The sequence below is a fragment of the Oceanobacillus massiliensis str. N'diop genome (assembly GCF_000285495.1).
GTDB classification, from domain to species: domain Bacteria; phylum Bacillota; class Bacilli; order Bacillales; family Amphibacillaceae; genus Oceanobacillus; species Oceanobacillus massiliensis.
In genome coordinates, this window is sequence record NZ_HE610978.1 from 524,525 (window position 1) to 753,342 (window position 228,818).

Below are 228,818 nucleotides of genomic sequence, written 5' to 3' on the forward strand. Positions count from 1 at the left end.
GTTTTTTCCGCGATTCTGCTCGTTATTCCGCGCTTTCGCTGATTATTCCGCGGTTTTACTAATTATTCCGCGCGGCTGCTGATTATTCCGCGGTTCCTCTGTTTTTTCCGCGCTTCTGCCGTTTATTCCGCGCCCCTGCTCTTTTTTCCGCGCCGCCGCTCTTTTTTCCGCGCGGCTGCTCGTTATTCCCTTTCGCTCAACGGTCAGATCTCTCCCGGGGTTTTCGATGTTCTCTCACTCCTGCCATTGTTTGAAGCATATAAAAAAGGAACTGATCAGCTGTCAGTTCCTTCTTCTTCATTACCCTTTTCTAAGATTACAATTTCAACGCGGCGATTCTGACTCCAGTTTTCTTCGGATGTATTTGGTACGAGCGGCTTTGTATCTGCATATCCAACCGTAGAAAAACGTGAGACATCAAGGTTGTTTTCCTCAATGAGATATCTGACTACACTGCTTGCTCTTGCACCGGATAATTCCCAGTTGGATGGATATCGGTAATTGGAGATTGGTCGGGAATCGGTATGCCCTTCCACTTTTACATTGTTTGGTATATCCGTAAGCAGGGTTCCAATCCGATCGAGAAACGGTTGTCCTTCCACAAGTATGTCTGCTTCGCCGGAATCAAATAAAATGCTTTCCTGCAGTACAAGAACGACACCCCGCTCAGTTCGATTTGCGGATACAACGTTATTTAGATCATATTCATCCATATAGCTTTCGACATTGTTTACCAGTTTATTCAAAGAATCATCTTCCGTTGAAGAACTAACAGTGTCACTAACTTCCTCTGTTGGTGTATCAGAATCAGGTTCCATTTCATCTTTCTCATCTTGGTCTAAATTGTCTGCTGAGTTATCCAGCGGCACCGCGGATGAAGAAAAATCAAAGATCATGCGATTTCTGAACGACTCTGAAATCGTATCGAATTTAGTCAGATCGATTTGGGACATGGAGAAAAGAAGGATGAAAAAAACGAGAACAAGTGTAACCATATCTGAATAGGTTACCATCCATTTTGGTGCACCTTCCTTTTTTTTCCGTCTCATCTGTCTACGCTCCATTTACGCTCTCCCCCACGTAACTAGCAGATTCCTCATTTACTTTTCGCTTTGTGGTATCGTTCGTCAAAAATGCGCCAAGTTTTTCTTCCAAAATACGTGGATTTTGACCTGACTGAACACCAATGATGCCCTCTATAATAATTTGTTTTGTAAAAATTTCTTCTTCTGTTTTTGCTTCCAATTTTCCAGCCATTGGTGTGAAAACCAAGTTGGCAAGAACGGTTCCATACAAGGTTGTAAGGAGGGCAACTGCCATACTAGGTCCAAGTGTGCTTGGATCGGACAGTGTATTCAGCATCAGTACTAGTCCAATCAATGTTCCAATCATTCCCCATGCTGGTGCATAATCTGCTGCCTTTTCAAATAGCAATCTTCCTTTATAATGCCTGTCTTCCATTGCAGTAATTTCAGCATTCATAATATCTGTAATCACTTCTGGTTCGATTCCATCGACTGCAAGTAATATTCCCTTTCGGATAAAAGGGTCTTCTACATCTTCCAGTTCGTTTTCCAGAGCGAGAATTCCCTCCCTTCTCGCACGTTCAGATAAACGAATGAACAGATGGATCAATTCCGGCAGCTGCATATCATTTTTGTTAAATGCTTCTTTTAAGACCTTACCAGTCATCTTGATTTGTTCCTTTTTAAATGTAATCAGCATCGATGCAATCAGACCGCCAATTACAACAAAAATAGATGGAATATCTGCAAAGGAGGCTAAACCGTCTGTTCCACTGTTCGTTAAGATCGCTAGCATTATCATAATAAATCCTAATGTAATACCGATTGGAGTTAATATATCACGTTTTCTCATATTTATTTGTCTCCCCATTATATCTTTGCTGAAAATCAATATTTTATTGGAGCTCACAGGTCCCATTAAAATAAGAAGCGTCCAAAAAGGTATCGATAAAGCTTTAGAGCCGCTCGTAACTTTTTGAACACTATTTGATTTATTATTATATCGGTATTATTTTTCTGATGTTGAGTTTCTGAACTCAATTCGATGTGGTAATACGACGTTTTTATCGTCTACCTGTTCTTTATTCATATACTTTGTCAAAAGTCTCATTGCAACTGCACCTATATCATATGTCGGCTGAACAATGGTTGTCAGTGTTGGCCGGACCATTGTAGCAAGTCGCGTATTATCAAAACCAAACACTTCCATATCATCAGGAACTTTATATCCGCGATCCTGCACACCGTGAATAACACCTAATGCAAGTTCGTCATATGCAGCAAACACAGCTGTGGGCTTATTATCAAGACCAAGGAATTTCTCTACGGCTTCTAGGCCGCTCTTGTAACCATATTCCCCTTTGAAAATCAAGTCTTCATTAACTGTAATGGACGCATCCTTAAGTGCCCGGATATATCCATTATATTTAAGCGCACTGACACTTGATTCCGCTTCACTGGTAACAAGCGCAGGCTGTTGATGGCCCTTATCAATCAAACTTTTTGTTGCTTCATAGGATGCGAGCTCGTAATCAATATTTACAGAAGGAATTGTATCTGTTGGGTCATATGTAGAAGCGAGAACGACCGGTACCGAAGAGGTTTTGAATTGGTGAATATGCTCATCGGTGATATTTCCTCCCATGAATAAAATACCATCGACCTGTTTTTCCAGCATGGTGTTAATCAATTGAACTTCCTTGTCCTTATTCTGATCAGAACTGCTTAAGATAATATTATATTTATACATGGTTGCAATATCCTCAATACCGCGTGCAAGTTCAGAGAAAAAGATATTGGAAATATCCGGGATAATCGCTCCCACAGTTGTTGTCTTTTTGCTTGCCAGTCCTCTTGCAACAGCATTAGGGCGATAACCTAATCTTTCAATTGTTGCCAGGACTTTTTTGCGTGTTGTTGGCTTAACGTTCGGGTTACCATTAACAACACGTGAAACCGTAGCCATGGAGACGTTTGCCTCTCTTGCTACGTCATAGATCGTAATGTTCATCTAAGTCTACCTCCTAAAAATAATACAAATCGACTTCTTTCTCTATATGATACTCTACCATGAAAAAAATTACAAAATTTTTCATTATAAAATCAAGCTGTCATCACAACCAGTAACTAATAGTGCTATCTTTTACAAGGAACGTTAACTTTAAATAACTGGAATCCGTGTGTTGGACATATACGCCCAGTTAACGATTGGCAGCAATTCCGCGATTCTAACAAATAATTCCGCGCTTTTCCGATTATTTCTGCAGTTCTGCTCATTATTTCGCGCTAATCCGATTATTTCCGCCATTCCTGCTCCTTTTTCCACGCTCAGCCAAATACCCCATTTGCACAATAAAACCTATACAGAAGCATATTTCTGATGGTGCTGGATGTGGCGATTTGTTATCTTCATCTGAAATGTTAATAAAAAGAAGGGCTGATCATGTTGACCAGCCCGGGTACTGCTATTTCAAACGGTTTTCCAATCCTTTAATTTCTTCAAAAAAGCTATCAAATGTTGGTATATCCATTTGCTGTGCTGAATCAGATAATGCTACAGCGGGATCTGGGTGAACCTCTGCCATGACACCGTCAGCGCCAATTGCAAGTGCTGCTTTGGCTGTTGGAAGGAGCAGGTCTCTTCTGCCCGTGGAATGGGTCACATCCACCATGACAGGAAGATGGGTCTCCTGTTTTAAAATAGGTACAGCTGAGATATCAAGTGTATTGCGGGTTGCCTTTTCATAGGTTCTGATTCCGCGTTCACATAAGATAATATTTCCGTTGCCGCGGGACATTATATATTCGGCAGCATTGATGAATTCTGAAATGGTTGCAGACAGGCCGCGTTTTAACAATACTGGTTTATTGGAATCACCGGCAGCTTTAAGCAATTCAAAGTTTTGCATGTTTCTTGCACCAATCTGGATTACATCAATATAATCGGCAGCTTCCTCAATATGGGCTGGATTCACAATTTCGCTTATAACTGCCAAATCATATTCATCAGCGACACGTTTTAGAATTTGCAGGCCTTCTACACCAAGCCCTTGGAAATCATATGGTGATGTTCTAGGTTTAAAGGCTCCACCGCGAAGCAGCTTCAATCCCTTACTTTTAATTGATTCTGCTACAGCAGCAACCTGTTCATAACTCTCGACTGCACATGGTCCGAATACGTAGCTCGCTGTTCCGTCACCGACTTTCTCGCCTTTGAGGTCGACAACCGTATTCTCCGGCTTCTTTTTACGTGATACGAGTAAAGCTTTGCTGTGATCGTCTTCCTGTAATTCAAGACTTGCTTTGAAAATTTCCTTAAAAATATGCTCAAGTGTCGCATTTTGGAATGGTCCGTTATTGTTTTCCTTGATCTTATCCAGCATTTCCCTTTCACGCACTGGATCAAAGCGCTTCATACTCTGCTTCGTTTTCAACTGACCAATTTGCTGAATCAGCTCTGCACGTCGATTTATTAACTTTAGAATTTCCAAATTCACATCATCTGTTTGCTTTCGTAGCTGCTCCATTTCGTTACTCATTTCCTATGCGCCCCCTGATTCAAAATTTAGCTATTTTTAATAATTAGTGACAATTATAGCTAAAATTCTTTTATTTGTCATCATTAAGTTTATAATATAGTAGATATTATTCTATTAATCATAGATTATGTGTTCAAATCAACGTTTGAATATCCGATTATATAAGAGTACTAGCAAATTGGAAGGAGTGCTGAACATTGGAATCACCTATCTTCGCACTTGATATTGGCACCCGCTCCGTAACGGGTCTATTACTGGAAAAACAGCAGGATAAGTTTTCCGTAATAGATTATTGTATAATAGAACATACCGAACGTTCCATGCGTGACGGACAGATACATAATGTTGTAGCAGTTGCAGATGTAATTAAAGAAGTAAAAGATACGCTTGAGGAAAGATCCGGTACTGTGTTGACGAAGGCATGTGTCGCTGCTGCAGGTAGGGCATTGAAGACGATTGAAGCAACTGCTTCGATTTCACTTCTTCAACAGCCGATCACGAATGATGAACAAATTAAACACTTGGAACTTACCGCCGTCCAGGCTGCCCAGATGGACTTGGCCGGACAGGAGAAAGACAATGATTATACCAATTATTATTGTGTTGGTTACTCCGTTCTCCATTACAGGCTGGATAAAGAGTTGATTGGATCACTGATTGAACAAAGTGGTGAAGAAGCTTCCGTTGATATCATTGCTACATTTCTTCCTAAAGTAGTTGTGGAATCATTGCTCGCTGCACTGGCAAGAGCAGATCTTGAAATGGAGGCACTAACACTCGAACCAATCGCCGCTATCCATGTGCTGATTCCTGAGTCGATGCGCCGTCTTAATGTAGCACTTGTTGACATTGGTGCAGGGACAAGTGATATTGCAATAACCGATAGAGGAACAGTTGTAGCCTATGGCATGGTCCCAGTTGCTGGTGATGAGATCACCGAGGCGATCAGCGATCATTATTTGCTTGATTTCCCACAGGCAGAAGCAACAAAACGGCGAATTGTTAATGAAGGACAGGATAAAGTCGCCGATATACTGGGATTTGAGTCCACGATTACATATGATGCGCTCGTTGCAGACATCTCTGTTCATGTCGATAGATTGGCAGCAGCCATTTCAGATGAGATTCTTCAGTTAAACGCCAAGTCACCTAGGGCGATTATGCTTGTTGGCGGCGGAAGCCTCACGCCTGACTTGACCAGTGCTCTTGCAAACAAGCTGGATTTGCCGGCCAATCGTGTTGCAGTGCGCGGAAGTGATGCCATCCAAAGCCTTGTCAAAAATGAACATATTCCACAGGGGCCAGACTTTGTCACTCCCATCGGTATTGCGATTGCAGCAAAGCAAAACCCTGTGCATTATGTAAGTGTCCGAGTAAATAAGAAGATGATCCGCCTATTTGAAATGAAGCAATTGACTGTAGGAGATTGTCTCATTCAGGCAGGAATCGAATTGAATAAGCTATACGGAAAACCCGGAGTTGCATCCATAATTAACGTAAATGGAACAGAAATTACTGTGCCAGGCAGTTTTGGAACTGCACCGACCATTTACCTGAACAATAAAGAAGCTAGTATGGACGCTCCAATCAAAAACAGGGATGATATCAGTGTCATTGCCGGAAGTCCAGGGGCAGCAGCAGAAGTCACATTGGAGGAACTTATTGGAGAAGTACCAGCGATGACCATTTTTTATCAGGGGAAGGCCTATCAGCTTCAATCCTCCCTTTACGTAAATGGCCAGTTAAGAACAAAAGATTACCTAATAAAGGATAGGGATATCATTGAATGGAAAAAGACTCAGTCTATTAAAGACTTCCTCTATTCAAGAAGCACAGAGAATTTAAACAGTACGAAACCTTTCATCTGTTACGTAGACAACCGGAAGATTTCCATTGATAAAGGTGAGACTAAGGTTTTCCTAAATGGGGAAAACGTGACTGTTGAACAGAAAATGCAGCATAATGACAGACTCGAAGTGAAATCTGCAGGCAATCCAACCGTTCAGGATTTGCTTCAGCAGTTGGATATTGAGTATATCCGGACCATTACAGTTACTTTTAACGACAAGCGCATAGTGATGAAGCAAATCCTCGTTTCTGTTTTGCGTGGGGTAGAACAACTAGAATTGGAAAGTCCAGTAAAATTTAACGACACATTGAAAGTCAAAGAAAAAAGTCCGGAACCGTTTATATTTCAGGATATCTTCCGTTTTGCTGAATTTGATATATCGATGGTAAATGGCAACTTTAAACTCTACAAAAACGATCAAAAGACAGCATTTGATGCGGAAATCCAGACTGGTGACCGACTGGAAATCAGATGGAGCTAAATGATGTTTTATGGGTTCATATTGCCCATAAACGAAAAAGACCGCTGCATGAATAAATCTGCAGCGGTCTTTTTGCTATTTGTTTGTATTCGTTTTTAATTTCGGATCTGCCGCCGGCTTTTTGGATGCGTTATTATTTGATTTCGCTGCAGCAGCATTTTTTGACTGAGAAGCAGCTGTATTTTTCACTTCTTGCGTTTTATTGGTAACATCCTTTTTTACTTCCTGTGCTTTTTGACTGACATCGCTCTTTACTTCAGCAGCTTTTTGATTAGTATCATTCTTTACTTCTGCCGCCTTTTGGGAAGCATCGTCACTCAATTCCTGCGTTTTCTGGATTGCATTGTCTTTTAATTCCTTTGATTTCTGAACAACATTGTCTTTAACTTCCATTGTCTTTTGACTAACGTTTTTGGTCAGCTGGGAAGTCGTGTCCATTGCTTTTCTTCTTAACTCCGAACCAGTTGTATAGGCCTTATCTTTCCACCCGGAACTTTTCTCCTGGGCAACATCTTTCCATTCCCCAGCACGATATTTCACTTGAGTAGCTCCTTGATTAATATCGTCTCTTAATTCCCTGCCGGATTTAGGAGCAAACAGCAATGCTGCAGAGGCACCTACAATTGTTCCGACTAATGTACCGATAATAAAATCCTTTGTGTTAATATTATTCTCTGACATAAAAATTCCCTCCTTAATATATTACTTGCTTTTTCTCTTATTCCAATATTCGAAGATGGAAGCTCCCCATTTAACGGCCTGTGCCGCCTTTTCCTGATCCTCTTTCGAATTTCGTGAAATGACACTGGACAGCTGCCGTAACGTCTGATTGAAGTCACTGACAGTATCGCCAATACCTTTGGCTCCTTGGAAAAGTCCATCCAATTTTGCGGATTTATGATTAATATCGTCTGCTAATCGATTCGTTTTATTCAACAATTGTGTTGTTTCGGAAGTTACTCCCTGCATTTGCTTTTCCAGACCCTGTACGGTTCCTGATACGTCATTTAGTGTTTGTTTTGTTGCTTTCAATGTGATGATTACATATACTACCAGCACCACAAATGCGATAGCAGCGATAAGTGCGGCAATATACAACATGATTTCCATTCCTGAATCAGCTCCTTTTGTATGTAGTAGTACGAATAATCATGTCTTATACAGATAATTCCCTTCCTTCATTTTGTACCTAATTAAATAGGATATCTTCTTTAGTAAATACCCTAAATGAACCATGGTAAACATACGTAAAAAAGAAGGCGTTATATCGATAAAAACATAGCTATAGTATATCCCTTTCCAATAACAAATTCGACAAATATGGGAAAAATCCTTCCAATACATATCATTTTTCTAAAGTGGAGCTATCTGAAGTAGCTTCCGGACTGATAATACGCAGTGTATATATGTGCCTGTTTTAATGATATACCCCTATTTTTTGAGAAATATCAGGCAAAAATACAAAACTTATCAATCATTATTAGAATGCCCTTAATTAAAAAGAACCATCAAGGTAATATATACCTTGATGGTTCTATAAATTAGTTCTTTATGGAGCGGTTCTTCGTATCTTCATAAGCCTTCTGGAATTTCTGAATATCCCCTGCACCCATGAAAATTAAAACACTGTCTTTATATTCCTGAAGCACTTCCGTCTGTTTCAGATCAAGAAGCTTGCTGTCGGGAATCAATTCCTGTAATTCATTGATTGTAAGCTGGCCTGATTCTTCTCTTGCAGACCCGAAAATATCACATAAGTATACATCATCAGCTTCATTTAAGCTATCAGCAAATTCCTGCAAGAACGTTTTTGTTCTGGTAAACGTATGCGGCTGGAATATAGCCACAACTTGTTTAGTTGGATATTTCTTTCTGGCAGATTCAATTGTTGCCATGATTTCTTTCGGATGATGGGCGTAATCATCGATAATAACCTGATCTCCGGCCATTTTTTCCGTAAATCGGCGCTTAACACCTTGGAATGAATAAAGTTTCTTAATATCCTCTGCTACAATGCCTTCATAGTGGCAGATTGCTATGACGGACAATGCATTCAGGATATTATGATTGCCATACATAGGTATGGTAAATGTGTCATAATACGTATTTCTTACAAACACATCAAACTGTGTCCCCTCAGTTGTTTCCTGGACATTTTGAGCCTGAAAATCATTCGTTTCGGCAAATCCGTAATAGATGACCGGAACCTTGGTATGGATTTTCTGCAGCTCTTCGTCGTCACCACATGCCACAATACACTTCTTAACACGGTCTGCCATTGATTGAAATGCATCGACAACATCATCAAGGCTCGTAAAATAGTCCGGATGATCAAAATCAATATTGGTCATGATGGCATAATCAGGTTCATAGCTCAGAAAATGGCGGCGGTATTCGCATGCTTCAAAAACAAAATATTTGCTGTCTACATGTCCATTACCTGTTCCATCTCCTATCAGATAGGAAATCGGAAAAGTCTCATTGAGAACATGTGCAAGCAATCCTGTAGTGGAAGTCTTGCCATGTGCCCCTGTTACGGCAATACTTGTGAATTGCTTTAACCATTCGCCAAGGAATTCATGATATCTATAAAAGGTACAGCCCTGTTTTTTTGCTTCCTGAATTTCAATATGTTCATCTGAAAAAGCATTTCCTGCAATAACGGTAAATTCTTCTTTAATATTACTCTCCGAAAACGGGAGTATCGGGATATTTTTTGCTTCCAGTGACTCCTGTGTAAAAAACTTCTTATCTACATCCGAGCCCTGGACTTTTTCACCTGAGTCGTGAAGGATTTGTGCAAGAGCACTCATTCCTGTCCCTTTAATACCAATAAAATGGTAAGTTGTCATAAAACGAACCTCCAACATGTTCATACAAACATTTATCTAAAAATTGTATGAAAGGATATTCATACCGCTTCATTATAGCAAAGATCGATTTAGTTTCAAACACTTTATACTGACTGCTCTATAATTAGAAAATTGATTAATATTAGTGAATCGCTTTGATAACGAATATTTACTGGATGATCCGTATCTGCTTGTATAGCTTATTTGTTCGGGTCATGATAGTCAACCTTTTCAAGCCGGGGATTCGGTCTGAAACGCCGTCCCTCTTTTGCTTCAGGACTGCCATTCAAAAGAACCAAATCACCGGTAAAGCCGATATTGAGCCGTAGCAAGCTTCGGCCGACACCATACATATCCACTGGCACACCTGCTTTTTCAAACTCGGTAATCCTATCCTCCGTAAATCCTCCTGTCACCATGATTTTAACATGCTGGAAACCATCATCATCCAGTGCTTTCCTTAAAGCAAACAGCAATTCAGGATTGACCCCGCGCGGATCGAATGTTCCCATTAAATGATGATTTCTAAGGAAATACTTATCAACGAGTGTTCGCGATGTATCAAGGCGAACAGACTTTAATTTATCGCCAAATTCGCGAGCGACTTTCAGTGAATCCGTAATGACATCATTATTGTAATCAACAAGTGCGGCCAATTCATCTTCAGGATACATCTCATGGTAGGCTTTTGCAGCTGCAACCGTATCTCCGCGAAACATTTGAATCAGCGCATGTGGCATCGTTCCCATACCTTCTTTGCCCCACCACTCATTCATTGCATGTGTAGCCTGTGCGGTAGAACCCCCAATAAATGCAGCGTACCCATCACCGGCCTGTGTCGTATAATGGTCATCACGGTCACCCATAAATATAACCGGCTTCTTCTCCCCGGAGGTTCGCGCAGCTTTTACCACATTGTATACATTTGTTGCCACAGATGTTCTTCTAGCAAGGATACCATCTATAAGTCCTTCGAGAAAGCCAAACTGCTGATAGGATCCGGAAATCGTCATTACCGTCTCATATGGACTGATTTTATCTCCATCTTTCAATGATTTTATCTCCAATGTTTCAGGATGATCGGCGAAGCTATGGAGTAATGCAATAGCTTCATCGGTTCCGCACAGTACAGCATCCTCTTTCTGAAAAAACTGCATGGTTACATAATTATGGGGTATTTTCTTCTCGGCAATCTCTTTTGTTTTTAAAAAGTATACAGCGGAGAACCAACCATCTTTGATGCGTTCATCAAATTTAAATGTTTTGTTGGTAAGACGTTTGATATTCCCTGAAAGCTTCTGACTGATTTCCTTCATTATAATGATGTCTCCTTATCGATTATCCATAGTCTCTATATCATATAGAATTTTTCAATTTCAGACAAACAATTAAAACTCTTCAAGCTGGTTTTGGGCAATCAGAACATCTCTCGGTTTGCTTCCATTCTGTCCGGAAATAATTCCTCTTCCCTCGAGCGAATCAATAAGCCGTGCCGCCCTATTGTAACCAATTTTAAAATGACGCTGGAGCAGGGATGTACTAGCACTGTTTTGATTGAGAATAAATTGAATGGCTTCATCCATTAATTCATCCACGTCCTCATCCATACTGAGCTGTTCAAGCAGCTCCTCCTGTTCAAATAAGTAATTCGGCTCAGCAATTGTCCGAGCATAGGCGGTTACACGCTCAATCTCTTCATCGGATACAAATGGACCTTGCAGACGAACGCTCTTTCCGGCACCATTTTCAACAAACAGCATGTCTCCTTTTCCAAGCAGCTTTTCTGCGCCGCTGGAATCAAGAATTGTACGGGAGTCGATTTGGGATGAAACACTGAAAGCAATCCTTGTTGGGATGTTTGCTTTAATCAGACCGGTAATGACATCCACAGACGGACGCTGTGTTGCCAGGAGCAGGTGAATCCCGCATGCCCTTGCTTTCTGTGCGATCCGGCTAATCGAATCCTCGACATCCTGTGGAGACATCATCATCAAATCAGCAAGCTCATCAATCACAATGATGATAAAAGGCATTTTTTTATCGGCTCTTCCCTGTTTGACTACCTTTTGGTTATATCGCTCGATGTCCCGGACACCTTCCTGGACAAACTTCTCATAGCGTTCTTCCATCTCGCCTACTGCCCATTTCAGACTTTGTGTCGCTGCCTTCACATCTGTAATCACCGGAGCCACCAAATGGGGTATCCCATTGTAAGGTGCAAGCTCCACCATTTTAGGATCTATCAGAAGGAACTTCACGTCTTCATGGCTCGCCTTATAAATCAGACTGATTAAAATCGTGTTGATACACACACTTTTACCCGATCCTGTCGCACCAGCTATCAGGCCATGGGGCATCTTCTGGACATTGGTAATCTTCGGATAGCCTTCTATCGTAAGACCAAGCGCTATACTTAATGGAGATTTACTCTCTCGAAAATCAGCAGTTTCGAAAATTCCCTGCAATCCAACCATCTCAGCCTTTAGATTCGGCACTTCAATCCCTACTGTATTTTTCCCTGGAATCGGTGCTTCAATTCGAATATCCTTTGCAGACATGTTTAATTTCAAATCATCCGAGAGGTTTTTAATCTTGCTTACTTTAACTCCCATCTCCGGTTGCACTTCAAATCTCGTAACGGATGGACCCTGTGTTGCTTTTACAACCTTGGCACGAACATTGAAGTACTTTAAAGTCTGCTCCAATAATTGCTGCTGTTCATTTACCCACAGCTGGTCATCAGTATTTTTTCCAACAGGGTCATTCAGCAAATGATATGGAACATGAATCTTTTGCTCCGGGATGATTACTTGCTGAACTTCAACAGGTTCATGTGTGCTATCAGATTGCTGGGCCGTTTCCTGCACTGCTTCCCCATCTGAGGTTGCCTGTGTGCCTAACACATCTCGCTTCCTGTCCGCAGCTTCCCTTTCAAAATATGGTTTGTCCAAATTTTGCCGGCTCGATTTCCGACTTTCCGCTTCTACTGGCCGGATGGGCGTGTTCTGCCGTTCACTTGCGGCAGTGCGCTTCTGTTTATCAAAAAGATTCTTCTTATCCCTTGGCGTCATCAGAACATTAAAAGGTTCTGACTTGGATTCACCAGTTCTTCTATCAAATGCCCTTCTATTTTCCCTTGAACTGATTGGATTCATCTTACGCTGTCTTTCCTGTTCACGTTTTGCTTCATTTAAATCGTCTTTCCCATCGGACACTCTATCCTCCCGCGATTCTATAGCGGCCGCTGCTTCTTCTTTATGCAGATTCAGACTGGAATTAAGCGTGTTTTCAGAAGGTATGTCTTCTTTTGGTTCAGTTTCCTTTGCTTTGACATTTTCCGAATCCCTATTATTTATACGATGTACAGACGCAGGCTCGTTACCTGCTGATGGAAGTATATTTTTCTGAATTTCCGAAGAAAGTGAGCTAGTCTGATCGGAAATATCCTGGTTAAGTTCCTTACGTTTATAGGCAGGAATCTGTTCAATTTCTTCATTCTGCCTTCTTTTTTGGAATCCGTATATGGGGGATGGAACTTCTGTAGGCTGAAATGGTATACTCGGGTCCTTCTTATATACTTTTCTTCCTGGTATCGATTTTTCCCGAGGCTCGATTCTTTGAGCCTTCTCTTCCCCACCACTGCTTGTCTGCCCGTCTTTTCTATGCTGATTGTTATGCTTTTCTTTATCCTGGGAAGACCTTTCCTGACGTTTACTTTGTTTTTTCTGATAGGCAGGGATATCCTCCCTTGCCTTATTTGTTTGTGGCTCATCCGGTATCACCGGGAAACGGAATGCATTTCTCTCCGGATATTGATATGTCATTTTTGCCTTCAATTGCTGTTTTCCGCCATTACGAAAATCGCTTGGTTTGGTTTCCACAATTTCTTCTACTTCAATTTCAACTTCTTTAGTAAAGATATTCTTTATTTTTTCTTTCCATTGGTCCCACATTTTCATTCACTCATTTCTGTTTCCTAAAAATAGTTCACTCTCTATTCTAGCAGTTTTTGGATGTATTTGGAATGTATCTGGAAAAGGAATCTAAGAAAGGCTTCTTGTCAGGATCATCCAGAATTCAGAAAACAGATATGGGGAACGGAATCGATACCTGTAATTAAAAAACAGCCTCTGTATCATTCAGAGGCTGCTCCATTTAAAATACAAACTCTTCCCCAGCGGAATAGGAATCATCCAGTACATAGATCCCTTTTTCCTTTGGTGCGTTCGGCAAACCAAGTTCTTTCTGAGAACAGATCATCCCATCAGATGGAACGCCGCGGAGCTCAGAAGCCTTGATTTTCATCCCGCTCGGCATTGTTGCACCCACTTTGGCAACAACCATCTTTTGACCTGCATCAATATTCGGTGCCCCGCATACGATTTGTAACGTTTCCGTACCCACATCGACCTGGCAAACGCTCAACTTATCTGCATTTTCATGTGGCCCTTTATTGGTAACATACCCTACTACAAATTTCGGGCTCAAATCAAAATCAAGGGGGTCGCTTAGATTATTTGCTTGGAATAACTGCTTTATTTCCTGTAAAAAGGTTTCTGTAAGCTTGATTTTGCCCTTTTCCTTCAGGTCAAAATGCTCGGAAGCCTGGAAAATATTATATCCCAGAATATCACCAGCTTTTGTGGTGATTTTCGTAATATCACCAAACTTTTCATGTTCAATCTCGTATCTGTCGCCATCTTTAATTGGAATCAGCAGGACGTCACCGATTCCGTCTGGATTATAAAAAACATCCATTTAACTCATCCTTCCTAGCTTTTCTCCGGTTTGTTTTTCGCAAGTATAAATATGGGCTCCAATTTCTTATCTTCATAAATGAACGGAAGAGATGTAATCGGAATACGACCTTCTGCAAAGAACTTCATCGTCATCTGCGCTAAAATATCATACCCCATTTTGTTCTGGATGTCAGCAAAAATCAGGACATCCTGATGCGGAACGGCAACAGTCAGATCCCCCTTGGCATTTGCCTTCATTTCTTCAAGAAAGACTTCGTTCAAAATTCTGCTGGCATCATACCCATCCTGTGTCGCTACAAAATAGAAATCATTGTCGGCAACACGATCATGTTTCGGTTCACGCGAAAGTGAACGCACATTAAAGGCTGCAATTTCATTAATACGGGAAACCGTCCAGCCCTCTTCTTGAAGAAGCTCTTCATCCACCAGCCGGTAAGACTTGCCGAGATCCAAAGCATAGAAGATCCTTGTTTCTGCTGTATGGTCTTTATAAACCAGCTTGGCACCTGCCTTGGTCTCCGTTGGGAAGGAAGGCGAACGCAGAACAGGATAGATATTTTTCTCCATGCCTGAGAGATGATGCTCCTCATCCATAATCCGGAGCGCCTCTTTAATATGCTCTTCCAGTTCATCAATCGCTGTTTCACCGCGCTCGTTATATTTCACAACCATATTCGGCAGCGTAATGGATATTCCCTGCTTCGATTCCTTCCATTCTATCCGAAATGTATCTGTATCCCGATTGAATGAAGTATTATAATTCTCATTCGAGAGCCGTTCTTCCAATATTTTCTTTAATTTAAAGCTTGTCATTTTCGACATTCAGTTACCTCCTGAAACCATCAATTAGGCAGTTAATCCATCAATAAACTGTTCTATCTCCTCTTTCGTTTTTCGATCCTTGCTGACGAATCTTCCTGCCTCTTTCCCATCCGTAAATGCCAGAAAACTCGGAATCCCAAAGATATCATGCTCTTGGCAGACTTCAATAAATTCATCTCTGTTAACTTCCACAAACTGATACTGCGGATATGCATCCTCTATCTCTGGTAATACCGGCTCAATCACACGGCAGTCCGGACACCAGCCTGCAGAAAAAATAAAAATTACTTGTTCATTATCTTTTAACTCATTAAACTGTTCAACAGATTCTAAATGTTTCATCCTTCATCAACGTCCTTTCTCCCCTTATCATATCCTTGATTGCACTCCGATTCAATTATCTTGGTTTGGGATTATGCAGCCTGGAGTGGACAGCAGGAATAACGTAGATTTTCGCACTTATTTTGCAGGGAAGCCGGAGGGTGCGTCTACGAGGACGCGCTCTTTTTGGCTGATGCTTGAAACCGGTTTGAACTGTACGCAGGGCAGGGTTGGGCGGGAGGATTTTTTTGGTCGATTCCGCGTTTTTTGGGATATTTCCGCGCTTTTCTCGGTTTTTCCGCGCTTCTCTCGGTTTTTCCGCGCTTCCCTCGGTTTTTCCGCGGTTCTCTCGGTTTTTCCGCGGTTCTCTCGGTTTTTCCGCGCTTTCTCCGATTATTCCGCGGTTCTCTCGGTTTTTCCGCGCTTTCTCCGATTATTCCGCGCTTCTCTCGATTATTCCGCGCTTTTCTCGGTTTTTCCGCGCTTTCCTCGTTTATTCTGCGGTTTCCTCGTTTATTCCGCGCACTCCCGCTTCTAACTTTGTTATCCTATTACCTTGGCAAATGCGGATAATTTAGGCCCTTGTATCACGATACAAACATTCTCCTGTTTTTTACTGCTGCATTGCAATTGATTTTGCGGTTTTCATCAATTCATCTGCATCCTGCTCCATGTTTGTTTTTGTTGTATAAGTAGTAATTTTCACTCCCCCTACGCCCACTTGCATTTCGTAGCCTTCTTCAATCTCCGGCAGTATGCGGATATAGCCAAATGATGTGTCATTATTGAATGATTCCAGAACTAACACTTTTTCATTCTTTGATGCAGCATTGAAATTCATTTCACTTTGTGCGTTTTCAATTGGATTTTTGAAAACGATGTATGTCTGCTTTCCATCTTCCAATATCAGATTGCTTTCGTCATTGCTTTCCACTGTCAGATGGGCGGGTATGTATATCGGATCGCCATTTATTTCCTCATTGGCCTTAATCTGTGCCTCATCATAGAAAGCTTCCTCAGCAGCAGTTTCAGCTTCTGAAATTGCGGTTTCTTCTGATTTCAGACTGCAGCCTGCCAGTATTAGCGCAAATAGAATTGCACCAAACATATAAATTGGATTTTTCACATTGTTTCCCCCTGTACAGTCCTTTTTTCCACATAATATCATACTATTAAATGGGGAAATTTTAAACCACGTTTTACTGTATGCGCTATCATTTATTTGCAATACGGATAAAGTCGTTTACTATGAATGGTAGATGCTATATTTTGGAGGGATAAAAATGGAGCTTACTGTTTATTTGGCCGGTCAAATCCATGACAGCTGGCGTGAAGATGTAAAGAGAAAGGCAAATGAAAGAAACCTGCCGCTCACCTTTGTGGGACCGCAGACGAATCATGATAGATCCGATCATGTTGGCGAGCATATTTTAGGAGAACAGCCAACTGATCTGCATAAAGATGATGCTGCCTCAAGTATCAATAACTTCCGAACACAGGTATTGATGCAAAAATCAGATGTTGTCATTGCGTTATTTGGAGAGAAGTACAAACAATGGAATACTGCAATGGATGCAAGCACAGCAATCACGATGAACAAACCGACCATCATAATCAGACCTGAATCTATTATTCATCCATTAAAAGAACTATCAAATCGAGCAAATGTAACAGTGGATACGATTGATCATGCCCTTGATGTCCTGGCATATATTTTTGAATGATAATGTGAAGAAGGTTGGGATTAAGCACCCAACCTTCTTCTTGCTTTGATAGGAATTCAATGGTCTGACGAAATCTTCCTCTATTTTCTTAGAAGGTATTCCCACTGTCCGCGCAGCAGCTTAACCACATGTGCGAACATTTCCATACGAGTGACGAGATCATTTGTAAAGATTCCAATCGCTCCTTCGTTTTTGCTAACTTCCTGTTTCTTCGCAAACTGATCCATCAGTATCCCCAATTCTATTCCGTCGCTGAGACCTGCCTCAATTTCATCTGGCAAAGCAATCCTCGCCCCGCTCGCTGTCAGCACCTTTCCCTCAGAGGTGACAAGCGCGCCCCAATTGCATAAATATAGCTGGTTTGCAACATGCATGACCCCTCCTTCCAAACCAATCCCCATTGCTTCTGGTACGGATTTTGCACATTGGAATGCTCTGTTTACCGCACCATGTTTTGTCTCTTCATCGGAAAAAGGTTGTGCTGGAACCCCTGAATCTGCTGCCATTGCAGTCACGCTGGCAGTTGGGAAAATCTCTTTTACCGCACTAATCTTTGTTGGATTCTCAGATCCTATAATAATCTCCATTTTGTTCCCCCATTAAAATAGCTGCCTTCACTATCGGCAGCTATTCCTCCTGATTTATGAATTCCTGATTTGTTCAAGCGTGTTGCTGTCTGTCGTTTTTACTAGTTTAATAAGCAATTCTTTTGCTGCTGCATAGTCGTCCACGTGAATAATCGAAGCAGAGGTATGGATGTAACGGGAACATATTCCAATAACCGCCGATGGGACCCCTTCGTTGGAAACATGGACACTTCCGGCATCCGTGCCGCCTTGTGAGATAAAATATTGGTAGGGAATATCATTGGTCTCTGCTGTATCAAGTATGAATTCACGGATTCCTTTATGGGTAACCATGGTTCGGTCAAAAATTCGGAGTAATGCACCTTGACCCAATTGGCCGAAAGCCTTTTTATCTCCAGAGGCATCATTTGCAGGCGATGCATCAAGTGCATAGAAGATGTCTGGTTTTATCATATTCGCTGCCACCTTAGATCCTCGCAAGCCAACTTCTTCCTGTACAGTTGCACCGGAATATAATTGGTTAGGTACTGTTTCATTTTGAAGTTCTTTTAATAATTCGATTGCCAGACCACATCCATAGCGATTGTCCCACGCTTTTGCGAGGATTTTATTTTTGTTTGCCATCGGTTCAAACGGCGTAATAGGAACAATGGTGTCTCCTGGTTTTACGCCAATATCAAGTGCATCTTCACGATCATCTGCACCAATATCAATCAGCATATTTTTAATCTCCATTGGTTTGCTGCGCTGGGCATCTGTCAGTAAGTGTGGCGGGATCGATCCAATTACACCAATCACTGGACCATTTGCTGTCATTACTTGGACACGCTGGGCCAGCATAACCTGGTTCCACCAGCCTCCAAGCGGCTGGAACCGAATCATTCCGTTATCGGTAATTTGTGTAACCATAAAGCCAACTTCATCCATATGTCCTGCAACCATAACACGGGGCCCTTCACCATGCTTTACACCAAACACCCCTCCTAGGTTATCCTGGATGATTTCATCGGAATACTTTTCCAATTCCGTTTTCATAAAAGAACGGACCGGATGTTCGTTTCCCGGTGCTCCTTGCAGTTCTGTCAGCGTTTTAAATAGTTCCATTGATTCTTTATTCATTTAGACCCCTCCATTTTATGTAAGTCATACTATCCGTACTTTCCCATATATTCAGTGAACTTTCTATCTAAGTATAACTGAATATATCTAAAACTTTCCACTAATCGGGTATGTTTGATTTTCATTTTAAAATTATATCCTGTATACTTACAACTAATATAGAATCAATTAATCTTTTCGAGAGGTGAATGAATTGAGCAGAAAAAAAGTAATTCTTGCCGCCGCATTGGGCGTTGCTATAGGTTATTTAGCAAAGGAGCAAGTGAATAACTATCAAAAGATAACACCCGAGAGAGCATTGAATAACGCGAAAGAAATGTTTAAGCGAAAAGGACCAATCAGTGGTTCATGGATCTATATGAAACCTGAGGAGATCGAAAAAAATGGTCTGCTTTACAGTGCATACCGCGGCGGCATTACACGTAATGTTGATGGGGAAAATAAACAGTTTGAATTCTATGTCGATGTAGAAACTGGCGGTATTGTCGATACAAAGGAAACTATTTAAATAAAAATTAACAGATGAATTAAAATAAATGAAGACCGCAGCTTATGGAAAAAAGACCAAAACAGACCGGCCAAATGGCCGGTCTGTTTCTAGCTGTAATTATATCTTTCCCGTTTAATTGCTTCAGTCTGTTCTCCTGCTTGATTGAATTTTACTGCCCGATAATAGGCATCATGATAGAATGTGTACCAGGCCTCTTTTCGGTAACCAAAATCCATCCATTTCTCCTTTTCATGGACAGAGCTTATTGGGTAATCATCATAAGCAAGCACCCATAGTTTATTCTGGTGTGCATGTGTTGGCATGATATCAGCCATATGGATCAAGGTTTCATTACCTTCCTCAAAAACAATGATTGCGTGTCCATCACTATGCCCGCTTGTATGAATCATTTTCAGACCATCTGCTATTTCAACTTCTTTATCAAACGTTTTTACTTGCTCGACGATTGGTTTCCAGTTCTTTTCCCAATAGGAATTGACCGATCGAATGTTTGGGTGTCTCATTTCATGCCATTCCACTTCTGATGTATAAATCACCGCATTTTTAAAAACAGACTCATATTCATCTTCCCTGACCTTTTTCGTCAGCCCGCTAGCATGGTCATAATGCAAATGCGTCATTAATACAGCATCAATATCATTAACCGACAAATCTAACTGCTTCAATGATTCTTCCAGCCCCGATTGCTCCAGAACCCCGAAATTGCGCAATTGCTTTTCCGTAAGTTTTTCATTTCCGATGCCTGAATCGATCAGAAAATTTTTCCCGTCGATCTGCAGCAGGATTGGATCTGTTCGCAGCTCGATCTGGTTTTTTTCATTCGGCTCATATTTTCGCTGCCATAAGGCTTTGGGTACAACTCCGAACATTGCACCACCATCCAAATGTGTTACACCACCATTTAACCATGTTAAACTTGCCCTTCCAACTTTCAGCTTCTCCATACTCCCATCCCCTCCTGTCTCTTTCAAGTGTAGCTAAATTAAAAATACTTTGCAAACGCTAACAAACCTATGAAAGATAAATAATTGTAAAATCTTAAACAATAGGCTATACAAAAACCAAATAAGATATTATAATATAAACAATATTTATACTATTTAATATGTTTTCTTTTTATTCAGCGAGGTAATTAATACATGGAGGTGAGAATTGATGATTCAAATAAATTTAACAGTCGATTATGAAGGAAAGTTTTACACAACCAATGTGATAGCAAAACGGGACGCAACATATGATGAGATTATGCAGCAGGCTATTTCCCAAGTGGAAAAGCAATGGAAAGTATAAGAAAATGTAGGCATCAGAAATGATACCTACATTTTCTTTTGCTCCAAGTATTGTTCCGTTACCACTTAAAAAAGCCTGGCCTCTCTGCTAGAGTGCTCTGCCCTTTTGCCTTAAGGCTTAAGCATTCCCCTTCTTCTTGCTTTTGCCCGCCTCTTTTTTTCCGCATCGGATAAAGGCGCGTAATCCTTCATCCCGGGGATTGCACCTGTTGCAATCTCCCATAAATACAAGCTGGCCACGCTAGCATATGGAGTATAACGCCGTTTGTATTTATCAAATAATTTCTTATCAATTCGCCGGTGGTGATACAGCATCCGTAACCCACGATGGATTGCCAAGTCGTTCCAGCTCATGATATTGGCACGCTGCATGGAGAAAATTAAAATCATTTCCGCTGTCCAGATACCGATCCCCTTCAATTCAGATAGTCTTTCGATTACTGCTTCATCGGGAAGATCATACAACGATTCTATTTCAAGTTCCCCGCTCATTACTTGATCTGCTGCCAGTTTGATGTATTCTGCCTTCCTCATTGATATGCCGCATGCCTGAATCTCTTTTGCACTTTTTCCCGCAATATTTTCCGGAGTGATAGTTCCAATCATGCTAACCATTCTCTTCCAGACTGTCTCCAATGCCTTCATTGAGATTTGCTGTCCTACAATATTGTTAACGAGCGCCTCGAAGATATTCGTCATTATCTCGCGTTCAATTGGTCCAATTCGATCAATTGCTTCCCCAAGAATTTTATCTTTCTTTCGTAAATAATCTGTGGCTTCTTGTCCATATTGGAAAATCATAGGCTTCATCCCTTTATCATAGTCATATAAATGTAGCTTTATTGTATCCGATCAGAAAATGTTACCCTGTTATTTTGTTTATAATGATTAATTTTAGCATTTTTTAAATTATCTATAAAAAGTTATGGCATTATTGAAAACTATTTGCTATGATATTTTATGAACATTTTATGAACACTTGATGGGGGTGCAAATCAGATTCAACAGGAATTTCATTGTCTTTAATGTGAATTTTTTCACATGCATTTATCAATTTTACATAACAGCATGAAAAACATACATAGACAGCCGCGGCAAACGGGAATTTGATTGGACGATTCCATATGTGTAAAAGAGAAATAGCTCTGGAGGTGTTTTAAATGAAAAGAAACGAATTAAAATGGGCCTTGGCCATACTAATCATTTTAGTATTGGCATATACCCTTCCTTATACCGTCTTTACTGATGTGACAAAGTGGTATGGGAGTTTTCTCGTCTGGACAGTACTTGCACTAATTACGATTATCATCAATTATTTCTTAACAAAGGATTGGGGTAAATAATATGACTACTGCATTGATATGGTGGGCAATTGGAATTTATATTGTTATTGCCCTGCTGATCGCATATTTATCAAGAAGCGGAAAACAGAATAACATGGAAAGTTATTTTCTGGGAGACAGGAAACTCGGCGGTTTCGTTTCGGCTCTCAGTTATAGTGCAACAACATATAGTGCTTTTATGCTCGTCGGTCTTGCAGGCTTGACCTACAATGGCGGAGTTGGTGCTTTAGGGTTTGAACTCATATATTTGATGGGAGTTTCCTTGGTTGCCTTTTTTGGACCACGATTTTGGGTTGCAGGAAAAAAATATGGTTATGTTACCCCTTCCGAGATGCTCGGTGACCGTTACAATAGTAAATCTGTCGCGATTACCGTTGCGATTACAAACTGTCTTTTCCTCATACCATACAGCGCTGTTCAGTTATCAGGTGTTGGTTATTTACTGCAGGGTGTATCCAATAATGCGATCCCTTATACTTCAGGAGTATGGATAGCTACCATATTGGCTCTCATCTTCTCTTTTGTTGCTGGTATTCGCTCTGTAGCATGGACAGATTCCTTACAATCATTGTTTATGATCGTAAGTTCAACCGTCGTTGTCATAGTATTAGTAAATGGGCTTGGAGGATTTAGTGGATTCTTCGAAAAAATTGAAGCAGCCCAGCCTGAATCCTTAACGGTTCCTGGCAATGGGTTCTTCAGCTTCTTCGCATTTTTGGGAATGACCATTCCATGGTTCTTTTTTAGTTTATCAAATCCACAGGTCAGTCAGCGTCTGTACATGCCAAGTTCATTAAAAAGCATGAGATTTATGCTAATGGGCTTCCTCGTGTTTGGATTTATCTATACCCTTGTTGCTGTCAGTTGGGGGTTTTCAGCATCGATTATGTTTCCTGACTTGGAGAACGCCGATCTTGCCACACCATTGGTACTGTCTTCAGACCTTGTTCCGCCAGTGCTTGGTGTAATTGTAATGGTTGGAATTATGGCTGCTGCGGTATCAACAATCGATTCCATTTTATTGACCCTTTCTTCTCTGTTTGCCAAAGATGTTTACGGAAACGTAAGCAGGAAGAAGAGTGATAGAATGCAGCTTCGTGTAGGGAAAATAGTTATCCCTATCATCGCCCTTCTCGCCTATCTCTTTGCAGAAATGGAGCTGAATCTGATTGCTGTGCTATCCGTAGCCTCTTCGGCAGGACTGATAGTCGTCGTACCGTCCATCATCGGAACATTTTTCTGGAAGAGGGGCACTGCTGCCGGGGCACTTGTCAGTGTCATCATACCAGGACTTTTCGTCATTATAGTGGAGTTTTTCCAAATAAAACCACTCGGGCTTGCTTCCGGCTTATGGGGCATTATTCTTGCGGCTATACTCTTTATCGGTGTCAGCCTGGCAACAAAAGCACCGGAAGAAAAAGCAACAGAATTCTTATCCAACATTAAACAGGAATTAAAGAAAGCAAAGTAATTTGTAGCAAATAAATAAGCAGGAAAAGCGTTTAAACAAGAAAATCCGATCCAACATTCAAAATTCTTTTCAATGGATTTTGAATGAGATCGGATTTTTCTTTATGAAATAATTCCAACTCCCATGGATATGACGGCAGAATTGCGGTATTACGCCCACGCCCGCGGATTTGATGGCAGAAACGCGGTATTATGCCTAATAATCCCGCGGAATGTCTGCAGGGCAAATTGCTGTTGGTGCTGCCTTCGCAGTTTATTGATATTAAATTCTTTCATCCTTTATGTATGGTTGTATTTTGATTGGATAACCTAAGGCAATAAAATCAATAAAAAGAAAGGAAGAGGATCAATGAAATACGTTTTCCCTTTTATCGTTAAATTTATTATGATTACCGCCGTACTTTGGGTAGTTTTAGGGTTATTCTATAATGTGTCATTTGGAAATATTTTAGCAACAAGTTTGCTTCTCTCGGCTATTTCTTATGCTGGTGATATTTTCCTCATGCCAAAAGTTGGAAATACTGTGGCTTCACTTGCTGATTTTGTCTTGATATGGGCCGTTGTTTGGCTGGTAGGGAATAATATCTTCGAAGGACCTATTGCCCTTGGTACAGCTGCATTTATCTCAGCAGTTGCATTGACCTTGGGAGAAATTTTCTTCCATAGGTACTTAATAGATCACGTCTTAACGGATGAACACGATCAACAAAGTAAAGTTGCCCACTTTCCGAGTGAAAGGTACCAAACCGAGTTCAGTTCTGAAATGGAAGAAACAGATGGCCATCCGCCAAATGAAGAAAAATAAGTCGACGGCAATCTCCTATTTCATGAGATTGCCGTTTTTTTGTGCGCTTTCTGATTAAGGATTATCTCTGCTGCTTTATTTCCGGAAACGACTGCACCTTCCATCGTGGCGAAGAAAGGCTGCATTGTGTAATCACCGGCAAGTACTAGCCCGTCTACTGGGGTATTCTGTTCCGGCCGCAGCCAATTGTTACCAGGCTCCAGACTATGGAAATCATAATGATGGTTAATCTGGCGGTAATCGACGAGATGCTTTTCCAGATCCATTCCCAACTTTTTCGTATCCTGCAAAACGATTTTCAAGGTTTCTTCCGGTTCCATATCAAGGAATTTTTCTGGTTCCGCTAATATTATGGATAATCTTCCATGTGCGTGCCTGAATGTCGTCCGTGACTGTTCAGCAAAGCTTGCCAATGCAGTACCAGGTCCAAAAGTTGTGATATCCTTTGGGAGTGCCCGTTTGGTCAATTCTAACTGAAAAGTAACGGCTGGCATGACTGGAAGCTTCAGCATTGGTGCAAACCAGGGGTGATCTTCGAAATCTGAAGCGAGAATCTGTTTGGCCGAATGCAGGGTCGTCGCTAGCACGACATGGTCTGCCTGAATCGAATTCCCATTATCGAGTTTCACTCCATTTACTCGCTTATTTTGGTCAATGGTCAGTTTCTTTACCTTACAGCTTGTCCGAATCTCCCCACCTTTTCTTTCAATCGCCTTGCCGATTGGGTTGCACATAATGTCTGTCATGCCACCTAGAAACGCACCTATCCGCATCTTATAGATAGTAGGAATACCCGCGGCAAATAACCCGAAAAATGCATAGGCCGAATAGCGTTTTGGACCTATGAAAAAAAGACCGGAGCTTAGCGGCACTATCAATGATTGAAACGCATTCTCGGTTACTCCATACTTTTTGGCATAATCCGCTATTGATATTTCATCAAGCTGTTTGGGGGATTTTTTGTAATCTTTCAGTCCACTTGTGAAAAAAGGGATTAGGGAAAGCTTGTCAAGGGGAGATAGGATTCGATTATTGCCGATAACTCCTTTTAATGCTTGGTACGGACCCAGTAACGGGGCAATTCCGAATTTGGCTGTTTTTTCCTTTTCAGCCAATCGGACCTCCATTCGCTTTTCCCACATGAATATTTCCTTCAAATCAATGCCTGCCTTGCGAAGCATCTCTGGAAATGCAGTATAATAACCAATCATCCGGTGAAAACCTGACTCCACTTCCATACCATTATCCTGATAGTTCGATGTTCTCCCGCCAAGGACAGGTTCCGCTTCAAGCAATAATACCTTTTTCCTTTTGTCAGCAAGTTTCAGTGCCGACGCAAGTCCTGCCAAGCCACCCCCTATGATAACAACATCATAACGTTTCATCATAACCATCCCTCTCCAATTTATCTATTTTATATAATTGCCCTTTCCCTGCTGCAAATAAACTTTAAAAAGATGATGAATTTAAGGGTATTTTTTGAATAACAGTGCATAATACTCTTTGTAAAAGCCATTCCTTCACTTTGAAGAATCGGTTTTGCCAAAAACTAATACCAGGAGGCTACACTATGAACGAAAACAATAACCGCAACAGAAACCGCAATGAAAACAACGAACGCAACAACAATGTGGATAACGTTGAATTTGCAAACGAATTTAACGAAAATAACCTCGACAACAACAATGAAAACAACCGCAACAATAACAGAAGAAATAACAACAATAATAATAATAACGACAATAACAACAACCGCTAGAAGCAAAAACAGCGCCTGGGTGAAGATTCTTCTGCCCAGGCACTTTTTGTATACTTCTGGCATTTAGTCAAATTTTAACAATGGAGGAATTCAAGTGAAGGCAGTAACCTATCAAGGAAAATATAAAGTAGAAGTTAAATCGGTAAAAGCTCCCTCTATCCAGGATCCTCAGGATGTCATCATAAAAATTACTTCGACGGCCATTTGCGGGTCCGATTTGCATTTATATCAAGGGAATTTTCCTCTTCCTATTAATTATGTTATAGGCCATGAACCAATGGGGATCGTTGAGGAGATAGGTCCTGAAGTGACAAAAGTAAAAAAAGGCGATAGAGTTGTCATCCCTTTTACCGTTGCTTGTGGTACCTGTAAATATTGCAAAGGTCATCTCGATAGCCAGTGTGATAATTCCAATCCGCATTACGATTCAGGAGGGTATCTCGGCTATTCCGAAAAATTCGGCGATTATCCAGGCGGACAGGCCGAATATCTTCGGGTTCCTTTTGGTAATTACACGCCTTTTCTGATCCCTGAGGATTGCGAGTTAGAGGATGAAAAGCTGCTCTTTCTCTCAGACGTACTTCCAACCGCCTACTGGAGTGTGGAGAATGCCGGTGTTAAGCAAGGCGATACCGTTATTGTGCTAGGTTGCGGCCCTATCGGATTAATGGCACAAAAATTTGCCTGGCAAAAAGGTGCAGAACGAGTAATTGCAGTCGATTACTTTGGATACCGGCTCAATCACGCCAAATCTGTCAATCGGACGGAAGTGTATGATTTTACCCAGTATGATGATATGGGTGAGACGCTAAAAGAAATTACAAAGGGCGGAGCCGATGTTGTTATCGACTGTGTTGGAATGGACGGCAAGAAATCACCGCTTGAATTTGTCGAGCAAAAGCTTAAACTGCAGGGAGGAACCCTTGGACCCATTCAAATATCTACAAAAGCCGTAAAAAAAGGCGGTATCGTACAGATTACTGGTGTGTACGGAGGAAATTATAATTTATTTCCACTGGGCGCCTTCTTCTCTAGAAACATTACACTTAAAACCGGTCAGGCACCAGCGCGAAGCTATATGAAAGAGCTTTACGAGCAAATCGTCGCCGGCAAAATTGACCCGACAGATATCATCACACATAGATTGCCTCTCGATAAGGCAGAACATGCCTATGATATCTTTAACGGGCGCAAAGATGATTGTGTAAAGGTTATTCTAAAGCCATAATAAACTACGACAGTGCATAGTTTATTTTTGTTGACTATACAATTAGATTGGATTTTATTTGCAAGATACCACGCGGAATTGAATTTCCATTTTTTATGAAGATATAAAAAAAGTCCCAACTGGTTTGCTGGGACTTTATCTTTTAGCTAAAGTATGACAGTAGTTGCCGATGTGCCAGTTTGGCATGCTCAGCATCCTGATGCAGTCTTATACGAGTCACAGGATTATTTGAGTTTTCTGCAAGACTTTCCAGTTGATTGGAAATCCTTTCATGCTCCCCTGTCACGTAGCGCAGGTTTTCCATCTCTGTATGTGATAAAAAGTAATTCAAAGTGAATTTTCCTTTCCTAGTGATTAATTACCATTCTATCCTCTTGCATCAAAGTTATGCAGATACCTCCTATTTTCCTATTTATGCTTCCTTCAGCTCCCTTAAATACATTGTATTCCATTGCTGGCTTATCCAATCACTACTTAATTTAATGTATTGCAGATTAACAGGGTATTCAGCGTGAGAATAAGGTTAACTGCACTGTTATACACTATGAACGGTGAGGGGTAATCCGTTTAATATGCGGATGGTGCATTCGTTCATACGGGAAGGCTCTTTTCGTAAGTATTGTTGTTTCTAAACTTCCCATTTGCATGATACTCAAAAAAAGCTCAGGAGCACTCTCCTGGGCTTTATCCCATACAAATATCGGCATATGACGCATCTGTAATATTCACTAAGTCAGAAGGAGAAATCTCTATCTGCATCCCCCGTTTACCTGCAGAAACAACTATTTTTTCCATTACTTCTGCTGGTGCTGCGATATAAGTCGGAAAGCTTTTTTTCATTCCGATTGGCGAACAGCCCCCTCGTAAATATCCGGTCGTTTTTTCCAAATCTTTCATTGGCAGCATTTCGATCTTTTTATTTCCGCTCTCTTTTGCCAAAGCCTTCAAATCCAGTTCGTTCGCTGCTGGAATGCAGGCAACCGTCACTCCTGTCTTCTCCCCTAGTGTCACGAGTGTTTTATAAATTTTTCCCAGCGGCATCCCAGCCTTCTCAGCTGCAGACTTCGCATCGAGATGTCCTTCACTCCAGGAATACTCGTGTACATGATAGTCGACCCCAGCAGAATCCAGCATCCGGATAGCATTGGTTTTTTGCAGTTTTTTCTTTTTCATTTTGATTCCCTCTTATTGTTTTTTGGATTGGTTTTATGGTTGGCTCTATTTTAGCATAGCATAATGAGCGTGCAGCATCATTTGCGCTTTGCATTTTCTGCCATGTGTCGAACGCTTATTTTCAGGGTATAGTAGAAGGATTTAATTAAATGTCGGCATGGAGGTCCTATATGTTACCGGAGCTTAGCGATTCCACCTTTCTTATACTCACATTTTCAATCATCCTTATCATCAGTATTATTGGAACAAAATTCACTGCTAAAGTAAATACCCCATCCCTTCTCTTCTTTATCACGGTAGGAATGATTATTGGGAAAGAAGGATTGAATATATTTGCCTTCTATGACCCGGAAATGGCACAATTAATCGGAATGATGGCATTAGTGGTCATTTTATTTGACGGTGGGATAAAAACGGACTGGAAAACAATCAGACCGGTAGCGATTCCTTCCATCTCCCTTGCAACAATCGGAGTGGTCATTACTTCTTTCATTGTCGGCATGGCGGCGAAGATTATCTTTGACATGGGCTGGGCCGAATCTTTATTAATGGGGGCACTTGTTGGGTCCACGGATGCAGCAGCAGTCTTCGCTATGCTTCAAGGGAAAAATATTAAACCACACCTGGAAGCAACACTTGAAGGGGAATCCGGTGCCAATGATCCAATGGCAGTGTTCCTCACCGTCACTCTGATCTCTTTTATGGAACTGGAAAACAACGGCTTTCTGGCGGTGATCGGAAGCCTGTTCTGGAATATGGGCGGAGGTCTATTGATTGGACTGCTCGTCGGTTGGTTTGCGGCCAAATCGCTGCAGCGAATCTCACTGAACTCAAGCGGACTTTATCCATTACTTGCTCTGGCATTTGCCCTTTTATCTTACAGTGGCGCTTCCTTAGTAAATGCAAGTGGGCTTTTAGCTGTTTATACTACAGCATTGTTTATCGGAAACAGGGGCTTGCAGAACCGCAATGCAATTCTGTATTTTAATGAAGGATTCAGTTGGATCGCACAAATTGTCCTCTTTATTACGCTCGGCCTTTTTGTATTTCCAAGCGATCTGTTTCAGTGGAAAATCGTGTGGCAGGGGCTGCTGTTATCCATTATATTAATGGTGATTGCCCGGCCAATTGCTGCCTTTCTTTCCGTTACAGGAATGCGAATCAATCTAAGAGAAAAGTTATTGCTTTCCTGGGCAGGTCTACGTGGTGCTGTTCCCATCGTACTTGCAATGTTCCCGATGTTATCTGACCTGGAGCACAGCCAGCTGTATTTTAATGTTGTATTCTTTGTTGTCATAACCTCCACACTGCTTCAAGGTACAACCATTTCCTTGCTGGCGGAAAAGCTGAATCTGGTGGATCCGGGTATCCGTACGCAAATTAATCATCTGGAAATATTGTCCGTCGGTAAAAACAAATTGGAAATCGTTGAGATTGTCATTGATGAAAGTTCTTCCATTATTGGAAAAACCATCAAAGACATCGGCTTCCCTGAAAAAGTAAACATTACATTTATCTTAAGAGATGGTGAAACTATCTCCCCCTATGGAGATTTAGCCATCCAAGAGAATGACCTGCTTTACATGCTGGTCCCTTTCAAAGAACTCAACCAACTACAAAACCTGCTTGATAAATAATGCAGGTCCAAGGGGTGCCTGTCACTTCCCGAATTTTGTCGAATGCTGCATGGTTATACTGTTGGCCGGAAATTGGTTTAAAGGCTGGCAGCTTTTTGCCGTAAGAATTTTATTCCTTCATTCGCGGCCACCTCAAAGCAAACATTCAAAAACAGCCTGCTGGACCATATCACATATCCAGCAGGCTGTTCCTTATAATTTAAATTTACTTACAAGCTCATTCATTTCTTCTGCCAATTTGGCCAGCTGTTCGCTGCTGCTGGCCACTTCTTCCATGGAGCTGCTTGATTGTTCTGCAGTTGCTGCCGCTTCTTCTACACCTGCAGCAGCCTCTTCTGAAACAGATGCTATTTCTTCAATTGAAGCATTCATTTCCTGACTGCCGGCTACCATTTCGGATAGTCTCTCAGCTATGGACTGAATATTTTCAGCCATATCACTTACAGAGTCGCTGATAATTGTAAACGTTTCGCCAGTTGACTTAATTTGGCTTGTTCCCTGTTCGACTTCTTTATAGCCCATTTGAAGTGATTTCGCTACATTACTCGATTCCAACTGTATATTTGCAGCAAAGCCTGTAATATCTGTTACGGAATCAGATACCTGCTCCGCCAATTTTCTAACTTCGTCTGCGACTACAGCGAAGCCCTTTCCAGCTTCACCTGCCCTTGCTGCTTCGATTGCTGCATTAAGTGCTAGCAGGTTAGTCTGGTTGGCAATGTCCTGGATTACTTCAACCAGCTTGGAAATCTCCTGTGATTGTAAATCCAGCTCTGCCATTTTGGTAACTGCATCCTGCACAATACCATCAATCTTTTGCATCTGCTCATCGGAGGTTTTCATTAAATGCTTGCCTTTATCCGTTAAATCAAGCACGTCTTTGGAGGACTCTTTGATTTGTTCCCCTCTTGTATTTGTTTCCAGGATGTTTGCCGTAAAGTTACTCATCGTGCTTGCCAGTATACTTGCACTGTTTGCCTGCTTTTCTGTTCCGGCCGCAATCTCCTGCATCGTCATTGCAATTTGTTCCGAACCACTCTTCACTTCTGCAGAAGACTGAGTCATTTCCTCGCTTTGAGAAGCAACACTTGTTGATGAATCTGCTACCTGCGACAATGTCTCGTGAAGATTATCCTTCATGATTTGCATCGACTTGGTCAATTGGCCTACTTCATCATTACGTTTACTTTCTTTAATTGCCAGACGTAAGTTTCCTTTGGAGAGCTCGACCATCAGTTCGGAAATCTTGCGGACCGGATTTGCAATAGAATTGCTAAAGGTGATGGAGACGATTAAAACGATAACCAGCGAAATAGCGGAAATGATGATACCAGTCCATATAATCTGCTCATTCGTTTGCTGAATGGTTGAGATATCCTGCGTTATTCCAATAACCCCGATAATATTATTACCAGTTGGATCCAGCATTGGCAAATAGGAATTCATTGACTGATCGTCATATTCGGATACCTTTTCACCGTCAATTACAGCGTTCAGAGTCTCGGCGTCATCGAGTGTGCCTCCAATATTGTCATCCAAAGATGAATCAACTATGGCACCTTCAGCATTATATAAATCGATTGTCACACCTTTGAATTTTTCATTCATTTTTTCAAGGAATCTATCATCGACCCCCATTTGAAGCGTACCAATGATTTCCTTGTTATACATAATTGGAGAAAAGGCACGTACAGATAACCCGGAATCGCCAAATTCAAAACCGGAGATTGATTCTCCATTCAAAGCATGCTGGATGGCTTCCACACCACTTTTATCATCCCCAAATTGGGTCGGTTCGTGGCCGCGCAGAAATACGATGCCAGACGTGTCCCCATATTCAATTACATCGATTCCATGCTCTGAGAACAGACGGGAATAAATTCCGTTTACAAGATTCAGCAATGTTTCGCGATCCCCCGCATGAAAGGCTTCTACATATTCCAGATTCTGAGAATAGATCTCTGTAATATCCTGAAGTTCCAAAGCGACATTATCAAATTCGGTTTGAATAATCTGTTCCATATCGGACTGCTGCTCAGTAATCAGCTTATTAAAGCCATTGGAAGTTGTAAAGAAAATAACTACTATTGTAACTACCAACGGTAAAATTGTCAGTATTAAAAATATGCTTAGCAATTTCTTTTTTAAACTGTTCATCTTAAAAAAATTTTTCATCTGATAATCCCCTTATATTCCTCTATGTATCTTGCCATATCTGTCTTATTATCGGCAGTATATGTGCAATGTTTAGGACAATTGGATTATTTTTCTGGGGGTGCTATATTCAGGCAATTCAATCAATATATTCCGTTAAATGAAATTTGTTATACTTATCGAAACGTTATAATTATGGGGGTGACAGAATGAATTTTCAGTATAAATATGTGGAGCGCTACGAGAACTTCTCGAGAAAAGAGGAAGTCACGGATATACTTGAACAGGTGGAGCAGGAATTCACTCCCCCGCTATCTTCCTGGCCGTGGATGAAGGGGAATAGTTCCAGAGAAAGGATGGCATTCTACTTTAGACCTCATGTTTCGGTACTGATAGCAATCGACACGGAGACAGATACAATCGCAGGGCTCTTTCATCTTAGAGAGGATGATGACAGTGGAGAATTAGAGGCATTCTTGCCAAATTTAAAAATAGAAACCGTAATCGTGGCACCAGTATATCGTAATATCGGACTTGCAGGTAAAATGTATCAAGAAGTGGAAGAATTGAATAAATCTCATTATAAAAAGCCGTATTTGGCAAGCGCTACATGGGAGAGCAATGAGAAACAGCATCATTTATATAGGAAGAACGGTTATCGGCTTGCGTTTATATCTACGTATCCGATGAATGATCAGCTAAAGCGTTATTATTATGTCAAACAAGTGGAATAGCGAAAAAAGAGGATGGAATCACTTGCTGTTGATTCCATCCTCTTTTATCTTGGCTTTCTGTTATCCCTTATTTCCTTCATTCGGACAAATCTTTCCAATTTATCAAGCTCGTAAAACAATTCCACAATACTGTTGGCAGTGGGAAAAACATATGTCCATTTTTCAAAATCAGAGCCTTGGAGTGCCTCAATCAGATTATTGATTGTAATGCGCATCGCATGCTTTGTTTCCCTTTGAAGATCACTGTCCAGAATAATCCGATCCTCATACATCAGCAAAACATTTTCACTGTACGTATTTATTTCACTTACAAGCTTTTTAATCAGATGGGATTTACCGCTTGCAATGACTTCAATCTCTTTCAGGTTTTTCTCCAAATGCTGAATTAACGTATGCTTTTTCCTCAGTACCCTGATCATATGCTTATAAATAATTATATTTCGCAAAAAGTCTTTTCTATTCCGGATAAATAAGCTATTCTTTTCATCGGAAATGATTTCAAAATAGTCTCTTGTTTTATTTACAAGCTTCTCAATCTCTCTATCCTCATCTTTCATTTGCGGGACACTCATTGTTTTATTCGGGATCACACGCAGGAGGAAATTTGTCTTCTCGCTTGCTTTTTTTATCATAGCGAAAAGGATTTTCTGATGGTCCGGCGGATAGATAAGGACATTGATAACAAATGCCGATAGTACACCAATCGCAACAAGCGATAACCTTTCATAAATATAGATAAAATTAACGCCCTCATCGCTTGCAAGCATCATCGTGACGATTGTCAGTACCGTTAAACTGACTGTTTTGTTTAAACCGAGACTGATATTAATCGCAATAGAGATTATAACGACTGCACCTACAGAAATTGGATTGTTCCCCACAAGGAAGATACCCAATAAGGCCAAGATAAGACCTACTCCATTCGAAATCAAGACTTCTTTTATATATTTAAACGAACGCATGATCGATGGCTGCATTGCCAGCACTGCCGCAATTGCCGCCACTATTTCAAGTTTCAGGCCAATCAAGCCTGTTACAATTAAGGTCAAAGCAACCGCTAGCCCGGTCTTTACCATCCGCGGCCCAATATTAAATTCCATTATCCACTGCACCTCACTAGCAGTAGTATACCCTTTAATGGGGTGCCTGTCACTCCCCGAATTTTGTCGAATAAACACCTGTCAGACAGAGCTCTTAAAGAGATGAACGGTTGTCTATTTCTTCTGATTTATTTCTATAATAAATTCCATTATTTAACTTTATTTTTGAGAAACTAACTGAAGCAGTTCCCTGTAAAGTCCAATGCCAGATTCTTTATATACGTGAGTCCATCATATTTCAGGTTAAATTTTTGGACGCCTGCCAGATTTGACCAAAAAATTAGATGCTATCAGAATAGATGAATGGCTATCATGTCAGAATGTGATATAATGGCCGTAATTTCAATTGTTATACGAAAGGAGATCCGTATCCGTATGTTCAAAAAATTAAAAAAGCAATTGAGGCAGCTTACACAAGGAAGCAGCAGCAGAAGACATAACCGTTATAGTAAAAGCAGCGGAAATAGTCATCGCTTTGGGAGCAGCAGTAGTGGACGCCGTAAGCATAATCCGCTGAGCGGCAGCAGCCGGTATAAAAACAGAAGAAGATACAGCAGCAGTTAAGTCCGTTTATACAATTGCAAAGCCCTGTTTAAATCTGCGGTGATCTCTGCGGCAGACGTATAGGCAGTTTCAATACCCAATAGTCTTTTCAGCAAGTGCGTGGTTTCTTTTTTCAAGGTAAGCTCTTCCGTCCATGGAAGAGCTTTTTTGCTATCGGAATCAAATTCAGTGTAGAGGAGAAATAATAGAATATCTCCGAGATCATAATAATCCTGCTGTCTCATTGCCTCTTCCACATGTTGTTGATCCTGCTCATTCCCTGCCATATTTTTGGCAAGTCCAAAATCTATCACATATGGCTCTGATTCTTTCAGGATGATATTGGGTATCCTCAAGTCCAAATGATAAATACGCTGGGAATGAAGGTAGTCGATGACCTGCAGCAAATCTGAAAATAAGCTTAGCGCCGTTTTCTCATTAAACATCTGGTTATGAATGAAAATCTTTTCATCCAAATTTTCCGCTTCAATGTAATCCATTACATAAAAGTGGTTCTTCTTGGTTGAAAAATGGTCATATAATGTCGGTAAATTAGAGTGATTCAATTGCCCAAGAATCGATATTTCATTTTCAAATAGTTCCAGCCCACCTTTTTTCAGGCGCTTGCTCTTCCTAAGCTGTTTAGCTATTTTCATTTCATTGTTTTCAATATCACGGCAAAGGTAGATTAACCCGAAACTGCCGGCGCCAACTGTCTTTATAATTTCATAGCGGGCATTCAACAGTTGACCATCCTTGTAATATCTATCGAGCAGAAATTTCATCAATATTGCAGTCACATCCCTTGAAAATCAACTATGTTCCCAATTATAGGGAGAGTTGTCCGGTATGTGAAATGTAAAGGCCTGCTGAAGCATCCTCCAGCAGGCCTTTATTATTTTATAATCCGATTGAAATATATTTTACTTCCAAGTATTCATCTATACCATGGTGTCCACCTTCGCGGCCAATACCACTTTCCTTAAAACCGCCAAATGGAGCTTGTGCCGTGGATGGCAGCCCATCATTGATGCCTACAATACCGAATTCAAGCTTTTCACTTATCCGCACAGCCTTCGAGATATTCTCTGTAAAGAGGTAAGCTGCCAGGCCAAAGGGAGAATGATTGGCACGTTCAATTGCTTCTTCCTCGGTCCTGAAGGTGGAAACTGGCGCTAGTGGACCAAAGGTTTCCTCATTCATACAGAGCATGTCTTCGGTAATGTTCGTAAGGATGGTAGGCTCAACAAATAATCCATTCCCTTCCTCATATGAATTACCTCCGCAGACAAGCTCTGCCCCCTGATCCAGTGCGTCCTTAATATGCCTGTTTACCTTTTTATAAGCCTCTTTATCGATCAGCGGGCCAATATCCACACCCTCATCGAGTCCGTTTCCAACTTTTAATTGTGATACTTTCTGCTTAAATTTTTCATTGAAGGCATCAACAATATCCTCATGGACGTAAATCCGATTGCTGCAGACACATGTCTGGCCTGCATTTCGGAATTTGGATCCTACTGCACCTTCAACAGCTTTATCCAAATCTGCATCATCCATCACAATCAGCGGTGCATGTCCGCCAAGCTCAAGTGAGATTTTTTTCATTGTATCTGCTGATTTCCGCATGAGAATTTTACCGACCTCTGTGGACCCTGTAAAAGAAATCTTTCTCACTCTGGAGTCTTCCATCCAAGCATCACTTATTTCCCCGGAATCCCCTGGTAAAATAGTCAGAACACCCTTTGGGATTCCCGCTTTATATGCAAGCTCGCCAAGTTTGATAGCTGTCAGCGGGGTCGCACTTGCCGGCTTTACAACGGCCGTACACCCTGCAGCAAGTGCTGGACCAACCTTACGGGTAATCATTGCTGCCGGAAAATTCCATGGTGTAATAGCTGCAATAACCCCAACAGGCTGCTTCTGCACCACTATACGTTTGTTACGGGCGGATGCAGGAATTGTTTCACCGTAAACCCGCTTGCCCTCTTCTGCATACCAGGAAATAAAGCTATTGGCGTATGCTATTTCCCCTTTTGCTTCCTTGAGCGGTTTTCCCTGCTCCATTGTCATTGTCCTAGCAAGGTCTTCCATTTCTTCATTGATTAGCTCGTGCCATCTCAGCAAAAGCTCACTTCGTTCATATGCCGTCCGTTCAGACCATTCCTTTAATGACTCAGATGCAGCGTCCACAGCAGCAATGGCCTCTTTTTTACTGCCGCGTGGAATCGATTTTATCTTTTCTCCGTTCATTGGATTGATTACATCCATCATGGATTGCTTTTCTGACATTGTTAGAACCTCCTCCTATGGCAAAACTATTTCTATCAATTGATTATACTACTTGTTTCATTCAGGCGTAAGTGAACTGTTTCCTAAGATCGTAAAGCAAGATTATAGCATCAGATATTGGAGGTCTGACAGTATTTAACTTAAAACGGTTATGGCTGCAAGTACAGTACATTTCCTCGGGCACGAACGGATTAATGGCGGAATTCAAATAAAAGCAAAGGGCAGCAATCGTCCTTTGCTTTTATCTGATAATAGATGGAAATACCTGACTTCCATCATCCCGGCCTTACCCGTAAAAATATTTCCAGGCCTCATGAATTCCGCCTGCACAAGTTTTGGTGGCCCGGTATAAGTTCGCATTCTCTTTCACTTCCAAAAGCTCCTGTCTGGCATTCGCAACAATAACGGAAGGGTAACCAAGTGTAAGCATTTCTAAATCATTTCCGGAATCGCCAGCAACGAGTATGGATGTATCGCCGTCCGCAAACTTTCCAGCAATAAATCGCAGTGCTTCTCCCTTTCCGCTGCCAGCCGGCAAAATATCAATATCTCTTCCGGAACTGAATATGAAATTATGGGGAATCTGCTCAGCATCCAGTGCTTTTTTAAACTCTTCCACTATATGCTCATTTTCTCTCTCTTCTATTGTAAAGGAAACACGTCGGTCATCTGGCAGCTGCTGTGGCTTGATTTGCGGGAAATCTTTTGCCGCTTCACGAATCTGTCGCGGATACCAATCCTTTTTCATTTTTTGCTTCCACTCCAGATCTTGCTCCATGTTACTTCCTTGATAGATACTTGTTCCAACGTCTGTCACAAGGAGTTTGGGAGTTGGCAGCTGTTCAGATTTTATCAGTGAAATTGCTGATTCCAAGTGACGTCCTGTGATATAAACGAGCGATACTTCATATGGCAGATTTTTATAGTAATTGATTAAATGCTTCAGACCTTTTGCATCACCTACAAGGGTTCCATCAAGGTCAGTCGCCAACATGTGCGTGACTGCTGCTGACATGTTTTAACACCTCGTATGTTTTATTCAATTGCTGCGCTATTTCTTTCCAATTAAAATATTTCTTTGCGCGTTTTGATGCCTGGGATCCAAGCCTTTTTACAAGCAAACTATGGTTTGCAAGCTCATGTATGGCCATTGACAGTTCAATAGGATCTTTCGGTTCGGTGAGCAATCCTGTTTCTCCATCTGAGACAACATTCTTTAATCCCCCTACATCAGAGGCAATAACAGGAGTCCCGCAGGCCTGTGCTTCTGCTGCAACCATTCCGAATGATTCATAGTAAGAAGGCACAATCACTGAGGTGGCCTTATTGAATAATTCGGCAAGGTCTTCCTGGGTTTGGGGACCAATAAATTCTATTTTCCCTTCCATACCTTTCACCATTTCCCTTAAATCTGATTTCAATGGAAGCTTCTTGTTCAAATCGACAGCTTCTTCATCTCCACCGGCAATAATAAGTTTCGGCATGCGTTTAGAAGTTTTATGGAGTCTTTTAAAGGCTTCCAGCAGTGTATAAATTCCTTTCGTCTTTTCCAGCCGCCCAGCAAATGCGAACGTCGGTGCTGCCGTTTGTTTTCTTTTGATGTACGGTTGGAAAACAGGATCAACACCGATGGAAGAAACTTCAACATTCACATCATTTCCGGCAAATTTAAAAATTAATTCCTTTTCGGTTTGGGTTGTTGCGATGACCCTATCTGCTCCTTGCAAAATCATCTTTTCAGCCCGCAAACGTCTCTTTTCCGCTTTCACATTCGCTTCTATTTTTGCTATGCCTAGTGAATGGGAGGTATGAACCAGCGGCAGATTATATTCTTCTTTGACATATAAACCCAATAAACCGGATAACCAATAGTGTGAATGAACGATATCATAGGATTTAAGATCTATTTTGTTTTTTATTTCCTGATAGAAAGCCGGTAAAATCCGATACATTTTGTTCTTCGGCATATAACCCTTATGCCCTGCTGCAATGCGGATTACCCGGCATTTTTGTCCAAAATTTTCTTTCATAGGTGCTTCAGGGTTACTCCAGTGGGTGATGACATCTACTTTTATTCCTATATCATCAAGCGCAAGTGCCAGTTGTTTAACATAGTTGTTTTGACCGCCAGCCTGCTCTCCTCCTAGCTTAGCAAGTGGGTCTCCGTGATCTGAAATAAAGAGTACTCTTTTCCCCAAAACAAAACCTCTCCTTTATTAAGAATCTTCTTTAACTTATTTCCCTAAATTCCTATATATAAACGTATCCGTTGCCTATAGGGTGCCTATAGGGTGCCTATAGGGTGCCTGTCACTCCCCGAATTGAGTCGGATTATGTCGAAAATATCTGATCTCAACCGTGATTTCCTTTTTGCAAACTATGATGAAAATCAAGCGGACCATTACATCAAAAAGCCCATAAAAAAATCAGATTGCACCATACCCGCAATCTGATTTCTGCTATTTCTGATTTACATCGGAATTGACTATTACCGATTCAATTTGTTTATATACAAACGCATATTATCCTTCATTCCTGATAGACATATTGCTGCCGGATCGCTATCTGTATCCAGTTCAATGGAAGAACCATCAATCGGCAGGGTATTGTCAAAAATACGCTCGTACTCTGGTACGGTCACTTCTTTTCTCGATTCAAACAATTCCCGGTGATGCTGTATCTGCAAATGCTCTCGATAGTTTGACTGCAAAATACCAGTAAAGAATTCTCCTACTGCTCCAGAACCATAGCTAAACAATCCTATTCTCGATCCATCTGCCAAATCTTCTTTTTGTTCAAGCAGCGAGAGGAGACTTAAATAAAGCGATCCAGTGTAAATATTACCAACCATTCTATTATATTTCGAACTAATCTTGTAGTTTTCCAGTAATCGCTGTTGTTCTTCTTCTGTTCCTTGATCCAGGATGGTGCGTAAAGCCTTCAGACCCATTTTAGTGTATGGAAGATGATAGCAGATTGCTTCAAAATCGGTTATGCCAAAGTCCGACTTTTCTTTATATTGCTCCCAGACCTTCTGGAAGAATAAAATATATTGTTCGTTTGAAAATTTGCCATCGACAAATGCCCTATCTGAGTAAATCGGACGCCAGAAGTCCATTATATCATCCGTCAAATAGGCACTTTTTTCTTCCAGTGCCAAAATCTTAGGTTCAGCACTGATTAGCAATGCTACAGCACCAGCGCCCTGGGTGGATTCTCCGGAAGTGTTCAGTCCATATCTGGCAATATCTGAAGCAAGCACCAATACCTTACTGTCTGGATTTAATGCGATATGTCCTTTAGCCATTTGAATTGCAGCAGTTGCTCCATAGCATGCCTGCTTCAGTTCGATACTGCGGGCATGAGGATTAATCCCTAAAAGACGGTGGACATATACTGCCGCAGATTTTGAATTGTCAATCCCGGATTCAGTACCGAAAATAACAAAATCGATTTTTTCCTTATCCTGTTCGTCCAGAATTTCCAGTGCTGCATTTGCCGCCAATGTTACTGGATCCTGCGTAATTGGGGCGATGGCCATCTTTTCCTGACCAATACCTATCGTAAATTTCTCTGGCTCTATGTTTCTGGCAACAGCAAGTTCATTCATATCAACAAATAAATGTGGTGCATAAAAACCAATTTTATCTATACCTATTTTCAATGTCATTCTCCTTATCTGCTTATGTATATCGTAATTTACTCCAAATTTGTCTTCGTTTAAAGAAAGAAGACCATGCTAAGTGATGAAATTCACAAAGACTCCTCATAAGCAGCAGCCTTCATTACATAAAATGATAATATAACCCACCACAAAAAAGCAACTATGAGTGCCTGTCACTCCCCGAATTTTGATGAAATTTGTCGATAGGTTTATGGTACTTAAACATGGTGTTAAAAGTAGTCCCTCTTTTTCGATTACGGAATTTCAATGGTGCTGGTTATCTCGATGCCTTTAAGTGCCTGTGATGCCAGCTGGTCAGCTTCCCGGTTCATTTTTCTGGATACTACTTCATATTCGGGCTGGATTCCCATTTTCTCAAGTTTTGCTTCAATCCTGTCTATCCATAAGGACAGCTCCCGTTCATAGCAAGGCCACTCCCCGTTCAATTGATTGATGACAACCTTGGAATCACCGACAAATGTTACCGGCAAATGATGGACTCCAAGGAATTCCAGTTCTTGCAACCCGAGATGGAATGCCGCATATTCGGCCTCATTATTCGTGTTCAGCTCCTGAACAAGAGCATTTTTCCGAAGCCGGTACGATTTATTATTTTGCTTATAATAAATGACACAACCAAGTCCCGAATCTCTGGCTCCCAAATCAAAGCCGCCATCAAAATAGACCTTCACATCATGTGGTTCGGTTTTTATTCCTTCCATTAATTTTGTCAATTCTTTCGTTGTCCAGGTATTGTCCTTGCTGTCGACAAAAGCCAATTCAAATGCCCGGCCGGTCTTCATAAGATCCTGAGCAATGAGCAAAGCTTTTGCTGCTGGCATTTCATCCGAAACAAAAGCGGCTTCCGTTCCTTTCGGTGTCTTATATGCCAACTCTATTCTGACCTTCATATGCAATCACCCTCAAACGTAAATAGTCTCCCTTTATCATACCCCAGGTTGGTGCCTGTCACTCCCCGAATTTTGTCGAAGTCTCTTCTCAGCACAATTTCATTATCCTGGCCAGCAGCCGACCGTTTACCCGGACTGGTGTGCTGCTGCCCATTAGACTCCTGCTTCTTCTTTCATATTCAATATATCTAAAAAGTATGAAAGAACCACGGATTTCCGGCTTCACCAAGAAATCTGCAGTTCTTCCAATTTACCATCCATTACTTCACAACAAATTTTGTCTTGCTATAGCCTTCCTTTGTCTTGCTGACTTCAAGTGTCGCCGGGAACATTGATTTTAGTTCCTGCACATGGGAGATTACACCAATCATCCGCCCTGACTGCTGTAATCCAATCAGTGTGTCAATTGCCTTTGTTAATGACTCCTCATCCAATGAGCCGAACCCTTCATCGATGAACATCGTCTCGATTGATATATTTCCTTGAAAGCTCTGAATCACATCGGACATTCCAAGTGCCAATGAAAGGGATGCATTAAATTTCTCCCCACCGGATAAAGTCTTCACATCACGGGTCTGACCAGTATAGGAATCATAAACATCCAGGGCAAGACCACTTTGTTTACCGTGAGATTCCTGCCTCTCACTTCTCAGCAAATAATACTGTCCGTTGGAAAGACCAGTTAGCCGACCGTTTGCAGCCTCAATGATTTGTTCCAGATACTCAATCTGCAAATACCTTTCAAATGAGATTTTCCTGCTGTTCTGCCCTCTAATCACATCGTATAAATCCGTAATGACCGACAGACGCTTCTCGCTCTCCTGTAACTGCTCGTCCGCTTTTACTATATTTGCCCTTAGACTCGCCGCCTCCTGTTGATATTCTTTGGAACGATTCAATTGGCTTAATGCCTGCTCAAAAGCTTGCTTCAGTTCGATGAGCCGCTGTTCGAGAACAGACAATTCCACACGCGTCTTATCTTTTAGAAAATCCTTCAAATCTGCAACCTGTTGTTTGATGGAAGCAAGCTGCTGATTAAACTGCCTGATCTCTTCCTTCCAGTTTCTCCGGTTCTCTGCGGTCATTTTAGCCTGATTATATACTTCAACCGATTCAAAATCTGCACTGGAAAGCGCCTCTTTAAATTCTAGCTGGGCACTTTCTTGTTTGTTTTTGGTTTCTTTTAATTGTCTTCCAGCATGTGATTCATTTGATAATGCCTTTGTTTGTGCCTCTTTTGCCTTCTCGTATGCTGTTTGTACTCTTTCCCATTGTTTTTCCAAGTTCAATTTATGTGCTTTTGCGTCCGCAATCTGTCTCTCGAGTATCGTCAAAACCTGGACTTCTTTCGGGATATTTCGTAGCCTTTCCTCATAAACAGCCATTTTTTCCTTATACGTTGTGCGCTGCTCATAATATGTTTTCTCCAGTCTTTCCCGTTCAGGCTCGAGCTGCTTGATTTCCTGAATGACTTTTTCCTGAGATTCCTTCAAGTTTTTTAATTGAGTGCGAATCTCCGTTAATGCTTCCACTTCTTTCGCGGCCTTTTTCCCATCCTCCACTAATTGCCTGAACAGAAATGGAATCTGTACCATTTCCACATTATATTGCGATACTTCCTTTTCCCTCTCCGCCAACTGGGATTGAGTTGCTTTGACAATCGCTGCAGCACTCCGGTAAAGGTCATCCTTCTCATCCAAGTCCTTCTTGAATGCTTCCAGCTGCTCTTTTGTAACCAGATCTTCTTCCGTTGCTGCTTTATTCGGATGCTCTACACTGCCGCAGACAGGGCATGCTTCCCCGTCATGCAAGTGATTTGCTAAAATGATTGCCTGATTATTGAGCCATGCCTTTTCCAGATTTCTGTAGGCTTCTTTTGTACTGATAAATGCTTTTTCTTTCGCACTGACATCCTTAGCAAGCACTTGCTGTCTCTCATGCAGATCCATATATGCCTTCAATACCTTTGCCTTATCGCGCATCTCGCCCAATCTTTCCTGCTTCTCGGGCAATTGCGAAACATCCTGATCCAGCTTATTGATTCGTTCCATACCTTTTTCAGCTGCTTCATTTTTTATTTTGATTTGTTGTTTAACTTTCTCTAATTCTATGTTGGTCTGTTTCCCCTTTTTCGCTAGTTCCTCTAAATAGGTTTTCTGTTTATCGATATCTTTTACAATCGGTAAGTGGTCAATCAGACGTTCCAGCTTTTTAGCTGCTTCTTCTCTGTTCCCTTTATTGTTCTCTTCCTGCTTGTATTCATGTTCGGCTGTTTTCAGACTTGCTTCCGCTATTTTCCTCGCTGCTTCCGCTTCCTTAAGTCCCCGTTCTTTTTGCTTTACCTCAATATGCCAATTATTCAACTGTTTTTCATAGATTTCAATCGTACTTGCGCGTTCTGCTGCTTCCAGCTTGCTTTCTTTTTGCTCAAATTCCGGGATTCTTACTTTGAGCTCTTCAAGCAATCTATCTTTTTGATCCAATTCCTGGAATCGCTCATTCAATGCCTGTGCCTGGTGATAGTTTTTTTGTTCTTTATCATGTTTCTTATACGCACTTTTATAATTTTCCTCGTCTTTTTTAATCTGTTCCTGGTAAAATGCCGTCTCTTCCTCAAGCCCGGCAATCACCTGATATACATTATGATGTTCAGCTGAAAGCACATCAGTTAGAAGGGAGTCCTCCCGTTTCGGCAGAACGGATTGTATATTTCCAATAAAATGATCACGGGATTGCTTCATTTGATTAAAATTCTGCTCCACAACATTCTTCTTACTTCTTAACAGTTCATTTAACTGCTTGTAATTCTCTGTTTTGAAAAGTCTTCGTAAAATTGCCTCTTTATTCTCCGTCTCTGAGGTTAGCAGTTTACGGAACTCTCCTTGGGGAAGCATGACAATTTGTTTAAACTGATCCTGAGTCAATCCTATAATCACTTCTATTTGTTTATCAATTTCTGAGACGATTTGCCTGTCCACACAAGGAACTTCTTTACCATTTACATTTTCAAAAAACTCATAGCGCTCGCCTGTTTTCGACTTATTTCCTTTTTTCACATGGCCCAGCTGCCGTAAAATCCGGTAATTTCTGCCGTTCAAGGCGAATTGCAGCTCCACTGAGGTATGTACACTATCATCGGCGAAATCACTGCGAAGCATTTTATTATCTTCCCTGTCCGATCCGCTGGCACTGCCATATAACGCAAATGCAATTCCGTCAAAAATAGTTGTTTTTCCGGCCCCTGTATTTCCGGAAATGGCAAATAGATTCGACTCATTTAATTCCGTAAAATCAATTACTTCTGTGCTTTTATATGGTCCAAATGCCGTCATGGTTAATTTAAGTGGTTTCAATGAATTCGCTCCCTTCCGCCTTCAGAGGCTTAGTTTGTTATATAGGTATCTGTTTTTGCTTTTTCATTTGTTTCTTTTTTTACATTGGTTTCATTGGCTTCTTTTAACAACTCGTCCAGAACTTCTGTGAAAATTGATTCGGTTTCTGCTGTTGCTTCATTTCCCTTTACTTCCTTATAAAAAGATTTAAATAGATCGACGTCACTCATTTTACTGCGATCGACTGATTTATCACGCTCTGTCAAAGTCGATCCAGGAGAAAGTGCAAAGTTTTTACGTTCCACGTGCATTGCATTTGGAAATACCGACTTTATCTTCTCCATTGGCGAAAGCACGGGTGCCTCATCCAGCAATTTAACAAATACATAATCATTATTGATTGGCTGTTCTAGAAGATCGTCCAAGGTGCCTTCTACCGTTCGAATATCTCTCCTCGGTCTCAGTAGACGTTTTTCCACTGTTATCGCGCCTTCTGCATCCATCTCCACGATATGAAAACCTTTTTTATGGTGTTCTTCCGAAACAGAATATTTCAAGATAGATCCTGAGTATCTAATTCTCTCATCAAGGACATGGTGTGCCTGATGCAAATGACCAAGAGCTGTGTAATGGAAAGGTGAATAATGATGTGCATCCACGTACTCCGCTCCCCCGATCGATAACGGCCGTTCCGATTCACTGGTGTTTTCTTCCTGTTCGCCAAACGGTGTAACAAAAGCATGCCCTACTGCAACATGTCTGCTGTCAGGATCCATCTTGGCTTGGATTTGTTCAACAATTTTCTGGGCGGCATCGTTATGGGAGCGCACTTCTTCATCATTCAATATATTTCTTACGACACTTGGATCACAATATGGTATCAGATGAAAATGGACTTCACCGAATTCATCATGCAGTACCACCGGGTCCATATCCTTCGAAAAGTTTCCGACAATATGAAAGCCGTTATTTCTCATAATACTGCTGCCAAAATTCAATCTGCTCGGACTGTCATGGTTACCCGCAACAGCAATCACCGGTGTGTTCAATTCTAATACAATCGTATCAAGCACCTCGTCCAGCAGGTGGACTGCTTCAATTGGGGGAACAGCCCTGTCATATAGATCACCAGCAATAATGACAGCATCCGGCCGCTCTTCTGCCACAGCTTGTACGAATTGCTGCAGAACATGGCGCTGCTCTTCCGTCATATACACGCCTTGTACAAGTTTTCCCAAGTGCCAGTCAGCGGTATGGAAAAATTTCATATACATTCCCCTTTTCCTTATATATTGATTAAATGATAATTTGTTTTATGGTATTAGTTTATCATGCTGAGGCTTGCTGCGGGCTTCCAGAATGAGGAAGGTTGGCGGAATCTTTGAGCATGTTCAAAGCATTCCGCAACGAAGTTCTTACCATCATACATAACATTCCTCTAGAGCAAACCTTCTTGCTCATACAGGTATTCATAAGGGATATCGAGAAAAACATACAGTTCATCCGAGATTGGATAGGAGTATGTTCTGATGAGTTCATCTCTCTCGATATCCGTATACAGGTCGGATAAAAGTCCCTTTTTCTCCACATTCATACGCATGATATTTTCAAAAAAGTATGGGCGCCAGCTCCAATTTTTATTTCGCCCTTCCTGGATGAGTTCCCAGGCTTCTTCCCTGTTTTTCTCCGCATTGGACGATAGCTGAATTCCTTCCCCATTGCAGATGTAAACACGGAATGCAAAGTCCATGCAGGCTTTGCCTACACTCAATATGAGTTCATCATAGGATTGTTCAGGATTGATTTCAGGGAGAGTCATTTTAAATTGCTCACTAATCTGATTCATCAATTCCAGCTGCGCCTTTACTTTTCTTTTTTCAAAAATGACAAACTGGCGAAAATTCGTTTTAATCTTTTCCTGACAGCTATCAACTGGGATAAATTCCGGGCCTTCTTGTTCCAGATATGTACCTTCATAATAATGTCCGCCATTACGCCACGCATAATTAAGCTGATTATAGGAAGAAATTCCTTTAAATAATAGGGTTGCCCCTATTTTCCGTGACAGCATGGAAAGCGAATGGTACACATCACGGTACAGATGCGGCAGAAATTCATCTTTCAAAAATCCTGCATCTACTTTAATAATATTTGGTTTGACAAGCGCAAGTCGGTCGAGGCTGCCGTTTTGCTGCTCCACATCGACAGCGATCCTGATACCCAGCGTTTTCAAATACTTAAACAGGTTCCGCAATGTATCGAATTCCGCTGCCATATACGATTCCTTTATCTCAATAATAATTCGCTTTAAATCAAGCCCTCTCTCTGCATACGCATGTAAGACAGATAGTAATGATTCACCATTATCTCTAATCAATAAGCCTGCATCATAATAAAATGATAGATTGGTTGGCTGTTCTGTCATTAATAGCTTTTCCATGGCTTTCTGCTGCAAATGGCAATTTAACTCCAAATGGAATTCATCAGGAATAGTAGCATCCTCCAAAAACCAGTCCAGCTCTTCCAGACTTCCGTCAGCCTGCTGGAAATAAGGTCTTGCCTCATAGCCTGCAACCAAATGTGTATCTGCACTTATTACTGGATTATAGTACGGAATGACTTTATCCAGATTCAGCATAATCTCTAAGGGATCCAAACAATCACCTCCATAGCAGTTTTTTCTTCTAACTAGTATAGCACAGAGGGATAGGGCATTGTTTACTGTCAGGCTCCGTTTGCGGCTTGCACATTTGGTTTGGATAATTGGATGAGAAGTAGTGACAAACAGTCCATTTACAACTGCGTTTTCTAGCTGTGAAGTCTCACTTAACCCGTACAAGTACATGTTCCAGTTAAGCCATCATCGTATTTTCGGAAGAAATGATAAAAATGTACAATGATTGTTTTTTTTGCCGTCTGTCTGCGAGTGGCCGTCTGTTTATAAAAAAGCGAAAGCCATGGCAATATTTTGGGTTGATCTAGACAAGGGGATTCAGGTATCGTATGCAGGGCCTGATTTGTAGAAATCTTACAAGGAATAACGTGATGGAAGATTTGGAACACTACAGCGGATTCACATTGGAAAATTGGAGGAAAATCGGTACCTGCATTAGTTGTTCTTTAGTCCTAGGCAACGTAAGGGTAGGAACATCTCGTTGTACAACAAGTGCTAACGAGGATATGCGGAAGTATAAAAAAGCTTACGGAAACGCGGTTAGTTCAATTGATTGGTCCGTTCCCTCCCTCTTACTAATAAATAGTCAAGACTGTCCCACCCTTCATTATAAGTATTTTCAGAATACACAAACATTATATACCCAACCCACAAAACAATCAAATCCTTAGGTGCCTGTCACTTCCCGAATTTTGTCGAATGAAACTTTGTCATGCTATAGTTCAAACACGTTTTGACTGTCCTTCAATAAATATACAAATCTTCATGAACATTTTGTGAAGTATTTCCCAAACTATTGTTTTTTTGGTGTCCGGGTACTAGTATGTTATGTTGTGAGCATTATCGTACTGCAATTTAAATTTATATTACTAGCCTAAGAGAAAGGGGTATATAGATGAAGTTTAAATGGATCTTTCTAACATTTATTATCACTATTGCCACAGTGTTAACAGGTTGTGAGCCTCTGCTGGTTTTAGATCCTAAAGGACCCCAGGCAGAAACAACAGCCAACGTCATTTGGATATCGATTTTTACAATGGCACTGATTGTTATTATTGTAATCACATTATTGACGGTCATACTTGTAAAATACCGTGCATCAAAACAGGCGGATAATTACGAACCGCCTCATATTGAAGGGAATCCGATAGTGGAAGGAATCATTGTTGGAGTACCAATTCTGATTGTAGCTTTTCTTTCTGTCGTATCGGTTATGTCGACACATCAAGTGGAAGATACACCAGTTGGATATGAAGAACAGGAACCACTTGTCATCTATGCTTCATCCTCTAACTGGAAATGGCATTTCAGTTATCCGGAACAGGATATAGAAACAGTCAACTATCTATTCATACCAACGAACCAAGCAGTTGAGTTCAGACTGTATTCACATGGCACCATTACAAGCTTCTGGATTCCGCAGCTCGCCGGACAGAAGTATGCAATGTCTGACATGATTACCAAACTGAATGTAGTTGCTGAAGAGCCTGGTGAATATCTTGGCCGAAACGCCAATTTCAATGGTGAAGGTTTTGCAGAAAACACGTTCAATGTCACGGCATTGACACAAGATGAATTTGATACATGGATAGATGAAATCCATGAAACTGCTGAACCGCTTACTGAAGATGAGTTTACAGAGATACTTGCTCCTGGACACCTAGGTCAGATGACATTTACAGGAACTCATTTAGATTTTGCACCCGCTCCAGAGGGAGAGAACGGTGGACATCATCATGGTTCAGGTGACACTGAAGCAGATGAGGATTCAGAACATCATCATGACGAAGGACAAACAGAGGATCAAGAATCGGAACATCATCAACATTAATTCGATTTGATTCTATCATTATTTAAACTTATAGACTCTTGGAAGGAGTTAAGATAGATATGGAATTTTTTGAGAGATTCGCCATTCCACATCCAAGTCCCATGATTTATGCATCGATGGTTGCTATCGGTCTTGTATCAATAGCAATTGTTGTTGGTATCACATACTTTAAAAAATGGAATTATCTATGGACAGAATGGCTGACAACAACGGACCACAAACGAATCGGTATCATGTATCTCATATCCGCCCTGCTGATGCTTTTCCGCGGCGGCGCAGATGCAGTTATGATGCGGCTTCAAACAGCGGTACCGGAAAACAGTTTCCTGGATGCCCAGCATTATAACGAAGTTTTCACAACGCATGGTGTTGTTATGATTTTCTTTATGGCAATGGCATTCGTTATTGGATTAATGAACTATATTGTCCCGTTGCAAATCGGTGCAAGGGACGTTGCATTTCCACGATTAAACGCACTTAGCTTCTGGCTTTATTTTGCTGGTGCAATGCTGTTTAACATCTCGTTCGTAATCGGTGGATCACCTGATGCCGGCTGGACGAACTATTACCCGCTCGCCGGTACGGATTTCAGTACCTCTGTCGGCGTCAATTATTATAATTGGGCATTACAGATTTCTGGTATTGGTACCTTGATGACAGGGATTAACTTTATAGCAACAATCATCAAGATGAGAGCGCCTGGAATGACATTGATGAAAATGCCAATGTTTGTCTGGTCTGCTCTAATAACAAATGTAATTATCGTTTTCGCATTTCCAGTATTGACTATCGCACTATTGATGGGTACATTCGACCGTCAATTCGGCACATTCTTCTTTGCTACTACGAATGGCGGCATGGATATGATGTGGGCGAACCTCTTCTGGATATGGGGACATCCTGAGGTTTATATCCTTATCCTACCAGCGTTTGGTATTTACAGTCAGATTATCTCCACTTTTTCAGAGAGAAATCTGTATGGATATAAGTCCATGGTGGCGTCGATGGTTATCATCTCGCTGCTGTCCTTTGTTGTATGGGTACATCACTTCTTCACCATGGGGCAGGATGCCGTGACAAACAGTATCTTCTCCATTACTACGATGGCGATTGCGGTCCCGACAGGTATCAAGATCTTTAACTGGCTGCTGACCATGTGGAAGGGAAAGATCCGATTTACAACACCAATGCTATATTCGGTAGCATTTATCCCCCTCTTTACCATTGGCGGGGTAACAGGAGTTATGCTGGCAATAGCAAGTGCAGATTATCAGTACCATAATACGATGTTCCTGGTAGCTCACTTCCATAACGTAATCATACCTGGTGTCGTATTTGCTATGATTGCTGGTTTGATCTATTGGTGGCCGAAAATGTTTGGCTTTATGCTGAACGAGAGAATCGGCAAATGGGCTTTCTGGTTCATTACTGTCGGCTTCTGTCTCGCTTTCTTCCCTATGTACATCACAGGGCTGGATGGTCAGGCACGACGTATGTATACCTACTCGGAGGCCACAGGATTCGGGCCATTGAATATGCTTTCATTCTTTGGAGCTGGTTTGCTGGCAATCGGGTTCGTTATCATTGTTTATAACGTATACTACAGCTTCCGTTATGCACCAAGGAACGTTGGCGATGACCCTTGGAATGCGAGATCATTGGAATGGGCGACACATAACCCGGTTCCTGAATACAATTTTGCCTTAACACCAAATGTTGTTTCATCTGAGGCTTTATGGGATGCCAAGAAGAACGGACATACTCTATTCAAAGGTAAGCTTGAAGAAATCCATATGCCAAATAATAGCGGTGCACCGATTATTATGGCTGGATTATTCTTTGTACTAGGCTTTTCCGCCGTATTCTATATCTGGCCTGGTGTCATTATCGCTGGTATCGGAATATTGATATGTCTGGCATATCGCTCATTTGAAAAGGATCACGGCCGTCATATTTCAACTGAAGAGATACAAGAAACAGAAGATAGATTTGGAGGTGCGAACAAATGAAAATAGATTCTGCTCAGCCTCTTGAATACAGTACCGAACAAAACCGCATGAATATATTAGGCTTTTGGCTTTTCCTTGGTGCGGAAATCATGCTTTTCGCAACACTGTTCACATCATATTTCATTTATGAAGACCGAATAGGGAATGGTCCTGCGGGTTCCGAGATCTTTGAAATCTCTCCTGTTCTGATTGAAACCATCCTGCTGTTGACAAGCAGCTTCACAATCGGTCTTGCCGTTAATGCCATGCGTCTCCAGCGCAAGAATGCAATGCTTGCTTTTCTGGGTATTACGCTCTTGCTTGGTGCTGGCTTTATCAGTTTTGAAGTATATGAGTTTATTCATTACTATCACGAAGGTGCAGCACTTCAGTCCAGCGCCTATACGGGCATCCTTTTGACTACATTGGGCACACATGGGGCTCACGTTACATTTGGATTTTTCTGGGGTCTGTTCATCTTCCTGCAGATCAGGAAGCAGGGATTCACTCCCCAGACTGCCAATAAATCGTTTATATTCTCGTTATATTGGCACTTTCTTGATGTCATGTGGATCTTCATTTTCAGCTTTATTTACCTGAAAGGAATGATGTAACATGAGAGAATTATTTCCTATGAAACAAGTCAACGGCTTCATATTCTCACTGCTGCTTACCGTTGTGGCACTAAGCGTGTATTTCATGGATATGTCCTTTCAGATTGGGATGACCATTTTAATCATAACGGCGTTCATCCAAGCTGGAGTTCAATTGATGATCTTCATGCATGCTGGTGAAAGTGAAGACAGCAAAACCATCTATGCCAGTATCTATTACGGTGTATTGATTGCACTTCTAACTGTATTCGGTTCCCTGCTCGCGATGATATGGGGTTACCTATAAAATGATAAAAACATCCGGTTCACTACTTAAAGGTGAACCGGATGTTTTTTCGCTAAAAATGATGACCGTCTTACTCCGGGTTAGTGCTTAGTTGTTTAGCGCCTATCTGCTGCCTCATGCAAAATAAAAATGCCTATCAAGTGACAGGCATTTGAATTATACACTTACAATAATTGTCTTTTACCGTTCTTCTCTTGAATGCTTTCTTCCGTTGCAACAAGGAAGATGCCCATGATAAAGATAAATGATGCACCCATAACTGTTCCAATTCCGATACCAGTTACCTCAGCGGAACCGCTTCCAAAATATCCATAAAAGAAAAGTGCAGTTCCAATAATCAATAATGTTCCACATATATAAGATATTGCTTTTAATACTTTTCGGTTTACATCCATTAAAAACATCCCCTTTCTTTATATTATTTATCTTGTTCATAAATTTGTCAATAATTTATGTCTATTTTCCAAAAATATTAATTCACTCTTGACATTTTCGTAAATCATTAAAATTATTCCTATCATGTAATATAAAATAACATCTTCAACAGAAAAAAAGATGTCTTTTTGTCTTGTTTTGTCGAAACTATTTATTTCGTTTTCGTTTTCTGAGATAATGCATAGCGTGCCAATAATACAAAGCGAAGGTGAAAATGAATGTTTGTAGAACAGATGAACACTGACAGGGAGAAGATTGTTTTGTCTATTGTCAGGAAAAGAAATGAAATGCTTCTATTAGCAGAAAAAAATGGATTATCGTCGAATAAGACAATAGCCTGCAGTCAGGAACTCGATTCCCTGTTAAACCGATTAAACAGTTTAGAACTCACTTCCAAAAGAACGGGTTAACTAATAATTTCTCTCTAGCAGATTATTGTTTTTTATCCATTTCAGATACAGTTAATCAGCAGATGCTGCCGATTTCTGGACCGGGAATAAAACCCAGCACAACCTAAAGTTGCGCCGTTTAAAAGCGAAATTGACAAATAATAAAAAGGCAACCAACGTAATTCCAGGTTGATTGCCTTTTTATTTGAATTTTTAGAATGGTCCCCAGTTAATCATCACTCCTATAATTAATGTCAATACTGCAATGACAAGCCAAATAATAAACAGCGGGAACACCCATTTCAGCCATTTGGTATACGGAACCTCAGCAACTGCAAGGCTCGCCATTAAAATTCCGCTCGTCGGGAAAATAAGATTTGTAAGTCCATCCCCAAATTGATAGGCCTGTACGGCGACCTGCCTTGTGACCCCTACCATATCCGCTAAGGGTGTCAGCAGCGGCATCGCAATCATTGCCTGTCCACTTCCAGAGTTGACCAGGAAGTTTAACAGCCCATTGGAAACGAACATACCGATTGCAGACAATACGGGAGCTAAGTTTTCCAGTGGTACGGAAAGTGCATAAACGATTGTATCGATAATTTCCCCGTTTTCTAATAGGACAATCGCTGCGCGGGCAAATCCTACAACAAGTGCCCCATAAACAAGTTTCCTGGTCCCTTCCAGAAAATTCTCGGCAAGCGTATTATAATGCATGCCCGCAATGATTCCTGCACCTAATGCAATAAATAAGAAAAATGCCGACATATGATTGATGGTCCAGCCTAATTGTGTAGAACCATAGACAAAGAACCCCAGACATAATACAACAAATGTCAAAAGCAGCTTATGTCTAGTTGTGAATGGATCTTCCAGGCCGCTTGTATCATTTCCCTCATTTTCATATACATGCATAAGGCTTTTCGAAGGATCCGCCATAATCTTTTTCGTATATCGCCATGTATACCAGATTGTAACCCCAAGTATGACGACAAAGACCACGGTCCGCAGCACGGCACCAGAGAATATCGGAAGGTCAGCGATTTCCTGTGCAATGCCTAATGTGTATGGATTGATGAATCCCACACTGAACCCGGCAAAGTTTGCGCCAAATGTAATCGCTACAGCTACAATCGGATCCAATCTTAAGGTCCTGGCTATAATCACACCTACAACGACAAACGCAATAACAGCATTGGCTACCGCTCCAATTGCACCAGCAAGAGCAAAAATTGTTGAGACAACCACAATCAGCCAGAATTCATTACCCCGAGTCAATTTTACCGCCCGGTTAATTGCCCCGCGCAAAGCCCCTGATCGTTCAATAATCTCAAACATTCCACCAGTAAATAATACAAGAAAGATAATATCCGCAGACTCAACCATTCCTGTTTGGATTGCATTGAAAATATCAAGGATTCCCATCGGCGAACCCTCTGTCTGCACGTATGTATCAGGTACAATCCGTTCCACTCCATCGATTGTCTCTCTTTCAAATGTTCCGGATGGGACAATATACGTTGCAGCGAATCCTGCCAGCAGCACCAAAAATAAAATGACATATGTATCCGGCATTACCCATCTGGATTTTTTAAACTGTTGCTTCTCTTCCTGTTGTGTCTGTTGAATGATAACGAAACCCTCCTGTATAGTTTTATTTCAGCACCCTAAACTGTCAATTCATTCTATTCAGATAATGACGTTCAGAGATATAGTTATTCATTATACTTAATTTTCAAATTATATTCAAGAGGGGTATAATCTTAATGGTGAAATCTTCTAAAATCTCCCCTTATCTCCTTCCCATCTTGTCTGGTACGACTTAAAGGACATATGAGCAGCAGAATCCAATTGGAAAATAAATAACAAATACCTTCTCCCTTCAATTGATATTGCCTGCCATCCTTGGTATAATAAACAGGTATTAATATTGAGGGGGAGCTATTTTTGTCAATCGAAGTAGGTAGTAAGGTAAAAGGTAAGGTTACAGGTATCACAAATTTTGGAGCATTTGTAGAATTACCCGGTGGTACAACTGGCCTCGTGCATATCAGTGAGGTTGCAGACAGCTATGTAAAGGATGTCAACGATCACCTGACTGTTGGCGACGAAATTGAAGTAAAAGTAATTAGTGAGAAGGATGGTAAAACTTCCTTATCCATTAAAAAAGCAATTGACAGACCTGAAGGCTATTCCAAACGTCCAGAGCGACAAGGAAGAGATAACAGAAGTTCCCGGGATTCCCGCCCAAGAGGTAATTTCAAGCCTAAGGAAAGTTTTGAAGATAAAATGGCTAAATTTTTGAAAACCAGCGAAGAAAATTTATTTACTCTCAAACGCAGTACAGAGTCTAAACGCGGTGGCCGAGGCGGCAGACGCGGTTAAATAGATAAGGCAAGTCAGTTAGACTGACTTGCCTTTTGTTTTGGAAAAATTATCGCAATTCTTTTGGACTGAACCAATTCACCAGATAATCGGTTTTATAGACATCATTTGGGTAATCAATAAATCCAGTGTCCCCACCTTCGTATAGAAACTGCAGGAATTCATTTAAGGCACCCATATATTGCTCATAAAGAAATTCGAAGCTAACTGTTTCTTTAGGCATATTGTTTTCCTCACAGACCTTTGGATCCGCATAATTCATATAGGTCCTGCATGGAATCGGTCGAATTTCATATGCCATGCACTGATTGGTCTTTGTATCCAACATCACACAGGGCACCTGACTTGTAATATACTTCTTTTTAAAGTCTTGATCCGCTGCGAAATCTATGCCATTCAGCTGCTCCAGCCGGTCTCCGTACTTATCATAATATCCCGCCAGGTGCTCTCTCATCCTGCCCCTTCTGTCTTCAGGAAATTCCTCGATGGCTTTCTTCATTAACTTTGCTTCCATCTCATTTACAATGATTGGGAAATAACAGCAAAAGGCACAGCCCATTCTGCAGCTCGGTTTCATGTCAAGTACATCTTCCATACGGACAATCTCATTACTGACTACCTGCAAGAGTCCGGAGAAACTTGCCAAAAGTTTCGTTTCAATAGCGGTCTCTTGATCCGCCCAGTGTTCGACAACCTCATAGAATTTCTCTTCGTCAATTTCATATATTGTATTTAAGTGTTCACATTTTGCTTGAATTTCTTTATAGGAAAGAAACTGTTCCATTTTTCAACGTACTCCCTGCCTGCTGCAAATAATATATGTATTGCCGCACCACTTCTAATAGAATGTAAATCATTTATTTCATGGGAAGCCAGTAAGATATGACTTTCTCTTTAGGTCCTAAAATTCGTTCTCCTCCCTATGTTAAAGGAACTGACACATTATCTAACTGCCACTGGAGAAAAACAGCTTTTCATAAATACATTTAATTTTTATAAGAACTGAAAAAACCCAGCTTACCGGTCAATCTCAATATCAGCCTAAGTTTTCCAATGCTTGCTTAACGGTAGCAAAGGAACGCACCGTTCTTATTTCCATACCGCCGTTTACGATTGATTGTACGATATCTGCCCGTAAACCAGTCGTTATCACCTGAACTCCCATCAGGCTAAGTGTCTGTGCCAATTGATGGAGGAATGCTGCAATCTCTGTGTTTAAGGTTAAGGCGCCGGAGAAATCCGCTATCACATAGTTTACTTCCATTTCTGCAATCTTTGGAATAACGTTGTCCAACACATGCCTTGCAACGTTTGAATTGATATATCCAATGATTGGAACTATCACGATATCATTAAGAACCGGAACGATAGGTGCCGATAATTTAAGAAGTTCACTTTCTTTATCTGCTTTATACTGGTTGGAAAGACGTATATAGGAGTAAAATGTTTCATTTAAACTAATATCGAGCAATTTATTTACATGTTTGATGATTGCCGCATTTTCTGCAACTGACAGATTCAGCTCAATGCTGATTCTCGTAATTATTTCAATGAAAACTTCCCTTGTTGGCGGATAACGAACTAAGATTTCATTGATATCTCCTCCACTCATCGCCTGCATTTCTGAATTCTTTTTACTCCATTCAAGAAGAGCTTCAGGAGCCTTTTCACAGTCATCCACGAAAAGATATTCCCCTAAAAAGCTAAAAACTTCAACGTACATTTTTATTGCCTGTTCTTTCTCCCAACCAGAAATATCCAATTGCATTTTGGACATAGCAGATTCTACCACTTCCACTGCCAAGGAATCGGCATGTTTACTTATGTATCTATTTACTTCCGTCATTGATTTCAATCTTAACCACACCTTTTTCTATTAGCTAATTGTATTATACCGTAAAACTGTTTCGAGTTTATTACTTTATTGTATAAATACCTAGTAAATATCGTATAGAATCTCCTATATTTGTAATTTCTCATAAAAAGTCTCTATAGCTATCCTATTTTGCTATGTATAATTTTAGTTTATAGAGAGCATAAGCCACCATCAAATGAAGAAAGATGGTGGTTTTTTATATGCTAAACAAATTCTTTTATAGCAGCCTGCAGGGAATGGCTGAATTCAATTTCCATGGAAAAACCCCGATGATGCAGCTGCTGCGCCTGATTTGGATTAATGCCCGTAACAATAATATCTTTTCCCAGAACCTGAATTGATTTGAATAGCTCTGCCAGGCCTGCTAGTCCTTCCCGATCAATATGCCCCACTGCCGTTAAATCAATCAATAATCTCTTTACCTCTGCCTTATATGCACTTTTAACAATATGCTCGATCATGGTCTTCACTTTCACTTTATCGATTTCACCGAACAAAGGAACAAGGGCCATATCTTCTGTCACGCAAATAAAAGGAGCAGATAATCTATTATTTTCCACGATAATCTCTTCTGCTCTCTCTTTCTCTTTTAACAGTTCAACATCGGCTTCTTTCAGCCTCAGCTTCAAATCGTCCACACTGCCGGCACCTTGCGTCTTTTCCTCTCTTTTTTTAATAATAAGAACTTCCCCGGACAAATCGCTGTTCCAGCCAGTAAAAAACTCCGCTAGAAACACTTTTCCCGATTTATCAATGATATTTGCTTCAAAGGTGTTCTGCCTGATATCAGGCTGAATAGACTGTCTAACTTTTTCTTTACTATCATTCTCAACAATTTCCATTATAGAAGATGGTGCTGCGAAAAAACCTTTAACAAGAGGAGAATATTCCAGGATATGCAAGTTTTCATTTATCTTAAAAATAAAAACCGGGAGCATACTATCTACTTGATGCATCAATATCACTATCTCCTTTTTCATAACATTTTATGGCCAGAAAGTAATCGGTAACAAACACACAAATTTCCATGCATCTCAACATTTTCAAAAGGATCATCAATGATTGCGCAAAACACATTTAGACTTTATTTATTCAGAAAAATCAAGTTTCTATTAGTTTATCATATTTAAATTCTCAATCAAGATAAACAGACAACCTGATTCAACATCGTCCGATTAGAGCCCGGGAGGATTTAGTAATCTGTAGGCCACTGGTATGAAGGGGCTTGGCTTGCATAAAGGCAGGACAGGAATTACAGGCCAGAGGTGGCGAACTACTGGACGAGTTCTGCGGGTTGCTGGCCTAGTTTGGATAATACTGGCCGGGGGCCGGTATGCGGGAGGGCAAGGGAAAACGCCCTGTTGAAGATTGGGCGTTTTGATAGTGATCTATAAGACATCGTTCGTATTTTGCTGGGCTTCCTTCACTTGCTGGCGTGTATCGTGAAGTTGCTGAAATGCCTGCTGGAATTGCGGATTTTCTGTGGCTTTATCGCCTGCTGACTTCTGAACATCCTGTAATTCCTGTTCTGCCCGCTGCAGTTGCTGCTCTGCTTGCTCAAGGTAATTTTGATCTGATCCTTGTGCAAGTCGGATAGCCGCTTGTGCCTCCTGTATCTGCTGGCTGGCCTGATGCAATTGCTGGTGTAAATTCTGTTCTTCCATAGCATTAACCTCCAATTGACTCTCGATAAAACCTGTCTATAGTGTGCCTTACGTACTGCAAAATATGTATCTTCACTAAATCCTGCTCTCAGTCCAGATTCTTTAAAAATCAACTGAACCCCTGATACACCTGTCCATTCGGTTACGATTGCGTCACATATACTATCCTGTGGCTCATTAGAATTTTTTGGAGGTGCAAGGATGTCATTTGCTCATTATTACGGTGTATGCCAGCAAAATAGGGGCAGAGCAGTGGAAATCAGAACACATGATGGAAGGGTTCACAGAGGGAGAATTCAGCATGTAGATGGCCGAAGAGTGTATTTGCAACCGCTCGGCCGACAAAGTAATCTAGGCGGGTTCGGCTACGGTTTTGGCTTTGGTTCAGGTTTTGGCTTTGGTTCTGGGTTTGGCAGACGAGGATTTGGTGCAGGTATTGCTATAGGTGCCATAGCGGCATTGGTACTGCTGCCATTCTTCTTCTAGTTTAAGCTGTTAAAGAATGTAAAACGGCGTATTTATCTGTTTTACATTCTTTTTATTGACTTTTCCAGTTGAGGACTATCCTTGAAGCCCAGAAGAAAACTGTACAGACGGGACAGGAAGAAGTTCTCTGGTTGATAGATTGTGATTGTTTACATATTCTTTCACAAGATAGTAGCCGAGACAATAGCCAAGCATTTTAGGATAGGACCTCAACCCATATAATAATTTCTGATGCTTGGACGTATTTATCCGTACTTTTTTGCTGCGGGTACCATAGGTCTTCCACATATTTTCCAATTCCTGATCCGTATAATAGGCCGTCCATTCAGCTAAGAGCTCCTTGCCGCATCTTTTTGCAACAGCATTTTCTGCCATGCCTTCCAATATAATGGAATCTAAAAATGTATAATCGCTTTCTTCCTTCTTATATTTTTCCATACGGCAAACATGATTGTATTCATGTGTGAGCAATGCTATTATTTCCCTATCATGATTTTCGGGTGAAAGAAACAGGAAAAGCTTATTATCAAAAGCAAGTCCTGATTTTCCGTTAAAATGACGAATTAAATATTGATTTCCCGTATCAGAAGGAAAGATAAAGACAGGTATATCCGGACCATCCCATAATTTTTTAAGCAGCTGAATTTCACGTGCCACGGTTTGCCATACCTCTTTCTTCTGCAGGGAAGCTATCGTGCCGTTCCCATTTTTATCCGGCCGGTACATACCGTGCATCATTAAATGTTCATAGATTTCCTCTGCTGGACTGCCCTCGAAATAATCCTCGAGCATCTCACATAGTTTAATCGGATCTTCATAATGCTCAAGCAGCCATTTATCTGTCTGAATTACACTCAATATGAGCACCCCAATCGACGTTCACTACACCTATCTTATGCCGGGAAATGGAAATGGTTCACCTGCTGGAATTAGCCATCCTAATTGTGATAGCAGCATATACGAAGCGGGAATATGGATTTTATCCTGTCGTCCGAGAAGTTCAGTGCAAATTTATTTATTTTTAAATGTGATATGCTTCAGAACAAAATGCATAAAATCCTCGAAGGATGGAAAGTTTTTTTGACGCTGGTGATACCATTTACGGATTGTTTCAAGCAGCCAGAATGGAATTGGTCTCCCATCCATTAAGTGATAATAACGACCATACGCTTCTTTCAAATGCTCCCACCGGTAATCATTCCCAGGTTGAATGTATTCAGATACATCAAGGATTTTAGCACGCCCATTTTGCATTAAAATATTTTTCAGATGAATATCCCGAGGGTTGAGCGCCTTCTGTCTTACGTATTCTCTTGCATCTTCTACATCATGGATGACCCGCTCTGGAATATGAACTCCCTGTAACAGACAGTCAAACAGGGTAATCCCTTCCTCATAGCTCAAGACGAGAAAGCGATCGGTTGAGGCAAAGCATGTGGAAAAGAAGGACGAGCCTTCCAATTGCTGGTAAACCCTCTCTTCTGCCTCTATTTTGTCAAGACGATCTTCAGCATAGATCTTAAATGCATATTCTGGTGCACAATACGATTGAAACACCGCTGCATCCGTACCCACTCCAATACATCTGGCCCCCTCTGAATCTCCTTTTATCGTAACGGGCTGATTGTTTGGATTGGAAAGGACAATAATATTGGAGAGCGATTCTGATGCCTTTTGCCACTCATTTTGCATGGGTCCCCTCCTTCAACAGGAACAAAAAAATCAATTTGATTACTTCATTATAGTTAACCGTTTTCTGGTTTATGATTTATTTCCCTGTACCGTACAGAAGTATAATCGGTTAGGAAGCAGCTTGCCGTTAACTCGTTTATTTCAGCAAGATAACATCGGAAGAATTGATGCCCGCCGCAAAGTATACCCTTCTTATGGAAGCAAATACAGCAGGACACAAAAGAAATGCGAGATGGTTCCTGCAAGCACAAACAAATGCCATACCATATGATGGAACCTGAACCCGCGCCACACATAAAAAACTGCACCTACCGTATAGCATATTCCACCTGCAACCAGCAGTATGACACCATTCGGATGTAAATTCTCAACGATTTCCGTCCAGCCGACAGTAATAATCCATCCCATTGCGACATAAAGAATTGTCGAGGTAAACAAGTATTTTTTTACAAAATAGGACTTAAATACAATTCCGGCTATCGCAAGGCCCCATGCCACACCGAACATGGTCCACCCCAGTGTTCCCTGGATCACCAAGATAGTGAAAGGCGTATAGGATCCTGCAATGAATAAATAGATGGATGAGTGATCGAATATCTCGAATAGATCTTTAGCATTTCCAGCCGGCAGTGCGTGTACCATTGTTGATGACAAATATAAGATAACCATTGTCGCACCGAAAATGGTAAAGCTTGCGACATGCCACGCCGTGCCATGCAGTACGGAGGCGACAATTAAAACTACTAAACCGCCGATGCTCATTACTGCTCCTATTCCATGTGTAATTGCATTTGCAATTTCTTCACCTTTAGAGAAAATATGTGTATCTGCCAAAATAATTCATCCCTTACGTTCTTTTTATTATATTATAGCAGGGTTGAAGCAGATACGAAATTCGGGAGTTTATCGGCCCATCCTTATTGGAATTTCATTCATTCTTCTCTGTCAGCCGTTAGAAAAGACTAAATGACCGGATAATATTGTTCATATCGTGGATTGCAGTAGTATGGCGGTCTTGGCCCAATTTTTGGTACTTGGATTTTTTCGGCATTAAGATCATATCGCATTTCTTCTTTTTCTGCCGAGTAGTTCAATAACAATAATTTCACTTCAGGATTGAAATAATAGTCCATCGTTCTCATCTCCTTATTTTTTCTATCCTATTCACTTAACATTCCCAGTGAGCCTGTATGACTATTAGCCAGATTCCCATTCGTCACGACATTTGCCCACCTGGCATAAAATGAACAGATTATACATTTGTCAGGAGGATTGAACGGAGATGACTGAAGATCGTACCCCCGCCCAAACTTATCCGTTATATCCCAATTACGGGAAAATAACACGCTATGAGGATATTGCAATTACCGTTCCTGAGCAGCGGCAATTTCGGCAGCCTGGCCTGGAGCGTTTAATGGTACCAAGACCCATTATCGAAAATCCAAATTATAAAGGAAGCGGCAAGCTTGAAGGAAAAGTAGCGCTTATCACTGGCGGCGATAGCGGTATGGGTGCTGCAGCTGCCATTGCATTCGCAAAAGAGGGTGCAGATATAGCGATTTCCTATTTAGATGAACAGGAAGATGCCGATCGCACAAAAAGAAGAATCGAAGAGCTTGGCAGGAGCTGTCTCCAGCTGCCAGGTGACTTAAGAGAAAAACAGCAATGTATAGATATCGTGAAAAAGACTGTCGACACATTTGGCAAGCTTCACATCCTCTGCAACCACGTGGGCATTCAATTCCAACAGTTAAGCTTAACGGATATAACGGATGAGCAGTTTGACGATACATTTAAAGTAAATATCTACTCCCATTTCTATACGACCCGTACAGCATTGAAATATTTGGAGGCTGGAAGCTCCATCATTAATACAGCTTCCGTTGTTGCTTTTGAGGGAAATGAACAATTAATGGACTACACCGCTACAAAAGCGGCCAATATTGGCTTTACCAGGGCATTGGCAAATAACTTAGTGAGCAAAGGAATAAGGGTAAACGCAATCGCTCCCGGCCGGATATGGACACCTTTAATTCCATCGAGTTTTTCCGCTGACCAAGTCCCGCTTGCCGGTAACCCGATGGACCGTCAAGCCCAACCGTTTGAAGTAGCGCCTACATTCGTCTACCTTGCATCCGATGATTCAAGATTTGTTACCGGTCAGACGCTTCATGTGAACGGGGGTCAGGTGTTTGGATAAAAAAACCTGAAGAGATGTCTCCGCATCCTCTCTTCAGCCTGCAATTTCCTTGTTATAGAATAGAACTTCAGTGATGAAGGCTGTCTCTAGATCATAAAATTGGCAATGATCCATATAAGCATAAAACTCGTAATAATTGTCAGGTTGGATACAGTCCCGATAAACCGTTTATCGTAATTGAATTCCACTGCATAAGGCAGGACGGACATCGCTGCAGGAAGAATCAAACCAATTAAAACGGTGTAGTTGAACATATCATCGAATGGCAGCAGGAAAAACAGGGCAAAACCGGCAAAAATTCCAAGCCCATATTTCATTGCCATATAATGAAACAGTAAGCGAAGGTATTTTTTCTCAATCGTAAAGTTCAAATAGATTCCAAGCAATAATAGCGATAGTGGCATGTTCGCGTACGAGATGATGTCAGCTGTTTCAACTATGAACGATGGCAGCTTCAGACCTGACAGATTCAGCATCAGCACGACGATATAGGTCATCAGCGGAATGGACCTGGTCATTTTCAAAAGCATCGTTTTTATATCGAGACGCGTCTCCTCGCCAGCATAGTGGCTCCCGATAAAATAGCATATCCCGAATACAATAAACGAATTGCCTACATCAAACATAACAAAGTGCTGTATTCCTTCTCTCCCCCAAATTCCTTCTACTAACGGAAAGGCAAAGAGGCCAATATTGAACCCAGGAACCATCATGGAAAGCATCCCCTTCGCATGCCGTGATGGATTACCTTTGAACAGCAGAACTCCAAGCATTGCTGCCAATAAGCCATATGCAAAAGAAATGATGACCAATAAAAATAACGAATACTCCATCACAAAATCATTAAATGTAACGAGTATCAGCGCAGGAAGTGTGATATTAAAAATGATTCTGGCTAATCCTTCGCCATCCTCTTCTTTTATGACATGCATTTTCTTTAATATGTACCCTGCTGCAATGATGACGATTGAATAGATAAATTGGTCATTAAAACTGGACAACTAGCATTACTCCCCACTGCATCTTCTATTTAAATATGAATTTTGTTTTTTATAATGAATTCATTTTAACATAGACTCTTTTCGTAGGCATATTCTTTTTTAATCGCAGAGTTTAGAGAAGATGTTACATGCAGCAGCTTCACGGTGCCTGTCACTCCCCGAATAATGTAGAAAATTGTCGAAAATACCAGGGCAATGCAACGTATGCATTGCCCTGGTATTGTTTTAATTTCTTTTCAACTCATATAAACTAAATAGACCGCTAACTGGCTCAGAGACTAGCCTGCACCAAAGAAGCTAAACGTTCATGCCGATTGCCGAGTGATCTGAAAATCACTTATCGCTTAGAGATGCCGACCAGTATGTCCGGTAAGCCCTCAAACAGTACAGTAACCGGTCAGTGGTATAGCCTCACGATCATTATAGATGATATTCGACAAAATTCGGGAAGTGACAGGCACCTAATAGATGCCGACTTGGTCGAATCCGTTTGCGACTGCTTCTGCTTCCGTACTGTCTTCTCCGTAAATATCGACTGCAGATTGAATCAGCACGTTTCTTGCGTCACTGAAGTCGGATGTTGGTGTCAGGTATACAGTCAGCGCACGATAATAGACTTGTCCAAGTTTTTCTTTCCCGATCTGTTCTCCAATCAGATAGGCTGCATGATTTGTAATGGATGAATTAACATGGACTCCTCCATTATCCACATTGGCTGGCATATCATAAAAATCATCCATATGGGCCGGGTACATCCCATTCCCGTATGGTGCCCTTTCAGCAGAAACAGGGAATTTACTAGGATTACTCAGACTGCGCAATGCAGTTCTTCCATCTTCCTGGGAAGCTGGTGCCATAATATCTTCACCCATTTCCCAATCATCTTCATCTACGAGGGCGCCGAAGATATCTGCAAATGATTCGTTCAATGCTCCTGATTGATTACGGTACTGCAGATTCGCTGAATTGGTAATAACGCCGTGGGTCATTTCATGTGCCGCCACATCAAGACCAGCGGATAATGATACCATGAACTCCCCGTCCCCATCTCCATATGTCATATTACGGCCATTCCAGAAAGCATTATTATAATTATCTCCGTAGTGGACATACGAAATGATTGCCATACCATTGCCATCCAGAGAATTCCGTCCATGCTCCTCCATATAATAGTCATAGACCATTTCTGAATTATAATGGGCGTCTACTGCCGCTGCTTGATATTCATCCTTCCATGATGAACTGCGATTCTCAAAAATTTCTCCTGATGGATGATCATACGTATAAATTCCATCTAATCCTTGATGGGATTCATCATATAATTTGAATACGGCAGGAAGACCAGGCTGTACTTCTTTTGTGGTGTGGATCTCACGCAAATTCCCGTGGACTCCCTCACCTATTCCTTTATGGTCCTTCTTCTTAAGTTCATCAGCATGGAGCAGGGCATTATATTTGTCGATTATCTCCCCTGTATTTGCATCAACAAATACAAACCAGTTACCTGGTTCATCACCTAAAAATGTCAGATTCACTTTATATGCCAGACTGGTTTTACCATCAAATGGGTAGGCAATCAAGTCGGTTGTTGGATCATAGGACATCACAAGAGGCGCTTCAACCGCTGATTTAGCTGCTTTTACCGCATCATTAACAGAAACAGCAGCAGACTTACTGATTACTTCGCCCTCAGCCGAATGATTGTAATGTCCATTTACAGCCACCACAGCATTGTCTTTGTTAAAGTGAACAATTACTTCCGCTCCTTCTATCGGAACATCATTTTTTGTCTGTTGGAAGCGAATGTGAGTCATTCCCAAATTATCCTTTTGAATATCCTTTACTTTCAAATTTTCTTGTGGACGCTCAATTCCTGTTTTCTCCTTGTTCTCCTTTAAGTAAGCTACCGCATTCTCTTCATTGCTGGCAGTCTGCTTCCCAGAAATTTTTTCTTTTACAAATAGCGGTACATTGGCCTTCTCATTCCAAGCTTTCTGCGCCTGTGTGCTCAGAGCTGAGCTGGATTCTATCGGTGCCGCCAATACATTACTTGCCGGAAACGAACCTGCGATGATTGCTGACGATAATATGACTGGAATCAAATTGTGTTTTTTCAAAAGCTCTACCTCCTATTGTTTTTGTGTTAGAATCATTATAGATTAATAGATTTTAAATTGCATGATTATTAATAACTGTTTTAATTTTTAGTTAAATAATAGTATTTACCTTGCATTAACAGGAAGATGATTCTTTTGTTAGGGGTAAGAAGTAGGAGGATTAAAGGATGCTTGGAACAAAGCGTTTCAATCAGAAGCTAAATTCGTATCATACGAATCCCCTGGATATTCCCTCCTTTCTTCACTTCAATAAATTAGCGGATTCATATTTTCAGGACATTGCCGCCAATCCACTGCTTTTACGTTATACTAGGATCAATATAGGGTTTACCCGCAAACCATAACCTTAACTTAAGAAAGGAACAGGTGTTTACATAATGAGTGAAACAATTCGATTAAAAGAATCCTATAACCAAACCAGCTATCATTTGAAAGGTCATGGTAATCGCAATATCGATGTTTTAAGAGAAGCTTTTCATACGGTTGATGGTAAAACGGAAAGTGATATGTACGGTAAAGGACATATCATTGAAAATTTCGAAGCAAAAATGGCTCGTATATTGGGAACAGAAACAGCAGTATTTTTCCCAAGCGGTACGATGGCACAGCAAATTGCATTGCGTATTTGGTGTGATGAAAAAGGTTCGAGAAAAGTTGCATACCACCCATTGTCCCATTTGGAAATACATGAAGAAGACGGTTTAAAAGAACTGCATCAAATCGAAACCATATTGCTTGGTGAAACGGACCGGCTCATTACGTTTGAGGATATCGCAAATATCAAGGAGGATATTTCCTGTATACTGCTGGAATTGCCTCAGCGTGAAATTGGCGGCCAATTGCCAAGCTTTGATTCGTTAAAACTCATTTCAGCTTATTGCCGCGAACATTCTATTAAACTACATCTCGATGGTGCACGCCTCTTCGAAGTTCTGCCCTATTACGGAAAGTCTGCGGCAGAAGTTTGCGCGCTCTTTGATAGTGTCTATATTTCTTTTTATAAAGGGATTGGCGGGATTGCTGGAGCAATTCTTGCAGGTACAGTAGAATTCATAGCACAGTCTAAAGTATGGAAACGGCGTTATGGAGGGGATTTGATCAGCCTTTATCCATATATTATCCCAGCTGATTATTATGTCGATCAGCGCTCACATAAGATGGACCAGTACTGGAAGGGAGCCAAGGAGCTGGCCGGATACTTCAATTCCTGTCATGGCATATCCACGGTCCCACTCAAACCGGTGTCGAATATGTTCCATGTTCATTTTCATTATGCTAACGAACAAGTAGCGGCGATTCTGACAGAGGTTCAGCAGGCAACCGGCATCGGATTCACCAGCTACTTGGTGAAGATGAATGAAGGATCCTGTTACTGTGAAATCAGCATTGGCGATTTGTATAAGGGAATCCCAAAAGAGGATCTCCGTGCAGCCTTCAAGCTTCTAGACGAAAAAATGAAACAATAACCAAAGCAGCAAAACACGTAAACAGGACCAGCCAGTGCGCTCGTTTTTTATAAATAAGTGAGTTTTTACTGCCGCATGTATAAATTTCATGCTCTGCGGTCCACACATTGCAATTTTTCAGTTTTGAGAAAAAAGCAAAGACCTTAAAGCCATATACCTGCTTTAAGGTCTTTCCATTTTTAATACGCTACCTTATTGGTCAACAATCGATCCATCCATATGCAGTCTTGTGTTAACCTCTCTCCGCTTATATGGAAACTTCTCTTCCGCATCTTCCACCAGATCAATTCCAATACCAGCTTGTACAGGCACCTCAATAAATCCATCCGTAACCGAAGGAACCCACGTTACCATATCACGCTGCTTAAATTTCACTTCTTCGATGGCATCGGTACTGGTAAACCTTTCTGTAGCCGATATGGTGTTGTGGTCTGGGAGTTCCTGTATCGCCAGATTATCCACTGCTGTCGCAATCTGAATACATGCAGCAGTACTGACAGGACTCAACGGGTTATGCGGAACGATTGGTACGCCATGTGCTTCCGCAATTGCAGCAATTTTCTTCGTACCGCTAATACCGCCGCAAAGGCACACACTTGTCCTTGCATAGGACATAGCATTCCGCGAGAGAAGCATTTCGAATTCCTGGATAGAATGGATTCTTTCTCCAGTTGCGATTGGTACATTTGATTTACTGGCCACAAGTGCCATGGAATCAAAATTATCCGGCGTTAGGGGATCTTCCAAAAAGAATGGATGATACTTTTCGACTGCTTTTGAAAATGCAATTGCTTCTCCCGGTTTCATCCTTCGATGCAATTCCAGACAGAGGTCCACATCATCCCCGACCGCCTCGCGGATTATCCGTACTCGCTCAACAGCTTCATTGATCATTTTTACATAGGGCTGGAAATAAGGCGTGCTTCTTGGCTCATCTAAAAAGGGAGATAGATGGCCAATTGCATTAAAGCCCTGTTCTTTTGCTTTGACACAGTTTGCCACAAGTTCTTCCGTCGTCTCACCGTGCACATGATAATAGGTTCTGATTTTATCCCTGCTTTTACCTCCAAGCAGCATATATGTTGGCACATTAAAATATTTCCCGGCAATGTCCCATAAGGCTATGTCAACCGCACTGATTGCCCCCATGATGGCAGCACCCCGAAAATGGAAGGAACGGTACATATATTGCCAATGATGTTCAATTTGCAGCGGATCTTTTCCAATGAGATAGGATTTAAACGAGTTAACTGCCTCAGCAGAAGCATCCAGAAACCCCCATGCACCGGATTCTCCAAGACCTGTGATTCCTTCGTCCGTAAATACTTTCACATACAAAAACCTATTTACAGGTATAACCTTTACATCTGTAATTTTCATTGTATTCCCCCTCTTACTTGATGGCTTTTACCAACCGAAATAATTGATTGGCGGTGAATCTTAAATTATCAAATGCAGTCTCTGTATCCATCGCATCTTCCAGTGTCATCGGCTTATTCATAATCGAGAAGCAGGATGTTATCCCATCGTCATTCAAAGTAAATTTCTCCTGATTGATCCCTCCTGCTAAAGCAATGACCGGGATATCATATTTGTCTGCAAGCTGCGCAACCCCCAAGGGAGCTTTCCCCATAGAAGTCTGCCCATCAAGCCGGCCTTCTCCTGTAATCACAAAATCAGCATCCTCGATTTGTTTCGCAAGTTTAACCTGTTTCAGCACCAGTTCAATCCCCGACTGCAGATTTGCCTGAAGAAAACCTGCAAAAGCGGCCCCTAAGCCACCTGCTGCCCCAGCTCCTTCCATCGCATGAATATCCAGATTCAGCTCTTCTGAGACTCTGTCGGCAAAATGCTTCAGCCCTTTATCGAGCAATCGTACATCTCCTTCACTTGCCCCTTTTTGCGGACCGTATACATGGGCAGCTCCGTCGATACCATAAAGAAAATTTTTCACATCACATGCCACCTGGAAACGGCATTCCTTTAACACATTATTAGCCTGCTTTATATCAATAGTTTGAATTTCACTAAGACTTCCTCCGCCAAATCCCACTTCTTCCTTCTTTTCATTCAGGAAACGATAACCCAACGCCTGAAGCATACCAATACCGGCATCTGTGGTCGCACTGCCGCCAAGTCCAATTATAAAGCTGCGGCAACCTTTGCTGATTGCATCATTAATCAGTTCGCCCACACCATATGTCGTTGCCTTTAACGGCTGTTGCTCTTCCCGGTGAATCAGCGGCAGGCCACAGGCAGCCGCTATTTCAATCATCGCCGTTTCCCCGTCCCCTGATATGCCGTATTTTGCCGTTACATTTTCTCCCAACGGCCCGGTCACCCGCTTTTCCACCCACCTTCCTTTCATCGCATGGATCAATGCCTCTGTCGTTCCTTCGCCACCATCTGCAAGGGGAAGCGCTATTATATCTGCATCTGGATAAATTTCCATTATTCCTTTGGAAATGGCTTCGCTTCCTTTTGAGGAGGAGATGCTTCCTTTAAACGAATCAATCGCGATCAATACCTTCATTCCCAACCCTCCTTGAACATTATCTTTATAATTATTTACATTAGGAAAGGAGCTAAGATCGATAAAATGATCAGCATCATCGCACCACCGATACGAGATGATATTTGCAGGAATGGCATCAATCCCATTCTTTCCGCGGCACTGAGTACTGCCACATCACCGGAACCGCCCATGTCCGCCATACCAAGACCAGCAGAAATGGAAGACTCCACAAAATAGAATCCGACCAATAGACCAAAAAATCCAGCAGCAAGCACAGCAATAATTACGGTCATAACGGTCAAGCTGATGTAACTAGGATTTGTCAGGATATCCATTACACTTGAAAAATCAATCATACCTGCACTGATTGCTACAAGAATCGCCGGAACCCATGCTTTTGTGATCAGTTCATACCAATCCTCAGCCGCTTTTTCTATATAACCCGGAAGCAGGTTGAAGATTTTTAGAGCTGCCGCACCCAAGATAATCCATACATATGAATGAAATGTCGGAATGAGTTCAGCAACAATTTTCCCAAAGACAAAGATTGTTGTTGCAACAATGATCCCAATGATTAGGCTATTGATAGTAAAAGGAAATGCAGAATTATCACTTTTTAGATTGAGTTCCTCTTCTCCCTCTTTTAATCTCAATATCTGCCCATCGCCAGAAAAGTTTTTCAATCTGTTTTTTCTTTTCCCCAAACCATTTAAGGCACCCGCCGCAAGGATACATACCATGTTGCCGACCATAACAGCTGGAGCAATTTGTGCTAGGACGGCTCCCGAACTCTCGCCAGTAGTGGATGAAAAAATTTCGGCCATCGGTACCGCTCCTGCAGCCATTCCCCCTCCCATAATGGGGCCAACAACAAAGAAAATGGTTCTGCTGAATCCGAATCCAACCAGATGACCAACAAGCCCACCAATCAACAATGCGGAGATTACAGCACCCAACAGCGGAACGAAAAAGCGGGCACCAACCTTCATCAGCATTTTGCGATCCATACTTAAAATACTTCCGACAATAATACCTGTCACTGCAAAATCAGAAAAACCGATCTCATTATAGAATGTATCTGTCAATGTCCCGACACTCTCTGGCAGCCACCCCCAAAAGAGGAATAATGCAGGTATCAAAATACACAAAATCGGTCCGCCGCCAAACGTATTGAATACGGGAATCTGATCACCAATCCACATCAGCAATATCCCAAGAACCATCGAGACAATCAGCCCGCTCGCAAAATTCATCGGCAGAATTTCCATATAAACACCAACGAGTAATACAGCTACAATTGCCAAGAAGATCGGTCCCTCGATACCAGCGATTTTGAATTTCTGTTTTGGATTCAGATCATAGTCTTCCAATACTTCTTCCTGTTTCAGATTGCTCATGTTAACACTCCTTTTATTGTGGTGATTGGGTAACGGTTTATAGAAAGCGCTTGCATTCAATTGCCAATATAGGAATCTATCCTAAAAGATTAAATAGATTCCCACCAGGACACTGCTACTATGATGTTAGGTTCTCGCTTTTAAGCGACTGATGAGCTCCTCCGTAACTTCCTTTGTTGTATGCTTTCCGCCGATATCCGGTGTGATGATCCCGTCACTTGTTACACTTTCAACAACATCCAGCAGCAATGTTCCAATTTCCTCTTCCCCGATATGATCAAGCATCATTTTTGCTGTCCAGATTTGACCAATTGGATTGGCAATTCCTTTCCCGATGATATCCGGAGCTGAACCATGAACCGGTTCAAACATCGATGGATATTTTCCATTCACATTTATATTTGCAGCAGGTGCAATTCCAACGCTACCCATTATTGCGGCACCAATATCCGTTAAGATATCCCCAAACAGGTTACTGGCTACAATGACATCGAATTTATCCGGGTGCGTTACGAAGAAAGCCGCCAGGGCATCAATATGCTGCGAATCCGTCTGGATATCCGGATATTCCTTGGAGACATCTTTAAATACTTCATCCCAAAAAGGCATGGAGTGGACGATCCCATTTGACTTTGTCGCACTGGTCACATGCTTTCCTCGCTTGGAAGACAGCTCAAATGCATAGCGCATGGCTCGTTCTGTTCCTCTTCGCGAAAAGATATTATTCTGGATAGCAATTTCATCTTCCTCGCGAAAAATCCTGCCTCCAACCTCACTGTATTCACCTTCACTATTTTCCCGAACCACAATCAAATCAAAGTCCTTGGGATTCACTAGCGGCGACCTTATACCTTGAAGAACTTTCGCTGGACGAATATTAATTTCCTGTTCAAATTCACGGCGAAGCTTGATTAAAAGCCCCCATAAGGAAATATGATCCGGAACTAGCTTAATGTTTCCAACAGCCCCGAGGAATATGGAATCAAAATCTTTTAACCTTTCCAGTCCCTCTTCCGGCATCATGACTCCATGCTCGAGATAATACTCACAACTGTACGGAAACTCTGTAAACTCAAAAGATAAACCACCATGCAATTCTGATACCGCTTTCAAAACATCGGTAGCAGCAGGTACAACTTCTTTACCTATCCCGTCTCCAGGAATGCTTGCAACCTTAAATTTTTTCATTCTGTAAGCCTCCTACATCTATATCCTCCAACAGTCGTCAGTCGACTGTTCTGAATTTAAACTCACTATATAATAAATTCTGTTTTTTAGCAATAATATTTTAATTTATTTTTTAATAATTTAAAAAATAATTCGCTAAAGGATTGCTGTCCAATATTTAAACTTAGACAGTGATGATGGATAACAAATTCAAACTATCGAAATAAACTTTCTTTCCCCTAGGCTTGCTGCGGTACCAACAGAAAAAGCTGCCATTCTATTAAAGAATGCAGCTTGACCGTTTACAACAACCATTTTCATGATAAGAGTTTTTGATTTTCCACCGATTCCTGAAGGCTTTCCAATAAATGATCCACATCAAGCTCCAAATGCTTCATCATCTCTTCTGAGGCGAGTGATTCATCTCTTGCTTTGATATACCCGAAGATTCGCCTGTGCTGATCCAGAATCTCCTGCGCCCTGTCGCTTCCCTTAAAATTCAAAATCCGAAAATAATAGATGATTCCCTTCAGATCATGGACCTGCTTCTGCAGCCGATTGTTCTGAGAGTGCGTGAGGATTAAATGATGGAATTGCTCATTAAGGGGGATAATGGTATGCTGGCTGCTGCCAATTTTAATCGCTGCCTCGGTATCATCCAACACTTTTTCGATTGCTGCCAGTTCACTCTCGTTCGCCAGTCTTGTCGTTAGCTTCACCGCAAATGATTCTAGCGCCATTCGGCATTGATAAATATCCTTCACGTCTTTTAGCGTTGGCTTATAGACGACCACCTTTGACTTATCCACAACCAACAGCCCTTCTTTTTCAAGAATCCGTATCGCTTCCCTTATCGGACTCTTGCTGACGTTATATTCCTTCGCCAACTGCGTTTCATTAACCCGCTCCCCCGGCTGATATTTCCCATCAAAAATCATCTGTCTGATCAGGTGATAAAATTGTACGTAATAAGGTTCTCTCTTCTCTAAAATTCGTTCACTCATCATTAACCTCTTTCCTGTCAGCTGAATTGTATCGTTGAAATTGAATATCGCGCTGTTAAAGCTAAATCGCTTTACTCCTGTAATGTATACCCCTTTCTCTCAACTATATCCAGATACGTAAAAATAATCAACTGAACTTTTATAAAATTCCCATTTTATGTATAGCGCTATTGGAAATCGGGTGCGGGTGCGGGTGCGGGTGCGGGTGCGGGTAATGGGAATGGGAATGGGAATCAAGAAGAAGTTTAGCCGGTTATTTAGGCTGCTCCGGAACATACGGCGGACGTAGGAAGTTATACGAGGCCTCGAATTTGTGAACATCAGTATTTATCTTGTGAACATCAGCTTTTTTCTTGTGAACATCAGCCATTTCTCTGTGAGCATCAGCCATTTTAGTGGAAATATCAGCATTTCGAGATTACCGGCCGCATTCGGGCGATTACCGGCCCTCATCCGAACAACACCGGGACGCCCTACACGATCTGAAATTTCCCGTTTCCGTCGCCGCAACATCTATTTCCCAAAATTAACCTTACATATTTTTCAAGGGGATGTGATATAATAAGAACAAACGTTTGGAACATTTGTTCTCGAAAAGGAGTGAGGTTCATGAAAAAGCTATTATGGCAGTCTTATGAAAGTAGGGAGAGGATCATCATTTTTTATATGGACCGGCAGCATCGCGTTACCGGGCGATATATTCGTGTACTTGAGATGCATGATGAGTCCTTGTTGGCATATTGTTATTTCAGGAAGGAAGTACGATCCTTTAGAATTGAAAATATCCTTTCGGCTGGAACCGCAGGACGAAGGGTGGGTGCTTGACTTTGCATGATCGCGGAAATATTAAATGGGCGGCAATGATGCTGCCTGAGCACAATGAATTGTTGAAGGATTTTTGGAAGCAGCAGGAATATAAAGAAAAACCGACACTTGATGAACAGCAGGCCGGAGAAATAAATATGAAACTGCAGCTGGCAATTCATAATGATCTAACCGTTCGCCTTACCTATTTTGCAGCACACGACTATAAAGAAATAACCGGCAAAATATCTAAAATTGATTCCATTCATGGATTGATTACAATGAACGCGGATGATCCATTTATTATCCGGCTCGCGGACTTACTGAATGTCATCATTGACTAGCACGTTGGATTGCGGCTAATCCTGGTATGGATCAATCGTTAAAACAAAATTTGTATTCGCAAGCATTCTTCGTATTCTTAATTTTTCATAGTTCTGTTCAAAACAATCTTTAATAAATGTGAACACTTCAATTGCTTCCAATTCAAAATAGAGGGCATGATTGAGCTTGGACTTAGGTATAAAACTGCTGAAATCCTTGATCCATTTTTCAACGGTATCCTGGGGAACGCCGATAATCTGGCTGATTCCATTTAAACTGATTAAATACATCGAATTCACCGCTCTTTCTCTTGAAATAGGAAAATAGCCTGATCGGGCAGGTACTTCCCATCGTAAATGAAAGCAGCGGTAAAGATATGAAATAAATGTGGAAAATAAGAGTAATTCACCAGCAACTGCTGCCCCTATATCTTTGACCAGCAGCTCAACACAGGATTTTCCCGTATCCTGTCCGATAAATAAACCAGCGGTCACGAGACTATCACAGTTTTTCTTTTGCGGTCTCCTGCCGTTGGTTTTTCACATCGCCACATTCACAGCCATTCTATAAATCACCCCAAAACAACAACTTTTAGAGGATTACAGCCTTTTATGAGAGCTGAAAATAATTCCGCAGTCTGTATTCTGTCCATTTGCACTTAGGATGATGTTTAATATTTTCCAGCAGCCCATTGATGACCGCGCGGCCCAGAGATGGAGCGGATAGCTCCTCCTTTAATAATTCCAAGGATTCCTTTTCAATTGAGTCACTCATTTCATCTATATGACGATCCAGCAGCTGTACGAGTTCATCGGTTGATGTCTCATCGCTCTCAGGTTTCCTAATCAGCTGAACCAAATCTCCCGTTATGAAGGGAATCGTCGAATAGGCAGCCAATAGATTTGTCCTCTCTTCCAGCGAGCGGCATAGCGTCTCTAAATCCAACGGAAAATTATGGAAGAAAAACAGCTCTGAATAGGTTTTCATAAAACCTTGGATGCAATAAACCAAGTCGTATTTGATATCTGCCACTTTTTCTCCATATAATCGCTCAATCATCGTCAGGATGGATGTCTCTATTAAATGATTGTAATGATGCATTTTTGTAATAAAATCATCATTGATAAAATGTGTCTGTTCTTTAATAAAGATTTTGGCGTAGTTAGAGTGCTTGCTAAATGAACCAAAAATCACCTGATAGAACTCAAAAAGAAGCTTCTCCTTTTCTCCCCCTCTGACTACCCGGTCAATATCAGACACAATCTCCATCATAAAGAAATCGATCAACGCTAAAATCAATTCATGTTTGGACTTAAAAGACAGGTAAAAAGCGCCTTTTGAAATCCCGCAATGTTCCGTGATCTGCTGTACAGAAGTTGCATCAAATCCCTGTTTCGCAAAAAGTTCCAAAGATTTTTCCATAATTAATTGTTTCTTCATCATAATTTCACACTCGCTTTCACGCGCATTTCATTGACTTTTGACCGATTAGTCATTATTATAAATACTTGAGTTAATTAAGTCAATAAAGGGTAGGTGCAATAGTGAGAAGTATCGTAAATTTCGTCCTGAAAAATAAACTGGCCGTATGGTTGTTAACAATCATCATAACGGCGACAGGTATTTATTCAGGTACACAGATGAAGACAGAATCAATTCCGGATATTTCCATTCCATACTTAATGGTGATGGATGTATATCCAGGAGCAACTCCAGAACAGGTAATGGAAGACGTGTCGATTCCATTAGAAAAAGCGGTGGAAAACCTTGAAGATGTTAAAGCCGTTTATTCAGATTCATCATCCAGCATGGCGAGTATTCAGGTTGAATACGATTATGGCATCGACATGGATGAGAAAAAACGCGAACTGGAGGCGGCACTTGACGGTGTTTCCTTGCCAGAAGATGCACAGGAACCAAATATTACAGCCATCAGCATGAATATGATGCCTGTCGTCGCATTAAGTGCAAGCAGTACAACCGAAGATATTGTCGGGCTGACATCAACAGTCAATGACAGTCTGCTTCCCAAAATCGAAAAAATCGATGGCGTTGCCTCAGCAACTATAACCGGACAGCATATTGAAGAGGTCCAGCTGACGTATGATGAAGCGAAACTGTCTGAACTGGAATTGACCCAAGAATCTATTGAGCAAATGATCCAGGCAAGTGATATGGCCGTTTCCTTAGGCCTTTATGAGTTTGAAGAAGGCGAACAGGCTGTATCTGTCGACGGTAAATTCATGACCGAAGAAGAATTAAAAGAGATGGTCATTCCTGTCACACCTTCCGAGGCAAATCCCAATCCATTTGTGAAACTTGAAGATGTTGCAACAATTGAAACAGTTGGTAAAGAAGAATCTATTTCCCGCACGAATGGCAAAGATGCTATTGCCATTCAAATTGTCAAAGGACAGCAAGCCAATACTGTAGATGTCGTGAATGCAGTAAAGGACTTAGTTGAAGAGGAAGAAGAAAACATCGAAGGCCTTGTCGTCGATATTTCACTCGATCAGGGGCAGCCAATTCAAGATTCCGTAAACACAATGATTGAAAAGGCGTTATTCGGTGGATTAATTGCGATTTTAATTATTTTGCTGTTTTTACGAGACTTTAAATCTACTATTATATCAATCGTCTCCATTCCAGTATCCATCTTTATGGCTTTACTGCTGCTGAACTGGCTTGGAATCACATTGAACATTATGACTTTGGGTGCAATTACCGTTGCCATTGGCCGTGTAATCGATGACTCCATCGTTGTAGTGGAAAATATCTATAGACGTTTACATTTAAAAGAAGAAAAACTTACAGGTCGTGCATTGGTGCGTGAAGCAACTATTGAGATGTTCAAACCAATATTATCCTCTACATTAGTAACGGTTGCTGTATTTGCACCACTTATTTTTGTAGGCGGTATGGTCGGTGAATTGTTCTTGCCATTTGCCTTGACCATGACATTCGCACTCGTCGCTTCATTAATCGTTGCAATCACGATAGTGCCAGCAATGTCACACTTCTTATTCAAGAAGAAATTGTACAAAGAAAAAACGGAAAGCAGCCACAAAGAACATGGCAAACTTTCAAACGGCTACAAAAAGATACTTGACTGGACCTTGAACCATAAAATAATTACCTCCATAACAGCAATTGTACTACTAGTCGGAAGCTTGATGCTGACGCCTTTAATCGGTTTTAGCTTCTTAGGAAGTGAAGAAGAGAAAGTGATGTATCTGACCTATACTCCTGAAACAGGTGAATTGATGGATGATACATTGGAAAATCTTGCGGTTGTTGAAGAAGAACTTCTGCAGCATGAAGATATTGATATCGTTCAATTATCTGTCAATGATCCAGAATCAGCCGACATGACAACGGCGATGATGGGTGGAAGTGCCGGCGGAGCATTATTGTATGTGATTTTCGATCCGGAAATGGACGGCTTCCCAGAAGCACGTGATGAAATTGAAGAATATGTAACCAATATCGGCCAATCAGGTGAATGGAAGAGCCAGGATTTCACTTCGATGTCGATGGCGACCAATGAAGTCAGCTACACATTCTATAGTGAAGATTTAGACAAGCTAAACGAAGCTGTTGCAACGGTGGAAGATGCCATGAATGATAATGATGGACTTAAGGACGTTTCTTCCAGTGCAGAGGACGCTTATGTGGAATATGTGTTTAATGTTGAGCAGGATGAACTCATCCAATATGGCCTGACAACCGGCCAGATCGTCGGAATGCTAAACACCTCTTCCACAGAGAATGCTTTAACCACTATCGAAAAAGACGGCGAAACACTTGATGTGATCGTGCAGCAGGATAAGAAATCCGAACCGAATTCAGTTGAAGAAATGCTGGAAACTGAGGTTCCGATAGCTGCTGCTCCTGGTACAACAATGCTGCTTTCCGAATTGGTGACCGTTGAAGAAGGAACAACCTTAAATACGTTGTCACGCAGTAACAATGAATACTATGCAACCGTTACTGGTACAATCCTTGATGAGGATATTTCAAAAGTGACATCTGAAATGGATGAGACAATTGATGATATTGAATTGCCGCAAGGAGTAGAAATCGGCGTTGCCGGTGTTGCAGCAGACATGAATGAAACATTTACTCAGCTCGGTGTTGCCATGATAGCAGCGATTGCGATAGTATACTTCATTCTGGTCGTAACATTTGGTGAAGGTGTTGCACCATTTGCGATTCTGTTCTCCCTGCCATTTGCAGTGATTGGTTCCTTTGTCGGCCTGCTGATTGCAGATGAAACAATTTCCGTATCCGTAATGATGGGACTATTGATGCTAATCGGTATTGTTGTAACGAACGCAATCGTACTCGTGGACCGAATTATCCATATGGAACGCGACGGTATGACAATGCGTGAAGCAATTCTGGAAGCCGGAGCGACACGCCTTCGTCCAATTCTAATGACAGCACTTGCTACAATCGGTGCATTGATTCCATTAGCAATCGGTTCCGGCGGTGGCGGTCTCGTCTCCAAAGGTCTTGGTATTACCGTAATCGGCGGTCTAACAAGTTCAACTCTGTTAACATTGATTATCGTACCGGTCGTTTACGAAGTACTATCCAAGCTATTTAAGAAGAAACGTAAAGATATAGAAGAAAACTAAAAGAATCCCTGCAGAATTTACATAATCTGCAGGGATTTTTTTACCGTAAGCTGAATTGCAAAAATCAGATTCTTTTCGGAACGGTCTATTCATAAGTATTGTTGTTTGATAGATACAGCTACGTGCCAGCTTTAGCCGATTTCCGCTCCGTGCAATCAACCAGCACTAGATGAATATTATGTATGATATTCAAGTAAACGGAGGCGGTCATCCTGCACTCAACCCTAAAGGTCAAGCAAACAGGATAACCGCCCCGATTTTTTTATTCTATTTTTTGTCCATGATTTTTATTCTAGGATGGTAAGTTCAACCGTCCTTCTCCCCCAACTGTAAGCCTCAGATTTGGTCGGTAGATGGACATCTATTTTATACCCTTTGATGGCACCCCCCGTATCACCAGCAACGGCATACCCATATCCTTCCACATAAACTTTTGTGCCAAGCGGGATAACGTTCGGATCAACGGCAATTACCTTTTCATAAGGATTATTATTCAAATTTATACCGGTTGCTGTTATGCCTGAGCATCCGGAGCACCCTGCTGTATAAGCAGTCGATTCTACAGAAATTGTCTTCCTTTTTGATTGCTCTATCGTTTTCTCTTGATCTTTCTCTTGATCTTCTGACCTGGCATTTGCTTCCACTTTTTGAGTACTGTCTGTGGCCGTTTCCTGCTCATCGCTTTCTTTTCCTGATATTGACTCTTCCGCTGATGCTATTTCAAATACTGAAGTTTCAGATTCCGGTTCTCCCGACGCTGTTAACGACGCCTCTTCAAAGGTATCGAAATTGTCCACAACCAGTTTCTGTCCAATAATAATCAGATCGGATGAAAGTTCATTCCATTCTTTCAGTTCCTCTATCGATACGTCTGTGCTTTGATCTCTGCTAATCTGACTCAGCGTATCTCCCTCTTGGATAATATAATACTCCGGCTCTGGTTCTTCTATCTCCAAAATCTGCTTCGGATAAATCAAGGAGTCTTTCAATTCATTTATATTCATCAACACTTCCACGGTTGTGTTATTGTTTTTTGCTATCGTCCAAAGATTATCACCTTTTTGTACCTCATATTCCTCTGCTGACACCGTCGTCGCAGCAAAACATACAACAATCATCCCTATAAATGCGGCAACCAACTTTTTCATTATGTAGTCCCCCTTTTAATATTGACAAGCTCAATATTAGCATAGGAACTCTCTATCTGCGGTTACAGCTTGTTTAAGACTAAGTGACAATTATTACAGAATAGTTTGATAATATTAAATATTGAATATATTATTCGGACGAAGTACTTCTTGTCCAACTACTTGCATAGAATAGAGGTTACTGCCATTTTTGGCATAGGCTGAGAAGGTTGAATGAAAAGGGTTTTAAGGTGAATTCCGGTTAAGTACAGAGGGAATGACAATCTCATTAAATTAGAATTGAATGAATTGAATTGAATTGAATTGAATTGACTGAACTGATCCATCGATTCACTCTCGTATTCGGTCGGAGTTGGTGGCTTTAAAAAAACGAACGGAATAGAGCAAAGGAATTCCGATCGGCATAGAAAGGCGGAGAAACGTGCTTGCCATCTTTTAGTGATTAAGAATGGACGGCAAAGCGCTGGCTGGTTATTCGCTATCAGGCATTCGGTACCTTTTTTACTCCAATCTGCTGTTGAACAAACTTATGGCACTCGCTTACAATCAGATCTTTATCATGATCCATCGATGCAACGTGATAAGAATTTTTCAATGCAATGCATTGCTTTATATCAGAGTCGATATGTTCCAGAATATAATCCGTATTATCAGCAGGGACGAGATGGTCCTCAATCGATTTAAAGCCTAGAACTGGGCAATTTATTTCACGCAGTATTTCCGGTGTTTTGTCCATTAACCCCTGCAGTGTTTGAATCGCTTTAATAGGAGTTTTCGAATACGTAATTTCATGGACATCCCTTGCTTTAATATCCGGTTCTCCCTCATCCAGATACCTTGGCTCCATCTTGCCTCTTAACCATTCGTACGACGGAATCTCCAGTGCCGGATTAACTAACACGACTCCAGCCAGATTCCGATGCTTTCGTGCAAGCCAGAGCGCCAGTGTTCCTCCCATCGATTGACCGAGGACAAAAATCGTTGTACAATGCTTTCGCAATACCAGATAACCAGCCTCCAATGATTCCAGCCAGTCATCCGATGTCCGCTGTTCCAGATCCAAATAATGCGTTCCATGCCCCTCCAGCCGCGGAGCAAATACAGAATATCCATAATCAGCGAGCTTTTCACCTATAAATCGCATACTTTGTGGAGTCCCCATAAAACCATGGGAAATAAGAATACCTGTTTTACCTCCCTTGTAGTAAAACTGTTCTGCCTGCGAGATAACGGGAAAATTCTCATTCATTGTAATTCCTCCTCAAGATAGTGGGTAAAAAGCAGCGTTAAAATTCGATAATGATAATGATAATGATAATGATAATGATAATGATAATGATAATGATAATTAATCATACCATTTTACTTATGATTAATAAAGGAAAATAAAAACAAGCAAGGATAACCAACTTTACGCCAAATCTTTTCATTTGTTTTCTGTACATATGTATATTTATCCCCAATTCGTCAAAACATATGGGAAAAAAAGGCGGTCTTCACATGATTATTTTGCTTGTTTTAAGCGGTTTATTAATCATTTTTGCTTTATTCTATACGCTCAGGGTCGGTAAAACGGTGGAAACAAAAGGGGAATCCGATACAGAATTCAAAGGAACCCGAAGACACCCCATTTTGCTTAATCCTGCCCTCTATGCCTATCTGCTTGGATTCATAGGAATCATTATTTATATCGCCTATATGGCCATGGCATCTTGAACAGTCAGCAACATTCGACAAAATTCGGGAAGTGACAGGCACCTCCCTTTAATTTTGTGTCCATTTACGGATGGCTTCCAATGATTTTTCAGAAGGCTGGGAGCCATTTATGATCAGATCTGCATGCCATTTTGTCGGCTCAATGAACTCATGATGACGGTGTCTGACTAAATCCAGATACTTCGATGTGATTTCGTCAAAGGTCAGTTTATCATTATCTCTTTTCAAGCGACGAACCAGCCGTTCATCAGAGGGACATTCCACAAATAATTTTAAATCAAGCTTATCCCTTATTTCCTCAAAATATAATCCCATTAATCCTTCTAGAATAATGACATCATAGGCATTCGAAGTCATCCAATGCGTTAAATCAATCGCCAATTTTTCCCTATCTACGGAATCCGGATGATCATAATCATCGTATTGTCCCACATTAAATGGTGCTTCCACTTTCGGCTTTTCCTCTTTAAAATAATCATCCATTTCGACTTTTTTCACATTCTCGCGGTCGAATGACTCTGCCAATTTTCGAGCGAATGTCGATTTCCCGCTTCCCGAACCGCCAGCGATTCCAATCACCTTGCACGTTTTTCCTGTTCCCATAGAAAACATCCTTATCTTCACTTTTTTATCGTTCTTCAAATGATTAATATTACATTCCCGTAAACCATCCTTGAAAAACCCACCTTATTTCAAAGTGGCAATAAATATGCATCTCCATAAAGGAAATGCATCATTTGAAAAATATGAATGATACTGTCATTTTTCTATGCCTTTTGTCAGCCAATAAACTGTGCTAAAAGCCGATTGAACGTATCATGCTCCTCCCAGAAAAGTCCATGGCCACTATATTGAAACGGTACGAGCTGCGAATTTCGAATCTTTTGATCCAGCTCCTGTGCCTGTGCAAATGGAACGACGCCATCATGGACGCCATGAACAATTAAAGTCGGCACCGTAATGTTCGGCAGGTCGTCATAAAGCGTTTCATCCCTCAGCGTCCTAATGACTGCAGCGGTTGACCATCCGGCAGCCTGAAGGCCCATTTGCAAGAACCATTCCGAGAACGGCTCCGTTATATACTGAAAGAAAAAACCATCCGTAACATCCTGCATCATCTTCGGCCGGTCATGGAGCGCTCCTTTCAGAAATCGATCTGCTATTTCAGCAGTTAAACCAACAGGTGCTGCTGCATCGATAAGGACCAGCCTTGAAACCTTATAACCATTCGTTCGGGACATATAGCGAATCGCAATCGAGCCTCCTGTCGAATGGCCGACAAGCGTTATATCGTCCAAATGAAGTGTCTGGACCACCGCAAGAATGTCGTCTGCCAGCCTATCGAAAGTATATCCATCCATTGGTTTATCCGAATTCCCAAATCCTCTCCAGTCAATTCCTATACAACGGTACCCCATGGCCGGAAGAACATCGAATTGATATTCAAATTGTTTATGGCTTAGTGGCCAGCCATGCAGAAACACAATCGTCTTGCTCCCTCTTGGGTTAATATCTTCCACATATAAATTAACTCCGGACTCGACATTTACAAAATAACCCATATGACACCTCCAAAATATATCACATTATCATATAGGTTATTCAGCTGGAAAACATAGGTGAATGTCTGGCTTCTCCAGCTATTGCAGCAGTTGGACTGAAAGCACAGTTGAACCTCAAGCTATGTGACCATAAAAAGGATGCACATCCCTAAATAGGACATGCATCCTTCCGTTCATTTCCTGCTGACTGTTCATAATCTAAATCCATCATTCTCGATAAATTTCGTTTCTGTACAACCATACAAAACTGCTAACCGTGGCCATAATAAAGTTCTCCTAAAAAAATCCAAATATACTTCTGATTTAACGCTTAACTAAAAGTTTTATCCAGTAAGGTCTGTTCTTTATGAAGCATAAAGTCATGATTATTACTTAAAAAGCTAAATCTCCTCTAATGACTGAATACATATATAAATCATCAAATTTCCCACAAGTGAATTCATAATGCCTCAATAAGCCTTCTCTTATGAAGGACTGTCTTTCCACAAGTTTCTGCGAGGCAATATTGTCTGGTTCAATTAAAGCTTCTATTCTTTCCAGCTGAAACTGCCGAAAACCAAACGCCACAACAGCCGCCAATGCTTCACTGGCTATGCCTTTACCCCAGTGCTCTTTATTCAATTCATAACCAACCTCTGCCCGAAAATGTTTAGTTTGCATATTAAGAAAACCACAGCTTCCGATAACTTTATCAGAATTTTTTAGTGCAATTCCCCACCTTATTCCTGTTCCGTCATTATATATGGTGTCGTACCAGTGAATTTCGTCCAGGACATCTTCTTCGGTTTGGAACGGCTCCAATCCCATTGGTTTTACGACTTCTTTATCGGATAAATAGGCGAGCATATCTTTCGCATCCTCTTTTAAAACTTTTCTGAGGACTAATCTTTCAGTCTCGATGATTGGAAAATCCTTGTTCATGTGAAATCCCCGCTTCTTCAGTAATTGATGGTTTATTTTGATTGAATTAGACTGAAACCATTTCCAGTAGGATCTACTAAATAGGCAAGGAAAAATTCATCAAACTCCATTTTTTCACGTACAACCATGGCTCCGTTCTTTTTTGCTTCAATGATGTAATTATCTATTGAATCAACTTCTATCTGAATACGTGTTCCATGGGGATAGTCATGAGGACCTTTGCTTATCCCGCCATTTAAGGTCGTTTCTCCCTTAGCTTGTTCTTGAGAAACTGACCAGTAACCCCACTGCGGATCAGAAAATTCCCAGCCAAAAACAGCAGAATAGAATTTTACCGCTTTCTCCGGCTGCTGACTGCTCATTTCAAAACCTACAACCTTGCCCATATCTATCTCCCCCACTAATTTATCATTGCTATGTAAACGTGATACTGCTCTGAGTCCTCAATAAGCTCCTAGAGCCTTCATCCATTTGCAGAAGCAAAAGTTATACCTGTTAAAACATGCATACATGCTTTGTTTAATCATGCTCCTCGTATGTTTTACGAAATCCATAAAACGGTCTATATTTCTGCTGTTCGTAAAAGGTTCTGGATGTGCTCGATGCAAGCATTTCTATTCTTGTTTTCGGATATAAACGATGTACAAACTGAAGCAGCTCCTGTCCTATTCCAAGGCGCCGATAATCTTTGCTAATTAACAATTCACAGATAAATAATGTCATAGACTGATCTGTAAGACCTCTGATATATCCAGCTATTTCACCTTGATCCAATACGACAAATGTAACATTGGAATTATTCCACGCATCCTTCGTGTCTTGCTTTTTCGCAGCCAAATTGGTCCAATGCTCTTCCTCATTCAGCTTTTGGATATACTTAAAGTCATCTTCTATGTATGACCGAACTGTCAAAGAACGCCCATTCTTCAATTTCAATTCCATTTCTTTCCCCTTCTTTCTTGTATCTGTTTGGGCTGCAGAACCATTAAGTTCTCCTGCAAAGGGTCATGGCTGATAGCCCAGCATCGCGACCTGCAGCGATATAAAGAGATAGAGGATACTTACGGGAATGATGCTCATACCAATCAGGATCCTCCTTGTTCTGCTTGGAGCCTTTTGCAGCCATTTATAGTAAGAGTAGATCAGTAGCGATAAGGCCGGAATAAGCAAGAAACCTTGGTATGCAGCAACATGTTCTGTCTGCATATCCCAGAAATTCTCCTGCATCGCCACATCTGCCGCATCATTGTGATTGTATCCATTCTCAGAACGGTATGCCTCATAATCATTATTCAGTTTCGTATAGCCTTTTTGAAAGTAATAAATCACGATAGTATAAAAGACAACAAAGGCCGATTTTGCCCACCATCTTAAATACCTGTTGAGGATAAGAAAGACAGCCAGGAAAATGATTAAATAAAGCAATATCTTTTCCATTTAACCCCTCCAAATCAAAGGTACTCCAATTACCACAGCACCCTATTTCGAAACCCTTCACTATAAATTCGATAAACAACCCAAAACTCCTTCTTTTTGGGTGCCTTTTGGGTGCCTGTCACTTCCCGAATTTTGTCGAATTTGTTTTACGGCTAATTATAATTAACGGAATATCTGCTATTCCGTCTGTTGTTTAATTTCCAAAAATGATATAATTTCTTCATTGTATTGTTCATTTGCGAATTTACATAATATAATAAATAAAATTTGGAAGTTATGGGAGCGGATGATATGAAACTGACAACGGAAGAGTTAAATATTTTATCGATACTGGATGATAATCATAGTGTATCTGCCAAATCCATTGCAATGCAGTTGGGTTTGACCGAAGAAAACGTAAAAAAACTGATTAAAAAACTGGAAGATGAAAAAATTATCGTAAGCTACCCTACCCTTATCGATTGGAACAAAATCGAAGGGAAAGAAACCATTGTCGCCATGATCGATGTTAAGGTGACACCTCAGCGGAGCGTTGGATTCGATGAAGTGGCAGAACAGATATACCGCTATCCCGAAGTAACTTCGCTTTATCTGATGTCCGGCACATATGATTTATCCGTAACTGTCGAAGGAAAAACAATGAAGGAAATTGCTTTATTTGTATCCAATAAATTAGCGACGCTTGAAAACGTAGTCTCGACAACGAGCCATTTCATTTTGAAAAAATACAAACATGATGGCGTCATTATTGAAGGTAATGAAGACAAAGACCGGAGAATGGTGGTTTCTCCATGAGTATGAATTACCAGCAATACCTTTCCAAAACGGCAATGGGACTTGAGCCTTCCGGTATCCGGAAATTTTTTGACCTGGCGGCGAGCATGGAGGACGTTATTTCACTTGGTGTAGGCGAACCCGATTTCGTCACCCCCTGGAATATCAGGGAATATGCAATCGAGGCCTTGCAGGATGGCTTTACTTCCTATACGGCAAACGCCGGTCTATTAGAGCTTCGCCAGGAAATCTCAAATTATTTAAACAGAAGATTCAATGTCGACTATCGGGCGGAGGATCAGGTTATTGTAACGGTCGGCGCGAGCCAATCGATTGATCTGGCATTCCGTTCCATTTTGAATCCTGGAGATGAAGTACTTATCATCGAACCTGCATTTGTTTCTTACTCTGCCCTTGTAACACTGGCTGGCGGAGTCCCAATTCAAGTAGAAACAAATGCCTCTAATGGGTTTAAAGTAACTCCTGAACAGCTTGAAGATGCCATCACTGACAAGACGAAAGCAATACTGCTATGTACGCCAAATAACCCAACAGGAACGAGCCTGAATAAATTAGAGCTGACAGCAATCGCAAGCGTTGTCGAGAAACATGATCTGCTCGTTGTTTCCGATGAGATTTATGCAGAACTAACCTATGATCAGGAATTCTCAAGCTTTGCATCGATTCCCGGCATGTATGAAAGAACCATAACAGTCAATGGTTTTTCCAAAGGCTTTGCCATGACCGGCTGGCGTCTAGGCTTTCTTGCCGCACCGCAGGAATTGATCCATGTCATGGTGAAAATCTACCAGTATACCACGATGTGTGCACCAACCATGCTGCAGATGGGGGCAATTGAAGCCTTACGAAACAGCTCTATGCAAGTGGAAAAGATGCGGCAAAATTATTGGAGAAGAAGGAATTTCACGGTCCAATCCCTTAATAAAATTGGACTGGAATGTCACACACCAGGTGGGGCATTCTATGTATTCCCTTCGATTCAGCAAACCGGACTCAGTTCAGAGGAGTTTGCAGCAGGACTGCTCCAGGAGGAAAAAGTTGCTGTGGTTCCAGGAAATGCATTCGGTCCATCAGGAGAAGGCTATATCCGCTGTTCCTATGCCACATCGATCGAACAAATCGAAACGGCAATGAACAGGATTGGAAGGTATATCGAATCCATCGAAAAAAGAAAAACCAAAACTTGAAAACGTAAAATGATAATCATCCACACAAAACCGGGAAGCCGGCTCCATATAGGTGCCTGTCACTTCCCGGTTTTTGTCGGTTTTTGTCGAAAATCAGTATATCCATCATTCATACCCACTACCCTTTAACAGCCCCGCTTGTTAAGGCGCCTACAATAAACTTTTGCAATAAAACAAATAAGATGATTACCGGAAGAATGGAAAGAATACTTCCTGCAGCCAAATAATGAGTTGTAACAGCTTGTTGAGTGGATTGCAGGTTGATGATACCAACCGAAACTGGATAGAGGGTCATATTATCCAGTAATATAAATGGAATGACAAACTGAGACCAGCTTTGAACTGCGACTAAGATAATTACTGAAATGATTCCCGGTATACTCGAAGGAAGGAGCACCTTCACTAAGGTTTGAAATTTATTGCATCCATCCACAGTAGCTGCTTCGTCCAATTCTTTTGGTATTGTATCGATATACCCTTTTAAAAACCAAGTGGAAAATGGAAGAACAACAGCAACGTAAACAATTACCAGGAAAGCAAGATTATTTAGTAAGCCTAACTTAACGAATAATCTGTACAAAGGAATAGCTATAACGACTGCTGATATCATCTGCGTCATTAATATCGTAATCAACACGATAGGTTTTAGCTTAAATTGAAATCTCGATAAAGCAAAAGCAGCTGGTACAGCAATTATCAATACTAGGAGAACAGTCAGAAATACAATTTTGGTTGAATTGGCCAAGTAGAGAAATATGTCATTGTTTTCGATAACATGGAAGTAATTATCAAGATGAAACCTTTCCGGGAAAAGTGTTGGAGGGACTTTATATAGTTCCTCTGATGATTTAAAAGATAAGGATAACACCCACAATAGAGGGAATGTAAAGAACAATACCGTTATCACAAAACATCCATATAGGCCTATCTTTGTCATCAGATCACGAACCGATTTTCGCATCACTTATTCCCTCCCTTACCTAAAAACAATATATAGACAATCGTCATCAGTACATTTATGCCCAATAAAATTACGGATGTTGCCGCACCTTGTCCTAGGTTGAATTGATTGAATATCGTACTGTATATACTTAAAGAAATAACCTCCGTACTCTGGCCAGGTCCTCCGCCAGTTAAAGCCATAACCATATCAAAAGTATTAAACGTATCTATAGAGATAATTACTAGATTTATAAGTAACATGGGAGCAAGCATCGGCAGGATAACTTTTATAGCTCGCTGAAATGCATTTGCACCATCAATTTTTGCTGCTTCAATGACATCAGTCGGTAGGGTTTTTAATCCTGCATAAATCAGAATCATACTAAAGGCCGTTCCACGCCAAATGTTGGCAAAGATGACGGCAAACAAAGCCATTTGCGGGTCGGATAAAAAAGGAATGGTTTCTATTCCAACGGTATTCAGCAAATAGTTGATGATCCCTGCATCTGTCTCATTGTACAGGATTTTCCAGATTACACCTATAACAACTCCAGGAATTGCCCAAGCGGTTAAAACAGCCGTTCTAGTAATAACGGTCCCTTTCAATCCTCTTTTCTGGCCTTGATCAATTACGATTGCAACAATGAATCCCAATAACATCTGAAAAAGAATACTAAAAAAGACAAAAATACAAGTGGTCATCAGCATCTGGAAAAAATTTGGATTTGAAAGTAAATTACGATAGGAGTCCAAGGTATATATATGGTTATCGTCAATTAATGTTGCATCCGTAAAACTAAGTCGAACGATTTCAAATACAGGATAGAAATAAACGAAAAGTAAAACCAGTCCAATCGGCATTAACCAGGGTAACGCCGATTGGAAAAACATTTGATTAAGTCTGGTACCTATTGGATATGATTCTTTTTCTCTCATATATAACTTCATCCTTATTCCTTATTTACAACTTCCCAAGCATCATCCACTGCTTCTTCCGGCTCCTTATTTCCGGAAATAACATCAGAAATTGCAATTTGCATCTCGTTGGAAATCTCAGGATAATATTCCGATCCAGGTCGTATACGCGCATAGCCATCAAGCATTTCTTTGTATACGTCACTGAATTTGGTACCTTCATAGTGTTCAGAGTCATAAACGGAGGATCTTGCAGGCAAACCACCATACACAGATGCAAATTTACCCATACCTTCTTCACTTGTAAAGGTTCTGTAAACCAGGTCAAAAGCGGCCTCCTTTTTCTCAGGATCATCGGTAAAGATACCCCAAACCCATCCACCAGCAGTCGTTGTTTTTTCACCATTTTCAAGAGTAGGCACTGGAGCAATATCCCACTTTTCGAATTCTTCTTCACTTAATGTATCCTTCAACGTTGCCTCTTGCCAGTTACCACCAATAAACATAGCAATATTCCCGGCAGCAATTTCTTCATTTTGGTCATTTTCACTACCATAACCTGCTACTCGTTGCGGGAGTACTCCTTCTTTGACAGCATTTTGTACCGTTTCCAAAACTTCAATCATAATATCTCTATTTTTACCTTCACCAAAGACAGGATTCCCATCATCATCGACTAACTCGCCACCCTTTCCCCAGAACAGCGGCCATAATGTCGTTACAGAGGTTCCTTCCCCTCTTCCTCCAGGTGTCGTTATGCCATCATACCCTTTTTCTTTTAATTCTTTGCCAATCTCGATAATCTCTTCCCATGTCTGTGGAGGTTCAGGAACCAATTCCTTATTGTAGAATAGCACTCTAGTATCTGTAGTCATATATAAGCCATAGACTTTACCATCTGGACCAGTAATCACATCCTGTGCAAACGATAAGAAGTCATCAGGTTCCATTCCCTTTTCTTCCATTAGGTCATCAAGCGGTTGTAAGTATTCGGTATATTGAGGAAACAGATAAGAGTCGATAACTGCAAGATCAGGCGCTCTGCCCTGGTTAGCTTGCTCTAATAATTTCGACATTGCCTCTGCTATGTTTGTAGACTGTATCTGTGTGTTTAGTTTTATTCCTGGGTAATCGCTTTCAAAATCTTCCACCATACCAGAGATATACTCTGCAGCGGCAGTTGTAGAAGATTGCGGAGAATAACCTGAAGATGTATACCAGCTCAACTCTTTACTTTCCGCATTCGTAGAGTTATCAGATTGACAGCCTGCGAGGAAGGCAGTTGCTAACAAAAAGATAAAGATCATATACTTTTTCATTTTCCCAGCTCCTCTTATTATAGTTGGGATTATAAACACAACCCCATTAATAACCTAATCGCTTTTACACCAGCTCTATGATGATCCTAACTATCCCTCTCCTGTCAGCTACTTGTTGTTAACGCTTATCCAGCATCCTTCTTGATTTGATTTTGCTGCTATTTCGTTAATCAGAGTTAGATTCATAACATCGGATCGCCCAATAGTCGGGGTAGTTCTATCTAGAATTGCCGACACCCATTGTTCCATCGGCAATGGCAGATCTTCTAAGGAGGTATCAGGAGTTGACCATTCACTTCTACTTGATAAATTGCTATTTATGCGGATCTGCTTGTCTTCGATTAGTAAGGTTCCCTCTGTTCCGTAAAGTTCCAATTGGAATGGACTCCCTTGAGAAAGGAAACTTGTCTCAATAATGCCCATTGCGCCAGATTCATACTCCAATAAGACGACTGCATTATCATCCACTCCCAGATTGTTCGTATGATGCATCCGGGCAGCGAGTTGCTTCACTTTCCCTGCTAATCGATTGGTTAAATATATCGGATGGGCACCAAGATCGATTAATGAACCGCCTCCGCATTGCTCCTCATCAAAGAATCGTTCCGGCAACCAACCTTCACTTTTTTCCGGACTTGCTACAGCGCCATTATGTGCAAGACGGCAACGGATTGTTGTAAGTTTGCCTATCCAACCATTATCTATTACGTTTTGTGCATATAAGTAATAACCTTCTGTCAGTCTTGGTAGCGAAACCATTAATTCAACTCCATATTGATCTACCGTTTCATAAATTTCCTCGCACTCTTTGACCGAAAAAGCTAAGACCTTTTCAGTAAAAATATGTTTTCCGCTCCTTGCTGCCGTCAGAATCACTTCTTTGTGCAAATTCGTAGGCGTGCTGACAGCCACAGCATCGATTGATGGGTTTGCCATGACATCTTGAAGATCATCAACAAATGGTACTTCCAATTCCTTTGCCCACTTTTTGCCTCTCTCCGCATTTTCATCCCATACAAGCTGTATAGCTAGATTGTCATTATTCTGAATCTGCCGTGCGTAATCATCTGCATGTACATGCCATCTGCTTAGTAATGCAACATTAATCAATGAAAGGCCTCCTAAAAATTATTTATAGTACCAATGCTTGCCACCCGCGAACTAGTGATCAAAATAAACAGCTTTACCCGTTCGCGCAGACTCATAGATTGCCTCTAAAATTTGTGTCACAACGAGTGCTTCGCTTGGCTTGACCACCGGATCCGCTTCATTTAAGATACTCTCAATCCACATTCTCGCTTCAACATCTGGATCGCTTTCGGATTTCCCATCATAAAAAGCGACTCCCCCATTATCCAGTTCTATATTTTGCGTATATAATTTACCAAAGCTTTCTCCATTAATGCGCAACCCATTTTTCATGTCTGCGCCACTTTTAGTTCCACTAAGGGAACACTTTGCCTCATCTACGTCTAGCGAATTCAAGGCCCAGCTGGATTCAAGAACAATGGTCGCACCGTTTTCCATCGTTATAAAACCGAAGGCAGAATCTTCCACCGTGAATTTCTTTGGATCCCAAGGTCCCCAAGCGTTCGCCGAATTTTCATTTTTTCCTAGTTTATGATAGATTGTTCCCATTACTGATTTTGGTTTATAATTATTCATCATCCATAGTGTCAGATCCAATGCATGTGTACCTATATCTATTAGTGGCCCGCCACCCTGTTTTTCTTCATCCAGAAACACTCCCCAGGTAGGTACTGCTCTCCGCCTTATGGCATGTGCCTTAGCATAATAAATTTCTCCCAAATCACCCCGCTTACACAGATTATGTAAGTACTGACTGTCTGGTCTGAATCTGTTATTATAGCCGATTGTTAATTTTTGGCCAGTTCGTTCAGCCGCTTCTACCATTTGCCTAGCTTCCTCTGTTGATATTGCCATCGGTTTCTCACACATCACATGTTTGCCGGATTCCAATGCAGCAACCGAGATTTCCATATGGGAAATATTAGGTGTGCAAACATGGACAACATCAATCGATTTGTCCTGCAGCAATTCCTTATAGTCCGCATACGTCTTCGCATCTGCACCCCCATACTCCTTTGCTGCTTTTTCCGCTCTTTCAATTACAATGTCACAAAAAGCTGAAATTTCGACTTGCTCTAGTTTGCTGAGACTTGGAAGATGCTTCCCATTTGCAATTCCCCCGCAACCAATGATTGCTATTTTGAGCTTATCTTTCATAGAATCCCCTCCAATGAAAACGATTACATTTGTCCTCATTTTAACTTATTCAACATCATTGTCAATAGTTTTTTAATTATTTAGTAATTTTAGTTAACTTTTACCGGTTAAAAATCCTTATATTCGCTTCCTCTGCTCTTAACGATTTTTTATGTAATCGATTACCTGAAGCAAAACTTTCAAATGCTCAAAATAACCGCTGCCCCATTAAAAATTCCCTTTCCCTCTCCGTCAAATCAAATAAAAAAGTGCAAATCCCCTAAAGGAAATGCACCATGAAAACACTATTGAATCGCCGCTCTTATTTGTTTCGTATAGAAGAAACGGACGATGATAAAGTAGACAATCTGAATGATGAAAAATACGCCTAGGACGACAACAGATTCTGTTAACAGATTATAGGAAAACAGATTCGCTAATGCCGTAAGCGCAACGGCCCCGTGAAAGAGTGCCACAGCAATTGGCGCGAAGAAAAGGATTGCCGTCTGTCTGCTGAGCACTTTTTTCAGTTCTTTTTCACTCAGACCCATTTTGGCAATGGAATGGAACTTCTGCTTATCTTCATCCAGATCCGTATAAAGACGGAAATAAAGAAAGCTGCCGGCAGATACAAAGAATACAATTCCGATAAACAGTCCGACAAATAGGATTGGTCCATAAGCTTTATTTGTTTTATACACCTGATACTCCCCGGACATAAATTTATATGGAGTAAGTTCCTTAGATAGCTTTTCAGACGCTGTCAGGACCGCGTTTTTTCCACTGACAGCCTGCCAAGCATGATAATGCATTTCATCGACTGCAGCCGGAAGCTCAGCATAATCATTATCGGAGACAACATAATAGGAATCGGTTGCCGGCAGTGCCCTTGAATAAATGATTTCTTCCGTTTTCAAAACTGTACCAGAATCGAGCTCAATTGATTGGTTCATCAATTCGTCTGTTTGTCCGAAAGAAAAACCATCATATTCCACAATCACCGCCTGTCCGTCCTGAATATCGATAATATCGTCGTCAATCAGCCCAGCAAATTGATTATAAACAGACTCCTTAGCAATCAGAACTCTATCTCGTGCAATACCATAATATTGAAGATCCGCCTGTGCGGTCAGTGTCTCGATATTTTCCTCCTGCAGGGTCTCATTAATGATGGCAATGTCCTTTTCGACCTCACCTTCAGTTGAGCTATAGGTGAATGTATTGGGATTGGTTATTTTTGTCGATGACGTTAAATAGGATTGCAATCCAAACAATGACCCGATAGCACAAAAAGCTACAGTCGAAATCACTGCCACCAAAAAGAATGTTCGTGCGTTGTCCTTCATTCGAAAAGAGAGATCCGAGAACAGGAGCAAATTCGTATTTTTCCAGAAGAATGTTTCATTCCGCTTCAGTCTGCGGATGATAAAGACACTCAATTGCGTAAACAGCAGATAGGTTCCAATGATAACGACAACGATGACAGGCAGCATAACTACCATCACTTGAATTCCCTCTGCAAGCAAAGCGGCTGCATATCCTACTGCAAGCAAAAGCAGAGCAAGTACAGTCAAAAAGATATTTGCCTTTGGCTCACCCTTTGATTTCTTGTTTCCTTTGATTAAATCAATCAGTTTTCTGCTGCGCAGGATGTAGGAAACAAAAATGGAAATAAAGAAAAATAAAACAATAAAGGATACAAATGTCAGTAAGATTGCCTCCATTGGAAGGTAAAAATTCAGCTTATTGTCAATGACCAGGATATTCTCAGCAAGCAACAGAATTCCTTTGGCAGATACCAAACCGAACAGAATTCCTCCCACTGTGGCAAAAAAGCCAATCAGCATATTTTCCAGAAACACCATGGAACGGATCTGTCTCATTGTCATGCCCTGCATCATCAGCAATCCGAATTCTTTTTTACGGGACTGCAGAAACGAGCTCATCGAATAGAGCACAAAGAAAAAGGAAAAGACATAAATGATTCCCGCAGAAATATTCATCCCATTCTGGACATTCCCATTCATGTCATCAGCTGTCAGCACCGGATGGAAAGCAAATATGGAAAACGTAAAGAACACCATTACCGTAAACATACTGCTTAGGAAATATGCTGCATACAACCTTTTATTCCGTGTAACATTGTTAAACGCGAACCTGCGAAAGGTCATTTCCGTCCCCTCCCAATAAAGAAAGTGTATCAATGATTTTCTGGAAGAATGCCTGACGGTTATCACCGCGATGTATCTCGGAATAGAATTTGCCGTCTCGGATAAAGACTACGCGATTGCAATAGCTTGCGGCCTGCGGATCATGCGTTACCAGCATCATCGTTGCATCCTCTTTCTTATTGATGGATTCAAGCATTCCCATAACGTCCTTTGACGACTTTGAATCGAGATTCCCTGTCGGTTCATCTGCAAGAACTAGCTTCGGGCTGTGAATCATTGCTCTTGCAACCGCCACTCTTTGGGCCTGGCCACCGGAAATTTCATAAGTACGTTTCTTTAAAATATCTGCAATCCCCAATTTGGCCGCAATCTCTTGTACCTTTTGTTTCATTACCTTCACTTTCTTTCCATCAAGCGTAAGTGGAAGTACGATATTTTCTTCAACTGTTAATGTATGGAGTAAATTAAAGTCTTGGAAAACAAAACCCAGTTCCCGGCGACGAAATTTGGCAAGATCATCTTTTCGCAGTTGATGTGGATTGCTCCCATCGATCAGAATTTGCCCCGTCGTTGGTTCGTCAATTGTCGCAATCATATTGAGCAGCGTTGTTTTTCCACTTCCGGATGGCCCCATGATTCCGACAAACTCCCCGTCTTCAATCGTCAAATCGATATCTGTCAATGCCCGATATGCAATTTTGCCCTCATAAATCTTACTTACCTGTTTAACCTGTAACATCACATGATCTCCTCTCAATATTTGATCTGTGAATTAAGTTTATCTCCTGTTCCCCATTCGATAAATCGATTTTGCTTTCATGAACCTTACACCTTTGTAAGGTTCTGTGTGGAAGCGAAGATAATCTTTACCGATGTACCTTGACCCACCTGTGAATTGAGCTCAATTCTATGTCCGAGATGTTCAGCTGCTTTCTTTGTCAAATATAGCCCCATGCCAGTAGATTCCCGGTAATTACGCCCATTTTCACCTGTATAAAACGGGGCAAAAACGCGTTTTTTATCCGTCTCAGGGATGCCAACTCCGTTATCAGATACTTCGAGGACAGCCTGCCCATCTTTTTCAAACAGCTTCAGAAGAATTCGATCGCTGATTCCCGCTGAATATTTCACCGCGTTATTAATCAGCTGGGATATCATAAAGAATAACCACTTCTCATCTGTTTCGACAGTTAGATCTTTATCCAATTGAAGCTTCGGATAGACCCGGTTTCTTATGTAAAATCTTTTATTTTCTCCATTCACCTCATGGATAATCTTGGATAAATCGACCGGTTTGATATGAAAGTCCTGTTCAACCGAGCGCAGACGTGCCATGTAAAGGATCGTGTTCAGCCCTGTCTTCATCCGGTCAGTCTCTTCCCGAATATTGGAAGAATCCGGTTCATCCAAATTCTGCGCAGCAAGCTCAATTACAGATAACGGCGTCTTCATCTGATGAACCCACTGATCCATAAATTCCAAATGCTGTTCCTGTCCATGCTCCAATTGCTTCAATTTGTTTTGATAAAGCTTATACTGGTCGATCAGCAGCTGGTCTAGCGCCTCTGAGATAGGTGCCTGTTCTGTCCTCCGAAAGGAATCGTCCAGGCTCTCAAGTGGACTGCAGAGCCGCTTATAAAAATGATATCGGCTGTAGTAGTTGTAGAAAAGGTAGCATAGCAGGATGAATAGACCTAGAAACACGGCATAAAGACCCGTTCGATGGTCATGGTAGCCATCAAGCCAGTAAATTGAAAATATAATGGCAAATTGGATAACCTGCATGGTTATAAGCAAGATATGCTCTCTAAGAAATAGCTTCATCCCTCATCCTCCTCTGACCATGTAACAGACAGACGATAACCGGCACCCCTTACCGTTTCGATCGCACCTTTAATGCCAATACTCTCCATTTTTTTCCTGACTCTTGTTATATTGACGTTCAATGTATTCTCATCTACATATACATGCTCATCCCACAGTTTTTCCAGCAGGTCCTCCCGACCGGCGACACGCGGGTAGCGTTCCATCAGAACTTCTATGGTATCTGTTTCTTTCTTCGATAATGCAGCAGTATTCCCTCCGAATGACAGTTCCATTCTTTCCGGATACAATCTGAGATTCTCTATTTCCAGAATACGCTCCTCGACCTTAGAGGCGTATTCCCCATATGCACGACGGAGCTGACTCCGTATTTTGGCAAGCACAATCTCAGGATGGAATGGCTTAGTGATAAAATCATCCCCACCATTTTCCAATGCCATAATCTGATCCATCTCACCAATTCTCGCGGAGATAAAGATAACCGGACAGATCGACTCCTTCCTAATCTGCCGGCACCAATAATAGCCATCATAGCTTGGCAGATTGATATCAAGCAGAACAAGATCTGGTTTGGTCTTATGGAATTCATCAATGACCCTATCAAATGCAGCAACTTTTACCGCTACATATCCATACTTCTCGATATAGGACTGCAAATGCTCTGCAATTTTCGGATCATCTTCTACAATCATAATTTTTTGCACACCGCCATCTCCTCTCACAGATTTGATTATGACATAGACGGAAAAGATACACAAAAAACGAATACACAGCCGGAGACTCCGCGGGATTGGGGTTTGGGAGGGTGATAGGATGAGGTGTAGTTTCGCGGAGGGCGCGATTGGCGGGATTCCGCGGTTTTGGATGGGTATTCCGCGGTTTTTTCGTTTTTTCCGCGGTTCTGCTCTTTTTTCCGCGGTTTTCCTGATTATTCCGCGTTATTGGCGGTTTTTTCCGCGATTCGTCTTATTTCGCTCTGCACAGCAACGTGCTTAGCCGCGATTCCGCGCTTTTCCTGGTTATTCCGCTCTTTTCCTGATTATTCCGCGATATTGGCGGTTTTTTCCGCGCTTTTTCCGATTTTTCCGCGATTCTGCTCTTTTTTCCGCGCTTTCCCCAGTTTTTCCGCGCTTTCACCTCTAGATTCCGTACTATTCAAAATCACAAGAAAGGCCTCAAATCCTTAGCAGGAAATGGGCCTTTTCGGCGGAACTATTCAAATCTTTTCTGCAGGAAGTATTGGCTAAATCCCTCTGGGTGGTTCTCGAGCATTCCGAATACCTCATAGCCATTTTTCTTATAGAATTCTGGAGCTTGGAAGCTGAATGTATCCAGCCAAATCAAGCGACATCCATTATGTATGGCAAATTCTTCCATCTTTTTCAACAGCTTACTTCCATAACCCTCTTTCCGAACTTTTTCATCGACCCACAAAAAGTTAACTTTTAGATGATGCCAGTACATATTGCCTGTAATACCACCTACGATTTCTCCGTTATTATTTTTTAGGACAAAGTTTATATCTTCATTCGGTGTTTTGATGTGATCCGGAACTTGCTGCATGTTATACGCAATTAAGCTCTTTCGGATAAACTCACTATCTTCCTGTTTCCCTTGTTGAATGACGTTCAATTCTCTATCTCCTTTCACCCACTCACTATTTAACTCCAGCTGCTTTCACTTAATTACTTCGATACACATATCACTAATTCCTGCTTGTACTTTTAATAGCAGCGACGAACTCATTTCTTTTTCACAATTCAAATAGGACCCGCATAGCGCGGAGCCTAGTATGATTAGAAGTTAATCTTTCCCTTTTCACCCATCTTTAAAAGTAGCCTTACTTTACTTCCGTCTTGATATTTTTATAGTTGACTTCAAATAAATCTCTGCGCCGATCCCGTAATTGTCTTACCGTACCGGATCTTCTCTGGCGTCTCAGGATTTCCAGATCGACATCCCCGACAACAGCTGTTTCTATATTGGCATTGCATTCCCCGACAATACCGTCACGGGCAAATTCAAAATCGGAAGGGGTAAATATTCCCGATTGCGCGTATTGAATATCCATGTTTTCTACCTGTGTCAGGTTACCCACCGTTCCTGCAATAACGGTGTACACCTGATTTTCCACCGCACGGGCTTGAGCGCAGTATCTAACTCTTAAATAGCCTTGTCTGTCATCTGTACAGAATGGTACAAAAATAATATTTGCCCCCTGATCAACCGCATACCGTGTAAGTTCCGGGAATTGAATATCGTAGCAGATCTGAATCGCGATTTTACCGCAATCCGTATCGAATACTTTTACTGTATCGCCTGGCTGTATTCCCCACCATTTCTTCTCATTTGGGGTAACATGGATCTTATATTGCTTTTCAATCGTTCCATCTCTGCGGAAAAGGTAGGCAATATTGTATATGTGGTCCTCTTCCTCGACAAAGTGGGATCCGCCGATGATGTTTACGTTATATTTCACTGCCAGGTTTGTGAAAAGTTCGATATAGTCCTCTGTGTATTCTGCAAGCTTGCGGACAGATTTGGAAGGAACCTTTTCCTCTAGAAATGACATCAGCTGTGTTGTGAATATCTCAGGAAATACGGCAAAATCAGAGCCGAAATCATAGGCCACATCCACATAGTATTCCACTTGCTTGGCAAACTCCTCAAACGACTCAATGTTTTTCATCATGTATTGAATCACTGTTATTCGTACCGGATATGCTGTCTTATAATGGCGTTTGGTCTTTGCATGGTACTCAATATTATTCCATTCCATTAAAGTCGCATACGCCAGTGACTTATCATCGTCCGGCAGATACCCCGGATTAATCCGCATTACGGTAAACCCATTCATAATCTGGAACGTCAATACCGGGTCATAAATATTCTGGAAGCTTACTTCCTCCACATATTCCCGTGGCGTATACTTATCTTTAAATTTATGATAATTCGGAATTCGTCCGCCGATGATGATGCTTTTCAGATTCAATTCCCTGGCCAGTTCCTTTCTGGCCTCATAAAGTCTTTTGCCAATCTTCATTTGCCGAAATTCCGGATCGACCATGACTTCAATACCATAGAGATTATAACCTTCTGGGTCATGATTGGTAATATAGCCTTCATCGGTAATGTCATCCCAGGTATGTCTGTCATCATACTCATCAAAATTGACAATCAGACTGGAGCAGCTTCCAATGATCCTGCCATCATATTCAACACAAAATTGCCCTTCCGGAAAAATAGCCAAATGACTTTCCAGATGCTCTCTTTTCCAGGGATCCATATCCGGAAAGCAGACCTTTTGCATGTCCAGTATCTGGTCAATATCATCCAACGTTATATTCCTGACTTCAAGCTTATGTTCAAAATTCGATAAATCCAATTTTCTCGACATATATTCTGTTCCTTCCTTTATCTGCCATCATTAATAGGCAAATCGATAACCGCTATGTAAGGATATTTTTGCGGTTTCACTTCTTCTTTTTAATTCCCCTTTTTTAGAGATATTAATCTTCGGCTGAATTCTGTTGTTTTTGATGAATGACCTATTAGCCGCTACATAAGTACATCGGTAATTTACGATTCCGGTTATGGCTTTTTGGCGGCTGCTCTGTTATCCCCTTGTCCAATGGGCGGACAGAACCTGGGCATGCTCCATCGGTACAGTATGCAGTGCCATATTTAGCGTGTTCCCTGTTATGTAGCCCTGTCTTCTCCATAAAAAAACACCTCTCCTTTATGTAAACTTACATAAGAGAGGTTCTTGCTTTCAGCTAATATAAACCAAATCATTTTTTTACCGGTGTACATACCGCATACAGACTTTCTGTTGAATCGGATATATTTACTTCAATTACTTCATATCCGCCCGTCTTTATGCCTTCTGCTATTGTTTTTGATCGGCTTTCAGTCATCGAGATTCTTCCTTTCCTGCTATTTTTCTTTGCTTCTCACACAGAAGCTAATATATGCAGGAAAGGGATAAATGTGCATGACTTTTTCATTAAAAATCAGCTTAAACTTTACATTTCATAACGCCTGACCCGATTGAATTGGGAGTTAGATTCCTTTAGAGAATATTATAGTTTTTATGTGCCACTACGGTTTTATTGCCTTCAAATACTAAATCTGTGGAATTCTCTGTTATTTCAACGATTACAGAATTGGTGTTGACCTTTTCTACAATTCCTTTAATCCCTGATTTGAAATAAATTTCATCGCCAACGTCCGCAAACTTCTCTGAACTCAATAGATCCCCCACCTTTATTTAATATTTCTATACTCATTTCTTATTATGATATATGAAAATGTGAAATTTATAAAGTCTTTTGACTATTACGTTTTAACTTCTCAATGTGCTGCCGCCTTATTGCCGGATCGGTTATTGCCGCAGCAGCGAATATTCCGTGAATATGGTTGATATCCGCTTCATTGAGAATCGGTTCGGCATACTTGAGCTTAAGCAATGCCACCTTTCGAAGGATGGACTCGGTCAGATAGAGATCGTAAATGACCAATTCATCCGATTTAATGTCTCTAAGATCCATATCAATCTTCAACCTGCAGCGCTTTGTAAATGATACAATCGATTGGAAATGCGGGCGAAATCGCTTATGTAATAAATTTTTCAATGCCTGGATATGGCCATAATTTTGCAGGACCGGATTCATCATTTTGAACTTACCATTGACGAGCCAAGTTTTTCGCTCTTTTCCGCCATAAATGGTCCCTTGGAAATTTTTCGTCTCGATTACAAAAATACCATACGGTGTGATGACCACATGATCAATCTGAGAATAGCCTGAGGCAGATTTTGGATTGGCTATCAATAGATCATTCAGATGCCGGTATTCCTTTGGAAGCTGTGACAGCTGGATTGCTACCTTGTATTCTCCTGTCTCTCCTTTCCTTACAGCAGTATATTCATCACTTTTCTTTTTATGTACTGTCTCTTTCGCCTTTGGTTCTTCTTTTTTGACTTTGAATAGATTCCGCAAAGCAAGCATAGTGGCACTCCTTCTATCTTTATCTATTTATTTTATCGGTTAGGTTTCTTAAAAATTTAGGCTAAGAGAACTATTTAATTATATTTTCTGGACTTTTTGCAGGCAGTTGATGGAATTCCTGGGAATAAATATTTAGTCCTCGTTCCTATAACATTCCGTCCGTCTGGCAACCCTTTGCAAAATTTGTTGCAGCATAAAAAAAGCGCCATTGATTGGCGCTTCCCACTACATCAGCTGCATGGTTGTTATGCAGGTATTGTCACCTTCAAAGGTAGAAAGCTCAGATTCTGCTTTTTTTCCATTGTGGCTGATTGTTATATGATAGGTTTCATTACGCGGCAGCCATAGATCGATAAATCCATTGGAGAAAGATTCCATAGCTTCATCCACGATGACATTTCCTTCCGTATCTTCAATATATACGTCGAATTCTTCCTCGATCATTTCTCCCTGGCAGCCGGTCAGGCTGTGGACAGCACAAGGATGGCTCGTTTCGACAAACGGTGCTATCGAGACAAAGAAATCATCCTCCGGCAAATCATAGCTTACATCTTTTCCTTCACTCGTAACAACAAGTTCTTCTGAATTGATGGATGCTGCCTCAGCTGTCAATTTGTCGGTACTGTAATCATTTACTATTTGCCTAATGTCCTGTTGCTCATTTTCCTCGGCAGCATTGCTTTCACCAACTACAGTAAAGACATATATTGCCAGCAGCACAACAACGACTGCAATTGCAAATAAGAATATTTTCTTTTTTTCTTTCTTTTCATATTGACCAGCTCCTGTCTGACTCGGTGATATTTCGGGTGACCTGTCGTCGTCTGACATTTACTTAGATAAGTCCCCATTCCTTTCCTATACCCCATATGGAATTCCATAATCGCAAATAGAGATAAGGAAGGACAGCCCATTATATGGCATCTCCATTGTAGCACGGCAACGAAACAGATACGAAATCGAATGGTCAGGACCAAGAACAGACTTCCATAAATTTCTGCAAATAGGGATACACTCCGCCGACTATTACTATTCGCTCCTACCGAAGGCATTATTCTTTGTCTTAGAAATTAGGCAAGCAATCGATGGCTATTTGCGGTATTTATCGGAATTAGGAGACTTCCTGTTCTTCCTTCGTCAGAAAGTCGACATTGTTAGATACAGCTTTTGATGACATTTAGCAATATCATATTCATTTACTGAAAATACGCTAAATTTTTAGATAAATGTATTTACAAATATAGATGACGGTAGTAATATAAGAAAAACGATTCTTAATAAAGAACAAATGAATCTTTATTAAGTAAATATTGATGGATTGGGAGGGTAAATAATTGACGGAGACCATTAATGTCGAAACGAGGAAGCAATCAAGACTACACGGTTATGAAAATAATCGATTGCTAAAGGATAACCTGATGGGTATGACCGGTATTAAGAAATCTTATATGAAGCCAAGGATTGCTGTATTTATACCAGCACATAATGAAGAAAATTCGATACAGGATTGTCTTGGCGGGCTGCATGATCAAGTCCTTCCAAAGGATGTGGAGCTTGATGTATTTGTCATCGCAGATAATTGTACAGACCGCACGGAAGAAAGAGCAATAGAAGCTGCCGAATTGTATAATCTGAGCGTAGTAGTTTTAACAACCGAAAATAACAAGCAGCGAAAAGTCGGCGCCTTGAATACGGCCTGGAAAAGCATAAATGGAGATCATCTGGATATTTATTTCAGGGAATTGTCCCACACCCAGCAAATCTATAAAGAATCGATTAAAGCAATACTTGGAATGGATGCTGACAGCAGACTTGCCCCCAACGCCTTGATCCATATGTGGGAAGGATTGATGAGCGCCAGGAATATTGGCGGTGTAATGGCAAAATACACGATGAGATTTCCCAAGAAAAAAAGCCTAATTGCCAAGGATGACGTTCACTACGAAGAGAAAATAAAAAGCGGAGAGTATGGCGGTCCGATTTCCCGCTGGTGGACACATCAGCAGAAACAGGATATGGCAAGCTGGATATTGGATCTGCAATACCATGGCGGGAGTACCTATGTGCTTGGAGGGCAGGCGACATTATTCCGTCCGGAGGCACTGCAGGATATTATAGATGAAAACAAGTTGGATGGACCATGGCAGGATGACAGTGATGTGGAAGATATGCTGCTGACCTGGCAGTTACAGAAATCAAACTGGAAGACATTGGTCAGCCCAGAGGCAAGATGCTTCGTAGACTCGATGCGATCTTATCATACTTTCAGACAGCAACGGAACAAGTGGAAATCGGGAACTGTCGACTTGCTTACAAATAGTGATATCGGCGTAAAAACAAGACATAATGGGAAATTATGGCGGTCAGAGGCTAAAACGTTCATGGAACTCGGAGTACGCGTCCTTTTTGTTCTGCTCTTGACGATTGCACTGGCAACAGATCAATTCTATTGGAACTGGCTCTGGATCACCCCGATTGCTTTGGCATCATTACTTAATATCATCCTCGCGATTAAAACACCGATGCATCGGCCGATTGATGTCATTATGGCAGGGCTGCTGATCAGCCCGGAAGTCTATTTATGGGTCAACCTAATGTCAGCCATCCAAGTATGGCTGGATAAACTATCCGCCCATAAAAAAGATGGATGGGCGAACCAGTATCAGGCAGAAAGCGGGAAAACAAACAGTAAACTAATACCAGGTATACTGCTTGGCATTATTGTCATCTCCGCCATTGCATATCTCTGTATCAATTACCGGGAATTTTTGACATCAGAACCAATTCAGATGGCAATTCAGCCGTATTTAATGGCAGGATGGGTCTTATTGACTGTACTGACCATCTTCGCTTCACTCGTCATGGTCTACCAAATATGGACATTGAGAGCCAGATACACAGCCTAGCATTTCTGCACTTAGCAGGAATGCTTTTTTACTTCTTAGCTGTACTGGTGAACATCTATTTTACGCTTTAATAAGCACTATTCATTACCGTTTTTCTGGGCATTTCAACAGCATTATTTATGAATCCTGCCTGCCAAAATATTCGGGAACCATCGTTTCAAATACTTTGCCATCCTTTATATGACGAAGTCGCTTCACCTCAATCTGGAAGTATTTCAATACATTCTCTTCTGTTACGATTTCAGATACCGGCCCGGTAATGACAGGTCGGTCCTTGGCAACCAGCAATGTCCTGGCACCGAAATAGTATGCATGATTGGCATAATGGGTGTTGATCACACAAGTTAATCCCTTTTCTTTGACCAGCTTTTGAATCGTTTGCAGAATAATCTTTTGCTTATTCATATCCAAATGTGATTCCGGTTCATCCAATACAAGGATTTTGGGATCCGCCACCAATGTCCTGGCAATCAATGCGAGCTGCAGTTCTCCACCACTAACCGTATTGCAGGATTGATAGGCTAAATGTGTAATCCCAACCAGCTCCAATGCTTCCAGAGCAAGCTGTCGGTCTGTCTTGGATGGTTGTGCGAACGGACGAATATAAATGGACCGTCCCATTGTCACAAGATCGAGAACCGAATAGCTGAATGTCATTTTGGATGCCTGTGGGACATAGCCGATCTGAGACCAAATATCCTTGGGCTTGAGCAAATCCAAGGATTTTCCATATAATAGAGTCTCTCCTTTTGTCCAATCAAGCAGTCCCATCATGCATTTCAGCAAGGTCGTCTTACCGGCACCATTTGGACCGAGTATCGAAAGAATTTGTCCCGGCTCCAGCTTCAAATTGATATCATTCGAATATAAGAATCGTTGTGTCTTACCTCTTTTTTTCCTTTTGATAGTAAAAATTACCGTCTTTGATTTCCAGAATCAACCCCAGCCACCTCCTGTTTTACGAAGTAAGTATGCAAAGAATGGAGCTCCGATTATTGCCGTCAAAATCGATAATGGAATCTCTGCAGCTATTAAGCTTCTTGACAGGTTATCGATGAACAGCAAGTATACGGCACCAATGGAAATCGATGCAGGCAGAACATATTGGTTATTGTTTCCTACAATCATGCGGGCGATATGGGGAATGATCAAGCCAACCCATCCGATAATCCCCGCTATGGAAACGGCTGCTGCTGTGATTAGTGTTGCTCCTGCAATGACCAGCCATTTCACTCTGGTTACGGAGATGCCAAGTGATTTCGCTTCTTCTTCAGAAAGCGATAAGATATTCAAACGCCACCGCAAGACGTAGAGAAGAATCATACCAAATAAAATGAGCGGACCACCAATCAGCAAATCGGAATAGCTCGCGGTACCGAGACTTCCCATAAGCCAATAGGTTATGCTCGGCAGTTTTTCCTCTGGATCTGCCATGAACTTCACCAGTGAAATCAATGCCTGAAACAGTGAACTTGTGACCACACCAGCAAGCACAAGCATATAGATTGGCATTTCCCGCTTCTTACCACCGATGAGGAAGGTAAATCCAATGGCAATAATCCCCATTCCCAATGCGATCATTTGCATGGTAAAACTGTTGCCGAACAGCAATATCCCAATCGACGCACCGAATCCGGCCCCTGCCGATACCCCTAAGATATCAGGACTGACCAGCGGATTGGAGAACATCCCCTGAAATGCGGCCCCAGCAACCGATAGCCCTCCGCCAATCAGCATCGCCAGCAGAATTCGCGGCAAGCGAAAGTTCATTACCACTGTTTCTTCCATTTCGGTCCAAGTTGATTCTATTGGAATAATTTGTGAGAGCAATATTTTTAGTTGTACGATAAAATCTATCTCAAACCGTCCAATCCCGATTGAGATCAGTCCAGCGATTGGAGGCAGTAACCAAAGCATAAGCTTCATTAATTTTGACTGCATTTGAAAGACACCTTTTGTTTAGTATTTTGCCGCTTCTGATGATGGATGTAAGATTTCCTCCACTTGCTCATCTGTTAACTCGTAGTCATAGAAACGTTCATAGTAATCTTTTATTTCATGATTTATGTCGTAGGTAAACAAATCCGGATGATTCTTCTGCGCCATCCATTTCAGCATCAATGGAGCATCCCCGCTTGGCGGGTACCAGCGATAGATGCCTAATGGCATTTTGTAGACCTTCTTGTCCTTCACCGCTTTTATTTGGCTCCAATCCTGACCTTCAAACACATTGTTATACAGGTCCTCTGGCTGTGTCTCCGTAAAGTTTGTGATGTAGATGATGTCCGGATTCCAGCTGTAGATCTGCTCCATGTTGACTGCCTTTATCCCTTCAATTTCCGCTTCCGCAACATCCGCTCCACCAGTAGAGTGCAGCCAGCGGTTACCGTGCATATTTTGTCCTGCAACAGAGATTTCGCCATCGTTATGATATTGCAGAACCATTACCCGCGGCTTCTCTTCTTCCTTTATTTTCGCTTCCGCCAGTGTTTCGTCAATCATCTCTTGACTTGCTTGTCCTTGTGCAATAATTTCTTCCGGACAATCCGTCACACCAGTGATATCTCCTGTCAGCGCTAACCATCGATTGAGTGTATCCAGTGGATTAAGGGAAGTTGTTGTGGTATCCAGCGCAACGGTATTGATCCCTGTATCCTCCAGTTTCCTGACTGTTTTCTCCTGATTTGCAATTTCAAAATAAACATCTGGATTTAAGGCTGCTAACTCCTCGACATTTACTTCTCCGTTTTTGATAAAATTCGTTTTTGCCTCAAGAATCGCAGGTGAGATATCCTTTAAAATAGAATGTGAAGCTGCATTGAATGAATTAGGATGGATTCCTGCAATCTCTTCTGTGGAATTTGTTGCAATGAACCATGTAGAGAAATATGGCAGGATGCTTCCCATTACCACTCGGTCAATCTCTTCTGGAATCTCTACCTCCCTATCCAATTCATCGACAACCATTTTCGTTTCCTCTGAAGCCTCAAGACCTGACCCGGTTTCCAGACTTTGGCAGCCGCTCAAAGTAATCGCAAGCGCTGCTGTAGATAATAAAATTCTGTATGTATGTTTCAATATATCGCTGCCCCCCTGTAATTGATAATGATTTTCACTCTCATTAAGCAATCTATAATACTTCAACATGCTTGTCAATGAAACTATTAAGTACATAAAATTATGAATTTAGGATTTATTCTAAATGTCCCCTTTTTGATTGCCCTGTTCATCATGTGTATGATAGTATTCTCTTCAATGAGAACTATTATCAATTAGAAGATAGGAGGGAATTTTATGGCACACTTGAAACCAATATTATTTTTAGATCCCGGCCACGCATTCGGCCTAGGCAATCGAACCGATCCATTTATTCAGGATAACTTTGAATTAATCGATCAGTATCGTCTGGCAGAAACCGATTTGTCCTTGTTCAAGTGCATCGTAATCCATGACTTTATCGACCAGGAATATTTATATACATACAGATCGATCATCACGGATTTTTTGGCGGAAGGGAAAATCATCATCTTCACAGGACAGCTCTTTAAAGCATGGCTGCCCGGATGTTCTTCCTTTACACCACGAGACATTCAATCTTATAAGGATTATCAGGTTTTGATTGCAAAAGACCATCCTATTTTCGCTGGCGTCCATCCGGATGACATGACATTCAAGAAAGGAATTGCGGGATTCTTTGCACGCGGAACGCATGCACCAGTACCGGCACATGCAGAAATCTTACTGACCTTCCGGGATGAAATGCCAATCACCTATATTGACCGCAATACAACCAACGGGACAATACTATGCCATTCAGGTCGGGATCTGTTTGCGTTTCGCAATCAGAACAAATCAACCGATCGGATTATCGGACAGCTTCTGCAATGGATTCATGATGAATACGAAGCACTGCAAAGGGAAGGAAAGCAGGTATGAGAAAAATTGCGGTCATCTATAGCGGGAATGCCCCGCATCACCGGACTTTTAATGAAGCAAAATATAAAAAGTACATCGAAAGTCTGATTTACTTTCCGGAATTCATGTCTGCTTCTTTAGAGGGATACGAAGTTCTGATCGTGCCTTCCCAATTAAATGAAAGGTTATTGTTAGAGGCAAAGGAAAAAATTAATGACTTTGCGGATGCAGGCGGAACCGTGGTTGCACTCGGACCACAGCCATGGTCATGGATTGCTAATCAAAAGTGGGAAGAACGCGAAACCAACTTCTGGTGGTGGCGTGAACCCGATGCGAAAAGCGGGCTTGTCTTGGCGGATCCAGATTATGATTTATTTAACTATATAACACTGTCGGATGCAACCTGGCATCAACATGGTGTCTTCTGGCCGATTGAAGGTGCACAAAAACTCATCACTACTGAAGACGGGGGATCCGTCCTGTATGTCGATAAAGTAAGCTCGAAAGGTACGTGGATTGTCACGACGCTCGACCCCGACTATCATTTCGGATCCTATTTCATGCCGGCCACTGAACGATTTCTGAACGGTTTCATACCGTGGCTCGCAAAGGGAAAAATCTAACAGAGCGGCATAAACAGGTAAGGCTATTTTAAATACAGCCTTCACAACTGATAGTAAATGCATGACAGCAAGACACATCCATGCACCACTCCACAGCACTGGGAAGCAGCTTTCCGGAGTGGACTTTCCGGAAAGCCATTTGGCAGATAACGGTAAAACTGATATTACATCTTGTAACTGAATGTTACCCTATCTTTGTTAGGAATGATTATAAAAAAATTTACAAATGTTTCCTGTCACCTAGGCAATCATCTTTTATGCTCACCAATTTTAAAAGTATACCCAAAGGTTTCCTGCCTGGACGATATCTTGTATCCCATGCCATTTTTATAATCGAGAATTATCTCTTCAGGTAAGGAATCTATTGAACTGTTTGGGACAAAGAAATGAAATCCCTTTTCTTCTATTGTAAGGTCATCTTCCTTTGCCTTTTCAATCGATAGCTCTATCTCCGTTGCGATGGCGCAGGTTCCCACAAACTCAGCAAGGATTCGAATCCCTTCATCTTCACGGAATGCGATTTCCGATAATGCTCGCACTGCCGGCTCGCGAATTTCTATTTTCATCTCCATACCTCCCTTCCATCCTGCAAATCGTTTTACACTCCATTTACCTCATCAGGTCTAATCTTAATCATTTTTCGTTCAATCTGTCCTGAAAGCTTGCAGGTAATTGGCGATAGAGCATGCCCTTATATTTGATGTCAAGCAACCCCGCTGCAGTCAGAAGTATTAAAAAGAAGAATATTTTTTTCATATGCAATAGCCTCCATCAACCATGTTTTCTTTAGTATACACCGTAATGGGGAAGGTTACTTCTCATTTGGCTTTCAATAGACACCTTACTATTGTCTTTATCTTATTATGGAAGTGAAATAGGGATTAGCTCCATGCCCTGCCATCCCTATTTTCTAATAATTTGCTTTATTATTGAAAATTCAACCACCATAGTGATATGCTCAGCATAGGAGATCCATAATTTAATAGAGGAGTGGTTAATGTGAGCAGGGCGATACCAGAGATTACATTAAATGATGGAATGACGTTACCAGTAGTTGGATTGGGTACCTATAATCTGAAAGGCAGTGACGGAGCAGCATCAATAACGAGTGCCATCGATTCGGGCTACCGGCTGATAGATTCCGCCTATAATTATGAAAATGAAGGAACGATTGGAGAAGCCGTACGGCGCAGTACCATTCCAAGGGAGGAGCTGCTTATAACTTCCAAACTCCCTGGCCGTTATCAGGAATACAGCAAAGCGGTGACAACCATTCAAGAATCGCTGTACCGTGCAAACCTTGATTACTACGATATATACCTTATCCACTGGCCGAATCCTAAACAGGATTTATATGTAGAAGCCTGGCAAGCGTTGATTGATGCGAAAAGATGGGGGCTTATCCGTTCCATTGGGGTCTGTAATTTTCTGCCCGAGCATCTCGAGCGACTGGAGAAGGAAACGGGAGTGAAGCCAAGCTTAAATCAGATTGAATTGCATCCCTTCTTCAATCAGGAAGAGCAAAGGAAGTGGCATGAAGAGAATCAGATTGCAACAGAATCCTGGAGCCCAATGGTCCGTGCCAGTGAGGTCTTCCATAATGAAACATTGAAAAGGATTGCCGAAGCAAAACATAAATCTATCTCACAGGTAATCTTACGCTGGCATTATCAGCTTGGAGCCATTTCCATACCGAAATCTGCATCACCCGAAAGGCAACGGGAAAATATCTCCATATTCGATTTTTCTTTGGATGACGAGGAAATGCGTACGATTGATGGATTAACCAGACCGGATGGAAGATTGGATGATCAAAATCCGGCGGTTTATGAAGAGTTTTAAATGGCTGAGCTTTAATGATGAAATCGGTTGAATGCTGATATATAGTGTATTTTCGCTGATATATCAATAAAACAGGCTGCTATCTTATCCGCATCGCAGTTTTTTGATACGTCACTCAAACAGCAATCTTATCACTAACAAAAATGGTTTACAGAGTCTCTCTGTAAACCATTTTCAACGAATCAGGCCCTGGCCTTCTTCATAGATATCTTCTTTAACCATGCTTGTGAATTCCAGCGTTTCCAAGCGAATATACCACGAAGCCATTCATCAAGTCCCTGGGCAAGCCAGACTCCGAGCAGACCCATGCCAAGTGCGACACCAAAGTAGTAACTGAGCAGGACAGCGACACCCCACATGGAAATCACACCGATTACTACCGGAAACTGGACATCACCCACTGATTTTAGCGAGCCCATCAGTACGATATTCATGGCACGGCCCGGTTCGATGAACACAATCGCCCATAATACTGGAAGGGCAATAGCAATGATGCTCGGATTGTCGGTAAACACAGTCAGGATTGGTTCTCCAATTAATGCAACGGCCAGCGAGGCGAATGCTGAGACCATGACAGCTATTTTTAACGTCTTTAAGCCTCGCTTTAGTGCCCTATCATATTCTCCGCCGCCCATATAGCGGGCAACCAGGAGCTGTGTGCCTTGAGCAATTGCCATCGTGAACAGGAAGCAGACCATCGATATGTTCAATATATAGACCCTTGCTGCCAATGCAGCGTCCCCTGTCATGGCCACAAAGCTCGTAATGACCACTTGGGAGAATTGATAGGAAAGATTCTCGCCGGCAGAAGGAATCCCGATCGTCAGCAGGCCTTTTACATCCTGCTTATTGATTTTGATGATATCCTTTAGATGGAACTTCAATGCCAGTCTTTTGTATACAAAGTAAAAGAGCGCAACAACCAGGAAGACCCTGGCAACGATAATCGAATAGGAAACCCCTATGACTCCCGTTACCGGAAAGCCAAACAATCCCTTGATAGCAATAAAATAACCGATGATGCTGATCACATTCATGATTACCGTAACAAACATCGTCTCTCTCGTATGTCCGTAACTCCTCAACACAGCACTCAGTGCCAGCGCAATAGCTTCGAGGAAAAGAGACATTCCTGTAACGGTCAGGAATGTATAGGCATAGTCATACACTTCCCCGCTCAACCCGTAAAATTGCAAAAACAGTCCGCCAAAGGCAACAGCTACAATCGTCATTATGAGCCCAACCCAGAAATTAATCCCAAATGCTGATCTGGCAAGACGCCTCGCCTCTTTAATCCGGTTCGCCCCCAGATTCTGGCCAACCAGGATGGTCGCACCGATTGCCGATACATTAAAGACCAAGATAAAGATATTGATGATCTGATTGGCCACCCCTACTCCAGCAACAGCATTATCAGCGTATCCGCTCAATATCAATGTCGCTGCAATACCCATGCTCATATGAAGCGAGATTTCAATGAAGAGCGGCCACGTAATGCTGAACAACGATTGATTCCGATACTTATTATTTTCTATAGTCAATTATATCCTTTTCTCCTTTTACATAAAAAATCACTACGGAACTTATTTTAATCCTCTTTGAGGCAAAAGGAAACATAAACTTTTCGACTTTTTGAGATTATTTTTGCACGCTGTTGCAATACAATCTATTCGATAAAACTGGCCATTCCAATTTATTTTATTTTCAATATAAAAAGAAGGATTTGGTAATTCCCTTTTTCTATGATTGCTTATGCTATGCAAGCCACCAGCTTTGGACCAGATCACATCCATGTGAATTCTCTATTTCCCGGAACCATCCTAACTCCTCTCATTAAGGAACTGGGAAGCCGTGGAGAAAGCGGAGTGGACGCTTTTAAGGAGAAGATGGGCGCCAAGCATCCAATCGGCTTCCTCGGCGAACCAATCGATGTTGCCTATGCCTCGCCTCCGACGAAGCCTGCTTCGAACTGGGGCACACCTGGCTGTCGATGGCGGCTATACTGCGAGATAAAAGCAAAAATGGACCCAGCAGGTAAACATAATCTGCTGAGTCCGGTGCTTTATTTAAAATAATTGATGAGGCTACTGATCACGATTATGGCAATTACAATTATAATCATGGTGCCGGGTCTTCCGAGGAATGTCCTGTCAAAGACATCCTGATCCTTTTCCCTTGTTTCATCCCTATTCTCTCTCATAGTTTGCCCCCTTTCTTTTTATGTTAACACACTTCTTATATAGTGTGAATATTGCGATTTCCTCAACAATATTCCTGATTTTTGCTCACATAACTTCAAATTTATCAAGACTGGAATTCAATTAAAATCATGTTAAAATTAATAAATCAGTGTGTAGAGATATTGGTATGTGTTTACTTACCAAAAATATATGTCTCATGATACGTCTACCATCTGAAATTTTATTTTTTTCGGAGGGTAAGAATTATGTATAGGGAAGATAGACTGCCACAAAATCCAAAAGAAGGTGTCTTATTTTTATTGATTATTTCAATCATCTCAGTGAACACCATCGCCCCGATTATTATGGGAATGCAACTAGGATTCAGTAAAGAAAATTACTTGGAAACGCTAAAGGTCATTCCGTTTATGTGGGTTATCGTCGTTTTGCTAGTTAGAATGGTTGCAGGACCAATAGCTACGAAGCTTATGAAACAATTTGCAGGAAAAACAGACGGATTTAACGCTAGAGTATTATTAAATATTTTATTTAATGTTACGATCTTATCACTTCTTCTTACAATTATAGGAAATTGGGTTGGTACGAAGCAAATCAGTCTGGAACCTTTTCAAAACTTCTTTCCAAATTGGTTCAGAAACTTTGGCGTCGCGTTTTGGATTGAACTGATAGTTGCACAGCCTATAGCAAGATTTGCAATGAAAAAATTACATGCAAAAAAGGCAAGTAAAGCTGAAGCAGTAAATCTATAAAAAATAATAAATACTCCCCGTCTCAGTTCATTGTATAGCCGATTGGTTTTGTTAATAACCAATCGGCTATTATTCTTTTTCAATTAGGAACATTTTCCATGTACCTTGTACAGTGCCTATATAATGTGGACGCCCCGTTATCTGCTGAAACTAAAAATAGGCCAGTCCATCAATAGGAACTGACCCCAGTATACTTCAGCTTAATACACCTAATAGCCATGGTGCTGCGTACAACACCATAAATAGTACGCCATAATTCACTCCATTTCGATGAAGCAATCCGGAAACCAGCGCAATTAGGATAACACCAAATATATTGAGCCATCCACCATCCATGAAGGCAAGCATAACAACCAGACCTGCAAAGAGTCCGATTAATGCCTCATGCGGAATTACCTTAAACACAAACGCACATATTTGGGCAGCGAATTTTATCGTTACATAAAATGTAATCAATAGCGCAATTGCTGCCCCGATTACCGTAGCCGTCATGATTTCACCCATCGAAAGAATGTGGTGGATATTATGTTCCGGAGTAAAGACAGGTGGTGCATTAAACAGTCCGGCAGCAGGACCGATTGCCATCGGCGAAAGTGGCAGACCAATCGCGATTAATGGAATAAGTGTCCCGGAAATATAAGAAGCATTGGTCAGTCCGTCCATGGTTGATATTGCCCTAGATGCCCTTTTAACCGGATCTTTAATATGCCTTGTTAGAAGTTCTCCGAGGAATACCGTCATTCCTACCGGTGTCAGAAAGAAAGTAACGGAGCCCAAGAAACTTCCAAATGCTGATGTCGCTGTTTCTTCTTTGGTAAGTATCTTAAACGGATTCGGAAATCCCTTTTCTTTCTTTGAATCTTTCAATTGAATCTCCTTATCTCCCAACCTCGGCAATTGTTTGCGATGTTCTTTATTTAAGAGCTCAAATAAGGTAAAGGCAATTGGACCTATCGTGATACCTAAGAAGAAGGAAACAAATACTGTCACATCTGGAGGAACAACTTCCAACCCCCAGTACAGATGCCTGAGTCCTTGTATCAATAAAGCAAAAGGAATAATAATGGACAGTGATAAAATCTTATTCTTTGTCATGAATGCCAGAAAGATTGCTCCAAGAAAAAAGATTAATCCAGCATATTCGCTGATTTTATCCGCATACGGAATGATCAGATTAGCAATCAAAAAGCTTGCCGGAATCGAGATCAGTGTTCCAATTACAGATCCGGATGACATTTTCTTGATACTGACATCCGGCATGCCATGTTTTTTCAGCACCATTGCGTGTTCAACCATTGGCGCTGCCATTACGCCTCCAGGGATTCCAGCAATGGCGACAGGAATGGAGTCCGTCAGTTTCTTCGCCACAATTGCCGCGATAAAAAATGCAAGAATAACATATGGAGAAATCCCCATCAGTGCGAGGGCAATCGTCACTGGAGCAAGCACCGCTGTTTCATCTGTCCCAGGGGCGATTCCTATAACTGTATAGATTACTGCCCCTGCTATACCAGCCAATACCATCTGAGAAATGATTATCATATCCATCGTTAATCATCAGCCTCCATTTCCGTGATTTTCCGTTTTGGCTTTATGACAACACTACTGATAATAAACCCGATCACGCCTCCAGCCAACCCGAAAATTAACGGCTGCGGTGCCTCTCCTGGAGCAAGCAAATATCCACCAAGTGAAAAAGTGATACATAATGCCATTGCAATACCAAGGTCTTTAATACTGACGTTATCTCCCCAAATATCAACATAGTTATCCTTCTCTTCTTTCACGTTCTTCCTCCTCTATCCCTAATTTTTACCCTTCCAAAGAAAACGCTTTCAATTGTGAACCAAGTAGATAGAATAATAGAATGTTATTATTCCTGATTGAGTGCTTTTACAAATTCCTTTATGTCATCATACCGAAAGCGTTGATGCTTGACTGCCATTTCTACCACGCTTTTGATTTGGTCACTGTTTGCTCCCGCCATTACGGCCATGTTTCTAGCGTGCAACTTCATATGTCCTTTTTGGATACCTTCCGTAGCCAATGCTCTTATGGCAGCGAAATTCTGCGCCAGACCTGCAGATGCCAGGATTCCCGATAGTCTTTCTGCTGTTTTCACCTGCATTAGCTTAATCGCAAGCTTCGCAACAGGATGGGACTGGGTAGCACCCCCTATTAAACCTACTGCCAGTGGAAGTTCTATTGTGCCGATTAAATTGTTGTTTGGTCCCCTTTCCCAATGTGTCAAGGCCCGGTAGTTCCCCGATATGGATGCATAGGCATGTGCTCCTGCTTCAATTGCTCTCGTATCATTACCAGTCGCAAGTGCCACTGCAGAAATCCCGTTCATAATACCTTTATTATGGGTTGCTGCTCGGTAAGGATCAACTATTGCCAATTCATATGCAAGCAGAAATCTCCTCATCGCATCCCCATCATCATTAAACGGATTATCAAAAGTCGCTCTTGCCCTCACAACTCGCTGGTCTGCCAGATTGGATATAATCCGTAAAACTACCTTTCCACCAGTCGTCTCCTCTATGAATGATGCCGCCGCTTCAGCCATTGTATTGACAGCATTGGCACCCATAGCGTCTTTTGTATCGACGAGCAGATGAACGACAACCATTTTTTCTTTCTCACTCTGAATAACCTGTACATCAATGTCCTTTGCCCCGCCACCAAAGGCTACTAGCGTGGGATCCTGCTCATTACAGATATCCAGAATTGTTTGCTTGTTTTCATAAATTAGTGCCAGAGCGGCATAAGGCGCCTCTAGATCAGTGATTTGAATCTGTCCCCTCATGATAGAACCGGTATAGGAAGTCTTAAACCCTCCATTAAGATATGTATATTTCGCTGCATTACTGGCAGCTGCTACTACAGAAGGTTCCTCCGTTGCCATCGGTAAAAACACATCTTCCCCATCCACCTTGAAGTTCATGGCAATCCCCAAGGGAATTGGCATATATCCAATAACATTCTCAATCATCCGATCCGCTTCATTTACAGTAAAACCTTCTGCCCCTTGAAGTACGCTCATTTCCTCCTCCGTTAAACGGATATGTTCTGATAACTTCTCAATCCTTGCTTCTGGGGACAATTCATAGAACCCAGGAATCCGCGATAACATGTCTATCCCTCCTTAAACGAAATTCTGTTGAGTTATATGCAAATTCACAATAACTCTAGCATTCCTTTATGTTTCTTATTGTTCAACTTTGTTGAATGAATTATATGCTTTCTTAATCATCGATATGATTGAATAGTTAGTTTTTTATTATAGCAGAATAGTCAAATAAATACATATTTTTGTAGACATTATATTTACAGAAAAGACATCATCTGATTGTTCCTATTATTATCTGTCAGAAGAAATCTAATTTATAGCAACACAATTTCTTGTACACCCGTTGCGATATAATAGGTATACACGTTTGAAGTTACTGTCGTGCAAATACAAATAAGGGGTTGTTAGTTTTGAGATTTAGCAAAGATAAAAGGATGGGTCTAATTATACTTTTAAGTATGATACTAGTACTCACAGCATGTGGGGATACCGACAAAAGCAGTGCTGAAGATAAAGAAAAAAGCACTGTATCAGGAGAAGAAAGTGATGAATCTTTAAATGTTGATAAGGGTCTGTTGAATGTTGAAGTAACTCTCCCGCCAAGTTTCTATGAGTCCGAAGATAAGGATATTGAAACGATTATTGAAGAGGCAGAAGCTGAAGAGGGAATCAAGGAAGTCACAGAAAATAGTGATGGCACCCTGACATATAAAATGTCCAAGTCAAAACATAAAGAAATGATGAAAGAAATGGAATCAGATATCAGTAGCACGATGGAAGAGATTGTAACTAGCGAAGATTATGTCTCCATTCAGGATGTCAAGGCCGATAATTCCTTTTCGGACTTCACCTTGGTAGTGGACCGGGAAGCATTTGAAAACAGTTTCGACGGATTCGCCTCATTGACACTAGGCATGAGCGGTATGCTTTATCAATTGTTCGATGGAGCATCGCCCGATGAATATAATGTAAAAATTTCCATTGAAGATGCTACAACTGGTGAAGTATTTGATACGGTGGATTATCCAGAAGCACTGGAAGAAACTGACCAGGCAGCAGAATAACCAAAAAACCCACTCTTTTAAAGAATGGGTTTTTTGGTTCGCTTTTTATTTTTACGATTAAACTTAACGCTTCTTTATGAAAAATTCAATCATAACCTTAAAAAGACTCGGCTTCCATATAGAAACCGGGAATTGCACTACAGGTTTATCTCGATGCTTTCGGCGGTTGGCAAACATCACATTTCCGCTGTTGTTTGTTCTTGAATTTGGTAAACGTCTTTTCAAACTTATTTCCACACGAACATTCAAACAGTAGCTTCTGTGAAAAGCCGTGATACTCTGTCGAAAGAAGCTTGCTTTCCGAGTTCTTCTCGACAAAACCCTTAATTTCGCTAATTGTCCATCGTTTATTCATCTCTCTTGCACCTCCATCTTTTTGTCAGTCGGAGGCTTTGGCGCATCCGTACAGAATGATAAGATTTTAATTACTGGCAAGGCTTTATTATATCATTGGTAGGTATGCATTGCTAAAACGTAATAAATTCTTTTTATTAAATAATATTTTTTGAACAGCCTATCGTACTGTTTAATTTAATATGCCTGTATCCCACGCCTGTATCCCAAACTTCAACAACTTCTTAGGCAAAATATCATCCAAGTGCTGGATATCTATATCTTGCAATTCTATTAAGTTAAATCCGTATTTTTCGTAAATCTCTATCTTTTTCTGCTTCCTTTCCGCATATTTAGGATCATTTTCCAATCCACAGTATTCTATGTAAACTTTTCCTACTGGTAAATAGAAGTCTGTATAAACATCTTCTTCAATTGGAAGCTTTCTTTCGTATGCATGAGCAATCTCAGACATATATAGCCAATTATCTATTAGCATTTCAGCTCTTGCATAATGACCGTCTGCACTTCTGTGTTTTGCTTCAAATTTTTCACGGAATCCTAATGATTTACTTTCTTCTGAATTAGATACAGGTTCAATCGTTTCTTTACCTTGTAACTCATCTATGGTTTCTACCAACCTTTTATTTTGTAAAATGTTTTTGGGCCAATTAACATAAGGTATACCCGTTTTGTCATATTCTAATTGTTTGCCACCAACGCTCAACCCCAGCTTGGTCAATACCCAACCTTTTACCGATTTTTGGACAAATCCCAATTCAGAAAGAATAGGGTTCATTTTAAATTTAGAAACTCCAAAATGGGTACTTAATGCCGTAGCGTTTAATAACGGTTCATTACTAGACTTAAAGTTTTTATTTCTTCACTCCAGGCTATATACTCCCCTATTCTTGGGTGTTTCTTTGTAATGCCACCAAGTTGTTTACCCTTTTCAGTTAGAATCCAATTATCATTCAGTCTTTCTATATAATTGTTATTGAGTAAAATTTGAAATACATCTTTAACTCCCATTTTTAATTCTTTAGAGAGCGCTGTGGTCGATAAATATTTAATTTTGTTCGTTATAGACACGAGTATCCCCCTGATTTACAAAATTTACTAATTTCATAGTACTTCTTATTCTGTTATCGGACAACCAAGGTAGAAAATTAAAGAACAAGATAAATAGAAGTATGCTTTTATGAAAGGTTAGCATTTTTCGAAAATATGGTAGCCTATTCTTTATGAAATCAGATGTGGCGATTATTGCCCAAAAAATAAATATTTCATTACTTAACCTTCAACACGAAAAGATTGGTGAGATATAAATTTCTAAATTATAAACGGCCCAATTCCTTTAAAAAGAATTGGGCCATTCATATCGATTCTACTCTAATCCATTCACAATGTAGTTATAAAGCTTACTTTCAACCGGTTGCTCCATTACCATATTCATGTGAACGACTGGCTTATTATCTGCCATTTTGTCTTGGTGAACCGAATCTTTATCTGGCTTTACTTCACCCATATAATAAAATCCTGTTCCCTCATCGTCATCTTTTTTCACAAATAAATGTACGTCTATGCTGTTATTCTCTGCATGAATAATCTTTTGGACTTCATCTGATTGCAAAGTTCTATTACTCCTCGTGTACCATTTAAATAATTCAGGGCTGATGAATTCGTCACCATAATCGACACTTGCTTCTACTTCATTATTTTTATGGTAGGTTACAAATATAGGACATGTTTGATGTTTTGGCTTGTAGCCATACATGGTAGAACTTTCATCTTTATCCCAATTTAGTAATTTACAAGAATCTTTTCTCGAATATTTCTCGTACAATGTTAGTGACTTGCCAGAATCATACTTTTTACTTTTTTCGATTCCTGTTTTAATAACATCTTCAAAAAGGCGTTTAAAGTAACTATTATTTTCAAGACTTTCTTTAATCTTGCTATTAAATGAATAGTTTTCACTTTTAAACTCTACAATTGGAACAGTACCGTACTTCTTTTTATCATTTTGTGAAAAGAAAGATAAACTCAGGATACGGTGCACAGATTGTAGAGTTGCTTGATCAACAAGACATTTAGACTCTTCAAGTAGGTGTATATAATCTCTGTTCGAAATTTTGCAATGACGCACTAGCTGATCTAGCAAAATCAACTCATGTTTTCGCTTACCTGGAAGAATTTCTAAAGAAAGCATTGTCAAAACACTATTCTCATAAGGAGTTATATTTGACACTTCTTCCTTCATCTTAAGTAAAAACAGATAATAATTCTTAAATTTATCAGCTATAACAACCGGGTCGATGGAGTGATTTGTTACAAAGTCATACAAATATGGGACTTTTCCTATTCTATTTTTTAATTCCATATATGCATCTTTAAGGATTTTTACTGCAGTTAGGTTACTATTATTAATCGATTTAAAAATTTGTTTTTTGGCTATCTCTTCAAAATTAATTGTAGAGACTCCTTTAATATAACTAGTTTCCGTTGTATTTCTACGAATATTATCCTTGTTCTGGGATTTATCTCCAGACAAAGCAATTGGTATTAAATAGTTATTTTTATAGTTACCGATAAAATCAATTATTGTAACAAATTCTTTTGAATCATGCTTCCTTAGCCCTCTTCCAAGTTGTTGAATAAAGATGATACTAGATTGTGTTTGGCGGAGCATGACAACTTGATTAATACTTGGTATATCAATCCCCTCATTAAAGATATCTACCGTAATGATGTAATCCAGGCTGCCATTTTCTAAACGGTTCACCTGATGTATCCTATCTTCTTGGGACGTATCTCCAGTTAAAGAAACTGTTCGTAATCCTTTATTATTTAAAGCTTCCGACAACTTAATTGCTTCTTCTTTTCTGCTACAGAACATTAATCCTCTTACACGTTCACCAGAAAAACCATAATAATTAATCTTATCAAGGATATGGTTTACCCGCTCTTCAGTAACGAGATAAGAAAGAATTGTTGCATCATCAATTAGCTCACCATTGTATTCTAAGTCCGTTACGCCAAAATAATGAAATGGACAGAGCATATCTTCTTCGAGCGCTTCTTGTAATCTAATTTCATAGGCGATATTGTAATCAAACAACTCAAAGATATTGAAATCATCTGTACGTTCCGGTGTTGCTGTCATTCCCATTAAAAATTCTGGATTAAAGTAATCTATTACTCTTAAATAGGATGCTGCGCCTGCTTTGTGAACTTCATCAATGAGGATATAATCAAATTCTTCTGGATCAAATTGATCTAGCATTTGTTGCTTGGAGATTGTTTGGATTGTTGCAAATAAATATTTTGCTTCTGTCTGCTTGCTGGAACCTGATAATATTCCAAAGTCTTTATCAATTCCCCCAGTAATCAATTGGAAATCAGACAAAGCCTTGTGTAATATTTGCTCTCTATGTACAATAAAAAGCATTTTTTTAGGTGCAAATCTTCTTACATCAAAAGCTGATAAATATGTTTTACCAGTACCAGTTGCTGAAATAACCAAGCCTTTATCATTACCCGCGTCTCGAACGGCTTGAATTTGTTCTAATGCAGCAATTTGCATCTTGTTTGGTTTGATTTCTAAAGCCTCTTTTAATGAATTAACCTTATATTCAGTTGGCAATTCAATGACTTTTTCTGCCTTTTTGAAGTCTATTGGTGTATAATTTTTCTCATAGTTTTCAATCCATTGGTCTGTTAATTGGTGGGCCTCATCCCAAACATCTTCAAATTGTCTCTTAAAATGGTTGATTACTTCTCCATTTTCATAAGATGTAAGTTTAACATTCCATTCATGATTTACTTGCAATGCATGTGCAGTTAGATTAGAGCTTCCAACTATTAACGAATAGAACTCCCTATGCTCAAAAATATAGCCTTTTGAATGAAAACCTGGGATATCCGTCATTTTCACCTCAACATTCGTGAGCTTCATTAATTCCTTAAATACTTTTGGTTGGTTAAAATGCAGGAAGGTTGACGTTAAAATTCTTCCTTTAATACCTTTTCTATCCAAATCAAGAAGATGTGATTTTAGAGTAGCAAGACCACCTTCCGTAATAAAAGCAACAGAAAACAGGAAGGAATTACAGCTATCCAACTCTTCAAGAATTGTTGATAATACGTTTTTATTCTGACTCGCGTTATTAATCAATAATTCTGGAATGTACCTACTTGACTTATTGTACTGCTGATCGATAAAACCTTTATGTAAAGAATCCTGTAAATCTTGGATAAAGTCTTCCATAATTACCACCAATCATTTCCAATTTATAGATTAATTTTACTATCCAATCTATTAAACCGCAAATGCCTCTCTAATAATTCAAAAACCTACTCCATAATTGGAATAGGTTTTCTAGAATACGTTAAACTATTCTGCTGTGAGTTTCTCAATAGCTGGTATATCAGCCGGGGCCCATTCCAACAAGGGAAGTTCTTTAGGAGATAGCCATTTAATAGAAGCATGTTCTGTTAATATAGGGTTTCCCTTTACTAGTTTACATTTATAAGTAGTTAAATGGACTATTCCAAAATCATATTCGTATACTGTAGCTTCAACTTGCTCTCCTATTTCAATTTCACATTTCATCTCTTCAATGATTTCTCTTCTAAGAGCTTCCTGTGGAGTTTCTCCAACTTCAATCTTACCGCCGGGGAATTCCCACAAATAAGGGAGTGATTTATCAGGTCCTCTTTGTGCACATAGGATTTTTTCATTCCTTATAATTACAGCTCCTACTACATGGATATCTTTTTTCATAGTTATTCATCCTAACTTCATTTGTATAAATTAAATTATATCTTGATCGTCTAAATATAACAAAATTATTCCTTGAATAAAGTTTTAATGAAAATATCATGCACGACAGTCTATCAGGCGTACTATCTATAGCTAAGAGAGAATTTATTTGTATAAATGGCTATTTAAAAAACTAAACCTTTAGCCAATTAAGTAATTTTTTAAGCTACAGATATAATATCCATTCTTCCTTCTTCAAGAGTTATATACGACTCTTTCGTGCAATACTTTCTTCATATAGTGAAAAAACTCGCCTATCAAATAGACGAGTTTTTATCCATTCCACTATCCTCTTTTAATACCCCCTAACTTCCCAACTATCACTACTCAGCTCGAACCTAAGCTTCTCTCCATTTGCGTCGACAAGCTTGGCGTCCGATACATACCAGCCGCGTCCGTTATAGTACGTGTCGGTGGAATATCGGAATCTTATTTCGGTTGTTCCTGCCGGGATAGTAACACTTTCACGCAGCCATCCGTCACTATAGCCATTATATTCTGTGATGGTTGTCCAATTTTCTCCGTCATCGGTCACTTCCACATAGCCATAATCTGCTCGTTCCTCTGTTCGGAACCATGTATTAAAGGAAAGATATGCCTCTTCTGTCAGGTCCACTCCTGCTTTCAGCGTGTTTTCGCTATTCCCGCCATAGCCAGAGAACCAGGCAGGTTGTTTGCCGGGAATTCCAACCTGGATCGATTCTGCCACCTGTTTGGCAAAGTCCCTCCGAATTGGATTGATGGTTCCCATATCTCGGGAAGGGTGTACACGGTTCGTCAATAGGATGGCAATTGTTTCATTATCAGGATTGATGACGATTGATGTTCCGGTATAGCCTGTATGCCCAAGGGAGTTTGTTTCGGTAAGTCCTTCCATGTACCACATCTGGTTCATCTCCCAGCCGAGTCCATGATCATTATCGACAAACCCGGGAATCTGGTTCGTGGTCAGCATCTCCACTGTTTCCGGTTCGATAATTTGTTTTCCTTTATACCTACCTTCATTCAAGTACATTTGGGCAAGGATAGCCAGGTCCTTTGCCGTGGAGAATACGCCGGCATGTCCTGCGACTCCATCCAGATAGTAAGCTTTTTCATCGTGTACTGTTCCCAAGATGATTTCTCTCCCTGTCCATGGTTGGAATTCTGTTGCAGCAATCCGGTCATTCAGGGATGCTGGAGGATTGTACATGGTATCCCTCATGCCAAGTGGTCTGGTAATTTCTTTTTCCACAAATTCATCAAGTCGCATACCACTCAGGCGTTCGACCAGAACTCCAAGCGTAATCATACCTAGGTCACTATATGTGTAGACTTCACCGGGTTCGTTTGCAAGCGGATATTCAAGCACATATTGGAGTCTGTCCTCCCTATCGCCTTCCTGCTCGTCAACCGGGGCACTAGCAGGCAATCCGGAAATATGAGTCATCAGTTGGCGAATAGTGACATTGCCTTTTCCGCCTGCCGCAAATTCAGGTATGTGCTCTGCAACCGGATCATCCAGTTCAAATAATCCTTGTTCATAGAGAATCATTGCTGCAGTCGTTGTAAATATTTTACTGATTGATGCCAGGTCAAATAGTGTATCTTCCGTCATCTCCACAGGATCATCGACCAATTGAAATTGATCATCTGCATATAGATAGGAATGTCCATACGCACCAGTCTGCACAATGGAACCGCTGCGGGAAACGAGTGTTACCGCACCGGGAGTCAGCCCGCTTTCGATATAGTCTTCCATAACATGATCAATTTCCTCAAGAGGCGCTTCACGCATCCCTACCGATCTTGCGGAGCCATTATTCAGGATGGGTGTGCTTTTGGCTGGATTTCCCCATGAATATTTCGTGTTATGCTTTCCGGGTGCTTCAGTAACTGTGCCGGAATTCCGGCTCGTTGTCTCTTCAGCATTCACTGGGCTGAAGACCATCGTGACGATTAACAATAGTGCAAAAAACATCGAAAAACTTCGCTTCATTTAACTCCTCCTCAGAAAATAGTTAAAATTCTTACAATAATTTTAACTTTAAGCAGAGAAAGAATCTATCAAGCTTTAGTAGCATATCCTTTCCATTTCTCCTACCAGGAACCCGAAAGATTTGAAAATATTGGTATTTCTTATATTGTTTAAGGTTCTACAGCAAGCGGCAGGATAGCTGAGCGGCGCCAGAACTTTTAATTGATTCCAAAGATATTAATAAAGTGAGGGATTTAAATAACTTTGTCAGGGCAGAACTAACGGATTTCTTTCTGCTGGTTCTCTCAAAAAGCAGATGCCACTTCATTACCAGCTCATTTGATAATGAGAAGGGTCTTTATAAATATCTCTATCAATTTGCACAGCCTTTTATGCCATCCATAAGCTAAGTATTTTCACATAGAGTACCGTGTTTACGTTTCTCCATTCACCAAGAAAATGCACAAATCCCAACTATAGGATTTGTGCACATTAAAGATACCATGTATAAAATGAGTTTTGTGGTATCAGCAATATTGATTCACTAAGCTCTTTTCCCGTCAGTCTTCTCCCCTTCCAGATTGGACGAATCTTCCTCAAGTAAATAACTGGTGGTTTTCTTGAATTCTCGAAGGGTTTGGCCGGCTGCTTTAAACATAATATAATCAATCAAATACTACCCTCCGTACACTTCCTTTGCATTCAAAAGCTTCTCCAGCTTTGCTTTCAGATCTTCATTCGTAATGATGCAGCTTAACGTCCCTAATCTTGTCTTTATCCTTAATTCGTGTTTGTCATTGACTACTTTTGAGTGTCCATAGTATCTATGATTAATATCAATTGGAACAAATGTATAAGATTGGATACTTTTCCACGATGCAAATCGGGCACCGCATAGTACGCCAGCTTCTGTCACTGCAAATAAATTCAGGAAATCGGATAATCGCAAAACAGGTAGCAAGATAAGAAAATAGAGCATGACAGAGTCAGCAAACTGAACTTGCCAAATCAATATCAGCATTCCGGTGATATATAGCAGAAGTAAAATATAGAAGATGATGCCAGTTTTTTGACCGGAATAGGACGGAGGTTTTACGGTTTTCTGAGGCTCTTTACGAATTGATTTTAATTCTTCAACAGTTGCAGGCAATATGACAGACTGATCTAATCTGATTAGAACCTGTGTTATCCTGTAGACATAATAAATTAATATAGCAATGAAAATCCATATCATAACATTCATCCAATCACCCACATATGTTTATTTTTTGTTACATTATATACGTAGAACCAGCTAAATAAGTTTCAATTCCTCTTGGACGGCATCTTTAAAGGCTATAATAGGTGTGGCCAGGCCTGGGAGTGAAATTATCATAAATTGAGAGGGCAGACCTGCTGAAACTATTACAGAAACCTACCATAGAAAGGAACTTTTACTTCATGAATATTCACCAGCTCCAAAACGAACTCTCCATACAAGGCTTTAAGAATGCAGCAGTTTTCCTGCCCAAGGCTGTTCAGCAGAATGGGAATACAGTTGAAGCAATCCGCAAGATTTTCGAATACTGTCAGGAGAAAACCATGAACCTATCCGGCGATATTGAAATCCTCTATGCCCAGGTACGTGCCCTGTCTACCTTTGACGAAGCCTATCATGATATCTTATTGCGGGATTTGCAATTCATCCTAGAGGAGCTTCTTACACCGGCAAAAGATGAAAGAGGCATATTTTTAGAAGCGGATGATTTGCAGGAGGCAAAATCAATATATCAGCAGGCAATGCTTGCAGATCCGGATGCACAGTTTTCACTAGGTCATTTCTATAATTCATTCGGACGGGACGATTGGGCATTAGTCTGGTTTGAAGCGGCAACGGCGGCAGGTAACTTGGATGCCCTATACTGGATTGGCAATTATTACTTTGATGGCATTGTTGTCGGGAAGAGTTTTGAAAAGGCATTCCATTGTTACAGGAAAGCTGCATTGGAAGGACATCCTGATGCGATGAACAATTATGCAGACATGTACTTCCGCGGCGAATATGTAAAGAAGGATGTTAAGCGTGCATATGAGCTGTTTTCCCAAGCTGCCGAGCGAGGTGTTCCTGAGTCCATGTATACGGTTGGCTATATGTATACGAACGGGATTGGGACTGAAAGGGATCTGGAGAAGGCGAAGCATTGGATTAAGCAATCCGCCCTTTCCGGTGATAGCTATGCAGCCAATCATCTCGGTCAGGAAGCCTTCGAAGCGGACAATGGTGAAGAAGCGCTCCGCTGGTTCCAGATAGCCGCAGACAGGCAGGACCCTGTCGGCAAATTCAACCTTGGCTATTGCTATGAATCCGGTGTCGGCACCTCCGTAAACATGAAAAAAGCAAAAACTTTATACCAGCAGGCTGCACTGCTGGGAGATGCGGAAGCGAAGGAAAGGCTGAAGGATCTGTAATCTGGCAATTAGGTACAGTTTTTGTTGGAACTGCTTTTCACGATGCTTTTTCTGCCGCTTTCCCTTCCCAATTTATGGCCTATTCTATTAAAATTAAATTCACTTCTCAAAAATTGCTGTTTTTACATAAAAATATAAACTAGCTATTGCATCACATTTTCTATCAATGCATTCGCAGAAACAATAACGCTTATAAAAAGAGCCTAAATTAAAAATAACAATAAAGGAGCTAACTATATGGTTGCTTTTCTGGAAAATTTAAAAGCACTGGCTTTTTTGTTAATATTTATTTCCAGCTATTTTTACTATAGGAAACTAAAAATAACGAAAAGGGAGAAAAAACTTTCTGTAATTGAAATGAGCCTGTATATCATTACTTCGATTGCGCTCCCTGCATATGCTTTTCTATATTTGCTTCTCCTTTTAGCTACCTAAACCGGACACATTCAATTACAGAACCATAAGCCGTTATGGTATACAAATCTTATCTCTCTCACGTATACTATCTATTACTAAGGCAGTATATTTTCTGTATATAGTATACAAAAGTATACTGTAATCTGGATTAGATGGAGGATTGTTTCCATGGATTATGGGCGTGAAAGAGAATTTAATTGTGAGAAGGAACTAACCCTTTCCGTTATCGGCGGGAAATGGAAAATGCTGATTCTTTGGCATTTGGGCAGTGAGGGAACGAAGCGGTTTAATGAACTAAAACGACTTATTCCAGGAATTACACAACGTATGCTCACCACACAGCTCCGTGAATTGGAATCCGATTTCCTTGTTCACCGGGAAGTATATCCGGTTGTTCCGCCAAAGGTCGAATACTCATTGACAGTACAGGGAAAATCACTCCGCCCCCTGCTCGAGCAGATGACAAAGTGGGGTATATCCTATAAGAATTTCTTAGATGAGCATGTACCTAATTCCATAACCATAAAAGAAACAGCAGCTAAATAGCCTGCAGCAAGTGATGGATTTCTTCCATCACTTTTTTTGGCTTGTGACGGTATACTTTTCAGCACTATATGATTTCAATGTGCGTACTTATAAATTTCAAGCTAAAGCATTATACTAGGTGTGCAGAAAATAATAGCCCAAAGGAGAAATCATACATGAAATTACAATTAGCACTGGATCTAGTTAATATTCCGCAAGCCATTGAGTTGGTAGAAGAAGTTAAAGACCACATCGATATTGTTGAAATTGGTACACCAATCATTAATATAGAAGGTCATAAGGCAGTAAGAGAAATCAAATCTGCATTTCCTGACCTCGAAGTTCTGGCAGACGTAAAAATCATGGATGCCGCTGGATATGAAGTAGCTAACGCTTCTAAGGCCGGCGCTGACATTGTTACCATCCTGGCTCAGGCAGAGGATGCATCGATTAAAGGTGCTGTAGAAGAAGCGAAAAATCAAGGGAAACAGATTCTTGTGGATATGATTGCTGTAAAAGATGTTAAAACCCGTGCACAAGAGCTTGATGAATTAGGCGCTGACTATATTTGCGTGCATACAGGCTATGATTTACAGGCAGAAGGAAAAGATTCATTTGAAGATCTGCGTACCATCAAGAGTGTTGTTAAGAATGCGAAAACAGCAATCGCTGGTGGAATCAAGCTGGAAACTTTACCAGAGGTCATTAAAGTACAACCGGATCTGATTATTGTTGGCGGCGGAATTACTGGCAAGGACAATAAAAAAGAAGTTGCAGCTGAAATGCAGCAGCTCATTAAAGCTGGCACAGCAGAATAACATGCAAACAACTGCCTATACAAAAGATATTCTCGCTGAGCTTGGCCATACGATGGAACAAATTGATGACACGGAAGCGGAAAAGCTGTCAGAAGGAATTCTCCATGCAAAAAAGATATTCGTCGCCGGCAGCGGCCGTTCCGGTCTCATGGCAAAGGCTTTCGCGATGCGCATGATGCATGTTGGACTTGATCCATATGTAGTTGGTGAAACGATAACACCGAATCTCGAGCCCGAAGATATTCTTATCATCGGCTCTGGTTCCGGGGAGACCAAAAGCCTGCTCTCTATGGCAGAAAAGGCAAGAAGTATCGGTGCAGCAATTGCACTGGTGACAACCAACCCAAAATCTGCAATCGGTCAGTTATCGGAAATCACCATTGATATTCCGGCCCAGGCAAAAGCAGAAGGCACGAGCGGGAAATCCATTCAGCCAATGGGTTCCCTGTTTGAGCAATCCCTTCTATTATTTTATGATTCGGTTATTTTGCGATTTATGGACAAAAAGGAGCTGCACTCCGATACGATGTATGGAAGGCACGCTAATTTAGAATAGGTTGATATCACAGGTCAGGAGCAGCGTTTTCGATTTTTGAAGCGGTGTTCCTGGACTTTTCTTTTATTCCCTCGAACATATCAAATCAGCTATTTTTTTATCAGACTGACAGAAACGTAAATAATGATTTGATTTTCACAATAAGATGGTATATTAATATTGGAATTACATACGGACTATTTCTCAAATGGAGAATGAGCCGCAATAACTAATAAGGAGGGCAAAAAATGGAATTCGATTTCTTTTGGTTGGCCATCGGATTGGCAGCTTTGGGCTATTTCATCGGGGACGGCCTGAAAAACTTTAAAAATCCTGCCGCAAAAGGTCTGATAGAATCGCTGGATGATGATGACTCACATGAATTGCTCAAGGAAAATCAGATTCACTGGTTTATGGGCATTTCTAAAGAAGATGTAAAATCTTTGCTGCAGGAATATCCTGATATTCCGCATATCACGATTAATGGCAATGTATATTATCCCAAAGAAAAACTGCGTGAATGGCTGATAAATATTGGAGCATAATGGACTGGGGACAGATTGTGTGTCCCCACCCTTCAGTTAATTCTCCTTCTGCTAGTCCAGATTCCACATTAAGCGCATCACAAACATGCAGCTTTTTTACCTCATCCCCGATTAAGGCATCATTCTAAGCATGAAGCCCTTCTTTAAAACTCCAAAAACTGCTTGCCCTGGGTTAATTTTTGCATTATTATCCAGATTCGAGTAAAACTAGAGATAAGAATACCAATATGAAACAAGGTCCTTTTCTCGAAGATTGCTGCTTTTAGATTAAATCTATAATCTGTGAAGTAACAGACTCTGCCGATTTCCGCTACGGGCAGTCGCTTTCCACGGCAGGCAACACTTCAGCTTCCTCAGAAGCAAGCCCGGCTTCTTGCGGGATCTTCAGCCGTTGCTTTTCCCGCTGGAGTCGACTGCCCTGCGCTACAATCCATCTCACAGAAATGATTATTTATAGAATTAATAATTAAGAATGATAAGGTGTTGAACCTCTCAACACAACGGAGGAAATACACGGAGACTCCAGCGGGAAAGCGAAGACGCTAAGACCCCACAGAGAGCGAACTTTGCGAGCGAGGAGGCTTAGCGCGAGCCTGCGGAAAGCACATTGGATTTTCGGAGTGAGGAAAAAGTACCTATCATTTCTTGTTACGTCGCAGTTTCTAATGCAAAGTTTAGAAACAGCAATACTTACGAAAACAGCCTTAAATAAAGACGGAGGATGATTCATATGGATAAAATTGAAGTTGGCGAGGTATTTACGATTGCTGATGAAACCGATCAGGACCAGGAAGTGGAAGTATTGGCAAAGGTGACGTTAGAAGATACAGACTATGTTGCTGTCAGCTTTGTTGAAGATCTGAAAGAGGATAATGAAGAGGACATTGATCTCTTTTTTCTCAAAATTGACGATGATGGTGAGTTATCTGCTATTGAAACCGATGAAGAATTCGATAAAGTATCTGAGGCTTTTGATGAAATCCTGGATGAGGAATGATAAACGTTAACTCTTACGGCTCTGTTTTAGAATAGAAGACGTTAATTCACTCCTTTTTATTATATGGATACTAGAAGTTTCACTTTTGCAATCGGCTGCTTCCTTTTAAGTGAAGCAGCCATCAAATCAAAAAGAATCCCTATCATCATGAACATAAAATATAGTCCACTTTTTACATTTTAAAAATCCCCTATAAAAGATACTCGGTCTTCTAATTCCCATTTGATTATTATTGGTTTTCAAATAGGAAATCAGCGCGTTAATTTATCTAAAAATTTAGATTTAACTATATTTAACCTTCCTAATCTAGTATAATAGTCTTAGATAAAACTAAACTAAAGGTGATGGAAAAAATGCGTGTAGTCCGTATAATGATTTTTTTCGTATGCTGCATGCTTTTCATCCTATCATACAATCCATTGGATGCTTCCGCAGAACTACAGTTAAAGGAAGGAAAGGAAGGTTATTCGCTCGGCCCTACCCTCGAACTCCTGATAGATGAGGAGAACCAATGGAATATTGATGATATAGCAAGCGGAAATCTCGATGAACAATTTTTCCGTTTTCATGGTGATGTACCGAGCTATGGCTATACAGAGTCCGTATTTTGGGCTAGAATCACCTTGACCAATAACTCTCCAAAAGCAGAATGGCTACTGAAGATCGCCTACCCTCCCCATGATTGGATTGGTCTTTATAAACCTATTGGAGAGAATCGATTTGAATTAGAGCAAACTGGAGATTTATTACCTTTTTCATCAAGAGAAATTCACCACCGAAGCTTTGTCTTTAACCTCCACGTCCCTCCTGGCGATACGATGACATATTACCTGCAGTTCGATACGGATGGGTCCATGCAATTGCCAATCACCCTATCGTCAGAAGCAGAATTTTATGAAGAAAGTCAGATGGAATATATTCTTCTTGGTATCTACTACGGATTTGGTCTGATTATGATTTTTTATAATTTATTCCTATTTTTATCGCTTCGCTATACCAGTTATCTCTGGTACGTTCTCTTCATACTGTCGATTATGCTCTGTCATTTGACCTTGAATGGACTATCTTTTCAGTACATATGGCCGGAGAGCAGCTGGTGGAATAATCGGGCGATCTTGTTCTTTATGGCAGGTGCGAATATTAGTGCATTGCTGTTCACAAAATCATTTCTCAACACAAAAGCCTATTTACCAAGCCTTCATCGGCTCATAAACGGTTATATTCTACTTCAGCCATTGCTTATTGCAATTCTGGCGATTGACTATGGAACAGCTCTCGATTTAATTATGGCAGCGACCATTGGTTTGGTTTTCATAGTAGCCACTGCTGCAGTCCTAGCTTGGAGAAAGGGATACGCTCCAGCAAAATATTTCTTTTTCGGATGGATTATCTTTCTAATTGGTGTGACATTCAGTTCGCTAGCCGATATGGGACTAATTCCCATTACTTTTATTACAAAATATGCTTCCCAACTCGGATCAGCGATCGAAATTATCTTATTCTCCCTTGCACTTGGGGAAAAAATCAGGAGACTGCGCCTGAAGAAGGAAGCAGCAGAAATCAATGCGCGGCAAAGTCAAGAACTTGCGGTTAAACATTTACAGCAAGCCAATAATGTAAAAAATGAATTCCTTGCAAATACTTCCCACGAATTAAGAACTCCACTTCATGGGATTATTGGCATTGCTGAATCTTTAAGAGATGACCCAAGTGTCGATGATCGCATCAAACAGAATCTCACCTTGATTATTACAAGTGGTAATCGTCTCACCCATCTGATCAATGATTTGCTTGATGCATCTAAACTGAATCATCATGAACTGGGTCTGGAGATTGAACCGGTTTCTTTAAGGGAGTTAGCTGAAGTTATTTGCACCGTCACTTCAACCTTAAGTTCAGGGACACCCGTGACGATTCAAAATCAGATTCCGGCAACACTCCCTCCTGCAGCCGCTGACGAGAATAGGCTACAGCAAATTATGTACAATCTCATTGGCAACGCGATTAAATATACGGATATAGGAGAGATTGTCCTCTTTGCTGAGATTAGGGGCAACGAAATAGTGCTGTTTATCAAAGACTCCGGGATTGGCATATCCGAAGAGGACTTGGAAAATATATTCAATAGTTTTGAACGAGGGACGAACTTGTCAGACAGAACCATTATTGGAACAGGGTTAGGATTAAGCATCACGAAACAGCTGATTGAACTGCATGGTGGAGACATTTCAATCCAATCCACCCTGGGAAAAGGAACAACTGTATCTTTTTCCGTTCCTATTTATCAGGGAAAGAAATCATTACCCAGGCATATGATCTCGAACCCATTACCTAATGAGCAGGCAGGAGCAAACCACGATGAAATCGCAGCACAAGCCACTGAAGCAAGCCATTCACAGCGAATTTTAATCGCTGATGATGAAATCGTAAATGTTCAAGTATTGCGCAACCATTTATCCACGGTCGGTTATTGGCTGGAAGTTGCCTATGACGGAGAAAGCGCACTGGAAATTCTGACAGAAGATCCTTCATACGATCTCGTTATTCTTGATGTCATGCTGCCAAAGCAATCCGGGTTTGAGATTGCAAAACGGCTAAGAAAAAGGTATTCGCTGACAGAACTTCCTATATTAATGCTAACTGCCAGGTCTCAAACGGAAGATATTGTTACAGCCTTTGAATCAGGAGCAAATGATTATTTGACCAAACCATGCTCCAAAGAAGAGCTGCTATCTCGTGTAAAGACACTCTTGTCCCTAAAACTCGTGATGGAAGAAGTGGTCTCTGTTAATCGGGAACTCTCTGATTTAAATCAGTCCCTTGAGAATCAAGTCATGAAGCGAACAAAGGAACTGGAAGTAAATACAGAACAACTAAGAAGAACCGAACAGGCAAGAAAGCAATTGATGTCCAATATTTCCCATGAACTTGGCACACCGATGACTTCTGTCAAAGGGTATGTGAAAGCAATGATTGATGGTGTGGTACATTTAAATGATTCGAGCTATTTACAAATCGTATACCAGAAAATTTTATTTATCGATCGGCTTATACAAGACCTGTACGAACTATCGAGACTAGAATCAGGACAATTGAGCTTTCGCTGGAAACAGCATGCTGCTGGTGACTTGCCTGCACTTCTGCTTCAAAAGTATGAAGTCGATATAAAAGCTCATGATATTGGGTTTGAGATACATGATTTTCTGGAAGTGGCGGAAAAAAAGGAATTGGTGAAGATTGATATCGATAGAATAGATCAAGTACTCCAAAACCTTATCTTTAATGCCATCCGCTTTACCGGGAAATCCGGCTTAATAACTATTGAAATGAGGAAGACAACTACGGTACAGGTACAACAGGCAAAAGAAAGGGAAACTTCAGGATATACCCCAGGCAATTCATTTTTACAGGTAAGCATAAGTGACACCGGACAAGGGATGGACCCTAAAACGATTCCACTCATTTTTGATCGTTTTTACCAGGCAGATAAAACGCGTGCAGGGCAAGGTACGAATACAGGTCTCGGACTCTCTATTTCCAAACAGATTATGGAATACCATCAGGGTTACTTATGGGCTGAAAGTAAAGTCGGCAAAGGAAGTACGTTTTATATCATTCTTCCTTTGTATCCGATAAATACCAAAGAGGTGAACGGGTATGAAAAATGAGACCATCTTAGTTGTGGAGGACGACGCGGATATCCGTCATCTGCTGCAGCTTTATTTAAGGCAAGACTATCATGTCATCGTGGCTGGAACCGGTAATGAAGCACTTGAATTCTTTCATTCTGACGCGCCAGCTCTTATTCTACTCGATATACTTCTCCCTGGAATGGACGGATTGGCAGTATGTCGGGAAATTCGCACCTACAGTGAAGAAGTTCCGATTCTTTTTTTGAGTTCAAGAAGTGAATATGAGGATCGCATCTATGGGCTGGAAGCTGGGGCTGATGACTATATAATAAAACCTTTTGATCCAGGAGAAGTGCTTGCGAGAGTGAAAGCACATTTGAGAAGAAAAGAAATTTCTTTTAAAAAGGCATATGAAAACGCATCCAAAATGAAACTTGGAGAGCTTGAGATAGATATGGATACTTATATTGTTCTCCGGAATGGTGAACCTGTCCAATTATATGCCAAAGAAATACAGCTGCTTTTCTTCCTGATCCAAAATCCCAATCAAGTCTTTTCCAACATCCAGCTTTATGAACATATTTGGGGAGAAGATAAATTTGGTGATTATAAAACGGTCAAAGTTCATATTAGCAATATCCGAAAGAAATTAGAGAAAAATCCTGCAAATCCAGAATTTATCATCACCGTCAGAGGTTTTGGATACAAATTTCTTCCAAAAAATTAAAAGTTTATGATTTTAAACCTCATTTTAACCTTCTCCTATTAATATATAGAAAGACAGAAATTTTCGGTAATTTATGGAGGAAGGGTGAACAGAAATAACTATGCATTCACAACTGCCGGTTGATATAACAGAGTTAGATCAAGAATGGCTTGATTTGATACTAGAGGCAAAAAAACTCGGTCTTTCCGTCGAGGAAGTACATTATTTCCTGCAGCAAGAGAGTGTTCCAAATTTTACCCCTAGAAAAACAGAAGTAAATCATTCGAATTCGTAAGAAAAAATCCGTCTTCAGCCAAAAAGAAATGAATTCAATTCTCCCGTTTGCTCCGTTATAGACGCCTATAACGGAGCATAATTTTATAGAAATCCAATTGTGTTATTCTTATGACTCCTGTCGAACTGCCACTCCCTTCCGTTCCAACTGTCTCCAAATTTCCCGGTCCAGTGCATATCCCCCGCATTTTTGGAGGGATTCAATCTCTTCCTCGGAAAGATCTACGCTATATGTATAGCAGCCTTTTTTTACAATCAGGTTATAGTCAGCTAGCTTGACGATATAGACTTGATATTCGCTGTCCCATTCCTTCAGCTTCCGTTCAACACATCCAACCACATGGTGAAAGAATTCCTGTACACTTAGACTTTTCACAATATAACCTCTTTCATTTCCGATACTATTCATTATACATACTCCCTTTTCTGTTATTAAAGCAATTCCTTAATCGAATAAATAACAAAAAAACCCTTCATTGCAATATGCAACAAAGAGCCCCGGCCGTTTGTTATCATTCAAAGCAATGCTTTGCTGGAAGAAGCACCTTGCACTTGGCAGGTTGCTGTGAAGTCGTAGAGCCAGATCTCTCGTTCACTCTTGATAACTTATTTAATTACATTCTATTTTACATAAATTGGTCTAAAAGTAAAGCTTTTTTCATTCTTCTCTTGTTTACCATTTATTATTAAATACCTTCTTACCCATTGCCGCCGGTCTTCCTTACCCGCCTATAGATGAAAAATAAAATAACGGCAATTGCACCCAGCAAAATAAACAATGGTAAATTTCCAATCACAAAGACGAACATTCCAGAAAATGCAGCAAGAAGAAAATTGATGCTTTTTAGAAACTGTTCTTTCGTTTTTCCCATGTGTTAAGTTCGCCATCATTCATTCCTGATAGGCTTACATTGTTTTCTTGAATCGAAATGGACACGGTTGCCAAGTCTGTCCTGTTTTCCAAATAGTTCATGCGCCCTGTTATTTCCTCTATTTCTCCCTGGACAGTCGCCAAGTCATTAGAGATGGCTAGCAGATCCTCTGTTTTCTCTGCTTGTTCCATGAAGGAGAGCAATCTTTCCTCCACGACATGTTTTGATTTCAACCGTGACTCCAAGTCAATATATTCCTCTGTCACATCCTGGCCAGATTCGGAGCTTTCTAATACTGTACTGCTCCCATCTTCCACGAATTGAATGAATTCCCGGTATTGGTCCTGTGGAATCCGTAATGTCACATGTCCGTATGTTGTATCATTTGCCGTATCTTCCATCATATTCGAGTCCACGATGTACCCGCCGCGATCCGCTGCCTGCCGTTGAATGTCATCCAGCGCCTGCTGGAAATCTTTCACTTCAATAGAGAGGTTGGCAGTATAGATTATTTTTCGCTCGGACTGGATTACCTCCTCCTCTGTTTCTGACGGAATGGCTTCATCTCCCGATTCAGCCGTTTCCTCTCCAATGGCATCCTTATGCATGGAATCACCACTTTCCTGTTCCACGCTTCCTGCACTCTCCTCAGTTGTTTCAAATGCTGCTTCATTACTGGTGCTTTGACTGCTGTCCGATTCATTACTGCAGGCAGTCAGCACCATGCCCGCAAACAAGATGATGATGATAACATATAATCTTTTTCCCAATCTGAGACCCACCCTTCCAGTATCCTTATATAAAACGTTTACTTTGTATGTATAGACGCAGAAGCCAGAAAAATGTTACATCAGATGATTTATCTTTATCCAGGTAATGATGAAAGCACTACCCACGCTTTGGAGAGGATGTTGTCCCAAATAGGATTCAGCATATTCATTAAAATGGAGCAATGCAAACAAGAGGACGAATGAGAGTTGTCCATGATTACTTCATGAAAGTAATAGCAGATCAGCACATTTGTCCTCTTATTCAATCAGTATGGTGAATAGGGATGTTCGTTAAATAATTCCTTGCAGGCGAAGTACGATCTCCGCTACAATCGCTGAGCCCAAGAAAGTTCCAATCATGACACATGAGCCGATGATTATCGTTTTCCAGCCTAGTTTCTGAAAATCAGTCCATGAACGGCCAATGGATATTCCGGCATAGGCCAGTATTGGCGTAGCAATCGCCAAAAGATTAACCTGATTTGTCCAGATGACGATTTGTTCTTGACCTGGCATTCCTGGTATAGTCAGGATTAACGCCAGAATTCCAATGTAAGCAATACTAGGAATCGCTTTAAAGGGTAATAATTTGTGGATAATCAATCCAGCTAAACTGATTAAACAGAGAATAATTACACCTGGCAATGCCTCAAGCGGCATCACTTCGTACCCTATCCAGTTACCCACCGTTACGATGACAGCGACAATAACAAATAGTAAAACCCATTCCTGTATATTCTTAATCATTCGCTACACCACCTTTGACTCGGGATTAGTATCGTTATTCTTCTTTTCTCTGGATAGAACCTTATAGAATTTCTCTGTCAATGGTAATGCTATAAAAATACTTACGTACAGTCCGGTTACGCTTGTAAGGAGGTTACTTGCACCGGAAAAGGCTGTAATTGTATCGGCCATATCAGGAAATGCTGCAACCAGCGGACCTACTGAGGCTGCCGCCATACTGCCGCTGCCGATTCCAGATGCCATTGCAAATGAAAATGGATGAAGCGGGGTAATGGTTGCCAGAAACCCTGATGCCAGTCCCATAAAAATGGAGCCAAATACGGTACCATAAATATAGATGGCCATCACGCCCCGTCCCTCTGGTGAAGATAATCCATATTTATCGGTTATCAATGCCAAATTGGGTTCTCTTCCCACCGAATGCGTCATCCCGATGCTTTCTCTTTTCAGACCAAGAAAAACGGCCAGCGGCAAGGCGATCAACATGGTTCCCAAGTTACCAAGTTCCTGTAAGATCAATGCTGGTCCAGCTTCTATCAATTGTGGCAGAGCAGGTCCTGCCTGCACACCAAACTTTGCTATCAGCAGTGTTACCGAAATAAAAACAAGCGGTTCTGCGTTCTTTGACTGTTTTTGTTTTACAAGAGGGGTGAAAAATAGCGCAATACCAATGATAACCGCATATAGCATAGGTAAAAGCAAAATAACCCCTGGTCCAATCGTTATTTGCTGCTGTCCGATAAACTCCGTTACCATAACGATTGCAAGTACCAATACATGCAGACGCCAATCCTTCCATAGACCTAATATCTGTTCAGCCATTTTTCTCTCCTCCTTATGATGTATGAATTAAAGTTAAGCTTTAGGTATTTAATTTACAGTCTAATAGACTTCCCCCAATGATTTGCTCGCTTGCTCCATGTATTCCAATGTCGCCTTGCCCAGTACCTTGGCAGCAATTACCAATGCCCGTTCATCGATATCAAATTTCGGATGATGATGCGGGTAGGACTTGTTCCATTTTGGATCCTTGGCACCTGTAAAGAAAAACGAACCTTTCACATGCTGTAAATAGTAGGCAAAATCTTCACCACCCATTATTGGCGGGGTCTCATTGACTGCTTCAACTCCAGGAACATCCTCAGCAAGAGTGGCAATAAATTCTGTCTCTGATTTATGATTGATCAAGGTCGGATAACCTCTTATGTAGGTATATTCATAGCTTGCTCCAGATACGTCACATGTACCTTTTACAATCTGTTCTATTTCATTCTCAATAAAGCTCCGGGTTTCTTCTTTAAAAGTACGAACCGTTCCTGTCATGAAGGCTGAATCCGCAATGACATTGTAAGGATTCTTCGCCTCGAAGGAACATACCGATACGACTGCCGAATCAAGTGGATCTATTTTACGGCTTACAATTTGCTGCAAGTTGCTGATTAGCTGGCCACCGATGACAATGCTGTCTTTCGTTTCATGTGGAGATGCACCGTGTCCGCCATCCCCTTGTATCTTAATGTCGAACCGGTCAGGTGCTGCCTGAAGCGGTCCAGTCCGATAGCCGATTTCACCAAGGGGCATTTGCGCCTGAAGATGTGTGCCAAAGATTACATCGACCCCATCGAGGCAGCCATCGGCTATCATGGAAACAGCTCCACCTGGGGGCAATTCCTCTGCATGCTGATGCAGGAATACTATCGTTCCTTCTATCTCATCCTTCATCCCATTCAGTACTTTTGCCAGTCCCAATAAGCTTGCTGTGTGCCCATCATGTCCACATGCATGCATGACTCCATCATGCTCGGATTTAAAAGGGAGATCCGTCTGTTCATGGATTGGCAATGCATCGAAATCCGCTCTTAACGCAACAGTCGGTCCTGACTTTCCTCCTTTCAGGTAAGCAAGCACACCATTCCCCCCGACATTCGTCCGTACTTGATGCCCCAGCTTAAGATGAAATTCTGCAATAAACGCTGCAGTATTAACTTCCTGAAAGGATAGCTCGGGATGCTGATGCAGATAACGTCTGATTTCAATAATTTCCTCACTCATATTGTCCAGCTTTTCAAAAATAGTGCTCATTATTTGCTCCTTTCCAATAAATTATTTTATTTTATACAATATCATAAAAATTCAGTTAAATGAATGTAAAATTTTCCAATTCACTCATTTAAACCTAGGCAGCTGTTAAAATCATTCAACTATTTCCTCTGCTGCTGAAGAATCAAGGTGCCCTCTTTCCATGTTGATAACTAGCTGAAAAATGGAGGGGTTTCACTGGAAAGGCTTACCGGATTAAGGTTCTGGCATCATCCCAGACATTCATTTCAGGACATAGCAAAGACGCCATGGAAGCAATAACCATGGCGTCTTTGTATAATAGATTATTATTTTTGACGATATACCAGTAATTAACAATCATTTCCCAAATCACAGAGCGGAATGTTGCTCCGCAAATTGACAATCCCACGAAAAGGAAGCATTAAACCCACTTCGTAGTAATCACTTTCTTCCGTGTATAAAATTGCAGGCCATCTTTTCCATTGGCATGAAGATCACCGTAGAAGGAGTCTTTCCAGCCGGAGAATGGGAAGAATGCCATTGGTGCTGGCACACCAATATTCACTCCTAACATACCCGCATCAATCGTCTCACGGAATTTACGTACATTTCCTCCATCTCTCGTGAAGATACAAGCTCCATTGGCAAAGCGTGACTGATTCGTTAAATCAACTGCTGCTTCAAGGTTTTCCACTCTTGCAATCGATAAAACAGGTGCAAAAATCTCATCCTGCCAAACCTTCATTTCGGAAGTTACATGGTCGAAAATAGTTGGGCCGACAAAATACCCTTCTTGTTTTGCTGCTTCATCCTGACGCCCGTCACGAACGAGTTTTGCTCCTTCTTTTTCTCCTTTTTCGATATAGCTCAGTGTACGTTCTTTATGATTGTCACGGATAACAGGGCCTAGGAAAATCCCTTCATCTAAACCGTTCCCAATTTGTATTTTATTCGCCTTTTCGATTAGCAAATCGATAAATTCATCCGCAACCGATTCTTCCACCGCTACTACAGACGCCGCCATACAACGTTCTCCAGCAGATCCAAATGCTGCATTCATGATTTGTGTTGTCGCATTATCCAAATTGGCATCATTTAAAACGATCGAATGGTTTTTGGCTCCTGCCAGTGCCTGCACACGTTTCAAGTTACTCGTTCCGCGCTTATAGACATACTCTGCTACAGGCTGAGAGCCGACAAAGGAGATTGCAGCGGTCTTCTGATGATCCAATAAACCATTAACCACATCATGTGCTCCGTGGACAATATTGAATACCCCTGCTGGCAAACCTGCCTCTTCAAATAACTCTGCCAATCGATTGGCTAGAAGCGGTGTGCGCTCTGATGGTTTCATAACAAATGTATTTCCAGTCGCAATCGCCATCGGAAACATCCAGCATGGCACCATCATCGGAAAATTAAAAGGTGTAATGCCAGCTATTACGCCAATCGGATAACGATACACACCGGATTCCAGCTCTGTCGCAACGGATGGAAGCGACTCTCCCATCATTAACGTTGGTGCACCTGCTGCAAATTCGACATTTTCAATTCCACGCTGGACTTCACCATATGCTTCAGCCAGATTTTTTCCATTCTCTATCGTAATCAGTCTAGCAAGTTCCTCGTGGTTGTCTACCAATAGTTGCTGATATTTAAATAGAATGCGTGCGCGTTTCGGTACAGGCACTTCTTTCCACGTTGCAAATGCCTCGGCAGCCACTTGAACAGCATGATCTGTATCATCGGCAGTTGATATCGGCACATGGGCGATCACTTCGCCTGTCGCAGGATTATAGACTTCCTGCGTTTTATCGGTTCCCGCTTCTATCCACTTACCGCCTACATAGTTTTTTAGTGTTTTAATTGTTGTTTGTGTCAATTGAATAACCTCCTAATAAATTTTGAAAATAGTAAATCCATCTTAGAAAATGGTATAAAGAAGAACGGCCAATACTAGTACTGCGCTAGGCAAAAGTACACTTAACAATAGAATAGGCTTATAGGCCCGTTTATGTGTTTCTCCGCAAATCGCGCGAACGGTCGTTACGACATATCCGTTGTGCGGCAGCGAATCCAGTCCTCCTGATGCCAATGCAGAAATACGATGCATTGCACCTGGGTCAACGCCCTGGCTCAGATATATTGGGGCAAGAATCGGCAAGGCAATTCCCAACCCGCCTGATGCAGAACCAGTTAAACCACAAATGACTGTCACACCTACCGCCAGTCCGAGAAGCGGAGGACCTGGCATATTAACAAGGCCTGTAATCAAGGTATCAAAGGCGGAAACTTGTGCAGCAACGCTTCCAAATCCTACTACTGCACACGTGTTTGCCAAAGCTACTAACGCATTTTGGCTCCCTGTTGCCAATGAACCCCAGAATTCTGAAAGAAAGGTAAGCATTGACAAGCACGCTACGGCAATGCCGATTGTTAAAGCAATCAATAATGCTGTCGTCGGATTCATGAATTGACCTAAAACATTTAAGAAAACGATAACTAGAACAAGCGGAAGAATGGCAACAATGATATTAGGCAATTCTCCTATCCTAGGATTGTTGCTTGGCTGTTCCTCTTCAACTGCCAAACTAGCCGCAGTCTCTTCCTTACTAGCATTAGGCAATGAAAATACTTCCCCATTTGCAGAAGCCTTTCTGACCATTGAACCAAGCCACAGTCCACCCACAATCATGATTAATAACGCACACAGGACACCAATCCAACCACCTGCTGTCGGAGATGTTGCAAAAAATTCTGTTGGTATGATATTTTGAATTTCCGGAGAACCTGGTGCAGTCATCGTAAAAGAAATGGAACCAAATACTAATGCAGCAGGAATATACCGATGCGGAAGATTAGCGGCACGAAATAACGATACTGCAATTGGGTATACCGCAAAACCTACCACAAATAGACTCACACCGCCGTAGGTCATGATTGCTGCCGCTGCTACTACAGCAAATACAGCACGCTTCGCACCGAACTTCGTTTTAATCCATTGTGCGATACTTTCGGCCGATTTTGTCTCCTGCATGATTTTCCCGAATATCGCCCCAAGCAGGAACACTAAAAACCATGAAGCGAAATAGCCGGTAAATCCGGTCATATAGTCATCCATTAATGCCGTCTCTAGATTGAGACCGCCTGTAAGAGCAATGACAACTGAACTGATCAGTGCCGCAATAATAATATTGATACCTTTCATGGTCAGGTATACCAATAATGCAAGTGAACCTATTAAACCAATCATCCCCAGAACATCCATCCCCGTTCCCCCTTAAGCCCTTTTTTAATTTGTACTGTATTTTAAAAGATTGTTGTTTTTGAAGAATTTCATTTTAACCCCGACCTGAATATCAGCATTTTTCAAGAATATATCAGTATTTCAGGGCCATATCTCAGCATTTCTTGGGTTATATCAGCATAAATCAGTGTTTTATCAGCATTTCTCTATTATCTTTCAAATAACCCAGTCCCGGTCTAGAAACCGTCAATTGCTGTCACGCCGCATATCCCAACAGCTATTCTTAATTTTTGACTGCATTATCTAAGCTGAACTGATATTCGTAGCAAACTTCATAAAGTTCCTCTATTTCCTGTTTGGTTGGTACCTTGGGATTATTATTCGGACTGCCGCTTGCAAGTGCATCTTCTGCCATTTTACGGCTTACCTTCTTGAACTCCTCCCGATCAATTCCCCAGCCCTTTAAATTAGGAATTTCCAATTCTACACAAATTTTTTTGACCTCATTTACTGTAAGCTCGGCAGCTTCTTCCACGGAAAGATTACTGGAATCAGGTTGAAATATTCTGGCCAAATCGGCTAATCGTTCCATACAGGAGTCTTTGCTGAATTCAAGTACCGCAGGCAGCAGCATAGCATTTGAAATACCATGCGGAACATGAAACAGTGCTCCGATTGGTCTGGACATACCATGCACCAGACAAACAGATGCATTTGTAAAGGCCATACCAGCCTGCAGGGATCCTAAGGCCATCTTTTCCCTGGCATCGATATTTTCACCATCTGTAAAGGCAACTTTCAAATTGCTGACTATTTTTTCAATTGCCGAAAGTGCCAGCATATCTGTCATTGGCTGTGCCAACCTTGATAAATATGCCTCTATTGCATGACTTAATGCGTCCACACCAGTTGCAGCTGTAATTGACTTCGGCGAAGAAACCGTCAATAACGGGTCGACGATAGCAACATCCGGCATGAATGCGGGCTGCTTAATCATCATCTTTACATCATTGGTTGTATTTGTAATAATGGTCGCATCCGTTGCCTCAGAACCCGTTCCGGCAGTCGTCGGAATCGAGATATGGGCAATCGGAGCTGTATCAGCCAATCTTCTTGCTCCCATATAATCACCAATGTAACCACCGTTGGTCGCCAGGACAGCTATCGCCTTTGCTGTGTCGATACAGCTTCCGCCCCCAAGAGAAATCACGACATCACAATTTTCTCTTTTGAATATTTCAAGTGCTTCCGCTACATAAACATCCGTCGGCTCGGACATAACCCCTAAATAGATAGCGCTTTCAACTTTTTCATTTGAAAGAAAAGTTCTGCACTCACTTACATAACCTAGACTATCCATCACTTCATCACTAATAATTAAGGCCTTTTTTCCTTTGGCTGCTGTTTCTTCCCCTACTTTCTCAAACACCTTTCGCCCATAGTTAATCGTTTGGGGTGTTCGAAAAACAGCATAGTTATCCATAAATAATCCCTCCTGTTCCTATTCACTGATTATTATGCAAAAAGTATGCCAACACAGGACCCCTTGTAATTAAAGCGTTTTCATAATGAAACTGTAGGAATAAGACTACACTATTGTAGCCGGTGCACTACATTATCGGTATTAATCACCCAGACCATGTTTTTTTAACTTTTTATATAGCGTCGTTCGATGGATTCCTAATTTATCGGCTGCCTTTGATTTATTCCATCCCGACTCTTTCATTATTTGGACAATCATTTCTTTCTCTCTCGTATTTTCTTCTCTTTTAACCTGATCGATTGGTGAAAGAGACAGGAGACTTGAATCGTACCGGGTTTTGATATAACCAGGAAGATGTTCTATATCAATCTTATCCCCTTCTGCTAAAATAACCAGCTTCTCAATTATGTTTGCAAGCTCCCGAATATTTCCATACCATTCATATGTCATAAAAGCAGACAAGGCTTCAGCAGTGATTTCCTTCTTGCCCACACCATATTTGTTGCATGTTTCTGTTAGATAATGAGAGATCAATAGTGGTATATCCTCGCTCCTCTCCCTTAATGGAGGAATTTCAAGATCTATCACATTTATTCTATAAAATAAATCTTCCCGGAAGGTACCAGCTTTTACCATGCTCCTTAAATTTTTATTTGTTGCCGCAACTACTCTTGCCTTTAATGGTAGCTTTTGGACTCCGCCAACCCGTTCAAATGCCCTTTCTTGAAGAATTCGCAATAGCTTTGTCTGCATCATCTGTGGCATCTCGCCAATTTCGTCAAGGAATATGGTTCCAGATTCGGCCAGTTCAAATTTCCCTGGCTTTCCTCCTTTTTTGGCACCAGTAAAAGCACCCTCTTCATAGCCAAATAATTCGGATTCAAACAATTGCTCTGGAATGGCACCGCAATTAACACTGATGAACGGACCTTGATTATAGTGACTGAGATCATGAATGCTGTTGGCAAACATTTCTTTTCCTGTGCCGCTTTCTCCAGTAATTAAGATTGCAGCATCCGTTTTGGCAATCTTTCTGGTCATCCGCTTGAGATTTGCTATTTGTTCACCTGTCCCAATGATTTGTTCGATGGATCTTGTTTTTACGATATCTGTCTGCAAGGGTGCTCCTTTTGCTTGGGCGTTCTGGACTGTTTTTTCCAAGAAACGATCATAAATACGGTACAGCTCTGTCACACCTTCAAAGATCAGCAAACCAACCGCTCCAACCAGCTCCCCTTCCTTCCATAAAGGGATTCGATGTACGACCATTGGCTGACCTTGAATATACTGGATTGCCCCACGCTCTGGCATACCGGTCTTAACTGTATTATGAAGGTTGGTATTATCAATAACCTCCTGTACAGGCTGACCGATCGCATCCCTTTTGGCTACCCCGGTAAACCGGCTATATGCTTCATTAAATTCAACGAGCACACCGTCCTTATCTACAACAGATACGCCTTCATAGGCACTTTCAAGGATAATATCTAAGATTTCTGATGTATGGAAATGCTGAGTGAACTGGTCGATATAGGATGAAAATCCCTTTAATATCTCATTCCTTGTCAACATGCCGATTAGTACCTTATTTTCATCAATTACGAGAAAATAGTGGTTCGGCAATTTATAGATGTCCAAAAGGGATTCATCGGAACGGATGATACAAAAGTCTTCTTTAGACATGTACTGTAATATGGATTCATTTTCTTTCCCTTGAAGGAATGCTTCTAGCAGTATTTTGTCCGTGATGATTCCAATCGGATTCATGGAATCCCCCAGAACAGGAATACAATCTGCATTCCTTTCACGCAAAGCCTTTGCTGTATCCTTTATTGAATCATTCGCTCGAGCTGTATAAGGGACCTTATACATCCAGTTTCGGACTTCATTGCTCTCGCTATCCAAATTGTGCAAATCTCCGCGCAGCATCCTCTCACCTCTTTTAATATTAATGTTTATCTTTCTAAATTTGCATACCTTCAATAATGCTAATAAATGACAGTTTTTCTCTGAAATAATCATTTCCATGAATGTGAAATAGTCTAAATATTATAACATGTATTCCTTGGTTTTTACGAACGGTTTCTTATCTAGTTAGAGCAAAAAAACAGCAATCCAATTCTATGAAGAATTGGATTGCTGTTTAATAGTTAGCTTGAAGTTTTCTCTGTCCAGCTATTTTCCTTACGCTTTGTTACAGACTTTCTGCCATGAAGGAAATAATAGACTGCAATGGAAATGAAAGCAATGACCGCCATAGCAGTATAGAGTCCCTTGTATCCAGTGTGCGGCACAATAAATCCGAGCAAGAATGGACCAACACCTATACCAAAGTCATAGAATACAAAGAATGTTGATGTGGCAAGGCCCACCCTATGCTGCTCCGCCATACTGACAGCAATTGTCTGTGCACTGGATTGCAGTGTTCCAAATCCAATTCCAATGATGGCACCAGCAGCCAGTAATGTGATTCCGCTCTCTGCCTGGCTGAGTATAACCAATCCGATTCCAAATAATAGTATCGACGGATACATGACATAATTTTCACCCTTCAGGTCAAACATACGCCCTGTAAACGGTCTTGAGAGCAAGAGGAATGCGGCATACATGACAAAGAAAAAGCTTGCCGCATCCACGAGATTGATTTCTGTTGCATATGCTGTCATGAAAGAAAGGATACTGGAGTAAGCAAGACCGGCAATCAGAATGAAGGTTGCAATTGGAAACGCCGCCTTCTCGAAGTAGTCACGGAGCTGGAATTTCTTCTTTACGGCCTGTACTGTCACATCTTCCGCCACTGATTCTCTTTCCGGTACGTTCATCAAAAGGGTTGTGATAAGTGCGATGATGGCAAAGATAGTCGTCGCAACAAAAATCATCGTGTCAGCAAAATAGTGACTAATGATCAATCCAAGGAATGGGCCGATTGCCATTGCCAGATTCATGCTCGTCGCAAAGTAGCCCATCCCCTCTCCGCGTCGGGAAGGCGGAATGACATCCACCGCAATTGTCCCTGTTGCTGTCGAGCCTATCCCAAAGGCAAATCCATGTATAAACCGAAGCAATAATAAAAGGCCTATGCTATTGACCGGAAAATATAATAGCATAATTACTATAAACAGGCTGATGCCTATAATAAGCAGCTTTTTCCTGCCTACCGTCTCAATGATTTTCCCCGCTATTGGTCTGACAATAACGGCACCCAGTACAAAGATGCTTGATGCAAGGCCTGCAGTACTATCAGAGGCCTGGAAATGTTCAATTGAATAAAATGCCAATGTCACCATCAGCATATAAAATGACACAAATAACAGGAAGTTAGATGTGGATACCATGATAAAGTCTTTCGTCCATAGTTTTGGTCGCTGATCCATCTAAATTCCTCCTTCATTCAGTTTTTTTCTTAGATGTTGTATCGTACGTATGGTTATCTCCTCATCTTGTTTGGAAATCCCCTTCAGCAGCTCTTGTTCGAACTGTTCGACAATCCGCCCTGCTTCTTCATATACCTGAATCCCTTTTTCTGTAAGTTTGATCCTGCGTTCCCGCTTGTCCTCACTTGGAATGCCTTCAACAAGGCCTTGTTCTGCCAAGCGTTTGACGGTTCTGGTGATCGTCGGTTTTTCCACATCTAGATATTCGCTTATGTCTACGAGTGTCGCAGATTTCTGGCATTCCAGATAGTAGATCAGCAGCCATTGCGAATGAAAAAGACCAGCTTCCGCCAAGCGTTCATTCAATTTCTTTTTGAACGATCGGGTAAATTGAAGCTGCTGATGGAAAAAAGAATATCCCATAATCATTCCTCCGTTCAAATTAGTTACCTAAGTAACTATACGCCTGTATCATCCATTTGTCCAGAAGCAATGAGAGTTCTGGCTTTTTTATGGGATATAATTGTATACCAGTCCTTTATTATTTGAATTTTTTATACTATAATTTTAGTTAATTTATATAGGAGTGGGGAAGTATATGAAGTTTGTATTCGATTTAGACGGAACACTTTGTTTCGATGGCAAGAGTATTGATACGGAAATCATCGAGGCACTTCAAGAATTAAAGTTAGCAGGTCATGAAGTAATTTTTGCTTCAGCTAGGCCGATCCGTGATATGGTACCTGTTATACCCAAAAGCTTTCATGAAGGTTTATTGGTCGGCGGAAACGGTACATTTACTTATGAAAATGGGAAAATTCAAGTGACACATTTTGAACAAGAACTTTTAGACAAATTCGTTTCTCTCATTGATCAGCACCAATTATATTATTTAGCAGATGGTCAGTGGGATTATGCTTATTCAGGTGATATTGCACATCCTATTTATTTAAATATCGATAAAGCCAGTTCAGCTAACATATTATTAGAACAGTTAAGGCCAGTCTGCAAGTTAGTCTTATTCAAACCAAATCAGGAAGTGTTAGAACTGCTTGAAACATTTCCAGTCACAATAACACACTATAAAGCAGAACACGCGATTGACATTAGCCCACTAGGCATTAATAAAGTTAGAGGACTGCGTATGCTGAACATACATCAGTTTGTTGCTTTTGGAAACGACAGTAACGACCAGTGTTTGTTTGAAAATGCTGTACATAGCGTATGCATCGGAAATAATGATGTGAAACATTATGCGAAAGAATGCATTAAAAGAGCAGAGGTTGCAGAAAAAATTCGGGAATTAAAAGGAAAGTATCGTGTAGGTGAAATGCCCTTATTACACTCTTAGAACCCTTAGTTGAATGCCTCTTTAATTTTGGGACACTTTGGTAACTCGTGCAGTTGTTTTATAATAGCAATTGCTTTTTATGCGAACGGTACTTTTGTAAAATAAGCAAAAATACAAGCTGGAATCAGAATCCTCTTTTCTTTCGTCAAAAGGACTGGCAGCGTACCTTAACAGTTAGCATTACATAGACATAAGAGCTTGGATTTGGTGGGGGATAGCCACCTTTTCCAAGCTCTTTTTGATTGCTATTATTAAAGTAAGTAAAATCTTCCCAGCCACGTCCTTATTCGTAATTCTTAACCGCCCTACTCCTGACTAATGGTTCCAGACAGCTGTCGTATCACTTGCCAGCCCTGCCTTCATCACCTGTCCGGGAAGCTGATAGCCCAGTAATGTTTCCAGATTCTTGGCAGCCTCGGTCAGCTTCCGTACATCCGGATCGATTGGAATACCCATGAAGGAAAGCATATGCGCCACATCTTCCAAACAGACATTTCCAGTTGCTCCAGGTGCAAACGGACAGCCCCCTATACCTCCTATTGCTGCATCAAAATGCCTGATTCCAGCCTGGTAACCTGCATATAAATTCGTAAGTCCCATCCCCCTCGTGTTATGCAAATGGAGGCTGAAATGCGTATTCGGATAGGCGGCTTTCAATGTCTTTACAAAAAGAATGATTTGCTTCGGATTCGCCATTCCAGTCGTATCGGCAAGTGTTATCCTGTCAACACCGATAGAATCCAATCTCCCCATAACCTTCAATACCTTATCAACCTGGTATATCCCTTCAAACGGACAACCAAATGTTGTTCCAAGGCTGATGTTTAGCCTTTTGTGATGGTCAATAGCAAGCTGGTGGATAATTTTGATTTGTTCAAGGGAATCTCCTACCGATTGGTTAACATTTTTATTGTTATGCGTTTCGCTGATCGAAACAACAAAATTGATTTCATCCACGTCCGCTTCAATGGCCAATTCAGTCCCTTTTAGATTTGGTACCAATGTGACCAATTCAATTCCCTTCCGGTTCAGGCTGGAAATTACTTCCTTGGCATCTTTCAGCTGCGGAATGGCTTTTGGAGAAACAAATGACGTTGCTTCGATGCGAGTCACTCCTGCTTGAATAATCTGATTCAGAATAGAAATCTTTTCCTCAGTTTCAATCCATTCCTTTTCCATCTGGAACCCATCTCTTCCAGTCACATCCGTAAGATAAACCTTTTTACTCATCCCTGTATCACTCCTTTCTATTTAGGTAATGTAAACAGTTCAGTTAGTTCACTGTATCTTCCGCCTGCAAATCTTCCGAGCGGTTTTAGTTTTTCGATATCAACCTTATAGTTTCCCAGATAATAGTCTTCCTTGATATGATAATGAATGATCTCACCGATAATGAGATGGTCCGTACCAAGCTCCAGAATCTGATGAAGCTTCAGTTCAAATGCAATTGGCGCTTCTTTTATCCTCGGTGTGTCTATTTTTTTGCTTGGGGCTGTTTTTAGCCCTGCAAGCTGGAATTCATCCACGTCAGAACCAACGTTTTCTGAACTTTTCTGCATCGGATTTCCGAGTTCTGAGGATACAATATTGATGCAGAATTCCTGTTTTTCACGTATGTTTACAAGGGTATCTTTTACCGTCCCCTCTCTTTCTCCAACACCAGGGCCAATCGAGATACACAGCATCGGAGGTTTCCTGGATGCTACCGTGAAGAAACTAAATGGAGCCAGATTGAATCCTCCGTTAGCATTAGCTGTCGAAACCCAAGCGATTGGTCTTGGAATTACCGAACCAGTCATTAGTTTATATGCCTCTTTGGTCTCAAGCTCCCTTATATCAACATCCATATTTCTCTCCCCATTTCTAAGCCAGATTGATCTTCTCCAATTCTTCTTCCTTCTCCATGTCAGCAGGAATCATAAGGGAACCTCCCACTGCAATCAGGAAATTGACAGCAAGGCCGATTACACCGCCATGGATACCATATAGGGTACTGTTTCCTGAAAGTGTCAGTATTCCTGCAATGACCGCCCCAATCAGCATGCCCCAGAATACGGGCCTGGACGCCATCCGCTTCCAGTAGAGCCCAAGTACAAATGCAGGAAAAACCTGGACAAGCAGTTCAAACTTCAATACAAAGATTTGATACAGTGTTCCAGGAGGGTTCCAGGCAATCAGCAGCAATACTCCTACAGCTATAACACCAATGATTTTCCCTACCAAAACTTTCTTATGTTCACTTGCATCAGGATTAATGAATTTTCCATACACATCATTGGAAATAAGGGATGAGAAACTGAGCAGAACGGAGTCAGCAGTCGATACAATTGCTGCAACAATGGCACCGAAAAAGATAATCATCACCCAATAATAAAAGCCATTGATAGCAGCTATTTCATTAGCCATCATCCCTACAATCTGTTCGGAATTGCTCTCACTTAATCCCGGTAGCAATATAATTGCGAGTATACCAACCAGGAATACGAGCCCTGTTGTGATTGGAGGCATCCATGCCATTCTTGCAAAAGAGCGCTTCAATGTCCGTTCACTCTCAGCCGAATAGATGCGCTGGACCGCATGCGGGTAAATTGCCGCCCCACAGCCGACAAGCAATAGCATGCTCATCCAGTTAACGGAGGTGAGCATTTCCGGCACACCGACTTTAACAGGCTCCGTATCAGCTATGTGCTGGGTAACCGTAGCGAGGTTTCCGTCTATCAGCTGAAAAGCCCCAAAGAGAAATATCACGATGCCGATCATCAGTACGATCCCCTGCATGACATCTGTAAACGCAACCGCTTTCATTCCACCCATCCATTCATAGATGAGCATGACCAGCACAAAGGCAATTACCCCAATTTGATAAGGTATCGTTCCCCCTGTCAGACCGGATACAGCCTGTCCAATTGCAACAAGCTGCTCAAGGAGGTAATTTCCAAGACCCCAAAGCATGAGCATGACAGCAAGAATCGTGACAGCTTTTGAATTGAATCGAAAACTGATCCAGTCTGACGGCGTTACGAAATTTCGTTTCTTCGAGATTACATACAGCCTCGGAGCAAAGAGCAAATACACCCCAATGATGATTGTCATAAAAGAAATCGACTGCAGCCAGACAAAGCCGGTTCGGTATGCAGATGGCGCATATCCCACAACCGTATTTCCACTATACTGGGTAGCATATAGCGTGAAAAACAATGCGATAAAGCCCAAGTTCTTCCCTGCCAGATAATAGTTGCTTAGACTATTATGAAGATTCTTCTCACCTCGACCAGATAGATACCCAATCAGCAGCATGAGGAAGGCATAGACAGCCAAAATGATAATTCCATCGGCACCAGCAAATGTCAAATCACTCATTCATCCACCTCTTTCCCAGCTTCTTCTTCCTCTTCGACAATATCCCACTGCTTGGCGCATAAATAGCTTAAATATCCACAAAGCACGAGGGAAAATAGCATCACAATAAATGCCCAATAAGGAACTCCCAGAATCAGTGGTTCAATGCTTCCTGCCGGGAAATACCATGGAACATTCCCAATCAGAATCAATCCCAATACAATCCAGATCCATTTTTTCCGAATTGGTTCTTTTACTGGCCGTTTATCCATATAGCCCTTCCTTTCCGCTAAAAGATATATTTTTAAAACGCTTACATTTATTGCATCAGATGATTTGTCTCTCCTTAAGCCGCTGAAGCTTTTCATCATCATACTGAAGAAGCCCGCCATACACTTCTTTATTATGCTGTCCCATAAACTCTGCACCAACGTACTTGACTTCTCCTGGAGTTCTGCTTAGTTTCGGCACAATACCCGGCATCGGAAATTCACCAAGCGTTGGGTGATCTCTTTTGATAACCATTTCCCTTTCTTTGTAGTGCGGGTCATCTATAATATCTTTCACAGAATAAATCAATCCGGATGGGACCCCTTTTTCTGCCAATATATTCAGCACATAACCTGAATCATGCTGCATTGTCCATTTTTCTATCAGATCATCAATTTCATGGATGTTCTTCCCTCTTGCCAGATGTGTATGAAACCGGGGATCATCATATAGCTTGGGCTGTTCCATCGCCTCGCACAGTCGTTTGAACACCCCGTCTGCATTTGCACCGATAACAACAAATGTCCCATCCTTTGTCTTATATATATTGGACGGTGCTACATTCGGCAAGATATTCCCCATCCTCTCCCGGACATAATCCGCAAGCAAATAATCCGGGATCATGCTTTCCATAACAGAAAAAACAGATTCATAGATTGCCGTATCCACTACCTGCCCTTTACCAGAATGATGCCTTTCGTTAAGTGCTGTGAGCGTACCAATCATGGAAAAGAGCGCTGCGAGCGAGTCGCCTATCGATATCCCAATTCTCGAAGGCGGCCGGTCCGGAAAACCTGTCACATGTCTGATTCCTCCCATTGCCTCACCGACACTGCCAAATCCTGCCCTGCCCTTATACGGACCTGTCTGTCCATAACCCGATGTCCTCGTCATGATAATTCCCGGATTTATTTCCGATAAGGTCTCATACGACAGGTTCCATTTTTCCATTGTACCCGGGCGAAAATTCTCGATAATGATGTCCGCTTCCTTCACCAGATCCTTAAATGTTTCCTGCCCTTCTTCTTCCCTGAGGTTCAGTGTGATTGATTTCTTGTTGCGTGATTGGATTGGCCACCAGAGACCAATACCGTCCTTCTCCTGCCCCCATTGTCTTAATGGATCTCCCTTGTCAGGGGCTTCAATTTTAATAACTTCTGCACCAAAGTCACCAAATAATCTTCCCGCAAACGGACCGGCAAGCAAGGTACCTAGTTCAAGAACCCTGATTCCTTCCAATGGTAATCTTTCTTCTGTGCTCATCCTGCACCTCCATCCAAGCTGAAATAGAATGATAAGTTTGGAAATTCATCCTATTATTGCCTATAAAAATATCATACTGTATACAATCGGTCAATATTACTTTTGGAACATTTTTAATATTTATAAATGAATCATATGTATCACTTGACAAGACTGCAATCATACAATGAGTCATGCCTATGCTCTTTTCTTTCTTTTTCAATACTGTATACAATATAATGAAAGGTGGAGGTGTTACTTTGACTGCCTATCAGATTATTAAAGATGCAATCATTACCGGAAAATATCAACAGGGAAAGCGATTAACGGAAGAGGAGCTTGCTGAGCAGCTGCATGTCAGCCGTACACCGATTAGGGAAGCCATCAAACAATTGGAATCAGAAGGTCTGATTATACCTTTCAGAAAAAGAGGTGTGATTGTACGAGAATTTACAGAAACCGATATTCGTCAAATCTATAACCTGCGGGCATTGCTGGAAAGCTATGCAACCGGCGAAGCCGCCATTCAGCGAAATGAGGAAGAAATCTTTCAGATGGAACAGGGTAACCATGATTATGAGCAGGCAATCCGACTGCTTAACAACCCAACCCTTGGGGATATCGAATCTATCCAGCAAAAAAATCAATCATTTCACAGCAAGGTATTCGCAGCAGCACATAATGAACATGTAATGAACCATATCGAAAGGGTGGTCGTTGTACCGCTCATTTTCCGTGCCTTTTACTGGTACAGCGAAAAACAGCTTATACAATCAATTGAAGCACATAAAACGATTCTGCAGGCAATCAAGGATCGTGAATCTGACCGGGCGAAAGCGGCAATGCATGAGCATATCTATCTTGGCAGGGATCATGTCTTGAAACATATCGGGGAAAAGAAACTGACGGCAGAATTTTAATTCATACGCATCAAATTTAGTAGATTGCTATGGAGTTTAAGTTCCCGAAAAAGAAACCTCGGCAATTGCCAAAGTTTCTTCATGCTTCATTTCATCTTCCCGGGCAGGGCATGGATGGATTCAATCAGGGCATTCAGTTTGCCTTCAATCCGATGTAACAAATAAAATGTTACAACAATTGGAAACCCCACTTCTGTTATGAATGATATCCAGTTTTCCATCAATTTTAACCTCCATTCTATACTAGAGAACATGACCAGCAAGCGAAGTCACTGGTCATGTTTTTTTACTAGATTATTAGAATGCGCTTCTTATGCCAAGTCAATATCTTCAACATTACGTTCAACTAGACGCGCACTCTTTTTTGCAACGAGATCTCCGCCTGTTGATGAGAAGGCATTATGGGTTAGAATCTCATCCATTGCTGCGTGGACATCTGCAACATTGACAGGCTCCACTGGATTGTCCAATGAGTAGGTGACAATTTTCCCTTCCTGATTCGTGAATTTCAGTTCAAGCTTCTTCATTCTGCATGCTCCTTTCTAATTCGATTTAATTGTTCGATTCATCCTTTTACCATGCGCTATGCTTCACGAATATCTGAAGTGTCCTTACGATTAATTTCGTATAGCGGACTCTCCTGAAGTGCTGCCACAGCTGTTGCTATTGCATAGAGTTGGTCTGCTGTCGCTTCTGTTTTTACGTTGTTGAAGCTTTTGTACTTAAAAATGGGGGATCCTGTGGTTGAATCGATTCCATCATCAAGTACTAATTGCAATGTTGTTTTTGTCATGTCGGCTACTGCCATGTATCTCACCTCCCTTTCATAACTACAATCGTATAGAAGCTCGATTTGGGGGTGGCAAATATCAAAACGGCTGCCAGTTCAATATTCAGTCAAGTTCGTTGATTGCGTTCCGGTTAATCATTGCCGGGAATCTGGCAGAATATCCAAAAGAATTTAAAATACTTTATGACTTTATCGCTTTATTGTAGTAAACTATTAAAAGATAAAGAAAATTGGAGAGATGACTATGAAAAACATTGCAATCATCGGTAGCAGCGGTGGCAATTTATATAGTTTGGGAGGGAAGAGCCCTCATAAGCTTCTACAGGAAATTAAGCTCCAAAGTGATGCTGCTGGATTTCAGATTACCGCTATGCAATTTATCGCAGCTGATGCCTCGATGGATGCTTTAAATGACACAGCACAAGCTTCACTCTTCACCAGTAATCCTAATGGACAAGTTGTTCAGAGCGAATCAGGCCCCTTGAAAACAATAAATGAAATTGCCAAAATTAAGGATCAGGAAATCGGGACCATGATACTGGAAGGTCAGATTGATGGCTTAGTCGTGATGAGTGCCGATCCTGATGATGTGAATAAGCAGTCGGTTGCCGCTGCTGTCGAGAAGCGGATTCCCATTGTCGGTACAGGCGGAACTTCCATGTCCAAGATCAGTTCTAAAGGCGCATACATCGTTGCTAAGTCTGGTACAACCGGAACAACCAATCGTACAAGAGCTATTTCCTTTATCGGTTCTCTTGCGAACTATTGGCACGTTAACTATAAGGCTGTGATAGGGTCACATATGGAAGACAATTCCCAGCCAACAGAAAACATCTGGAGAAATATTAATATCCGGGGAATTATGATTTCTGCACTTCCTGGTTTTATTGCAATGGCAATTGTTCTTGCGCTGAGTAAGATTCCGGCTTTCTCTGGATTACAGGACGTCTTTGACTTGATGATTCAAGCGCTCCCTGTCATTGTTTCAGTTATCGCGGCAAAACAGGTTTCCAATTTAGATGAGGTTTCGATTGTGGCAGGTGTTGTCGCTGGTGTATTAGCTGTTGATGGCGGAATTATCGGGGGAATCATTGGTGGTATTGTGGCAGGTATCCTCGTACACTTCTTCTTTACAAAATGTATAAAATGGAGATTCCCTGTGACAACTGTAAACATTGCTGCTGGCGGACTTGCTGGATTAATCTCGGGTTTACTCGTATTCTACCTTTTTGCACCGATAGCATTATGGATAGGGGATGGAATCAAGGACACAATTGAAATCGCAATTGCGTTTAACCCAATTATCGCTGGTCTTATTGGGGGACTGCTCATATGGCCGGCAATCTTAGGTGGTGTCTATCATGCAGCAATTCTACCAATCGTGTTATTGGAAATGGAACGTACAGGTGCAAGCTTTCTGGGTGCAATTGATATGGTCGGATTAGTGCTGGTTTCTGCCGGCATCAACCTGGCAACCATTATTTCAACAAAGGATAAGGGTGAAGCTGCAGCGGCAACGCCAGGATTTTTGATCAATATGGGATTCGGCACATTTGTTGAAGCTGCCTATCCATTCATGTTTTCCAATAAACTGGTATTTGCCGGCGCCATCTTTTCTGCTGGTGCAGGAGGAGCTCTCGTTGGTCTTTTCGATGTTCGAGGCACAGCCTATGTCCCAACTTTCACTGCTCCGTTTCTAACAAATAATTCTTTCGGTTTTGTAATCGCAATGGCCGCATCCTTTGGCCTTTCGTTTGTCATTACGATAATTGCTAATAAAATGAAAAAGAAATAATAATTATCACACTCCCCGGCTAGCTAATATTCTATGCCGCAAAGCCATTTGTCAGGAAAATGCCTGGTACGGTTCTTACTGGTTTCAACAAGCTTTGTTAAGGTAATATGACTATAGGATGATGAATCATATAGATAGATTGATGGGAGGATTATCAAATGCCCAACGGAAAGCATACTGTTCAAGTGGATCGGCCTATTGATGCGGTCTGGGATTTTGTCAGCGATATCAATAACTGGGCACCATTGGTTCCAGGATATATTGAACATGAAATCATTAATGAGAAGCAGTCCACTTGGAAATTTGTCAGTGATATCGGCGTAATACGGAGAAAACTGTATATGAAGGTGAATATCACAGAATGGAGAGAGCCAACCAAAGTTACGTTTGACTTGAAGGGAATCAATGAGAAATTTAGCGGATCCGGTTATTTCGAAGCAGAAAAGGTAACTGACTCCAGCACCTTAATAACTGGCTATCTTGAGATTAAACCGGGTGGCGTACTTGCACCGGCACTAAAGCCTGCCCTAAGATCCGTCCTGCCCAAAACTGCAGCCGGACTAACCGAAGCAATCGCCAATCAAATATAAATCGGGAGGTGCCTGTCACTTCCCGATTTTTGTCGAAAATTATTAAGTTACTAACACTGCTTGAATGCAAGCACCTTTCCTTTTTTCGCTTTGAATATTTCCTTTAACTGACTTAGCACGCAAGCAGCAGCTTCGTTTCCAAGCAGGCCGATTACATAATCAACCCCCTCTTTGCTGCCAAATACCCAACAATCCAATTCTTTATCATCGAATTCAGGATGAGTCAGCTGGTAATAGATACCGATTTTGACCGTTTCATTAAGAATGTTTTCACTCGTTATATCGTAAATATAAGAATCATTCGTGTAATTATTTTTTACTACACCGAGACCGAGCTTTTTTATCCATTTATCGTTAATGACATGGTTATCAACACCATAAAGCCGCTCCACTATACCTTCTGTAAAAGGAGTCTCTGTAATCACGTCAAAATCGATGCCATATCTCAATTGCGATGCATCCAAATAGTACATATCGTTCTTGCTTAAATTCATATACACTCCTCCTGTAAAAATATGCCAGTATCTATTAGACTATTTAAAGGGACAAATAGTAGCATGAAATCGACAATTTTCTTATTTTTTTAGTTTAGCAGTAAAGCAGTGCATTTCTACGCTCCGGACAAGTGTTTGGTTTGGTTCTGTTCTGTAATGATGAATGGAACTAGTATGCGAGACTAGCTTAGCGAGGTCTTCCTATCGTCTTCCCTCCAAACAAAAATAAAGAAAACATACCTGCTCTGGTACATTCCCTTTACGATTTATCCTTCTTATCATTCATTCTTTCATAAACAGGCTATTTTCTGAAGTGATTCAATCATACTGCCTTCGAAAATATGTCCTTCATTACCTTCTCCAGCCGGTCCATTGCCTGTTCAATCTGTTCGTATCCAGAGGAATATGCCATTCTTATGTATCCCTCACCAGCATTCCCAAAGGCCGACCCGGGCACACAGGCGATATGCGCCTCTCTTAATATCTTTTTCGCTAAATCCTTCGAGGTCATATTGATTCCTCTAAAAGACGGAAACACGTAGAATGCACCCTTCGGCACGACACAGCTTACATTTGGCATTGCCGATAGCCGATCAATCAATAGTTTACGGCGCAGATCAAATGCTCTAACCATCTCTCCAACCGGTTCCTGTGTGCCATTATATGCTTCAACTGCACCATATTGAGCGAATGAGGTTGCACTTGACGTATTATACTGGTGCATTTTTAATATAGATTGAATCAATGAACGCGGACCTGCTGCATATCCCAGCCTCCAGCCATCCATCGCGTATGCCTTTGAAAAACCATTAATGATAATCGTTCTTTCAAACATCCCAGGAAGTGATGCGATACTGACATGCCTTGCATCATCATAAATCAACTTTTCATATATCTCATCGGATAAAACCAATAGATCATGGTCCATTGCAACTTGAGCTATTTCCCGTAAATTTTCCTCAGGCAGCACGGAACCGGTTGGGTTATGCGGGGAATTGATGATCATCATTTTTGTTTTTGGCGATAATTTATTTCTGATATCATCTATATTCAGAAGAAATCCCTCTTCTTCTTTGAGCGTCATTGGAATGGGGATGCCTCCTGCCAGCCGGACAATATATTGGTATTCCAGCCAGGATGGATCTGGGACAAGTACTTCATCTCCCGGATTGATAAAAGCAAAGATTGTATTGGTGATCGCTTCTTTGCACCCTACAGAAACGACAACTCCATCTTCAGGATTTATGGTTACATGGTTCTCTTTTTTCAGCTTGTCGGCAATAGCTTCAGTCAGCTCCTGAATTCCTCTGTTGGGCGTATAATGGACATGGCCATCTTTCAATGCTTTTATCGCCGCTTCCTTTATATGGTCCGGTGTATCAAAGTCAGGACGTCCTATCTCCATATGTGTAATAGCATCACCATTCATTTCCATTGCGGTAGCTTCCTCAAATATTTCGCGAATACTTGAAAAAGGAATCTGGGAAATCCGATTCGAAATGTTTGTCATAAATTGCCTCCTTTTTATTTAAAAATTCCGCTAATTTAAGTCGTTAAAATCCAATTATGACAATACTATATCTTTTCCTCGCTACTTCAGTTCTGTCTCATTCTTGTAACCAGTTTAAGCAGGATGAATTGCAAAGTAAACAATTGTGTTAGAAAATATGACGAAGGATTAAAAGTACAGCAATAATAGCATTATTCTGCTGCACGAAAAAAAATCATAGCCGGCAAAAATCCTTTACAACTTTTACTGCATAAAAAAAGCGCATCCAATAAAGCTGGATACGCGTAAATAACCTAATCGATTTTATCCTTTCTTCCGTCAGCCAAGCGCCACATCCAGAATCATCATTACCGTAAACCCAATCATCAGACTCATGGAGGCCAAGTCTTTATTGCCTTCCTCCTGTGATCCAGGTATAACTTCTTCTGTCACAACAAAAATCATTGCCCCTGCCGCAAAGCTTAAGGCATATGGCAGGATTGGATCGATATAGGCTACAGCCAATGCACCAATGACCCCTGCAAAAAGTTCGATCATACCAGAGAACTGGCCATACATGAAACTCCTTCTTCTGGTCATACCATCGCGCCTGAGCGGCATTGCAACAGCAAGCCCTTCCGGAACGTTTTGAATCCCCATCCCGATTGCCAGAATAACCGCTCCAGTAATGGAGGCAGTTGTAGAATCAGCTGCCAGCGCTCCAAAAGCCACCCCTACAGCAAGCCCCTCCGGTATGTTATGTAAAGTGATTGCAAAAACCAGGAGCGTACTCCGTTTCTTCTTATCGTGCCGTATTCCTTCCGCATCCTCTACAGGTGAAGTCGGATGAAGGTGCGGGATTACTTTATCAATACCCCACAGGAAAATACCACCCAGTGCAAAACCCACTGCAGCCGGAACCCATGCTGGCGTCGGACCAGCTTCTGCCATCTCCAGTGCAGGTGAAAGAAGTGACCAAAAGCTTGCAGCAATCATAACACCACCCGCAAATCCAAGCATACTGTCCATCAGCTTTTGATTAAACTCTTTTGTTGCAAAAACCACGGCTGCCCCGAGTGCCGTCATTCCCCATGTGAACATCGTTGCAATTCCAGCCTGTATGACCGGATCAAGAGATAGAAAAAAATCAATCATCATCTATATCTCCTTTCAATTTCAGCTAAAAAGAATCGTATAAATCCTTCAGAACATCTTATCAATTCAATAGTAGGCTTTTGCAGTCCATACGTCAATTTGTCGAACTTCCTGTAAACATTCTATCGTTTTTATACCCGAAAACGCAGCATTTAAAAATGCTTTCATTCTTAGCTGTCCTGTCAGGATTTCTTGTATTTCCGGAAAGCTAAAATAAGCTCCATTCATGGAATGGAGCTTATCAAAGTCTATATATTTAATCCACGACCCTCTAAAATTTACGAGTGATTAGTAGCCACCTTGTTCCTGTGTTGGTCCCATTACTCCCGGGACGTGAAGGCCAGCCTGTCGTAATAGCACCGTCATCTGCCCTCGATGATGTATTTGATGATTAATTACATCTCTTAACAAGGCTCCTCGTGGCGTTAATGTGCCAAAACTGTCCACTTCCTCAAGCATTGCTTCATCCGTTAGATTTCTCTTAACCTCATCGACAAGACTATCCGAAATATTTCTATAGGCCTGTACAATATCGGCCGCTTTTTCCGGAACCTCATTACTTTCTGGAGACGCCACCTTCAAACCTACCAAATCCGCAAAAAATACCGTACTCGTTGCGATATGCCAGCCTAGCCAGCCGAGTGTGCTATGTCCTTTGACAATAGCTTGGTCTAATTTTTCATCTGTCAGCGATTCCAATACCTGAATGGTACCATCCGAATAACGTTTCCAATCTGACAAAAAATCTTCCACTGTTCGATACATTTCATCACTCCCTATCATTATCTATCTAATCGTATCGTAACTGTTTTGCTTAACAATTTCAATAATCCGCCTTTGGTCTACAAACGTTATTGCCTCTTTAGATGAATAATGTTTCACTTCAAAATACTCCATTAGAGGGTTTTTCCTGCCTTCATGATGCCATTGATGTAGTCACGGAAAAGCTGAGCGGTTTAATTTTCTATCTTTTTTGAAACTTTATCATACTGCAATCCGTAACATTATTATCAAGGCAAATTATAAGGAGGAATATGTGTGGAGTCCATTACAAAAAAGCGTACAAAAGCATACTTGATCGACCTTGCAATTTCTACCGCTCTGACTGCCGGTTTCGAGTATTTCCTAAGGAAAAAGGTTAAAAACGAAGCAGTTCATGCACTCGTAACACCGACCGTCATAATGTGGTCTCTGGAATATGCCCAGCTTCTGAAATGCGGCCAGACTGCGGGCTATAAAAAAATGGGACTTACCCTGGAAAATGCACAGGGCTTAAAGCCAAGTCCCGGACAAATCGTGAAACGAATGGCTTACCGGGATACCCTCAGCTCCCTGGACTATCTAAAAAACCGCAAAAAATTTGAGGAACAAGGTGGAGCCGTTCTTCCCCATGATCGCTTTGCAGGCACTGTAGTCAAAGAGATATAACCGGCATGGAGCAATTATTTTAAAAAGGCGGCTGCACCTTGCTGCAGCTATGCCTTAAATTCAACTAGAAAGGGCTGTGATTCCCGGTTTAGGCAATATTCAATCCGTTGCCTGAAATTCTTCAACGTCACCATCTCCAACGCCTCTTCAATTGGAAAATACCCTACTTCCAGACTCTCCGGGCTCGTTCTTTCTTCTCCTCCAACAGGTTTCCCTAAAAATAATGTATTGCAGATCGAACTGGTTACATTCTGAAAAACGCCACAGAAGCGGATGATTTCAATATCTATTCCGGATTCTTCTTTCGTTTCTCTAATTGCCGCCTCCGTCAAAGACTCTCCTTCTTCCACCTGCCCAACAGGCATTTCCCAACCTCTCCTCGGTCCCTTTATAAGCAATATTTCATTTTCATCGTTTATAACAATTGCTGCTGCAGAAACAATATGTTTTGGTACGGTCATTTTTTCCTCCTGTCAGGCATCTTCATCGAAATTTATCCTGCCTTTTTGCTTTCCAGGTAATACTCTGCTTCCCAATCTTTTTTTGCTTCTTCCGGATTGGTCGTTATAGGAACGTAAGTAATATACCGAAAACCGAAAAAAGAGCCTGCTTAATATTATTACTACTATTCTGTATATTAAGTTTACATGAACTTCAGAGCTGTGTACATAATACATTTAGAATCACTATTTTAAAAATACTTTTAAAAAATTGCCGAAGAGGGTATTACAAAGTAAGACTATAAATCAAAATGGAGGGATACTGTGAATAAATCAACTACAAATCTGATTCTTGGATCAATCATTTCTGTAGGCGGGGCAGCTCTTGCTGTATCAGCCTATCGGGAAAAACAAAATGAAGTTAAAACTTATGAAGATACAGATATGATGAACAGCGACAAAATCGACAAAATGGAAAGCGTGGACGCCGATAAAGACGATGGCGAAAAAGGATTGACACAACTGGATCATGCGCATAGAGCGGAATGGGTCGCTAATGGCTTCCCGCAAACCCATCAGCAAATGAAGGAATTGGAAGAAGAAGATACAGATACGCATTAGAGCGCGTATGTGGCCGGCAGAATAACGCTTTGAGCTTCAAGCTTTAAGTTTCAGGCTTCAGGATGAATATTTCCGCATCATGAAAAGGCCGAGTCGGTATTCCATACCGCGCTCGACCTTTTTTTAGATCTATAATACTGCCCTTTCCGCCAGTCGTAAAGCACCGCATATCAATAACTTCAGGTTGGATTCTTTCTTTTTTTCTTTGCCATCGATTCTTCGGTTTAAACTTTTACAATAGACCGATCATTTTCAGACCATGATAGATACCGTCTTGCTCTACCGATTTGGTGACATGTTTTGCCACCGATTTTATCTCGTCACTGGCATTCCCCATCGCTACACTATGATAAATAGTCGTAAGCATTTCACGATCGTTAAGCCCATCGCCAAACGCATATTGCCTTTCTTTGGGGAAACCTAGTTTCTTGACGATTTTCTCAATTCCTATTGCCTTTGAGCCGCCAGCCGGCAGAACATCAACAGAGACAGGATGCCATCTTACAAAATCAAAGTCCTTGAATTCACGCTCATATTGCTTTTCTTCCCCTTCCGGACAGAATAGCAGTGTCTGATACATAGCCCGGTCCTTATAATAATCCGGATTATGGGTCGGAAAATGACCAACCTTCAATGAATTGATACTTTCTGTAATATAGCTATGTTCCGGGACATTCGCTTTCATATCCTCGTGATCCATATAAACAACAGGATGATCATTTTCAAGTGCTGCTTCTGTCAATCTTCCTAGAGAAGAAAGATTTAATGCGTTCGTATAGATAACCTCACCGTTCAGTACTACATACTGACCGTTATAGCTTACATATGTATGTATATCCAATTCTTTACGAAGATCTGCAAACATAAATGGGGCACGACCCGTCGCAATTGCCACTTCATGACCAGCTTTTTTTAAATTAAAAATAGCTTCTTTTGTCGAGGATGGCAATTCTTTATCCTCTGTAAGTAATGTTCCATCTATATCAAAAAATATAACGCTTCTATCTGTCATTGCTACACCAGCTTTCCAGGGGAATGAATTGATTTCACGTCCATTTTAACCCAAAAAACAGATAATTAATAATAATACGCCCTAGTAGAATTCCATATGATGTGGGTGCGGTTTCCTCTCAGAAATCGCACCCATACTGATCCTAATCCGTATTTTTACTTCCTTCGTTCTACTAGGTTGACTCCAACACCCATACCGATGACCCCGATTAAGAGCATGATGGCAAGTGACAGCAGAATACCATTCCAGCCTGCATCGTAGAGAGCTACATTCATCATAGCGGTAACTGCATGACTGAGCGGAAATAGGTCTCCTATAAATGTGAGGACCGGATTCGTGATCGTCCCAGGTGGCATATAGATACCGCTTATGACCGGAATTATCGGAACAATCGAAGGATAAATCATATAGAATTGCTCTGGTGTCTTGGTAAACCCGGTTACCAGCATCGCAAGGCTCACCGTACCTAGTGTATAAACGGCTGCTATTGTCAGGATTATTTGCAGGTTACCTAGATCATAATCCATGATATATTGAAAAATAAGGAAAACTACAACCATTTGGAAAAAACCGATACAGAAACTATAAAAGAGGTGGCCGGCATACATGCCGGTCTTGCTTACAGGTGAGAGAATTAAACGGTTCCAGATGCCGCTCACCTTATCCGCAGTGATTCCGTTAACTTTAAACCCAATCGTAAACATTGCGATAAACAAGGTAAAGCCAAATAGAAGCTGCATCCCCATATTATAGGTTGGAATCTCGTCACCATTTACAGATAGTGTCTGTACTTTAAGGGGTGGATTTTCCAGGTATTCCCCTACTTCACTTCTTAATCTTGTCGTATTCCCGTTACCTGCTATGGCTGCAAGTTGCGCTTCTTCTGTAAATACCTGATGCACTTGCTGCTCAATAAGCTGGATGTTTGGCATATCAGAAGATGTAATCAGACTATAATCGTTTTCCATCAATTGAATTGCTATATCCCTTTTTCCTTCTCTAACCGCTTCGCGAGCTTCCATTTCTTCTGTGATGACAAAATCAGTTGTCTTACTTTCATTTAATAGAACTGACCATTTATCCTCGATATCATCTGCGTTCGGCCCTGTGCCAAATATGGCGACGGAAGTCTTTGGTTCCTGTCCTGCGTCACCAAATATCACGGTAGCTAAAATACTGAGGAAGATAAATAAAATGATTATCCACGGCTTTCTCTTATCTTTCGTCCATTGTGCCTTAAATACCGGGAACATTAGATTCTCCCCCTTCTAGGAAAACTGGATATTCCAATCACCAGACAGATGATAAAAAATAGAAGCATTAACATGAGCGGTTCTATCAGATCCCGAAAGCTGCTAAACTGAATCCATTCAATCAATGCCGTCTGGGTTAGCCCATTGGGGGTCCACTCTCCGATCCTTTGCATAAATACTGGAAGACCCTCCATTGGAAAAAAGTTTCCGCCAAGCGCTCCCAATAGCATAATAATCATTGTTAAAACACCACTTGCAGCATTTGTATCCTGTATGCTTAACGAAATGGAGGTAAACAATGCACCTAAGCCGCTGACTGTTAAAGCAAACGCACTGATTATGATAATTAATCCAATCCAAAACTCTAATGATCTATCCGGAAACACGTCAAGAGCCAATTGTATGAATGTAAAGGTAATCATCATTTGTGACCAGGTTAGACAAAATGTTGCAAGTGTTTTTCCCATTAAGTAATCCATGGGCCTGCTACCGGTTAGGATAATCCGATTGAACACCCGCTCCCGCTTCTCTGTGGCTGTCTTGATAGCTACTGTTTGTGATATAAACAAGGCAAACAAGGTACTGATTGCAATTGTGAAATATTGCGAAATGGTATAAGTCTCGACACCTTCTACAACTTCCCTGCCCCCTTGTGGCCATTTTGGTTCTGTGACTCCCGATCCCTGACCAGTATTACCGCTGAGAGCAAACTGCATATTAAGGGATTGGATGAAATTATGCACGATATCCTGCAGTGCACCAACTTCTCTCGAATGCTCTTCTGCCTGTATCGTTATAGTCTTTTCTGTTTCCGTTCCAAGCATTACACGTGAAAGGACATCATAGGTAAACCCTTTCGGAATCTTAACATAGGAATCTATTTCGCCATTTTTTACTTTTTCCTTTGCTTCCTTTTCACTTAATTCCTGCGTAGTTATCCATTCCTTAACGTCCGGAGCATTGAATAAATTTTGAATCATGCTGACCGGCGCTAGAGATTCGGCTTCTTCCAGTATGACCGCTTGTTCAGCTGGTGGCCTATCCGTTTGTCCGACCGTATTTTCAAATTGCTCCATCCCAGCAGATGGATCATCTTCCTGAACAATTGCTATATCTATTTTCACGGGCTCTCCATCATCATCGAAAATACCAGAGAAGGCAAGATTTAATATAAAGATAATAACGATCGGAAGTAACAATGACATCAGTATTTCTTTTCGATCCCGCCAAAATACAAGAATGTCCTTTTTGAAAAATGAACCCAATACCATTACCTCCTTCTAATCCCGCAGTGTTTTGCCGGTCAGATGCAGGAATACATCTTCCAGACTTGGTATTTCCATTTGGAAATGTGTAATCTGAATGCCTTCTTTTTCTGCAGCATGTACTAAGTCACTCAATAGATTGCTTCCCTTTTTGGAAATGATCCGGATGCCGTCACTTGTCTCTTCCACCTGACGGACATGCCCCATTGATCTGATTGTTTGAAGCAGTTCTTCACTCGAATTGCTAAGCTGCACCTGTATCGTGTCCTCACTGGATAAGATACTTAATAATTCCGATTTCGTGCCGGAAGCGACGACTTTGCCATGATCCATGATATAAACACGGTTACATAACTGTTCTACCTCTTCCATATAGTGACTCGTGTAGAGAATTGTCGTTCCGTGTACCTCATTTAATTTACCGACCGTTTCCAGTATATGATTTCTGGATTGCGGGTCGATCCCGACAGTCGGCTCATCCAGAATAAGTATTTTCGGTTGATGCAATAAGGCTGCGGCGATGTTGACTCTTCTTTTCATACCACCTGAGAATGTTTTAACTAACTCTTTTTGCCGATCCTTCAGTCCCACCAACTCTAGGACTTCCTGGATTCTGCTTTCCAGAAGGTCCTTTCCGACTTTATAGATTTCCCCAAAGAATTTCAGATTTTCATATGCAGATAATTCCTCGTAAAGAGCTATTTCCTGCGGCACCATTCCTAACACATCTCTGATACGAGCTGGATTTTTGATTGTGCTTTCGCCATTTAGTCGTACATCTCCGGAAGTAGGTTTCAATAAAGAAGATATCATAGAAATGGTTGTAGATTTACCTGCCCCATTTGGCCCGAGCAAACCGACAGATTCACCTTCGTCGAGGTAAATATCGATTTCATCAACGGCAGTTTGCTCCTTATACGTTTTGCTCAGTTTTATCGTTTCAAGCATTTATTCGCACTCCTTTATAATTGATGAACTTTTAATAGTTACTATATAAAAAAAGAAACACCGTCAACACTGTCTCCAGTCATGATGTTTCGAGAAATCCATTACTTTTATCATTTTTTCTTCAGAGTATTTTCGTAAACATGAAAAGATCTTCTAGAAATGGCCGTTCTTTAAGTTACACTAAATCATGCCGGATTGCATAGATGGCAAGCTGCGTCCGATCCCTCAGTTCCAGTTTAGTCAAGATCTGGCTCGTGTTATTTTTGACAGTTCCGATCGATATTGCAAGCCGATCCGCAATTTCACCATTGCTGAGTCCTTCCCCGATGCAGGTTAGAATCGCTCTCTCACGCGGGGTTAATGATGGGTCAGCTTGCTTCGTCTCTCCGCGTTTCATCAGAAGTGGCATGACATTCGCCGCTACATGGTCTTCAATCGCCAATCCGCCAGTAAAGGCACTGCGAATGGAGCGAAGCAATGATTCGGTATCTCCCGTTTTCAGGATATATCCGCTGACACCTATTTTTAACGCTTCCAGCACATATTCATTATCAGCAAACGTTGTTAATATTAATATTTTTGTGTCCGGCCATCGCGCTGAAATGACCTTAGCCGTTTCTATTCCATCCATGACAGGCATCCTTATGTCAAGGATGACAATGTCAAACATCTGCTTTTCGCAGAGTGAGATTGCTTCCTTCCCATTGTCTGACTCACCAGTTACTTTCATTTCCGGGTCCGATTCTATCATCAGTTTCAAGCCTTGACGCACCATTATCTGATCTTCAGCCAATAATATTCGTATCATTCCAATCCTCCGTAACCTATTTTTAAAAAGCCTCTGACAGTGAACTGCTCCGCTGTTTTATACACCTCGAGATTCCCGCCAAATTTCTCTAACCGATTCCGCATCGATGTTAGCCCAAATCCCTCTTGATAGGTTCGATGATCTGAAATAGGATTATTAACCTCAAAACGGAAAATACTTCTGCCAGGGGCGTCAAACTCTATCTCCGCTTCCCTTGCATGACTATGCTTCATGATATTCGTTAGTGCCTCCTGCACGGAACGGTAGATGATAAATGATTGTTCACCCGTTAATGGTGCTGTAAAAGCCCCGTGCTTTACCGAAAAATGGATTCGCATATAACTTTCTGATTCCAATTTACGAATTAAACGCAATATGCCTGGCAATCCACCGGTTTCCTTTGATTTCAGCGATTTCACAGCACTTCTCGTCTCTTCCAGGCTTGCTTCGGCAAGTTCTTTCAATGACTGAACCTGAATCTTGTCCTGCACTGCGGCCTGTATCCGATAAGCCTCCAGCTGCAGCAGCAATGCTGTAAGCTTATGACCGACAGAATCATGGATTTCATGCGCAATTAGCATGCGTTCTTCCTGCCTCGTTATTTCTTCTTCTGAAGCTAGTCTTCTTTTTAAATCACGATATTCACGAAGCAGCGTATCATATCTCACTTCCAGGTCGTCAGTATGCCCCTTGTTTTTCTTATAAAAAATCATTGCAATCAAGAGAATGATGAAGTACAGGATGACAAAAGTTTGTATGTATAAAGCAAGACCGGTGTTCAAGAGTGCCGCCAGCAGCCCAGCAAAAATGATTATCGCTAAAATCAGACCCTCTTTTAAAGATAACCGGTAAAACCCTTCACCTACCAGCATCGTCAATATCAGAATAAGGTATGGATTGAAACCTGAGTTTATATATGGAAAGAAGATAATGATAGAAATCATTGCATTCAGGATTAAAAGGATGCGTACAATCTTGGGGCTGCCAGTGAATATAGGTATTATAAAAAAAATTCCGGCAAATAGTGCAGCACCTGATAGAATCCCTGCCATTGCAAGAATGCTATGCTCAAAAAAGGTTAAAGCAAATAGCCAAACAATGCTATTCAGCAATAGCCATAGCCAATAGGACTTCATGCTGTCACGCCCTTTCATTCTATTCTAACCAAGGTGATTGAATATCTTTTATTATAGAGTGTGTTGCCAATGAAATAAACAAAAACATAAGCTTAATAAGACTTATTTAGAATCATATAAAGATTTTTTTGACAATGGGAAGCTGGATACTCCAGGCAAGGGTTCTATACATTTCGCAATCAACATTTGCATACAATGCCCTTGAGATATGTGTTCCTTGTCTTACTAAAAAAAGTGCCTTTCTATTTCAGAAAAGCACTCATCAGAAATTCATATTAAAAATCCAATCCTTCTATTTCTTTCATTTCTACATCCGGTTTCTGGGAAGCATCCTCTTCAAAAAATTGGATTGCCAATTCTGACAGGGTTCCGTCATCACGCATTTCCTGAAGAACATGATTGATTTCTTCTGTCAGTCGATCCGCATCCTTTGGCAGCGCAATCGACTGCTCAGTTGGTCTGAATTTCAAATCTGGATGTAAATGGATGTCCAGCTCCGGAAATTCAGCAATACCAAATTTTTGCAGATAATAATCATTGATTACAACATCTGTCCTGCCATTATGAACATCGCGCAAATAAGCTTCATTTGGAGCGTTCCCATAAGTAATCACTTCCGCACCGTAATGTTCAGCGATTTGGCTATATATGGTTGTGGCCCCGCCGCCAGCCTTTTTCCCTGCTAAATCTTCCAATGAATGGATTCCAGAATTATCATCCTTACGAACAACCATGGATGTATAGGAATATTTATAGGGATCACTGAAATTGAATTCTTCTTTCCTTTTATCTGTTGCTTCAATTTCATTGGCTGCAATATCTATTCTTCCGCTCTGAATCGCCGGAAGCATGCTGTCAATCCCCATCGTTTCAAACGTGATATCCAGGTCCATGCGCGCTGCAGCTTCTCTCATGAGTTCAACATCATAACCGGTTAGAGTGTCATCCTCATAATACGATGCCGGAAATAACGTTCCCGAAGTCCCTACTACAATTTCTCCTGATTCTTTGATTTCTTCCCATCTTCCGTCTGTTGCACTTTCTTCGTTTCCACTATTTGATTCAGCACCACATGCCTGCAGAACCCATATAGCAGCTAAAATAATAGATATGTAATTTATCTTTTTCATCACGGTACTCCTCCTGTCAGTAAATCATCCATTGTTGTCAATCAATCAAAATTTACGTTATTTATTCTTTTTTGTCAAAAACTTCTATTCACATATAGAATGCCAGAGCATCTTTTACTATGAAACAGGATTAAATATAGATAAAGCTTCTCAAAAAGCAACCTGAAACTGTCCATAATTTGGCATACCCTTGTTGAAATATGCCAACCTAAAAATTTATAAGAATCTTATAACGAGCAATAATGATTTATAATTCCCAACAGCCGCTTCGTATTCTCCGATGATACGGTTTCAGACAATCTTGCACCTGAGATAATAGGAGCCCATTGGAAAATATCATCCTTGGCTATCCCACTTTTCTCGCAATAAACATGGACATACAAATCAGCTAACGCCTTTGAGAACTGAGAATACAGAAGATATGTCCGATATACGTCTGCCCGTATATCTCCAGCACTGGAATCTACCCAATCGATAATGGTCACTTTTTCATTTGACAGAAGTAAATTAAAAAGATGAAAGTCGCCATGACATAGCTTCGTTTCGAAGGTAATAGACTCCATTTTTTGAATTAAGCAGGTTTTATGTCTTGCATCCAGGCAATTCACAGATTCGATTTGCCTTCTGATCTTTTCTCTCATCGGTTCAAGCGAATCAGGAATAATCTGATGAATCTTTTGCTGTACATCAATGGAAAGGTTCATATAATAAGCAGTCTGATCCTTGTTTTGTGACAAAATATCTCCGATTGTTTTCCCTGGGACATATTCCATAATGATTGCCTGTCTGCCAGCTATCAATGTGACATCTAATACTTTTGGTACCTGGAGTCCGTAAGAATAAGCAATTTTTTGTTTATCTGCTTCATATTGAGCTTCTGTAAGGGGGAGATCATCACGAAACACTTTAATGATCATTTCATTATGAAGATAGATTTTTGCTGTATTCCCTATTGCAATTGGGGAGCCTAAATTCATGGTTTTTCTTTCCTTGAATAATGTAATTCTACAAATTGATTGAATCTCCTCGTATTTCTTAAAGTCAGTTCCAACTGCTCAAATCCTTCTTTAAATAACGGAATTCCCTTTCCAATCAAGGTAGGGGCTACAGTTATAATAAATTCATCTATCAAGTTTTCTTTTAGAAATGACTGCAGCAGATCCGATCCCCCGACCAGCCAAATGCTTTTCCCTTTCTTTTTTTTCAGGTTGTCCGTAAATTCAACAATGTCTTCGTGAACAAACTTAACGTCTTCGGTTTCATCAAGAGAAGAACGGGTAAAAACGAAACATTCTTTATCCTTATATGGAAATTCTCCTGCTTGATGGTTCATGATCCAATCATAGGTTCTCTTCCCAAGTATAATGGTGTCCACTGTTTCATAAAAATCAGAATAGCCATTATCCCCTTCTCCATCAACTTCAAATAACCATTCTAATGAATCGTCTTCCGCTGCGATGTACCCATCTAAACTTACGGCAATAAACAATACCATGTTACGGCTTTTCCCTATCACATCCTGCTGATCGTTCATTATTTGAAACACCTCTCAATTCCTTTGTCATAAATACGCTATGTATGTCCTCGATATAGTCAGCAAATGGCGAACAATATCTAAATCCGAAGCTTCTGTATAATCTTCTTGCCGGTTCAAAAGCATCCATTGAACCCGTTTCCAAACTAAGCCTGCTATATCCGCGTCTTTCAGCTTCCTTAATGATATGGTTAAGCAGCTGCTTGGCAACCCCTTTTCTTAGATGCTGTGAAGAAGTCCGCATTGACTTTATTTCCCCATGCTGCCCATTAAGTTCTTTGAGTGCACCGCAACCCGCGAGACTTTCTGCTTCCCATACACTCCAAAAGGTAATCTCCGGGTTTCGTAATGCCTGAAGATCTAAAGCATGCATACTTTCCGGCGGTGAATGCAAGGCCATCCCTTGGAGATGCTCCTCCAGCAAACGAATTATTTCGGCTCCGGTTAAGTTATCAATTCTAATTTCCATCCTTCACCTCTCTAAATGTGATGTTAATGTTTAGCATTTTTTAACTTCTTTCCCGGCAGAACTGTCAGCTTTTCATCAAGGCTGGATTTATTACTGCAGCAGGTGCCTTCAACGTTTCGCCAATCCTTTAAGTTCGGCTGGTTACATGGTTATAGTTCGGTTTCCATAATAAGGTAAAATACTGATATATCGTTAACATTACTGATATATGCTGAAAATCACTGATAAAATCGCAATAATTACTGATATAAATGCATTTTTTGCTGATATCTTATTGGATTGCTTGCAGCGGTCGTTTGAATTTGTGACCTGCGCCAGATCTGAGACTGGATTCTGACACCGTGTGTGCTGCATTTGATTCAGCGCACATCGAAATGAGGATGATGTATCCAGCAGCTGGGCACTCGCCATCCTTTGAGCAATATCCCCGCTCCCGCACCTGCAGCACCTACATCACCCAAAAATCTCTCCGCTAAATGCTCAATCTCATCCAGAAACTTTCCATTTATCTTGAAAGGAAATACAGCCATTCCGCAATAGGCGATTTCCGTTTACAGCAGTTTATTTCCTGCCGATTGCCAGATATCGTACCACTCTTTTCTTGTCAACTCTACATCTGAGGCTTTTGCGATATTCGTAAGCCTTTTTGGTGTCATTGTTCCTACGATTGTTTGGATTTTTGCAGGGTGGCGAAGAATCCAGGCTACAGCTACTGCTGATTTATCGACACCGTATTTGTCGCCAATTTCCTGAAGCTTCTGGTTTAATTCGCTGTAATCTTCATGGTCGATGAATAATCCTTCAAAGAAACCAAATCGAAACGGCGACCATGCCTGAATCGTCATATCATGAAGCCGGCTATAATCCAGAATACTCCCACTGCGGTCTATCGCATTTTCAAATGGCGTATTCACATAGAGACCCTCGTTTATGATTCCTGAATTCGTAACACTCAGTTGCAGCTGATTGACGATTAGATCCTGATTGAGGTACTTGCTCAGTAAATCGATTTGCATCGGATTATGATTGCTGACACCGAAATGACGTACTTTTCCGCTCTCTTTTAAAGTCGTAAAAGCCTCTGCCACCTCTTCCGGTTCCATCAATGCATCGGGCCGGTGAAGCAGAAAGACATCCAGATAATCTGTCTTTAAGCGCTTCAGACTCTCATCAGCAGATTTTAAGATATGATCTTTGGAAAAATCATAATAACCATCACGAATAATCCCCGTTTTGGATTGAATGGTAATTTTCTCACGGATGGATGGTTTCATTTCAATCGCCTCTGCAAATATCGATTCGGATTCTCCGCTTCCATATATATCCGCATGGTCGAAGAAATCAATTCCCTGCTCCAATGCATTATGTATGACAGCCGCTGCATCTTCCATGGAGAGCTTGTTCATGCTCATACACCCCAATGCTATGTGAGGTACCATTAAATCACTTGTCCCTAATTTCATTCGCTTCATACGATCACCTCTTGTATAGAATACGATAAGTTTAGCATTTTTAGATATTTCTGTCATTAATCCAGATTGGCAAGAATCCGCAATATAATCAGACCTAAAAAAAGATTGATTGTATTGGAATCAATCATTGGAGGAATCAAAAAGGTGCCAATGAGGTGCCTGTCACTTCCCGAATTTTGTCGAATGGAGAGAGGCACTTTGGTTGTCATTTTCCTCTTTTTTCCAAATTGGGGATAATAAATTTAGCCGTCTTTCATTCTTCAACGTAAAGAATAAAGGACGGCTTTTTTATTTAAATCCGCTCTGGTCTATGCTACTTTCGTATCCACTTCAATTTCATCCACTTTATTTTTCTTTGCTTTGCCAAAGAATGCGATTGTCAGGAGCACTGTCAATATGAGACCGATCACAAACGAGAAGTTTAAGTCGAGTCGGAGTCCAATCTGCGCATTCAAGATATATACGAATACCATATAGGTCATAAAGATTGCTGGGACTAGAGAAACAATGTAGTTTTTACCCTTCATAAACAGATACATGGTTCCAATCCACAGCGCAATCACTGCAGTTGCCTGGTTTGCCCACGAAAAATACCTCCATAGAATATTGAAATCTATTTTCGTCAATCCATAGGCAATGGCAAAGAGTGGAAATGCAATCATCAAACGATTGATAACATTCCTTTGGCCAATACCCAGGTAGTCGGCAATGATTGATCTTGCTGCACGGAAGGCTGTATCACCGGAAGTGATCGGGAGAATAATCGCACCCAGAACGGCGACGGTTCCAGCAATTGCACCAAGCAGCGTAATCGCTATTTCATTAACTGCTGCTGAAGCTGTACCGGCAGCAATGACTTCGCTTAAGGTTTGTCCATCGAACAGGCTCATGGCGGCAGCTGCCCAGATCATAGCAATGACAGCTTCGGCAATCATCATACCGTAGAAAATATAGCGTCCCTGTGATTCCTTTTGCGTCGTTCTGGAGATAATTGGCGATTGTGTCGCATGGAATCCAGATAGCGCACCGCAAGTAATCGTAAAAAATAACATCGGAAAGATTGGTAAATTATCCGGATGAAGATTCCCTAATGTCAATTCTGGAATCCGATAATCTGAGAACAGTAGCGAAATTCCAATCGAGATGGTTCCAATCAACAGCACTGCACCTAATACCGGATAGATTCGTCCGATAATTTTATCGATTGGAAGGATGGTAGATAAGAAGTAATATAAAAAGATGGCTCCTAAAATAGCACCGAAAGCAACCTTTCCATCAAGCAAAATATCGATTAAGGAGGCAGGTGTGGAAATAAAAACCGTACCTACCAGGACTAGTAACAGCAAAGAGAAAGCGTTAACAATATGGCGTGAAAATTTCCCAAGGAACTTTCCGGCCAATTCCGGAATATGTGCCCCTTTGTTTCGAATGGAAATCATACCGGTCAAATAATCATGCACTGCCCCTGCAAAAATCGAACCAAGTACAATCCATAAGAAGGCAACAGGTCCAAACAATGCCCCCATAATCGGCCCAAATATTGGCCCCGTTCCTGCAATATTCAGCAATTGGATCATCGCATTCTTCTGTGTTGGCATCGGAACATAATCGACACCATCATTTGATGTATATGCCGGTGTCTTCCTGTCATCTGTCGGTTCGAATATTTTCTCGATGAATTTTCCATACGTAAAATAACCGACAATCAATAGCATGATAGATACTAGAAATGTAATCAATTCGTTACCCCCTCCGTTTATTTGAAATCGCTTACAAATTATAGTATCGTTTATAAATTAAAATATCAAGTAGTTTTCGTTAAATAAGTTTAAAAATTCTAATTTTATTCAAAAAACGGTTTTCATTTTACAAATAAGTAGTATAGTAATCTATAAAACGAAAGGAGATCATCACATGGATAAGCATCTATTTCTATTTGGATCAGGACCTCCATTCACACCCCGAATGGCTGAACAGTTTGCCAATATAGCTTCAGCGAAAACCGGGCCCATTGCTGTTCTATTTATAGAGCGTGAAGGCTGGAGAGATTTTATGCCAACCTATACAAAGCCAGTGAAAGATTTCGGTCCGGATGATTATGAATACCTGCCGCTCCCTTCTACACCAATTGAAAAAGTAGTGCAATCTATATCAAGGTGTTCTGGCATTATTGTTGGCGGCGGTGTTACAAATCTGTACGCTGATTTTATCGTTGAAACCGCCATAGCAGATGCTATTAAAGAAAGGTTCCACTCCGGTATACCGTATGCGGGATTCTCAGCAGGTGCATTGATCAGTCCAGCAAATTGTGTTATCTCTCCAAAAGATAATGAGACGAAGTCATTCCAATCTCGAAAAGGCCTTGGATTGGTATCCGATCTGGTAATAGCGGTACATTTTTCTCAATGGGAAGATGAGGGTCATCTCAGAAACGCAGCCAATAAATTACCTGGCTGCACATATTACGGAATCGATGAAAGAAACGGTATATACCTAAAAAACGGAAAACTCCAAGACAAGGAAGGAGAAGGTATCTACCAGCTTGAGGTGCCGATCGGGGTGCCTGTCACTTCCCGATTTTTGTTGAAATTTGTCGAGCGTCCAGTTCAGTAGGAAGCGGTAAGGTTTGCAAATTAATTTTTACATTTATACCGGAGGAGGATTTTGGTGGAATAAAGGAGAAGTATTTAACTAGCAAGGGAATTTATAGATAGAAATGCTGCCTTGGGCCAGTCATGTAAACATACTCATAATTAGGAGGATTTTAAATGATACTTACGCAGCGGCAAACAGAACGGCTCTTCCCTGTATCACTGGAGCGCCAGCATCATGATAGCATTGTTTCCCATCTATATGAAAATCTGGCAATCCTCGAACAAGATAAGAAGGTCTATTATGATGCTGACAAAGATCGGCAGGCCATTGAGCAATATTACGCCAACATCCAATTTGATCATCCAAGTGATACTCTAACCAAGTCAATCCAGCAGCTTCTTCAGACAACACATACCAATCAAGTACGATACGATCCGAGCACATATGTATATCCATGGGTTGATTTAAAACCTGATGGAAAACTGACGAGTATCTATTCAGGTATAAACCGGAATCCCAAAGATATAATCGAGGAGGATTTTTCAACCTCCTTTAAGCGGAAAAGAAGAATGGAAAATCTCCTGGCAACAAGCAATACTGTCAACGAGGACCAGCTTGTGCAAATTGAAAAAGAGTTTCCATATAACTGTGAGCATGCTGTCCCGCAATCCTGGTTCAATGAACAACAGCCGATGCGAGGCGATCTGCATCATTTATTTACATGTGAACCTGTATGCAATTCGTTTCGCAGCAATCATCCCTACCATGATTTCAAAGACTATGATCCAGAGGGAGCAACTATTCATAAAGTAAGGAACAAATGCGGCAAGGGCGAGGACAGTCTATTTGAACCGGAGTACGGAAAAGGTGCCGTCGCCAGAGCAACGCTCTATTTTCTGCTGAGGTATCCGAAAAAGATCGAGAACGTCCATATGGAACAAATAGACATTGAACTCTTGCTGGATTGGCATCAGGCTTTCCCGCCAGACCTTTATGAACAGCATCGAAATCAGGCAATCTACGAGATACAAGGAAACCGCAACCCATTTATCGACCATCCCGAACAGTGCCTGTCACTTCCCGGTTTTTGTTGAATTTTGTCGAATCGATTTGATTACCAGTATAATATGGCAGAGCAGAAAACAATCAGGATCCAAGCAGCCATGGATATGCTTCCAACTCTCAGCAGGTCCCTTTCTGTAAAATATCTGTAGGAAAAGGCTATTAGATGAACAGGCGACTGGGTAATCAGCAAAAATCCCGGAACACCCATTAAGAATACGGACATCGAAATGATTAATGGCGAAATATCAGACAGCGATTGCCCAATCGTAATAGCAAGCGGCAGCACAATGGTTAGATACCCCAATACATTTACAAAAATAAGTCTTATGAATGCAATGGAACAAATTAGTATAAATAACACGAGCACTGAAGATTCCAACTGAATATGGTTCATAAAAAATTGGGCAATCATCTCAATCGTTCCTGTCCTGATCAGCATTTGCGAAACCATTATCGTTGCTGCGAAAAATAGAATCATGTCCCAGTCAACAGATTCGCGGGCCTTCTCCCAGCTCCAAACCCCTATGAAGGGGCTGAAGGTTAACGCCGCTCCCAGAAGACCGATCAATGGGATAGAAAAATGATGTATTGGCTGCGTTGCCCATAGGCTAACCGTCAGACCGATAATGAACAATATTTTCTTCTCGGAATAGCTTATTCTGCCAAGCTCTTTGATCCGATTATTTATGATATGCATGATGTAGTGCTTTTCGATATTTTCAGGCGGGTACAGAATCAAAAAAATGAGCCAAAGCAACAAAGTAAATAATAGAATTGGGACTCCGAAATAATAGATCCAGTTTATGTAATTCAAATTAGGGGTTAGCTCCCGAAGAATCCCGTAGGCATAAATCGTTGAACTTGCACCAGTTGCGACAAAGGCTCCAGAAATTGGGGTCAGGTAGGTAACACCTATGAATAATGCCCTTCCCAGATTTTGTACGTCCTTTATTTTTTTCAGACTGGTGAGCAAGCCATCAAACACAGACACCACCAGGCTTGCTTTCCCAACATTTGATGGGATTAAAATAGCTAAAACAAACATGAGAATATAGGATAAAAGGATCAATGCTTTTCCTGAACCTTTTGATAGTTTCAGCATACTTAATGCGACCCTGCTTGCGAGCCCTGTATCTATGAAAGCCTTCGATATAAAAAAGGTAGAAAACATTAACCAGACAATATCTGAAGCGATATAGGATAACGTTTCTTCATAACTGAAAAAATGAAATGCCAGGATTAACATTAATAGAATGGAACTGTGTGCTAACGGGAAGACCCTGCCTATCCATAATATTTGAATAATCACCAAAGCAATCAGCGCTTTTACCTTGACATCCGCCTGGAAGAAAAAATCAGGCAAAAATGCCAGATATAAAAATAGCACAATAATTATCAGTATTTTTTCCTCATTGTAACTACACCTTCAATTCAAAAGGAATCATATCGAAGAAAAGTCACCCGCAATAGGTGACTTTTTCCTCTAATGGTTTTATGCTCCCGTTGTTTCTGTATTCTTTAATACATATGTTCCTGCAGCTGTTCCCGCAAGCTTGCCAAATACCGCACCAGACATCAGGCCAGAGCCCCCAGGATAATTGCCATAGAAAATTCCGCCTACCATTTCACCTGCAGCGAACAGCCCGTCTATTGGTTTATCCTTATCATCCAGCACTCTACCTTCTGGATCCGTATGCACACCACCAAACGAAAACGTGATGCCGCATGTCACAGGGAATGCATAAAACGGTCCTTTCTCCACCTTCACTGCCCAATTGGTTTTGGGAAGATCAATTCCCTCTGTGTGCTTTCCATCTTTAATAGAAGGATTAAATTCCCCGTCTTGAACGGCTTCATTATATTCCTCGATTGTGGCAAGAAAAGCATCTTTATTCACATCTAAACGGTCTGCCAAGTCAGCCAGTGTATCTGCCTGCACAACTGTAGCTTCCTCAAGATTATATTCTTCTCTTAATAAAGGCCTCGTCTCGGCATCAAAAAGCTGGTATGCGACATGATCCCTTTGCTTGAGTATTTCTTTTCCGTATTTTGCATAGGTGTAGTTTCTAAAATCGGCACCTTCATCAACGAATCGTTTTCCATCTTTATTCAGCATGATACTTAATGGATAGGAATGCTTTTTAAAGATATCGCCAGGTTTATTAAAGTCGCCAAACTTCGGTACATTATAGTCCGTTCCAATCGAGTGGCAGCCAGACCATTCACCATATTTCTGCGCACCTGCAGACAGCGCCATATCCAGTCCATCTCCTGTGTTGTATTCCGTTCCCCTTACAATGGCTGCTTCCCACTCATCCCCAATGTATTTTTTGCGCATTTCCTTATTTGCCTCAAAGCTCCCGCTCGCAAGTACAACACTGGAGCAACTTAGCTGAACCTGCTCTTTTCCCTGTTCAACGACCAATCCTGTAATCTTATTGCCCTCTTTGACCAGTTCAACTGCCCTTGTTCCATAAACAACTTCAATTCCCAGATCATCTAACCTTTTGAACAGATACTCCATTAATCCGATTCCTTTTTTCTTTGTCTTCAGGGGCAATCCACCCCAGAATTCACGCTTGCCATTATTTATGAACGATTGGTTTGCTGCATTAAGCTCAAATTCTACACCCTGTTCTTTCATCCATAGAATCGTACCAAGAGACTTCCCTACTAATTGCTTTGCAAGCTTCGGATCACTTCTCCCCTCTGTCACACGCATCATATCGGCATAAAAATCATCTTTCCCATATTCAGGCATAATGATATCCTCAGCTTCTTCATCAGGTATGTCAGGAATCACTTTTCTAATATGTTCAAAATGCTCATATGCCACTCTAATAGCCCCATCCGTAAAATAAGAATTGCCGCCTCTTTTCTCTTTTGGCGCCCGTTCAACAACGAGTACACGGACACCCTGTAGACGAGCGGCTATTGCAGAACATAATGCAGCATTTCCTGCACCGACAACTACCGTGTCATAATTGGCTCCAATCAGACTATTTTCCACACAAATCCACCTTTCTCCATTTAGTTATATAATCTTTTCTATATTTTCCTCCGCTTTTCTCTCTTTCCTTTTTTGAATTGCACCTATGATCAATGGATACAGTACAGAAATAATAATCAGGGCAACTAGTGTAATCGATACAGGCGAACTGAAGAAAACCCCCATACTGCCATTTGACGATAACACAGCCATCCGGAAATTCTGTTCCATATCGGCCCCCACTATAACTGCCAATACGAGCGGTGCCAGCGGGAAATCCAGCACTTTCATGACTAATCCAAGCAAACCGAAAATGAGCAGCAAATAGAAATCAACTGTACTGTAGCTTAATGTATAGGTTCCTATAAAAGCCATCAGCAGTATGATTGGATACAAGATTTTTGCCGGAGTATCAAGGACCCGAACCAATAACCCTACAAGGGCAATATTAATGATCACCAACGCAATATTTCCGATAAACATACTGTTGACAAATGTCCAAACAAGTCCTGGATCATTTTCAAACAGCATAGGCCCTGGTCTGATTCCCAGCATAATCAAGGCACCGAGCATCACTGCTGTCGTACCTGAACCCGGGATTCCCATCGTCAATAGTGGAATCATCGCACCAACAGATGCTGAATTGTTTGCAGATTCCGGTGCTGCCAGTCCTTCTACTGCACCTTTTCCAAACTCTTTCGATCTTTTGGAAATCTGTTTTTCAGTCGAATAACTGATCATAGAAGCTATCGAACCACCAGCTCCAGGCAGGACACCTACAATAAACCCGATTGGTCCGGCCCGGAGTATTGGCCACATCGACCGTTTCCATTGCTCTTTACTGAACCATATTTTTCCAATCTTTTTCTTTTCCTTCTTCTGTTTATCGATGGACAGGAAATTATACAATACCTCACCGATCGCATATACCCCGATAATAACAATCAGGAAGTCAATACCTTCACTTAAATGAGGGATATCGGCAGTAAATCGGTAGACACCGCTCTGCGTATCAATTCCGATGGTACTGATCATTAAACCAATCACCATTGCTATAAAGCCTTTGACCATCTTGCCTAATGACAAGGAAACGATGGCCGACAGTGTAAGCAGCATTAATAAAAAGTATTCTGCGGGGCCAAACTTAAGAGCAAAAGTGGCCAATGGCTTCGCAAGCAAAATAAAACCAAAGACTGCTAGAACTCCTCCTATAAATGAAGCTACTGCAGATATGGCCATTGCCTGACCGGCCTGCCCTTTTTGTGCCATCGGGTATCCGTCAAAGGTGGCTGCAATTGCCGACCCATCACCTGGTGTATTCAGCAATATCGAACTGCGGGAGCCGCCATACATTGCTCCGTAATAGATAGCGGCCATCAATATTAGCGCGCTGACCGGGTCCATGCCAAAAGTTACCGGAATCAGGACCGCCACAGCTGTTGCTGGGCCAAGTCCGGGCAGCATTCCAACGATGGTTCCTAAGAAGCCTCCAATAACGATCCATACTATATTCATGGGCTGTAATGCAGTTAGTAATCCTTCTGTAAATGCCTCCATTATTACCACCTCCTACGGTAGACTAACACCCAGCAGCTCACTGAATGAATACCATGATACAATCGAAAAAACGACAGCAACGATCAGATTTGCCTTCCATTTTTGAAATCCATTCACTAAAAATAATAATGCACCCAAAAACAGTGCCGTTGCGATCAAAAAGCCAATTGCATCTAGAATGATTGCATAAATGATTCCGAATAAAACGGTCATACCAATCAATTTTACTGTCCTTCCAGAAAGGAGCTCTTTGATTTTTTCATTCTCTTTATCTATATTTTTCAATTCCTGAAACAGGTAGATAATACTGAATATCAAAAGTAGAACACTTAATCCGATTGGAAAATAGATAGGACCATTCGGATTGCCCAGATTTGCTTTAGGCAAATTCATTGCAGCAAACAGAAAAACAAGTCCCAAGACAATCATAAAAATTGGCATCCCTAATTTAAAGGCCTTCATTGTTATTCAGCTCCTTTCTTTGCAGACTGATTCAGGATTAATTTACTAATCCCGAATCATCCACCAGTCCCTTGTATAATTCCTGCTGTTCGTCAAGAAATGCCTTTGTATCTTCACTATTTTTGTAGAAATCGTCCCAGTCATTATTCTCCAGGACTTCTTTCCATTCCTCCGATTGGACCATTTCCCCTAACTTTTCATCCCAATAAGCGACCTCCTCATCACTCATATCAGCTGGCCCCATTATTCCGCGCCAGTGCGGGAATTCCATATCTACGCCCTGTTCCTGATAGGTAGGGACATCCTGCAGCTCTTCCAATCTCTCACTGGACGATATAGCCAATATATTCAGATCTTCTGCCTGATAAAGCTCCTTCACCTCGGACAATGATGTCGTCACAACATCCACATGATTTCCAAGAAGCGCAGTGACAACGTCTCCCCCACCTTCATATACTAGAAAGTCAATCTGTTTTGGATCAATACCGTTCGCACGGACAGCTTGAACGAATGATAGATGGTCGTCATTACCAAGTCCGGGACCAACCCCTACTTTAATAGACTTGGGGTCTTCCTTTAGCTGGTCCATCAATTCTTCTAAACTCCCATACTCTGAATCAGCTGAGACTGCCAGTGATTGCCACTCTGTTGCCAGCATAGCCAGTGGTGTGAAATCATTATAGGTAAGCTGGCTTGTTCCCAAAAGGTTGTTTGTCAAAAGTAAGCTCGAATTAATTGCTAGGTGATGGGCATCTTTAGGCTCTAAGTATGTCCAGCCAACCTCTCCCCCGCCTCCTGGCTTATTCATGACATTGATATTTGCATCAACCAATTTATTATCAACTAATATTTTCTGAACGGAGCGCGCTGTTAGATCCCATCCTCCTCCTGGCGATGCAGGAGCCACAATCTCGATATTTTTGGATGGAAATTCATCTCCTGATGCAGTATTCGAACATGCTGCCAATAACAAAACGAAACAAATCAACATTACTTTTTTCATTCTCTACACCTCTTCATTTCCTGATTTTTATACTGCTGGCCATTCATCATAATGAAATTATTACTATCTTAACGATTGAATCAATTTATGTAAACGTTTACAAAATATTGTTTTTTAAAAATTTAAAATGTATTTTGTTCATTTTGTTCACGGCTTCCTTATTGCTCTTTCTATATAAGAAAAGAGACCTAAGCTAATATATCGCTTAAGTCCATTACCGTTTCATTATAGATTTCCCGTATGGGTCTCCTTTAGAAAATATCTGCGTTCCGGTCTGCCCACTATCCCATAGACACTCTCTGTCTTTAAATAATCAATTCCTACCAAGTATTCCAAATAACGTCTGGCCGTTGTCCGGGAAGCTCCCATTTTTTCCCCTACTTTTTCTGATGTCATCCCACCGCATTCCGATAGGACGATTTGGATCACTTTATCGAGGGTGATGCCATCAATCCCCGGTGGAAGATTCTGTTGTGAAATAAGCGATGAGTCATTTCCAAATATCGATTCCAGCAGCTTTTCATTCACTTCTTTCGTCTTTCTGAGCAGTTGTCTATTTTTTTTGTATTGGCTCATTGTTTGTTTAAACTTATTCAGTTCTACAGGTTTGATGAGATATTGGAACACACCATAACGTAATGATTTCTCGAGAAAAATCTTCTCTGTAGAAGCGGTAATCATAATAATATCCAAACTGGAATGGACCTTCCTAATCTCCTGCAACAGATCCGTTCCTAACATGTCTGGCATATAGACATCCAGGAGCAGCAGATCAACAGATTGTTCACTCAATAAATCAAGGGTATCAGAAGCGTTCATCGCCCTTCCAACAACACACATGCCCTCTATCTTTTCCATATAAGCTTCATGTATCTTTGCAACGCGAAAATCATCTTCAGCAATGATCACATTAATCACTCGAAATCACCTCTCGCTAATGAAGAATTGAAAAAATTATTGCTTAGGAAGAAAAACCGTAAAGATTGTTCCTTCCGCTGAAGTTTCAAACTCAATGGATCCGTCTAATTCTTCCACCTCATATTTCACATTAGACAATCCATAGCCCCTGTCCGCTCCCTTTCCAGAAGCTCCCTTGGAAAAAAGATCCGGGAGAATTTCTTCATTGATGCCGTTTCCATTATCACTAATCTCAAATATGACTTCTTTACCGATATCGGTAGTAAAGAATGTTACTTTGCCTTCTTCTTTATTTGCAGCCGCTTCAAACGCATTATCAATTAGATTGCTGATAATAATAAGCAAAGGCAATAAGGCAAAACGGGAGGGTAGTTTTTCTAAGGAAGAATTTTGATCAATCGTAAATTCCAGCTTATTTTCCGAGGCCTTGGCCAGCTTTCCCAGTAAAATTGCCTGGACCTTTTCATCATGGATATAATTAAAAATAATATCAGCATTCAATTCTTGTATTTTAGTAATTTCCTGAATGAATTCCATCGCTTCTTCTGTCTTGCCCAGTTGCAGCAACCCTAGCAGAACATATAATTTATTCGTAAATTCGTGGTTCTGTGCTCTCAGATCCTCCGAGTACTGCTTCACCTCGGAAATGGTATTGACCATATTCTGTATCTCTGTCTTATCTCTAAAACTTGCTACCGTCCCAATCCTTTTATTCTCTTCTAAAATGGGCATGGTATTGACAATAATCGTTCGTCCATTGTGTTCTATCTCTGCATCATTTGTCTGGATAGGAGAATTGATCATATCGATAATCTGAGATCTATAGAATATTTTATCCAGCTGTATCCCCTTTACCTTGCCTTTCACATGGAGGATATTCTTGGCTGAATGGTTCATCATGGCTATCTTTTCATTTGAATCGACTGCAATGATGCCCTCCTTAACAGACTGGAGTATCGCATTCCGCTGCTTATACAAGGAAGCTATCTCAATGGGCTCAAGTCCCAACGTATCTTTCCTTATACTCTTGGTAAGGATGACGCCGCCGATGATTCCGATAACCAATACGATAAATGCTGCGACTAATATTTTATTGATATCCTTAAAAATGTTCTGGATAATCAGATTCTCATCAAATCGGACAGTAACGGTTCCCTCTATCTGATAATAGGGTCCATTATCGATGGAAACAGGTGCAATTCCTAATAGGGATTTATGATGGTCGAGCGTGACCTTCTCGACATAGGCACTTGCGAATACCAAAGCGCGGTAGGTAAGATTATCTTCTGCAATTACCTTTCTTATTTTGCTTGGGACTGTAGAGTAGAGTACAGCATTTTCGCTTTCCAGCACTATACCTGCCGCACCTGTTTCTTCTATTAACTGTGTTATGGTCAATCTGCCTTCATGACTTAAGCTTTCCGATTTTATTGCCTCTTGTATATGCGGCATATAGGAAATCATCCTGGCTGTCTGTAGAGCACTATGCTCGGCTCTCCTGATTTCTTCCCTGTATTCCAGTGTTGTCAGTGTTATCGTCATTAAGCCAATAATCAGGATAATTAGCGAAATGATCAATCCTAAAATTTTAACCTTTAATGAAACATTAAGAAAGCGCTTCATTTTTCCTCCAGCCCAATAACTTATTCGTTTATTTTTAATATTCATTATATCACTTTTTTGGTGCCTGTCACTTCCCGGTTTTTGTCGAATAATATTCTGATCTAGGGTACAGGAGCGTGCGGGGCTTGCGTTGCCACACTTTTTACATATAAATTGCTTTGACATTACTCCTCTTATTGATATATAATAACATCTTGTTACAAGATTAACTGGATGTAAATTAAGTTAACCAATTGAAAAATATGAGGTGAAGAAAGTGAAGAAATTATTATCTACGAAGATGGGGTTCTTCGCGATCGCTGTAGTTCTTTTTTGGATAAAAACGTATACGATATATAAGTTGGAGTTTGATTTAGGTGTCAGTGGTGCCATGCAAGAATTCCTATTATTCCTTAATCCTTTAAGTTCAGGTTTGATTTTCCTTGGACTTGCATTATTTTCGGCTGGTAAAAAGGTTGGACGCCGGATTATCATTCTCGACTTTATTTTAGGATTTATCCTTTATGCCAATCTGGTATATTACCGTTTTAACAGCGACTTTATTACGATTGCCACCCTTGGTTCCTCGGAAAACATGGGCAGCTTAGGCGGCAGTATTCTGAGCTTAATGACAGGATATGACGTGCTCTATTTCGTCGACATTGTAATTTTGATCGTCCTTTATAACAAGTTTAAAGGGAATTGGTCCATGGAACGTCCGAGAATTCGTAAACCATTGACAGTGCTTTTGGCAGGTTTAATTGCTTTCACTGTTAATCTAGGTTTGGCAGAAGCGGACCGACCGCAATTATTGGAACGTGCTTTTGACAGAAACTATTTGGTTAAATATCTAGGAACCTATAATTTTATCATTTATGATGCTATTCAGAGCTTTGAAACATCGACACAGCGTGTATTGGCCGATAGCAGTGATATTACCGAAGTGGAAAACTACACGAAATCGAAGTATGCAGAACCAAATGCGGAATACTTCGGAACTGGAAAAGGAAAAAACATTATCAAGATTCATCTGGAGTCATTCCAGTCTTTCTTAATCAATTATGAATTGCACGGGGAAGAGGTTACTCCATTCCTCAATTCACTTGTAAATGATGAGAGTCAGGATTTCACTTATTTTGATAACTTTTTCCATCAGACAGAGCAAGGAAAGACTGCTGATGCTGAGCTGATTATGGATACTTCTCTATACGGTCTTCCGCAGGGGGCAGCATTCATGACAAAAGGCGAAAATACTTTCCAGGCATTGCCAGCCATCTTGGATCAGCAGCAGGATTACACAAGCGCTGTATTCCACGGTGACGGAAAATCCTTCTGGAATCGTGATGAAATCTATAAAGCTCTTGGAATCAATCAATATTTCTACGATATCTTTTATGATATGAGTCCGGAGAATGTCATTAACTATGGTTTGAAAGATAAACCATTCTTTGAACAAGCCGTTCCATTAATGGAAGGAATGGATCAGCCGTTCTATGCTCATATGATGACATTGACACACCATCACCCATTTATCGTTGATGAAGGCGAGGCAACAATTGAGCCTGCTGAAACTGGAGATGCCACCGTTGATGGTTACTTCCAGACAGCCCGTTATCTGGATGAATCACTGGAGCAATTCTTTAATGATCTGAAGGAATCCGGCTTATATGAAGACTCGATAATTATGATCTATGGTGACCATTATGGTATCTCTGATAATCATAATAGAGCAATGGAGCAGATTACTGGGGAAGAAATCACTCCTTTGAAAAATGCTGACATGCAGCGTGTACCGTATTTGATTCGTATTCCTGGCGTTGATGGCCAAGGAACCAATCATGAATATTCCGGACAAATCGATGTCATGCCAACATTGATGCATATCCTAGGCATTGATGCACTGGATCATATCGTATTCGGTACTGATATGTTCTCGGAAGACCATAAAGAATATGTACCTTTCCGTAACGGTGACTTTATGACTCCGGAATACAGCTTTGTCAAAGGTTCCTATTACGATAATGAAACAAAAGAAGTAATCGAAGAACCGACAGAAGAAATGAAAAAGACAGCTGAAACAGTTCTTCATGAACTCGAACTGTCCGATAAAGTATTGAATGGCGACCTCTTACGTTTCTATACTCCTAACGAAGAATGGGAACCAGTTAATATTAATGATTACTCCTATGGCGAAGAAGAAACAGAAGAGCAAGATGAAGTGAAATAACATCAGAAACAAGAAAACCGATCAGGAAATTTCCTGATCGGTTTTTTAGGTGCCTTTTTAGGTGCCTGTCACTTCCCGAATTTTGTCGAATTATAATTTGTTCAGGTGGCTCTTCATTAATCTAAGCCACGAAAAAAGCTGCCTCATTATGGAGAGGCAGCTTTCATTTAATCCACTAGAACATCCAGAAGTTCATCGATCGTTTTCTCTGATGCGATTAAGCCTTTATTTGTCCAATTACTAGGATCGTTGATTACATAAACCTGATCATTGGCTGCTGCAGGTGTGCTTTGCCATACATCGCTATTTTCCAAGGTTTCAAGCCCTTGCTCCCCTTCAGTTGCCAATAAAAATACATGGTCAGCATCCAGCTCAGAAAGCTTTTCAATACTGATTGGGTTCCATTGGGCTTCCCCTTCTCCCAGCGATTCGACCAAGGCCGGCTGTTCGATACCTAACTCCGAATAAATTACTTCAGCACTGTGGCGGTTGTGTTCGAATAAGAAGAATTGATTGCCTACCGTCCAAATGGCTGCAACGGTTTCATCTCCAATTGCTTCTTCAAGCTGTTCGCTTGCATCCGCAACCTTTTCTTCATATTCATTCAATACCTTTTCTGCTTCTTCTTCCTTACCAAGTAACTCGCCAAATGTAGTAACTTGACTGCGCCAATCACTCATGGTTTCTTCTGTCATTACATAGGTGGGTGCAATTTTACTATAATCATCATATGTTCCTTCATAGCTTTCCATATTGTTTTCCAGGATAATCAGGTCTGGTTCATGGTTAAGTACCTGTTCTAGTGGAAGATTCCATTCAAGCTTTGGAATTTCCTCTAAATCCTGCTCCAGATAGCCTTGAACAGACTCTCCTATTGCCCACTTGGCAACTGGCGTTACGCCAAGAGCCAGTAAGGCATCCTCATGAAATGGGGCAAGAATCCTTTCTGCATCCGATGGTATCGTAAGTTCTCCCATTGCAGAATCTACTTTAATCTCTGTACTTTCCTCATTGCCAGTGCTTTCAGATTCAGATTGTGAATCATCGCTGCCGCATGCAGATAAAAGGAAAGCTCCGATGATCGCCATACATAAGACTATAGATTGATATTTATGATTTCTGAACATATGTATTCTCCTTTATAATATGATATAATTTATTTAAATCCAATGATAATGATAACCATTATCATTTGAAAAGTCAACGCTCTATTACGCTCTAATAGCTTGAAGCAGGAGGACCACATGTTAACACGTATTCATCGTTCGAATTTAAGTAAACTAATCGTAAATCTTACTGCACTTATTATCTTAATCTTTCTCTGCGGTCTATCTGTTTCTTACGGTTCAACGAATATCGGGTTCCATACAGTTTGGCAGTCCATATTCCATTTCAATCCGGATTTAACCGGCCATCAGGTGATACAGGAATTAAGGCTTCCCCGCACATTCTCAGCAGCATTAGTTGGATCACTGCTTGCTGTTTCCGGTGCAATCATGCAAGGAATGACAAGAAATCCACTCGCATCCCCCTCTGTTTTGGGGGTGACAGACGGAGCAGCTTTTGCCCTTGCAATTATGCTGGCATTTTTCCCTCATGTAAATGGATTGGGAATGACGTTGGCTTCCTTTATTGGTGCAGGAATGGCTGTCAGTCTGATATTTTTGATCAGCTCAGCTTCCAGACATGGATTGACACCCGTTAAATTGGTATTGGCAGGGGTTGCAATCGGGACAATGCTGCGAGCCTTTTCTTCTATTATTTCCTTGCATTTTCAGTTGGAAAAAGAGATGGGCTTTTGGCTGGCAGGAGGGCTATCCGGTACAAGCTGGACATCTGTTAAGCTATTACTGATATCAGGTACAATTGGATTGCTAATTGCTTTGTATATTTCTAAATCGATAACGGTGCTTAGCCTTGGTGAAGAAGTTGCTGTCGGCCTTGGCCAAAATAATCTTATCATTAAAATTCTTGGTGTATTTTCTATACTGATCCTGACTGGTGCCGCCGTTTCCATTGCAGGGGTTGTCGGTTTTGTCGGACTTATTGTTCCCCATATAACCAGGTTTATTATTGGACCCGATTATCGCTGGATCATTCCAACAGCGGCCATCTTTGGTGCATTGCTGCTCGTAGTGTCCGACCTTGTTTCCAGGTTGATCAATGCACCTTTCGAGACACCAGTTGGCGCGATTACTTCTCTTTTGGGCGTTCCTTTCTTCCTCTATTTAGCTCGTGGAGGTGGGAAATAATGCATACACCAGACGCAATGAAACGAAAAAAATTCTCCTGGATGATGGCAGGAATAACAGCAGGAATAATCATTATGTTTTTTGTCAGCCTAAGTACCGGCATCATACATATATCGCCAAACGAGGTGATAAAAACCCTATTTAATAATGGGACAGGCAGGCAGGAGCTCGTTCTGTTTGAATTTCGTTTGCCTGGAATTATTCTTGCTTTATTGATTGGATCGGGTCTGGCAGTTTCAGGAGTAATTTTACAAGGAATCACCCAAAATGAACTTGCCGATCCGGGAATTCTTGGAATCAATACAGGCGCGGGGCTTGCTGTCGTGTTATTTATCTTCTTTTTCCAAAATACGATGGCGCCTGGAACTGTATTAGCTGCTTTTATTATGCCCGTTGCGGCATTTATTGGTGCTGCCTTTGCAGCCCTGATCATCTATTTATTCGCATGGAAAAAAGGTGTCAATCCAATCAGACTCGTTCTGGTTGGAATTGGCGTCAATGCCGGATTCAGTGCCTTTATCACCATTTTCCAGCTAAAAATGGACCCGCAGGATTTCAGACAGGCAACGGTCTGGCTATCCGGGGATATATGGAATGCAAATTGGACATCGGTCCTGTCGCTGCTGCCTTGGATTCTCCTATTGATTCCAATCGTTTTTTACAAGGCAAAATCATTGAATGTATTAAATATCAGCGATGAGGTAGCCACTGGCCTAGGAGCATATGTGGAAAAAGAAAGACGTATATTGATGTTGCTTGCTGTAGGGCTTGCAGGTGCCTCTGTTGCATTTGGAGGAGCGATTGCTTTTCTCGGTCTAGTCGTTCCCCATATTGCAAGAAAGCTGATTGGCCCCATACATCAATTCATTATCCCGCTCTCTGCTCTGATTGGTGCGCTGCTGCTGCTGTTAGCTGAAATGATTGGCAAGAATGTATTATCGCCAACAGAAATCCCTGTCGGTATCGTTGTTGCTATCTTAAGTGCACCCTATTTTGTTTATTTATTGATGAGGTCACATTAGTCACACAGGAAGCTCAACAAAGCGGAACAGCCTGATATGCTGTTCCGCTTTTGGTATTCCAAAATAATTTGGAGGAATCACGTAGACACCTTGGAATTATATATGAATTCTGCGGCAGTGGATGCCGATCACACGCCTACATAGCAAGTGCCCTCGTAGATCATCGATTATTACTGGGATCTGGACAAAGCAGCCCGCCATAATTACGTCGCTGACTCCGTTCGCGGGAAAGTTTAATAATGTTTACATTATAATCTTTACATTAAGAAACTTATCAAATTAAGGCACAAAAATCTTCCCCGGATTCAATATCCCTTTCGGATCATACATTTGCTTCATCCTCTTCATAACTTCCAAAGCCTGGCCATGCTCTGCCTGCTGGAATTTCATCTTACCGATTCCGACACCATGCTCTCCGGTACATGTGCCTCCAGCTTGAATTGCATGCATTACAATGGCATCGTTTGTTTGCTCGGCTAATTCGAATTCGCCTTTTACTTTTGGATTATACATAATACTTGTATGGAGATTACCATCACCTACATGGCCCCAAATAGCTCCATTCAGTCCACTGCCATCCATATATTGGCGGGCAGTGGAAACCATTTCCGGCATTCTGGAGATTGGAACACAGATATCACCGCCGATTTCTTCCATACCTTTCAGATGGGAAATGGCATAATTCAGTTCCTTTCTTGCCTTCCACACTACTTCTTTTTGAAGTGGGTCGTTTGCAGATATCCAGTTTTCTGCTCCCAGGCCATCCATTAATTCTGAAGCATCACGCATTTCCTTTTCGACCGCATTTTTCGTTCCGGAAAATTCAAGGAATAAGGAATGCCCAACAGGAAAATCTTCTCCACTATGATGATTGATCAATTGGATACTAGCGGCATCGATCAGTTCCATCCGCAGTACCTGGATTCCCGACTGCAGCATTTTCTGTGCTGCAGCAGCACACATATCCAATGAGTCGAAGGTACATCTGGCCAGCATCGAATACTCCGGGATACTATGCAGTTTCAATGTAACCTCTGTTATGATGCCAAGCGTTCCCTCAGAGCCTGCAAATAAACCAGTGAGATGATAGCCGGATGAAGATTTCTTCGCCTTTGTTCCTGTATGAAAAATAGTTCCATCCGCGAGAACGACTTCCAAGTCCAGCAGCTGATCGCGCATTGCACCGTAGCGTACGGCGGTGGTACCACTTGCATTGGTTGCCACCATCCCGCCGATCATGGCATCGGCACCTGGATCAACCGAGAACATCAGGTCATGCTTAGCTGCGAGTCTGTTTAACTGCATACGAGTGACTCCCGATTGGACGGTAATCCGCATATCTTCCGGAGAAAAATCAAGGATCTTATTCATCCTTTCAAAATTTATTACTATTCCTCCGTGAATTGGTATTGCCTGTCCCTCCAAACCGGATCCTGCTCCAAACGGGGTTACCGGTATCAGATGTACAGAAGCCACCTCTAAAATGGTTGCAACATCATCTTTGGTTTCCGGAAAGCAGACAATTTCCGGTTTTACGGCAGCATGGATTGACTCATCCCTGCTGTGCTTCATTAATTCTGTTTCATTTTGACTGACTTTATGCTTGCCGAGTTCATCGATAAGCTGTTGTACATACATGGCTAGCACCACCCGGTATCATGTGTTTTTAATAAACGATATGCGCAATCAATGCGATAATCGGCAATGAGATAATAGTACGCTCGATAAATACGATTAATAGATGTGAAAATTTGACCGGAATTTTTGAAATAAGTAAAAGCGTACCCATTTCTGTTAAATAGATGATTTGAACCAATGACAATGCACCAATGACGAACCTGGTGATTTCTGCTTCAATGCCGGATGCCAGCACAGCCGGAAGGAACATATCAATAAAACCAATGATGGTTGCCGGAGCCGCTTCTGCTGCTTCTGGAATCTGCAGGAGATTAAGAATCGGGATCATCGGTTGAGAAATCCACTGGAATACGGGTGTGAATTCTGCAATAATCAGGGCAATCGTTCCAATAGCCATCACCTGTGGCAGTAACACAAACACGATACCAAGGAAAATTTCAGTCCCCTGTTTAAATTGACTTCTGATTGTTCCTGCATTTTTAGCCCGTTTGACCGCCTGTTGAAGACCCCATCTGAATGCAGATGTATCTGCAGGGATTTCCTCTTGGATGTGGCTTGTTTGATAATACGTATCTGAAACCTTGGATATTGGCGGGATTCTCGGAATAATGACAGCACTGACAATCCCGGCTATACAAATCGTAAGGTAGAAAACCGGAAACATGTGATCGACTTCAAGCATACTTGCAATAACAAGGCAAAAAGGCAATGACACGGTTGAAAAACAGGTTGCGATTGCTGCCGCCTCACGACCTGAATAAAATCCATCCTGATATTGTTCTCTTGTTATGACAACCCCGACATTGACATTACCGACCCAGGATGCCAACAAATCAATTGCAGAGCGGCCTGGCAGCGTAAATAATGGTTTAATAACTCCTCTAAGCAGTGTGCCTACAAATTCCATTGCCCCAAAATTAATCAGATAGGGCATAAGATAGGAGGCAACGAAAAACCATACGATGAGGCTTGTCAATAGGCCAAACATGACTTGCCCGGTTATTTCCGAATGGATAAATGTAAATCCAGTTTCAGAATATGTCATTATTGCAAAAATCGTACCCAGGACTCGGACGGCTGTCCAAAAAATCGATACATTAAAAAGCGATGAAAGAAATTCCGAGTTTACTATAAACCTAGGTTTAAAGATAATGGCATAAAGTGTAAGTATTGCAGAAAGAAACATTGTGTACGTAATAATGGCCGGCAGCCAATTCGCTAATAGGTCAATAATGTATTCCGTGATGATTCCTAAAGGTATGTTAAACGAACCACCGTCAATTATGGGGAAAAGGAATATAATTACCCCAAACAAAGAGGGCAGCAAAAACTTCAGCAAATCCTTTTTTGAAAATTTTTCCTCTGCTGCATAAACAACTTTCTGTTCACTATTTGTACTCAATCAAAGTCCTCCTCATTTCTTCTGTTAAACTTTGCCCATCTCTCAGATTGTTTCCAGTACGTCTTCCAGTACTTTGATTCCTGCATCAATTTGTTCTTTGCTTACCGTTAATGGTGGTATCATACGAATGACCTCACCGGCATTTCCGCATAAATAAAACAGGACGCCTTTTTCCAAACAGCCATCCAGAACACGCATAACAGCTTCTCCATCCGGGTCGCCAGTTTTCGGATTTTGCAGAGCGATACCAATCATGAGGCCCACTCCACGGACATCTTGTATTATTGGAAATTTTCTCTGCAGCCCAGCTAGACGGGCAAGCGTATATTCGCCCATCTCCCGGGAATTCTCAAGCAGTTTTTCCTCTTTGATGACTTCGATGGATGCCCTGGCGGCTGCACAGGCAATGGGATTCCCACCAAATGTGGTCGCATGCGTCCCCATCGGCCATTGCTTCATTAATTCCTGGGAGGCGATTGTCACCCCAAGCGGCATTCCTGCTGCAATCCCTTTTGCAACGGCCATGATATCTGGTGTGACATCAAAGGTTTGGGCTGCAAACCAATTTCCAGTACGTCCAAATCCTGTCTGCACTTCGTCAAAAATCAGAAGAATCCCGTAGCGGTCACAGATTTCACGGATCTTTTTCAGCCAGGATTTTGGTGGGATAATGTAGCCGCCCTCCCCCATGACCGGCTCTACAATCATGCATGCTACTTCTTCTGGGTCAACCTGATGACGAAATAATTCTGCTGCTTCCTGCTCTAATTTTTCCGCGAAGAATTCCTCGGATTCCCTGTCTGCTGGACAATCAGCCGGGTTGGCATATGGAAGCTGATAGGTGAGCCATGATGGCTGAAGATACTTACGGTACTTACTTTTAGATGTGGAAACACTTAAGGACCCGATTGTCCGTCCATGGAATCCTCCGGTAAAAGAAATCACATATGGCCGCTTGGTAACATATTTTGCCAGTTTCAATGCCCCTTCTATCGCTTCTGTGCCACTATTTCCAAAGAAGAAATTATCAAGCTTTGGCGGGAGTATTTCCTGCAGATCTGCAGCAAGCTTTAAGATAGATTCATAGATAATAACTCCGGATGGTCCATGAATGAGGTAGTCACTGCTGTTTTTTATTGCCTGGACCACCTTTGGATGGCGGTGCCCAACATTCTCTACAGCAATTCCTGATGTGAAATCGAGATATTTTTTTCCGTCTGCGCCGTAGTAGTAACAGCCTTCTGCCTTCACAACCGGTAAGTTTGGATGGTCCTTTGCCATACTTGGTGCAAGATAGTTTCCTATAGAGTCGACTAATGTCAGCCACTCCTGATCATTATTGTTCATCATGCTGATGCCCCTTTTCTATATGGAATATTTTTTTAGTTTTCGTACAACAGATGGTTGGCTGATTCCCAAAATCTCTGCCAGTTCTGTAGTTGTTTTACAATGCTTTCTGGCATTGATCAATACTTTTTCTTCCACCTTTTCCAGAATCAGAGGTAATGTCTCCCCATCCATTTCCAAAGGTTTTAGCTGTTCGGAATCGTCCATGCGATAATTCAGTGGAAGATTGTCTTTTGTTATCATTACGGATTCGCTCCCAGCAACAAGTCTCTCCATCAAATTCTTTACTTCCTGAAGATTACCCTTCCAGTCTTTCTGTAACAGTTCCTGGAATAGATCATTGGATAGTCGGCGTTCCATTCCGTACTCGGCAGCAAATTTTTCAACATAGATTTCTATAGCTGCACTTAAATCCTCCGGCCTTTCACGTAACGGCTTAATCGGAAGCGGAATCACATGCAGCTTATAAAATAAATCATCCCTGAACCTTTTTGATTGTACTAATTCTTCCATGTCTTCTTCTGTGGAACTGATAATACGAAAGTTCTGATTGCATTGCCGTAGCGATTTCATCAAAATGCCTTGGCCAGTTTTGGAAAGTTCATCAACACCCTGCAAATAGAGCGATCCATCCTCGGCAAGCTGCAGATATCCGGCTTTTTCCGCTCCATGTTCCGTGCTGCCTTTAAGTTCACGCTCAAGAAGTGCTTCTGGTATAGCGCCACAGTTCACTTCAATAAATGGGCCATTTCTCCACTCACTTTCCTTATGGATCAATTTGGCAAGCAAAGATTTTCCGACCCCATTCTCCCCTTGCAGGTGAACAGGAACTTTAAGCGGAGCAACTTTGCTAATTGTTTTAAGCAGTTGCTGCATCGACTTGCTTTCTGCCACGATGCCATCAATCGTTAGAGTCTTCTCACGCAACGTCTCCAGTTCCTCTTTAACTCTGGTCATCTCGCCTTCCAATTCATTCAAATATTCCTGAAGAACAAATAATTCCGAAACATCATAGGAATAGCTGACAACAAACTCAACATCATGGCTCTCGTTGTATAGCGGAATTCCTGTAATCAATACTTTCCGGCCATCTTGTTTAGTCTGAACGAGGACAACTTTTTTCTTTTGCTCCTGAACCAATGGGGTTATCGCCGGTGAAAATATCCCCCTGGCTTCCAGATCATAGACAGATTTGCCAATTAGATCTGCAGCAGACAAATTGTATTGCTTTCCACTGATATGCGAAGCCTTAATGATTTTCCCATTCCGATTCGTGACAATAATGTCCTCATCATACGAATCGATTACCTCTTCTTCAGCATTTGGAAGAAGATAAAGATTGACCATCAAATCTCCCCTTCAAATTATCGAATTATTCAATAATGAATAATTATACGTTTATTGATAATAATTATACAATATTGAATACGACTATGCAAGGTGCCTGTCACTTCCCGAATTTTGTCGAATCTTATTTATCGGTGGTGTTCCTGTTTTTCACCTAGTAAGTTCTCTTGATTTCCTCTATAATTAAAACAAATAAAATTTTAAGCGGAAGTATATTCTACACGTTATATCACCCTCATTGGATTTAGGCTGGTCTCTCCACCTCAAATACCCCAATCGACATATAATGATAGATTTTCTTCACTTTCTGGAGGTTTTTTACAATGAGTTTGCTTACAATCGATTCCCTGAGCCATAGCTTTGGAGACCGCACGTTATTTAAAGACGTATCTTTTCGTCTTGTAGCTGGTGAGCATGTTGGCTTAGTTGGAGCAAATGGGGTTGGCAAGTCAACCTTGATGAATATTCTCACCAAGCAGCTTGTACATGATAGCGGCAGAGTGGAATGGACACCTGGTACAGATTATGGCTATCTGGATCAGCATACGGTGCTGACAAAAGGGAAGACAATCCGAGATGTTCTCCGAGATGCATTTTTGCCATTGTTTCAGCAGGAAGAAATGCTGAATGAAGTAACAGGAAAAATGGGGACTGCTACACCTGAAGAGCTTGAGGATTTGCTCCATCAAATGGGGATTATCCAAGATAAATTGGAAGCAGGCGGCTTTTATAGTCTGGATATTAAAATAGAAGAGGCTGCACATGGTCTTGGAATCGATGCCATTGGACTGGACAAGGACGTTTCGGCACTAAGTGGAGGACAGCGGACGAAGGTATTGCTTGCAAAGCTTTTATTGGAGCAGCCAGAAGTCCTATTGCTGGATGAGCCGACAAACTACCTGGATGTGGAGCATATTCAATGGCTTAGCAGCTATCTGAAGGAATACCCGCATGCCTTCCTTTTAATATCGCATGATACAGAATTTATGAATGGCGTTGTCGATGTCATTTTCCATTTGGAATTTTCCAAGCTGACACGCTATACAGCAACCTATGAAAAATTTCTGGAGCTTGCTGAGATTAATAAAAACCAGCATATCAATGCTTATGAAAAGCAACAGGAGTATATCAAAAAACAAGAAGAATTTATTGCCAAAAATAAAGCACGCTATTCGACAACTGGACGGGCAAAAAGCCGGCAGAAGCAGCTCGCTCGCATGGAGCGGATCGATCGTCCGGAAACGGCAATGAAACCAACATTCAGTTTCAAGGAATCCCGCGGCAGCAGCAGATTTGTTTTCGAAGCCAAGGATTTGGAAATCGGATACGATCAGCCGCTATTTCCTAAACTAACAACCGAAATCGAACGTGGTGACAGAATAGCAGTTGTAGGAAGCAACGGTGTCGGAAAATCGACCCTTTTGAAAACGATTCTGGGGAAAATTGAGCCTCTTAGCGGTAAACGAGAGCTCGGCGATTTCCTTTTCCCATCCTATTATGAGCAGGAAGTCCAGGCTCCCAGCACAACACCAATTGATGAGGTGTGGAATGCCTTTCCGCATTTGGATCAGGCGAAGGTTCGCGGCATTTTGGCCAAAGTCGGTTTGAAAAACGAGCATATCACCCGACCGATGAAACAACTAAGCGGTGGCGAACAGTCAAAAGTACGCTTATGCAAATTGATGTTGAATGAAAGCAACTGGCTAGTTTTTGATGAGCCAACCAATCACCTGGATGTTGTTGCAAAAGAGGAATTAAAACGTGCATTGAAAGAATATAAAGGCACCATCCTCCTCGTGTGTCATGAACCCGAGTTCTATGAAGACTGGGTAACCAAAATATGGAATGTCGAAGAATGGGCAACAAACTAGGTTCCCTAAGGTGCCTGTCACTTCCCGGTTTTTGTCGAATTATATTTTGCTGGCTGCTATCAATGAATGCGTCTATTCATGAACAGCTTGCCCAAAGTTGCCGTATTTTGAATTGAGATAGAACGTTACTGCTCCAGGAATACGAATGTTTAATTGTGATGCAAAAAGAAATAAGCCGTTGTCCCCCAATAGGAATACGGCTTCTGCACCAATAAGAGCTATGCCTATGTACCATTTATGCATGCAGTCCAAGGTGGAATACTTGGCTGCATGCTTTTTTCATCAAAACAAAGGTAAGTTATCTAAGTTATTTTCCTTGATACCATCCGGTTCACTTCTGATAATATCCCTTCCGTATTTGTGGAATACATCCAGATGCGCTAGCTCCCCTGACTTTGCTTCATTTAAAGCAGTTACATAATCTAGCTCACGCCCCGTATCCGTTTTAAATGCAATAATATCACCTGTATCATTTTTTCGTACGGCCACGATGCTTTCCTTGCCTTCTGCATTCATTTCACTTATTTTGTCCTGCTGTTCATTACTCTGATTCCTGTACTCATTATAGATTTTTTGGTAGTCATTTTCCTGCATAATTGGCTTGCCCCCATCCAAAATTCTAACTATTATCAGGCTGATTTTTCGCCCTGACTTCTTGGGAATCGGTATCGCTGAATATCGATGTGCCATGTCCACCCGTTGTTTTCGCAAGATATTCCTTTGCTTCATTATAAGACATACCAGAGTTTTCATTTAGCTTTTTTACCTGGTCGATATCGGTTCCTGCAGCGGTAAAGTTACCTGTACCCTTTTCGTCCACTATTGTCCCTCCTAATCAATTGCCCTGCTTAAACTTGGGATAATATTTCGTTTTAAACACCATTTTAGTTATTCCTGATAACGGTTGGATTATGTACTTGTAAATTTCGTCAAGATTCATAATGGAAAAAGGACCTTTACTGATGTCTTTCAGAAAAGCTCCTTTTGTTTTTACTTTTATTTTTATCGGTCTCGCTTATTCTTTTTATTGTCTAGATTAAGGAACTCGCTCTCCCGTGAGACTTCTACATCGCGTTTCGGTGTTGTATCGTACTTTAATATGTTCTTCTGCTTACCTTTATCCTTATTTTTATTTTTATTTTCTTCAGACATGGTTATGGCCCTCCTAAATAATTCATCGCTAAAATTCACAATTATTATGTCCTTTATCTGATTATTAATCCTTCTTTTACTGCTGCAACAGCTATCGCAATCCGAATTTTTTAAAAAGAATTGGTCACAATACCTCTAAAAAGGAGGCTATACTCATGAGTAAAGGAAAAAAGAAGAAAAACAAAAATAAAGAAGAATTAAATGATATGAAGGATGACAAAAAATATCGCCAAAACCGCCCACCAGGAAATTAGGTATCGAAATTAGGTGCCTGTCACTTCCCGATTTTTGTTGAACTTTGTCGAACTCTTGAAGCCATAGTTTTGGTACTATGGCTTTTTGTTATGCACCAATGCAATTCGTGTTTCGCCCCTTCTTTGTTGCATTCAGATTGAAATTTTCAGATATGAATGAAATAATAGATATATCACTTTTATCCTAGCTAGATTCGAGTACATATCTGAGACAAATAAAATAGCCAAGGGAGGCTTTAGCATGAATTTAGCAGATTTAAATTCACTGGAAGAAAGAATTGATTTACTAACTAAAACAGTTGAGCCTTTTACAGATCGAGCAAGCAAATATGATAAGGATGCTACCTTTCCATTCGAAAATTTCCAGGATCTAAAGAGCATTGGCTATCCAGGTTTGACCATTCCTAAAAAATATGGCGGAAGCGGAATATCACTGTACGAAATGCTGCGTTATCAAGAGATTATCGGAAAGGCCGATGGATCTACCGCACTCTCCATAGGCTGGCATATGGGCATCATGAAGCACCTTGGTGAACATGATATTTGGGATTCTGAAACATACAAAACCATTGCAAGCGATGTAACTAAAAATGGCGCTTTATTGAATAATGCCGCGTCTGAACCTGCGACTGGCAGCCCTACCCGCGGCGGCAAGCCAGAAACCATCGCAAAGCAAGTTACGGAAGGCTGGGTAATCAATGGCAGAAAAATTTTCACGACATTATCGCCAATTCTCGATTATTTCGTAGTCAGCGCAACCATTGATGGTACCGATCAGGCAGGCAATTTCCTTATCAGAAGCGGGGCAGATGGCGTCAAGGTGGAAGAAACGTGGGATTCTATAGCAATGCGGGGAACGGGCAGTCATGATCTTATTTTAGAAAATGTACATGTAGGAAAAGCTGATTTGGTTGAACACATCTCGCCTGGGAAAAAGAATGCCGCTGGATGGCTTTTGCATATTCCAGCATGCTATCTTGGAATTGCCCGCGCTGCCCAGGAATACGCGGTAAAATTTGCTGCAAGCTATTCCCCAAACAGCATTCAAGGGACCATCTCTGACCTGCCGAATGTAAAACAAAAGCTCGGGGAAATGGAACTCAAAATGCTGGAGTCCAGGTATTTTCTCTACGGCGCTGCCAAAAAATGGGATGAGGCTGATGAGGATTATAGACAGACAATGGGACCAGAGCTTGGTGCGGCTAAACTTTCTGTCGTAAATAAATCGATTGAAGTAGTTGATCTAGCTATGCGAATTGTTGGTGCCCGAAGCCTATCTGAAAAAAATCCTCTGCAGCGTTATTACCGCGATGTCCGTGCTGGTCTGCATAATCCGCCCATGGATGACATGACAATTATGCAGCTAGCAGGGATATCTGTTACTAAGTATAACTAAATGTAAGATAACTGGAAAAACATGCGAAAACAGATGAAATCGATTCTAACGATTTTCATCTGTTTTTTCACGATTACCGCCTAGAAGGAATCGATGCCATATCCCGATCCGCGTTCGGTTTTTATCGATATTCTGTTAGCAGATTATGCAGAAGAATTTAAATTAATGGGCTAGGCAGCATTGAAGTTCCCCTTATTAAGTTTTATAAAAGGACTCACCTTCCCACTGAATCTTCGTCTATTCGATTGGAACAGCCTCTACAGCAGAATCATTTTAGTTCACCAAATGCTTGAGTTCCATACCTTCACCAAATCTTTTTAAATTCTCGAACGCGACATCACCAATCCTTGTTATTGCTTCATATGTAGCTCCGCCAATATGTGGCGTTGCAATGACATTTGGCAAACCAGCAAGTTCACTTTTCGTTGGTTCTTCCGCAAATACATCCAGACCCGCAGCACCGATTCTATTATTTTTCAATGCCTCTGTCAGCGCTTCTTCATCAATTAAACCACCACGGGATATGTTGATAAGAATCGCTGTTGGTTTCATCAGTTTCAATGTATCAGGGTTGACCATCTTCCTATTTGTTTCATTCAAGTTAGTACAGATAATGATAAGGTCTGACGTCTGGAATAGTTCATCCAGTTCCATAAAATTGACGTTTAAACGGGTTGCTGCATCATAATCCTTATGATTGCCGTATGCATTAATTTCCATATTGAACCCGGCAGCACGTCTTGCAATCGCCTTTCCGATATTGCCAAATCCAATGATTCCCAGACGCTTATTGAAAATCTCATGGCCCATAGAGAGCTCCCAGTGGCTGGATTTTATTTCCCGATCTTTTCGTGTGATATGCCTTGCAGCTGTGATCATCAGACCAAAGGCATAATCAGCTACAGCTTCCGTATTCTGGCCAGGCACATTTGTAACGGGGATTCCTTTTTCACGCGCATAGATATGATCAATGTTGTCAAATCCCGATCCAAATTTCATGATGTATTTTAGATTTGGGGCAGCATCGATAATTTCCGAATCTATTTTAACTACCGCAACAACAATGACATCCACATCTGCCACTTCTCTTTTCAGCTGTTCTTTAGCAATTCCCTGGTCTGTGAAAAGCACTTTGGCTTCCCCTAGTGTACCTGCATTCTCTAAAAGCTTCGGATTTGCCTCAATAAAGGCATCCCTTAGCATAAATAGCATTTTCATATGTCTCAGCTCCCTGTTTTACGATGTATTTAGCAACTATTATTTGAATTTTAAATTAAGTATAATTATTAGTTTACACTAAAAGTTGAAAACCGAACAGCATTAGATGCTGTTCGGTTTTCGACAATTATTGACAAATTTCGGGTAGTGACAGGCACCTTACGATTTTTTCTATGGCCCAGTCCAGTTCTTCTTGGGTGATGACTAGAGGCGGGGCAAATCGTATCGTGTTCTCATGGGTTTCTTTGCACAATACCCCTTCTTCCTTCAATTTCTCACAGTAGGAACGAACAGGTTTGTTAAATTCCACGCCAATGAATAATCCACGTGCACGGATGGCTATTAAATCCGGATTATCGATTTCACGTAATGCATTAGCAAAATATTCCCCTAATACTAATGACTTGCCTGCTAAGTCTTCTTCTTCGATGACATCAAGGGCGGCAAGAGATACGGCACAGGCTAGAGGATTTCCGCCAAATGTTGATCCATGCGAACCTGGTGTGAAGACATCCATAATCTCCTTGTCAGCTGCGATGGCGGATACTGGCAGAATACCGCCGCCTAACGCTTTTCCCATTACAAAGATATCTGGTATGACATTTTCCCATTCACAGGCAAACATCTTACCTGTCCGGGCAAAACCTGTTTGCACCTCATCCGCTATAAATAATACATTGTTCTCTGTACAAATATCACGTACTTCCTTTAGATAGCCGTCTGGGGGAATGACGATACCAGCCTCGCCTTGGATTGGTTCAAGAATAACCGCAGCGGTATTTTCTGTAATCGCTGCTCGAACTGCTGCAGCATCCCCGTATTGAATTTTTTTAATGCCCGGTACGAACGGCCCGTAATGTTCAGTTGCTCCCGGATCATTTGATAGAGAGATCGCATTTAATGTACGCCCATGGAAGTTTCCTTTTGCAGCAATGATTTCTGCCCTGCTGTCTGCTACACCCTTTACTTCATATGCCCAGCGCCGGGCAGCCTTGATGGCAGTTTCTACTGCTTCAACCCCTGTATTCATCGGCAGAACTTTATCCTTACCGGTTAATTCAGCAACTCGCTTTGTCCATGGTCCTAGTAGTTCATTATGGAATGCACGTGATGTTAATGTTACTTTATCAGCTTGTTCTTTCAGTGCTGCTATAATTTTTGGGTGGCGGTGCCCCTGGTTTACAGCGGAGTACGCACTGAGCATATCCATAAACTTATTGCCTTCAGGATCTTTTACCCAAACACCTTCAGCCTCAGCAACGACGATTGGCAGTGGATGGTAGTTATGTGCCCCGTAACGGTCTGTCTGTTCCATAATTTCGCTTGATTTGTTTTTTATCATCATTTATCCCCCTTTAGAATTTGAGTGTACGGGATGGAAGGATGAACAGAACACCCCGTCAAAAAAACACTATTCAAATGTTTCTGACATATACACTTCTCATTCTAATGGATACCAGGATAAAGAGCAAAGGGGATATTATAGGTGCCTCATAGGTGCCTGTCACTTCCCGCTTTTTGGCGGTTTTTGTCGAATTAGTGGTATTGATATAGAAAAAGCCTTCTCAGCAAAGTGAAAAGGCAAGCTACTGCTCCATTAAATTTTTCAGTGCCGCTTCATACACTTCATAATCCTCCTGTTCAAACAGTGTGATGACAACATCCCCAAATTCATTTTCCCCAAGGAAGTTAACGATGGTTTCAAGAGCGATTTCTGATGCCTGATCGATTGGATAACGATAAACGCCAGTTGATATGGAAGGAAAAGAGATGCTCTTTATATTCCTTACCTTCGCGAGCAGCAGTGCGTTCCGGTAACAATTGGCAAGCAGATCCTCTTCCATATCCGGATTCTCATTCCAGACAGGGCCAACCGTGTGAATGACAAAATTGGCAGGAAGATTATATCCTGCTGTAATGATAACTTCTCCTGTTGGCAATTCCTCCCCCTTTAACTCTGCTTGACGAATCTTCTGGCATTCCTCAAGCAAGTCCTTACCAGCGGCACGATGAATCGCTCCGTCTACTCCGCCCCCGCCTTGAAGCAAGCCATTCGCGGCATTCACAATCGCCTCTGTTTCCTGTTCGGTTATATCGCCTACCATTAATGCTAGTGTGTTATCATTTATTTTCACTTTCATTTTAGTTTATCCTCCTATCGAATGGAGAATGGCTAATGGAATCCTATCCAATAAGAAACACGATTAAATAATCCATTCCCTATCTTTACTTATTCCTCTTACCACCTAAAATAAACCAAATACCGAACAGTGCCTGGCACTGTTCGGTATTCGACAAAATTCGAGCTAATTCGGGAAGTGACAGGCACCTAAGAGTTGGGACTTTCCTTCATTTCTTCGTATATGCGCTTTTTCCATTGTAAGAATTCTTCAGAAAGCAGTATGTCCTCATTGCGGGGACGCGCAAATGGTATGACAAATTCTTTGCTTACCGTTGCCGGTTTTCCTGATAAGATAATAATTCTATCCGATAGAAAAATAGCTTCTTCGATATGATGTGTAATAAATAAAATAGAGCGTTTGTATTCATCCCAGATGGATAAAAGCCATTTTTGCATATCGATTCTCGTAAACTCATCCAATGCAGAGAATGGTTCATCCAGTAGAATCAGCTCCTGTGGACTTAACAAGCTGCGTATAAATGAAACCCGCTGTTTCATGCCTCCCGACAACTCATGCGGATATGCATTTTCATATCCTTTCAGTCCTGCCCGAACTATCATTTGCAGTGCCTTATCCTTATCCCTGTTGCCAGCTATTTCCTGACCAAGGAGGACATTATCCAATATGGTCCGCCATGGCATTAATGAAGGTGATTGCGGTGTATAGCTGATGGAACCACGATTGCCGTTTATCTCTGCACCATTCAAATAAATCGAACCAGAGGAAGGCAGACTGATTCCGCCTATATTCTGAAATAGCGTACTCTTCCCGCTCCCTGATGGTCCGAGCAAGGAGACGAACTCGCCATCATCCACTGAAAAATTAACATCAGTCAGGACCTCTTTCCCTTCAAAGGATTTTGACAACTGCCTAATCTCAAGATGACTCAAGATGATTCCCCTTTTCTATCGGCTTCCACTTTATCAGCCTTTTTTCAACTATCAGAATCAGTGCAAAGAAAATCAGGCTTAGCGCAATAATTAGCAGGATTGCCACAAATACTCGATCCGTACGGTAGGAGGAAGAAGCGAGGGTCATATAAACCCCAATCCCTTTGCTTGCCCCGAGCCATTCCGATATCACTGCCCCCATCACACTATATGTCGCCGAAATTTTCAGTCCGGAAAATAAAGATGGGAATGCATGTGGCCATTCCAGTTTCCAGAAAATCTGCTGATTTGTGGCACCGGCCATTTGAACATAGTGTTTTAAATCGGCATCTGTCTGCTTGAACCCTTCCAGTAATGCAATGGTAATCGGAAAAAAACAAATTAGTGTAATCACAATCAATTTCGGCAAAACTCCAAACCCAAACCAAATTACTAATAATGGAGCCAGCACGATGATTGGTATATTTTGCGATACGATAATTAGCGGATAAAATGCCTGTCTCATCAGTGGGAGCAGGTGCAAGATTATAGCAACGAGAATACCTACACTGCTTCCTATTAAAAACCCAGTAATAACTAATTGAACCGTTGAAGTAATATGTACCGAGTAGACAGATCGGCCAGTGACCGCTTCTTTAAAGACCTCTATTGGGCTTGGAAGCAACCATCCCGGTATTTCAAAGATTCGCGTGCACGCTTCCCAGATGATAAACAAAAGGAAGAGAACCAGAATTGGTCTCCATCCTTTTTTCCATAAACCTTTCATTAGCGATATTTCTCCGTCAATTGTTCCATAGACGCTCCATCCGGCTTGTATAGGATTTTAATTTGCGATATGACACTGGGGCATCCTTTTTCAATCATTCTCTCATTCACCTTTTCTACAATTCCAAATAACTCGCTAAGTTCCCCTTCCATGGTTGTTTCCAATGGATTCACCTGATACTTCACGCCAGATTCCTGAATAACCGCAATTGCTTCATCCACCAATGGAATCGAATCTTCTCCGTTATTTGTCTTTGGGATAACTTGAATGCTTAATAGCGCATTTGCCATATTTATTCCTCCCCAATTTTTGGTAAAAATTTATTTGTAAATGCTCTCTCACTATCCAGCTGGTCTTCCAGCAGATTGTTCTCATACATCCACTCGGCATAGTTCTCCCATACCACCAGTTTTTGCACTCCCCATTGTTCTGCATCATCCTGGTACCTAGGTGACAGCCACTCCTGGCTTGCTTTTACCAGCTCGGGATCCAGATCAGGCACAGCATCAATCAGTATTTCCGCTGCTGATTCAGGGTTATCAATTGCGAATTCATACCCTTTTGATACGGCATTCATAAATTGTTTAACGGTCTCTGGTTCATCTTCTATCATCGCCTCATTGGTGGCGAGTACCGGTGTATAATAATCCAGCTTTTCGCTGTAATCAGTCAGATAAATCATATTAATCGGCTGGTTGCGAAGTTCCGCTTCCACACCTGTCCAGGCATAATAGATCCATGCAAAATCAATCCCCTGCTCCATCGAAGTAAAAAAGTCCGCATCTCCAATATTGACTATATCAACCTGCTCCACATCGGCATTATCCTGATTCATAATGGACTCCATGATAGCCTGTTCAACCGGCGCTCCGAAACCTCCATAGGATTTCCCTTCAAAGTCCTTTGCCGCAGTGATATTGCTCTCTTCCAATGATGCAAAACCGGATGTATTATGCTGAATAATGGCTGCTAAGGAGACAATCGGTACATCCTGAATGCGTGCCTCTGTAATGCCTTCCTGATAGCTAATGCCGAATTCCGCTTTCCCTGAGGCGACAAGCTGCTCGGCACTTGCCTCTCCCGGCATAATAATCTCCACGTCCAGCCCAGCATCTTCAAAATATCCTTTATCTCTTGCTACATACAACCCGGTATGATTCGTGTTTGGCGTCCAGTCCAATACAACGGTCAGCTCTTTTAATTCTTCTGTGTTTGCCGTACCTTGCTCCTGTGGATTATTACAGGCTGCAAGCAGGACTAGCATGATGCTTAAAAATAGTAACTTTCTCATTCTAAAAACTCCCCATCTCTTTAAACTAAAATTATAAGTTTAATAGGAGCAGCATGTGCAATACGATATTCCAAAAAATCAAAAAGCGCCCAGGATATGGAAACCTGGGCGCATACAATTAACCTAAAATATACGTATCAAGCATGTTCCCTACGCTGGTCTTAGCCAGATCAGGTTCTAAGAGTCAGTATCTAACGGATACAATCTCAACCAGCAACACCGGTCCCCCTACAACTTATCTTTAGTTATGTAGTTATATTTCAATTATACTATTACATAAATCTTCTATAATTTCAAGTAAATACCGAACAGTGCCTGGCACTGTTCGGTATTCGACAAAATTCGAGCTAATTCGGGGAGTGACAGGCACCTAGTAGTTCCTGGATGTCTTCTTCGGTCAGGGTGGGTTGCGATTTTTCGTCGGATTCAATAATCTCTTCAATTAGGTTCCGCTTCTTTTCCTGCAGGTCATTCATCTTTTCCTCTATCGTTCCACGGGCAAGCAGCTTGATGACTTGTACTGTGTGCTGCTGCCCCATCCGGTGTGCCCGGTCTGCCGCCTGTTCCTCAACTGCAGGGTTCCACCATAAATCATATAATATTACCGTATCGGCTCCTGTCAGATTAAGACCGGTCCCTCCTGCCTTCAAGGAGATAAGAAAGACATCCCTTTCCCCGTCATTAAATCGATTACACGTCTCCACCCGCTCTTCTGATGGGGTCTTTCCATCCAGATAAAAGAACGGTCTCCCTTGATTGGCCAATTCCCTGCCAATGATTTCGAGCATTTTAGTAAATTGGGAGAAGATCAGCACACGACGTCCGGATTTTCTCGCTTCTTCCATAATCTGCAGCAGCTGCACTAATTTAGCGGAACTCCCCTTATAACCGTCTACAAACAGGGCCGGATGACAGCATATTTGCCGCAATCTCGTTAAACCTGCCAGAATTCTAATCTTGTTTTTGCGAATCGTTTCTTTATTGAGATGCTTCAATGTATCATGACGGAGTTTCGCTAAATAGGCGGCATACAGCTTTTTCTGTTCGGGCAGCAGTTCCACGGATTCAGTAGTCTCCAGTTTATCCGGAAGCTCCTTCAATACATCTTCTTTTACCCGGCGCAGCATAAACGGGCGGATTCTTCGGGAAATCTTCCCCCGAGACAGATTGCTGTAATCCTTCAATCCGCCAAACAGCTCCGGAAACACAACATGGAAAATGGACCATAGTTCTTCCAGCTGATTTTCTACAGGTGTGCCTGTCAATGCAAAACGATTGCGTGCCTGCACTTTTTTCACTGCACGTGCTGTCTGGGTTGTCGGATTCTTAAACGCCTGCGCTTCATCGAAAAATACAGTATGAAATTGTTGCCTGCCAAACCAGTCGATATCACTGCGAAGCATCGGATAGGAAGTAATCATGGCATCTATACCAGCCAGATCACGCTGTAATTTTCTTCTGGCTGCCACATCCCCATCAACAACGGTAGCCCGAATTTCTGGAACGAACTTCTTTAATTCATGGAGCCAATTATATGTGACGGATGACGGACAGACGATAAGCACCGGCAGTTTGCTCGTTCGGATTTCAGTCAGCTCTGAGTCAATAAAAGCAATACTTTGCAATGTCTTGCCAAGCCCCATATCATCAGCCAAGATACCGCCAAACCCGTAGCTTGCCAAAGTCTTCATCCAGCGGAAGCCCTGCTTCTGATAATCCCTTAAAATCAAATCAAGTCCTTTCGGCACTGCAAATGTCATGTTGCCGGGATTGCTGATTTTTTCGATAAATGTCCTGAAAGAGTCCTCGATTGAAAATGTATCCGTATCCGCGACAGCATCGATTAATTGGAGTCCCTTCACGAGCGGTACCTCCATTCCTTGCTCCAAATCTTCATCCTGTACTGGTGCAGCCAATAGAAATTGCCGAATCTCTTCCATTTCCCTTGCCTCAAGTGACATCAATGTGCCATCACGCAGCCGGTAATATTTACGCTTCTCCTCAATCGCCCACAATAGATCACGAATTTCCTGTTCTGGAATTCCAGCCATTTCAAATTTGAATTCCAGCCAATCGGTGCGTTCCCTTTTATGCTTTATCCTGATTTTCGGCCTTGCAGGGTTCTTTATGATCCTTGTCCTGACGGCAGTGGTTGCATACACCTGAACAAGCTGTTGCAGCTCGGGCAGTAAATGGTACAGAAAGTGATACTCCAATTCTTCATTCTGGAGAAAATAACCACCATCAGTTTTCACAAAAGAACTCTCATCCATAAGTTCCAAAATCTGTTTCTCTTTTTCCGTATCCCGAACGATCATCAATCCGCCATGCTTCTCTTGTGATTCAAATGGATCAATGATCATGTTTTCGTAATGAAATTCAATTCCAGCAAGGAGCCGGTCCTTTAAACGATCTAAATATAGCTTGGCAGATAGCGGGGTTGTTTCAAATCGATTAATGACAGAATCAGATAAATGAACATTGCCCATCTTCCGGAGCCCCGGCACAACTTTTTCCATAAAATACTTCATCTGTTCAGCAGGAATCGGAATCTGATTGGTGCCGGAAGCAGCAAGCATTTGTTTCAGTTCGTGGAGACGCTGGTTCTCTTCATCCTTTAAGACAAGCAGTTTCCCGTCCATGATGGCCGTACGATAAGCAAATAGCAATACCATGGAATGTAGACCTTTGACCTCCAATTGGTACCCGGATTGACCTGCCTCTTTGAAGTAAAAGTTTAATGGAGGTGTTTCATCCACCAAGATAAGACCATCATAGGACTTCCCATCATACCTGAGATTTACTGTAGATGCCTTCGTTAACAAAGGCTCCAGCTTTTCCCATGAAGAAGGAGGAATCAGCAGCATTCCGGGATTATTTTCAGCATGATACACTTGGGGCATTGCATCAAGATAGGCTTTTTCATCACGATTTACTTGAATGAGCTGCTGGATTATTTGATCTGCATCGTTCGAAAGACAATGGAGAGCAGGATCATAAGTGAATGTGAGAGAAAGGAGATTTCGTATGCCCTTCTGTACTGCCTGCAAAAAGTCACGGATTCGCTGTACACCTGTCCCATTGATCTCCAGTTCGATACCGAACATATACTGATCTTGATCAACTTGAACCGGACTGCAGATAAATTCGGCATCAAGCACGGTTCGTTTTTCAAAATGCAGCTGCTGCCCGCTGGAATGTACCTGCTTGTCTTCAAACAGGTTTAATAATCCTTTTGTCAGCATGTCAGATTGGAGTTCCTTCGTAGAATCTCCCTGTTCATATTCATATAATGCAAGTAAAGCTGCCGCAACATGCTGGCATTCCTTCTGAAAAGAAGCAAGCTTTGGACAGCTGCAGTCCGTATGAATACTGCCCTTGTCCTTTTTCTCAATGGTGACATGGAAATCCTCTGCAGCACGAACGATAGCATGAATGTAATTGGAGCTGATCTCTTTAAAGAAGACCTTACCATTGCGGTAAAAGGCTTCCCCCCTTTTAAAGGAAACATCCCCGCATCGGTCCCTGATGATTTGCTGATTAAGTTTGAACATTATGATGATCCTTTCTCCTGCAAAAAGTTCAAAAATCCGTGTCAGTGTGTACATCTAAAGTCTATTTTACAATGTCCACTGGCAATTCTTATGTCGGCATCATTTTAGAGAATGCCGCTTCTCGAAGTATTTCTCATTTTGAGCATTTATTTATAGGATTTATTTAAAATTAATCGAAAAAAGAATTCGACTATAGTATAGTATTATTTGGTGCAGTTATATTATATCAAAGGAACTAAAGGAGCGTTATTCCAATGTAACATGAAAATCCCATATTAATTTAACAATAGAATTAGATATTTCAATATAGAAGGGATTTTTTTATGAATATACAAGAAGAAGTAAAGAGACGAAAAACATTTGCAATTATTTCCCACCCTGATGCAGGGAAAACGACCATGACAGAGAAACTGTTATTATACGGAAACCTGATCCGGTCTGCCGGAACCGTTAAAGGGAAAAAATCCGGAAAGTTTGCAACGTCAGATTGGATGGAAATTGAAAAGCAGCGTGGAATTTCCGTTACGTCCAGTGTGATGAATTTTCCCTATGATGGTTATCAGGTTAATATTCTGGATACACCGGGCCATGAGGATTTCAGTGAAGACACCTACCGAACGTTGACTGCTGTCGACAGTGTCGTTATGATTATCGATTCTACGAAAGGAATCGAAGCTCAAACACTGAAGCTCTTTAAAGTATGCCGCATGCGCGGAATTCCCATCTTTACTTTTATCAATAAATTGGACCGGGAAGGAAAAGAACCACTCGAGCTGCTGGAAGAAATCGAGCAGGTTCTGGATATCGAGACATATCCTATGAACTGGCCTGCCGGAATGGGTAAAGGCTTTCTCGGAATTTTTGACCGTTATGGCAAACAATTTGTGAAACATAATGTAAATGAAGAGGAAACCTATATACCATCCGCCGAACTAGATAATCCAGAGCATTCAGACCTTGTTGCCAATCCGACTTATGTGGCAGCACGAGAAGAACTTGAACTGGTGGATGAGGCCGGTGATCAATTTTCTTTGGAAGCCGTCTTGGATGGAGAGCAAACTCCTGTATTCTTCGGCAGTGCGCTTGCTCCATTCGGCGTTCAGCTGTTTTTTGATACGTTTATTAATATGGCGCCAACACCAACACCGCGGAAATCAGAAATGGGGATCATTCAGCCTGATAATCCGGACTTTTCCGGATTTATTTTCAAAATCCAGGCGAACATGAATCCTGCCCATCGTGATCGTGTAGCTTTCCTTCGTGTATGCTCTGGAAAATTTGAGAGAGGCATGAGTGTACGGTTGTCGCGAACCGGAAAAGTATTTAAGCTTTCCCAATCCCAGCAAATGGTGGCCTCGGCCAGGGAAACAATCGACGAGGCTTTTGCTGGAGATATCATTGGAATATATGATCCGAATGCCTACCAGATTGGTGATACCCTGATTGAAGGAAAGACCGATTTCGAATACGATGAACTGCCGCAATTTCCGCCAGAAGTATTTAAAAAGGTTACAGCTAAAAATGTGCTGAAATCAAAGCAGTTCCGAAAAGGGATTGAGCAGCTTGTACAGGAAGGTGCCATCCAATTATTCCGGGACAAACTAACAGACTCCTTTATCCTCGGGGCGGTAGGAGAACTACAATATGAAGTATTCAAATACCGGATGCAGAATGAGTATAATGCCGAGGTAATGTTCGAACCAATCGGTGAACGTATACCAAGATGGTTAAAAGAAGATCAGGTTGATGAATCATTATTCGATGGCGGGAACCTGCTTTGCAAAGACCGTGACGGAAACCACCTGGTTCTGTTCCGAAACGAATTTGCATTAAATTGGTTCAAAGATAAAAATCCCAAAATAGAACTCATCGACCTATTCGAAGTAAACGAATACCGCTAAGGTGCCACTGAGGTGCCTGTCACTTCCCGAAATTTGTCAAATGATGTCGATTCTGTGATTCATTTGCCTATCCTGTTATTGCCATTCATGATTATCCTGAGATTCATCCATACTAAGGGAACACTGGGATGAGGAGTGATGATATGGGTGAAGGAACGCAATTTCGTGTTGGCCAAAAGGCTCCAAATAATGGCGTGTATATCGAAGTGGGAGAGACTGGCAGTAATGTGAATGATCCACAGCAGATAAAACTAAGTGCTGGTGAGTCTTTTCCGGAAAACACCAATCATAACCGTATCTGGGTGAACAAACGCACCCTGTCCAAACAGGGCGTCCAAGGATAAGTTAACAATTCAAGTGAAAGCAGTGGAGCTATAGACTCCACTGCTTTTTTTATTTGGTTTTATTATAGTTTTCGGCAACTATTTTTGAAAATCGCGCTTCCGGCGGTAATTCCGCGGGTTTGGCGGTAATTCCGCGCTTCTGGCGGTAATTCCGCGCTTCTCACGATATTTCCGCGTTTCTGGCGATTATTCCGCGCTTCTAGCGGTAATTCCGTGCTTCTGGCGATAATTCCGCGCTTCTGGCGGTAATTCCGCGCTTCTGGCGGTGATTCCGCACTTTTGGCGATTATTCCGCGCTTCTCCCGATATTTCCGCGCTTCTCCCAGTATTTCCGCGCTTCTTCCAATATTCTTCCCGCGATAATTCCGCGGTTCCGGCGGTAATTCCGCGCTCCTCCCGATAATTCCGCGCTTCCCGCGATATTTCCGCGCTTCTCTCGATATTTCCGCGCTTCTCCCAGTATTTCCGCGCTTCTCTCAATATTTCCGCGCTTCTCCCGATAATTCCGCGCTTCTCCCAATATTTCCGCGCTTCCATTCCATCAAAGAGAAAGCCCTGCAAATCACTTTGCAGGGCTTACATTTCCTATTCAGTTTCCTATTCATTTGATAGCTTCAGTACATCCAGTAATTTAAAGAACAGGCTGACTAAAATAGCGACAATCGTTGCAAGTCCCATTCCGCTTAATGCTACTGTTCCAATCTGAATCGATGCCCCGCTGATACCAATTGCCAAAACAACACATGTCAGAATTAGGTTCTGTGAATTATTATAATCGATTTGCTGTTCAACTAGCATACGCAGACCGCTTACTGCAATAATTCCGAATAACAGTAAGGAAATCCCGCCCATAACAGGTGTTGGAATAGAAGAAATCAGCGCAGCCAATTTACCGCAGAAGGATAAAACCACAGCGATTATTGCTGCCCCTCCGATAATCCAGGTGGAATACACCCTTGTGATGGCAAGAACTCCGATATTCTCTCCATATGTTGTATTTGGTGTCGAACCGAAGAAACTGGAAATCATAGTCGATATACCATTTCCGAATAACGAGCGATCAAGTCCAGGCTCCTTTACAAGGTCTTTCTTAACAATGTTTCCGGTAACCACCAAGTGACCGATATGTTCCGGAACGAGAACAAGTGCAGCCGGCAGGATTATCAGAATATCTGACCAATTAAATTCAATTCGATAGTATGTTGGCATTTGGATCCAGGCTGCTTCCCGGACTGCCGAATAGTCAACAATACCGAAGAAAGTTGCAATAATATAGCCGGTTACGATTCCCAGTAAAATCGGGATAATTTTCATAAATCCGCGCATGGTTACCCAGAAAACAATCGTTGCTCCGAGCGTCAGCAAGGAAACCAAGATTGCTGTAGTATCTCTTGATGTATCAGGCTGTGCTATCAACCCGGCCATGTCTGCTGCTGTCGGTACGAGCTCAAGCCCGATTACCGCGACAATTGCTCCCATTGCTGCCGGCGGGAAAATAACATCAATCCAAGATGTTCCAGCAAATTTTACGATAATCCCAATGATAACAAGCACCAGCCCTACAACGAAGAACCCGCCAAGCGCCGCTCCATATCCCCCGCCTGTTGTCAATACAGCCGTCACTGGTGAGATAAATGCAAAGCTGGACCCAAGATATGCAGGAATCTGTCCTTTTGTTATGAATATATAGAGTAATGTTCCAATACCGTTCATTAGTAAGATTGTTGCCGGATCAACTCCGAATAATATTGGTACAAGTACTGTCGATCCAAACATTGCAAATAAGTGCTGGACGCTTAATGGCAGGCTCTGTAATATTGGTAAACGTTCATCTACCTGAATTTCCCGTTGATTCATCGTATCCTCTCCCCTATTTTATAATAAAAAACACCTTGCCTGGCGATCTGGCAAAGTGTCTGGAGCAGAACAGAATGGAGGCAAAAGCCTTCATTTTCATGCATAGGTAAAAAACCATACAAGTTATCTGCAGCAACCTTACCAGCCTCACTGGACTGTTTTAAAGGTGTATTCATTTAAGTTATTGATGTTATTATGACAAATTCCCCTATAAAATGTCAAGCTTTTTCTATATATTATGCAAATTATCCAGCGGGTAGAGCCAATAAGGAGGCTCTGTTCTGCATAATCGTATATAGAAGCTCAAAAATGCTTTAACCCAGCTTTTTTAAAAGCTGGCGCGGCTCCGGTAAATCACCTGGCCCTTTGCTGCGAACTTCTCTTCATATTCAGTCATCACATTCAGCGGATCTTCAATTGCATGCAAGTCAAGATTTACTTCTTCAAGCAGCATTCCGAATTCCGAGAAGCTCACTAACGAATATTCAAATAGTCCGCGATTATCAGTTTTGAAAATAACTTTGCCCTCAGGATCCAAAACTTCCTTATATTGCTCCAGGAATGTGCGGTATGTGAGTCTTCTTTTCTCATGGCGGTTTTTTGGCCATGGGTCAGAGAAATTAAGATAAATGGTGGCAATTTCATTTTCTGCAAACATTTCCCTAAGATCTGCTGCATTTTCATTTAGGAGCAGCAGGTTATCGACCTCAGCATCCACTACTTTCTGTGCTGCCGATACAATGATACTCTTTGCCACTTCAATTCCAATAAAATTAATATCCGGATGCTGTTTGGCCATTCCTACCAGATATTGGCCTTTTCCGGTTCCGACTTCTATATGAATAGGCTGATTCTTTTTGAAAACAGATTGCCATTTCCCTTTGTTCTCCTTGGCATTCGGAATAACGATATGATTATTTTCCAGCAAAAAATCATCTGCCCATGGTTTATGTCTTTGACGCATTGTGTTCCCTCTCTTTACTGCTTATTGAATAGAATATACGAAACAGACTAAACTAACTTCTGAGGTGATTAGGATGACACTTAATGTAAACAATCAACTAACATTGCTGCTCGACTTGTTGGATGAACAGCAGCTTGACTGCTGCGGAAGTGTAAGTGAGTTCCAGCAGATAGAACGTTTAGTCAAATCCATGCTGGCAAACAATAGTATAACCGACAATCAGCTGCTTAGTCTGCTGCCAGACATTTATAATTACGGCAGGCAGGGCGAATCTGCTCCAAGCCAGCCGGATCATATAACTTCAAATAAGGATAATCTTCATAATTGGATAAGTGCGATACAACAGACTACTTTAGAATAGTCGTGGTTATTTGTTCATTTATTTCCTTTAAATCATTCAAACGTTCCATTGCTTTGGCTGGCTCCTTACGTTTCGTGTGCCAGCTTAAAAACTGAATAGCATCATGCAGCAGGTACCAGTACATCCGCTCGAATAGTCCACTGCTTGGTGTCACACCATATCGAGTGAGCCAGCTATCCCAATTTTCTTTTGGAATATACCATTTCAGCAGCATACCAAAATCGGTAACTGGGTCTGCAATCATTGCATTATCCCAGTCAACCAGAAAGATATTGCCGTCTTCGGTAAGAATGAGGTTGTTATGATTAATATCACAATGGCAGACAACAAGTTCCTGATTCCGTGTTGTTGGCAGCAGCTTTATCAAGTGGCCAACCGCCTTTTGTACTTCCTCATGCTTACCAACAGTTCCCATAGAACTTATTAGATGATAAAGATTTTCCAGGCTCTCATCAGATGTGACAGGCTTTTTCCCCATGCGGAGGAGCATATGCAATAATTCAGTTGAATGGTGAATTTTATGCAGAATATCAGCAACCCGCTGATGCTGCATTTCATGTGATTTTAATGCTCGGCCTTCGAGCCATTCCTGAGCAGTAATGACATCTCCATTTTCCATCCGCTTTGTCCAAATCAGCTTGGGAACAATTCCTTCAGCAGATAGCACAGCGAGAAACGGGGATGAATTACGCTTTAGAAAAAGCCTTCTATTGTCTTTCTCCGCCACAAAGGCATCACCAGTGAGCCCGCCTGCCGGTGTTATTTTCCAACCAATACCTAATACTTGTCCAAGCCATTCAATCATAACTGTTTCACATCTTTCAAAATTAGCATTCAATAATACATTTTATAGTGAATTCCCTTAAAATACAAATTTGATTTGACATTTGCCCGGTGTATTCACTGTTAATTTACAAATTTCTCTGCCCCTTCATACTTGAAAATGCCCCATATGCCAGGAATTAGTTTCCAATCTGCCGGTTGGCTCAGAGCTCATCTTCCATATTCTCACATCTTTATGCTAATCATGTCTTCTATATGGGACGGTTTTCAAAAGAAACACCTACCGCATACAATGCCAGTTCATGAATATACCTGCCTATTCCTCAAGATCAGACACCGTAGAAGGGGCATCATCCTTTTCCCAGTCCGGTCGTTTAATTGAAGTTGTCTGGCAATTTTTCAGCAATGCCTCTGCTGCCTTCAATTGAATGTTTTTTAATGGCGATGTTAAACGGCGCTTTTCTTTAAACCAATCCGCATAATCCTTTTTACCCGCTATTCTCGTATTATATGGTTCCGTGTTAAAAATAATAGAATTGGTTCGGGACAAAATGGTCTTCTTTATAGGAAAGTCTATCGATTGGCTGGCCAGGATACTGCTTACCAGCCTTTCTGTGCGCTTGAGTCCAATAATTGGATTAAGAATCTTCTTCTGCTCATTCCCTGTTTCGATGGACCATGTTCGTTCATCACCGGCCATAATGACCGAATTTGGACTTTCTTCAAGGAAGCGAACAATTTCAATTGCTATCGGACTAATCAGCAAGATTTCCGATTCAATCGGCGCCTTTTTAATCGCAAATATTGGAAAATACATGATTAAATACGTATCGGGAAATCCCTGCAGCAAGTATTTAAGCAATGGGTCACTATAATAATTTCTGTCTACAAACGAAGTACTCGAAACGGTTGACGTTGCCCACTTCATCTGATGCCCTATTAGCTTATTTAAAAAGTATTGTTTTAGCGCTTCCTCCGTCTCCGGAAGGTCTGCATATTCATTAGCTTCTGGCTCGGAGTCAGAATCAGTTTCTGGATAGGATTCAGCTTCCTTCTGTTTTCGCTTTAACTTCGCTTTTAACTTGGAAAACTTCCCCATCTGCTGCTCTGATTCCAATTCAGCTTCCGATGGTTCGGCCAATTCCTGCAAGCTGGGATTCATCCAAACACTGTACAGCTTGTTCCAATTCTCATTTTTAAGACGAATATATTGGGTTGGATAACGGTAGGTATTCCATTCATAGCGTGAAATGTAATCCTGAAGTTTGATAAGCTGGGCGATTGGTAACACCTCCTCCAATTTAATGGGCGTGCTTTATCGCCACATGCAGTCGACTGCTATCTGACGAATCAAGCACGCTTGGCTATAATTAGCATTCTGCATCTATTTACACTGTAAGTCATCTGCAACGGGGATTAATTGCAACGCGGATTTAGGGAAACTCCGGGAAAAATAATGATACCTTTCCCCTTTTCATTTCATTGGTTATATAATTCTATTGTTGGTAAGCGCCAATTTTCCAGGAGACCTTTTTTAAGACTCTGGTTTTAGCGGATACCGTTCTACCACTTCATATTTTGGTGTTTTAGACGGATGGATTCGAAAAAGAACCATTTCCTTTACATGCAGCATTGCTCGTTCATTCAATTGTTCCTGAAGCCTGGACCAGGTATCATCATTCAGACTGCTCGCTCCATTCCATTTCTTTGCCAATGTAATATGTGGCCGGTATTCCCGATTCTCTCTTTCATAATTGATTCGCAAACAGCATTCTTCTACAGTTTGCTGGAGACTTGACAATACAGGATTTCCTTTAACCCCTGACCATATGACACGGGGTTTCTTTGGATTACCGAACATGCCAATGCCTCCGACCCCCAAATCAAATGCCGGGATATTGTTTACTTCCTGTAATTCATGTCTTAACTGTTTCAATCTATTATCGTCCACTTCACCAAGAAACTTTAGGGTAACGTGCAGGTCCTCCATATGGGGCCACTGTTTATAGGATAGGTGTTCTTTTACTATTTGCTGCCATTTTGAGAGCAACTGCTGCAGCTCTTCCGGCAGATGGATGGCAATAAAGTAATGTGACATCTGGGATCCCTCATTTATTTTTTAGTGACATACAGTATGCTAATTCACTTTCTGACAATTCACGGTAGGTTCCAAGCCTCAGATTTTCATCTAATACCAGGTCCCCCATACTCAAACGCTTCAGGTAAATGACTTTCTTATCCACTGCTTCAAACATCCGCTTCACTTGATGGAATTTCCCTTCAGTGATGGTTACTTTGATTTCTGAAACGGCATCACTGTTTATAATGACAAGTTCAGCTGGTTTGGATACATACCCGTCTTCCAGCATGACCCCCTCACCAAAGGCAGCTATATCGTCTTCGGTAACAAAACCGGAAATCTTAGCATAGTAGGTCTTTCCGACGTTCTTCTTAGGTGAAACAAGCTGGTGTGCAAGGTCTCCGTCATTCGTCAGCAGCAACAGTCCTTCCGTATCCTTATCAAGCCTGCCGACCGGAAATGGCTGAAAATGACGCACATCTTCCCCGAGCAGATCAATCACTGTCTTTTCGCGCGTGTCGCTTGTTGCAGATATATAGCCAGGCGCCTTGTTCATCATTAGATAAATGTATTGCCTGTAGTGGATAGCTTCTCCATCCAGGCTGATTTCATCACGTATGGGGTCAACCTTCATACCATTGTCCTTAACGACTTTCCCATTAACCAAAACCTGTTTCTTCTTTAGTAAAGTTTTGACATCTTTTCTGCTTCCAATTCCCATATTGGACAGTAACTTATCAAGGCGCATATTCAGTTCTCCTTTTTACCTTCCCAGAAAGCGTCCGACTAGAGGTATTCGTCCACCGAATATCCGTTCAAGCAATGTGGATGAATAGGCAAGCAACAGATAAACGGATCCACCGCCGCCTGCACCGATTACGAGCATTAGGACCGCTGCCCAGCGTTCTTCCCCATAAGGGAGGAAGATTCCCATAATGGCCTTTAATATCCAGACGACGATAGCCATAATCAGGGCAAAGATACCAATCAGCATCGTCCGTTTTATCGTTTGTTTAAATTTAAAAGCGAGTGCTGTTTTAATCCGCCAGAAGTTTAGAATAACCGCAATTCCCGAAGCAAGGGCTGTACCGAAGATCGCCCCCTTTGCGCCAAACATTTGGATAAGCTGGCTGTTTAATAGAATTTTTGCCAAAATACCCGCGACTAAGCTGAGCACAGCATAGTTCTGCTGGTCGATACCCTGCAGAATTCCTGATGTCACGGTAAACAGGGCAAAGAGCAGCGCGATTGGTGCATACCAGGCAAGTAATGATCCTGTCAATGAAAGATTGTCCATATCAAACAATGCTCCATACGCCTCATCGGCCAAAATGGCAATCCCCAGCGAAGCAGGAATAACGAGCACTAAAATGATCTGGAGTGACTGATTGATCTGTTTCGTGTACATCTGCTCATTTTTCTGTGTAAAAGACTGTGTCAAGCTTGGCAACATTGCCAATGAGAGCCCTGTAGCTATCGTCATTGGGATGATAACTATTTTGTGGCCATACATATTAATGACAGAATAGGCAACTACCCAGATATCCTCTCGTCCGCTGGCACGCATTGCCGGCTGAAATGTGAATTGGTCAATAAATTGATAGAGCGGTATGGCAAGTCCGACCAATACAAATGGACCTGCATAACGAAATAATTCTTTCAATAGATCACTCATTTGCAGATTATACGTGTAACGCTGCCTGGACACCTGCAAATCCAGATATGGTTTTCTCTTTTTCCAGTAAATGGCCAATACCACACATGATGCCAAAGCTCCAATGAAAGCAGCAAATGTAGAAAAACCTACTGCCGTAACGACCGAGCCCCCCATAACATGAAGAATGACGAAGGCACCCACTAAAATAAAGGCAATCCTGACAATCTGCTCCACAATCTGCGAAACGGCTGTCGGTCCCATCGATTCATGTCCCTGAAAGAATCCCCGTACAATACTAATGGAAGGAATGACTATCAGCGCAATGCTGACCATCCGGATGACAAATGCCACATCACTGGCCGTAACATCTGTATCTTCCCCCTGTATTTGAAATTGGGCGATCCAATCCGCACTGAGAAACATGATTAAAAAGGCGACAAACCCTGTACCTAGCATCAGTGTACTTCCAGCCTTGAACATTCGCATGCTTGATTCATAATCACCCAGTGAATTATACTTGGAAACAAATTTGGATACCGCTAACGGTATTCCAACAGTAGAAAGACTTATAAATATACTATAGGGTGCGTATGCAAAGGAAAACAATGTTCCTCCCGTTTCACCCACTAGATCATAAAAAGGAATGACATAAATCATTCCCAGAAATTTAGATAAAAACGAAGCACCAGTCAAAAGCAATGTGCCTCTTAAAATTTTCGACATTATTTCACCCGCATCTTTGTTCATTCATATTTTAAGCTTTGATTCTATCGATAGCATTTTTTCTTTATCCATACTAAAACTCATTTTATCATAATTCCATGACTGTTTCTCTCTATAACATTCGTTCTGCACGTCATTTTTTTCGGGCATCTTTTTCATATCCTCCAAGCAGTATTCGGCTTCACTTCAAATAACCCATAATGCAACTGTGATCGCGACAAGTCGCTTCCACTTTTGGATTATGGTAATATACTTACGAAAGGAATGAATTGAATTGACATATGACGTGATTGTAATTGGCGGGGGTCCCTCCGGATTGATGGCAGCCATCTCTGCAGCAGAGCACGGAGCAAAAACGATGCTGCTCGAAAAAGGCAGCAAGCTTGGGAAAAAACTCGCCATATCAGGCGGCGGTAGATGCAACGTAACCAATCGCCTCCCACAAGAAGAAGTTATCAAGCATATCCCCGGAAATGGAAAATTTCTTTATAGCGCATTTTCCATCTTTAATAACTATGATATCATCGATTTTTTTGAAAATATGGGTGTTGCACTTAAAGAGGAAGATCACGGGCGTATGTTCCCTGTATCGAATTCTGCAAAAAGTGTGGTTGATGCACTGATCCATAAATTAAGCGAATTGCATGTAACGGTAAAAATGAATACAAAGGTTGAAGCCGTTCATTATGACGACTCCATGCACACCGTCATCTTATCAGACGGTAAAAAGATTGATACAAAAGCAATTGTGATTGCTGCAGGCGGTAAGGCGGTCCCGCATACCGGCTCTACAGGTGATGGCTATGCTTGGGCAAAAAAAGCCGGACATACGATTACAGAACTTTATCCAACTGAAGTTGCCTTGACCTCCAAGGAAAGCTTTATTCAAAATAAAAGCTTGCAGGGTCTATCGCTGCGTGAAGTTGACTTATCTGTATTGAACAAGAGAGGAAAATCAATCATTACCCATAGAATGGACATGATCTTTACACATTTTGGGGTGTCAGGACCGGCAGTATTGCGCTGCTCCCAATTTGTTGTCAAAGAATTGATGAAAGGTCAGCGAAAGGTACCCATGATTCTTGATGCATTGCCGGAAATGAAAGAGACACAGCTCCTGCAGGATATCCTGAACATGATGGATGAAAGCCCCAAAAAGGCCTTCAAGAATGTTGTCAAAGGTATCGTTCCAGAGCGGCTGCTAACCTATATTCTCACACAAAATGAGGTCAATGAAGAACAGAAATGTGCGAATGTATCCAAAGAGACTGTACGATCCATTGTTCAGATGATTAAAAACTTCACCTTCGATGTTCATGGATCACTTCCCCTTGAAAAGGCATTTGTAACAGGTGGTGGCATCTCAATCAAGGAAATCGTACCGAATACCATGCAATCCAAGCTCATGCATGGACTTTATTTTTGCGGGGAAATATTGGATATTCATGGCTATACTGGCGGCTATAATATTACCTCCGCGCTTGTTACGGGAAGACTCGCCGGCATGAATGCAGCAACTGGTATATGATTCCTGGCATGTTTTCCGATTGTTAACCCATCCTAATCCTGTCTGTAACTTCATTCAGAAAGGGTGATATGGAATGCAAAAAAATGGTGCTTGGCTGCCAATAGTTGCTTCTGTGGGGGTTGGTGCAGCAACATATTACACGATGACAAGAAATAATCAGAGTCTCGGCCAAACGGTACAGAAAATGATGCCTTTCCTTTCTGGAGGCGGCTCCGGTAAAACAGGCAGTCCTTTTGGAATGAGTTAAACAGATAGTAATGAACGAAATGGAAGTGCATTCTTCGGAAGCACTTCCATTTCAAATTATTCAAAATTATTCCTTTTTTGAACTCTGCCTGCATGAGCATGTATAATTGAAAAAATAACACAGCAAAGGGGAGAGCATAATGAAACGATTTGGTTTACTTTCAAGAATTATTACAGCAATTATCTTCGGTATTGTCATTGGCTCCATAGCAAATAATTGGTTCATCCGTCTATTTGCGACTTTCAATGGACTCTTCGGTAACTTTTTGAGCTTTATAATTCCACTTATTATTATCGGTTTCATCACACCAGGGATCGGGTTTATGGGACGCGGCGCCGGTAAACTGTTAGGTCTGACTGCACTTCTGGCATACGCATCAACCGTCATTGCCGGAATCATTGCATATTTCTCTGCAAGGGCATTATACCCTTCCATACTTAGCGGTCAGTCGCTGAAGAACTTCTCAGATCCTACCCAGGGACTGAGCGAAGCTTTTTTCACCGTCGAAATGGCACCTCCTATTGAAGTTGTTACAGCACTTCTAATTTCATTTGTAATCGGTATTGGAATAGCAGCAACTAAGAGTGATGCACTTCTAACATTATCAAATGACTTTCGCGACATTATACAGCTTGTCATTGCCAAAGTGATAATCCCATTGCTTCCGTTTCATATTTTTGGGATATTCGCCAATATGACGTATGCGGGACAAGTTGCAACCATCTTAAGTGTCTTTGCAAAAGTGTTTATCATGATCATCATTTTACATATCCTGTACTTGATTTTTCAATATTCCATTGCAGGTTCCCTAAGCAGACAGAATCCCTTTGCCATGCTAAAAAAAATGTCACCCGCCTATTTTACGGCTTTGGGCACACAATCATCTGCAGCAACAATCCCTGTAACGCTACAGCATACTAAAAAGCTTAAGGTTCGGGAAAACACGGCTGACTTCACAGTCCCACTTTTGGCAAACATTCACTTGTCCGGAAGCACCATTACTTTAATGAGCTGTGCGATGGCAGTTATGTTTCTGCAGGGTGAATCCACGGCATTTGGGATTGTCCTCCCGTTTCTGCTAATGCTTGGAATAACGTTGGTAGCCGCTCCTGGAGTCCCAGGAGGAGCTGTAATGGCTGCCATTGGCCTATTAGAAACCATGCTTGGCTTCGGACCAACCATGGTCTCACTCATGATAGCCCTATACCTAGCTCAAGACAGCTTCGGAACGGCATGTAATGTAACCGGCGACGGTGCAATTACATCCATAACAGACACACTAAGCAAAAAAAGATGAAACCAGTTAATGGT

General features: G+C 41.4%; 225 protein-coding genes and 2 riboswitches. Of the genes, 62 read left to right on the forward strand and 163 right to left on the reverse strand.

Going from position 1 to position 228,818, the window contains the following annotated elements:
• Nucleotides 1–275: 275 nt before the first annotated feature.
• The 4 genes from motS to OMHG_RS12520 form a co-directional block, all read right to left on the reverse strand.
• Nucleotides 276–1,064 (reverse strand): flagellar motor protein MotS, encoded by a 789-nt coding sequence (gene motS, locus OMHG_RS12505; RefSeq protein WP_010651212.1) that lies wholly within the window; start codon nt 1,062–1,064, stop codon nt 276–278.
• Nucleotides 1,054–1,878 carry a flagellar motor protein MotP gene (gene motP, locus OMHG_RS12510; protein ID WP_010651213.1) on the reverse strand — a complete coding sequence of 275 codons (825 nt, stop codon included), beginning with the start codon at nt 1,876–1,878 and terminating at the stop codon, nt 1,054–1,056. Before motP ends, motS begins: the two co-directional genes overlap by 11 nt.
• 156 nt (nt 1,879–2,034) lie before the next feature.
• Complete coding sequence (gene ccpA / locus OMHG_RS12515; RefSeq protein ID WP_010651214.1) at nt 2,035–3,036, reverse strand: catabolite control protein A; 1,002 nt, start codon at nt 3,034–3,036, stop codon at nt 2,035–2,037.
• A 454-nt stretch (nt 3,037–3,490) separates the two neighbouring features.
• A complete protein-coding gene (locus OMHG_RS12520) occupies nt 3,491–4,564 on the reverse strand; it encodes a bifunctional 3-deoxy-7-phosphoheptulonate synthase/chorismate mutase (protein ID WP_010651215.1) in 1,074 nt (357 codons plus the stop codon).
• Nucleotides 4,565–4,761: 197 nt separating this feature from the next.
• Here OMHG_RS12520 and pilM point away from each other — a divergent pair, with 197 nt between their 5' ends.
• Nucleotides 4,762–6,894, forward strand: coding sequence for a pilus assembly protein PilM (gene pilM / locus OMHG_RS12525; protein ID WP_010651216.1), 2,133 nt, complete (start codon nt 4,762–4,764; stop codon nt 6,892–6,894).
• 75 nt (nt 6,895–6,969) lie between these two features.
• On the opposite strand, the gene OMHG_RS12530 is transcribed toward pilM, so the two are convergent.
• The 8 genes from OMHG_RS12530 to OMHG_RS12565 all read right to left on the reverse strand — a co-directional run bounded on the left by OMHG_RS12530 (nt 6,970) and on the right by OMHG_RS12565 (nt 15,670).
• Nucleotides 6,970–7,575 carry a YtxH domain-containing protein gene (locus OMHG_RS12530; RefSeq protein WP_010651217.1) on the reverse strand — a complete coding sequence of 202 codons (606 nt, stop codon included), beginning with the start codon at nt 7,573–7,575 and terminating at the stop codon, nt 6,970–6,972.
• A gap of 21 nt (nt 7,576–7,596) precedes the next feature.
• The gene (locus OMHG_RS12535) at nt 7,597–8,004 is read right to left on the reverse strand and encodes a DUF948 domain-containing protein (RefSeq protein ID WP_010651218.1); all 408 of its coding nucleotides are present in this window, start codon (nt 8,002–8,004) and stop codon (nt 7,597–7,599) included.
• 431 nt (nt 8,005–8,435) lie between these two features.
• Complete coding sequence (gene murC, locus OMHG_RS12540; protein WP_010651219.1) at nt 8,436–9,746, reverse strand: UDP-N-acetylmuramate--L-alanine ligase; 1,311 nt, start codon at nt 9,744–9,746, stop codon at nt 8,436–8,438.
• A 200-nt stretch (nt 9,747–9,946) separates the two neighbouring features.
• A complete protein-coding gene (locus tag OMHG_RS12545) occupies nt 9,947–11,062 on the reverse strand; it encodes a nicotinate phosphoribosyltransferase (RefSeq protein WP_010651220.1) in 1,116 nt (371 codons plus the stop codon).
• A gap of 72 nt (nt 11,063–11,134) precedes the next feature.
• Nucleotides 11,135–13,699, reverse strand: a complete 2,565-nt coding sequence (locus OMHG_RS12550; protein WP_010651221.1) for a DNA translocase FtsK — start codon at nt 13,697–13,699, stop codon at nt 11,135–11,137.
• A 202-nt stretch (nt 13,700–13,901) separates the two neighbouring features.
• A complete protein-coding gene (ytpR, locus tag OMHG_RS12555) occupies nt 13,902–14,504 on the reverse strand; it encodes a YtpR family tRNA-binding protein (protein ID WP_010651222.1) in 603 nt (200 codons plus the stop codon).
• 14 nt (nt 14,505–14,518) lie between these two features.
• Entirely contained in the window at nt 14,519–15,328 is an 810-nt protein-coding gene (locus OMHG_RS12560) for a DUF1444 domain-containing protein (RefSeq protein WP_044476933.1), read from the reverse strand.
• Between the two features lie 24 nt (nt 15,329–15,352).
• The gene (locus tag OMHG_RS12565; protein ID WP_010651224.1) at nt 15,353–15,670 is read right to left on the reverse strand and encodes a thioredoxin family protein; all 318 of its coding nucleotides are present in this window, start codon (nt 15,668–15,670) and stop codon (nt 15,353–15,355) included.
• Between the two features lie 172 nt (nt 15,671–15,842).
• Between OMHG_RS12565 and OMHG_RS18380 the strand changes: the two genes are divergently transcribed.
• Entirely contained in the window at nt 15,843–16,187 is a 345-nt protein-coding gene (locus tag OMHG_RS18380) for a hypothetical protein (protein ID WP_147629068.1), read from the forward strand.
• A gap of 75 nt (nt 16,188–16,262) precedes the next feature.
• Here the strand turns inward: OMHG_RS18380 and OMHG_RS12570 are convergent, their stop codons facing one another.
• Complete coding sequence (locus tag OMHG_RS12570) at nt 16,263–16,775, reverse strand: hypothetical protein (protein WP_010651225.1); 513 nt, start codon at nt 16,773–16,775, stop codon at nt 16,263–16,265.
• A 157-nt stretch (nt 16,776–16,932) separates the two neighbouring features.
• On the opposite strand from OMHG_RS12570, the gene OMHG_RS12575 reads away from it, so the two are divergent.
• On the forward strand, nt 16,933–17,373 hold the full coding sequence (locus OMHG_RS12575) for a YtoQ family protein (protein WP_010651226.1): 441 nt from the start codon (nt 16,933–16,935) through the stop codon (nt 17,371–17,373).
• A gap of 80 nt (nt 17,374–17,453) precedes the next feature.
• Here OMHG_RS12575 and OMHG_RS12580 read toward each other — a convergent pair whose 3' ends face one another.
• Nucleotides 17,454–17,960 carry a DUF84 family protein gene (locus OMHG_RS12580; RefSeq protein WP_010651227.1) on the reverse strand — a complete coding sequence of 169 codons (507 nt, stop codon included), beginning with the start codon at nt 17,958–17,960 and terminating at the stop codon, nt 17,454–17,456.
• Nucleotides 17,961–18,014: 54 nt separating this feature from the next.
• Entirely contained in the window at nt 18,015–19,079 is a 1,065-nt protein-coding gene (locus tag OMHG_RS12585) for a M42 family metallopeptidase (RefSeq protein WP_010651228.1), read from the reverse strand.
• A gap of 193 nt (nt 19,080–19,272) precedes the next feature.
• Here OMHG_RS12585 and OMHG_RS12590 point away from each other — a divergent pair, with 193 nt between their 5' ends.
• Complete coding sequence (locus tag OMHG_RS12590; protein WP_010651229.1) at nt 19,273–19,587, forward strand: PepSY domain-containing protein; 315 nt, start codon at nt 19,273–19,275, stop codon at nt 19,585–19,587.
• Nucleotides 19,588–19,676: 89 nt separating this feature from the next.
• Here OMHG_RS12590 and OMHG_RS12595 read toward each other — a convergent pair whose 3' ends face one another.
• Entirely contained in the window at nt 19,677–20,534 is an 858-nt protein-coding gene (locus OMHG_RS12595) for a YtnP family quorum-quenching lactonase (RefSeq protein WP_010651230.1), read from the reverse strand.
• Nucleotides 20,535–20,745: 211 nt separating this feature from the next.
• Here OMHG_RS12595 and OMHG_RS18385 point away from each other — a divergent pair, with 211 nt between their 5' ends.
• The gene (locus OMHG_RS18385; protein ID WP_147629069.1) at nt 20,746–20,880 is read left to right on the forward strand and encodes a BA3454 family stress response protein; all 135 of its coding nucleotides are present in this window, start codon (nt 20,746–20,748) and stop codon (nt 20,878–20,880) included.
• A 110-nt stretch (nt 20,881–20,990) separates the two neighbouring features.
• Here OMHG_RS18385 and OMHG_RS12600 read toward each other — a convergent pair whose 3' ends face one another.
• Nucleotides 20,991–21,689: a DNA-3-methyladenine glycosylase family protein gene (locus OMHG_RS12600; RefSeq protein ID WP_044476934.1), complete on the reverse strand. Its 699-nt coding sequence runs from the start codon at nt 21,687–21,689 to the stop codon at nt 20,991–20,993.
• Nucleotides 21,690–22,039: 350 nt separating this feature from the next.
• Between OMHG_RS12600 and OMHG_RS12605 the strand changes: the two genes are divergently transcribed.
• The 3 genes from OMHG_RS12605 to OMHG_RS12615 all read left to right on the forward strand — a co-directional run bounded on the left by OMHG_RS12605 (nt 22,040) and on the right by OMHG_RS12615 (nt 24,497).
• Nucleotides 22,040–22,222 (forward strand): hypothetical protein, encoded by a 183-nt coding sequence (locus OMHG_RS12605; protein ID WP_010651232.1) that lies wholly within the window; start codon nt 22,040–22,042, stop codon nt 22,220–22,222.
• Nucleotide 22,223: 1 nt separating this feature from the next.
• A complete protein-coding gene (locus OMHG_RS12610; RefSeq protein WP_010651233.1) occupies nt 22,224–23,693 on the forward strand; it encodes a sodium:solute symporter family protein in 1,470 nt (489 codons plus the stop codon).
• A 348-nt stretch (nt 23,694–24,041) separates the two neighbouring features.
• Nucleotides 24,042–24,497, forward strand: coding sequence for a YndM family protein (locus OMHG_RS12615; RefSeq protein ID WP_010651234.1), 456 nt, complete (start codon nt 24,042–24,044; stop codon nt 24,495–24,497).
• 20 nt (nt 24,498–24,517) lie between these two features.
• Here OMHG_RS12615 and OMHG_RS12620 read toward each other — a convergent pair whose 3' ends face one another.
• Nucleotides 24,518–25,885 carry a hydroxysqualene dehydroxylase gene (locus OMHG_RS12620; RefSeq protein ID WP_010651235.1) on the reverse strand — a complete coding sequence of 456 codons (1,368 nt, stop codon included), beginning with the start codon at nt 25,883–25,885 and terminating at the stop codon, nt 24,518–24,520.
• 161 nt (nt 25,886–26,046) lie between these two features.
• The gene (locus OMHG_RS18390) at nt 26,047–26,319 is read right to left on the reverse strand and encodes a hypothetical protein (RefSeq protein WP_154648237.1); all 273 of its coding nucleotides are present in this window, start codon (nt 26,317–26,319) and stop codon (nt 26,047–26,049) included.
• A gap of 31 nt (nt 26,320–26,350) precedes the next feature.
• On the opposite strand from OMHG_RS18390, the gene OMHG_RS12630 reads away from it, so the two are divergent.
• The gene (locus OMHG_RS12630; protein ID WP_010651237.1) at nt 26,351–27,484 is read left to right on the forward strand and encodes a zinc-dependent alcohol dehydrogenase; all 1,134 of its coding nucleotides are present in this window, start codon (nt 26,351–26,353) and stop codon (nt 27,482–27,484) included.
• 142 nt (nt 27,485–27,626) lie between these two features.
• Here OMHG_RS12630 and OMHG_RS12635 read toward each other — a convergent pair whose 3' ends face one another.
• Both OMHG_RS12635 and ybaK read right to left on the reverse strand, forming a co-directional pair.
• Nucleotides 27,627–27,815: a hypothetical protein gene (locus tag OMHG_RS12635; protein ID WP_010651238.1), complete on the reverse strand. Its 189-nt coding sequence runs from the start codon at nt 27,813–27,815 to the stop codon at nt 27,627–27,629.
• A gap of 353 nt (nt 27,816–28,168) precedes the next feature.
• Nucleotides 28,169–28,657 (reverse strand): Cys-tRNA(Pro) deacylase, encoded by a 489-nt coding sequence (gene ybaK / locus OMHG_RS12640; protein ID WP_010651239.1) that lies wholly within the window; start codon nt 28,655–28,657, stop codon nt 28,169–28,171.
• Nucleotides 28,658–28,827: 170 nt separating this feature from the next.
• Between ybaK and OMHG_RS12645 the strand changes: the two genes are divergently transcribed.
• Nucleotides 28,828–30,294 carry a potassium/proton antiporter gene (locus OMHG_RS12645; protein WP_010651240.1) on the forward strand — a complete coding sequence of 489 codons (1,467 nt, stop codon included), beginning with the start codon at nt 28,828–28,830 and terminating at the stop codon, nt 30,292–30,294.
• Nucleotides 30,295–30,486: 192 nt separating this feature from the next.
• Here the strand turns inward: OMHG_RS12645 and OMHG_RS19090 are convergent, their stop codons facing one another.
• Complete coding sequence (locus OMHG_RS19090) at nt 30,487–32,469, reverse strand: methyl-accepting chemotaxis protein (protein WP_010651241.1); 1,983 nt, start codon at nt 32,467–32,469, stop codon at nt 30,487–30,489.
• Between the two features lie 188 nt (nt 32,470–32,657).
• Here OMHG_RS19090 and OMHG_RS12655 point away from each other — a divergent pair, with 188 nt between their 5' ends.
• Entirely contained in the window at nt 32,658–33,182 is a 525-nt protein-coding gene (locus tag OMHG_RS12655; RefSeq protein WP_010651242.1) for a GNAT family N-acetyltransferase, read from the forward strand.
• Nucleotides 33,183–33,226: 44 nt separating this feature from the next.
• Here OMHG_RS12655 and OMHG_RS12660 read toward each other — a convergent pair whose 3' ends face one another.
• The gene (locus tag OMHG_RS12660) at nt 33,227–34,282 is read right to left on the reverse strand and encodes an FUSC family protein (RefSeq protein WP_010651243.1); all 1,056 of its coding nucleotides are present in this window, start codon (nt 34,280–34,282) and stop codon (nt 33,227–33,229) included.
• 375 nt (nt 34,283–34,657) lie between these two features.
• Here OMHG_RS12660 and OMHG_RS12665 point away from each other — a divergent pair, with 375 nt between their 5' ends.
• On the forward strand, nt 34,658–34,846 hold the full coding sequence (locus OMHG_RS12665; RefSeq protein ID WP_010651244.1) for a hypothetical protein: 189 nt from the start codon (nt 34,658–34,660) through the stop codon (nt 34,844–34,846).
• On the opposite strand, the gene OMHG_RS12670 is transcribed toward OMHG_RS12665, so the two are convergent.
• The 9 genes from OMHG_RS12670 to OMHG_RS12710 all read right to left on the reverse strand — a co-directional run bounded on the left by OMHG_RS12670 (nt 34,843) and on the right by OMHG_RS12710 (nt 47,680).
• Nucleotides 34,843–35,625 carry a serine/threonine protein kinase gene (locus OMHG_RS12670; RefSeq protein ID WP_237566186.1) on the reverse strand — a complete coding sequence of 261 codons (783 nt, stop codon included), beginning with the start codon at nt 35,623–35,625 and terminating at the stop codon, nt 34,843–34,845. The two genes, OMHG_RS12665 and OMHG_RS12670, sit on opposite strands and share 4 nt — an antisense overlap.
• 100 nt (nt 35,626–35,725) lie before the next feature.
• A complete protein-coding gene (locus tag OMHG_RS12675) occupies nt 35,726–37,117 on the reverse strand; it encodes an NAD-dependent succinate-semialdehyde dehydrogenase (RefSeq protein ID WP_010651246.1) in 1,392 nt (463 codons plus the stop codon).
• 286 nt (nt 37,118–37,403) lie between these two features.
• Nucleotides 37,404–38,132, reverse strand: a complete 729-nt coding sequence (locus OMHG_RS12680) for an HAD-IIB family hydrolase (protein ID WP_237566187.1) — start codon at nt 38,130–38,132, stop codon at nt 37,404–37,406.
• Nucleotides 38,098–39,315: a glycosyltransferase gene (locus OMHG_RS12685; protein WP_010651248.1), complete on the reverse strand. Its 1,218-nt coding sequence runs from the start codon at nt 39,313–39,315 to the stop codon at nt 38,098–38,100. Before OMHG_RS12685 ends, OMHG_RS12680 begins: the two co-directional genes overlap by 35 nt.
• 290 nt (nt 39,316–39,605) lie before the next feature.
• Nucleotides 39,606–40,781, reverse strand: coding sequence for a hydroxymethylglutaryl-CoA synthase (locus OMHG_RS12690; protein ID WP_010651249.1), 1,176 nt, complete (start codon nt 40,779–40,781; stop codon nt 39,606–39,608).
• Between the two features lie 254 nt (nt 40,782–41,035).
• The gene (locus OMHG_RS12695; protein WP_010651250.1) at nt 41,036–41,692 is read right to left on the reverse strand and encodes a ribonuclease H family protein; all 657 of its coding nucleotides are present in this window, start codon (nt 41,690–41,692) and stop codon (nt 41,036–41,038) included.
• Nucleotides 41,693–41,952: 260 nt separating this feature from the next.
• A complete protein-coding gene (locus OMHG_RS12700) occupies nt 41,953–45,045 on the reverse strand; it encodes an AAA family ATPase (RefSeq protein ID WP_010651251.1) in 3,093 nt (1,030 codons plus the stop codon).
• Nucleotides 45,046–45,074: 29 nt separating this feature from the next.
• The gene (locus tag OMHG_RS12705) at nt 45,075–46,292 is read right to left on the reverse strand and encodes an exonuclease SbcCD subunit D (RefSeq protein WP_010651252.1); all 1,218 of its coding nucleotides are present in this window, start codon (nt 46,290–46,292) and stop codon (nt 45,075–45,077) included.
• Between the two features lie 170 nt (nt 46,293–46,462).
• Nucleotides 46,463–47,680 carry an EAL domain-containing protein gene (locus OMHG_RS12710; protein WP_010651253.1) on the reverse strand — a complete coding sequence of 406 codons (1,218 nt, stop codon included), beginning with the start codon at nt 47,678–47,680 and terminating at the stop codon, nt 46,463–46,465.
• Between the two features lie 913 nt (nt 47,681–48,593).
• Between OMHG_RS12710 and qoxA the strand changes: the two genes are divergently transcribed.
• Genes qoxA through qoxD form a run of 4 tightly spaced genes read left to right on the forward strand, consistent with a single transcriptional unit; the run spans nt 48,594 to nt 52,417 of the window.
• Nucleotides 48,594–49,529 carry a cytochrome aa3 quinol oxidase subunit II gene (qoxA, locus tag OMHG_RS12715; protein ID WP_010651254.1) on the forward strand — a complete coding sequence of 312 codons (936 nt, stop codon included), beginning with the start codon at nt 48,594–48,596 and terminating at the stop codon, nt 49,527–49,529.
• 59 nt (nt 49,530–49,588) lie between these two features.
• The gene (qoxB, locus tag OMHG_RS12720) at nt 49,589–51,538 is read left to right on the forward strand and encodes a cytochrome aa3 quinol oxidase subunit I (RefSeq protein ID WP_010651255.1); all 1,950 of its coding nucleotides are present in this window, start codon (nt 49,589–49,591) and stop codon (nt 51,536–51,538) included.
• On the forward strand, nt 51,535–52,131 hold the full coding sequence (locus tag OMHG_RS12725) for a cytochrome (ubi)quinol oxidase subunit III (RefSeq protein ID WP_010651256.1): 597 nt from the start codon (nt 51,535–51,537) through the stop codon (nt 52,129–52,131). The genes qoxB and OMHG_RS12725 overlap by 4 nt, the downstream gene beginning before the upstream one ends.
• A 1-nt stretch (nt 52,132) precedes the next feature.
• Nucleotides 52,133–52,417 carry a cytochrome aa3 quinol oxidase subunit IV gene (gene qoxD / locus OMHG_RS12730; RefSeq protein ID WP_010651257.1) on the forward strand — a complete coding sequence of 95 codons (285 nt, stop codon included), beginning with the start codon at nt 52,133–52,135 and terminating at the stop codon, nt 52,415–52,417.
• Nucleotides 52,418–52,581: 164 nt separating this feature from the next.
• On the opposite strand, the gene OMHG_RS12735 is transcribed toward qoxD, so the two are convergent.
• On the reverse strand, nt 52,582–52,812 hold the full coding sequence (locus OMHG_RS12735; protein WP_010651258.1) for a hypothetical protein: 231 nt from the start codon (nt 52,810–52,812) through the stop codon (nt 52,582–52,584).
• Nucleotides 52,813–53,070: 258 nt separating this feature from the next.
• On the opposite strand from OMHG_RS12735, the gene OMHG_RS12740 reads away from it, so the two are divergent.
• Complete coding sequence (locus OMHG_RS12740) at nt 53,071–53,262, forward strand: aspartyl-phosphate phosphatase Spo0E family protein (protein ID WP_010651259.1); 192 nt, start codon at nt 53,071–53,073, stop codon at nt 53,260–53,262.
• Nucleotides 53,263–53,454: 192 nt separating this feature from the next.
• Here the strand turns inward: OMHG_RS12740 and OMHG_RS12745 are convergent, their stop codons facing one another.
• On the reverse strand, nt 53,455–54,816 hold the full coding sequence (locus OMHG_RS12745; RefSeq protein WP_010651260.1) for a YfcC family protein: 1,362 nt from the start codon (nt 54,814–54,816) through the stop codon (nt 53,455–53,457).
• Between the two features lie 372 nt (nt 54,817–55,188).
• On the opposite strand from OMHG_RS12745, the gene OMHG_RS12750 reads away from it, so the two are divergent.
• A complete protein-coding gene (locus tag OMHG_RS12750; RefSeq protein ID WP_010651261.1) occupies nt 55,189–55,626 on the forward strand; it encodes a S1 domain-containing RNA-binding protein in 438 nt (145 codons plus the stop codon).
• Nucleotides 55,627–55,675: 49 nt separating this feature from the next.
• On the opposite strand, the gene OMHG_RS12755 is transcribed toward OMHG_RS12750, so the two are convergent.
• From OMHG_RS12755 to OMHG_RS12770, 4 genes are all read right to left on the reverse strand, one after another.
• Nucleotides 55,676–56,410, reverse strand: coding sequence for a YkgJ family cysteine cluster protein (locus tag OMHG_RS12755; RefSeq protein ID WP_010651262.1), 735 nt, complete (start codon nt 56,408–56,410; stop codon nt 55,676–55,678).
• 252 nt (nt 56,411–56,662) lie between these two features.
• Complete coding sequence (locus OMHG_RS12760; protein WP_147629080.1) at nt 56,663–57,472, reverse strand: STAS domain-containing protein; 810 nt, start codon at nt 57,470–57,472, stop codon at nt 56,663–56,665.
• A 233-nt stretch (nt 57,473–57,705) separates the two neighbouring features.
• The gene (locus OMHG_RS12765; RefSeq protein ID WP_010651264.1) at nt 57,706–58,458 is read right to left on the reverse strand and encodes an STAS domain-containing protein; all 753 of its coding nucleotides are present in this window, start codon (nt 58,456–58,458) and stop codon (nt 57,706–57,708) included.
• A 432-nt stretch (nt 58,459–58,890) separates the two neighbouring features.
• Nucleotides 58,891–59,166 (reverse strand): hypothetical protein, encoded by a 276-nt coding sequence (locus tag OMHG_RS12770; protein ID WP_010651265.1) that lies wholly within the window; start codon nt 59,164–59,166, stop codon nt 58,891–58,893.
• Nucleotides 59,167–59,367: 201 nt separating this feature from the next.
• Here OMHG_RS12770 and OMHG_RS12775 point away from each other — a divergent pair, with 201 nt between their 5' ends.
• Nucleotides 59,368–59,652 (forward strand): hypothetical protein, encoded by a 285-nt coding sequence (locus OMHG_RS12775; protein WP_010651266.1) that lies wholly within the window; start codon nt 59,368–59,370, stop codon nt 59,650–59,652.
• 75 nt (nt 59,653–59,727) lie between these two features.
• Here OMHG_RS12775 and OMHG_RS12780 read toward each other — a convergent pair whose 3' ends face one another.
• The 4 genes from OMHG_RS12780 to OMHG_RS18780 all read right to left on the reverse strand — a co-directional run bounded on the left by OMHG_RS12780 (nt 59,728) and on the right by OMHG_RS18780 (nt 62,477).
• Entirely contained in the window at nt 59,728–60,510 is a 783-nt protein-coding gene (locus tag OMHG_RS12780) for a DUF2268 domain-containing putative Zn-dependent protease (RefSeq protein WP_010651267.1), read from the reverse strand.
• A gap of 153 nt (nt 60,511–60,663) precedes the next feature.
• Nucleotides 60,664–61,344 carry a serine/threonine protein kinase gene (locus OMHG_RS12785; protein WP_010651268.1) on the reverse strand — a complete coding sequence of 227 codons (681 nt, stop codon included), beginning with the start codon at nt 61,342–61,344 and terminating at the stop codon, nt 60,664–60,666.
• A 192-nt stretch (nt 61,345–61,536) separates the two neighbouring features.
• Complete coding sequence (trhA, locus tag OMHG_RS12790; protein ID WP_010651269.1) at nt 61,537–62,178, reverse strand: PAQR family membrane homeostasis protein TrhA; 642 nt, start codon at nt 62,176–62,178, stop codon at nt 61,537–61,539.
• 128 nt (nt 62,179–62,306) lie between these two features.
• Nucleotides 62,307–62,477 carry a hypothetical protein gene (locus tag OMHG_RS18780; RefSeq protein ID WP_010651270.1) on the reverse strand — a complete coding sequence of 57 codons (171 nt, stop codon included), beginning with the start codon at nt 62,475–62,477 and terminating at the stop codon, nt 62,307–62,309.
• A 149-nt stretch (nt 62,478–62,626) separates the two neighbouring features.
• Between OMHG_RS18780 and OMHG_RS12795 the strand changes: the two genes are divergently transcribed.
• Nucleotides 62,627–63,544, forward strand: a complete 918-nt coding sequence (locus OMHG_RS12795) for an SDR family oxidoreductase (protein WP_010651271.1) — start codon at nt 62,627–62,629, stop codon at nt 63,542–63,544.
• Nucleotides 63,545–63,630: 86 nt separating this feature from the next.
• Here OMHG_RS12795 and OMHG_RS12800 read toward each other — a convergent pair whose 3' ends face one another.
• A complete protein-coding gene (locus tag OMHG_RS12800; RefSeq protein ID WP_010651272.1) occupies nt 63,631–64,545 on the reverse strand; it encodes an AEC family transporter in 915 nt (304 codons plus the stop codon).
• Nucleotides 64,546–65,006: 461 nt separating this feature from the next.
• Entirely contained in the window at nt 65,007–66,662 is a 1,656-nt protein-coding gene (locus tag OMHG_RS12805) for a M4 family metallopeptidase (protein WP_010651273.1), read from the reverse strand.
• A 167-nt stretch (nt 66,663–66,829) separates the two neighbouring features.
• Between OMHG_RS12805 and OMHG_RS18395 the strand changes: the two genes are divergently transcribed.
• On the forward strand, nt 66,830–67,006 hold the full coding sequence (locus OMHG_RS18395) for a hypothetical protein (RefSeq protein WP_154648238.1): 177 nt from the start codon (nt 66,830–66,832) through the stop codon (nt 67,004–67,006).
• Nucleotides 67,007–67,039: 33 nt separating this feature from the next.
• The gene (locus OMHG_RS12810) at nt 67,040–68,128 is read left to right on the forward strand and encodes a threonine aldolase family protein (RefSeq protein WP_010651274.1); all 1,089 of its coding nucleotides are present in this window, start codon (nt 67,040–67,042) and stop codon (nt 68,126–68,128) included.
• A gap of 192 nt (nt 68,129–68,320) precedes the next feature.
• Here OMHG_RS12810 and OMHG_RS12815 read toward each other — a convergent pair whose 3' ends face one another.
• The 6 genes from OMHG_RS12815 to OMHG_RS12840 form a co-directional block, all read right to left on the reverse strand.
• Nucleotides 68,321–69,508 carry a mandelate racemase/muconate lactonizing enzyme family protein gene (locus OMHG_RS12815; protein ID WP_010651275.1) on the reverse strand — a complete coding sequence of 396 codons (1,188 nt, stop codon included), beginning with the start codon at nt 69,506–69,508 and terminating at the stop codon, nt 68,321–68,323.
• Between the two features lie 13 nt (nt 69,509–69,521).
• Nucleotides 69,522–70,661 carry a glycerate kinase gene (locus tag OMHG_RS12820; RefSeq protein WP_010651276.1) on the reverse strand — a complete coding sequence of 380 codons (1,140 nt, stop codon included), beginning with the start codon at nt 70,659–70,661 and terminating at the stop codon, nt 69,522–69,524.
• A 35-nt stretch (nt 70,662–70,696) separates the two neighbouring features.
• Nucleotides 70,697–72,040, reverse strand: a complete 1,344-nt coding sequence (locus OMHG_RS12825; RefSeq protein WP_010651277.1) for a 2-hydroxycarboxylate transporter family protein — start codon at nt 72,038–72,040, stop codon at nt 70,697–70,699.
• A gap of 126 nt (nt 72,041–72,166) precedes the next feature.
• Nucleotides 72,167–73,228 (reverse strand): tartrate dehydrogenase, encoded by a 1,062-nt coding sequence (locus OMHG_RS12830; protein ID WP_010651278.1) that lies wholly within the window; start codon nt 73,226–73,228, stop codon nt 72,167–72,169.
• A gap of 296 nt (nt 73,229–73,524) precedes the next feature.
• Nucleotides 73,525–74,211: a GntR family transcriptional regulator gene (locus OMHG_RS12835; protein WP_010651279.1), complete on the reverse strand. Its 687-nt coding sequence runs from the start codon at nt 74,209–74,211 to the stop codon at nt 73,525–73,527.
• A 327-nt stretch (nt 74,212–74,538) separates the two neighbouring features.
• Nucleotides 74,539–74,724: a hypothetical protein gene (locus OMHG_RS12840; RefSeq protein ID WP_010651280.1), complete on the reverse strand. Its 186-nt coding sequence runs from the start codon at nt 74,722–74,724 to the stop codon at nt 74,539–74,541.
• A gap of 314 nt (nt 74,725–75,038) precedes the next feature.
• Here OMHG_RS12840 and OMHG_RS12850 point away from each other — a divergent pair, with 314 nt between their 5' ends.
• The gene (locus OMHG_RS12850; protein WP_010651282.1) at nt 75,039–75,359 is read left to right on the forward strand and encodes a YolD-like family protein; all 321 of its coding nucleotides are present in this window, start codon (nt 75,039–75,041) and stop codon (nt 75,357–75,359) included.
• Nucleotides 75,360–75,374: 15 nt separating this feature from the next.
• On the opposite strand, the gene OMHG_RS12855 is transcribed toward OMHG_RS12850, so the two are convergent.
• Nucleotides 75,375–75,833, reverse strand: a complete 459-nt coding sequence (locus OMHG_RS12855; RefSeq protein ID WP_010651283.1) for a MerR family transcriptional regulator — start codon at nt 75,831–75,833, stop codon at nt 75,375–75,377.
• 115 nt (nt 75,834–75,948) lie between these two features.
• Nucleotides 75,949–76,782, reverse strand: a complete 834-nt coding sequence (locus tag OMHG_RS12860; protein WP_010651284.1) for a TetR/AcrR family transcriptional regulator — start codon at nt 76,780–76,782, stop codon at nt 75,949–75,951.
• Between the two features lie 101 nt (nt 76,783–76,883).
• On the opposite strand from OMHG_RS12860, the gene OMHG_RS12865 reads away from it, so the two are divergent.
• Nucleotides 76,884–79,979 (forward strand): efflux RND transporter permease subunit, encoded by a 3,096-nt coding sequence (locus OMHG_RS12865; RefSeq protein ID WP_010651285.1) that lies wholly within the window; start codon nt 76,884–76,886, stop codon nt 79,977–79,979.
• A gap of 287 nt (nt 79,980–80,266) precedes the next feature.
• Here OMHG_RS12865 and OMHG_RS12870 read toward each other — a convergent pair whose 3' ends face one another.
• Nucleotides 80,267–81,127, reverse strand: a complete 861-nt coding sequence (locus OMHG_RS12870; RefSeq protein WP_010651286.1) for a 3D domain-containing protein — start codon at nt 81,125–81,127, stop codon at nt 80,267–80,269.
• Between the two features lie 481 nt (nt 81,128–81,608).
• Nucleotides 81,609–82,376 (reverse strand): alpha/beta hydrolase, encoded by a 768-nt coding sequence (locus OMHG_RS12875; protein ID WP_010651287.1) that lies wholly within the window; start codon nt 82,374–82,376, stop codon nt 81,609–81,611.
• Nucleotides 82,377–82,627: 251 nt separating this feature from the next.
• On the opposite strand from OMHG_RS12875, the gene OMHG_RS12880 reads away from it, so the two are divergent.
• A complete protein-coding gene (locus OMHG_RS12880; protein WP_010651288.1) occupies nt 82,628–82,843 on the forward strand; it encodes a hypothetical protein in 216 nt (71 codons plus the stop codon).
• 48 nt (nt 82,844–82,891) lie between these two features.
• On the opposite strand, the gene OMHG_RS12885 is transcribed toward OMHG_RS12880, so the two are convergent.
• The 6 genes from OMHG_RS12885 to OMHG_RS12910 all read right to left on the reverse strand — a co-directional run bounded on the left by OMHG_RS12885 (nt 82,892) and on the right by OMHG_RS12910 (nt 86,763).
• Entirely contained in the window at nt 82,892–83,446 is a 555-nt protein-coding gene (locus OMHG_RS12885; RefSeq protein WP_010651289.1) for a uridine kinase family protein, read from the reverse strand.
• Between the two features lie 176 nt (nt 83,447–83,622).
• Nucleotides 83,623–84,405 (reverse strand): alpha/beta fold hydrolase, encoded by a 783-nt coding sequence (locus OMHG_RS12890; protein ID WP_010651290.1) that lies wholly within the window; start codon nt 84,403–84,405, stop codon nt 83,623–83,625.
• A 372-nt stretch (nt 84,406–84,777) separates the two neighbouring features.
• Nucleotides 84,778–85,326 (reverse strand): GNAT family N-acetyltransferase, encoded by a 549-nt coding sequence (locus tag OMHG_RS12895; protein ID WP_010651291.1) that lies wholly within the window; start codon nt 85,324–85,326, stop codon nt 84,778–84,780.
• Between the two features lie 32 nt (nt 85,327–85,358).
• A complete protein-coding gene (locus OMHG_RS12900; RefSeq protein ID WP_010651292.1) occupies nt 85,359–85,712 on the reverse strand; it encodes a VOC family protein in 354 nt (117 codons plus the stop codon).
• 133 nt (nt 85,713–85,845) lie between these two features.
• Entirely contained in the window at nt 85,846–86,268 is a 423-nt protein-coding gene (locus OMHG_RS12905) for a GNAT family N-acetyltransferase (protein WP_010651293.1), read from the reverse strand.
• 63 nt (nt 86,269–86,331) lie between these two features.
• Entirely contained in the window at nt 86,332–86,763 is a 432-nt protein-coding gene (locus OMHG_RS12910) for a hypothetical protein (protein ID WP_010651294.1), read from the reverse strand.
• A gap of 291 nt (nt 86,764–87,054) precedes the next feature.
• Between OMHG_RS12910 and OMHG_RS12915 the strand changes: the two genes are divergently transcribed.
• Both OMHG_RS12915 and OMHG_RS12920 read left to right on the forward strand, forming a co-directional pair.
• Nucleotides 87,055–87,558 (forward strand): Lrp/AsnC family transcriptional regulator, encoded by a 504-nt coding sequence (locus tag OMHG_RS12915; protein ID WP_010651295.1) that lies wholly within the window; start codon nt 87,055–87,057, stop codon nt 87,556–87,558.
• Entirely contained in the window at nt 87,555–88,745 is a 1,191-nt protein-coding gene (locus OMHG_RS12920; RefSeq protein ID WP_010651296.1) for an aminotransferase, read from the forward strand. Before OMHG_RS12915 ends, OMHG_RS12920 begins: the two co-directional genes overlap by 4 nt.
• A gap of 118 nt (nt 88,746–88,863) precedes the next feature.
• Here OMHG_RS12920 and OMHG_RS12925 read toward each other — a convergent pair whose 3' ends face one another.
• From OMHG_RS12925 to OMHG_RS12995, 16 genes are all read right to left on the reverse strand, one after another.
• Nucleotides 88,864–89,706, reverse strand: a complete 843-nt coding sequence (locus OMHG_RS12925; protein ID WP_010651297.1) for a carbohydrate ABC transporter permease — start codon at nt 89,704–89,706, stop codon at nt 88,864–88,866.
• Entirely contained in the window at nt 89,706–90,623 is a 918-nt protein-coding gene (locus OMHG_RS12930) for a carbohydrate ABC transporter permease (protein WP_010651298.1), read from the reverse strand. Before OMHG_RS12930 ends, OMHG_RS12925 begins: the two co-directional genes overlap by 1 nt.
• Nucleotides 90,624–90,637: 14 nt before the next feature.
• Nucleotides 90,638–91,921 carry an extracellular solute-binding protein gene (locus OMHG_RS12935; RefSeq protein ID WP_010651299.1) on the reverse strand — a complete coding sequence of 428 codons (1,284 nt, stop codon included), beginning with the start codon at nt 91,919–91,921 and terminating at the stop codon, nt 90,638–90,640.
• A gap of 108 nt (nt 91,922–92,029) precedes the next feature.
• Nucleotides 92,030–93,031 carry a Gfo/Idh/MocA family protein gene (locus OMHG_RS12940; protein ID WP_010651300.1) on the reverse strand — a complete coding sequence of 334 codons (1,002 nt, stop codon included), beginning with the start codon at nt 93,029–93,031 and terminating at the stop codon, nt 92,030–92,032.
• A 51-nt stretch (nt 93,032–93,082) separates the two neighbouring features.
• Nucleotides 93,083–94,168 carry a Gfo/Idh/MocA family protein gene (locus tag OMHG_RS12945; RefSeq protein WP_010651301.1) on the reverse strand — a complete coding sequence of 362 codons (1,086 nt, stop codon included), beginning with the start codon at nt 94,166–94,168 and terminating at the stop codon, nt 93,083–93,085.
• Between the two features lie 284 nt (nt 94,169–94,452).
• Nucleotides 94,453–96,318 (reverse strand): ABC transporter permease, encoded by a 1,866-nt coding sequence (locus OMHG_RS12950; RefSeq protein WP_010651302.1) that lies wholly within the window; start codon nt 96,316–96,318, stop codon nt 94,453–94,455.
• Nucleotides 96,293–97,057, reverse strand: a complete 765-nt coding sequence (locus tag OMHG_RS12955; protein ID WP_010651303.1) for an ABC transporter ATP-binding protein — start codon at nt 97,055–97,057, stop codon at nt 96,293–96,295. Before OMHG_RS12955 ends, OMHG_RS12950 begins: the two co-directional genes overlap by 26 nt.
• Before the next feature lie 86 nt (nt 97,058–97,143).
• A complete protein-coding gene (locus OMHG_RS12960) occupies nt 97,144–98,142 on the reverse strand; it encodes a sensor histidine kinase (protein ID WP_010651304.1) in 999 nt (332 codons plus the stop codon).
• Nucleotides 98,139–98,846 carry a response regulator transcription factor gene (locus OMHG_RS12965; protein ID WP_010651305.1) on the reverse strand — a complete coding sequence of 236 codons (708 nt, stop codon included), beginning with the start codon at nt 98,844–98,846 and terminating at the stop codon, nt 98,139–98,141. Before OMHG_RS12965 ends, OMHG_RS12960 begins: the two co-directional genes overlap by 4 nt.
• A gap of 508 nt (nt 98,847–99,354) precedes the next feature.
• Nucleotides 99,355–99,774, reverse strand: coding sequence for a GNAT family N-acetyltransferase (locus OMHG_RS12975; RefSeq protein ID WP_010651307.1), 420 nt, complete (start codon nt 99,772–99,774; stop codon nt 99,355–99,357).
• A gap of 208 nt (nt 99,775–99,982) precedes the next feature.
• Nucleotides 99,983–101,539: a bifunctional GNAT family N-acetyltransferase/carbon-nitrogen hydrolase family protein gene (locus tag OMHG_RS12980; RefSeq protein WP_010651308.1), complete on the reverse strand. Its 1,557-nt coding sequence runs from the start codon at nt 101,537–101,539 to the stop codon at nt 99,983–99,985.
• 154 nt (nt 101,540–101,693) lie between these two features.
• On the reverse strand, nt 101,694–101,864 hold the full coding sequence (locus OMHG_RS18400) for a hypothetical protein (protein WP_154648239.1): 171 nt from the start codon (nt 101,862–101,864) through the stop codon (nt 101,694–101,696).
• Between the two features lie 69 nt (nt 101,865–101,933).
• On the reverse strand, nt 101,934–102,059 hold the full coding sequence (locus OMHG_RS19255; protein WP_261796344.1) for a hypothetical protein: 126 nt from the start codon (nt 102,057–102,059) through the stop codon (nt 101,934–101,936).
• Between the two features lie 155 nt (nt 102,060–102,214).
• Complete coding sequence (locus OMHG_RS12985; RefSeq protein WP_010651309.1) at nt 102,215–102,394, reverse strand: DUF2187 family protein; 180 nt, start codon at nt 102,392–102,394, stop codon at nt 102,215–102,217.
• A gap of 67 nt (nt 102,395–102,461) precedes the next feature.
• On the reverse strand, nt 102,462–103,151 hold the full coding sequence (locus OMHG_RS12990) for a nuclease-related domain-containing protein (protein ID WP_010651310.1): 690 nt from the start codon (nt 103,149–103,151) through the stop codon (nt 102,462–102,464).
• A gap of 225 nt (nt 103,152–103,376) precedes the next feature.
• On the reverse strand, nt 103,377–103,982 hold the full coding sequence (locus OMHG_RS12995) for a CueP family metal-binding protein (RefSeq protein WP_010651311.1): 606 nt from the start codon (nt 103,980–103,982) through the stop codon (nt 103,377–103,379).
• Between the two features lie 617 nt (nt 103,983–104,599).
• On the opposite strand from OMHG_RS12995, the gene OMHG_RS13000 reads away from it, so the two are divergent.
• Nucleotides 104,600–106,057, forward strand: a complete 1,458-nt coding sequence (locus OMHG_RS13000) for a glycosyltransferase family 2 protein (protein ID WP_147629081.1) — start codon at nt 104,600–104,602, stop codon at nt 106,055–106,057.
• Between the two features lie 117 nt (nt 106,058–106,174).
• Here the strand turns inward: OMHG_RS13000 and OMHG_RS13005 are convergent, their stop codons facing one another.
• The 3 genes from OMHG_RS13005 to OMHG_RS13015 all read right to left on the reverse strand — a co-directional run bounded on the left by OMHG_RS13005 (nt 106,175) and on the right by OMHG_RS13015 (nt 109,135).
• The gene (locus tag OMHG_RS13005) at nt 106,175–106,906 is read right to left on the reverse strand and encodes an ABC transporter ATP-binding protein (RefSeq protein WP_010651313.1); all 732 of its coding nucleotides are present in this window, start codon (nt 106,904–106,906) and stop codon (nt 106,175–106,177) included.
• Nucleotides 106,907–106,993: 87 nt separating this feature from the next.
• Entirely contained in the window at nt 106,994–107,998 is a 1,005-nt protein-coding gene (locus tag OMHG_RS13010; protein ID WP_010651314.1) for a FecCD family ABC transporter permease, read from the reverse strand.
• An 18-nt stretch (nt 107,999–108,016) separates the two neighbouring features.
• Nucleotides 108,017–109,135, reverse strand: a complete 1,119-nt coding sequence (locus tag OMHG_RS13015; protein ID WP_010651315.1) for an ABC transporter substrate-binding protein — start codon at nt 109,133–109,135, stop codon at nt 108,017–108,019.
• 216 nt (nt 109,136–109,351) lie between these two features.
• On the opposite strand from OMHG_RS13015, the gene OMHG_RS13020 reads away from it, so the two are divergent.
• Both OMHG_RS13020 and OMHG_RS13025 read left to right on the forward strand, forming a co-directional pair.
• Nucleotides 109,352–109,993 carry a hypothetical protein gene (locus tag OMHG_RS13020; protein ID WP_010651316.1) on the forward strand — a complete coding sequence of 214 codons (642 nt, stop codon included), beginning with the start codon at nt 109,352–109,354 and terminating at the stop codon, nt 109,991–109,993.
• Nucleotides 109,990–110,595, forward strand: coding sequence for a type 1 glutamine amidotransferase family protein (locus OMHG_RS13025; RefSeq protein ID WP_010651317.1), 606 nt, complete (start codon nt 109,990–109,992; stop codon nt 110,593–110,595). Before OMHG_RS13020 ends, OMHG_RS13025 begins: the two co-directional genes overlap by 4 nt.
• Before the next feature lie 248 nt (nt 110,596–110,843).
• Here the strand turns inward: OMHG_RS13025 and OMHG_RS13030 are convergent, their stop codons facing one another.
• Nucleotides 110,844–111,161, reverse strand: a complete 318-nt coding sequence (locus OMHG_RS13030) for an iron-sulfur cluster biosynthesis family protein (protein ID WP_010651318.1) — start codon at nt 111,159–111,161, stop codon at nt 110,844–110,846.
• 67 nt (nt 111,162–111,228) lie between these two features.
• Entirely contained in the window at nt 111,229–111,351 is a 123-nt protein-coding gene (locus OMHG_RS19260) for a hypothetical protein (protein WP_261796345.1), read from the reverse strand.
• A gap of 243 nt (nt 111,352–111,594) precedes the next feature.
• On the opposite strand from OMHG_RS19260, the gene OMHG_RS13035 reads away from it, so the two are divergent.
• Complete coding sequence (locus OMHG_RS13035) at nt 111,595–112,437, forward strand: aldo/keto reductase (protein WP_010651319.1); 843 nt, start codon at nt 111,595–111,597, stop codon at nt 112,435–112,437.
• Nucleotides 112,438–112,619: 182 nt separating this feature from the next.
• Here OMHG_RS13035 and OMHG_RS13040 read toward each other — a convergent pair whose 3' ends face one another.
• Nucleotides 112,620–113,978 (reverse strand): MATE family efflux transporter, encoded by a 1,359-nt coding sequence (locus OMHG_RS13040; RefSeq protein WP_010651320.1) that lies wholly within the window; start codon nt 113,976–113,978, stop codon nt 112,620–112,622.
• 201 nt (nt 113,979–114,179) lie between these two features.
• On the opposite strand from OMHG_RS13040, the gene OMHG_RS13045 reads away from it, so the two are divergent.
• Nucleotides 114,180–114,512, forward strand: a complete 333-nt coding sequence (locus OMHG_RS13045; RefSeq protein WP_010651321.1) for a hypothetical protein — start codon at nt 114,180–114,182, stop codon at nt 114,510–114,512.
• Here OMHG_RS13045 and OMHG_RS18405 read toward each other — a convergent pair.
• Nucleotides 114,500–114,637 carry a hypothetical protein gene (locus OMHG_RS18405; protein WP_154648240.1) on the reverse strand — a complete coding sequence of 46 codons (138 nt, stop codon included), beginning with the start codon at nt 114,635–114,637 and terminating at the stop codon, nt 114,500–114,502. The two genes, OMHG_RS13045 and OMHG_RS18405, sit on opposite strands and share 13 nt — an antisense overlap.
• A gap of 246 nt (nt 114,638–114,883) precedes the next feature.
• Between OMHG_RS18405 and OMHG_RS13050 the strand changes: the two genes are divergently transcribed.
• Nucleotides 114,884–115,387, forward strand: coding sequence for a hypothetical protein (locus OMHG_RS13050; protein ID WP_010651322.1), 504 nt, complete (start codon nt 114,884–114,886; stop codon nt 115,385–115,387).
• Between the two features lie 195 nt (nt 115,388–115,582).
• Here the strand turns inward: OMHG_RS13050 and OMHG_RS13055 are convergent, their stop codons facing one another.
• From OMHG_RS13055 to OMHG_RS13065, 3 genes are all read right to left on the reverse strand, one after another.
• The gene (locus tag OMHG_RS13055) at nt 115,583–116,935 is read right to left on the reverse strand and encodes a tripartite tricarboxylate transporter permease (protein WP_010651323.1); all 1,353 of its coding nucleotides are present in this window, start codon (nt 116,933–116,935) and stop codon (nt 115,583–115,585) included.
• A gap of 2 nt (nt 116,936–116,937) precedes the next feature.
• Complete coding sequence (locus tag OMHG_RS13060) at nt 116,938–117,174, reverse strand: hypothetical protein (protein WP_010651324.1); 237 nt, start codon at nt 117,172–117,174, stop codon at nt 116,938–116,940.
• Nucleotides 117,175–117,260: 86 nt separating this feature from the next.
• Entirely contained in the window at nt 117,261–118,523 is a 1,263-nt protein-coding gene (locus OMHG_RS13065; RefSeq protein WP_010651325.1) for a hydroxymethylglutaryl-CoA reductase, degradative, read from the reverse strand.
• Nucleotides 118,524–118,918: 395 nt separating this feature from the next.
• Here OMHG_RS13065 and OMHG_RS13070 point away from each other — a divergent pair, with 395 nt between their 5' ends.
• On the forward strand, nt 118,919–119,524 hold the full coding sequence (locus OMHG_RS13070) for a hypothetical protein (RefSeq protein WP_237566188.1): 606 nt from the start codon (nt 118,919–118,921) through the stop codon (nt 119,522–119,524).
• A gap of 145 nt (nt 119,525–119,669) precedes the next feature.
• Here OMHG_RS13070 and OMHG_RS19095 read toward each other — a convergent pair whose 3' ends face one another.
• The 8 genes from OMHG_RS19095 to OMHG_RS13100 all read right to left on the reverse strand — a co-directional run bounded on the left by OMHG_RS19095 (nt 119,670) and on the right by OMHG_RS13100 (nt 127,882).
• Complete coding sequence (locus tag OMHG_RS19095) at nt 119,670–119,879, reverse strand: hypothetical protein (protein WP_010651327.1); 210 nt, start codon at nt 119,877–119,879, stop codon at nt 119,670–119,672.
• Between the two features lie 171 nt (nt 119,880–120,050).
• On the reverse strand, nt 120,051–120,656 hold the full coding sequence (locus OMHG_RS13080) for a hypothetical protein (protein ID WP_237566189.1): 606 nt from the start codon (nt 120,654–120,656) through the stop codon (nt 120,051–120,053).
• 44 nt (nt 120,657–120,700) lie between these two features.
• The gene (locus OMHG_RS19100; RefSeq protein ID WP_237566190.1) at nt 120,701–120,949 is read right to left on the reverse strand and encodes a phage antirepressor KilAC domain-containing protein; all 249 of its coding nucleotides are present in this window, start codon (nt 120,947–120,949) and stop codon (nt 120,701–120,703) included.
• A gap of 295 nt (nt 120,950–121,244) precedes the next feature.
• The gene (locus tag OMHG_RS13085; RefSeq protein WP_010651328.1) at nt 121,245–124,127 is read right to left on the reverse strand and encodes a DEAD/DEAH box helicase; all 2,883 of its coding nucleotides are present in this window, start codon (nt 124,125–124,127) and stop codon (nt 121,245–121,247) included.
• Nucleotides 124,128–124,253: 126 nt separating this feature from the next.
• On the reverse strand, nt 124,254–124,643 hold the full coding sequence (locus OMHG_RS13090; protein WP_010651329.1) for a (deoxy)nucleoside triphosphate pyrophosphohydrolase: 390 nt from the start codon (nt 124,641–124,643) through the stop codon (nt 124,254–124,256).
• Nucleotides 124,644–124,977: 334 nt separating this feature from the next.
• Complete coding sequence (locus OMHG_RS13095; RefSeq protein ID WP_010651330.1) at nt 124,978–126,660, reverse strand: serine hydrolase domain-containing protein; 1,683 nt, start codon at nt 126,658–126,660, stop codon at nt 124,978–124,980.
• Nucleotides 126,661–127,183: 523 nt separating this feature from the next.
• Complete coding sequence (locus OMHG_RS18410) at nt 127,184–127,312, reverse strand: Sec-independent protein translocase family protein (RefSeq protein ID WP_010651331.1); 129 nt, start codon at nt 127,310–127,312, stop codon at nt 127,184–127,186.
• A 3-nt stretch (nt 127,313–127,315) separates the two neighbouring features.
• Nucleotides 127,316–127,882 (reverse strand): hypothetical protein, encoded by a 567-nt coding sequence (locus OMHG_RS13100; RefSeq protein ID WP_010651332.1) that lies wholly within the window; start codon nt 127,880–127,882, stop codon nt 127,316–127,318.
• 197 nt (nt 127,883–128,079) lie between these two features.
• Here OMHG_RS13100 and OMHG_RS13105 point away from each other — a divergent pair, with 197 nt between their 5' ends.
• The 9 genes from OMHG_RS13105 to OMHG_RS17995 all read left to right on the forward strand — a co-directional run bounded on the left by OMHG_RS13105 (nt 128,080) and on the right by OMHG_RS17995 (nt 137,557).
• A complete protein-coding gene (locus tag OMHG_RS13105; protein ID WP_010651333.1) occupies nt 128,080–129,087 on the forward strand; it encodes a tetratricopeptide repeat protein in 1,008 nt (335 codons plus the stop codon).
• A gap of 585 nt (nt 129,088–129,672) precedes the next feature.
• The gene (locus OMHG_RS13115; RefSeq protein WP_010651335.1) at nt 129,673–130,050 is read left to right on the forward strand and encodes a winged helix-turn-helix transcriptional regulator; all 378 of its coding nucleotides are present in this window, start codon (nt 129,673–129,675) and stop codon (nt 130,048–130,050) included.
• A gap of 155 nt (nt 130,051–130,205) precedes the next feature.
• Entirely contained in the window at nt 130,206–130,847 is a 642-nt protein-coding gene (gene hxlA, locus OMHG_RS13120; protein WP_010651336.1) for a 3-hexulose-6-phosphate synthase, read from the forward strand.
• Nucleotide 130,848: 1 nt separating this feature from the next.
• Nucleotides 130,849–131,403 (forward strand): 6-phospho-3-hexuloisomerase, encoded by a 555-nt coding sequence (hxlB, locus tag OMHG_RS13125; protein ID WP_010651337.1) that lies wholly within the window; start codon nt 130,849–130,851, stop codon nt 131,401–131,403.
• Between the two features lie 227 nt (nt 131,404–131,630).
• On the forward strand, nt 131,631–131,927 hold the full coding sequence (locus OMHG_RS13130) for a hypothetical protein (protein ID WP_010651338.1): 297 nt from the start codon (nt 131,631–131,633) through the stop codon (nt 131,925–131,927).
• Between the two features lie 730 nt (nt 131,928–132,657).
• Complete coding sequence (locus OMHG_RS13135) at nt 132,658–132,924, forward strand: DUF1292 domain-containing protein (RefSeq protein ID WP_010651339.1); 267 nt, start codon at nt 132,658–132,660, stop codon at nt 132,922–132,924.
• 353 nt (nt 132,925–133,277) lie between these two features.
• Nucleotides 133,278–136,592 carry an ATP-binding protein gene (locus OMHG_RS13140; RefSeq protein WP_010651340.1) on the forward strand — a complete coding sequence of 1,105 codons (3,315 nt, stop codon included), beginning with the start codon at nt 133,278–133,280 and terminating at the stop codon, nt 136,590–136,592.
• Nucleotides 136,582–137,283 carry a response regulator transcription factor gene (locus tag OMHG_RS13145; RefSeq protein WP_010651341.1) on the forward strand — a complete coding sequence of 234 codons (702 nt, stop codon included), beginning with the start codon at nt 136,582–136,584 and terminating at the stop codon, nt 137,281–137,283. Before OMHG_RS13140 ends, OMHG_RS13145 begins: the two co-directional genes overlap by 11 nt.
• Before the next feature lie 100 nt (nt 137,284–137,383).
• Complete coding sequence (locus OMHG_RS17995) at nt 137,384–137,557, forward strand: anti-repressor SinI family protein (RefSeq protein ID WP_010651342.1); 174 nt, start codon at nt 137,384–137,386, stop codon at nt 137,555–137,557.
• 108 nt (nt 137,558–137,665) lie between these two features.
• Here OMHG_RS17995 and OMHG_RS13150 read toward each other — a convergent pair whose 3' ends face one another.
• The 12 genes from OMHG_RS13150 to OMHG_RS13200 form a co-directional block, all read right to left on the reverse strand.
• Complete coding sequence (locus OMHG_RS13150; protein ID WP_010651343.1) at nt 137,666–137,965, reverse strand: hypothetical protein; 300 nt, start codon at nt 137,963–137,965, stop codon at nt 137,666–137,668.
• Nucleotides 137,966–138,062: 97 nt separating this feature from the next.
• Nucleotides 138,063–138,164: riboswitch (SAM riboswitch) on the reverse strand.
• Nucleotides 138,165–138,254: 90 nt separating this feature from the next.
• On the reverse strand, nt 138,255–138,428 hold the full coding sequence (locus tag OMHG_RS18415) for a Loki-CTERM sorting domain-containing protein (RefSeq protein ID WP_010651344.1): 174 nt from the start codon (nt 138,426–138,428) through the stop codon (nt 138,255–138,257).
• On the reverse strand, nt 138,401–139,198 hold the full coding sequence (locus tag OMHG_RS13155) for a DUF4349 domain-containing protein (protein WP_010651345.1): 798 nt from the start codon (nt 139,196–139,198) through the stop codon (nt 138,401–138,403). The genes OMHG_RS18415 and OMHG_RS13155 overlap by 28 nt, the downstream gene beginning before the upstream one ends.
• Before the next feature lie 291 nt (nt 139,199–139,489).
• Nucleotides 139,490–139,945, reverse strand: coding sequence for a hypothetical protein (locus tag OMHG_RS13160; protein ID WP_010651346.1), 456 nt, complete (start codon nt 139,943–139,945; stop codon nt 139,490–139,492).
• A gap of 3 nt (nt 139,946–139,948) precedes the next feature.
• Nucleotides 139,949–140,767 (reverse strand): DUF3100 domain-containing protein, encoded by an 819-nt coding sequence (locus OMHG_RS13165; protein WP_010651347.1) that lies wholly within the window; start codon nt 140,765–140,767, stop codon nt 139,949–139,951.
• A gap of 60 nt (nt 140,768–140,827) precedes the next feature.
• Nucleotides 140,828–142,027 carry a M20 family metallopeptidase gene (locus tag OMHG_RS13170; protein ID WP_010651348.1) on the reverse strand — a complete coding sequence of 400 codons (1,200 nt, stop codon included), beginning with the start codon at nt 142,025–142,027 and terminating at the stop codon, nt 140,828–140,830.
• A 400-nt stretch (nt 142,028–142,427) separates the two neighbouring features.
• On the reverse strand, nt 142,428–143,888 hold the full coding sequence (locus OMHG_RS13175; protein WP_010651349.1) for a CoA-acylating methylmalonate-semialdehyde dehydrogenase: 1,461 nt from the start codon (nt 143,886–143,888) through the stop codon (nt 142,428–142,430).
• A gap of 42 nt (nt 143,889–143,930) precedes the next feature.
• Nucleotides 143,931–145,274, reverse strand: a complete 1,344-nt coding sequence (locus tag OMHG_RS13180; RefSeq protein WP_010651350.1) for a GntP family permease — start codon at nt 145,272–145,274, stop codon at nt 143,931–143,933.
• A 262-nt stretch (nt 145,275–145,536) separates the two neighbouring features.
• The gene (locus tag OMHG_RS13185) at nt 145,537–146,736 is read right to left on the reverse strand and encodes an iron-containing alcohol dehydrogenase (protein ID WP_010651351.1); all 1,200 of its coding nucleotides are present in this window, start codon (nt 146,734–146,736) and stop codon (nt 145,537–145,539) included.
• A gap of 141 nt (nt 146,737–146,877) precedes the next feature.
• Nucleotides 146,878–148,665, reverse strand: coding sequence for a sigma-54-dependent Fis family transcriptional regulator (locus OMHG_RS13190; RefSeq protein ID WP_010651352.1), 1,788 nt, complete (start codon nt 148,663–148,665; stop codon nt 146,878–146,880).
• A 221-nt stretch (nt 148,666–148,886) separates the two neighbouring features.
• Nucleotides 148,887–150,110, reverse strand: coding sequence for an MFS transporter (locus OMHG_RS13195; RefSeq protein WP_010651353.1), 1,224 nt, complete (start codon nt 150,108–150,110; stop codon nt 148,887–148,889).
• Complete coding sequence (locus tag OMHG_RS13200) at nt 150,111–150,533, reverse strand: MarR family winged helix-turn-helix transcriptional regulator (RefSeq protein ID WP_010651354.1); 423 nt, start codon at nt 150,531–150,533, stop codon at nt 150,111–150,113.
• Between the two features lie 175 nt (nt 150,534–150,708).
• On the opposite strand from OMHG_RS13200, the gene OMHG_RS13205 reads away from it, so the two are divergent.
• Nucleotides 150,709–151,461, forward strand: a complete 753-nt coding sequence (locus OMHG_RS13205; protein WP_010651355.1) for an HAD-IIB family hydrolase — start codon at nt 150,709–150,711, stop codon at nt 151,459–151,461.
• 315 nt (nt 151,462–151,776) lie between these two features.
• Here the strand turns inward: OMHG_RS13205 and OMHG_RS13210 are convergent, their stop codons facing one another.
• Genes OMHG_RS13210 through OMHG_RS13230 form a run of 5 tightly spaced genes read right to left on the reverse strand, consistent with a single transcriptional unit; the run spans nt 151,777 to nt 156,333 of the window.
• The gene (locus tag OMHG_RS13210; RefSeq protein ID WP_010651356.1) at nt 151,777–152,691 is read right to left on the reverse strand and encodes a hydroxymethylglutaryl-CoA lyase; all 915 of its coding nucleotides are present in this window, start codon (nt 152,689–152,691) and stop codon (nt 151,777–151,779) included.
• 17 nt (nt 152,692–152,708) lie between these two features.
• A complete protein-coding gene (locus tag OMHG_RS13215) occupies nt 152,709–153,308 on the reverse strand; it encodes a flavin reductase family protein (protein ID WP_010651357.1) in 600 nt (199 codons plus the stop codon).
• Nucleotides 153,309–153,324: 16 nt separating this feature from the next.
• Entirely contained in the window at nt 153,325–154,821 is a 1,497-nt protein-coding gene (locus OMHG_RS13220) for a sodium:solute symporter family protein (RefSeq protein ID WP_010651358.1), read from the reverse strand.
• Complete coding sequence (locus tag OMHG_RS13225; RefSeq protein ID WP_044476940.1) at nt 154,818–155,072, reverse strand: hypothetical protein; 255 nt, start codon at nt 155,070–155,072, stop codon at nt 154,818–154,820. Before OMHG_RS13225 ends, OMHG_RS13220 begins: the two co-directional genes overlap by 4 nt.
• A gap of 55 nt (nt 155,073–155,127) precedes the next feature.
• The gene (locus tag OMHG_RS13230; protein WP_010651360.1) at nt 155,128–156,333 is read right to left on the reverse strand and encodes a CaiB/BaiF CoA transferase family protein; all 1,206 of its coding nucleotides are present in this window, start codon (nt 156,331–156,333) and stop codon (nt 155,128–155,130) included.
• A 239-nt stretch (nt 156,334–156,572) separates the two neighbouring features.
• Between OMHG_RS13230 and OMHG_RS13235 the strand changes: the two genes are divergently transcribed.
• A complete protein-coding gene (locus OMHG_RS13235) occupies nt 156,573–157,232 on the forward strand; it encodes a GntR family transcriptional regulator (RefSeq protein ID WP_010651361.1) in 660 nt (219 codons plus the stop codon).
• 86 nt (nt 157,233–157,318) lie between these two features.
• Here OMHG_RS13235 and OMHG_RS18000 read toward each other — a convergent pair whose 3' ends face one another.
• The 3 genes from OMHG_RS18000 to OMHG_RS13245 all read right to left on the reverse strand — a co-directional run bounded on the left by OMHG_RS18000 (nt 157,319) and on the right by OMHG_RS13245 (nt 158,040).
• Nucleotides 157,319–157,453: a YvrJ family protein gene (locus OMHG_RS18000; protein WP_010651362.1), complete on the reverse strand. Its 135-nt coding sequence runs from the start codon at nt 157,451–157,453 to the stop codon at nt 157,319–157,321.
• Nucleotides 157,454–157,543: 90 nt separating this feature from the next.
• Nucleotides 157,544–157,759, reverse strand: a complete 216-nt coding sequence (locus OMHG_RS13240; protein ID WP_010651363.1) for a DUF2922 domain-containing protein — start codon at nt 157,757–157,759, stop codon at nt 157,544–157,546.
• 56 nt (nt 157,760–157,815) lie between these two features.
• Entirely contained in the window at nt 157,816–158,040 is a 225-nt protein-coding gene (locus OMHG_RS13245; protein ID WP_010651364.1) for a DUF1659 domain-containing protein, read from the reverse strand.
• Between the two features lie 226 nt (nt 158,041–158,266).
• Here OMHG_RS13245 and OMHG_RS13250 point away from each other — a divergent pair, with 226 nt between their 5' ends.
• Nucleotides 158,267–159,817, forward strand: coding sequence for a PTS sugar transporter (locus OMHG_RS13250; protein ID WP_010651365.1), 1,551 nt, complete (start codon nt 158,267–158,269; stop codon nt 159,815–159,817).
• A 158-nt stretch (nt 159,818–159,975) separates the two neighbouring features.
• Nucleotides 159,976–160,407 carry an SRPBCC family protein gene (locus OMHG_RS13255; RefSeq protein WP_010651366.1) on the forward strand — a complete coding sequence of 144 codons (432 nt, stop codon included), beginning with the start codon at nt 159,976–159,978 and terminating at the stop codon, nt 160,405–160,407.
• A gap of 50 nt (nt 160,408–160,457) precedes the next feature.
• Here OMHG_RS13255 and OMHG_RS13260 read toward each other — a convergent pair whose 3' ends face one another.
• The 4 genes from OMHG_RS13260 to OMHG_RS13275 all read right to left on the reverse strand — a co-directional run bounded on the left by OMHG_RS13260 (nt 160,458) and on the right by OMHG_RS13275 (nt 164,310).
• On the reverse strand, nt 160,458–160,901 hold the full coding sequence (locus tag OMHG_RS13260; protein ID WP_010651367.1) for a hypothetical protein: 444 nt from the start codon (nt 160,899–160,901) through the stop codon (nt 160,458–160,460).
• A 322-nt stretch (nt 160,902–161,223) separates the two neighbouring features.
• Nucleotides 161,224–162,411, reverse strand: a complete 1,188-nt coding sequence (locus OMHG_RS13265; protein ID WP_010651368.1) for a pyridoxal phosphate-dependent aminotransferase — start codon at nt 162,409–162,411, stop codon at nt 161,224–161,226.
• A 318-nt stretch (nt 162,412–162,729) separates the two neighbouring features.
• Nucleotides 162,730–163,545, reverse strand: a complete 816-nt coding sequence (locus OMHG_RS13270; RefSeq protein ID WP_010651369.1) for a ZIP family metal transporter — start codon at nt 163,543–163,545, stop codon at nt 162,730–162,732.
• Between the two features lie 288 nt (nt 163,546–163,833).
• A complete protein-coding gene (locus OMHG_RS13275; protein WP_010651370.1) occupies nt 163,834–164,310 on the reverse strand; it encodes a DinB family protein in 477 nt (158 codons plus the stop codon).
• A 273-nt stretch (nt 164,311–164,583) separates the two neighbouring features.
• Between OMHG_RS13275 and OMHG_RS13280 the strand changes: the two genes are divergently transcribed.
• Nucleotides 164,584–164,973 (forward strand): RDD family protein, encoded by a 390-nt coding sequence (locus OMHG_RS13280; RefSeq protein ID WP_010651371.1) that lies wholly within the window; start codon nt 164,584–164,586, stop codon nt 164,971–164,973.
• Nucleotides 164,974–165,020: 47 nt separating this feature from the next.
• Here OMHG_RS13280 and OMHG_RS13285 read toward each other — a convergent pair whose 3' ends face one another.
• Entirely contained in the window at nt 165,021–165,434 is a 414-nt protein-coding gene (locus OMHG_RS13285) for an NUDIX hydrolase (protein WP_010651372.1), read from the reverse strand.
• A gap of 303 nt (nt 165,435–165,737) precedes the next feature.
• Between OMHG_RS13285 and OMHG_RS13290 the strand changes: the two genes are divergently transcribed.
• Entirely contained in the window at nt 165,738–166,034 is a 297-nt protein-coding gene (locus OMHG_RS13290) for a hypothetical protein (protein ID WP_010651373.1), read from the forward strand.
• 232 nt (nt 166,035–166,266) lie between these two features.
• Here the strand turns inward: OMHG_RS13290 and OMHG_RS13295 are convergent, their stop codons facing one another.
• The 13 genes from OMHG_RS13295 to OMHG_RS13350 all read right to left on the reverse strand — a co-directional run bounded on the left by OMHG_RS13295 (nt 166,267) and on the right by OMHG_RS13350 (nt 178,800).
• Entirely contained in the window at nt 166,267–167,046 is a 780-nt protein-coding gene (locus OMHG_RS13295) for a Cof-type HAD-IIB family hydrolase (RefSeq protein WP_010651374.1), read from the reverse strand.
• Between the two features lie 155 nt (nt 167,047–167,201).
• Entirely contained in the window at nt 167,202–168,299 is a 1,098-nt protein-coding gene (locus tag OMHG_RS13300) for an ABC transporter permease (protein ID WP_010651375.1), read from the reverse strand.
• On the reverse strand, nt 168,299–169,564 hold the full coding sequence (locus OMHG_RS13305) for an ABC transporter permease (RefSeq protein WP_010651376.1): 1,266 nt from the start codon (nt 169,562–169,564) through the stop codon (nt 168,299–168,301). The genes OMHG_RS13300 and OMHG_RS13305 overlap by 1 nt, the downstream gene beginning before the upstream one ends.
• Before the next feature lie 15 nt (nt 169,565–169,579).
• Nucleotides 169,580–170,512: a daunorubicin resistance protein DrrA family ABC transporter ATP-binding protein gene (locus tag OMHG_RS13310; protein WP_010651377.1), complete on the reverse strand. Its 933-nt coding sequence runs from the start codon at nt 170,510–170,512 to the stop codon at nt 169,580–169,582.
• Nucleotides 170,513–170,687: 175 nt separating this feature from the next.
• The gene (locus OMHG_RS13315) at nt 170,688–171,320 is read right to left on the reverse strand and encodes a response regulator (protein ID WP_010651378.1); all 633 of its coding nucleotides are present in this window, start codon (nt 171,318–171,320) and stop codon (nt 170,688–170,690) included.
• A complete protein-coding gene (locus OMHG_RS13320) occupies nt 171,317–172,474 on the reverse strand; it encodes a sensor histidine kinase (RefSeq protein ID WP_237566192.1) in 1,158 nt (385 codons plus the stop codon). Before OMHG_RS13320 ends, OMHG_RS13315 begins: the two co-directional genes overlap by 4 nt.
• 257 nt (nt 172,475–172,731) lie before the next feature.
• Nucleotides 172,732–173,586, reverse strand: a complete 855-nt coding sequence (locus tag OMHG_RS13325) for a transporter substrate-binding domain-containing protein (protein ID WP_010651380.1) — start codon at nt 173,584–173,586, stop codon at nt 172,732–172,734.
• A gap of 227 nt (nt 173,587–173,813) precedes the next feature.
• Nucleotides 173,814–174,563: an aminoglycoside phosphotransferase family protein gene (locus OMHG_RS13330; protein ID WP_010651381.1), complete on the reverse strand. Its 750-nt coding sequence runs from the start codon at nt 174,561–174,563 to the stop codon at nt 173,814–173,816.
• Nucleotides 174,560–175,120 carry a dihydrofolate reductase family protein gene (locus tag OMHG_RS13335; protein ID WP_010651382.1) on the reverse strand — a complete coding sequence of 187 codons (561 nt, stop codon included), beginning with the start codon at nt 175,118–175,120 and terminating at the stop codon, nt 174,560–174,562. Before OMHG_RS13335 ends, OMHG_RS13330 begins: the two co-directional genes overlap by 4 nt.
• Nucleotides 175,083–175,589: a GNAT family N-acetyltransferase gene (locus OMHG_RS13340; RefSeq protein WP_010651383.1), complete on the reverse strand. Its 507-nt coding sequence runs from the start codon at nt 175,587–175,589 to the stop codon at nt 175,083–175,085. The genes OMHG_RS13335 and OMHG_RS13340 overlap by 38 nt, the downstream gene beginning before the upstream one ends.
• A gap of 551 nt (nt 175,590–176,140) precedes the next feature.
• Nucleotides 176,141–177,061 carry an aldo/keto reductase gene (locus OMHG_RS13345; protein ID WP_010651385.1) on the reverse strand — a complete coding sequence of 307 codons (921 nt, stop codon included), beginning with the start codon at nt 177,059–177,061 and terminating at the stop codon, nt 176,141–176,143.
• Between the two features lie 56 nt (nt 177,062–177,117).
• Complete coding sequence (locus OMHG_RS18425; protein ID WP_154648241.1) at nt 177,118–177,270, reverse strand: hypothetical protein; 153 nt, start codon at nt 177,268–177,270, stop codon at nt 177,118–177,120.
• Between the two features lie 99 nt (nt 177,271–177,369).
• Nucleotides 177,370–178,800, reverse strand: a complete 1,431-nt coding sequence (locus OMHG_RS13350) for a carbon starvation CstA family protein (RefSeq protein WP_010651386.1) — start codon at nt 178,798–178,800, stop codon at nt 177,370–177,372.
• Nucleotides 178,801–178,975: 175 nt separating this feature from the next.
• Here OMHG_RS13350 and OMHG_RS13355 point away from each other — a divergent pair, with 175 nt between their 5' ends.
• Entirely contained in the window at nt 178,976–179,674 is a 699-nt protein-coding gene (locus OMHG_RS13355; protein WP_010651387.1) for a Type 1 glutamine amidotransferase-like domain-containing protein, read from the forward strand.
• A 155-nt stretch (nt 179,675–179,829) separates the two neighbouring features.
• On the forward strand, nt 179,830–180,750 hold the full coding sequence (locus OMHG_RS13360) for an endonuclease I family protein (protein ID WP_010651388.1): 921 nt from the start codon (nt 179,830–179,832) through the stop codon (nt 180,748–180,750).
• Between the two features lie 20 nt (nt 180,751–180,770).
• Here the strand turns inward: OMHG_RS13360 and OMHG_RS13365 are convergent, their stop codons facing one another.
• The 7 genes from OMHG_RS13365 to OMHG_RS13395 form a co-directional block, all read right to left on the reverse strand.
• Nucleotides 180,771–182,123 carry an SLC13 family permease gene (locus OMHG_RS13365; RefSeq protein WP_044476941.1) on the reverse strand — a complete coding sequence of 451 codons (1,353 nt, stop codon included), beginning with the start codon at nt 182,121–182,123 and terminating at the stop codon, nt 180,771–180,773.
• Nucleotides 182,124–182,213: 90 nt separating this feature from the next.
• A complete protein-coding gene (tcuA, locus tag OMHG_RS13370) occupies nt 182,214–183,731 on the reverse strand; it encodes an FAD-dependent tricarballylate dehydrogenase TcuA (protein WP_010651390.1) in 1,518 nt (505 codons plus the stop codon).
• A gap of 24 nt (nt 183,732–183,755) precedes the next feature.
• The gene (locus OMHG_RS13375; protein ID WP_010651391.1) at nt 183,756–185,267 is read right to left on the reverse strand and encodes a tripartite tricarboxylate transporter permease; all 1,512 of its coding nucleotides are present in this window, start codon (nt 185,265–185,267) and stop codon (nt 183,756–183,758) included.
• A gap of 12 nt (nt 185,268–185,279) precedes the next feature.
• Complete coding sequence (locus tag OMHG_RS13380; protein ID WP_010651392.1) at nt 185,280–185,729, reverse strand: tripartite tricarboxylate transporter TctB family protein; 450 nt, start codon at nt 185,727–185,729, stop codon at nt 185,280–185,282.
• Between the two features lie 37 nt (nt 185,730–185,766).
• Complete coding sequence (locus OMHG_RS13385; protein WP_010651393.1) at nt 185,767–186,732, reverse strand: Bug family tripartite tricarboxylate transporter substrate binding protein; 966 nt, start codon at nt 186,730–186,732, stop codon at nt 185,767–185,769.
• A gap of 225 nt (nt 186,733–186,957) precedes the next feature.
• The gene (locus OMHG_RS13390) at nt 186,958–187,650 is read right to left on the reverse strand and encodes a response regulator (protein WP_010651394.1); all 693 of its coding nucleotides are present in this window, start codon (nt 187,648–187,650) and stop codon (nt 186,958–186,960) included.
• Between the two features lie 36 nt (nt 187,651–187,686).
• Complete coding sequence (locus tag OMHG_RS13395; protein ID WP_161603067.1) at nt 187,687–189,318, reverse strand: sensor histidine kinase; 1,632 nt, start codon at nt 189,316–189,318, stop codon at nt 187,687–187,689.
• Nucleotides 189,319–189,529: 211 nt separating this feature from the next.
• Here OMHG_RS13395 and ltaS point away from each other — a divergent pair, with 211 nt between their 5' ends.
• Nucleotides 189,530–191,479: a lipoteichoic acid synthase gene (ltaS, locus tag OMHG_RS13400; protein WP_010651396.1), complete on the forward strand. Its 1,950-nt coding sequence runs from the start codon at nt 189,530–189,532 to the stop codon at nt 191,477–191,479.
• Nucleotides 191,480–191,646: 167 nt separating this feature from the next.
• Here ltaS and OMHG_RS13405 read toward each other — a convergent pair whose 3' ends face one another.
• On the reverse strand, nt 191,647–192,606 hold the full coding sequence (locus tag OMHG_RS13405; protein WP_010651397.1) for an iron-hydroxamate ABC transporter substrate-binding protein: 960 nt from the start codon (nt 192,604–192,606) through the stop codon (nt 191,647–191,649).
• 117 nt (nt 192,607–192,723) lie between these two features.
• Here OMHG_RS13405 and OMHG_RS13410 point away from each other — a divergent pair, with 117 nt between their 5' ends.
• On the forward strand, nt 192,724–193,731 hold the full coding sequence (locus OMHG_RS13410) for a FecCD family ABC transporter permease (RefSeq protein ID WP_010651398.1): 1,008 nt from the start codon (nt 192,724–192,726) through the stop codon (nt 193,729–193,731).
• Nucleotides 193,731–194,753 (forward strand): FecCD family ABC transporter permease, encoded by a 1,023-nt coding sequence (locus OMHG_RS13415; protein ID WP_010651399.1) that lies wholly within the window; start codon nt 193,731–193,733, stop codon nt 194,751–194,753. Before OMHG_RS13410 ends, OMHG_RS13415 begins: the two co-directional genes overlap by 1 nt.
• 279 nt (nt 194,754–195,032) lie before the next feature.
• On the opposite strand, the gene OMHG_RS13420 is transcribed toward OMHG_RS13415, so the two are convergent.
• Genes OMHG_RS13420 through OMHG_RS13435 form a run of 4 tightly spaced genes read right to left on the reverse strand, consistent with a single transcriptional unit; the run spans nt 195,033 to nt 200,487 of the window.
• On the reverse strand, nt 195,033–196,391 hold the full coding sequence (locus OMHG_RS13420; protein WP_010651400.1) for an FAD-binding oxidoreductase: 1,359 nt from the start codon (nt 196,389–196,391) through the stop codon (nt 195,033–195,035).
• A 28-nt stretch (nt 196,392–196,419) separates the two neighbouring features.
• Nucleotides 196,420–197,793: a YjiH family protein gene (locus OMHG_RS13425; protein WP_010651401.1), complete on the reverse strand. Its 1,374-nt coding sequence runs from the start codon at nt 197,791–197,793 to the stop codon at nt 196,420–196,422.
• Nucleotides 197,794–197,835: 42 nt separating this feature from the next.
• Entirely contained in the window at nt 197,836–199,143 is a 1,308-nt protein-coding gene (locus OMHG_RS13430; protein WP_010651402.1) for an aspartate aminotransferase family protein, read from the reverse strand.
• Nucleotides 199,144–199,158: 15 nt separating this feature from the next.
• A complete protein-coding gene (locus OMHG_RS13435) occupies nt 199,159–200,487 on the reverse strand; it encodes a sigma 54-interacting transcriptional regulator (protein WP_010651403.1) in 1,329 nt (442 codons plus the stop codon).
• Nucleotides 200,488–200,810: 323 nt separating this feature from the next.
• Between OMHG_RS13435 and OMHG_RS13440 the strand changes: the two genes are divergently transcribed.
• Nucleotides 200,811–202,358 (forward strand): ABC-F family ATP-binding cassette domain-containing protein, encoded by a 1,548-nt coding sequence (locus tag OMHG_RS13440; RefSeq protein WP_010651404.1) that lies wholly within the window; start codon nt 200,811–200,813, stop codon nt 202,356–202,358.
• 282 nt (nt 202,359–202,640) lie between these two features.
• On the opposite strand, the gene OMHG_RS13445 is transcribed toward OMHG_RS13440, so the two are convergent.
• The 3 genes from OMHG_RS13445 to OMHG_RS18785 all read right to left on the reverse strand — a co-directional run bounded on the left by OMHG_RS13445 (nt 202,641) and on the right by OMHG_RS18785 (nt 203,510).
• Complete coding sequence (locus tag OMHG_RS13445) at nt 202,641–202,952, reverse strand: DUF3892 domain-containing protein (RefSeq protein ID WP_010651405.1); 312 nt, start codon at nt 202,950–202,952, stop codon at nt 202,641–202,643.
• A 25-nt stretch (nt 202,953–202,977) separates the two neighbouring features.
• A complete protein-coding gene (locus tag OMHG_RS13450; protein ID WP_010651406.1) occupies nt 202,978–203,178 on the reverse strand; it encodes a hypothetical protein in 201 nt (66 codons plus the stop codon).
• Between the two features lie 182 nt (nt 203,179–203,360).
• Nucleotides 203,361–203,510 (reverse strand): hypothetical protein, encoded by a 150-nt coding sequence (locus OMHG_RS18785; RefSeq protein WP_010651407.1) that lies wholly within the window; start codon nt 203,508–203,510, stop codon nt 203,361–203,363.
• 495 nt (nt 203,511–204,005) lie between these two features.
• Here OMHG_RS18785 and OMHG_RS13455 point away from each other — a divergent pair, with 495 nt between their 5' ends.
• A complete protein-coding gene (locus OMHG_RS13455; RefSeq protein WP_010651408.1) occupies nt 204,006–205,160 on the forward strand; it encodes an acyl-CoA dehydrogenase family protein in 1,155 nt (384 codons plus the stop codon).
• Between the two features lie 273 nt (nt 205,161–205,433).
• Here OMHG_RS13455 and OMHG_RS13460 read toward each other — a convergent pair whose 3' ends face one another.
• From OMHG_RS13460 to OMHG_RS13495, 8 genes are all read right to left on the reverse strand, one after another.
• Entirely contained in the window at nt 205,434–206,378 is a 945-nt protein-coding gene (locus OMHG_RS13460; RefSeq protein ID WP_010651409.1) for a 2-hydroxyacid dehydrogenase, read from the reverse strand.
• A gap of 127 nt (nt 206,379–206,505) precedes the next feature.
• Nucleotides 206,506–207,720 (reverse strand): ornithine--oxo-acid transaminase, encoded by a 1,215-nt coding sequence (locus tag OMHG_RS13465; protein ID WP_010651410.1) that lies wholly within the window; start codon nt 207,718–207,720, stop codon nt 206,506–206,508.
• A 244-nt stretch (nt 207,721–207,964) separates the two neighbouring features.
• Nucleotides 207,965–208,519 carry an O-acetyl-ADP-ribose deacetylase gene (locus OMHG_RS13470; protein ID WP_010651411.1) on the reverse strand — a complete coding sequence of 185 codons (555 nt, stop codon included), beginning with the start codon at nt 208,517–208,519 and terminating at the stop codon, nt 207,965–207,967.
• A 188-nt stretch (nt 208,520–208,707) separates the two neighbouring features.
• Nucleotides 208,708–209,451 carry an ABC transporter ATP-binding protein gene (locus tag OMHG_RS13475; RefSeq protein ID WP_010651412.1) on the reverse strand — a complete coding sequence of 248 codons (744 nt, stop codon included), beginning with the start codon at nt 209,449–209,451 and terminating at the stop codon, nt 208,708–208,710.
• Entirely contained in the window at nt 209,438–210,217 is a 780-nt protein-coding gene (locus OMHG_RS13480; protein ID WP_010651413.1) for an ABC transporter permease, read from the reverse strand. Before OMHG_RS13480 ends, OMHG_RS13475 begins: the two co-directional genes overlap by 14 nt.
• On the reverse strand, nt 210,217–210,507 hold the full coding sequence (locus tag OMHG_RS13485; RefSeq protein WP_010651414.1) for a thiamine-binding protein: 291 nt from the start codon (nt 210,505–210,507) through the stop codon (nt 210,217–210,219). The genes OMHG_RS13480 and OMHG_RS13485 overlap by 1 nt, the downstream gene beginning before the upstream one ends.
• A 2-nt stretch (nt 210,508–210,509) precedes the next feature.
• Nucleotides 210,510–211,508, reverse strand: a complete 999-nt coding sequence (locus OMHG_RS13490) for an ABC transporter substrate-binding protein (RefSeq protein WP_010651415.1) — start codon at nt 211,506–211,508, stop codon at nt 210,510–210,512.
• Nucleotides 211,509–211,638: 130 nt separating this feature from the next.
• Nucleotides 211,639–211,748, reverse strand: a riboswitch (TPP riboswitch).
• 107 nt (nt 211,749–211,855) lie between these two features.
• Entirely contained in the window at nt 211,856–215,062 is a 3,207-nt protein-coding gene (locus OMHG_RS13495) for an SNF2 helicase associated domain-containing protein (RefSeq protein WP_010651416.1), read from the reverse strand.
• Nucleotides 215,063–215,385: 323 nt separating this feature from the next.
• Here OMHG_RS13495 and OMHG_RS13500 point away from each other — a divergent pair, with 323 nt between their 5' ends.
• Together OMHG_RS13500 and OMHG_RS13505 are read left to right on the forward strand one after the other, a co-directional pair.
• A complete protein-coding gene (locus OMHG_RS13500) occupies nt 215,386–216,963 on the forward strand; it encodes a peptide chain release factor 3 (protein WP_010651417.1) in 1,578 nt (525 codons plus the stop codon).
• A 143-nt stretch (nt 216,964–217,106) separates the two neighbouring features.
• Nucleotides 217,107–217,307 carry a YjzC family protein gene (locus OMHG_RS13505; RefSeq protein WP_010651418.1) on the forward strand — a complete coding sequence of 67 codons (201 nt, stop codon included), beginning with the start codon at nt 217,107–217,109 and terminating at the stop codon, nt 217,305–217,307.
• A 597-nt stretch (nt 217,308–217,904) separates the two neighbouring features.
• On the opposite strand, the gene uraA is transcribed toward OMHG_RS13505, so the two are convergent.
• The 3 genes from uraA to trmB all read right to left on the reverse strand — a co-directional run bounded on the left by uraA (nt 217,905) and on the right by trmB (nt 220,128).
• Nucleotides 217,905–219,164, reverse strand: a complete 1,260-nt coding sequence (uraA, locus tag OMHG_RS13515) for a uracil permease (RefSeq protein ID WP_010651420.1) — start codon at nt 219,162–219,164, stop codon at nt 217,905–217,907.
• Nucleotides 219,161–219,340, reverse strand: a complete 180-nt coding sequence (locus OMHG_RS13520) for a hypothetical protein (protein WP_044476943.1) — start codon at nt 219,338–219,340, stop codon at nt 219,161–219,163. The genes uraA and OMHG_RS13520 overlap by 4 nt, the downstream gene beginning before the upstream one ends.
• 152 nt (nt 219,341–219,492) lie before the next feature.
• Nucleotides 219,493–220,128, reverse strand: coding sequence for a tRNA (guanosine(46)-N7)-methyltransferase TrmB (gene trmB / locus OMHG_RS13525; RefSeq protein ID WP_010651421.1), 636 nt, complete (start codon nt 220,126–220,128; stop codon nt 219,493–219,495).
• 73 nt (nt 220,129–220,201) lie between these two features.
• Here trmB and OMHG_RS13530 point away from each other — a divergent pair, with 73 nt between their 5' ends.
• Nucleotides 220,202–220,489, forward strand: a complete 288-nt coding sequence (locus OMHG_RS13530; protein ID WP_010651422.1) for a YtzH-like family protein — start codon at nt 220,202–220,204, stop codon at nt 220,487–220,489.
• Here the strand turns inward: OMHG_RS13530 and OMHG_RS13535 are convergent.
• The 5 genes from OMHG_RS13535 to OMHG_RS13555 form a co-directional block, all read right to left on the reverse strand.
• A complete protein-coding gene (locus OMHG_RS13535) occupies nt 220,476–221,294 on the reverse strand; it encodes a phosphotransferase family protein (protein ID WP_010651423.1) in 819 nt (272 codons plus the stop codon). The two genes, OMHG_RS13530 and OMHG_RS13535, sit on opposite strands and share 14 nt — an antisense overlap.
• Before the next feature lie 294 nt (nt 221,295–221,588).
• Nucleotides 221,589–222,563, reverse strand: coding sequence for a hypothetical protein (locus OMHG_RS13540; RefSeq protein ID WP_010651424.1), 975 nt, complete (start codon nt 222,561–222,563; stop codon nt 221,589–221,591).
• Between the two features lie 243 nt (nt 222,564–222,806).
• Nucleotides 222,807–223,370, reverse strand: a complete 564-nt coding sequence (gene thpR / locus OMHG_RS13545; RefSeq protein ID WP_010651425.1) for an RNA 2',3'-cyclic phosphodiesterase — start codon at nt 223,368–223,370, stop codon at nt 222,807–222,809.
• A gap of 10 nt (nt 223,371–223,380) precedes the next feature.
• Complete coding sequence (locus OMHG_RS13550) at nt 223,381–224,100, reverse strand: pseudouridine synthase (RefSeq protein WP_010651426.1); 720 nt, start codon at nt 224,098–224,100, stop codon at nt 223,381–223,383.
• A 15-nt stretch (nt 224,101–224,115) separates the two neighbouring features.
• Nucleotides 224,116–225,732, reverse strand: a complete 1,617-nt coding sequence (locus tag OMHG_RS13555) for a putative polysaccharide biosynthesis protein (protein ID WP_044476944.1) — start codon at nt 225,730–225,732, stop codon at nt 224,116–224,118.
• A 274-nt stretch (nt 225,733–226,006) separates the two neighbouring features.
• Here OMHG_RS13555 and OMHG_RS13560 point away from each other — a divergent pair, with 274 nt between their 5' ends.
• The 3 genes from OMHG_RS13560 to OMHG_RS13565 all read left to right on the forward strand — a co-directional run bounded on the left by OMHG_RS13560 (nt 226,007) and on the right by OMHG_RS13565 (nt 228,804).
• The gene (locus OMHG_RS13560) at nt 226,007–227,260 is read left to right on the forward strand and encodes a BaiN/RdsA family NAD(P)/FAD-dependent oxidoreductase (protein ID WP_010651428.1); all 1,254 of its coding nucleotides are present in this window, start codon (nt 226,007–226,009) and stop codon (nt 227,258–227,260) included.
• Nucleotides 227,261–227,333: 73 nt separating this feature from the next.
• Nucleotides 227,334–227,507: a hypothetical protein gene (locus OMHG_RS18790; protein ID WP_010651429.1), complete on the forward strand. Its 174-nt coding sequence runs from the start codon at nt 227,334–227,336 to the stop codon at nt 227,505–227,507.
• 139 nt (nt 227,508–227,646) lie between these two features.
• Nucleotides 227,647–228,804: a dicarboxylate/amino acid:cation symporter gene (locus OMHG_RS13565; protein ID WP_010651430.1), complete on the forward strand. Its 1,158-nt coding sequence runs from the start codon at nt 227,647–227,649 to the stop codon at nt 228,802–228,804.
• Nucleotides 228,805–228,818: the final 14 nt, after the last annotated feature.

Coding starts and splice junctions, on each gene's coding strand:
- motS (WP_010651212.1), bottom strand. CDS start 1,064: ATGGAGCGTAGACAGATGAGACGGAAAAAAAAGGAAGGTGCACCAAAA.
- motP (WP_010651213.1), bottom strand. CDS start 1,878: ATGAGAAAACGTGATATATTAACTCCAATCGGTATTACATTAGGATTT.
- ccpA (WP_010651214.1), bottom strand. CDS start 3,036: ATGAACATTACGATCTATGACGTAGCAAGAGAGGCAAACGTCTCCATG.
- OMHG_RS12520 (WP_010651215.1), bottom strand. CDS start 4,564: ATGAGTAACGAAATGGAGCAGCTACGAAAGCAAACAGATGATGTGAAT.
- OMHG_RS12530 (WP_010651217.1), bottom strand. CDS start 7,575: ATGTCAGAGAATAATATTAACACAAAGGATTTTATTATCGGTACATTA.
- OMHG_RS12535 (WP_010651218.1), bottom strand. CDS start 8,004: ATGGAAATCATGTTGTATATTGCCGCACTTATCGCTGCTATCGCATTT.
- murC (WP_010651219.1), bottom strand. CDS start 9,746: ATGACAACTTACCATTTTATTGGTATTAAAGGGACAGGAATGAGTGCT.
- OMHG_RS12545 (WP_010651220.1), bottom strand. CDS start 11,062: ATGAAGGAAATCAGTCAGAAGCTTTCAGGGAATATCAAACGTCTTACC.
- OMHG_RS12550 (WP_010651221.1), bottom strand. CDS start 13,699: ATGTGGGACCAATGGAAAGAAAAAATAAAGAATATCTTTACTAAAGAA.
- ytpR (WP_010651222.1), bottom strand. CDS start 14,504: ATGGATGTTTTTTATAATCCAGACGGAATCGGTGACGTCCTGCTGATT.
- OMHG_RS12560 (WP_044476933.1), bottom strand. CDS start 15,328: ATGTCGAAAATGACAAGCTTTAAATTAAAGAAAATATTGGAAGAACGG.
- OMHG_RS12565 (WP_010651224.1), bottom strand. CDS start 15,670: ATGAAACATTTAGAATCTGTTGAACAGTTTAATGAGTTAAAAGATAAT.
- OMHG_RS18380 (WP_147629068.1), top strand. CDS start 15,843: ATGCTTGAAACCGGTTTGAACTGTACGCAGGGCAGGGTTGGGCGGGAG.
- OMHG_RS12575 (WP_010651226.1), top strand. CDS start 16,933: ATGGAGCTTACTGTTTATTTGGCCGGTCAAATCCATGACAGCTGGCGT.
- OMHG_RS12580 (WP_010651227.1), bottom strand. CDS start 17,960: ATGGAGATTATTATAGGATCTGAGAATCCAACAAAGATTAGTGCGGTA.
- OMHG_RS12585 (WP_010651228.1), bottom strand. CDS start 19,079: ATGAATAAAGAATCAATGGAACTATTTAAAACGCTGACAGAACTGCAA.
- OMHG_RS12595 (WP_010651230.1), bottom strand. CDS start 20,534: ATGGAGAAGCTGAAAGTTGGAAGGGCAAGTTTAACATGGTTAAATGGT.
- OMHG_RS18385 (WP_147629069.1), top strand. CDS start 20,746: ATGATTCAAATAAATTTAACAGTCGATTATGAAGGAAAGTTTTACACA.
- OMHG_RS12600 (WP_044476934.1), bottom strand. CDS start 21,689: ATGAAGCCTATGATTTTCCAATATGGACAAGAAGCCACAGATTATTTA.
- OMHG_RS12605 (WP_010651232.1), top strand. CDS start 22,040: ATGAAAAGAAACGAATTAAAATGGGCCTTGGCCATACTAATCATTTTA.
- OMHG_RS12610 (WP_010651233.1), top strand. CDS start 22,224: ATGACTACTGCATTGATATGGTGGGCAATTGGAATTTATATTGTTATT.
- OMHG_RS12615 (WP_010651234.1), top strand. CDS start 24,042: ATGAAATACGTTTTCCCTTTTATCGTTAAATTTATTATGATTACCGCC.
- OMHG_RS12620 (WP_010651235.1), bottom strand. CDS start 25,885: ATGATGAAACGTTATGATGTTGTTATCATAGGGGGTGGCTTGGCAGGA.
- OMHG_RS18390 (WP_154648237.1), bottom strand. CDS start 26,319: ATGCCAGAAGTATACAAAAAGTGCCTGGGCAGAAGAATCTTCACCCAG.
- ybaK (WP_010651239.1), bottom strand. CDS start 28,657: ATGAAAAAGAAAAAACTGCAAAAAACCAATGCTATCCGGATGCTGGAT.
- OMHG_RS12645 (WP_010651240.1), top strand. CDS start 28,828: ATGTTACCGGAGCTTAGCGATTCCACCTTTCTTATACTCACATTTTCA.
- OMHG_RS19090 (WP_010651241.1), bottom strand. CDS start 32,469: ATGAAAAATTTTTTTAAGATGAACAGTTTAAAAAAGAAATTGCTAAGC.
- OMHG_RS12655 (WP_010651242.1), top strand. CDS start 32,658: ATGAATTTTCAGTATAAATATGTGGAGCGCTACGAGAACTTCTCGAGA.
- OMHG_RS12660 (WP_010651243.1), bottom strand. CDS start 34,282: ATGGAATTTAATATTGGGCCGCGGATGGTAAAGACCGGGCTAGCGGTT.
- OMHG_RS12665 (WP_010651244.1), top strand. CDS start 34,658: ATGTTCAAAAAATTAAAAAAGCAATTGAGGCAGCTTACACAAGGAAGC.
- OMHG_RS12675 (WP_010651246.1), bottom strand. CDS start 37,117: ATGTCAGAAAAGCAATCCATGATGGATGTAATCAATCCAATGAACGGA.
- OMHG_RS12680 (WP_237566187.1), bottom strand. CDS start 38,132: ATGTCAGCAGCAGTCACGCACATGTTGGCGACTGACCTTGATGGAACC.
- OMHG_RS12695 (WP_010651250.1), bottom strand. CDS start 41,692: ATGAAGGTCAGAATAGAGTTGGCATATAAGACACCGAAAGGAACGGAA.
- OMHG_RS12705 (WP_010651252.1), bottom strand. CDS start 46,292: ATGAAATTTTTCCATACCGCTGACTGGCACTTGGGAAAACTTGTACAA.
- qoxA (WP_010651254.1), top strand. CDS start 48,594: ATGAAGTTTAAATGGATCTTTCTAACATTTATTATCACTATTGCCACA.
- qoxB (WP_010651255.1), top strand. CDS start 49,589: ATGGAATTTTTTGAGAGATTCGCCATTCCACATCCAAGTCCCATGATT.
- OMHG_RS12725 (WP_010651256.1), top strand. CDS start 51,535: ATGAAAATAGATTCTGCTCAGCCTCTTGAATACAGTACCGAACAAAAC.
- qoxD (WP_010651257.1), top strand. CDS start 52,133: ATGAGAGAATTATTTCCTATGAAACAAGTCAACGGCTTCATATTCTCA.
- OMHG_RS12735 (WP_010651258.1), bottom strand. CDS start 52,812: ATGGATGTAAACCGAAAAGTATTAAAAGCAATATCTTATATATGTGGA.
- OMHG_RS12740 (WP_010651259.1), top strand. CDS start 53,071: ATGTTTGTAGAACAGATGAACACTGACAGGGAGAAGATTGTTTTGTCT.
- OMHG_RS12745 (WP_010651260.1), bottom strand. CDS start 54,816: ATGCCGGATACATATGTCATTTTATTTTTGGTGCTGCTGGCAGGATTC.
- OMHG_RS12755 (WP_010651262.1), bottom strand. CDS start 56,410: ATGGAACAGTTTCTTTCCTATAAAGAAATTCAAGCAAAATGTGAACAC.
- OMHG_RS12760 (WP_147629080.1), bottom strand. CDS start 57,472: ATGACGGAAGTAAATAGATACATAAGTAAACATGCCGATTCCTTGGCA.
- OMHG_RS12765 (WP_010651264.1), bottom strand. CDS start 58,458: ATGCATCAAGTAGATAGTATGCTCCCGGTTTTTATTTTTAAGATAAAT.
- OMHG_RS12770 (WP_010651265.1), bottom strand. CDS start 59,166: ATGGAAGAACAGAATTTACACCAGCAATTGCATCAGGCCAGCCAGCAG.
- OMHG_RS12775 (WP_010651266.1), top strand. CDS start 59,368: ATGTCATTTGCTCATTATTACGGTGTATGCCAGCAAAATAGGGGCAGA.
- OMHG_RS12785 (WP_010651268.1), bottom strand. CDS start 61,344: ATGCAAAATGAGTGGCAAAAGGCATCAGAATCGCTCTCCAATATTATT.
- OMHG_RS18780 (WP_010651270.1), bottom strand. CDS start 62,477: ATGGACTATTATTTCAATCCTGAAGTGAAATTATTGTTATTGAACTAC.
- OMHG_RS12795 (WP_010651271.1), top strand. CDS start 62,627: ATGACTGAAGATCGTACCCCCGCCCAAACTTATCCGTTATATCCCAAT.
- OMHG_RS18395 (WP_154648238.1), top strand. CDS start 66,830: ATGCTTGGAACAAAGCGTTTCAATCAGAAGCTAAATTCGTATCATACG.
- OMHG_RS12810 (WP_010651274.1), top strand. CDS start 67,040: ATGAGTGAAACAATTCGATTAAAAGAATCCTATAACCAAACCAGCTAT.
- OMHG_RS12815 (WP_010651275.1), bottom strand. CDS start 69,508: ATGAAAATTACAGATGTAAAGGTTATACCTGTAAATAGGTTTTTGTAT.
- OMHG_RS12820 (WP_010651276.1), bottom strand. CDS start 70,661: ATGAAGGTATTGATCGCGATTGATTCGTTTAAAGGAAGCATCTCCTCC.
- OMHG_RS12825 (WP_010651277.1), bottom strand. CDS start 72,040: ATGAGCAATCTGAAACAGGAAGAAGTATTGGAAGACTATGATCTGAAT.
- OMHG_RS12830 (WP_010651278.1), bottom strand. CDS start 73,228: ATGAAAAAATTTAAGGTTGCAAGCATTCCTGGAGACGGGATAGGTAAA.
- OMHG_RS12835 (WP_010651279.1), bottom strand. CDS start 74,211: ATGAGTGAACGAATTTTAGAGAAGAGAGAACCTTATTACGTACAATTT.
- OMHG_RS12840 (WP_010651280.1), bottom strand. CDS start 74,724: ATGTTGCGGCGACGGAAACGGGAAATTTCAGATCGTGTAGGGCGTCCC.
- OMHG_RS12860 (WP_010651284.1), bottom strand. CDS start 76,782: ATGATGAAGAAACAATTAATTATGGAAAAATCTTTGGAACTTTTTGCG.
- OMHG_RS12870 (WP_010651286.1), bottom strand. CDS start 81,127: ATGAAAAAGTTGGTTGCCGCATTTATAGGGATGATTGTTGTATGTTTT.
- OMHG_RS12875 (WP_010651287.1), bottom strand. CDS start 82,376: ATGAATGAGAATTTTCCCGTTATCTCGCAGGCAGAACAGTTTTACTAC.
- OMHG_RS12880 (WP_010651288.1), top strand. CDS start 82,628: ATGATTATTTTGCTTGTTTTAAGCGGTTTATTAATCATTTTTGCTTTA.
- OMHG_RS12885 (WP_010651289.1), bottom strand. CDS start 83,446: ATGGGAACAGGAAAAACGTGCAAGGTGATTGGAATCGCTGGCGGTTCG.
- OMHG_RS12890 (WP_010651290.1), bottom strand. CDS start 84,405: ATGGGTTATTTTGTAAATGTCGAGTCCGGAGTTAATTTATATGTGGAA.
- OMHG_RS12895 (WP_010651291.1), bottom strand. CDS start 85,326: ATGAACAAGGATTTTCCAATCATCGAGACTGAAAGATTAGTCCTCAGA.
- OMHG_RS12900 (WP_010651292.1), bottom strand. CDS start 85,712: ATGGGCAAGGTTGTAGGTTTTGAAATGAGCAGTCAGCAGCCGGAGAAA.
- OMHG_RS12905 (WP_010651293.1), bottom strand. CDS start 86,268: ATGGAATTGAAATTGAAGAATGGGCGTTCTTTGACAGTTCGGTCATAC.
- OMHG_RS12910 (WP_010651294.1), bottom strand. CDS start 86,763: ATGGAAAAGATATTGCTTTATTTAATCATTTTCCTGGCTGTCTTTCTT.
- OMHG_RS12915 (WP_010651295.1), top strand. CDS start 87,055: ATGAAACTGACAACGGAAGAGTTAAATATTTTATCGATACTGGATGAT.
- OMHG_RS12920 (WP_010651296.1), top strand. CDS start 87,555: ATGAGTATGAATTACCAGCAATACCTTTCCAAAACGGCAATGGGACTT.
- OMHG_RS12925 (WP_010651297.1), bottom strand. CDS start 89,706: ATGCGAAAATCGGTTCGTGATCTGATGACAAAGATAGGCCTATATGGA.
- OMHG_RS12930 (WP_010651298.1), bottom strand. CDS start 90,623: ATGAGAGAAAAAGAATCATATCCAATAGGTACCAGACTTAATCAAATG.
- OMHG_RS12935 (WP_010651299.1), bottom strand. CDS start 91,921: ATGAAAAAGTATATGATCTTTATCTTTTTGTTAGCAACTGCCTTCCTC.
- OMHG_RS12945 (WP_010651301.1), bottom strand. CDS start 94,168: ATGAAAGATAAGCTCAAAATAGCAATCATTGGTTGCGGGGGAATTGCA.
- OMHG_RS12950 (WP_010651302.1), bottom strand. CDS start 96,318: ATGACCTTTCGCAGGTTCGCGTTTAACAATGTTACACGGAATAAAAGG.
- OMHG_RS12955 (WP_010651303.1), bottom strand. CDS start 97,057: ATGTTACAGGTTAAACAGGTAAGTAAGATTTATGAGGGCAAAATTGCA.
- OMHG_RS12960 (WP_010651304.1), bottom strand. CDS start 98,142: ATGAAGCTATTTCTTAGAGAGCATATCTTGCTTATAACCATGCAGGTT.
- OMHG_RS12980 (WP_010651308.1), bottom strand. CDS start 101,539: ATGTCGAGAAAATTGGATTTATCGAATTTTGAACATAAGCTTGAAGTC.
- OMHG_RS18400 (WP_154648239.1), bottom strand. CDS start 101,864: ATGGAGAAGACAGGGCTACATAACAGGGAACACGCTAAATATGGCACT.
- OMHG_RS19255 (WP_261796344.1), bottom strand. CDS start 102,059: ATGACTGAAAGCCGATCAAAAACAATAGCAGAAGGCATAAAGACGGGC.
- OMHG_RS12990 (WP_010651310.1), bottom strand. CDS start 103,151: ATGCTTGCTTTGCGGAATCTATTCAAAGTCAAAAAAGAAGAACCAAAG.
- OMHG_RS12995 (WP_010651311.1), bottom strand. CDS start 103,982: ATGTCAGACGACGACAGGTCACCCGAAATATCACCGAGTCAGACAGGA.
- OMHG_RS13000 (WP_147629081.1), top strand. CDS start 104,600: ATGAAGCCAAGGATTGCTGTATTTATACCAGCACATAATGAAGAAAAT.
- OMHG_RS13010 (WP_010651314.1), bottom strand. CDS start 107,998: ATGCAGTCAAAATTAATGAAGCTTATGCTTTGGTTACTGCCTCCAATC.
- OMHG_RS13020 (WP_010651316.1), top strand. CDS start 109,352: ATGGCACACTTGAAACCAATATTATTTTTAGATCCCGGCCACGCATTC.
- OMHG_RS13025 (WP_010651317.1), top strand. CDS start 109,990: ATGAGAAAAATTGCGGTCATCTATAGCGGGAATGCCCCGCATCACCGG.
- OMHG_RS13030 (WP_010651318.1), bottom strand. CDS start 111,161: ATGAAAATAGAAATTCGCGAGCCGGCAGTGCGAGCATTATCGGAAATC.
- OMHG_RS19260 (WP_261796345.1), bottom strand. CDS start 111,351: ATGAAAAAAATATTCTTCTTTTTAATACTTCTGACTGCAGCGGGGTTG.
- OMHG_RS13045 (WP_010651321.1), top strand. CDS start 114,180: ATGATTGCTTATGCTATGCAAGCCACCAGCTTTGGACCAGATCACATC.
- OMHG_RS18405 (WP_154648240.1), bottom strand. CDS start 114,637: ATGAGAGAGAATAGGGATGAAACAAGGGAAAAGGATCAGGATGTCTTT.
- OMHG_RS13050 (WP_010651322.1), top strand. CDS start 114,884: ATGTATAGGGAAGATAGACTGCCACAAAATCCAAAAGAAGGTGTCTTA.
- OMHG_RS13055 (WP_010651323.1), bottom strand. CDS start 116,935: ATGGATATGATAATCATTTCTCAGATGGTATTGGCTGGTATAGCAGGG.
- OMHG_RS13065 (WP_010651325.1), bottom strand. CDS start 118,523: ATGTTATCGCGGATTCCTGGGTTCTATGAATTGTCCCCAGAAGCAAGG.
- OMHG_RS13070 (WP_237566188.1), top strand. CDS start 118,919: ATGATACTAGTACTCACAGCATGTGGGGATACCGACAAAAGCAGTGCT.
- OMHG_RS19095 (WP_010651327.1), bottom strand. CDS start 119,879: ATGAATAAACGATGGACAATTAGCGAAATTAAGGGTTTTGTCGAGAAG.
- OMHG_RS13080 (WP_237566189.1), bottom strand. CDS start 120,656: ATGAACCCTATTCTTTCTGAATTGGGATTTGTCCAAAAATCGGTAAAA.
- OMHG_RS13085 (WP_010651328.1), bottom strand. CDS start 124,127: ATGGAAGACTTTATCCAAGATTTACAGGATTCTTTACATAAAGGTTTT.
- OMHG_RS13090 (WP_010651329.1), bottom strand. CDS start 124,643: ATGAAAAAAGATATCCATGTAGTAGGAGCTGTAATTATAAGGAATGAA.
- OMHG_RS13095 (WP_010651330.1), bottom strand. CDS start 126,660: ATGAAGCGAAGTTTTTCGATGTTTTTTGCACTATTGTTAATCGTCACG.
- OMHG_RS13100 (WP_010651332.1), bottom strand. CDS start 127,882: ATGAATGTTATGATATGGATTTTCATTGCTATATTAATTTATTATGTC.
- OMHG_RS13105 (WP_010651333.1), top strand. CDS start 128,080: ATGAATATTCACCAGCTCCAAAACGAACTCTCCATACAAGGCTTTAAG.
- OMHG_RS13115 (WP_010651335.1), top strand. CDS start 129,673: ATGGATTATGGGCGTGAAAGAGAATTTAATTGTGAGAAGGAACTAACC.
- hxlA (WP_010651336.1), top strand. CDS start 130,206: ATGAAATTACAATTAGCACTGGATCTAGTTAATATTCCGCAAGCCATT.
- hxlB (WP_010651337.1), top strand. CDS start 130,849: ATGCAAACAACTGCCTATACAAAAGATATTCTCGCTGAGCTTGGCCAT.
- OMHG_RS13130 (WP_010651338.1), top strand. CDS start 131,631: ATGGAATTCGATTTCTTTTGGTTGGCCATCGGATTGGCAGCTTTGGGC.
- OMHG_RS13135 (WP_010651339.1), top strand. CDS start 132,658: ATGGATAAAATTGAAGTTGGCGAGGTATTTACGATTGCTGATGAAACC.
- OMHG_RS13140 (WP_010651340.1), top strand. CDS start 133,278: ATGCGTGTAGTCCGTATAATGATTTTTTTCGTATGCTGCATGCTTTTC.
- OMHG_RS13145 (WP_010651341.1), top strand. CDS start 136,582: ATGAAAAATGAGACCATCTTAGTTGTGGAGGACGACGCGGATATCCGT.
- OMHG_RS17995 (WP_010651342.1), top strand. CDS start 137,384: ATGCATTCACAACTGCCGGTTGATATAACAGAGTTAGATCAAGAATGG.
- OMHG_RS13150 (WP_010651343.1), bottom strand. CDS start 137,965: ATGAATAGTATCGGAAATGAAAGAGGTTATATTGTGAAAAGTCTAAGT.
- OMHG_RS18415 (WP_010651344.1), bottom strand. CDS start 138,428: ATGGGAAAAACGAAAGAACAGTTTCTAAAAAGCATCAATTTTCTTCTT.
- OMHG_RS13160 (WP_010651346.1), bottom strand. CDS start 139,945: ATGATTAAGAATATACAGGAATGGGTTTTACTATTTGTTATTGTCGCT.
- OMHG_RS13165 (WP_010651347.1), bottom strand. CDS start 140,767: ATGGCTGAACAGATATTAGGTCTATGGAAGGATTGGCGTCTGCATGTA.
- OMHG_RS13170 (WP_010651348.1), bottom strand. CDS start 142,027: ATGAGCACTATTTTTGAAAAGCTGGACAATATGAGTGAGGAAATTATT.
- OMHG_RS13180 (WP_010651350.1), bottom strand. CDS start 145,274: ATGGATGTTCTGGGGATGATTGGTTTAATAGGTTCACTTGCATTATTG.
- OMHG_RS13185 (WP_010651351.1), bottom strand. CDS start 146,736: ATGGATAACTATGCTGTTTTTCGAACACCCCAAACGATTAACTATGGG.
- OMHG_RS13190 (WP_010651352.1), bottom strand. CDS start 148,665: ATGCTGCGCGGAGATTTGCACAATTTGGATAGCGAGAGCAATGAAGTC.
- OMHG_RS13195 (WP_010651353.1), bottom strand. CDS start 150,110: ATGGATCAGCGACCAAAACTATGGACGAAAGACTTTATCATGGTATCC.
- OMHG_RS13200 (WP_010651354.1), bottom strand. CDS start 150,533: ATGGGATATTCTTTTTTCCATCAGCAGCTTCAATTTACCCGATCGTTC.
- OMHG_RS13205 (WP_010651355.1), top strand. CDS start 150,709: ATGAAGTTTGTATTCGATTTAGACGGAACACTTTGTTTCGATGGCAAG.
- OMHG_RS13210 (WP_010651356.1), bottom strand. CDS start 152,691: ATGAGTAAAAAGGTTTATCTTACGGATGTGACTGGAAGAGATGGGTTC.
- OMHG_RS13215 (WP_010651357.1), bottom strand. CDS start 153,308: ATGGATGTTGATATAAGGGAGCTTGAGACCAAAGAGGCATATAAACTA.
- OMHG_RS13220 (WP_010651358.1), bottom strand. CDS start 154,821: ATGAGTGATTTGACATTTGCTGGTGCCGATGGAATTATCATTTTGGCT.
- OMHG_RS13225 (WP_044476940.1), bottom strand. CDS start 155,072: ATGGATAAACGGCCAGTAAAAGAACCAATTCGGAAAAAATGGATCTGG.
- OMHG_RS13230 (WP_010651360.1), bottom strand. CDS start 156,333: ATGAGCACAGAAGAAAGATTACCATTGGAAGGAATCAGGGTTCTTGAA.
- OMHG_RS18000 (WP_010651362.1), bottom strand. CDS start 157,453: ATGGAAAACTGGATATCATTCATAACAGAAGTGGGGTTTCCAATTGTT.
- OMHG_RS13240 (WP_010651363.1), bottom strand. CDS start 157,759: ATGAAGAAGCTTGAACTGAAATTCACGAATCAGGAAGGGAAAATTGTC.
- OMHG_RS13245 (WP_010651364.1), bottom strand. CDS start 158,040: ATGGCAGTAGCCGACATGACAAAAACAACATTGCAATTAGTACTTGAT.
- OMHG_RS13250 (WP_010651365.1), top strand. CDS start 158,267: ATGAAAAACATTGCAATCATCGGTAGCAGCGGTGGCAATTTATATAGT.
- OMHG_RS13255 (WP_010651366.1), top strand. CDS start 159,976: ATGCCCAACGGAAAGCATACTGTTCAAGTGGATCGGCCTATTGATGCG.
- OMHG_RS13260 (WP_010651367.1), bottom strand. CDS start 160,901: ATGAATTTAAGCAAGAACGATATGTACTATTTGGATGCATCGCAATTG.
- OMHG_RS13265 (WP_010651368.1), bottom strand. CDS start 162,411: ATGACAAACATTTCGAATCGGATTTCCCAGATTCCTTTTTCAAGTATT.
- OMHG_RS13270 (WP_010651369.1), bottom strand. CDS start 163,545: ATGATTGATTTTTTTCTATCTCTTGATCCGGTCATACAGGCTGGAATT.
- OMHG_RS13275 (WP_010651370.1), bottom strand. CDS start 164,310: ATGTATCGAACAGTGGAAGATTTTTTGTCAGATTGGAAACGTTATTCG.
- OMHG_RS13285 (WP_010651372.1), bottom strand. CDS start 165,434: ATGACCGTACCAAAACATATTGTTTCTGCAGCAGCAATTGTTATAAAC.
- OMHG_RS13295 (WP_010651374.1), bottom strand. CDS start 167,046: ATGACAGATAGAAGCGTTATATTTTTTGATATAGATGGAACATTACTT.
- OMHG_RS13300 (WP_010651375.1), bottom strand. CDS start 168,299: ATGTTCCCGGTATTTAAGGCACAATGGACGAAAGATAAGAGAAAGCCG.
- OMHG_RS13310 (WP_010651377.1), bottom strand. CDS start 170,512: ATGCTTGAAACGATAAAACTGAGCAAAACGTATAAGGAGCAAACTGCC.
- OMHG_RS13315 (WP_010651378.1), bottom strand. CDS start 171,320: ATGATACGAATATTATTGGCTGAAGATCAGATAATGGTGCGTCAAGGC.
- OMHG_RS13320 (WP_237566192.1), bottom strand. CDS start 172,474: ATGAAAGGGCGTGACAGCATGAAGTCCTATTGGCTATGGCTATTGCTG.
- OMHG_RS13325 (WP_010651380.1), bottom strand. CDS start 173,586: ATGAAAAAGATAAATTACATATCTATTATTTTAGCTGCTATATGGGTT.
- OMHG_RS13330 (WP_010651381.1), bottom strand. CDS start 174,563: ATGAATTTAGGCTCCCCAATTGCAATAGGGAATACAGCAAAAATCTAT.
- OMHG_RS13335 (WP_010651382.1), bottom strand. CDS start 175,120: ATGAACGATCAGCAGGATGTGATAGGGAAAAGCCGTAACATGGTATTG.
- OMHG_RS13340 (WP_010651383.1), bottom strand. CDS start 175,589: ATGGAAATTAGAATTGATAACTTAACCGGAGCCGAAATAATTCGTTTG.
- OMHG_RS13345 (WP_010651385.1), bottom strand. CDS start 177,061: ATGAAGCGAATGAAATTAGGGACAAGTGATTTAATGGTACCTCACATA.
- OMHG_RS18425 (WP_154648241.1), bottom strand. CDS start 177,270: ATGACAACCAAAGTGCCTCTCTCCATTCGACAAAATTCGGGAAGTGAC.
- OMHG_RS13355 (WP_010651387.1), top strand. CDS start 178,976: ATGGATAAGCATCTATTTCTATTTGGATCAGGACCTCCATTCACACCC.
- OMHG_RS13360 (WP_010651388.1), top strand. CDS start 179,830: ATGATACTTACGCAGCGGCAAACAGAACGGCTCTTCCCTGTATCACTG.
- OMHG_RS13375 (WP_010651391.1), bottom strand. CDS start 185,267: ATGGAGGCATTTACAGAAGGATTACTAACTGCATTACAGCCCATGAAT.
- OMHG_RS13380 (WP_010651392.1), bottom strand. CDS start 185,729: ATGAAGGCCTTTAAATTAGGGATGCCAATTTTTATGATTGTCTTGGGA.
- OMHG_RS13385 (WP_010651393.1), bottom strand. CDS start 186,732: ATGAAAAAAGTAATGTTGATTTGTTTCGTTTTGTTATTGGCAGCATGT.
- OMHG_RS13395 (WP_161603067.1), bottom strand. CDS start 189,318: ATGAATATTAAAAATAAACGAATAAGTTATTGGGCTGGAGGAAAAATG.
- OMHG_RS13405 (WP_010651397.1), bottom strand. CDS start 192,606: ATGTTCAGAAATCATAAATATCAATCTATAGTCTTATGTATGGCGATC.
- OMHG_RS13410 (WP_010651398.1), top strand. CDS start 192,724: ATGTTAACACGTATTCATCGTTCGAATTTAAGTAAACTAATCGTAAAT.
- OMHG_RS13415 (WP_010651399.1), top strand. CDS start 193,731: ATGCATACACCAGACGCAATGAAACGAAAAAAATTCTCCTGGATGATG.
- OMHG_RS13420 (WP_010651400.1), bottom strand. CDS start 196,391: ATGTATGTACAACAGCTTATCGATGAACTCGGCAAGCATAAAGTCAGT.
- OMHG_RS13430 (WP_010651402.1), bottom strand. CDS start 199,143: ATGATGAACAATAATGATCAGGAGTGGCTGACATTAGTCGACTCTATA.
- OMHG_RS13435 (WP_010651403.1), bottom strand. CDS start 200,487: ATGGTCAATCTTTATCTTCTTCCAAATGCTGAAGAAGAGGTAATCGAT.
- OMHG_RS13440 (WP_010651404.1), top strand. CDS start 200,811: ATGAGTTTGCTTACAATCGATTCCCTGAGCCATAGCTTTGGAGACCGC.
- OMHG_RS13445 (WP_010651405.1), bottom strand. CDS start 202,952: ATGCAGGAAAATGACTACCAAAAAATCTATAATGAGTACAGGAATCAG.
- OMHG_RS18785 (WP_010651407.1), bottom strand. CDS start 203,510: ATGTCTGAAGAAAATAAAAATAAAAATAAGGATAAAGGTAAGCAGAAG.
- OMHG_RS13455 (WP_010651408.1), top strand. CDS start 204,006: ATGAATTTAGCAGATTTAAATTCACTGGAAGAAAGAATTGATTTACTA.
- OMHG_RS13460 (WP_010651409.1), bottom strand. CDS start 206,378: ATGAAAATGCTATTTATGCTAAGGGATGCCTTTATTGAGGCAAATCCG.
- OMHG_RS13465 (WP_010651410.1), bottom strand. CDS start 207,720: ATGATAAAAAACAAATCAAGCGAAATTATGGAACAGACAGACCGTTAC.
- OMHG_RS13470 (WP_010651411.1), bottom strand. CDS start 208,519: ATGAAAGTGAAAATAAATGATAACACACTAGCATTAATGGTAGGCGAT.
- OMHG_RS13480 (WP_010651413.1), bottom strand. CDS start 210,217: ATGAAAGGTTTATGGAAAAAAGGATGGAGACCAATTCTGGTTCTCTTC.
- OMHG_RS13485 (WP_010651414.1), bottom strand. CDS start 210,507: ATGGCAAATGCGCTATTAAGCATTCAAGTTATCCCAAAGACAAATAAC.
- OMHG_RS13490 (WP_010651415.1), bottom strand. CDS start 211,508: ATGAGAAAGTTACTATTTTTAAGCATCATGCTAGTCCTGCTTGCAGCC.
- OMHG_RS13495 (WP_010651416.1), bottom strand. CDS start 215,062: ATGTTCAAACTTAATCAGCAAATCATCAGGGACCGATGCGGGGATGTT.
- OMHG_RS13500 (WP_010651417.1), top strand. CDS start 215,386: ATGAATATACAAGAAGAAGTAAAGAGACGAAAAACATTTGCAATTATT.
- OMHG_RS13505 (WP_010651418.1), top strand. CDS start 217,107: ATGGGTGAAGGAACGCAATTTCGTGTTGGCCAAAAGGCTCCAAATAAT.
- uraA (WP_010651420.1), bottom strand. CDS start 219,164: ATGAATCAACGGGAAATTCAGGTAGATGAACGTTTACCAATATTACAG.
- OMHG_RS13520 (WP_044476943.1), bottom strand. CDS start 219,340: ATGAATACACCTTTAAAACAGTCCAGTGAGGCTGGTAAGGTTGCTGCA.
- trmB (WP_010651421.1), bottom strand. CDS start 220,128: ATGCGTCAAAGACATAAACCATGGGCAGATGATTTTTTGCTGGAAAAT.
- OMHG_RS13530 (WP_010651422.1), top strand. CDS start 220,202: ATGACACTTAATGTAAACAATCAACTAACATTGCTGCTCGACTTGTTG.
- OMHG_RS13535 (WP_010651423.1), bottom strand. CDS start 221,294: ATGATTGAATGGCTTGGACAAGTATTAGGTATTGGTTGGAAAATAACA.
- thpR (WP_010651425.1), bottom strand. CDS start 223,370: ATGTCACATTACTTTATTGCCATCCATCTGCCGGAAGAGCTGCAGCAG.
- OMHG_RS13550 (WP_010651426.1), bottom strand. CDS start 224,100: ATGCGCCTTGATAAGTTACTGTCCAATATGGGAATTGGAAGCAGAAAA.
- OMHG_RS13555 (WP_044476944.1), bottom strand. CDS start 225,732: ATGTCGAAAATTTTAAGAGGCACATTGCTTTTGACTGGTGCTTCGTTT.
- OMHG_RS18790 (WP_010651429.1), top strand. CDS start 227,334: ATGCAAAAAAATGGTGCTTGGCTGCCAATAGTTGCTTCTGTGGGGGTT.
- OMHG_RS13565 (WP_010651430.1), top strand. CDS start 227,647: ATGAAACGATTTGGTTTACTTTCAAGAATTATTACAGCAATTATCTTC.